Source organism: Paraburkholderia sp. CNPSo 3076 (assembly GCF_026343935.1).
GTDB classification, from domain to species: domain Bacteria; phylum Pseudomonadota; class Gammaproteobacteria; order Burkholderiales; family Burkholderiaceae; genus Paraburkholderia; species Paraburkholderia nodosa.
On sequence record NZ_JAPMAL010000007.1, the window covers coordinates 56586 to 271499 of the forward strand.

Here is a 214914-nt window from a genome sequence, read left to right on the forward strand (position 1 = left end):
GATTCGCAGGAGTACGTTGCGTTTTTGCGCCGCGTGCCCTCATCCGGCTGAGTGGGGCTGTTACATGCGGTCACATCACGCTCTCGGGATTCATGATAGGCCGGTGGGCTGCTGACGCACGCCGCAGTCTGAAAATGCCGAGAAGTTGGCAGAATGGCTCGGTATGCGCGAGGCAAGGCGGCTCGGTCTTGACCGGGCGTTGCACCCGGGTCTTATGGGCGCGCACGCGCGCCCCACGCCTGCTTCACGAACGCTGCGAGGGCAATCCACGACGCGCGCGTGTCTGTCACCGGGGGCGTTTTCAGCAGAAATATTGTTTCGAATTCTTGTGCACGTCATCGCGCATGAGCAGCTCCTCGGGCCATAGCCACGCGTACTGGCTGTGCTGATCGAAGCGCCCGACAGGCACGGTGCTGTCCAGCATGAACGCGTACGCAAGCACAACGTAATGTGTGCCGATGCCGTTTTCCGCCGCGAAGTTGTCCGGATAGTGATGCTCGTAGACGCCGACGAAGCGTGCAGCCGCGCGCTGCATGCCCGCAATGCCGAGCTCTGTTTCGACGATGCGCGTGAACGCGGCGTCGAGCCATTCGTCCTTGTGGATGCGTCCGCCCGGAACGAACCACTTGCCGCGCGCCGGGCGATTGCGTCGTTCGCCAACAAGCACGCGGCCGTCGGCGTCGGCGACGATGAGGTCGATCCCGACAAGCGGTGCGAGCCGCACCACCTCGAGGAATTCGGTAGGCGACAGCATGGACGAGCGGATCCGTGGGGTGGCGGTCGTGTCGATATGATTGTCTCGAGCGCAGCCGTTGCGCGCGCGGCGCATGACAATCACGCGTCGCGTTCATCAGCAGTCTAGGCGGCTCAAAATCGCGTTGCACTGTCCAGAGCCGCCTAAGTCTCGCTATCGTGGGCCAAGATGCGAGCCCTGGCCCTCGCCCTCAAGGCTTCGGCGCGACGTAGCCCGCGGGTGTGACGGCAATCGATCTGGCGACCTCGGCGTTGTCCGACACCACATACACGGGCGATTCGGTCAGGCGCAGCGGGAGCATGCCGTCGTTGTAAGTCATGGTGGTCGGGTTGCCCATCATGTCGAACACGCTCACCTTGCCCGAGCGCCCGCGCGCGTCCACCTGAAGCGTGTAGTTCGTCGCACGCGTGGCGTCGAACCCGGTTTTCGCGCTCCAGCGCGCGTTGTCGTGGCTCCACAACGCCGTGATCACCTTGCCGCCGCCCGGACGTGCGAACGCGTAGGCGTAGACGCCTGCGGGCGTGCCGCGCAGCGGCCCGAGCGTATACGTATCGTCGATCAGCCGCGTCATGGTCGCGACAGCGAGCGCGGCCGGCTTCGGGCTGATGTTCGACGCACCGTACATGCCCTTCGGATGCTCGAGTTCGAAGAACACGCCATAGCCTGGCGTCGTCTCCGGCATGTCCGCACCATAGAAGACGAACGTGGTGTCCGCGCCTTCGCCGAGCAGGATCAGATGCGCGCGCGCCACGACCGCGCCCTGCGCGTAGAGCGTTTGCGCGTCGGGATAGTTGGCCGCGTAGTTCGTCCCGATGTCGTAACTAATTCCGGTTTCGGTCACGAAGAGCGGGGCGCCCGGCTTAAGCACATCGCGCATCGTCGTGCGCAGCTCGCGCATGGCTTCGGGCAGCGAAAGCGTGCCTTTTTCGGGGGCGCCGTACAGACGCTCCGGCGGATGCGAAGGGCTCGTGCCGAAATCGTAGTAGCCGTGGATCGTCACGCCATCGAGATATTTAGCAATGCCAAACGGTGCAAACTTCTTGAGCCACTCCGTGTTGCCCTGCACGCCTGCATAGGTCGGGCCCATCACGATCGCCGTCGGGTCGGTGGCGTGTATGCCCTCGTAGACGGTCTTGTAGAGATCGACGAAATGCGCGTCCGTGTCTTTCCACGGCAGCCCGCCGTCCTTGTCGGGCTCCCATGTGACCTGATAGTAGTTGTGCGCCTGGCGCGGGAAGACGCGCGCACGGATGCGTGCGGACTCAGTGCCTACGCGCGACATGTATTCGCGCAACTGGGCCGGCGACGAAGGCACGTAGCTGTGGGTCTCCTGGCCGTTCGGACTCGCCCACCCGGGAAAGCCGTCGAGCGTGATCAATCGCATGATGTCGCCGGGCTTGAACTGGAGATCGAGCTGGGAGGCGGCAGTGTCGAACGTATTCGGACCTTTGGGCTCCATGACGTACCAGCCCCGCTTGTCGTTGGCCCAGGCTAGACCGAGGTTGGTGTAGAGCGGACGCAGGCCGTCGCCGCCGCAACAGTGCTGTCCGGGCGCGATATATGCTGACCCTTGTCCACCGAAGCGGTGCAGGTCCTGGCGTGCGAAGGTGGGTGCGGGAAGTGCTGCGCTCACGTCGGGCAGCACGCCGAACGTGGTGATGCCGGCCGGCCGGGTGCCGCGCTGGGGCAAACCCGTAGAGGGCTGCGAAGCCAGTGACGCCGAAAACGCGAAGTAGCCTGCCGGGAGCATCGTGCAGGCGAGCCACGTGACGCGCGGGCCGGCCGCCACGGCGAAGCTGCCGCTTGCCTGGGGGCGGCTCCACGTGTCGGCGATTTGCCATTGCACCTTGTCGTCGCGCGTGGCATTCGTTGTTACGACGATACGCACACCTTTACCGCGCGCGAAGAGGCGCGTGCCGTCGCTGCCGGGCGTATCCGCTGAGATGACGTCATTGCCGTCCTCAATTGCAGCACTGCCGGCGACGCTCCTGCAAACGGGCGCATCGGCGGCGCGGCAACGCATCGCCGGCAGCATCACGCCGAGAACGCCGAGCGCGAGCGTTGCTGCCGGTACCCATGAAAAAGCGCACGAGCCGCGCGCGGAACGAGGGTTTACGAGTGCGGATGCAAGGGCTGGGCGCAATGTCATTGGCAGGTTCCTCACACATGAAAGGGTAAGCCTAGTTGTTCGAGCAAGTCACTTGACGCCAGCCTCCAGGCTTTTCGCGCAATTTCTCCTGGAAGCGCCGCGCGAGAGTTGTGCAGTGCTCGCGGAGCCCAATCATATAAAGCGGCTTTTTGTGAATTTTTTTATTGTGCGGCGCAAACAGGATTTAACAGGTTTAAAATGCGCTTCGCATGCTCGAAATCGGAGCCCAAAGCTTCTTAAACATCATTTAATCAGACGAATCGACTTGCAGTCTATTATTGGCCGTTCACTTCCATCCCATGCGTACGCATCGATCGGAAGGCGTCGAATGATTTTGTAGTAACAAAGGCGAAAATACCTGCCTGTAACGGTTATCCGGCACTATTGCCGAATTGATGTAATCGAACCAATTGCCTTTCACGCAGTTTGCTTTTTGGCACTTAGCTTGGCGCCCAATCTTCTAATCGGTCCTCGACCGGACTAAATGCGCCAATGTCTCGCCAGTTTCGGTCAGTCGTCGTTGCGGGGATTTTTCTCTGCATATGATGCACTGCACTGGAATGCTATCGAAATGCTATTACCGGGACTTTTCGCTTGGTACGGGGGATTGTTTAGGGGAAAAGCATGGCGTACGCAAGTCTGGATTTGCCGTCGTTCAGCCGCCCGCATCTCGTGACCGCGGGCATCAGTCGAGAGGTGCGTCATATCGCAATTCTGCTGTTCGATGGTTGTTCGCTCCTCGGCGCCGGTATCGTGGCTGAAGTGTTTCATGTAGCGAACGAACTCTCGACGGACACCGCTCGCAGCTCACCTTACGATGTAAGCATCCTTTCGGCCGATGGCGGCAACGTAACGTGCTCGTCTTCGGTACGGGTCTGGACAGATGGACTCGATGCACGCCACTACGTCGGTTTCGACGCGCTGTTCGTGGCGGGTGGAAAGGGCGCCTTCGCGGCCGCCAACGACGAACGACTCATCGCATGGCTGCGTCGCGTGCATGCGAACACCGGTACCATTCGTCCGATTGGTGAAGGCCGTTCACTGCTCGAGGCGGCAAGCCTGTGCGGCCAGCGCACGCAGCACGAGTTCGGCTCGTATGCGATGCAAACGGGACGCGAGGAAGCGGGCGGCGACGCCGGCGACCGGCTCGAGTCGATGAAGAGCGCGCTCACGCTCGTCAAGCGCGACTTGGGCGTGGATGTTGCGCGCGCCGTGACTGAGCGGCTCATGCCCGATTCGGGCGGCAACCTGTTGCCGTTTCTCGGCGATGCGCTTGGCAGCGCGCCGGCTGACAAAGTGCGTGCAGCGGCGCGCTGGCTGCAGGAAAACTGTCAGCGGGCCATTTCGATAGCGGACGCGGCGCAAGTTGCCGCGATGAGCGAGCGTAACTTTCTGCGCCGCTTCAAGCTGGAGATGGGCATCACGCCATCTGATTACTTACTGCATGCGCGCCTCGCGATTACCTGCAGCCTGCTCACCGATTCGGAATTGCCGGTCGACAAGATCGCGCGCCGCACCGGCATGGGCAACGGCGACCGCCTCGCCAAGATCTTTCGCAAGCGCATGATGATTTCGCCCACCGAATACCGCGAGCAAAGCCGCCGCGAGGCCGGCGTAGCTGTCTCGTAACGCCGCGGTAACAACGGTCGCACTTCGTTACAAACGGGGTCGCTATTCGCGAGCCGAGGTGATCCTGCCCGATATGAAGGAGTCCGAAGATGAATGAAAGGTCATCGATTCATGAAGGACAAAGTCAGGCCCGTGCAGAAAGCGAGCCGGGTACAGCGCGCGAAGGCTCGACGCCTTGCACGCGCATCGTGCCGGTAGTGCTGGCGGGCGGTTCCGGTACACGTTTGTGGCCGATGTCGCGCGCGCATTTCCCTAAGCAGCTAATTGGTGTGGTGGGCAGCGATACGCTGCTGCAGGCAACCGTGCATCGCCTCGACGGCTTTTCGTCCGAGTGGGAGGTCGCGAGTTCGCCAATCGTCGTATGTGGCGAAGAACACCGCTTCGTGATCGTCGATCAGTTGCGGGCGTGCGGCATGGACGCGCGGCTCGTGGTCGAGCCGGCGCGGCGCGACACGGCGCCGGCACTCACACTCGGTGCGGCACTCGCGTGCGCGAACGGCGACGACGCGATTCTCATCGTGATGCCGTCGGACCATGCGATCACCGACCTGGACGCCCTGCAACGCGCGCTTGAATGCGCAGCGCGCCATGCGCAGCGCGGCGCGATCGTCACGCTTGGCGTGCCGCCGCGTTCGCCCGAAACGGGGTTTGGTTACATCCGCGTCGGCGAGGCGATTGCCGACGGCGCCCACCGTATCGACGGCTTCGTCGAAAAGCCCGCGCCTGAGCTCGCCACGCAATACATCACGCAGGGCGGCTACTGGTGGAACAGCGGCATCTTCGTGATGCGTGCGAGCGTTTGGCTCGATTCGCTGCGCGCACTGCAGCCCGACATGCATGCAGCGTGCCTTGCCGCGTTCGTGGATGGCCAGCAAGACGGCCCCGTGTTCCGGCCGGCCCCCGACGCCTTCAAGCGCGCCCCGTCCGACTCGATCGATTACGCGGTCATGGAGCGGCTATCGGGCAGCAACGGCTGGACGCCCGAGGGCGTGGTGGTTGCGCTCGACGCGGGTTGGTCCGACCTCGGCTCGTGGGACGCGGTGTGGGCCGCGATGGAAAAGGACGAAGACGGCAACGTCGGACGCGGACGTGTGGTGTTCGAAGGCGCGGTGGCGACTTACGCGCATTCCGACGGCAGGCTCGTGGCTTGCGTGGGTACGTCGAACCTCGTGGTGGTCGAAACGGCAGATGCGGTGCTCGTCGCCGACCGCTCGAAGGTGCAGGACGTGAAGGGGCTCGTTGCGCGCATCAAGGCGGAGCGCGCACCCGAGGCGGATTCGCATCGCAAGGTGCAACGTCCATGGGGCTTCTACGATTCGATCGATTCGGGCGAGCGCTTCCAGGTCAAACGCATCGTCGTCACGCCCGGCGCGCGGCTCTCGCTGCAACTGCATCACCATCGCGCCGAGCACTGGACAGTCGTGCGCGGCACCGCGCTCGTCACTCGTGGTGAGGAATCCTTTCTTATGACGGAAAACGAGTCCACTTACATTCCGCTCGGTGTGCGCCACCGGCTGGAAAACCCGGGCAAGGTGCCGCTCGAGATCATCGAGGTGCAGTCGGGAGCGTATCTGGGAGAGGACGACATCGTCCGTCTCGACGATACGTACGGCCGCTGCGGTTGAGGGCAGCGGCACGGCCAGCAGGGAGAAAAAAGGGAGAAAGCATGCGCGAGCTACAAAATCTGATGGCGAGAGTGCTCGACGTATCTGCCGTAATGATCGGCGCCAGCGTGGCTTCGGAGATCCGCTTCGAAGACATCGTGCCGCGCGGCGTGAACGAAGCCTTTGTGCTGCTCTCCGCGGCCTTCGCGCTCGTGATCTTTCCGGCGTTCGAGCTTTACCAGTCGTGGCGCGGGCGCTCCAAGGCGCTGCTCGCGGGCCAGGTGTCGCTTGCCTGGCTCGTCGTACAGGGCTGCGCGCTGATTTCGATGTATTCAACGATGCATCACGTCGACGTCGTTTCGCGCTTGTGGTTCGCTTACTGGACCGCTCTTGCAGGCGGCTTGCTCATTACATGGCGCTTCCTGGCGCACGGCGTGCTGTCGCATATGCGGCGCGCGGGCATGAATCTTCATCAGGTTGCCATCGCGGGTTCCGCTTCGCAGTGCGACGAGATCATGCGGCGCATCGATGCGGAGCCAGGCTCCGGCTTTCGTGCGAGCGCCCTCTACAACACCATGCCGCAATCGGCGAGACCCGCGAGCGAGAAAGACGCGCCGGTGTGCGACACGATCGAGACGTTCGCGCAGCATATCCGCGAGCATGACGTGCACGAGTTGTGGCTCGCCCTTTCGCTTGCCGAGGAGCGCACGGTGGTACGGCTCGTAAGCGAGTTTCGCAACGACCTCGTGAACATCCGCTTTATCCCGGACGTGCGCTCGCTGGCCCTGTTCGACACCAGTACGGTGATCGAGTTGCTCGGCGTGCCCGCGATCAACCTCGTCGCCTCGCCGCTGCCCGCGAGCGCGCAGTTCAAGAAGGCGTTGTTCGATCGCGTGTTCGCGGCGCTTGCGCTCGTGAGCCTCATGCCGCTTCTCATCGGCATTGCCATTGCAGTGAAGTTTTCCTCGCCGGGGCCGGTGTTGTTCAGGCAGCGCCGCAAGGGCGCCGACGGCCGCGTGTTCACGATCTACAAGTTCCGCACGATGCGCGAGCACAAGGAAGCACCCGGCACGGTGAGCCAGGCGAAGCGCGACGATCCGCGCGTGACGCGTCTGGGCGCGTTCCTGCGCCGCACGAGTCTCGATGAACTGCCGCAGTTCTACAACGTGCTGCGCGGCGACATGTCGGTGGTCGGACCGCGCCCGCATGCGCTCGAGCACGACGATCTCTATCAGAGCGTGGTGAAGGGCTACATCAACCGCTATCGCATCAAGCCGGGCATTACCGGCTGGGCGCAGGTGAATGGATTTCGCGGCGAAACCGATCGCCTCGAAAAGATGGAAATGCGCGTAGCGCACGATCTGTATTACCTCGGCCATTGGTCGTTCTGGCTCGACATGCGCATCATCGCGGCCACGATCGTTCACGGTCTGGTTGGCCGCAACGCGTACTGAGCCCTGCGGCGCATTCGAGCAAGCATCACCAGCAAGCAACACCAGGTTTCGGGAGAAGCAAGATGGCGATGAATTATGACGGCGCTTACTATGGCGCAGCAGGCGCCGACGAGCGATACCTTGGCGACTACCTGCAAACGATGGTGGCGAACTGGCGCGCCATCGCGATCGTGACGCTTGCCGTCACGCTGCTGGGCGCGGCCTATGCGTTTCTCGCCACGCCGACCTATCGGGCCGACGTGCTGTTCCACCTCGTCGACAAGGGCGACGCCAGCAAGAAGGACAGCAGCTTGCCGCCGCTCACGGGCATGTTCGACGAGAAGTCGACCGCGAACGGCGTGATCGAAATGCTGAAGTCGCGCAACGTGACCGAGGAAACGGTGCGCAAGCTCCACCTCGACATTTCGGCGCGGCCGCGCGAAATGCCCGTAATCGGCGGCATGCTCTCCGGCATCCTGGGCTCGCCCTGGGCACAGAAGCTGCCCGGGTTCATACGACCGTCCGGCTATGCATGGGGCGGCGGCGACATCAAGGTATCGCGCTTCGATACGCCCGAGGCGATGTATGAGCGCGACTTCACGATCGTCGCCGGCGAAGAGCCCGGCACCTTCACGCTACGCGACCCCGACGGCATTCCGCTTCTGCAGGGCCGCGTGGGCGAGGACGTGAGCGCGAACACGTCGGCCGGGCCGATCGGGCTGCACGTCGACAGTTTGAGCGGGCCACCCGGAACGCCTTTCCTGCTCACGCGCGCCTCGACGCTGACCACCGTCGACCGGCTTGAGAATTCGCTCCAGATCCAGGAAGTCGGGCTGCAGTCCGGCGTGATCCGCGCGAGTCTCGAAGGCCACAACAGCAAGACGACGGCCGCGATCCTCAACAACGTGGCGCACGAGTTCATCAAGCAGGACATCGCGAGCCGTTCGGCGGAAGCGGAACACATGCTCGCGTTCCTCGACGACCAGCTGCCGCAACTGCGCTCGCAGGTCGATGCGGCCGAGCAGAAGTACAACAAGTTCCGTAACGAGCACGGCACCGTCGATCTCGGCGAAGAAAGCCGGCTGTTGCTCCAGCAGGTGAGCGACAACAAGATCCGTCTCGAAGACCTGCGACAGCAACGCGCGGAACTCGCACAGCGTTTCACCGAGCATCACCCGGCCGTTCAGGCGCTCGACGCGCAGATCGGCACGTTGCAAGCCGCGCAGTCGCAGCTCACGCGGAACGTGGCGCAACTGCCGGACACGGAACAATCCGCCGTGCGCCTCTTGCGCGACGTGCATGTGAGCACGGAGCTTTACACGAGCCTCCTGAACAGTGCGCAGCAACTGCGTGTGGCGCGCGCGGGCCAGGTGGGCGACGTACGCGTGGTCGATTTCGCCGAAGCGCCGGATGATCCCGTGCGTCCGAAGAAGCTGCTTGTGATCGCGCTCGCGATCGGCGCGGGGCTCGTGCTGGGCGTGCTCGTCGCGTTCGTGCGCAAGTCGCTGTACGGCGGCGTGGAGCGCCCGGACGAGCTCGAAGCCGCACTCGGCGTGCCGGTCTTCGCCGTGGTGCCGCGCAGCCCACAGCAGCTGCGGCTGCAGCATCACGTCACCTTGCGCCGGCGCGGGCTGCACGTGCTCGCACAGCAGAACCCGCAGGACGTTGCGGTGGAAGGCGTGCGCAGCCTGCGCACCTCGCTGCAGCTCACGCTTAACGACGCGCGCAACAACATCGTGATGCTCACGGGCTCGCGGCCCGACATCGGCAAGTCGTTCCTCTCGGTCAATCTCGCCGCGCTCGTCGCCTCGGTGAACAAGCGCGTGCTGATCGTCGACGGCGACATGCGGCGCGGCGACGTGCACTCGCACTTCGGCATTGCGCACCAGCCGGGTCTCTCCGACGTGCTGCTCGGCGCCGATCTGGACCAGGCGATCCAGCACGAGGTGCTGCCTGGACTCGACGTGCTGGCCAAGGGCTCGCTGCATTCGCATCCGTCCGAGCTGCTGATGAGCCCGCGCTTCGAGTCGCTGCTCGAAGAACTGGGGGCGCGGTATGACCTCGTGATCGTCGATACGCCGCCGGTGCTCGCAGTGACCGACTCGACCGTGATCGGACGCTACGCGGGCACGACGCTGCTCGCGATCCGCCATGGCCGCCACCCGATTTCGGAGCTCGAGGAGACGGTCAAGCGCCTGCGCATTGGCGGCGTGAATCTGCGCGGCGTGCTGCTCACCGACGTGCCGAAGACCGGCGCATTCATCGGCGGCGGGTATCGCGGCGGTTACTACGGTTACGAAAGTGTTTCAGGGTAGCAGCAGGGTAACAACAGGTTGACGGCCGGTTTTCGGGCCGCCCGTCGATGGTGAAAACCACCGAATCCCATTTCGCGCACGCGAGGAGAGAACGATGGCAATGGCTCGTAAAGTTGCTTTGATTACCGGCATCACCGGTCAGGACGGTTCGTATCTGGCAGAACTGCTTTTGAACAAAGGCTATGAGGTGCATGGCATCAAGCGCCGCTCATCGCTCTTCAACACGGACCGCATCGATCACCTTTATCGCGATGCACACGACTCGGAGCCCGGCATCCACCTGCATCATGGCGAAATGACCGACACCACGGCCTTGTTGCGCGTGGTCCAGGAGATCGCGCCCGACGAAGTCTACAACCTCGCCGCGCAGAGCCACGTGGCCGTGTCGTTCGACGAGCCCGAATACACCGCGAACGCGGACGGCCTCGGCACGCTGCGCCTTCTGGAAGCGATCCGCATTCTCGGCCTCGCGAAGAAAACGCGCTTCTATCAGGCTTCGACGTCCGAGCTGTACGGGCTCGTGCAGGAAGTGCCGCAGCGCGAAACCACGCCGTTCTACCCGCGCAGCCCGTATGCGGTCGCGAAACTGTTCGCCTACTGGACCACGGTGAACTACCGCGAGGCCTACGGCATCTACGCGTGCAACGGCATTCTCTTCAACCACGAGTCGCCGCAGCGCGGCGAGACCTTCGTCACGCGCAAGATCACGCGTGCGATTGCCCGCATCGCCGTCGGGTTGCAGAAGGAACTGTATCTCGGCAACCTCTCGGCCATGCGCGACTGGGGCCATGCGCGCGATTACGTCGACATGCAGTGGCGCATGCTCCAGCAGGAGAAGCCCGAGGACTTCGTGATCGCAACGGGCGTGCAGTACAGCGTGCGCGACTTCGTGCGCGCGGCGGCGGCGGAACTGGGCATCACGGTGCGTTTCGAGGGCAGCGGTGTCGATGAGGTCGGCATTGTCGACCACGTCGACTCGCGTGAGATGCGGCTCGAAGCAGGCCAGGTGATCCTGCGTGTCGACCCGCGCTACTTCCGCCCGGCCGAGGTCGAGACGCTGCTTGGCGACGCCTCCAAGGCGCAGGAGAAGCTGGGCTGGAAGCCGGCCACCTCGTTCCAGGCGCTCGTCAAGGAAATGGTGCGAGCCGATTATCAGGCCGCCCGGCGCGACGCGCTCGTCACGCTGGCCGGCTTCAAGGCTCTCGAACATCACGAGTGAGATGCCATGGACAAGAACTCCCGAATCTTCGTTGCCGGCCACCGCGGCATGGTGGGCTCAGCGCTCGTGCGCGCGTTGCAGGCGCACGGCTACCATAACCTAGTCACGCGTCCCCACTCGGAGCTCGACCTCACCGATCAGGCCGCGGTCGACGCCTTTTTCGAAGGCGAGCACATCGACGCGGTGCTGCTCGCGGCCGCGCGCGTGGGCGGCATCCTCGCGAATTCGACGCAGCCCGCACAGTTCGCCTGGGACAACCTGGCGATCGAGACCAACGTGATCCGGGCGTCGTACAACGCGGGCGTGCAGCGCCTCGTGTTCTTCGGCTCGTCGTGCATTTATCCGCGCGAATGCCCGCAGCCGATCCGCGAAGCCTATCTGCTCACCTCGCCGCTCGAGCCGACCAACGAGGCCTACGCGATTGCGAAGATCGCGGGCCTGAAGCTCTGCGAAGCGTACAACCGCCAGTACGGTACGCATTTCGTCTCGCTCATGCCGACCAACCTGTACGGCCCCAACGACAACTACGACCTCGGCAGCAGCCATGTGCTGCCCGCGCTGATCCGCAAGGCGCACGAGGCGCGCAGCAACGGCCAGCGCACGCTGACGGTCTGGGGTTCGGGCAGGCCGCGCCGCGAGTTCCTGCACGTCGACGATCTCGCCGATGCGACGATCTTCGTGCTCGAGCACGAGACCGGCGACGGCGTGTACAACGTCGGCGTCGGCGAAGACCTGTCGATCCGCGACCTCGCGCAGCGCGTGTGCGACGTGGTGGGCTTCGAAGGCGAACTGGTATTCGACTCGACCAAGCCCGACGGCACGCCGCGCAAGCTGCTCGACGTGTCGCGCCTGGGCGACCTGGGCTGGCACGCGCACATCGGCCTCCAGGAGGGGCTCGCCCGCACCTACGACGACTTTCTGCAAACCCAGGCCGCGCCGGCGTACGAGGCGGGCATGCGGGCTTGATATGGCCTGACGGGACCGATGGCTTTCAAACGATCGGCTCAAAAGGACGAAAGGGAAGAGGCGTCTGGTTGGTGGTGGGCGTCGTGCGCGGACCGGATGCACGACGCCCGCTTTTTTTCGCTCGGCGCGCGAGACGATTAAAAGCGGTAGACAAGCAGCTCAAAAGCAGTACAGGGACGGAAGCGACGCAATGAGAATCCTGATCTACGGACTGAATTACGCGCCCGAAGTCACAGGCGTCGGCAAATACACAGCCGAAATGGCGGAGCTGCTCGCGGCGCACGGCCACGAGGTGCGCGTGATCTGCGCGCCGCCTTATTACCCGCAATGGCGCGTGCATGAAGGTTATCGCGCGGGGCGTTACCAACACGAAACGTTGCGCGGCGTGAGCGTTTGGCGTGCGCCGCTGTGGGTGCCGACCCAGCAGGGCGGCTTCAAGCGCATCATGCATCTGGCGAGCTTCGCGCTCTCGTCGGTGCCGCTTCTCGCGCGGCTCGCGGCGTGGCGGCCCCAGGCCGTCATGCTGATCGTGCCGACGCTCTTTTGCGCGCCCGGCGCACTCATGCTCGCGCGCGCCGTCGGCGCGCGCAGCTGGCTGCATATTCAGGACTTCGAAGTCGATGCGGCATTCGATCTGGGGCTTCTGCGCGGCGGCCAGGGGTCGCGTCTCGGGCGCGCCGCTCTCGCCGGCGAACGCTGGCTGCTGCGGCGCTTCGACGTCGTCTCGTCGATTTCGACGCGCATGGTCGAGCGCGCCATCGACAAGGGTGTGGACGCCGCGCGCGCCGTGTGCCTGCCGAACTGGGTCGACACCCAGGCGATCTTCCCGCTTCCCTATCCGAGCGCATTCCGGCGGCGCCTCGGCATCCCGCAGGACAGCACCGTCGTGCTCTACTCGGGGAACATGGGGGCGAAACAGGGCATCGAAATTCTCGCGGACGTCGCAACGGCGCTCGCCGCGCGGCCCGATATCAGCTTCGTGTTCTGCGGCGACGGCGCGGCCAAGCGGGAACTGATGGCGCGTTGCGAGCCGCTCTCGAACTGTCACGTGCTGCCGCTGCAGCCGTCTTCGATGCTCAACGAACTGCTGAACGTGGCCGATATCCACGTGCTGCCGCAGCGCAACGACGCCGCCGACCTAGTGATGCCCTCGAAGCTCACCGGCATGCTCGCGAGCGGCCGTGCGGTGGTCGCCATGGCGCGGCCCGGCACGAGTCTCTTCGACGTGGTCTCGGACCACGGAATCGTGGTGCCGCCAGAGGACAGCGAGGCGCTCGCTGCGGCGATCGTCGAACTGGCCGGCGACCCCGCGCGCCGCGCCGAGCTTGGCCGTGCCGCGCGGCGCTACGCGAAGCGCATGCTGTCACCGCAAGCGATCTTCGATGTGCTCGAAGCGAGGCTTGCCGCGCTCGCGTGCGAGGTTGCCGAGCCGGCGGGCCAGACGCAGGTCGAGCCGCAGACCGCGGCAAGCGGCCTTTCTTCTTCGACACAGCAAGCTGCGGGTCAATCTGCGAATCTGAATCAACCTGCGAGTCAAGCGGGCAAAGGCGGATCGACGTTGCCGGAGGTCGAGCAGTCCGACGTGTGAGCGACTGCGCCCAAGGCCGCGAGGGTGGCCTTGGGCTGTCCCCGACCGCTAGCGGAGCTTACCAGGGCGACTTGTAGAGTTCGGAGTTGGACTGGTCCGGCGACCCGTACGGGCTGCCATACGGATTGCCGTAGACCTGCGCAGTTGGCGAGGTTTGGCTGGCGCCGTAGTCATAGCCGGCCGCTGAGCGCTTGCCCCCTGCACCGCCCCCGCTGGTGCCCCTCGCCACCGCATTGCCGGCGCGCGACATGCCGTTCGCGCCGATCCTGCTGTGATTCGTGGCGCCCCTGCCGCCTGCGCTCGAAGCGCTGCTTCTGTCACCCCTGCCGCCGTTGGCGCTCGCCGCGCTCGCGGCGTAATCCCCAGGCGTCACGACGTGCATGTGCTTTTCGTTCGTGAGCGCGTCTCGCGCGTCGTCTGGCGAAGCGCCGTTGCTGCTGTACGGGCTCACGCTGTACGGGTTGTCCGAAGTGCCCGGACCGCCGAGCAGGCGCTGTTCGTCGAGTTGCTGGCGCTGCACGGCGTTGGCGGGGGTGTCGCCGCGGCTGCTTTGGCGACTCTGGTCACTCGCGGCAGCGGGGGAGCCACCGGTGGCGGCGCCGTACGCGGCGTTCTGCGCAAACACCGCGCACGGCCATGCGGCGCACGCGGCTTGCAGCGCGGCGGCGAGGACGTAAGGCGCAAATCGATGACGATAAAAGCTGGACATGGCATTGATCCCGCGCGCCGCGAACCATGCGGCGTCAAGCCTTCATGTTGCCTATCGCGCGTCGCGCCGCTGCGCCAAAACCCCTGCCGTGTCGGCCACGCGTGCGAGGCGCTGCGGTGGCCGCCCGATAATGAAATCGTGGCTTGATGCGTCCCGCTATGCGGGCCGCCAGGCTTGCAACCCGCAGGAAGCCAACAGGAACCGACCCGGATGGGCAAGGAGCGTTCATGACGGAAGCGGTCGAAGGTTTAGGGTCCCGCAAAGGGCGCGCCGGCGCGGCCGGGCGCAGGGAGGAGGCGGGCGAAGCGCCGCCCGCAGGCATCGTGCCGCCACAAGCCGCCAATGACGCACGAGCCGCGGAAATCCGCGTGATCGATTTGAGCCGTGCGGGCAAGGGCAACTTCGTCGCGCGCCGCGGCAAGCTCGTGCAGGCCGCGTGGTATCTGGTCGACACCTGCGTGCTCGACAACCGCCTGCTGCCGCTTTCCGCGCTGCGCGCAGGCTTGCTGCGCCTGTTCGGCGCGAAGATCGGCCAGGGCTGCCGCCTCGTGCACCCCATGCGCGTGAAGGCGCCGTGGAATCTGGAAATGGGCGACAACTGCTGGATTGGCGTGGACGTGTGGATCTACAACCAGGCGCCCATCCGTATCGGCTCGAACGTTTGCCTTTCGCAGGGCGCGTTTCTCAGCGCCGGTTCGCACGACATGCGCACGAACATGGATCTGCACGTCGCGCCAATCGTGATTGAGGACGGCGCGTGGGTCTCGTCGAAATGCGTGGTGCAGATGGGCGTGACGATCGGGCGCTCGGCGGTTGTCACGCCGCTCTCGGTCGTGCATCGCTCGCTGGAAGCCGGCGGCGTGTATGGCGGCAATCCGTGCCGTTTTATCCGCTGGCGTTTCGAGGAAAGCCAGCCGCCCCAGGCATAAGGGCGGCGCGAGGCTGGCTCGTTTCAAGCAGATTCATTCGTGGCGCGAGCAGGCCCGAAGGCCTGCTCATACTCATACGAACCCCACCGGCTAGTACCCTCCGTAACCCACCGCCCGGCCCGCCGCGGCTGCCTGCGTACTCGGCAGGATCAGGTTGATGACGCGGCTCCACTTGACGAGCGCCGACGCATCGACGAACACGACATCGTTCGGCTGCAACTCGAACTCGTCGGCCGTGGCCATGGCTTCCGGCGACGACGCGTCGAGATGGAAGACCGTACGGTGCCCTTCCTTCTGTCCGCGCACCACGTACACTTGCGAGGCGTCGCCCGAACCCTGGCTGACACCGCCTGCGTTGCCTAGCGCGTCGTTCAGCGAGAGATGGCCGTTATCGAACGGCAACGGCCCCGGGTGTCCGACTTCGCCCAGCACGAACACGCGGCTTTCGTTCGCCGAATACACGCGCACGAGGTCGCCGTTCTGCAGCAGGATTTTGTCCGGGTTCACGCCTTTTTTGATCATGTCCGGAATGTTCACCATGGTCGTCTTGTCGCCGCGTGTCACGCTAACCCGTGAGCGGTCGCCGGCCGCCGTGAAGCCGCCCGCGCGATTGATCGCCTCGGGCAGCGACATCGTCATGTCGTTGAGCACCATGAGCCCGGGCGTGCGCACTTCGCCGTCCACGTACACGCGCCGGCTGCGGTACGACTCGATGCGCAGCGTCACCTGAGGTTTGTTCAGGTAGTAGGCTAGCTTCTTCGCCACCAGGTCGCGGGCTTGCATCTCGGTGAGCCCTGCCACGTGGATCGGACCCACGTAGGCCACCTGGATCGCACCCGACGAGTCGACGGTATAGCCCGACTGTACCTGGCTCGCGCTCTGGTCCTGCTGCCCGTTGCCGCCGCCGCCGCCGTTCGTCGGCAGATTCATTTCGGGGTGGTCCCACACGACGATGCTCAGCACGTCGCCGGGCCCGAGCGAGTAGGGCTTGGGCGTGCCGAACAGCGTCTCGACGTTTGCCGGGACAGTCGTCGGTCTCGACGCCGCTTCCTTCGCGACCAGTTCGCTGTTGATCTCAACGAGCGCGCCCGGTGGCGGTTGATCCCCGTTGCCGCTCGTGCGCGCGGCGCCGGTCGCGGCCTTCGCCTGCGTGACGCTCGACGGCGCCTGCATCCCAGGCGAGAGCCCACAGCCCGAAATCAATGCCGCGGTCGTGGCCATGGCCATGATCGCCGTCAGGGCCGCGCGTGCGCGGGTCGCCGATAATCTGCGCAAACTGCGCGCGGGCTGCTTCACAGGTTGCGTCGCGGTTACGTCGACGGTCTCGCCGCCAGAACAATCAGGTCTACTGTTTAACATAGTGTCGCCCCCTTACTAACAGGATTCGCACATCGCCACGAAAGTGCAACGCGGGCTCATCGTTCGACTCGTTATGACGCTTCAGCTGCGTTGCTTCGTCACCCCTGCCAATCCCTACCATTTCCGCTATCTGATATCTGATGCCGCCTTTTTTCGCTTATTCAGCCTGCTCCGCGGGCTCGCCCTGCGCCATGGCGCTCATCGGGCGCCCTCGGTGAAATCGCGCGCCAGCGTGCAAAGGATGTTCCTGCAACAAGCCCAGCAGCGAGCGCACCATGCCATCCATCGCGAAGCGCGCGTCGAACGTGCGCCGCGCCTGAGCACGCATGGCGTCGCGCGCGCGCTCGTCGAGTGCCCGCCATGAGGCGAAGTTGCGCTGCGTGCCGGCGACTGTGTCGGGCGCAACGAACCCCGCGCCGTCCTCGTCGATCTCGCGCCAGACGCCGACCTTGTCCGAGACCAGTGCGGGTAGCCCGCACGCCAGCGCCTCCGCTACGGAAACGCCGAAGTTTTCCTGGTGCGAAGGCAGCACGAACACGTCGCTAGCAAAAAACGCGCCCCACTTCAGGTTGCCCTGCAGCATGCCCGGCCAGCTGATGCGGTGCGTAATGCCGTGCGACTGCGCCATCGCCAGCAGCGCGGGTTGCCAGTTGCCCTTGTCGGGCCCCGCGATCAGCAGATGCGCATCCGGCGTTTCGCGCGCATGTTCGGCGAATGCGTGAACCAGCACGTCGCAACCCTTTTTCGGGTGCAGACGCCCGAGAAACAGCACGATGCGCTTGTTGCGCAAATGCGGCGACTCCTGAAGGAAGGCTTCGCGCAACGTGTCCGGGTCCTCGTTGGGCGCATTGGTGCCGAACGGCACGACGCGTTCGTTGGCGTGGTACAGCCAGAACGATTCGCGCGCGAGCAGGCGTTCTTCGTCGGTCGTGAAAATGACGGCGGAGGCGTCGCGCAGCACGCGGAAATCGGCCCATGGCCAGTACGCCCATTTCTTCAGATGCTTGACCGGATAAGTGGCCTTGAACCACGGGTCGAGCATGCCGTGCGTGTACACGTAGTACGGCAGCTGGGCGTGGCGCAGGGCGCGCCACGCGCCGAAGCCGTGGTATTGCCAGAGCCCGTGCACGATCGCCGCGTCGAAGCGCCTCGCGTTCGCGCGCAGCCACGGCACGTAGCCGGCGCAGTAGCCGTAGTGCCCGCGACCTGGGCCCAATGCGTGGAGCGGGAGCGGGAATTCGCGCACATAAGGCGCGTCGATCGGGTCGAGCGACGCCACTTCGATCTGGTGATCGAGCGCCGTCATCGCGAGACCGCTCTGGCGAACGCCCTCAATCGGGCCGCCCGAACGGGGGTCGACCGTGGACACGAGGTGCAGGATTTTCATCGGGGCTCCGGAGTCGCATACGTGGTGAGCGGCACCGGCGCCGCCGCGGGCGCCGTGGGTCGGAAGGCAGGCTCGCGCCCGTAGGACGGGTGCAGGCGCTGGCGCTTGCGTTGAAGGTCAATGCGGTAATGAAGCTGCGAATACAGCGCGACGATGAGCCCGAGCGCGAGGCCGTACACGAGGCCCGAGAAACGCGTGCCGAGCGGATTGCCGCCGATCGACGCGCCCGGCAGCGCGGCGAGCACGAGCAGTGCCATGCTGAGCGGCATGAGCATCGGGTGACGCGGCGCAATGCGGCGCCAGCGTCTGAATGCGCGGCCCGCGACGATGAGCGCGACGATCACTGCGAGCGGCATGCAGCCCCCGAACAGGATACCTTCGGCGTAGAGCTGGTAGACCCAGAAGTTGTGGCCCGCCACCCAGTCGCTGGTGTTGAAGTAATCGTCCTTGCTGAAGGTCTGGTTCACGTACTGGTAGTAAATCGGCGAGTAGCGGTAGAGGTGGCCATAACCCTTGCCGAACAGGACCGATTCCACCGATTCGGTGACCTGGTCGTACTGGTCGCGCATCTCCGCAATACGTGTGACCGTGGTCGGATCGCGGTCGGACTCCGCGTTCTGCGCGGCCGTCACGCGCTGCGTCCAGTGTTCCGTGATCGACGGGAAGAGCCAGGCCGTTCCCACGCCCAGCGCTACCACGAACGAAAGCGCGATGCCCGTGCGGAAAAACGATTTGATCAGATGGCTGAGCGACGGCGAGGCGAGCCACGCCGCGAACATGGCGAGCAGGACGGTCGCGATCAGCAGGCTGCGCGTGACGCTCAACAATTCGACGACGAGCGTGGCGAGGAACACGAGTACCATCGTCACGTTGAAGCGACGGGCGACGATGAACTGGTGCAACAGCATGGCCTGCAGCGCGAGCATGGTCGGCGAGACGATGCGAAAACGAATGTCGGCGAGCGGCCCGCCGACTGCCAGTATGCCGAAGAAGAACGTAAACGCGAGGCCCAGCACGTTCGCGTAATAAAGCGCGCGCTGCATCTGCATGACGCGAATGGGGTGCCATGGGCGGCACATGGCCCAGTAGCCGAGCGCGAACAGCAGGAATGGCAGGATCACGCGCAGGTATTGACCAATCGGATTGTGCTGCAGCATTTGCGCAATGAGACTGCCGGCGAGGCTTGCCACGAGCGCGCCCGTCACGAACGAACGCAGCCGTGTCGGACGCGCGAAGCGCGGGCCGATCATCGCGAGAATGAGCGCGCCTGCCAGGGCCGGAATGACCGCCAGCCATTGCGCGCCGTGGCCAAACTGGGAGTCCGGTGCCTTGTAGTCGAAAGCGAGAGGCACGAGGCACACCCAGAGCCATAGTGCAGCATGTTTGTTTCGCATCGGCGTTTCTCCCGGTGCGGTGCATAGGGTCGCATACGTGGCGCAAGATTCATGCGCGCCGCAAGCGAAGGCTCGATTCAATATAAAACGCCGCAAGCGGCTTGCGCATGTGCGTGGCGGGAAGCGGCAGGGTTGTGGCGGCAGGAAAAAAATTCTGATTTGGCATGTGGTTTCCCCCACACACCTGGCCGAGAAGGGCGGGAACTTGGCGCACGCGGCACGGCGCCTGTGTCCATGATGGGACCGGCAGGAGTAAGTTTTTCATCGTCTGCCTTGCGTAAGAATCCGGCATGGACGTAGCGAGGGAAAGGTCATGAAGCTGCTACACGGAGTGGGACCGCCGACGAAAGGACGTTCCGTCGAGCTCGACTTCGTGCGTGGCATCGCGATCTTCGTCGTGATGGGCTACCACTTCCACACGGTGCGCACGGGCCATCCCTGGGTGAGCGTGCTCGAGTACCCGCTGAAAAGCTTCGGCCACGAAGGCGTGAATCTATTCTTCACACTAAGCGGTTTTCTGGTGGGCGGGCTGCTGCTGCGCCAATATTCGCAAACGGGCCACATCGGCGCGCGCCGCTTCATCGTGCGGCGGATCTTCAAGATCTGGCCCGCGTACTACGCACTGATTTTTTTTCACCTGCTTGCCGGCCGACATCGTCCCGATACGTTCCTCTGGCAGAACCTCACGCACATGCAGAATTACTTCGGCACCGCCATTGCGCAAACGTGGAGCCTCGCTGTCGAAGAGCACTTCTATCTGTTCCTGCCCGCGCTGCTGATCCTGCTCGCGCACTTCCGGCTGCGCGCGAATGCGCTGATCGCCGTGATGGTCGGCCTTTGCGCGATCGTGCTCGGCGCACGTTGCGTCGCGGTATCACATGGCGATCTCGTCGGGGCGTTCAACTACACGCAGTACCGCATGGACAGCCTGCTCATCGGCGTCATACTCGCGACCGTCTACTGGATGAAGCCCGAACTCTGGCGCATGCTCGTTGCGAAGAAGCGCTGGCTGTTCGGCGCGGTGGGACTGCTCCTCGTCTGGCTTGTGTTCGCGACGCCCGACGTCGCGCTCGATGAGAGCGTTGGCTACACGATTCAGGCCGTCGGCTTCTGCGCGCTCATCATGCTCATACTGGAGCACTCGGGCAGCCTGCGCACGACGTGGCTGTATCGCGGGCTGGCGTGGCTTGGCGTGTACTCGTACGGTATCTACCTCTGGCATTCGCTCGCGCTCGCGCCCGGCGATTACCTGATCCACAAGGCGAACGCGCTTGGCGTGCCGCCGCTCGCTGCCTGGCCGGTTGTGATCGTCGTGCAGTTCGTCATCGCTGCCACGCTGGGCTATCTCACCACGCGCGCCGTCGAGTTTCCGTTCCTGCGCCTGCGCGAGGCGATGTTCCCCGACCGGCGCGGCGCCATCGCTGCCGAGGGGAGCCACGCGAGCGCGACGGACAACAACAATGTCGAAGGCGTTGCCTGAACGAACCAGACTGGTTCGACATGCTAACTAGTTGGTGACGTTTCCCTGCGCTTACACCATCGCAGCCTGCAGCGTGCGCTTGAACTGTTCGAGCGTGTTGCATGAAAGGAGGTGTTCACCCGTGGGCTGCGCGGCGTTCGAGCCGGCGCGCCAACGCTCGGCGAGCCCATCGAGCGCGTGCACGATCGTGGCGGGCTCGAGGTCGTCGAGCAGGGGTCCGAGCGCGCCGTCGCGGCAATACCAACCGATCAGGCCGTCGGCGCTGGCCACCACGGGCTTGCGGAAGCGGTACGCCTGAACGAGCACGCCGCTCATGCCGTAGTGCTGCTTATAGCCGAGCCACACGGCGTCGCAGGCGGAAAAGAGCTCGCGCTCCATCTCGTCGGTGATGAACTGGTTGAGGATCACCGGCGCGCTCGCGAGTCGCGGCGCGTGGGCGTCGATGAATGCGCGCGTTTCGTCGTCCTGCTGGCCCGCGATTACGAGGCACGGCGCGTCGGGCTTGTGCTCGAGCGCGAGCATCAGTTCGCGAATGCCCTTGCGTTCGCCGATCGCTCCGTACACGAGCAGGTAGCGCGTATGCGCATCGAGCTTCAGCTGCTCGCGCGCGAACACGGGGTCCATGCCTTCGATTTCGGGAAACGGGTCAGCCAGATAGCTGAGCGGCGCGGCGCGCTGGGGCTTCGTGGTCGCGAACCAGTCGGGCAGAGTCGGGTCGATCGTGAAGAGTTCGCGCAGCCCGCGCGAGCGCATGGCGCGGCGAAACAGCGCCGACTTGGCTATGTCGACAAAGCGTCGGCGCGGCGTGCGCAAGCCGATGCGCGCCTGATGAAACGTCATGCCCATGACGATGGCGATCCACGGCGTCTCGCCGAACGGCGAGTCGAACCCCGCGAGCGTGTAGAAGAAGTAGTCGGCGTAGGGCGCGATGACGAGCCGCACGTGCATCGTTTTGCTCACCTGACGCAACGCGCGCGCATAGAAGTTGCGAAAGCGCATGTACACACTCGCCGCGAAATGCGGACCGGGCGGAACGGTGTGCAGGTCGAGCAGCACGAGGCGCAGATCGGGGCGCGCGTCGCGCACGATGCGCTGCGCGAGCGGATGGTCCGCGTACTCGGTATCGGTGACGACGAGGCAGCGGTGGCCGGCTTCCACGCACGCCTGCGCGATCCACTCGACGTAGCGCCAGCGGTGGCCCGTGAAGTTCGGCTCGATGATGGCGATCCAGTCGCCGCCAACCGATGCGCGTGTGCCGGGAAGCTCGGACGTCACGAGTGTGTCGGCCTCGACGTCGCACTGTGCGGCGGAGCCCGGGGTGTTAGGGGCGGCGTTGCGATATCTGGCGATCGACACGTTTTCCATGCGGGAGGCCCGATGAGCATTATTACGAACAAAATAGCAGTGGTGCGCAAGCGGCATGCGCCAGATTGCGGGGCAGGGTGGCCGAAAAAGCCTGGGGATATGCCGATCGCTTGAAGATTCATGAATTGCCTCCGCGCGGATCGCCCTACCCGAGCGGCCGCGCCCCGCGGATGGCCGCCCCGCGGATGGCCGCCCCACGGATGGCCGCCCCGTCTGATTCCACCTGGTAGATGGCGCGTCGTGGACGTTGCCGCGCGGTAAGGTCCAGAACGGGTGACGAAAACGCGTTCCCAAACATGCTTGAAGGGAACTGGGAAAAGGGGCTAGAGCTCCGACTCAGAGATCGACGACAGGAGAGGCATTTTGCGCGCAATGCGGCTGCCAGCAATACCGATCAAGGCAGGTTTCGGACCCGGCGCGGCGACCTGGGTGCTGCTGCAGCAGGTCGTGGTGCGCGGCCTCGTGGCCGTCAAGTTCCTCGTGATCGGGCGCATTCTCGGGCCGTCCGCAATCGGTCTCGCGAGCGTCGCGCTGCTTGCGGTCGCGATTGCCGAAGCGCTCTCCGACACCGGGCTCGCGCAAGCCGTGATCCAGGGCCAGGCGCCGCCAACGCGCGCCGAGGCTGGCGCCGTCTGGACCACGCTCGCCACGCGGGGCCTGCTGATCGGCGTGCTGCTCGTCGCGAGCGCACCGCTCATGGACGCGCAGTTCCACCTGGGCGGCGCCATCGGGCTCGTGCAGCTTGCCGCGGTGCTGCCGCTGTTGCGCGGGCTCGCCTCGCCCGCGTATTTCATCACGCAGCGCGAGCGCCACTTCCAGCATATTGCGGCGATCGAAATCTCGTCCTCGTGTCTCGACTGCGGCTTCGGCATTGGGCTCGCACTTGCGGGCGCGGGTCCGTACTCGCTCCTGCTCGGCCTGATGATCGGCGAGGCCTTCAAGAGCGTCGTGACATGGATCGCCCTCTCGCCGCGTCCGCCGATCCGGCTGCGCTGGTCGGGCATCGGCCATTACGTGGGGTTCAGCCGCTGGATCTGGGCGAGCAGCGTGATCATTCTCATCACCAACCAGTTCGACAAGGTGGTGGTGGGCAAGCTGCTCGGACCAACGCAGCTGGGCGCGTGGCAGATGTCCTCGAAGCTCGCGCAGATGCTGCTCGCCGACGCCGCGCTCGCCATGTCTCAGTATCTGTTTCCCACGTTCGCCGCGCATCATCGCGGCGGCCCGCAATCGGCCGCGCGCCTGTTCCGTCTGTATCTCGTGGCGGCCGTGGCGGGGCTGGCGTGCGTGGTGATCGTGCTGCGCTTCGCCGCCGAGCCGCTCTTTTCGCTCGTGCTCGGCGCCGCGTGGCTGTCGGCCGTGCCGCTCTTTCGCATCTTCGTCATCAACATGGCGATCAGCGCGCTGAACTCGGTGCTCGCCTCGTATCTGCGCGCGGTGGGCGACGCGCGCGCCGTCACGGTGGCGTCGCTGCTCCAGGTCGTGGCGCTTATCCTGTCCGTGCCGCCTTCGTTGCACATGTGGGGTGTGACAGGCGTGGCATGGTCGATGACCGTCGGGCTGGCCTCGTGCGCGGCCTGGATGCTGTATCGCGTCTCGCGGCAGAAATAAGCCGGAGCGCAGAAGCGGGATTCAAGCGAGGATTCAGGCGCGCAGCGCCGCTTCGACGATCTCGGCGAGCTGATGTCCTAGCGTGGGCGAGTTGAGCTGGCAGTACACCGCGTGCGCGGCGGCAGCGGCTGCACGCATTTCATCGGGCGGCATGGACCAGATGCGCCGCAGCGTGGCGGCAAGCGCTTCTGGGCCGCCGTCGCGCGCGAAGAAAAAGCCGCTGCGGCCGTCCTCGACATAGCCCGGCTCCGGGCCCATGTGCAGCGACAGCCGGTCGTGCACGATGGGCGGCAGGCTCAACGCAAACATGTGCACGACGCTCAAGCCCGCCGAGCCCGGATAGCAGCCCACGCGGCAGCGCCGGCTGATGGTTGCGATGGCGTCGTCGTCGAACACCGCGCCATACCACACCACATAGCTGCGATCGCTGTACTTGCGCTTCAGGCGCTCGCCGTGCTCGCCGTCGCCGATCACGTGGAGCGTGATGTCGTTGCCTTCGGCATGAAGTTGCCCGACCACGTCGATGAGCGGCTCGATCTCCGACCCTTCGCGCAGCCTGCCGATGAAGAGCACGCCGCTCTCGGCGCCCGTTTTGGTGGCGGGCTCCACGCTGCACGAGACCGTGAGTGCGTTGTTCGCGACGACGAGCTTCGCAAGCGGGCAGCCGATGGCGACGAGCGAGCGCCGCGAAGCCTCGGTATAGCAGACGTAGCGCACGGCGAGCGCGACCGCGAGGCGGTAACACACCGTGCGCATGAGCCCCGCGCTCTCGTGCCGGTAGAGCCCCTGGCCGTGAATCAGCACGGGCACGCGCATCGCGCGCCCGGCGAGGAGCGCGAGCCACAGCGAGAGATAGCGAACGTCTGCAAAGATCAAAACGGCATCGGGACGTTCGAAAACGATGCGGCTCAGCACGCGGCTTTGCATGCGAATGCGCCGCGAGGGCAGGCCAGCGAAACTCGCGATATGCGTTTCGACGAATTCGTCGCACGCGGGCTTCTCGCGCGAAAAGCCGTTGGCCTCCATGCCCTCGGAGCACGCGAACACCTTGACGGTGAAAAGACGGTTGAGCGACTCGATGACTTCGATGCGATAGCGCGCGATCAACGGCTGCACGTAGAAGACCACTGGGCGTTTGAGCCGCGCGCCGGATTCGGTTTCGCAAACCTTTGTCCCGGAAGCGACGATCTCGTGTTCCACTGGCTGGCTCCGACGCGTCGACGCAGTCATGTTGAGAGGATCTTTCCGGTGGACAGGTTAGTCGGTCATATTTGCGCCAATCTCTTTTAGCAGTTGTAGGCGAGTCTTATCAAAAGAGGAATCCGAAAATTGCTATTGGACGAATTTACCGGGTGGTGCTGCGCTATGAGTGATGCGTAATCGATAAAGCGCAAAGAAAGTGCAATAAATGCAGATTTAATCAACGAAAAGGACATGCGGTAAAAGGTTCGTCGGCAGGCGGCCGATACAGACACCGCGCGCATTGCGCCGTGCATGCATGCTCGTTCACAAACAGTTGGAATCAGTCGTTGAATAGATCGTTTCGGACAACTTCAATCCGCCCCGGCTGGCGGCGCGCAGGCCTCGTGCTAACCTCGATCCGAGTCGAAACGACCACCGGAATGCGGAGAAACCGATGACAACGCTCGCTACCGATGATCTCGCGTTTTCCATGGCCCCGAACGGCGCGAAGGCGCGCATGCGCGTCGCGGTGGTGATCGCGACCAAGGGGCGGCCAACAGCCACCGCATGGGTCGTGCGTCTGCTTGCGCGGCAAACGGTGCGGCCGGATCAGATCATCCTCTCGGGCAGCAGCGCAGACGACATCGGGCCTTACGATGCCAACGGTCTGCGCGTGAACGAAATCATCGGCACGGCGGGTTCGAGCGTGCAGCGCAATCGCGCGCTCGACGCGCTTGCGCCGGACATCGACGTCGTGATTTTCCTCGACGACGACTTCGCGCCCGAGTGTCACTGGATCGAGCTTTGCGTAGAGCTGTTCGAGAGCGACGCGAATCTCGTGGGTTTTTCCGGCCGCACATTGCGCGACGGCGCGAACACGCAGCCGATCTCATGGGAAGAAGCCATGGCGCTCGTGGATGGCGCGCAAGCCGAGGTGATGCGGCGTCCGCCGCTGCGGCCCTGCGTGGAGCTGTATGGCTGCAACATGGCGTGCCGCGCACAGGCTATCGCCGATCTGCGCTTCGACGAGCGTCTCGTGCTGTATGGCTGGCTGGAGGACAAGGACTTCTCGCGGCGCCTCGCGCGCCGCGGCGGGGTCGTGTACTGCGACTATCTGCTGGGGGTCCACCTCGGGCTGCGAGGCGGGCGCGTTTCGGGCCGGCGCTTCGGCTATTCGCAGGTGGTCAACGCGATGTACCTGTGCAACAAGGGCGTGATGTCGCGCAAGGAAGCGACCAGCAACATCCTGCGCGCGCTCAGCATGAACTGCGTGAAGTCGGTGCGCCCGGAAGCGCATCTCGACCGGCGCGGCAGGCTCATCGGCAACGTGATCGGGATTGCCGATCTATGCATAGGCGCGGTGCGGCCCGAGCGCGCTGCGCGGCTGTGAATTCACGCGCAGCGCGGTGTTAAATGACCGCGCTGCGCGCTCCAATGCGTGCTGCGCTCAGTTGCCCGAACCGCGCGCAATACGGCGCTGCTTCACCGCTTGCGCGAGTCCTTCGAGCACGCCCACGCTTTCGTCCCAGCCGATGCATGCATCGGTGATGCTCTGGCCATAGGTCAGCTCGCAGCCTTCCTTCAGGTCCTGGCGGCCCGCCACGAGGTGCGACTCCACCATCACGCCGACGATGCGCTCGTCGCCCGCCGCCACCTGGCGGCCAATATCGGCGCACACGGGAATCTGGTTCTCGTGCTTCTTCGAACTGTTCGCGTGGCTCGCGTCGATCATGAGGCGCGCGGCGAGACCCGCCTTGCCGATATCGCTGCATGCGGCGTCCACACTTTCCGCGTCGTAGTTCGGCGTCTTGCCGCCACGCAGAATCACATGGCAGTCCTCATTGCCCGCGGTCGAGACGATGGCCGAGTGGCCGCCCTTCGTCACCGAGAGGAAATGGTGCGGCTGCGACGCGGCTTTGATCGCGTCCACGGCGATCTTCACGTTGCCGTCCGTGCCGTTCTTGAAGCCGACCGGGCACGACAACCCCGAAGCCAGCTCGCGGTGCACCTGCGATTCCGTTGTGCGCGCACCGATCGCGCCCCACGAGATCAGGTCGGCGATGTACTGCGGGCTGATCATGTCGAGGTATTCGGTGCCGGCGGGCAGGCCCAGCTCGTTGATGGAGACGAGCAGCTCGCGCGCGGTGCGCAGACCGTCGTTGATCTTGAAGCTGTTGTCGAGGAACGGGTCGTTGATGAGGCCCTTCCAGCCCACCGTCGTGCGCGGTTTCTCGAAGTACACGCGCATCACGATCTCGAGCTCGTTCTTGAAGCGCTTGCGCTCTTCCACAAGCTTCTTCGCGTAGTCGACCGCGGCCTTGGTGTCGTGAATCGAGCACGGCCCGATGATGACGATCAGGCGGTCGTCCATGCCGTGCAGGATGCGGTGCATGGCGCGGCGCGATTCGAAGATCAGCGTGGAGGCGGCTTCCGAGCAGGGGAATTCGCGGATCAGGTGAGCGGGCGGCGTGAGTTCCTTGAGTTCGCGAATGCGGACATCGTCGGTGTTGTGCGGGGGCATGGTCGTTTTCTCCTGATCCTCGGTGCGTAGCGTGCGTCGTTCCGACGGTGCTTCAAATTCGGTTAGATGAAGGTGCGGCTCGAAAGTAAGGGCGAAAAAAAACCGCCAGGCTTGGCTGGCGGTTTCTCGTGTGTTCGGGGTCCTGCGCGTACTATCAACCCTCTCGATCCGCCAGCGGTCTGAGATACCAAAAGAAGTAAAAATAAAACTTCGTGGCGAACATGGCGGTCTTGTCTGAACGTTCGTTACGTCGAAAGGGTGACTGCCTTTATAACCCGGCCATCTCGTGGCTGGCAAGCGGGGTGCGGTAAAAAAGCGGACTATCTGCGTAAAAAATGACTCATGTGCAGAAAATCCGCACGTTGATGCGGAATTTCCGCATCGACGTGCATGGAATGCGCGCAGGCAAAAGCCTTAAACCGTGCCGCCCACCGTCATGCGGTCGATACGCAGCGTCGGCTGACCCACGCCCACCGGCACGCTCTGGCCCTCCTTGCCGCACACGCCCACGCCCGAATCCAGGCGCATGTCGTTGCCGATCATGCTCACGTACTTGAGCGATTCCGGGCCGCTGCCAATGAGCGTCGCGCCCTTCACGGGGTAGGTGATCTTGCCGTTCTCGATCATGTAGGCTTCGGAGGCCGAGAACACGAACTTGCCGTTCGTGATGTCCACCTGGCCGCCGCCGAAGTTCACGGCATACAGGCCATTCTTCACCGAGCCGAGGATTTCCTGCGGGTCCTTGTCGCCGTTGAGCATGTACGTGTTGGTCATGCGCGGCATGGGGAGCGCCGCGTACGACTCGCGGCGCGCGTTGCCCGTTACGGGCATCTTCATGAGGCGCGCGTTCAGCGAGTCCTGAATGTAGCCCTTGAGAATCCCGTCTTCGATCAGCGTCGTGCACTGCGTGGGGTTGCCTTCGTCGTCGATATTGAGCGAGCCGCGGCGGTTAGGCAGCGTGCCGTCGTCGACCACGGTCACGCCCTTCGCGGCTACCCGCTCGCCAATGCGCCCGGCGAACGCCGACGAGCCCTTGCGGTTGAAGTCGCCTTCGAGGCCGTGGCCGATCGCCTCGTGCAGCAGCACGCCGGGCCAGCCCGGGCCGAGCACGACGGTCATCGCGCCGGCCGGCGCCGGGCGTGCTTCGAGGTTCACGAGTGCGGCGTGCACGGCGTCGTCCACGTACTTCGACAGGATGTCGTCGGTGAAATAGCTATATTCGTAGCGGCCGCCGCCGCCGCCGTTGCCGATTTCGCGGCGGCCGTTCTGCTCGGCGATCACCGTGACCGACACGCGCACCAGCGGGCGGATGTCGGCGGCAAGCGCGCCGTCGCTGCGTGCGACGAGCACCACGTCGTACTCGCCCGCAAGCGCGGCCATGACTTGCGTGATGCGCGGATCGCGCCCACGCGCCATCTCTTCGATGCGCTCGAGCAGCTTCACTTTTTCGGTGGCCTCGAGCGAACTCAACGGGTCGGAGGGCAGGTACAGATCGCGGCCCGCAATGCCCGTGAGCGACTTGGCCACCTGGATTTTCTGCTTGCCGCCGCCGGACCTGGCGATCGAGCGCGTGGCGATGGCCGCCTGGCGGATCGCTTCGGGCGAGAGGTCGTCGGAGTAGGCGAAAGCGGTGCGCTCGCCGGACACGGCGCGCACGCCGACACCCTGGTCGATGCTGAAGCTGCCCGACTTGACGATGCCTTCCTCGAGGCTCCAGGCCTCGCTGCGCGTGGTCTGGAAGTAGAGGTCGGCGTAGTCGATGCGATGCGTGAAGATCTCGCCGAGCGTGCGCGTGAGCACTGCTTCGTCGAGGCCGTAGGGCGTGAGGAGCAGGTCCTTCGCGGTCGCCAGATTGCGGATGCCGGGTTCGATGATGTTCATGCGCTCTGTGGGATCAATCGATAAAGTCTGTCAATGGAGATTCGGGCGCGGTGCTGCGAAATCAAGCGCCTTAACTGTAGAACTCGCGTGGAATTCGATGATGTTCATTCGCGGGGCCAGTCGTCGCGTGCGTTGCATGCATTGTGCGTCACGCGCAGTCGAGCACGCGGTGCCGCCACGCCGGAAGGCTCGCGCGCACGCTGGCGATGCGTTCGAGGTCGATGTCGCCGGCCACCACGCCCGCGCCTTCGTCGCGCACGTCGACGATCTCGCCCCACGGGTCGATCAGCATGCTGTGGCCCCACGTGCGGCGGCCGTTTTCGTGCGTGCCGCCTTGCGCCGCGGCCAGCACGTAGCACTGGTTCTCGATCGCGCGGGCGCGCAGCAGGATCTCCCAGTGGGCGCGGCCGGTGGTGTAAGTGAACGCTGAAGGCACGACCATCAGCGCGCAGTCTCCCATGCGCCGATACAGCTCGGGAAAGCGCAGATCGTAGCAGACCGACAGGCCGACCCGGCCAAACGGCGCCTCGAACGTGCGCACCTCGGCGCCGGGCCGGATCGTGCGCGCTTCATCGAATGATTCGGCGCCTTTTTCGAAATTGAAGAGGTGAATCTTGTCGTAGCGCGCGCGTTCCTCGCCGCTCGGGTCGAACACGAGCGTGGTATTAAGCACGCGCGTGTCTTCGGGCGCTTTCAGCGGCAAGGTGCCGCCGATCACCCACACGTCGTGGCGCCTCGCCGCATCAGCGAGAAAACGCTGAACGGGGCCGTCGCCGTGCGGCTCGCGAATCGCGAGCTTGTCGCTGTCCTTGTGACCCATGAAACAAAAATATTCGGGCAGCAACACGAGGCGTGCGCCCGCGGCGGCGGCCTCGGCGATCAGCTTGTCCGCTTCGGCGAGATTGCGCTCGCGATCGGGCGTGCTGACCATCTGCAGCGCGGCGACGCGAAACGGGTCGAGGGGGGGAGCGCTCATCGGCAGATCTTGAAGGGGTTCGGGGTGCATGGCGCGCATACCGCGTGCCCATGGCGCAGCACACCTGGCGGCAACTCAGTGCGCAATTCAGTGCACTGCGGCCGGCGTCTGCGCGTCCATCTTACCCTGATCGCCATGCAGCCGCTCGACGTGCGGTTTGGCCCACGGGCCCGTGATCGCGAAGTCCATCGCGAACGCGTGCTCGAGCGTCTGCGAGAGCACGACGTCGCCGATCAGCGCGCCGAGGCCGAAGAGCGGATTGATGATGGCCGCCGCGATCACGCCCGCGCCCGCGCTGACCGTCGGCACCACGTGGACGCGCAGGTCCTGGGTTTCGTGCGCGAGGTCGACGCTGCCCGCCATCGTCGCGCGCCCGGGGGCGGTGACGAGCTTGAAATCGTTAGTGCTGCCGATGCCGTTCTGGATCTGCGCGGTGGCCGTCGCGCTCGTGAAGGGCAGGCCTTCGCCGATGATGTCGCGGAAGTCCGTCGTGACGAAGCGCGCAAGGCTTTGCAGGCTCAACACGCCAAGCAGCCTCGCCACGCCCGGATCGACCTTGAGGATCTGGCCGTGATGCAGGTCGAGCGTGAGGTTGCCGTTGAGCGACGGGAAGTCGATGCGCGTGGGGCCGCCTTGCCATTCCAGGTTGCCCGAGAGCGTGCCCGTGCCGTTCTTGAGCACGTGCGGCCTGCCGGCGCGTACGAGCAGCGCGCCGGCGTCCTTGATGTCGAGATGGAAGTCGAGCGCCGTGCGGCGCGGCGTTTGCATGCCGGCGGCGGCCGAGTCGTCGCCGGCTGCCGTGTCGCCCACCGCGCGCCAGTTTTCCGTGGCGGTGAGGTGCGCGTCCGGGTTGCTGATGTCGAGCTGGTCGAGTTGCCAGACCGGCACGCCGTTGTCGTCGAAGTTGTGCGCGTTCACCTGGAGGCGGCCGAGATCGCGGTCGCGCACGATGAGCTGGTTCACGACGAGGTCGATCGACGGCATGTTCTGCGCGGGCTGCGACATCGCCTGGCCGAGCAGGTCGTTTTCGGTGGCGGCGGGCACGGTGAGGCGCGCGAGCCGTGCTTCGAGCGTGCCAGGCGCGCCCGGCACGGCGCCCGGCTTCCACGAGACGTGGCCCGAGACCTGGTTGGAGGCGACGTTGGCCTGCCATTCGTTGCCGCGCTCGCCGGTGCGCGATGCGCCGAGCACGACGTTCTCCCAGTGGCGCTTGAGCAGCGTGAGCGTGCCGACGTGGACCGCGAAGCGCGACGGCAGGAACTGGCCGACCGCGCCGTTGGGCGCGAGCGGTGACGAGGCTGCGGCCGGCGCGGCCGCCGTGGTTGCCGATGCCGGGCTTTGCGGTGCGGCAGTGGCGGCGGCGGGGTTCTCCGCTTCCGATTCGGAGGCTGCGCCCGGAGCCGCGTTTTGAGCCATCCGCTCGGCCGCTCTTTCTGCGGCGGTTCGCGGCGGGGGAACCGGCGCCTGGACACCGCTCGCCGCCGCGCTCGCAGCTGTCGAGCCCTGGGGCTGCGCCGCTGCGGTCCCGCGCAACTGCTGCACCACGGCGCGCCAGGCGTCGGCGTCGAAGGTGGGCAGATCGACGGCGGCGGTCACGCCTTCCGAGGGCAGATCTGCCGGGCGGTTCATCCCGATCGCGCCGCGCACCACTTCCGGTACGTGACCCGGATGGCGGCGCATCACGTAACGCGCGGCAAGCGGCCCGAGCGTGAGTTCTGCGTGTTCGAAGGCGGCGTCGCCGGCCCTGGCATCGGTGCCGATGGCGGATTCGGCGGGCACACCCGTGCCCGGCTGCAATTCGAAGTTCAGCGGCATCGGCGTGCCTGCCGCCTTGCCGAACGGCGCGGGCAGGTCGAGCGCGAGGCCGGTGAGATCGGCGTTGGCCCTCACGTCGGGCAGGCGGCCGCGCTGGCCGGCCACCGAAAGCGAGTAGGGCGCCGCGCCCGAAAGGCGTCCGAGCGCCGCCGCCGCCATGCCATGCAGATTCAGGCCACGCGCCGCATCGACCGCGACGTCGCCGGCCACGTCCACCTTATAGTGCCCGTCGTCGCGCATGCCGCCGCTGGCGCGCAGATCGCCGCCGAGAAAGCGCGCCGTGAGCCGGTCGACATTGGCGCTGTGGTTCGTGAAGCGCACCCGGCCGGTGAGGTTCGAAACGGGCGGCACGTTGTTCGCGGTGAGCGTGTTGTTCTCGAAGCCGATGGCGCCCGCGAGCAGCACCTTCGGCATCGGATGGCGCGGGATCGTGAGCTTGAGCGCGAGCGTGGACTGCCCTTGCGCGCGCACCTTCGCGGTGGCGTGCTTCGAGATGTAGCCGATCGAGCTGTTGTCCGCGTAGTCGAGCAGGTCCGCGAGCGGACCGCGCCCGCTGCCCTCGATCACGATATCGGAGCCCTTGACGCCCAGCTCCTCGATGCGCCCGCTCACGTTGCGCAGCACGAAGTTGCGGTAGTGGCCTCGATCGACGTCGAAGCGCAGCTTGTTCTCATGCATCTTGAACACGCCGTCGATGCCGTCGAACGCCGGCCAGACGTTTGGCGCACCGTTGCGCATCTTGCGCGGCGGGAACGGCGACGGGTCGAAGCGCCCGCCCGTGAACGGCGCGACGATGCGGAACTGGCCAGCGTCGGGGTCGCGCGAGTAGGGGAATTTGGTGAGGTCGCCGTGAATCTCGATCGTCGCGCCTTTCGAGCGCCCCGCCTGCAAGCCGTGGCCGAGGTAGATGCGCGTCTTCTCGCTGATGGCGGTGGGCAGGTAACGCGGGATGGCCTTGACCTTGGCCTCGTCGAAATGGGCGACGAGGTCGAGCGAGCCGCGCCCTTTGCCGGGATTCGTGTAGTGCGCGGTCATCTTCGCGCGCGCGTCGGCGTTCTCGATAGCCAGGCTCGCGACATCGACGGTGAACGCCTTCATCCGGTTGCCGGGCTCGCGCTCGGCGGCCACGGCCCATTTGGCCGCGCCGTAGAGCCGGTCGAGCGTGAGGCGCGGATTGTCGAACACGCCGGGCAGCGTGATGGCGACATTGTCCGTGTCGAGGTCGATGGTGCCGTGCGACTCGTCGGCGTCGATGTGCCCCCACAGGTTCTCGACCCCCGGCAGGCCCGCGCGCGGGTGACCGCGCGGCGTGAGGCCCGGCCCCGGCTCCTGCGCGTTCACGCTGATACCCTGCAGGTCGCCCTTGAAGCGATAGTGGGTGACCGGCTCGACGCTCGTGGAGCGCTGCTCGGCGGCCGCTTCGCCCGACTCGGGCTTCGCGCGTTCGAGGGAGAGATCGTAGTTCGCCACCAGCCCGCGCGGGTCGAAGCGCACGAGCGCGCCCTGCACGCGCCCGGGCAGCGGCAACGCGCGCATGAACTCGGCGAGGATGCCGAGATCGATGCGGTCGCCGTGCACGCTCATGAGCTGGCCGTGCTGGAGCGTTTGCTCGCGAAAGCGCGCGTCGAGCGTTGTGAGGGCGAGCGAGCGCGTGAGCGGCGTGCCGTCCTCGAGCGGCGGTTGGCCCAGTTCCGCGTGCATGTCGCGCAGCTTGAGCGAGTAGTCGCCGGGCTGGATGCCCATGCTCCAGTGGAAGCTCGCGACCGGCATGTCGAGCAGCGGCTGGGTGGCACGCGTGCGCAGCGATATGTTTGCGCCTTCCAGCGCGCCGCTCGCCTCGAGGATGTGCCCATTGGCGAAGTGCGCCCAGATCGAGTTGTCGATGCGCCCGGCGTAGGTGGCGATCGGGAAGCTGATGTAGCGCGAGAGCGTGGGCAGATCGACGGGGCCGGTCGAGAGGTAGGTGTCGCCCGTCCAGCTGATCGGCTTGCCGGCCTGTGCGAAGTGCGCGTGCGTGAAGTGCGCGCGGAAGTCGAGCGGGCCGTGCAGCACGGTGCCCTCGGCCGGCGCCTGGAGCGCGACGCGGTGATCGTAGCCGTCGTTGAGAATCGCGAGGCGGATGTGCGAGAGCGCGAGGTCGGGCACGTCGCGCGTGGCGTCGTGCCAGCGCAGCGTGCCGCCGCGCAGCACGATGGCCTGCTGGCGCATAAGCCACGTCGTGAAGGTGGCGTTGCCCGTGTGTGCCGTGGGCACCGGCACGCCCGCCACGGTGAGCGTACCGTCGTCCTCGCGCGCGATGTGCACGTCGGGCTGCTCGACCACGATGCTCGAGAGCAGCGGTTCTAGCAGCACGACCGAGCGCCACGATACCGAGGCCGTGGCGTGCGGCACGTCGAGCGCGATGTTGCCGTAGCGGTCGCGAATCGTCAGATCAGTGACGTCGATGCCGGGCTGGAAGCCCGACCAGTGCGGGCCGAGCTTGCCGATGCGGAACTCGGCGTGAATCTTCGAGGAGACCAGCTGCTCGATGCGCGGACGGAAGTTGTCCACGTACGGCAGCACGACGTAGCGCAGCCCGAGCAGCAGGACCGAGACGATGAAATACAGGACGAGCGCGATGATCGCCAGCACGCGCAGCGTCTGGCGCAGTACCGGGTGATGATGGTGCGGACCCCCTGGCTCGGTAGCCTGGCTGGCATGTCCAGATTGGGGTAGGCCGGCGTGATCGTTTCGCTCGGACATGCTGCGGCGGGTGGGGTATGGTAGCGTTGCGTTCTAACGACGAAATGTATCACAGAGGGCCGCCAGAACGCCCATCCGGGGAAGCCGGGATGGCCGCGCGGCGCGTGACACGCATGATTTTTTGCACTGCGGCGGCTATGCCGGACGCATCGGCGAGGCGGATCGCGAGAGCCGGTGGGCGGTGCGCGCGTGGCGCGGGGCGAACCCTCGCAGTCGAGCCATCGGTATCGGCATCGTCACACTGGCATCGTCATCAACCCAGGCGCGCGACACGACAGCGAGCCTTCCCGGCAAGCAGCACTTCATGACCGACATCCCTCTTCTGAGTTCCAGCTATTCCCGTTATGCAGCACGTGCTTACGCCGCGCGTCCCGAACTGACGGCGCAGGTCGAGGCGCTGGCCGCCGCGCCGCTCTCGCGCGAACGCATCGTCGCGCGGCTCGACGCGTTGAGTGGGCAACTGCTCGCCGAAGCAAACGCCGCACCCGGCGCAGCGCTGGGCGACGAGCGGTTGAAGAAGGTCCTGCGCCAGCTGCGCGTGGAAGTGACCTGCGCCGTGATGGAGCGGGATCTCGGCGGCGTGGCCGACGTCGCCGAAGTGACCGGCAGCATGACCGATCTGGCCGAAGTCACGATCCAGCGCGCGCTCGCCTGCGTGAGCGCCGACCTCGAGACGCTCTTCGGCGAGCCGCGCGGCCCGGGCGGCGAGCGCCTCACGCTCGGCGTGGTGGGTATGGGCAAGCTGGGCGGGCGCGAGCTGAACGTTTCGTCCGACATTGACCTGATCTTCGTCTACGAGGACGACGGCGAAACCACGGGCGGCCAGCGCTCGCCCATCGCCACGCAGGACTTCTTCACGCGCGTGGGCAAGCGCCTGATCGCCGCGCTGAGCGACGTGACAGCCGATGGCTTCGTGTTTCGCGTGGACATGCGCCTGCGGCCGAACGGCGACTCCGGGCCGCTCGTGTGCAGCCTCGGCATGCTCGAAGAGTACTTCTACGTGCAGGGCCGCGAGTGGGAGCGCTACGCGTGGATCAAGGGGCGGCTCGTTTCCGAGGACGAGAGCGACAGCGCGCTGCGTCTTGCACGCCAGCTCGATTCGCTCGTGAAGCCCTTCGTTTACCGGCGCTATCTGGACTTTGGCGTGATCAGCGCGATCCGCTCGCTGCACGTGCAGATCCGCCAGGAAGCACAGCGGCGCGCCATGATGCGCCCCGACAAGGCCGACGACATCAAGCTCGGGCGCGGCGGGATTCGCGAGATCGAGTTCAGCGCCCAGGTGTTCCAGCTCATACGCGGCGGCCAGGACGCGGGCTTTCGCGTGCGCCCGACGCTCGCCGTGCTCGGCTACGCCGCCGCGCGCGGACTGATCGCGTCGGAGGTTTGCGGCGAGCTGACGCGCGCCTACAACTTTCTGCGCGACCTCGAGCATCGCCTGCAGTACCGCGACGACGCGCAAACGCACGCCATGCCCGTCGATGCCGAGGAGCGCGCCGCGCTCGCGAAGTCGCTGGGCTTTGCCGACTACGCCGCGCTGATGACGACGCTCGATGGCCACCGCGACAACGTCGAGCGCCAGTTCGTGCAGATCTTCTCCGACAAGATGGGCGGCGAGGGCGGCTGCGGTGCGTCCGAAGACGGCGCGGCGGCATGGGTCTGGAGCGGCGCCCTCATGGAAGAGGGCGCCGAAGGCTCGTTGCTCGAACGTCTCACGGAACTGGGCATCGACGACCCCGCGCCGCTGCTCGCGCGCCTGCGCGGACTCTGGCAGTCGGCGCGTTACGCGGGGCTGCCCGAGAAGAGCCGTGAGCGCTTCGACAGCGTCGCACAGCGCGCGCTCGAAGCCGCGCGCACGCTCGAGCCGCGCGAGCGCCGCGGCGACACGCTCGCGCGCATGTTCGACCTGCTCGAAGCCGTGATCCGGCGCGGCGCGTATCTCGCGCTGCTCACCGAATACCCAGATGCGCTCAGCCGTGTGCTCAAGGTGTTGGGCGGCTCTCGCTGGGCGGCGGGCTATCTGATCCGCCATCCGCAACTGCTCGACGAGCTGCTCGACGACGAGGCGGTTGCGTCGCCCTTCGACTGGCCCGAGTTCTTGCGCCTGTTGCGCGCACGGCTCGCCGCCGCCGCCGACGTCGAGCAGCGGATGGACCTGCTGCGCCACGCGCACCAGGCCGAGGTGTTCCGCATCCTGCTCAACGACCTGGCGGGGCGGCTCTCGGTGGAGCACGTGAGCGACCGGCTCTCCGAACTTGCCGACGCCGTGCTCGACGTGACCATCGAGACCGTCTGGAAGCAGTTCGCCAAACGCCATCGCGAGGTACCGCGCTTCGCGGCGATCGCTTACGGCAAGCTCGGCGGCAAGGAGCTGGGCTACGCGTCGGACCTCGACATCATCTTTCTGTACGAAGACGAGGACGAGCGCGCCTCGGAGATCTACGCGACCTTTGCGCGCCGCCTCATCACGTGGCTCACCACGGCCACTGGCGCGGGCACGTTGTTCGACGTCGATCTGCGCCTGCGGCCGAACGGCGAGTCGGGCCTGCTCGTGACCGACCTCGACGCGTTCCGCCGCTACCAGCTGCGCGAAGGGGACGCGGCGAACACGGCGTGGGTCTGGGAGCACCAGGCGCTCACGCGCGCGCGCTTCTCGGCCGGGGATGCGGCGATCGGCAGCGCCTTCGAGGCGATCCGCGTGCAGGTGCTGACCACGCCGCGCGACGCCGCGCCGCTCGCGAAGGAAATCGTGGAGATGCGCCAGCGCGTGGAAGATGGCCACCCGAACCGCACCGAACTTTTCGACCTGAAGCACGACCGCGGCGGCATGGTGGACATCGAGTTTCTCGTCCAGTACTGGGTGCTGCTGCACGCGGCGCAGGACCCCGAGCTGATCCGCAACACGGGCAATATCGCGCTGCTGCGCGAGGTGTCCCGCTTCGGGCTCATGAGCGAGGAGGAGGCCGAGACGATAGGCTCGGCGTACCGGCTTTATCGCAAGCTGCAGCACCAGTTGCGGCTCGACGGCATGGAGAAGGCGCGTGTCGATCCGGCGCGTGTGGAGCGCGAGCGCGAGGCCGTGCTGGCGTTGTGGAAGCGCGTGTTTGGGGAGCGGGGAGAGGCGTAGCGCGAGTGCGCTACGCGTCGATGGGCGGTGCGGCTGATGCGCCTCATGCGTGAGGCGCAGTCTCGATCACGCCGCCAACATCTCCTTCGCATGCCGCCTGGTCGTCGCGGTAATCTCCAGCCCGCCCAGCATGCGCGCGACTTCTTCCACCCGGCCGCCCTTGTCGAGCGGCGTGACGTCCGAGACCGTGCCGCCGTTGCCGTCGCCGGACTTCGCCACCTGGAAGTGGTGATCGCCGCGCGCCGCGACCTGCGGCAAATGCGTGACGCACAGCACCTGGCGTGCGCGCCCGAGCTGGTGCAGCAGGCGGCCCACCACTTCGGCTACGCCCCCGCCAATGCCCGTATCGACTTCGTCGAAAATCAGCGTGGGCGTGGGGCTCGCCGCGCTCGCGATCACGGCGAGCGCGAGGCTGATACGCGCGAGTTCGCCGCCCGATGCGATCTTCGCGAGCGGACGCAGCGGCACGCCGGCGTGGCCCGCCACGCGGAATTCGATCTGCTCCAGACCGTGCGCGCTGCCGATCGGCTCGCCGGTCGAGCTGCTGCCGAGCGCCACGAGCGCGACTTCGAAGCTGCCGCCCGCCATCGACAGTTCCTGCATGCCTTGCGTGACCGCCGTGCCGAGCGCCTTTGCCGCCTTGGCGCGCGCCTTCGAGAGCTGGCGCGCCTGCGCGAGATAGGCGTCCTGCGCCTTCTTCCCGGCGGCGCGCAGGCCGTCGAGATCGGACGCGGCGTCGAGCGCCGCGAGCTGCTGGCGGCGCGCCGCGTGTTCCTCGGGCAGCGTCTCGGCCGGCAGGCGGAACTTGCGCGCCGTCGAATGCAGCGCGTCGAGGCGCCGTTCGACCTGCGCGAGATGTTGCGGATCGAGATCGAGGCGTTGCGCGTAATGCGAGAGCGAGTAGGCCGCTTCCTGGATCTGGATCGCGGCCGGTTCGAGCGCGGCGAGCGCGTCGTCGAGCTCGGCGTCGACTTCGGCGAGAGAGCGCAGCTTCGAGACGATCGAGTTCAGCTGCGAGAGCATCGCCTCGTCGGATTCCGATAACGCCGCGAGCGCGCCTTGCACGCCTTCGATCAGGTTGGCCGAGTTCGAAAGCCGCACGTGCTCCGCGTTCACTTCTTCCCATTCGCCCGGTTGCGGCGCGAGCTTGTCGAGCTCGGCGAGCTGCCACGCGAGGCGCTCGCGCTCGAGCTGCAGCTCGCGGTCGCGCGACATGGCGCTTTGCAGTGCGAGACGCGCGTCGCGCGCGTCGCGCCACGCGCGCGTGACGGTGGCGGCGAGATCCGTGAGGCCTGCGTGCGTGTCGAACAGTTCGCGCTGCGCGTCGGGGCGCATGAGCAGTTGGTGCGCATGCTGGCCGTGGATGTCCACGAGCATTTCGCCCAGTTCGCGCAGCTGCGCGAGCGTGGCGGGCGTGCCGTTGATGAAGGCGCGCGAGCGCCCGCCGCTGTCCACCACGCGGCGCATCATGACCGTGTGTTCGCCGTCGCCGTTCGTGAGCGCCTGCTCGTCGAGCCAAAGCGCGGCATGCGGGGGCACATCGAACTCGGCGGTGATGTCGGCGCGGCTCTCGCCCGTGCGCACGACGCTCGCGTCGGCGCGCGTGCCGAGCGTGAGGGCGAGGGCGTCGATCAGGATCGACTTGCCCGCGCCCGTTTCGCCGGAAAACACGGTGAAGCCGCTATCGAATTCGAGGTCGAGCGCGGCGACGATCACGAAGTCGCGAATCGAGAGATGGCGAAGCATGGCGTCTGGTTCTGCTTTTTTGGTTGGCTTTAATGACCGTGGGGCTGCTGGCTGCATGGCGACGCACGCGCGCGCTTCACGCGAAGACGCGGGTTTCAGTCCTCCGGATCGCCCTGCAGCGAGGGGTGCTCGTTCCAGTGCAGCTTCTTGCGCAGCGTGCGGTAGTAGCTGTAGCCGACCGGGTGCAGGAAGGGCACGGTGTGGCGCGAGCGGCGCACCTCGATCACGTCGTTCAGCTCCAGCGCCGTGAACGACTGCATGTCGAAATTCACGTTGACGTCGCGGCCCGCCACGATCTGGATGCTCACCTTGCAGTCGTCGGGCAGCACGATCGGGCGGTTCGAGAGCGCGTGCGGCGCGATCGGCACGAGCACGATGCCTTGCAGCTGCGGATGCAGGATCGGCCCCTGCGACGAGAGCGCGTACGCGGTCGAGCCCGTGGGCGTCGCGACGATCAGACCGTCGGAACGCTGGTTGTACATGAAGCGGCCATCGACGTTCACGCGCAGTTCGGCCATGCCCGAAAAGCCGCTGCGGTTCACGACCACGTCGTTGAAGGCGAGCGCGTGGTAGATCGGGTCGCCGTCGCGCGTGATGCGCGACTCCAGCAGCGAGCGTTCCTCGCGCTCAAACGAGCCCGCCAGCAGTTGCGGCACGACCTCCTGCATCTCGGAGAACGCGATGTCGGTGATGAAACCGAGCCGCCCGTGGTTGATGCCGATGAGCGGCGTGCGGTAGGGCGCGAGCTGGCGGCCGATGCCGAGCATCGTGCCGTCGCCGCCGAGCACGACGGCCACGTCCGCGCGCGCGCCGATTTCGGCCGGCTGCAGCGCCGGATAGCCTTGCGCGCCGATTTCCTCTGCGGTCTGCGCTTCGAACACGACCTCGAAGCCGCGCTTCGAAATGGTCTGGGCGAGCGCCGTCAGCGGCTCGGCAATGCCTGGCGTATTGTTGCGCCCAACGAGCGCAACCGTCTTGAACTGGCTCTGGATCTTCTGGATCTGCATGCCGGCATTACACCATAGTCAGGTCACGAAAAGAACCTGGCGCAAGCCGGGTGCGGGCCGCCAGGCCTTGCGCGCCGCGCCCTCCAACCCGAAGCCGGTGACACGGCGATGACAACGCGCGTTGTGCCGGGCGAGGGGACGTGCGATGTGTCGTGCAATCCGCCGTGCGACGGCGGCCGATACCGGTCCGCCCCGCCCTGCGCGCAGGCCCGCCGGGCCCGGCCTGGCGGCGCACTCGCAGCCAACCCGCCATTAGGCTAAAATTTTGAGTCATGCTAGATCCTCGCGCACAAACCCTCCTCAAGACGCTGATCGAGCGCTACATCGCCGAAGGTCAGCCGGTCGGCTCGCGCACGCTGTCGCGCTATTCCGGCCTGGAGTTGAGTCCGGCGACGATCCGCAACGTCATGTCGGACCTCGAGGAGCTGGGTCTCGTGTCCAGCCCGCATACCTCGGCCGGGCGTGTGCCCACGCCGCGCGGCTATCGCCTGTTCGTCGACACCATGCTCACCGTCGAGCCCAGCTCCGACGACGACGCGCTCACGCGCGCGGTGAAGACCACGCTGCGCCCCGGCGAGCCGCAGAAAGTGGTGGCGGCGGCCGCCAGCGTGCTCTCGAACCTCTCCCAGTTCGCGGGCGTGGTGCTGACGCCCCGGCGCAGCCACGTGTTCAAGCAGATCGAGTTCATGCGCCTGTCCGACAAGCGCATCCTGCTCATCATCGTGACGCCCGAAGGCGACGTGCAGAACCGGATCATGGCGACGCAGCGCGACTTCACGCCTTCCGAGCTCATCGAAGCCTCGAATTACATCAACGCGCACTTCGCGGGCCTGTCGTTCGACGAGGTGCGCCGCCGCCTGCGCGAGGAAATCGACGCGCTGCGCGGCGACATGACCACGCTCATGCACGCGGCCGTGACCGCGAGCACCGAAGAGCCCGAAAGCGGCGACACCTTGCTCATTTCCGGCGAGCGCAACCTGCTCGAAGTGGCCGACCTTTCCTCGGACATGGCGCGCCTGCGCAAGCTCTTCGACGTGTTCGACCAGAAAACCAGCCTGCTGCAGCTGCTCGACGTCTCGAGCCACGCGCAGGGCGTGCAGATTTTCATTGGCGGCGAGTCGCAACTCGTGCCGATCGAGGAAATGAGCGTAGTAACGGCTCCCTACGAGGTGAACGGCAAGATCGTTGGCACGCTCGGCGTGATCGGGCCGACGCGCATGGCGTACAACCGGGTGATCCCGATCGTCGACATCACTGCGCGCCTGCTCTCGCTCACGCTCAGCCAGAACTGAGCGCCGCATCGGGCATACCGGCATCGGGCATACCGGCATCGGGCATACCGGCATCGGGCACACCCGCCTTTCCGACGATCATCCCCGCAAGGCGTGGCGCGCGCCATCGGCCGAATGGCCAACGCGCCGTGAGTCGCTGCGTCGCGGCTCCGGTTTGGCCCGCCAGGACCGCCCGCTATAATGCTTGTTTCATGCAACCGTTGCTGCGCGTTCGCGCGGCGCCACTGATCGCCTATGCGTTTCGACCTGGAGCGGCCTTCGCAGTCCGCCGCGGCGCATCGCGTCGCCGTGCTGCTCATCAACCTGGGTACGCCGGACGCGCCCACGCCGCGCGCCGTGCGCCGCTATCTCGCGCAGTTTCTCTCCGATCCGCGCGTGGTCGAGATTCCGGCGCCGGTCTGGCAGGTCATCCTGCGCGCGCTGATCCTGCCGTTTCGCGGCCGTTCGTCGGCCAAGAAGTACGCGGCGGTCTGGACGCCCGAGGGTTCACCGCTGCGCGTGCACACGCAGAAGCAGACCGACGGCCTGCGTCATCTGCTGCAGATCAACGACTACACGGTCCTCGTCGATTACGCGATGCGCTACGGCACGCCCGACATCCCGGCGATACTGAACCAGCTCAAGCTGGCGGGCGCGGAACGCATCCTGCTCATGCCGATGTACCCGCAGTACTCGGCGTCGACTACGGCCACGGCGTTCGACGCGGCCTTTGCCGCGCTGCGCCGCATGCGCAACCAGCCGGAAATCCGCACGGTGCGCGGCTATCACGACCATCCGGCGTATATCGCGGCGCTCGCGGCCCAGGTGCATCAGTACTGGCACGCGCACGGCAAACCCAATTTCGCGGCGGGCGACCGGCTCGTGCTGAGTTTTCACGGCGTGCCGAGCCGTACGCTCGATCTGGGCGACCCGTACCACGACCAGTGCCAGCAAACGGCCACGCTCCTCATGCACGCGCTGGAGTTGACGCCGGTCGAGTGCCGGGTGACGTTCCAGTCGCGCTTTGGGCGGGCGCAGTGGCTCCAGCCGTACACGGCGCCCACGCTGCGGGAACTGGGCGCGGGTGGCGTGCGCCGTGCGGACGTGTTCTGCCCCGGTTTCACGGCGGATTGCCTTGAAACCATCGAGGAAATCGGCATGGAAGTGCGCGACGAGTTCCTGCACGGCGGCGGCAAGGAGTTTCACCGCATTGCGTGCCTGAATGCCTCGCCGGCGTGGATCGCGGCGCTAGGCGAGATTGTTGCGCAGCACCTGCAGGGCTGGCCCGTGCAGGCCGCAGCGCCAGCTGGCGCAGTGGCCTGACCGAGCGGGCAGAGCGTGAACTGAGCGTGAACTGAGCGGCGCATCCGGAAAGCTTCTGATGAACTACAAGATTTCGACTGAACCTGGCGCGCGGCTGCGCATCGACAAATGGTTATGGGCGGCGCGCTTCTTCAAGACGCGCTCGCTGGCCTCGGACGCCGTGGGCAAGGGGCATGTGCGCATTGGCGGCGACGCCGTGAAGGCGTCGAAGGACGTGCGCGTGGGTGACCTCGTCGAAATCGAGATCGATCACGTGGTGTGGGAAGTGCGAGTGCTGGGGATTTGCGAGGTGCGCGGACCCGCGAGCATCGCGCAGACGCTTTATTCGGAAACCCAGGCCGGGCGCGAGAGGCGCGCGGCGGAGCAGGACCGGCGGCGGCTCTTTCGCGAACCGGCTGCCGTGTTGCAGGGCAGGCCGACCAAGCGCGACCGCCGCACTATCGACAAATTTTCGCGTGAGGGTTGAAGAGCGCTTCCATCGTAGCGTGCACGCCCCCGTATTCCGTCGTGTTTTCGTTCACGGCGCCCGACATGCAGATGGTCGTAGTTCCGGCGATGAGTACCAGCGCGACCACCGATATGGCAAAGGTCAGTTTCACGGTACTCCCCTTGGGATCGCAGCAAAACGGCCAGTTTCGAGGCCCGGTTAGCGTTTTTATGCGCGGGGATGCCGCTAAACAATGTGCTGACCGTGGGCCCATTCGGTGCGGTGCCGCGCTCAGGGTAAACGCGCCATGAGCAGCACCTGTTCTTGAGTGTAGGTCAGGGATGTCCCTTACTCAATTTCATTTTTGCGGCGCTGCAGTAGTGGTTGTTACACGCGATTTCGCGGCTTGGATCTCTGTATAAAAAAGCCGCGGGAGCCCCTTGAAACAAGCGATCCGGCACCCATGTGCTGTCGCAATGGACGAAGCCTCTGTCGCGTTGGCGCAACGGTCGTCCGCGCGGTAGAGCGGGTCGCGGAATGGCGCCCGAAGCTTTGTTCCCTTTTTCACTATTCAACGACGTTCAGCGACATGGAAAACACGCAAGAGAACCCGACGAGCCAGAACCCCACGCCCGCGGACGAGGCGTCGCAAGCAGCCCAGCCCCAAAAGGCTGACGCCGCCGAGCAGGCAGCCCAAGGCGGCGTGGACCAGAATGCTGCGGCGCCTGCCGAGGCCGCACTGGCCGAAGCCCAGCTTAACGAAGCCCGAGCGAAGGTCGCCGAATTGCAGGACGCCTTCGTCCGCGCCAAGGCCGAGACCGAGAATGTCCGACGCCGCGCGCAGGAAGACGTCGCCAAGGCGCACAAGTTCGCGATCGAAAACTTCGCCGAACATCTGCTGCCGGTAATGGACAGCCTCGAAGCCGCACTCAGCCATAACTCGGACGACCTCGCCAAGGTCAACGAAGGCGTCGAGCTCACGCTCAGGCAGCTGACCGGCGCGCTCGAGAAGGGCAAGGTCCTCGCCATCAACCCCGTGGGCGAGAAGTTCGATCCGCATCGTCACCAGGCCATCTCGATGGTGCCGTCCGAGCAGGAAGCGAACACGGTGGTCAGCGTGCTGCAAAAGGGCTATGTGATCGCCGACCGCGTGCTGCGTCCGGCGCTCGTGACCGTTTCGGCACCGAAGTAAGAAGAATGTAAGAAGCGCGGCGGCGTGAAGGAACCAAAAGGAACCCAAACGGCCCTGCGATTGAAAAAAATGATGGAACGCATAGCCCAAACCCCTTGAAATCGCCGTAGCGGCACTTATTTGGGCAGTAGTTCCGTATTGAAGTGGACGCCAGCCGCGCACAAGGGAAAACGCGGCTCGAGCAGGCAGTTACCTGCGCAGCGCGAAAGCGGCGTCCGCACAGCGACCAAAATCTGGAGATTTGACAAAAATGGGCAAAATCATTGGTATTGACCTCGGCACCACCAACTCGTGCGTGGCGCTGATGGAAGGCAATCAGGTCAAGGTGATCGAGAACTCGGAAGGCGCCCGTACGACGCCGTCGATCATCGCTTACATGGACGACAACGAAGTGCTGGTCGGCGCACCGGCCAAGCGCCAGTCGGTCACCAACCCGAAGAACACGCTGTACGCAGTCAAGCGCCTGATCGGCCGCCGCTTCGAAGAGAAGGAAGTGCAGAAGGACATCGGCCTGATGCCCTACAAGATCGTCAAGCACGACAACGGCGACGCCTGGGTCGAAGCGCATGGCTCGAAGCTCGCGCCGTCGCAGGTTTCGGCTGAAGTGCTGCGCAAGATGAAGAAGACCGCTGAAGACTACCTCGGCGAGCCGGTCACCGAAGCCGTGATCACGGTTCCCGCGTACTTCAACGACAGCCAGCGTCAGGCCACCAAGGATGCAGGCCGCATCGCCGGCCTGGAAGTCAAGCGCATCATCAACGAGCCGACGGCAGCCGCACTCGCGTTCGGTCTGGACAAGGCCGAAAAGGGCGACCGCAAGATCGCCGTATTCGACCTGGGCGGCGGCACGTTCGACATCTCGATCATCGAAATCGCGGACGTCGATGGCGAAATGCAGTTCGAAGTGCTCTCGACCAACGGCGATACGTTCCTCGGCGGCGAAGACTTCGACCAGCGCATCATCGATTACATCATCGGCGAGTTCAAGAAAGAGCAGGGCGTCGACCTCTCGAAGGACGTGCTCGCGCTGCAACGTCTGAAGGAAGCCGCTGAAAAGGCCAAGATCGAACTGTCGTCGGGCCAGCAGACCGAAATCAACCTGCCGTACATCACGGCAGACGCTTCGGGTCCGAAGCACTTGAACCTCAAGATCACGCGCGCCAAGCTGGAAGCGCTGGTCGAAGAACTGATCGAGCGCACCATCGAGCCGTGCCGCGTGGCGATCAAGGACGCAGGCGTGAAGGTCAGCGACATCGACGACGTGATTCTCGTCGGCGGCCAGACGCGTATGCCGAAGGTGCAGGAGAAGGTGAAGGAGTTCTTCGGCAAGGACCCGCGCCGTGACGTGAACCCGGACGAAGCCGTGGCCGTTGGCGCCGCGATCCAGGGCCAGGTTCTGTCGGGCGACCGCAAGGACGTGCTGCTCCTCGACGTGACCCCGCTTTCGCTCGGTATCGAGACGCTCGGCGGCGTGATGACCAAGATGATCAACAAGAACACCACGATCCCGACCAAGCACGCACAGGTCTACTCGACAGCGGACGACAGCCAGTCGGCCGTGACGATCAAGGTGTTCCAGGGCGAGCGCGAAATGGCAGCGGGCAACAAGCTGCTGGGCGAGTTCAACCTCGAAGGCATCCCGCCCGCACCGCGCGGCGTGCCGCAGATCGAAGTGACCTTCGACATCGACGCGAACGGCATTCTGCACGTCGGCGCGAAGGACAAGGCCACCGGCAAGGAAAACAAGATCACCATCAAGGCGAACTCGGGTCTGTCGGAAGCGGAAATCGAGAAGATGGTGAAGGACGCCGAAGCGAACGCGGAAGAAGATCACCGTCTGCGCGAGATTGCCGACGCGCGCAACCAGGGCGATGCGCTGGTTCACAGCACGAAGAAGGCCGTGGCCGAGTACGGTGACAAGATCGAAGCCAGCGAGAAGGAAGCGATCGAAGCCGCGCTGAAGGATCTGGAAGAAACGCTGAAGAGCTCGTCGGCTGACAAGGCGACGATCGAGGCGAAGGTCGAGACGCTTTCGACCGCGTCGCAGAAGCTCGGCGAAAAGATGTACGCCGACATGCAGGCACAGCAGGCAGGCGCGGCCGGTGCAGCCGGTGCGGGTGCCGCAGGTGGCGCGGGTGCTGCTGAGCAGGGCGCACAGAACAACGCCGACGACGTGGTCGACGCCGAGTTCAAGGAAGTCAAGAAGGACTAAGTCGGTTCGTGGCGTCATGACCGTTTTGCCTGATCAGCGCACGGTCGTGATCCGATGAAAGCGGCTACGAAAGCGGCCGCATCGGTTACGATGCGTGTCAGCATTGCAGCGCCTGGCGAGCCATCCGGCTCTCCGGGCACATTTGTTTTATGGAGGCCGTTCTCTTTCAGGGGCCGCCGCGGCGTGAGAAGCGCCCGCGCGGATGTTCGAAGGAACGGCAAACGGGTCACGAGATCCAGCATTCAAGAGGAGCCGGCGCGCGCCGTGAAGCGCGAGGCCGGCGTTGAACCGATATGGCGAAACGGGATTACTACGAGGTTCTGGGCGTCGCGAAGAACGCGAGCGACGACGAAATCAAGAAGGCGTATCGCAAGCTCGCGATGAAGCATCACCCCGACCGCAATCCGGACAACAAGGATGCGGAAGAGCATTTCAAGGAGGCCAAAGAGGCCTACGAAATGCTGTCGGACTCGCAAAAGCGCGCGGCTTACGACCAGTACGGCCACGCCGGTGTCGATCCGAACATGGGCGGCGCGGGCGCGCAGGGCTTCGGCGGTTTCGCGGACGCTTTCGGCGACATCTTCGGCGATATCTTCGGCCAGGCCGCTGGCGGCGGCCGCGGTGGCCAGCGCAGCGGCCCGCAGGTGTATCGCGGCGCGGACCTGCGCTACAGCATGGAAATCTCGCTGGAGCAGGCGGCGCACGGCTACGAGACGCAGATCCGCGTGCCGGGCTGGAGCGGCTGTGAAGTCTGTCACGGCTCGGGCGCGAAGCCCGGCACGAAGCCCGAAACCTGCCCGACCTGCCATGGTTCGGGTTCGGTGCGCATGTCGCAAGGCTTCTTCAGCATCCAGCAGACCTGCCCGAAGTGCCACGGCACGGGCTCGTACATTCCTGAACCCTGCACGAACTGCCACGGCGCAGGCAAGGTCAAGGAAACCAAGACGCTCGAAGTGAAGATTCCGGCGGGCATCGACGACGGCATGCGCATCCGCTCGGCCGGCAACGGCGAGCCGGGCATCAACGGCGGGCCGTCGGGCGATCTGTACGTCGAGATCCACATCAAGCAGCACGCGGTGTTCGAGCGCGACGGCGACGACCTGCACTGCCAGATGCCGATTCCGTTTACCACGGCGGCGCTTGGCGGCGAGATCGAAGTGCCAACGCTGGCGGGCCGCGCATCGTTCACGGTGCCTGAAGGCACGCAGTCGGGCAAGACGTTCCGTCTGCGCGGCAAGGGCATCAAGGGCCTGCGTTCGAGCATCGCCGGCGATCTGTATGTGCATGTCCAGGTGGAAACGCCGGTCAAGCTCACCGATCACCAGCGCGAGATGCTGCAGCAGTTCGAGAAGTCGCTCGTGGAAGGCGGTTCGCGCCACAGCCCGCAAAGCAAGAGCTGGTTCGACCGCGTGAAGAGCTTCTTCGACTGATGCGCTTTTCCGGCGACGCCATGCAGCAGCAGGTCAATAGCAGGTAGTTAGCGCAATGGCAGTCAATCCTGGCGGCGCGGCGGGTCCCGCGATTTTCGCGCTGCTCGACGACGGCGACTCGACGGCGATTAGCCGCTCGAGCCGCCTCTATACGGGGTTCGTGCGTGAGCTTGCATGCGAGCGCGCGGCGGATCTCGACGCGGTGTGCGCGCAAGTGAATGCCGAACTGGGCAAGGGACTTCACGCGCTCGTGATCGGCGACTACGAGTTCGGGCGCACGCTCGAATTCGCAAAGCGCGACACGGCCTCATCCATCGAAACGCAGCACGGCCACGCCGCGCTGCGTTTTTTATTGTTCGAACGCTGCGAAAAGCGCTCGCGCGAGCAAACTGATGCGTGGCTCGCGGCGCAGGAGGGCCGTGAAGCGCCTGCGCCAGCCGGTGTGGCGGGCGTGACGATCGGTGTCGATCGCGAGCGCTTCGAGCAGGACATCGCCGCCGTGCAGGACGCCTTGCGCGCGGGCGACTCGTATCAGATCAACTACACCTACCGGCTCGGCTTCGAGGCGTACGGTTCGCCGCTCGCGCTCTACAGGCGCTTGCGCGAGCGTCAGCGCGTGCGTTACGGCGCGCTGATTGCGTTGCCGGGCGACCGCTGGGTGCTCTCGTGCTCGCCGGAGCTGTTCGTGGAGAAGCGCGGCAAAACGTTGCGTGCGAAACCGATGAAGGGCACGGCCGCACGTTCCGACGATGCAGAGCAGGACGCCGCCGCCGCGCGTTTTCTCGCGAACGATCCGAAGAACCGCGCAGAAAACGTGATGATCGTCGACTTGCTGCGCAACGACCTCTCGCGCGTCGCGCAAACCGGCTCGGTGCGCGTACCGGCGCTCTTCAGCGTGGAGCCTTACCGTTCCGTCTGGCAGATGACCTCGACCGTCGAAGCGACGCTGCGCGAAGGCACGACCTTCGCCGCCGCCATGCGCGCGCTCTTTCCGTGCGGCTCGATCACGGGCGCGCCCAAGCACCGGACAATGGAGCTCATCGAAGCGCTCGAGCATGCGCCGCGCGGGCTTTACACGGGCACGATAGGCTGGCTCGAAGCGCCCACGGCGGGCGAGGCCTGCGGCGACTTTTGCCTCTCGGTCGTGATCCGCACGTTGACGCTCGATGCGCCCTCGAGGGGCGCGGGCGCCACGCGCCGCGGTGAAATGGGCGTGGGCGCGGGCATCGTGCTCGACAGCGTGGCCGCCGACGAATACGAGGAGTGCCGCTTGAAAGCCCGTTTTCTGACCGATGCCGACCCGGGTGTCGAATGCTTCGAAACGATGTACGCGACGCGCGCTGACGGTGTGCGCCACGCGGAGCGTCACCTCGCGCGGCTCGCGGCGAGCGCGGCGTGGCTCGGTTTCCCGTGCGACGTTCAAGCGTTGCGAGCACGCATCGACGAAACTTGCGCCACGTTTGCGGACGATAATGCGCCACACCGTGTGCGCCTCGCGCTCGGCAAGAGCGGGGCAGCGACGATTACCAGCGCACTGCTTGCGCCGCTCGCGCACGACGCCGTGGGCGTGCTGCTCGCGCCGGATCACGGCTTTGCGCCGGTCGAATCCGCCGACGCGCTGTTGCTGCGCAAAACCACGCGCCGCGCCAATTTCGATCGCGCATGGCGCGAGGCCGAAGCGCTGGGCGGCTTCGACATGCTGTTCTTCAACGAGCGGGCCGAACTGACCGAAGGCGGCCGCTCGAACGTGTTCGTGAAGCTCGACGGCAAGTGGTTCACGCCGCCGCTCGCCTCGGGCGTGCTGCCGGGCGTGATGCGCGGCGTGCTGCTCGACGACGAAGCGTTCGGCGCACAGGAGCGCGTACTCACGCGCGACGACGTGCTCGACGCCGAAGCCTTGATGCTCACGAACGCGCTGCGCGGCGCAGTGCCGGCGCGCCTGATTCGATGAGATTACGGTCGTAGCGCATCACAAAAACAAAGCGCGCTCCAGACAGAGCGCGCTTTTTTCATCCTGCGAAGCAAAGCTGCCGGATCAGAACACGTGCTCGGGCCCCGGGAACGTGCCTTCCTTCACGGCCTGCACATACGTGCGCACGGCCGATTCGATATCGGGCTGCCCCGTCATGAAGTCCTTCACGAAGCGCGGCCGCTTGCCGGGGAAAATGCCGAGCATGTCGTGCAGCACGAGCACCTGGCCCGAGCAGTCCACGCCAGCGCCGATGCCGATGGTCGGAATGCGCAACTGCTTCGTGACTTCCGCGCCGAGCGCCGCGGGCACGGCCTCGATCACCACGAGCTGCGCGCCCGCGTCCTGCAGCGCCAGCGCGTCGCGAATCATCTGCGTGGCGGCCGCATCGCTCTTGCCCTGCACCTTGAAGCCGCCGAACGCATGCACCGACTGCGGCGTGAGACCGATGTGCGCACACACGGGCACGGCGCGCTCCACCAGCATCTTCACCGTGGGCGCGAGCCATTCGCCGCCCTCGATCTTTACCATCTGCGCGCCGGCGCGCATGAGCTTCACCGAGTTCGCGAACGCATCTTCGGGCGTGCCGAAGGTGCCGAACGGCAGATCGGCGATGATCAGCGCCCTGGTTTGCGCGCGCGCCACGCACGCCGTGTGATACGCGATGTCGTCGATGGTGACGGGCAGCGTCGTGGTGTGCCCCTGGAGCACGTTGCCGAGCGAGTCGCCGATCAGCACCGTATCGACGCCCGCGCGATCGCACAGCGCCGAAAAGCTCGCGTCATAGCACGTCAGCATCGCGATGCGTTCGCCTGCATCGCGCATGGCCTGGAGTTTGGGCACGGTGACCGCGCTGCGGCTCGTTTCCTGCAGGTAAGTCATGGGGAAATCCGTTGGGAAAGGGAAAAACGAAGAGGGGCTGCGCCGCTTGATCGTTCGATCGCACCGATGAGGCGGTTATAGCGACGTGCCCTTGACGAAGGATTCCTTGCGGCCGCGCATCGTCTCGATACGTTCGGCGACGAGCGCGAGGTCCGCATCGGAACCTGGCAGATCCAGATGCTCCGCGCCGACGGTGAGCACCGGCGCATGATCGTAATGATAGAAAAAATCGTTGTAGCTGTCGCAGAGCGCTCGCAGGAATGCACTTGAGATAGGCAGCTCGCGCGGCAATCCCCGCTTCTGGATGCGCGCGTACAGCGCCTCGGGGCTCGCCTGCAGATAGACCACGAGGTCGGGCGCGGGCGCGGACGAGGTCAGACGCGAGGCGAGCGCTCGGTAGAGCGGCAGTTCGTCTTCGGCGAGTGTGAGGCGCGCGAACAGATCGTTGCGTTCGGCAAGGAAATTCGTCACGAGCGGTACGCCTGCTTCGCGGCGCGCCGCCACGTCGCGCGAAAGCTGCTCGCGCTGCAAGGCGATATGCAACTGCGCCGCGAGCGCATGTGACGAGGGCGCGGTGTCGCGATACACGCGCTCAAGAAACGGATTCTCGGCGTTCGATTCGAACAGCGTCTGCATCGACCAGCGTTCGGCGAGACGCGTGGCGAGCGTGGTCTTGCCCGCGCCGATCGGCCCTTCGATCACGATGTACTGGAGCGCGGCTGGCCGCGTGGCGCGCGCGCTGACGACGGGCAGGGGTGTCGTGCTCATCGGCAGTTGCCGGAGGGCGGCGTGTCTGGCGCGGGGGCCGCGCCCATGCACTGGCACAACGGCTTGACCTTCTCGATGCGCTGGTCGGCCACGGCGGCGAGGAACGCGCTGGCGGGCCCCAGGTCCGGAATCACGAGTTCGGGATCGATCTCGACGAGCGGCACGAGCGCGAACGCGCGACCGGTCATGCGCGGATGCGGCACGACGAGGTCGGTTTCGTCGATCGTGGCGTCGCCGTAAAGCAGGATGTCGATGTCGAGTGTGCGGGGCGCGTTGCGAAAGGGACGCTCCCGGCCGAAGTGATGCTCCACGCGCTGGCACAGCGCGAGCAGCGCGTGAACGTCGAGACTCGTCTCGATCTTCACGACGCAGTTGTAATAGTCGTCGCCGCCCGCGTCGATAGGCGCGGTGCGGTACAGACTCGATTTGGCGACGACGGTGAGGGTGTGCTGTTGTGCCAGGCACACCACCGCGTCTTTGAGGGTCTGGCGCGCATCCCCCAGATTCGCGCCAACTCCCAGCCAGGCAACCGTCATGGCTCCACTTCCTGCGACTTTTGTTGCGGTTCGACACGCGTGCGCCGCGGCTTGCCGCGACGCACGCACGGCGTCAGTCCTCGTGCGGACCGGCGTGCCCGTCATAGTCTGCACTGCTGCTGGCTTCCTGCTCGTCACCGGCTGCGCCGGCTTCCGACTCAGCACCTTCGCCCGTTCTGCGGCTTTTCGCACCGCCGCGGCGGCGGCGCTTGCGCGGCGCGCGTTCCTTGCCGCCCTGCGCGAGAAGGCCCTCGCGCGCGGCAATGTCGCCGGAAATGAAGTCGGTCCACCATTGGCCGACCTCGGCGTCCAGCTCGCCCGATTCGCAGCGCAGCAGGAGGAAATCATACCCCGCTCTAAATCTTTGGTGTTCCAGCAGCTTGATCGCGCCGCGGCCACGTTTTTCGAGGCGCTGCTGCAGGCCCCAGATTTCGCGCATATCCGACGAGAAGCGGCGATGAATCGCGAGCTTTTCCGTTTGCGCGTCGATCACGTCGTCCATCGCGCGATGCAGCGCCGGCACGGGCAATTCACCCTCGGCCGTGTATTGCTGCCAGCGCTGCTGCACGTCGTGCCACAGCAGCGTGGCGAACAGGAAGCCCGGCGAAACCGGCTTGCCCGCGCGCACGCGCGAGTCGGTGTTCGAAAGCGCGAGCGTGATGAAGCGCTCCCCCTGCGGCTGCTCGAGGACCACGTCGAGGAGCGGCAGGAGGCCGTGATGCAGCCCTTCCTTGCGCAGCCACCTGAGGCACTCGAGCGCATGGCCCGAGAGCAGCAGCTTGAGCATCTCGTCGAAAAGACGCGCCGCCGGCACGTTGTTGATGAGGTCCGCGAGCTTCACGATGGGGTCGCGCGTGTGCTCTTCGATCTCGAAGCCGAGCTTCGCCGCGAAACGCACCACGCGCAGCATGCGTACCGGGTCTTCGCGGTAACGCGTGGCCGGGTCGCCGATCATGCGCAACAGGCGCGCGCGCATGTCGGCCATCCCGTTGTGATAATCGAGCACCGTCTGCGTGGCCGGGTCGTAGTACATCGCGTTGATCGTGAAGTCGCGGCGCGTGGCGTCTTCGTGCTGCTCGCCCCAGACGTTGTCGCGCAGCACGCGGCCGCTCGCATCGACGTGGTGCGTCTTGCGGTCGAGTTCGTCGCGGCGCATGCGCTTTGGCGGCGCTGCGGGGGGCGCGGCCTCGGCGGACGGCGCATCGACCAGCGCGCGGAACGTCGAGACTTCGATGATTTCCTGGCCGAACTGCACGTGCACGATCTGGAAGCGCCGGCCGATGATGCGCGCGCGGCGGAACAGCTTCTGCACCTGGTCGGGCGTGGCGTCGGTGGCGACGTCGAAGTCCTTGGGCGCGACGCCGAGCAGCAGGTCGCGCACCGCGCCGCCCACGATGAACGCGCGGAAGCCCGCTTGCTGCAGGCCTTCGGTCACGCGCACGGCGTTGCGCGAGATGAGCGCGGGATTGATGCCGTGGACGTCGGCGGAAAGGATGACGGGCGTGGTCGGGTCGGGCGCGCCAATGCCTGCGCGCGGCTTCGAGGTCTTCTGCGCGCTGGCCGGCTTGCGGCGTGCGCGGGTGCTGCCGGCGACGGCGGCCGCGCCCTCATGCGAGGCCGTGTCCGGATCGGCGGCGGGGGCTTCGGTGTCTTGCGCCGCTTCGGCGTCGTCCTGGCCGAACAGCTTGCGGATGAGTTTCTTGATCACTGGGCTTGGAACAAATCGAGAATGCGCCAGCCCGCTTGTTGCGCGTGAGCGCGCAGGGTGTCGTCGGGGTTGGTGGCGATCGGGTCGGTGACTTTTTCGAGCAGCGGAATGTCGTTGTGCGAGTCGCTATAGAAGTAGCTGTGCTCGAAGTCCGACCAGTGCTTGCCGAGCGAGGCGAGCCATTGCTCGACGCGCACGATCTTGCCTTCGCGGTAGCTCGGCGTGCCCGTCGGGCGGCCGGTGAAGGCCGATGCCGGATGGCCGTCCACGGTCTCGACTTCGCACGCGATCAGCTTGTCGACGCCGAACACCTCGGCGATGGGCGCCGTGATGAATTCGTTGGTCGCCGTGACCACGCAGCAGAGGTCGCCCGCTTCCTTGTGCTTTTTCACGAGCTCGACTGCGCTCGGCAGGATGGTCGGCTTGATCACCTCGTGCATGTACTGGTCGTGCCACTCCGTCAACTGCGCGCGCGAATATTTCGCGAGCGGCGTGAGCATGGCGACGAGGTAGGCATGGATGTCGAGCTTGCCGGCCTTGTAGTCGGCGTAGAAGCGGTCGTTTTGCTGCGCAAAGCGCTCGCCGTCGACAATGCCGAGCTTCACCATGAAGCGGCCCCATTCGTGGTCGCTGTCGGTGGGGATCAAGGTGTGATCGAGGTCAAAAAGTGCAAGGTTAGCCATGGGCGCTCATTTTACTTGAAGCGGGAGACGCCGTTGCCGCAGCCGGCGGGCGGCGTCGGCGCGGCGGGGTCCGCAGGGGATTCGGGGCCAGGAGGCGCGTCGTTCTGGGCGGGCGCTTTGCTGTCTTGAGATTGCGGACTAGCCGACGTATCGGGCGTCGACGGTGCCTGTCCCGGTGTCTCGCCTGCGTTCGCCTCGGGTGTGGCGGTTGCGGCCGGCGGATCGAGATCGCCGCGCAGCTCGCCGCTCATCTCGTTGCTCACGTCGGCTTCGACTTCGCCCTGGAGTTCGGTGCCCAGTTCCTTGTGGACGACGTGACGATATTTGGCCCCCAATTCGCCTTCGACGTTGTCGGTCGGCTTGTCGAAGGGCACGCTCGCCGGTGGGCGCGCCTGCAAGGCCGGTGCTTTCGGCGCCTCGTAGGGCTGGGCGTCGTCGGGCTCGGCGGCGGGGGCTTGCGGCTCGCTGGAGAAGAGCGTTGGCGGTGCCGACGGCTCGTCGGCTTCAGCGGGTGGCGTTTGCGCGGCCGCGTTGCCGCTGGCCTCAGCTTCGTGCGCGTCGCTCGCGTCGTCCGTTTCTGCCGGCTCTTCGCTGGCGAGTTCCTCGTCCGTCGGCAATGCGCTCGCTGCGCTCACCAGATCACCCACGCCATTCGCGAGCATTGCGCGCAACAGCGGCAGCGTCACCGCGCGCTTCTGTTCGAGCGAAAAGCGGTCGAGCGCGTCGAGCAAGGCCATCAGGCTCGGCATGTCGCGCCGGAAATGCGTGAGCAGGTAGGCAGGCACGTCGTCGGCGAGCGCAATGCCGCGCTCGCGCGCCGCGAACTTGAGGATGGCCGCCTTGCCTTCGTCGGAGAGCGGCGCGAGGTGGAACACGAGGCCCCAGCCCAGGCGCGTGCGCAGGTCCTCGCGCACGGCCAGACCCATGGGCGGCGCGTTGCCCGTCGCGACGAGCGCGCAGGCGGGGTAGGAGCGCACCTCGTTGAACAGGTTGAAGAGCGCGATCTGCTGGGCGCCCGAGAGCGAATCGCAGTCGTCCACCGCGTAGATCGTCACGCGCGGATCGAACGTGAACGCCGCCAGCGCGCTTTGCGGCCCCAGATAGCGCACGTGGCCCGGCGGCGCTTCGTCGGCGAGTGCGTGCAGCAGGTGGCTGCGCCCGTTGCCGGGCTCGCCCCAGACATAGAACGTGCGATCGGCGATCGGGCCTGCCATGAGCGCCGCGTCGAGACCGCGCAGGCGCGCGACCAGCTCGGCGTTGGCGCCGATATGGAAGTTGTCGAAGGTCGATGGCGGCGGGGTGCCGAGATCGAGCGTTAACTGTCGCTGCACGGTGTGTCTGGACGGAGTCGGTTCTAGTAAAGCGTGCTCTCGTGAGAATTGCGGAGATCACTGGGCCGCGGCCGCCGCAGCACGATGCCGAGGGCGAGCGCGATCCCGGTCCAGATAACGGCCCGACGCTGGTACGGTGCGAAATGCGGTGTGTTCTGCGGCAAAACTCGGTTTCCGGTTGTGGGGCGCCAAGCGAGGCGCGTTCCAAATCTCGCTCCACCCGCGGCGGCGGGGCGCCGTCAATCGGTTAAAATCGCATTTTACCGACCTTCTGGCGCTTCCCCATGAATCAACCGAAATCCGGCCCCGCTAATCAGGCACAGTCGCAGGACCAAGGCCTCTCCTACCGCGACGCGGGCGTGGACATCGACGCGGGTGACGCGCTCGTCGACCGCATCAAGCCGTTTGCGAAGAAGACCCTGCGCGACGGCGTGATGGGCGGCATCGGCGGATTCGGCGCGCTTTTCGAAGTGCCGAAGAAGTACAAGGAGCCCGTGCTCGTTTCGGGCACCGACGGCGTGGGCACCAAGCTGCGCCTCGCGTTTCATCTGAACAAACACGACACGGTCGGCCAGGATCTCGTCGCGATGAGCGTGAACGACATCCTCGTGCAAGGCGCCGAGCCGCTGTTCTTCCTCGACTACTTCGCCTGCGGCAAGCTGGATGTCGACACGGCGGCCACGGTCGTGAAGGGCATCGCGCAAGGTTGCGAGCTGTCGGGCTGCGCGCTGATCGGCGGTGAAACGGCCGAAATGCCGGGCATGTACCCCGACGGCGAATACGATCTCGCCGGCTTCGCAGTGGGCGCGGTCGAAAAGAGCAAGATCATCGACGGCAGCACGATCGCCCCGGGCGACGTGGTGCTGGGTCTCGCCTCGAGCGGCATCCACTCGAACGGCTTCTCGCTCGTGCGCAAGATCATCGAGCGCGCGCAGCCGGATCTCGCCGCCGACTTCGACGGCCGCTCGCTCGCCGACGCACTGATGGCGCCCACGCGCATCTACGTGAAGCCGCTGCTCAAGCTGATGGAAACCATCACGGTGAAGGGCATGGCGCACATCACGGGCGGCGGCCTCGTCGAGAACATTCCGCGAGTGCTGCGCGAAGGCCTCACGGCTGAACTGGATCACGCGGCATGGCCGCTGCCGCCGCTCTTCACGTGGCTGCAGAAGCACGGCGGCGTGGCCGATGCGGAAATGCACCGCGTGTTCAACTGCGGCATCGGCATGGCCGTGGTCGTGGCGGCGGATCAAGCCGATGCGGCGGCTTCCCTGCTGGCCGCCGCGGGCGAGCAGGTGTGGAAGATCGGCGTGGTGCGCGCAAGCAAGGAAGGCGAAGCGCAGACCGTGGTGGTCTAAGCCTCACGCGTTTCCGCGCAAAAAAATGCCCGCCATCGATTGGCGGGCATTTTTGCTTTTGGCCGCAGCGATTGGCGTTACAGCACCGTGCGCACGTGCCACAGCTCGGGGAACAGCACGATGTCGAGCATCTTGCGCAGATACGGCGCGCCATTCGTGCCGCCGGTGCCCTGCTTGAAGCCGATGATGCGCTCGACCGTCGTCACGTGGCGGAAACGCCATTGACGGAACGCGTCTTCGAGATCGACGAGTTCCTCGGCCATCTCGTACAAATCCCAGTACTCCGAAGGATTGCGGTACACCTCCAGCCACGCCGCCTCGACCGTGGCGTCGTGTTCGGTCGGCTGCGTCCAGTCGCGGTTCAGGCGCTCGGGCGCGATCGCAAAGCCGCGCCGCGCGAGCAGGCGAATCACTTCGTCGTAGAACGAGGGCGCTTCGAGCGTCGCTTTCACCTGCTCGAAAATCTCGGCCCGATGCTCGTGCGGCTTGAGCATCTGCACGTTCTTGTTGCCGAGCAGGAATTCGATCTGCCGGTATTGATACGACTGGAAGCCCGACGAGGCACCCAGATACGGCCGCATGGCCGTGTACTCGGAGGGCGTGAGCGTCGAGAGGACGTTCCACGCCTGCACGAGCTGCTCCATGATGCGCGAGACGCGCGCGAGCTGCTTGAACGCGGGCGGCAGCGCGTCGCGGTGCACGTTGGCGAGCGCCGCGCGCAGCTCGTAGAGCGCGAGCTTCATCCACAGCTCGCTCGTTTGATGCTGCACGATGAACAGCATCTCGTTGTGATCGGGCGAGAGCGGATGCTGCGCGCCCAGCACGGCGTCGAGCGCGAGGTAGTCGCCATAGCTCATCGACTTCGAGAAGTCGAGCTGCGCGTCGTGCCAGCCTTCGCCTTGTGCCTCAGGCGCTTGCGCAGCCGGCGCGGGCGCGGCAGCACCGTGTCCGAACGGGCAGCCGCCACGTGCGGCGCCGTGGGTCTCACTCGCGGTTTCACCCGCGTCGGGCATACCCGGGACTTGCATGTGATCGTTCATCTGCCGCTCCTCAGGTCACCGCGCCGCGCTCGGCGAATTCGGGCTTGCGCCAGGACGCGGTGGCGAGCACGTCGCGCAGCGTTTCCACGGCGTCCCACACGTCGACGTAACGCAGATACAGTGGCGTGAAGCCGAAGCGCAGCACGCGCGGCTCGCGATAGTCGCCGATCACGCCGCGCGCGATCAACGCCTGCATCACCTCATAGCCGTGCGGATGCTCGAAGCTCACGTGCGAGCCGCGCTCTGTATGCCCGCGCGGCGTGACGAGCGCGAGGCCATATTCCTTGCAGCGCGTCTCGACCAGTTCGATGAAGAGGTCGGTGAGCGCGAGCGACTTGCGGCGGATCGCCTGCATGTCGGTTTGGAGGAATACGTCGAGACCGCATTCGACGAGCGCCATCGACACGATCGGCTGCGTGCCGCAGAGAAAACGGCCGATGCCGTTGTCCGGACGATAGACAGGGTTCATCTCGAACGGCGACTTGTGGCCCCACCAGCCCGAGAGCGGCTGCGAGAACGCATCCTGGTGGCGCTTGGGCACCCACACGAAGCCGGGCGAGCCGGGGCCGCCGTTCAGATATTTATACGTGCAGCCCACGGCGTAGTCGGCGTTCGCGCCGTTCAGGTCGACCGGCACGGCGCCCGCCGAATGTGCGAGATCCCACAGCGCGAGCGCGCCCTGCGCGTGAATATGTTCGGTGAGCGCGCGCATGTCGTGCATCTCGCCCGTGCGGTAGTTCACGTGCGTGATCATCGCGACGGCCACGTCTTCGCGGATCGCGGCGCGCAGTTCGGCGGGATCGTCGACGAGGCGCAGCTCGTAGCCGCGGTCGAGTTGCTCGATCAGCCCTTGCGCGATGTACAGGTCGCTCGGAAAGTTCGAGCGCTCCGAGACGATCACGCGGCGCTTCGGGTCGCGCGCGTTCTGCACGCGCAGCGCGGCGGAAAGCGCCTTGAAGAGATTGATCGAGATGGTGTCGGTGACGACGACTTCGTCGTCGGCCGCGCCGATCAGCTTCGCGAGCTTGTTGCCCAGACGCTTGGGCATGGCGAACCAGCCCGCCGTGTTCCAGCTGCGAATGAGGCCTTCGCCCCATTCGCCGCCGATCACGGCCTGCGCGCGCGCGGCCGAGGCCGAGGGCGGCACGCCGAGCGAGTTGCCGTCGAGATAAATGGTGCCGGCGGCGAGCGTGAATTGCTCGCGCAGGGCGGCGAGCGGATCGGCGCGATCGGCTGCCAGGGCTTCGTTGCGGTCGTTCATGTCTAACGTTTCGTCGTTTGGCGGATTGAGTGGGATTCAGTTGGCGGCGGCGGAAGGCAACTCGCGCAGCACGGCGCGCACGGGGCTGGCGTCGAGCGTCGAGAACTTCAGCGGCAGGGCGATGAGTTCGTAGTCGCCGGGCGCGACGGTGTCGAGCACGATGCCTTCGAGGATCGCCATGCCATGTGCGCGGATGCGGTGATGCGCGTCCATCGTCTTCGATTCCTGCGGGTCGAGCGAGGGCGTGTCGATGCCGATGAGACGCACGCCGTGCGCGGCGAGCAAATCGATCGTTGCCGGCGCGACGGCGCAAAACTTGCTGTCCCAGTGGTCCTGTGGCGCGTGCGCGTAGGTGCGCAGCAGCACGCGCGGCGGGATGTCAGGCAATGCGCCTTCCACGTGTTCGGGCAGCACGAGCGGCGCGGCGCCCACGCAATGAATCACGCGGCACGCGCCGATATACGTGTCGAGCGGCACCTCGCCTATCGGCGCGCCTTCGGCGTCGTAGTGCAGCGGGGCGTCGGTGTGCGCGCCGGTGTGCGGCGAGAGCGTTACGCGTGCGACGTTGACCGGCGAGCCCGCCTCCATGCGCCACACGCGCTCGACGCCAACGGGCGTATCGCCGGGCCAGACGGGCGTCTCGGGGTGAATCGACGGGGAAATGTCTTTGATCTGTGTCATGTCAACGGCGCCTTGCATCTACGTTGTCTCCTGTCGGCCGCACTTGGCGCTTTAGCTGTCGACCAGAGTTCGCGCTTTAGCGCGTTACTCCGGTCCCATGCAGAGCGCTTAGTGCGGCCCCATGCAGAGCTGATGCTTCGAATGATAGGCAACTCCCCGCGAAATGTGCTTGCGAAAAAAACGCCGCAAACTTCGGTTGTTGGCACATAATTTGTCTTAAGACGGGAATGGAGACCAAATATGAACGCAATCTCGCTTGATGCTACCGATTGCCGTATTCTCGCCGTGCTGCAAAATGAGGGGCGGATCAGCAATCTCGATCTGGCGGAGCGCATTTCGCTTTCGCCATCGGCGTGCCTGCGCCGTTTGCGGCTGCTCGAGGAGCAGGGCGTGGTGGAGCGCTACCGCGCGAGTCTGAATCGGGAGCTTCTCGGCTTCGAGATGGAGGCGTTCGTGCAGGTGTCGATGCGCAACGACCAGGAGAGCTGGCACGAACGCTTCGTCACGGCGCTGCGCGACTGGCCGGAGGTGGTGGGGGCGTACGTGGTGACGGGCGAGACGCACTACCTGCTGCGCGTGCTCGCGCACAACCTCAAGCACTACTCGGACTTCGTGCTCAACAAGCTGTACAAGGCGCCGGGCGTCATGGACATCCGCTCGAACATCGTGCTCACGACGCTCAAGGTGGAAGTGGGTGTGCCCGTGGACCTGATCGCGCAGCGCGAGCCGAAGAGCGCGCCGGCATAAACGGGAGCGGCGGAGCGCGCGCCCCGCCGTATCAGAGCGACTGGAGCTGGTGGAACGCGCCGCCGTGGAACACGAGCGGCGAAGCGTCCGTGCCGTCCGTGCCGTCCTCGCGCACGCCGCAGCGTTCCACTTCCCCGACGAAAATCACGTGATCGCCTTCGTCGTAGCGGCTGCGGTTGTGGCACTCGAACCACGCGATCGCGCCGTCGAGCACGGGCATGCCGGTGTCGCCGGCCGCGTGCGAGACGCCCTCGAAACGGTCGCCCTTCACGGTCGCAAAGCGCTTGCACAGGTCGAGCTGCGACGCGGCGAGCACATTGATCACATAATGGCTGTTCGAGCGGAACACGGGCATGGACGCCGAGCGCGTGGCGAGGCTCCACAGCACGAGCGGCGGATTGAGCGAGACCGAGTTGAACGAACTGGCCGTGATGCCGATGAGCGTGCCGTCGGGCGCGCGCGTCGTGATCACGGTCACGCCGGTGGCGAACTGGCCAAGCGCGCGGCGGAATGCGCCGTCGTCGAAATTGGGCGGGCTGGGGCGGCGGATCATCGGTGCAGGCCTTCACGGGCCGCGCGCGCGGCGGCGAGAGCAGAAATCGGGATCAACGTCATGTGGAAAATCGGCGAATTGTCACAATTTTAGCGGAAGCGGCGGATGGCGGGTCGCGCGGGGCGCCGCGCAGTGGTGTCCGGCGTGCGGTCCGCGATGGCGTCCGCAGTCACGATCAAAGGAGCGAACAGCATGAGTCAGACAGTCGAAACGGCCACCCTGGGCGGCGGATGCTTCTGGTGCCTGGAGGCGGTGTATCTGCGCGTGGAGGGTGTGAGTGCGGTGGAGTCGGGCTACGCGGGCGGCCACGTGGCGAACCCGAGCTACGAGCAGGTTTGCGACGGCGACACCGGCCACGCCGAGGTCGTGAAGGTGGAGTTCGACCCCGCGCAAATCACGTATCGCGAGATTCTCGACATCTTTTTCGCGATTCACGATCCCACGCAGCTGAACCGCCAGGGTAACGACGTGGGCACGCAGTACCGCTCTGCGATCTTCACGCACTCCGAGGCGCAGCGCGAGACGGCCGACCAGGCGATTCGCGAGCTGGCCGCCGAAGGCGTGTACGACGGCAAGATCGTCACCCAGGTGCTGCCGCTCGACGGCAACTACTTCCCCGCCGAGGCGTATCACCAGAACTACTTCGCGCAGCACCCGAACCAGGGCTATTGCTCGTTCGTGGTGGCGCCGAAGGTCGCGAAGTTCCGCCAGAAGTTCGCGCACCGGCTCAAGGCTGAATAAGTTCCAAAAGGCGCGCGGGCGGTTTCGATGCCCAGTTTCGATGCCCGGTTTCGATACCGTTGCGCGCCTCAGTCTTCCTTTTCTTCTTCTTCCTGCCCGCCGGGCGGCGTTTCGTCCGGCGTCGCGTCGCGCGCGGCGTCCAGCGCCATTTCCCCGCGCAAGCGTTCCATCTCGTCCGCAATCGCCCGCGCGAGCTTCGCGCAGGTGAGCGGCGCCGATCCCTCTGCCTTGTTGTTCGTCGTGATCAGCACGGGCTGGCCCGCCATCGCGTAGCGTGCGGCCAGTTCCGCGAGCGTGACGCGCGTATGCGGGTCTTCGTCCACCAGCTTGTCGAACGGCTCGTAGCGCGCCTTCGCCTGCTCGTACTTGAAGCCGCTGTGCAGGCTCCAGCGCACGATCAGCGGGCCGGCCGGGGCTTCGCCGTCCATCAGCGCGAGCGCGGCGGCCTGGCGCAGCGGGTCCGGCATGCGGGCGTGCAGGCCCACGCAGTAGCGCACGCCCGCGGTGCGCAGCGTGCGCACGAAGCGCGGCGTGAGCAGGATCGCGTCGCGAATCTCGACGGCGTAGCAGGCGCCATCGCCGGCTGCGGCGGCTTCGGCTGATTGGGGCATCGGCGGCAGCGCGGCGAGGAAGGCGGTGAGCCGCTCGACGAACGCCGTCGGGTCGGCCAGCAGTTGGTCGGGCAGCGGCGGGAACTGGAACACGAGCGCGCCGGCCTTGCCGCCGAGGCCCGCGAGGCACGGCTCGACGAATTCGCGCGCGGCCAGCGCCGCGTTCAGAAAGCACGGGTTCGCGGAAACGGGCTCGCCACGCTCGCCGCGCACACTGGCGTCGGTGACGAGCGCCGGCGCCTTCACGATGAAGCGGAAGTGCTCCGGCACCTGCTGCGCGTAGCGCAGGTAATCGGTGACGGTGAGCGGCGCATAGAACGAGCGGTCGATGCTCACCGAGCGCAGCAGCGGATGCGCGCCGTAGGCCGAGAGGCCGTCGCGGGCGAGCTTCGACTGGCTGTAGTCCTCGCCATAGACGATGCCGCGCCAGCCCGGAAACGACCACGACGAGGTGCCAAGACGCACGCTCGCGGGCAGCGCGGCGGCGACGTCGAGCGTGTCTTGCGTCGCTACGGCGGGCAGCACGCCGCAGCCACGGCGTTTCGGGGCGCCGGCGGGGTTGGGCGTGGGCTTTTTCGGCTTTGTTTCGCGCGGCTCGCCATCTTCGTGTGCTTCGATTTCCGCGTCGTCGTCGCCCATGGCGCGGGTAGGGCGCTGGGTGGCGGATTTCGTGACGGGCTTCGTCGCAGGCGTGGGCGCTGGCGCCGCAAAGCCGAACAAGTCAGGCTGCGGCTCCGCACGGGCTTCGGCTTTCGGCGCGTTGCGGCGCGCAGCCGGGCGTGTGCCCGGGTGGGCGTCGTCGGGGCCGGAGTCGTTGGCCGGCCCAAGCGTCCTATCGCCAAACAGGTCGTGGCCGTCGTCGCGTTCGTTCATGCAGTGGCGTCGCGCAGTGGGGTCGTGATGGCGGTCGTGGGGCGAAGCCGCCTGGGCCGGGCACAACTGCGGGAACAGTTGATACGCTGGCGGCGCGGCGAACCGCGCCGCCACCTGCGTCAGAGCGGCTTCTCGTACATATACCGGCGCGACCACGGCAGCGTTGTCGCGCTGCGGCCGGCCTTGCGGCAGACGATCTGGAAGATCGACACGTCGTCGTGCTCGAACGCGTATGCGCAACCCGCCAGATAAACGCGCCAGATGCGGAACTTCTCGTCGTCGACGAGCTGCTTCGCTTCCTCGGCGCGCGCCTCGAAATTCTCCGCCCACAAATCGAGCGTGTGCGCATAGTGACGGCGCAGGCTTTCCACGTCAACCGCTTCGAGGCCGCCGTGCTGCGCCGCCTGGAGCGCGAGGCCGATGTGCGGCAGCTCGCCGTCGGGGAACACGTAGCGGTCGATGAACTCGCCGCCGCCCAGCGCCGTTTCGCCCGATTCGGCGTCCGACGAGGTGATGCCGTGGTTCATGGCGACGCCGTCGTCGGCGAGCAGGTCGTGGACCTTGCGGAAATAGCCCGGCAGATGCTTGCGCCCGACGTGCTCGAACATCCCCACGCTCGTGATGCGATCGAACTGGCCCTGGATGTCGCGATAGTCCTGCAGGCGGATCTCGATGCGGTCTTCGAGGCCCGCCGCCTTCACACGTGCGGTCGCGAGATCGAACTGGTTCTGCGAGAGCGTCACGCCCACGCAGCGCGCGCCGAACTTCTGCGCCGCGCGCAGCACGAGCGCCCCCCATCCGCAGCCGATGTCGAGCAATGTGTGACCCGCCTTCACCTGGATCTTCGTGAGGATGTGGTCGATTTTCTTGAGCTGGGCGGTGGCGAGGTCTTCGTCGCCGTTTTCGAAGTACGCGCACGAATAGACCAAGTTCTCGTCGAGCCAGAGCTTGTAGAACTCGTTCGAGACGTCGTAGTGGTACTGGATGGCCCGCTTGTCCGTGGACTTCGAATGCGTGAAATAGCGGCGCACGCGCGCAAGCTTGCCGGCGCTCGTGACGGTGTTGCGCGCGAGCGAATAGCTGATGTTGATGATGTCGGCGAGCTTGCCTTCTATGTCGATCTTGCCCTTCACGTAGGCCTCGCCGAGGTTGTCGAGGCTCGGCGTGAGCAGGAGCGGCAGCGCCGACGCGCTATTGACCTTGAGCGTGACCTGAGGCGCGGCGAAGTGGCCGAAGTCGTATTGCTGCCCGCTCCAGAGCACGAGGCGGGCGGGCAAGTCGGCCTTGCTGCGCACTTCTTCCACCCACTGTGCGAGTTTTTTCTCCCAGAACATGCGTTTCTCTCCGTGTCAGATGAACGATTGAAGCCCAATGACAAAAGCGAATTGCGATGCAGGTTTTTGGCGACAGCGTTATGGCAACAGCGAGCTACTGAACGATGTGCAACGAAAGCGGTGAGACGCAAACCCGGTGGGCGCGGCCCAAGTGCGGTAAGTGCGGAACATGCGTTACGCCGCGCGCGTGCACTCAGGGCGCGAGACGCTCGATTTGCCAGGCCGCGCCCGCGCGCTCACGCGTGTAGCGGATGCGGTCGTGCAGACGCGACGGGCGGCCCTGCCAGAACTCGATGGCCTCCGGCACCAGCCGGTAGCCGCCCCAGTGCGGCGGGCGCGGCGGCGCTTCGCCATACTGCGCGGCGATTTCGCGCTCGCGGGCTTCGAGCGTCTCGCGGTTCGCGATCACTGTGCTTTGCTCCGATGCCCACGCGCCAATGCGCGAGCCGAGCGGGCGCGAGTTGAAGTAGGCGTCGCTCTCCTCGGCGCTCGTGAGTTCGACCTTACCCTCGATGCGGACCTGGCGCTCCAGCTCGATCCAGTGAAAGAGCAGTGCCGCATGCGGATTCGCACCCAGCTCGCGGCCCTTGCGGCTTTCGTAGTTCGTGAAGAACACGAAGCCGCGCTCGTCCACGCCCTTGATGAGCAGGATGCGCGCGGCGGGGCGGCCCTGTGCGTCGACCGTGGCGACCGTCATGGCGTTGGGCTCGGGCAGCTTGGCGTCGAGCGCCTGGGCGAACCAGGTCTGGAACTGGCGGATCGGATCGGGATCGACGTCGGCGGCGTCGAGGGAGCCGAGCGAGTAGGTCTTGCGGAGATCGGCGAGGGAGGTCATCTTTTAGGCAGACGCTTCAATACGGACAAGTATATCGAACAGGCGAGGAAATAGGGGCGCCCGGCTAGGGGCGCCCGGCCAGGGGCGCCCGGCCTCGTTCGGCGAGATCAGGCAAAATACGGGTCCTGTGAGGACCGCGACAGCAGCGTGCGACCGGTCCGCTTACGATTGCCTACCGTCATGTCCAGTACTCCGATTTCCCCTGCCGCCGGCTCCGTCGATCTTACCCCGAGCCCTGCTGACGATGTTGCCGACCGCGGCCGCCGATTCGGCGGAATCGCGCGGCTTTATGGCGCACCGGCGCTCGATGCGTTCGAGCGCGCCCACGTTGCCGTAATCGGCATTGGCGGCGTGGGCTCATGGGCCGCCGAGGCGCTCGCGCGCAGCGCGATCGGCAAGCTCACGCTGATCGACCTCGACAACGTGGCCGAAAGCAACACCAATCGCCAGATCCACGCGCTCGACGGCAACTACGGCAAGCCCAAGGTCGAGGCCATGGCCGAGCGCATCAAGCTCATCGACCCGGCCTGCGACGTGCGTCTCGTCGAGGATTTCGTCGAGCCGTCGAACTTTGACGCGTTGCTGGGCGGCGGCTTCGACTACGTGATCGACGCCATCGACAGCGTGCGCACCAAGACCGCGCTGATCGCCTGGTGCGTGGAGCACCGCGTGCCGCTCATCACGGTGGGCGGCGCGGGCGGGCAGCTTGACCCAACGCGCATTCGCATCGACGACCTCGCGCTGACGATCCAGGATCCGCTGCTCTCCAAGGTGCGCGGCCAGTTGCGCAAGCAGCATGGCTTTCCGCGCGGGCCTAAGGCGAAATTCAAGGTGAGCGCTGTGTATTCGGACGAGCCGCTGACCTATCCCGAGGCGGCCGTGTGCGATATCGACGCCGAAGCCGAGCACGTCACCACGTCGCCGGGTCATCACGGTCCGGTTGGGCTGAACTGCGCGGGTTTCGGTTCGAGCGTGTGTGTGACTGCGAGCTTTGGTTTCGCGGCGGCTTCGTATGTGCTGCGCGCATTGGCGCATCAAGCCAGCGGGCGTTGAAGCCGGGCGGCAAGAACGCAAGAAAGCGTGCCTGATAAGGCACGCTTTCGTATAGCACTGGAAAGCGAACGAACGGCGCGCGTCGGTCGCCTTATTCGACCGCTTCCGCTTCGTGCAGACGCGGCAGCAGGCGATCGAACTCGCGGCGTACGAGACCGTAGCACTCGCATGCGCGCGCTTCGAGGCGCTTGCGGTCGAGTACGCGGATCTTGCCGCGGCTGTGATGGATCAGACCTTCGTCATGCAGCTTGCCGGCTGCTTCCGTGACGCCTTCGCGGCGCACGCCGAGCATGTCGGCGATCAGTTGCTGCGTCACGCTCAGATCGTTCGAGTCGACGCGGTCCACTTCGATCAGCAGCCACCGGCACAGCTGCTTGCTCAGCGAGTGGTGCCGGTTGCAGGCGGCCGTCTGTGCGACCTGCGTGAGCAGTGCATGCATGTAAAGCAGCGTAATGCGACGCAGGAGGTCCGAGCGCGCAAACTGCTGCTTGAGAGCCTGTGCGCTGATGCGATAGGCGAAGCCCGAGCTTTGCACTTGCACGCGGTTCGGCATTGTTTCGCCACCGGTCAGCACCGGTACGCCAGTCATGCCTTCCCGGCCCACGGCTGCAATTTCGACGGAACTGCCGTCTTCCATTGTCGTGAGCATCGAGATGACAGCGGTCGTCGGAAAATAAACGTGATGAATACGCTGGCCGCAATCGCAGAGCAGCTGTTCAGTGCGTAGTTGAACAAGTTCGAGATGCGGCGCCAATGCCTGCCACTCGTTTGACGGAAGTGCGCCAAGCAGATGATTGCCGTGCAGATCGGATTGAAGGGTCAACATGATCGGTCCTCGCGTAAAGCGGCGTATGCCGCCTCCTGTTTTTTCTGTTTCCGGCTGCCGAACTTTTTGTTATCGCCGTTACCCGTACGGCTATTCGTTCGTTGCGCCGGCCCCATAAGCCCCATAAGCCCCATTAGCGTTTTGCGATCTCGATTGTCGGCATCGACGCCTGTGTGGTGAACTCTACTTAGCAGGGGTTATGCCAGCAGCCGCGAAAGTGAGGACGCTTGCGGCTCTGCGCGGCGCGAGTTATTTCCGGGGCGACGCAAAGCCGCATTATTGTTTCAGTTTTGTACAGCGCCAGCGCGGCGCCGTTTGCGAAGTCGCTAGAGTTTGATGTCGCCAACCCATTGATTTATATGACTACTTTCGCTCCGCGCGCGGATGCCCGGAAATGAGTCCTTGCTGAAACATCGTTGGGCCATCGTCTTGAACGCGTTGTGCGCCTCCCTTTGAAGCGACGCGGTTTTGATTCAGTTCTGTTGGGGGGCCACCGACACTGTCGCAAAAACGTTCGGATGTGAAACATCACATTGCGTGGCCGTCTTCGCGCTTCGTGCGTTGCCGCACATAACGATGACTGCGCCTGCGTCCCAAAGAAAAATTTCCTGACCGCCCGTGCGATCAATGTGGTTGCGCGTACAGATTCGCGCGATGCGTATTGTTCAAATGTCACCTGTACGCGAACCGATAACGAGACTCGGTGCATGACTTCGGTGGAGTGACTTGAATGAACAACGATGTGGCATCTGCCGGCCTGCTAGCCGCGATGAGCGAGGGTGACGCCGAACTCATCGTTCAGCCCGTTGTGCTGGCGGGCGGTTCCGGCACGCGGCTATGGCCGCTTTCTCGCGAGCACTGTCCCAAGCAACTAATCGATCTGCTCGATGGCGAATCGCTGCTCGAGGCGACTGTACGGCGCCTCGATGGCGTGTTCCTGCACGCCGGCGCCGCATTGCCAGAAGCGCACACCGCGGTTCGCAAGGCTGCGCCATTCGTCGTGAGCAGCGAGGACTTGCGCCATCTGACCGCTGACCGTCTCGGTCGCAGTGGCATGGCCGCTCGCTTCGTGCTCGAACCGCTCGCGCGCAACACGGCGCCCGCGCTGACGGCGGTCGCGCTTGCCGCCAGCGGCGACGGCGATCCCGTGCTCGTTGCCATGCCCGCCGACCATCTGATCGCCGATGGCGCCGCGTTTGCCGCCGCGCTCGAGGAAGCCGTGGCGCACGCGGCGCGCGGCGCCATCGTCACACTTGGCGTGCCGCCGCAGCGTGCCGAAACGGGCTACGGCTACATCGGCGCGGGTTTGCCGCTTGGCAGCAGCGGAGCGCGCAGCATCGAGCATTTTGTGGAGAAGCCCGATGCCGAGCGCGCTGCAAGCTATGTTGCTTCGGGGAACTATCTTTGGAACAGCGGGATTTTCGTTGTGCGCGCATCGGTCTGGCTCGCGGCGATCGCGCACAGCCGGCCGCTCATCGCGGCGCAGTGCGCGGCGGCATTCCAAAATGCCTCCGTCGACGCTGACGGCACCGTCCACTTGAACCGCGATGCGCTCGCCTCCTGTCCGTCCGATTCGATCGACTACGCGGTGATGGAGTCGGTCGGCGTGAACGCGCGGCTCGCGGGCGTGGTTGTGCCGCTTCGTTCGGGCTGGTCGGACGTCGGGGCGTGGGATGCCCTGTGGCAGGTCTCGGAGAAGGACGAGAATGGCAACGTCGCGCGCGGGCGCGTGCTGTTCGAGGATGCGGCGGACACCTTCGTTCATTCGGACGGCCGGCTCGTTGCCTGCGTGGGCGTGCGGGGCATGGTGGTGGTCGAGACGGCGGATGCCGTGCTCGTTGTCGCGAAGGACCGCGTTCAGGACGTCAAGGCGGTGGTTGCAAAGCTCAAGGCGCAGCACAGTGAGGTGGCCCGGCAGCACCGGCGCGTGGAGCGCCCGTGGGGCTGGTACGACTCGGTCGATCAGGGCGAGCGCTTTCAGGTCAAGCGCATTGTTGTCAAGCCGGGTGGCCGGCTTTCGCTGCAGATGCATCACCACCGCGCGGAGCACTGGACCGTGGTGCGCGGCACGGCGCGTGTCACGCGTGGCGACGAGGTGCTCCTGCTTTCCGAAAACGAATCGACCTATATCCCGCTTGGCATGACGCACCGGCTCGAGAATCCAGGCAAGACGGCGCTCGAGATCATCGAGGTGCAGTCGGGCTGTTATCTCGGCGAGGACGACATCGTGCGCTTCGACGACCAGTACGGTCGTGTTCAGCAGGCATAGCTGACTGAACGTAAGGCGAGGCTGTAACGCGAGGACGCGCGCGGCGTCCTCAGCGTGCCCAATATCAGTTCAGCGTCGCGCTCAGCTTGCGTCGCCACTCGCTCACGAGCTGCGGCTGATGCGCCGCGAGATCGAACACGGAAAGCATGGTCTTGCGGCCCACGTCGTCGCGAAAGGCGCGGTCGCGCTTCACGATCTCCAGCAGATGCTCGAGCGCGCCCGCGTACTTGTGCCGCGCGATCAGCGCGCTCGCCAGATCGAAGCGCGCTTCGAGGTCGCCGGGATTGGCGGCGACCTGGGCTTCGAGCGCGTCGGTGGGCGGCAGGTCGGCGGCGGCGTCGAGCGCGTCGAGGCGCGTCTTCAGCGCGTTAAAGCGCGCGTCGATGCCCTGTGTGGTCTTGGGCGAGAGCAGCTCGACTGCCTTTTGCGCGTCGTCGGCGCGGTTGTCGGCGAGCAGCATCTCGATCAGGTCCATGCGCACTTCGTCGTTGCCCGGATCGAACGCGAGTGCGGCCTGCAGCGCTTCATAGGCTTCGTCGCGGCGGCCCTCGGCCAGCGCTTCCTGTGCGGCCTGGCGCGCGGCGTCGGCGCCGTCGGGGATCAGGCCGTCGAGGAACTGGCGTAGCTGGCCTTCGGGCAGCACGCCCACGAACTGATCGACCGCCTGGCGGTCTGCGAATGCCACGACGTGCGGAATGCTGCGCACGCCGAAGTGCGCGGCGAGTTCCTGGTTCTCGTCGACGTTCACCTTCACGAGCTTCCATTTGCCCGCGTAGTCGGCCTCGAGCTTTTCGAGCATCGGGCCGAGGCTCTTGCAAGGGCCGCACCAGGGCGCCCAGAAGTCGACCAGCACCGGCGCGAGCGCCGACGCTTCGATCACGTCTTTTTCGAAAGTGGCGAGAGTGGTGTCCATTGCGTCCTCGTTGAGATAAGCGTTATGCCGCTAGTTGGGGACGAAACGCCCGGGTTTCAATCATCCTCTGAAAGCGGCGAGCCGTTAGCGCGGCTTCTTTTCCGGCAGCGGAATCCATTCCGTTTCGCCGGGAACATGCCCCATTTCCTGGCGCGTCCAGGCTTCTTTCGCGGCTTCGATCTTCTCGCGCGAGCTTGCCACGAAGTTCCATTCGATGAAGCGCTCGCCTTCGAGCTTTTCCCCGCCGAGCAGCATCACGCGTGCCCCATTTGCGCTCGAGAGCGTGACGGTTTCGCCCGGCACCAGCACGGCCATGGTGTGCTGTTCGAGCGGGGTGCCGTCGATCGCGAGATCGCCTTCCACGAGATACACGCCGCGCTCTTCGTGCTCCGCGTCGAGCGCGAATGCGCTGCCCGGCGCGAAATCTGCGGCGACGTACAGCGTGCCGGAAAAGGTCTCGACCGGCGAGGTGGCGCCGAACGCCGTGCCGGCGATCACGCGCATCGTGACGCCGTTGCGCTCGATTTCGGGCAGCGTGGCGGCGGCGTGATGGAAGAACGACGGCTGGGCGTCTTCGTGATCGAGCGGCAGCGCCACCCAGGTCTGGATGCCGTGCATGGTGAGGCCGGTGGCGCGGTCCTCGTCGGGCGTGCGCTCGGAGTGGACGATGCCGCGCCCGGCCGTCATCCAGTTCACGTCGCCGGGCACGATCTTCTGGCTGGAACCGATGCTGTCGCGATGCATGAGCGCGCCGTCGAAAAGATAGGTGACCGTCGCGAGCCCGATATGCGGGTGCGGACGCACATCCACGCCCGAGCCCGGCGCGAGCGTGGCGGGCCCCATGTGGTCGAAAAAGATGAACGGGCCGACGAGGCGTGCGGCGAGCGCGGGCAGCACGCGCCGCACATAGAGATTGCCGATGTCGCGTTGATGAGGCTTGAGAACCGCTCTGATCGATGAGGACATGTTGCTTCCTGGGTGAGTCGTACGGCACGCTGTGGGCCAACTAGTGGGCGAAATCGGCGCGCGGACAGGCCGCGCGCGAGGCTGGCGCTCATTCTAACGCCGGCTTTCCCGGCGTGCGGCCAACCCAGGGGCTCGGCGCTGGCGGCTCGGCGCGCCGCGGCGCGAGGCGGTAAGATCGCCGCTTCGAAGAAGAGGCATGACGCAAAAGAGGAGAGAGGGGATGTCGCCGAAGGACTTGTTGCTCGCGCTGGTGGTGGTGCTAGCGTGGGGCGTGAATTTCGTCGTGATCAAGGTGGGGCTGCACGGCGTGCCGCCACTCCTGCTCGGCGCGCTGCGCTTCATGCTGGCGGCGTTCCCCGCGGTGCTGTTCGTGAAGCGCCCGCGGATGCCGCTGCGCTGGCTGCTGGCCTACGGCGCGACCATCTCGCTCGGCCAGTTCGCGTTCCTCTTCACGGCAATGTACGTGGGCATGCCCGCGGGCCTCGCTTCGGTCGTGCTGCAGGCGCAGGCGTTCTTCACGCTCGGTTTTGCCGCGGTATTTCTGCGTGAGCGCTTTCACGCGCAGAACGTCATCGGCCTGTTGATCGCCGCGGGCGGTCTCGCGCTGATCGGCGTGCAGTCGATGGGGGGCACAGCGGGCAACAGTGCGCAAGGCATGACCATCGCCGGTTTCGTGCTCACGCTGTGTGCGGCCTGCATGTGGGCGCTCGGCAATATCGTCACGAAAAAGGTGGGCAAGGTGGACCTCGTCGGCCTCGTGGTGTGGGCGAGCCTCGTGCCGCCGCTGCCGTTTCTCGTGCTCTCGTACTGGATGGAAGGCCCGCAGCGCATCGTGGCCGCGCTCTCGGGCATCGGCATGACGTCGGTGGGCGCGATCGTCTATCTCGCGTTCGTGGCGACGCTCATCGGCTATAGCCTCTGGAGCCGCCTGCTCTCGAAGTATCCCGCAAGCCAGGTGGCGCCGTTCTCGCTGCTCGTGCCGATTGTCGGGCTTGCCTCGGCGTCGCTGCTGCTCGGCGAGCAGTTGAGCGCGGCCGAGATCGGCGGCGCCGTGCTCGTGATGGGCGGCCTCGCCGTCAACGTGTTCGGGGGCTGGGTCAAGCAGCGCCTCGGGGCCGTGCGCTCGTAAAGCCTGCACTCCAGATGAAAAACGCCGCGCGAGCCCGAAGGCTTGCGCGGCGTTTCTGAAGCCGCCGGACGCCTCACACGGCACTCAGGTCATGCGGCTCTTCGCAAGCGGCGGATTGGCCGCGAAATAGCGCTTGATGCCCTTGAGAACTGCGTTCGCCATCTTGTCGCGATAGGCGTCGTCGTTGAGCTTGGTCTCTTCTTCGGGATTGCTGATGAAGGCCGTCTCCACGAGGATCGACGGAATGTCAGGCGCCTTGAGCACCGCGAAGGCCGCCTGCTCGACCGAGCCCTTGTGCAGCTTGTTGATCTCGCCGACCTCGTTGAGCACGAAGCCGCCGTAACGCAGCGAGTCGCGGATCTGCGCCGTCGTCGACATGTCGAAGAGCGCGCGGTTCACGGCGGCGTCGGCCGTCTGCACGCTGATGCCGCCGATCTGATCCGACGCGTTTTCCTTGTTCGCCATCCAGCGCGCCGCGGCGCTCGTCGCGCCGTGCTCCGACAGCGCGAACACCGACGAGCCGCGCGCCTCGGGCGTCGTGAACGCATCGGCGTGGATCGAGACGAACAGGTCCGCGCCCACGCGGCGCGCCTTCTGCACGCGTACGTTCAGCGGCACGAAGAAGTCGGCGTCGCGCGTCATCATCGCGCGCATGTTGGGCTGGGCGTCGATTTTCGCGCGCAGCTTCTTCGCGATGTCGAGCGCGACGTGCTTCTCGTACGTGCCCGCGCTGCCGATCGCGCCCGGGTCCTCGCCGCCGTGGCCCGGATCGATCGCGACCGTCAACAGGCGCGTGGTGCCGCCCCTGGTGGACTTCGGCGTGGTGAAGCCGTAGTTGTCGTCGGCGCTGGCGTTGTCGTCGTCGTTGTTGCGCTGGGCGACCACAGGCGGCTTCGGCGCGGCAGGCCTCGGCGGACGCGGCGCAACGACGGGGGGCGCGGAACGTGGCGTGCCGGGCGAGGCGCCCGCGTCGTTCTGCGCGTAGCGCTCGAAAAATGCGTCGCTGTTGTCGTGCGCGGGCGGCGCGCCGATTCCGGCATTGGGACCGGCGAGCGTGGGCGGCGTGGAGGGCGGCGCGCTGTCCTTCATCGCTTCGTGCGCGTCGAGCTGCTGCTGCTTGTGCTCGGTTTGCGCCAGCAGGTCCATGAGCGGGTCGGGCGCGACCGCCGGGTAGAGGTCGAACACGAGCCGGTACTTGTACGAGCCGATAGGGGCAAGAGTGAACACCTGGGGCTTCACCCCGCCCTTGAGGTCGAACACCATGCGCACCACATGCGGCTGGTACTGGCCCACGCGCACGGCCTGGATCTGCGGATCGTTCGGCGTGATCTTGGAGACGAGGTTCTTGAGCGCGTCGTCGAGATCGAGTCCGGTGAGATCGACGACGAGCCGATCGGGGCCCTGCAGCAGTTGCTGCGTGTTCTGCAGCGGCTGGTCCGATTCGATGGTGACGCGGGTGTAGTCGCGCGCGGGCCATACCCGCACGCCGACGACCGAAGTGGCCCACGCGAGGCGCGGCACGGCAAGACCGAGCACGAGCGTGGAGGCGCCCGCCTTCAGAATCTGCCGGCGACGCCAGTTGTGCGTGGCGGTGGCGGCCGATTCGATCGAGCGGAATGGTTTGATTAACATCTTTCTAGACATGCCTTTCCTGATGCGCTGTATGCGTAGGCGGTGAGCACGCGGCCTTCGCCGCTTGCATCCGGCTCCAGCGAGAACACGAGATCGGGTACGCCCAGCAGGCCGCCCGCGCGTTGCGGCCATTCGACGAGGCACACCGCATCTTGCGCGAAATATTCGCGAAAGCCCGAGTCGGCCCATTCGGCCGGATCGCTGAAACGGTACAGATCGAAGTGATAAAGCTGGAGTTCCCCACAGGGCGTTGCGACCGTGTACGGTTCGACGAGCGTGTAGGTGGGGCTGCGCACGCGGCCCGCGTGGCCGAGCGCGCGCAACGTGGCGCGCACGAGCGAGGTCTTGCCCGCGCCGAGGTCGCCATGCAGTTGCACGTGCAGGCCGTGAAAGGGCGGTGCGTCGTGGTTTTCCACATGATTCGCGCGCAGCGAGTCGAGCGCGTGCGCAAAGCGTGCGCCGAAGGCGTCGGTGGCGTCGGCGTCTGCAAGGTCGAAACGGCGTTCGAGGAGAACGGCGGCGGATGGATCAAGCAAAAGCGGCGCGTGGTCGTGACCGGGCGTGTCGGGCATTCTCGTAAAATGGCGTAATGAACCCCACGCACTCCCCTTCCAACTCCGCGCAGGATGCGCGCGCGTCTTCGGAGGCGCTCGACCCAACGTCCGCTCAGGCGTGTGCTCAAGCGCATGCTCGAACTGACGCGCCGCGAGAGTCGTCTGTGCCGGCCGTCGAGCAGGCCACGCTGCTCGATGAGGCAGCGCTCGCCGCGCTCGCGGCGCGCATCCGGACGTGGGGGCGCGAGCTGGGGTTCGGTGCGATCGGTATCAGTGACACCGACCTTTCCCATGCCGAGGCGGGCCTCGCCGCGTGGCTCGAAGCAGGCTGCCACGGCGAGATGGATTATATGGCCAAACATGGGATGAAACGCGCGCGGCCCGCCGAGCTTGTGGCCGGCACGCGACGCGTGATCACCGCACGCATGGCCTATTTGCCCATCGATACGCTCGCGCCGAATGCAGCGGGAAAGACGCACGAAAGTGCTTCGCAAGGCGGCCCGGATCGCAGCGAGAGCGCTGGCACGAACGTTGCCCACGAGAGCGTTCACGCCGACTGGCGTCTGCGCGAGCACGCGCGCCTCGCCGACCCGCATGCCGCCGTCGTGTCGATTTACGCGCGCGGCCGCGACTATCACAAGGTGTTGCGCGCGCGGCTCCAGCAGCTTGCCGAGCGCATCGAGGGCGAGATCGGCCAGTTCGGTTTTCGCGTGTTCACCGACTCCGCGCCGGTGCTCGAAGTCGAGCTTGCGCAGAAGGCGGGCGTGGGCTGGCGCGGCAAGCACACGCTGCTGCTGCAGCGCGACGCGGGCTCGCTCTTCTTTCTCGGCGAGATCTACGTGGACGTGCCGCTGCCCACCGACGCCGACGACCCAGCCAGCGCCGCACCGGAAACGCCGGGCGCACATTGCGGCAGTTGCACGCGCTGCATCGACGCGTGCCCAACGGGGGCGATCACCGGGCCGTATCGCGTGGATGCGCGCCGCTGCATCTCCTATCTCACGATCGAGCTCAAGGGCAGTATTCCCCTGGAACTGCGCGAGCTGATCGGCAATCGTGTGTATGGCTGCGACGACTGCCAGCTCGTGTGCCCATGGAACAAATTCGCGAAGGCCGCGCCCGTCGCCGATTTCGACGTGCGTCATGGGCTCGATCGCGCGAGCCTCGTCGACCTGTTCGGCTGGAGTGCGGCGCAGTTCGACGAGCGCATGCAGGGCAGCGCGATACGGCGCATCGGCTACGAGAGCTGGTCGCGCAATATCGCGGTGGCAATGGGCAATGCGCTGCGCGCAACGCGTGAGGCCTCGAGCAACGATGGCGGCGCCGCGCGCGCTGCGATCGTGAAGGCGCTGCGCGAGCGCGAGCATGACGCGTCGGCCGTCGTGCGCGAGCACGTGCTTTGGGCGCTGGAGGCGGCTTGACGCAAATGGACACCGCGGAGGCTGGCATGGACATGAAACTGAACGACGGCGCGCTGGAAATCGCGCGCACAACGCGGCACCATGGCGTGCAACATTCGCGCGCGAAGGAGACGACGATGTTCAACGCAGTGATCGACGCGCCGTTCGGCAAGGTCGGCATCCGTACCGTCGGGCAAGCGCTGCGCGAGATCGTCTATCTGCCGCGGCACACGGCGAGCGTCGAGCCCGATTGCGAACTCGCCGCGCGCGCGGCCGGGCAGATCGGCCAGTATTTCGAGAACGCCGACGCCGGCTTCGACCTGCCGCTCGCACCGCTCGGCACCGAATTCCAGCGGCGTGTGTGGGATGGCATCTGCGCAATCGAGGCGGGGGAAGTCCTCACCTACGGCGAACTCGCGAAGCGCATTGGCGGCGTCAGCCCGCGCGCCGTGGGCCAGGCGTGCGGCGACAATCCCTTTCCGCTCGTGATTCCGTGTCATCGCGTGGTGTCGGCGAGCGGTCTCGGCGGTTTCGCGCATCACGGCGGCGAAGGCTTCTTTCGCGACGTGAAGCGCTGGCTGCTCGCCCACGAATGCACGTCGAACCGATTTGAGCTGCGATAACACGATGACGATGACGACGAATCCGCCGCTTGCCGCAAGCGACGCTGCCGACGAAACGGAGCAGGCGCTCGACCCCGCCGCGACCGAAGCGCTTGCGTCGAGCCTCACCGCCATCGACACGTTCTGCGACGCCATGTGGCTCGAGCATGGCCTCTCGCGCAACACGCTCGACGCCTACCGGCGCGATCTGCGCCTCTTCGCGCAATGGCTCGCGCGCGAGCGCTCCAATGCGCTCGATACGACCCACGAAGACGACTTGCTCGCCTACAGCGCGCGCCGCAAGGACGATAAATCCACCTCAGCGAACCGGCGCCTTTCGGTGTTTCGGCGCTACTACGGCTGGGCGCTGCGCGAGCAGCGCGTGCATTCGGACCCGACCGTGCGCATCCGCTCGGCGAAACAGGCGCCGCGCTTTCCGTCTACCTTGAGCGAGGCGCAGGTCGAGGCGCTGCTGGGCGCGCCCGATGTCGAGACGCCACTCGGCCTGCGCGATCGCACGATGCTGGAACTAATGTACGCGAGCGGCCTGCGCGTGACCGAACTCGTCACGCTCAAGACGGTCGAGGTGGGCTTGAACGAAGGCGTCGTGCGCGTGCTCGGCAAGGGCTCGAAAGAGCGGCTCATTCCGTTCGGCGAGGAGGCGCACGCGTGGATCGAGCGCTACCTGCGCGAGGCGCGGCCGGCGCTGCTCGGCGCACGCACGACCGACGCGCTCTTCGTGACCGCGCGCGCCGAAGGCATGACGCGCCAGCAGTTCTGGCACATCATCAAGCGCCACGCGGCGGCGGCCGGTGTCCATGCGCCACTTTCGCCGCACACGATGCGCCACGCGTTCGCCACGCACCTCCTCAATCACGGCGCCGATTTGCGGGTCGTGCAGCTTCTGCTCGGCCACAGCGACATCTCGACCACGCAGATCTATACGCACGTCGCGCGCGAGCGGCTGCGGCTGTTGCACGCGAAGCATCATCCGCGCGGCTGACCCTGGCAAACGCGTTTGGCGCAGTTGTTGCAAAGCGTGCGATTACAATGCGCCGATGAGCAAAACGAAACACGTGTCCGAAACGCCCGCCACGCAGATGCTGCGCCGCGCGGGCGTCGCATTCGGCGAGCATCCCTACGAGTATGTCGAACACGGCGGCACGGAAGAGTCCGCGCGCCAGCTCGGCGTGGATGAGCATCGCGTCGTCAAGACGCTCGTGATGGAGGACGAAAACGCGAAGCCGCTCATCGTCCTCATGCATGGCGACCGCAAGGTGTCGACGAAGAATCTCGCGCGGCAGATCGGCGCGAAACGCATCGAGCCGTGCAAGCCCGAAGTCGCGAACCGTCATTCGGGGTACCTGGTGGGCGGCACGTCGCCCTTCGGCACGAAGAAAGCCATGCCAGTGTATGTCGAATCGACCATACTCGAACTCGACGAGATCTGGCTCAACGGCGGCCGTCGCGGCTACCTCGTGCGCCTCGCCCCCGCGGTGCTCACGACGCTCCTGAACGCGAAGCCGGTGCAGTGCGCGAGCGTCGAATAACGGTTGAATACCGCGCGACGCTCGCTGAGCGGGTCCGCCCCTCAATTCCCGTTGCTTCCCTGATTACCCTGGTTTGTGCGTGGTTGTGCCGCCGCTGCGGGCAGGGCGCGCCCGCGCTTCGGTAGAATGAGCGCCGTCGCGCGTTGCCGGGCGGCGATGACCATCGCTACCGCCCGGCGCGCATCGTTCCACTTCCTCCGGGTTTCGTGCATGTACAACCTGTTCGTCGCCGTTCTCGCCTATCTGATCGGCTCGGTTTCGTTCGCCGTGATCGTGAGCGCCTTCATGGGCCTCGACGATCCGCGCTCCTACGGCTCCGGCAATCCCGGCGCGACCAACGTGCTGCGCAGCGGCAACAAGAAGGCCGCGATCCTCACGCTGATCGGCGACGCGTTCAAGGGCTGGCTGGCCGTCTGGCTCGTCGCGCACTTCGGCCCGCGTTACGGTCTGGGCGACGTCGCCGTCGCGCTTGCCGCGATCGCCGTGTTCCTCGGCCACCTGTATCCGGTGTTCTTCCGCTTCAAGGGCGGCAAGGGCGTCGCCACGGCGGCCGGCGTCCTGCTCGCCGTGAATCCGATTCTCGGAGTCGCCACGCTCGCCACCTGGCTCATCGTCGCGTTTTTCACGCGCTACTCGTCGCTCGCGGCGCTGGCCGCCGCCGTGTTCGCGCCGCTCTACTACGTGTTCATGTTCGGCCCGCGCATCGTCGCGCTCGCCATCCTCGCCATGAGCGTGCTGCTGTTCTGGCGGCATCGCGCGAACATCTCCAAGCTCATCGCGGGCAAGGAAAGCCGCATCGGCGAGAAGAAGGCGGCGGGCGCCAGCAAGTAGGCCGGTGCGACGGGAGAGGACGGCGCTGCGGCGCCGTTTTTTCACCTTGACATGCAACCATACGGTTGCATAATCAATGCATGAACGACGACGCCGTATTCCGCGCGCTGGCGGACGCGAGCCGCCGTCAACTGCTCGACCGCCTCCATGCGAAAAACGGCCAGACGCTGACCGATTTATGCGAGGGGCTGGCCATCTCGCGCCAGGCGGTCACGAAGCATCTCGCCGTGCTGGAAGAGGCGAATCTCGTCGCGACGCAGTGGCATGGGCGCGAGAAGCGGCATTTCATCAATCCGGTGCCCATCGGCGAGATTGCCGCGCGCTGGATCGGCAAGTTCGAGCACGAGCGCGTGGGCGCGCTCGTCGACCTCAAGCGATCACTCGAAGGAGACAGTCATGAGTAGCGACAAGCACACGCAAGGCAGCGCCGCCGGCGACTCGACGTTCGTCTACGTCACGTTCATCCGCACCACGCCGCAGGCGTTGTGGACGGCGCTCACGAGCCGCGAGTTCACCGAGCGCTACTGGTTCGGCATGCATCACGAATGCGACTGGCAAACGGGTTCGCCCTGGTCGCTGCGCTTCGCCGACGGCCGGATTGCCGACTCGGGCGCGGTGGTCGAATCCGATCCCCCGCGCCGGCTCGTGCTGCGCTGGCGCAACATGTTCCTGGCCGAACTCCATGCCGAGGGCGATTCGCACTGCACGATCGACATCGAGCCCGTTGAGCACGCGGTCAAGCTCACGATAACGCACAGCATGGCGCGGGCGGGATCGATCTTCATCGAAAAGGTGTCGGGCGGCTGGCCGCGCATCCTCTCGAACCTCAAGACCCTGCTGGAAACCGGCGAAGTGCTCATGCCGCTCGTGGTGACGGCGGACTGAGCACGAGCAAAAGCGGGGCGTGTTAAATGAAACGGGGCGGCTCGAGCCGCCCCGCCATGCGATGGACTTGCCGCTTTAATCGCGGAAGTTGTTGAAGTCGAGCGGCGTGTCGGTCACGTCTTTGCGCAGCATGGCGATCACGCTTTGCAGGTCGTCGCGCTTGGTGCCCGTTACGCGCACCGCGTCGCCCTGGATGCTGGCCTGGACCTTGATCTTGCTGTCCTTCACGAGCTTGACGATCTTCTTCGCGAGGTCGCCCGACACACCCTTTTTCACGGTGATGACCTGCTTGACCTTGTCGCCGCCGATCTTCTCGACCTTGCCGTAGTCGAGGAAGCGCACGTCCACATTGCGCTTGGCCATTTTCGACACCAGCACGTCCTTCACCTGGCCGAGCTTGAAGTCGTCGTCGGCGAACGCGGTCAGCTCGCGCTCCTTTTGCTCGACGCGCGAATCCGAGCCCTTGAAGTCGAAGCGCGTGGAGATTTCCTTGTTGGATTGCTCCACGGCGTTCTTTACTTCGATCATGTTGGCTTCGCTGACGACGTCAAACGATGGCATTGCTTTCTCCCAAAAGTACGAGGTGCGCAAACGGCGATGCAAAAGCTATGCAAGCTAAATGCCCGCGGGTCGCAGCCGTATTCCGCGGCCCGCCGACGCATTTTCAGGCAGCGGTTCGCGCACTCGCTATAATCACGGACCGACGCCATTCTACCGGCGCTGTTGCGTTTGCCCAAGGCGGCTTGCCGCCGCCCGGTGGCGAGTCCGTGGTGCGCAGGTGCCCGCCGGCGGCCTTTCCGGCCATTTTTCGTCTGCTGTCCATGTTCCGTTCTTCCTCGATGCCCGTCATCCAAACGCCCGTCACGACGTGGTTTGCCGCCGGCTTTGCGCTGCGCGCGCACAACACGTTCGGCTTCGACGTGCGCGCGCGCTACGCGTGCCGGGTCGAAAGCGAGACCGACCTCGCCGCTGCTGTGCGCGATCCGCGCGCCCAGGGCTTGCGCACGCTCGTGCTGGGCGGCGGCAGCAACGTCGTGCTCACGCGCGATTTCGACGGTCTCGTGCTGCTCATGGCGCTGGCCGGCAAGCGCGTCGCCTACGAAGACGGTCACGCCTGGTACGTGGAAGCGGCCGCGGGCGAGAACTGGCACGATTTTGTGTCCTGGACGCTCGAAGCGGGCATGCCGGGCCTCGAGAATCTGGCGCTGATTCCGGGCACGGTGGGCGCGGCGCCCATCCAGAATATCGGCGCCTACGGGCTCGAGATGGCCGAGCGCTGTGTGGCGGTGCGGGCCATCGAGATGGCGACGGGCAAAGCCGTGGAGTTCGACGCGGCCGCCTGCCGCTTCGGTTACCGCGACAGCTTCTTCAAGCGCGAAGGGCGCGATCGCTTCGTCATTACCTCGGTCACGTTCCGCCTGCCGAAGGCCTGGCAACCCAACGCGGGCTATGCCGACCTCGTGCGCGAGCTGGCGCAGCACAACGCCGGCGAGACGCCGCATGCGCGCGCCGTGTTCGACGCCGTGGTCGCGGTGCGGCGCGCGAAGCTGCCTGACCCGCTCGAACTCGGCAACGCGGGCAGTTTCTTCAAGAATCCCGTGATCGAAGCGCAGCAGTTCGATACGCTCGTCGTGCGCGAGCCGCAGATCGTTTCGTACCAGCAGGCCGACGGGCGCGTGAAGCTCGCGGCGGGCTGGATGATCGACCGGTGCGGCTGGAAGGGCCGCGCGCTGCGCGCGGCGGCGGTGCATGAGCGTCAGGCGCTCGTGCTCGTCAATCGCGGCGGCGCAACCGGCGCTGACATTCTCGAACTCGCAGCGGCGATCCAGCGCGACGTGCTCGCGCGCTTCGGCGTGGAGCTGGAGCAGGAACCCGTCAGCCTCTAAGGCCTCTCAGGCGCCGCCCGGCGCCGCGCTTGCATCACACCCTCAAATCACCTTGTCCTGGGCCGCGAACACCGGCCCCTGCACGAAGCGCACGTCGTATTGCTGCAACTGCTCGAACTGCGCCGCATCGGTCACGCGGTTGAAAATGAGCGGAATGCGCAGCCGCGCCGCGTAGCTCACGAGCGGCTTCACCATCGAATCGCGCAGCGCGGACGCCGCATCCATCTTCACGAAGTCGGGCCGAGGCACGTCCGACACCGAAAGAATCTGCCCGGCATTGGGCAGATTGCCCGCCACCTTGAACCCGTACCGCTGATAGCTCTTCGTGAGATAGCCGAGAAAGGTGCGGTGCGCGACCGCCGCCGCCGGCAGCTCGATCACGATGCGCCCGGGGTTGAGCCCGAACGACACCAGCACGTTCGAGAAATGCCTTCCATGGTCGTACTTCACGCTCTTCAGGAGCCGCTCGTGCACACGCAGGAAGAGTAGCCCGTGCTGCTGGCCACCCAGAAAATTGATGGCGTGCAGCGCGCGCACCATGCGGTCGACCGCGACGAGGTCGGGATCGTCGAGCGTGTCGCTGAATGCGTCGCAGGGCGCGAGCAAGCCGTCCTGTTCGCGCAGCGTGACCGCCTGAAAGCCGAGTTCATCGCCAAAGCGTGAGGCCATCGCGAGATCGGCTGTGAGCGACTGCGCCCCGCTGTGCACGCTGATGTCGTAAATCGGCTCGTAGGCGCTCAATAGCTCCACGCCGCGCCGCCGCGCCACGGCCTCTTTGGCATGAGCGCCAGTGCCCATCGCCAGGTGCTCGCCGAGAAACGGATGGTCGGCGGCGCGGGCAACGAGCTCGGGAATGGTGGGAGCAATCATGGTGATGTAGCGGGAAGCGGGTGAAAGCGGGTGAAAAGCGAGAGCCCCACACGGGGTCGCATGACCCGATGGTAGCAGCCCGCAGCCGCGCCGGATGGACTGTTTGGTCATAACGTTATCGACCATTCGCGCCCGTTCTGGAGGCGACCGGTCGTTCGTCAGGGTTTACGCCTAATTTCACTAATCGTAATTGGTTTTACCATCCGTAAATCGCGTGACGTCATGTCATGACCCGAGAACGTGGAGAGACAGCAATGAACGCACCTTTGCGGCACCCAACCGAAGTCCAGCATGGCTACATGAGCGGTTTTGCCAACGAATTCGCGACCGAGGCGCTGGCGGGCGCGCTGCCCGCAGGCCAGAACTCGCCGCAGCGATGCGCCTATGGCCTGTACGCCGAGCAGCTCTCGGGCACCGCGTTCACCGCGCCGCGCTCGCACAACCGCCGCACGTGGTTCTACCGGATCCGTCCGGGCGCCGTGCATCAGCCGTTTGTGCCGGTTACGGCGCGCCTCGATGTGAATGGCGCGCCGCGCCTCGTCGCCGATTTCGGCGATGTGCCGCCCACGCCGCCCAACCAGCTGCGCTGGGATGCGCTGCCCATGCCAACGGAGCCCACCGATTTCATCGACGGCTGGGTGACGATGTCGGGCAACGGCTCGGCGGCCTCGATGAGCGGCTGCGCGATCCACCTGTACGCGGCGAACCGGCCGATGGTGGACCGCTTTTTCTACAACACCGACGGCGAGCTGCTGATCGTCCCGCAGCAAGGGCGTCTTGCCATCCGCACGGAGATGGGCCGGCTCGACGTCGAGCCCTTCGAGATCGTCGTGATCCCGCGCGGTGTGCGCTTTACGGTGGATTTGCCCGATGGCGAAGCACGCGGCTATATCTGCGAGAACTTCGGCGCGCTCTTGCGTCTGCCCGATCTCGGCGTGATCGGCTCGAATGGTCTCGCGAATCCGCGCGACTTCCTCACGCCCGTCGCCGAGTATGAAGACCGCGAAGGCGAGTTCGAACTCGTTACCAAGCTTGACGGCCAGCTCTGGCGCGCCGACATCGGCCACTCGCCGCTCGACGTGGTGGCGTGGCACGGCAACTACGCGCCCTACAAGTACGACCTGCGCCGCTTCAACACGATCGGCTCGATCAGCTATGACCACCCCGATCCCTCGATCTTCCTCGTGCTGCACGCGCCCACGGACACGCCGGGCGTCGACTCGATCGACTTCGTGATCTTCCCGCCGCGCTGGCTCGCGGCGGAGAACACGTTCCGTCCGCCCTGGTATCACCGCAACGTGGCGAGCGAGTTCATGGGCCTCGTGCACGGCGTGTACGACGCCAAGGCCGAAGGCTTCGTGCCGGGCGGGGCGAGCCTGCACAACTGCATGTCGGGTCACGGCCCGGATGCCGAGACCTTCGAAAAAGCCTCGCATGCCGACACGACGAAACCGCACAAGGTCGGCGACACGATGGCGTTCATGTTCGAGACCCGCACGCTGATCCGCCCGACGCGCTACGCGCTCGAAACGAGCCAGCTGCAGGCGCATTACTACGAGTGCTGGCAAGGCCTCACGAAACACTTCAATCCGGAGCAGCAATGAACAGCACCATGACGGACGAACTCAAGGCAACGCTCGACGCGAGGCGCAAGAGCTGGGTCGAGAGCGCGAACGACGCGCAGTGCGATTTCCCGATCCAGAACCTGCCGTTCGGTGTGTTCAGCGATACCCACAACGCAAAGGCGCGTGTGGGCGTGGCGATCGGCGACCTCGTGGCCGACCTTGCGGTGCTGCACGAAGCCGGGCTGCTGAGTCTGCCCGCGAGCGCGCAGCAAGACGTCTTTGCGCGTGCCGCGCTGAACGACTTCATCGCGCTTGGCCGCGAGACGTGGCGCAGCGTGCGGGTGCAGCTTTCGTCGCTGCTTGCGCGCGAAACGGCCGCGCTGCGCGACGACGCGGCGTTGCGCCAGCGCGCCTTCGTGAAGCTCGCCGACGCGAAGCTGCATCTGCCCGTGCAGATTCCGGGCTACACCGACTTCTACTCGTCGAAGGAACACGCGACGAACGTCGGCTCGATGTTTCGCGATCCGAAGAATGCGCTGTTGCCGAACTGGTCCGAGATGCCGATCGGCTATAACGGCCGCGCTTCGTCGGTGGTGGTGAGCGGCACGCCGGTGCACCGCCCGAACGGCCAGTTGAAGCTGCCAGATCAGGATCGCCCGGTGTTCGGCGCGTGCCGCAAGCTCGATATCGAGCTGGAAACGGGCTTCATTGTCGGGCGCGGCAATGCGCTCGGCGAGCCGATCGCGTGCGAAGACGCCGAGGACCACATCTTCGGCATGGTGCTGCTCAACGACTGGAGCGCGCGCGACATCCAGCAATGGGAGTACGTGCCGCTCGGGCCATTCAACGCGAAGACCTTCGCTTCCACGATCTCGCCGTGGGTTGTGACGCTCGACGCGCTGGCGCCGTTCCGCGTCGCGCAGCCGGTGCAGGAACCGCAGCCGCTCGAATACCTGCGTCACGAGGGCAACCACGCGTTCGACATTTCGCTCGAAGTGCTGATGCGCCCAGATGGCGCGGCCGAGGCGACGACCATCGCGCGCACGAATTTCCGCCACATGTACTGGTCGATGGCGCAGCAACTCGCGCATCACACCGTGGCGGGGTGCAACACGCGCGTGGGCGACCTGATGGGTTCGGGCACGATCTCGGGCCCGACGCCGGACTCGTTCGGCAGCCTGCTCGAGCTCACGTGGAACGCGAAGAATCCGCTCGAACTGAAGAGCGGCGGCACGCGCGGCTTCATCGAAGACGGCGACGAACTCACGCTCGCGGGCTGGTGCCAGGGCGATGGCTATCGCGTGGGCTTTGGTGCCTGCGTCGGCAAGATTTTGCCTGCGGTGAAGTGATTTTGTTTGGGCTGCGTGCGGAGTTGGCCTTTCCTTGTTTTCGTGTCGGTATGCCTGGGTTGCCCCTGTGCGGGGCGGCACCTCCTTTCTTTGCCGCGGCAAAGAAAGGAGGCAAAGAAAGCCGCTCAAACCGCCAGCGCCTGCCACAGTTCACATCTCGACATGAATGGTTAATGGCTCCGGAGCGTCTGTCGCCTCGCACCTTCAAGGTTAGTGACAAGGCGCTCCTACTTCCGGCGGCGCTACGCGCGCCGAGGGGCATAACCCCACACCGTTGGGACGCGTGCATTAGCGTGAAACCTGAAATGCCTCTTGGTTTTCCCATGCAGACCCAACCGCAGCTAGCGTAGCGAACAGCGGGAGGAATGACTGCTTTGTCACTAACCTGGGGGGTGCGAGGTGACAGACGCTCCGGAGCCATTCACCATCGATGGCGCGAGGCGAACCGTGGCAGGCATTAGCGGTTTGAGCGGCTTTCTTTGCCTCCTTTCTTTGCCGCTGCAAAGAAAGGAGGTGCTGCCCCGCACAGGGGCAACGCTGGCATACCGACACGATCACAAGTAAGCAAGTAACCCACCCGCCTATGCGCGCGCTTGCGCCAATCCTCGCGAGCGCTCCCAGCGCAGCGCGCCGAGAAACACCAGTGCGCCCGCAAACAGCACCCACAGCATGGCGTCGCGGCCCGCGTGCTCCATCAGTGCGCCGGTGACGATCGGGCCGCCGAAGCTCGCCGCGCTCCACGCCGCGCTCACGAGCGCGCTCGCGGAAACGAGCGCGACGCCCTCGAAACGCTCGCCGCAGGCCACGATGGCAAGCGTATAAATGGAGCCTGCCGCCGCGCCCAGCACGAAGAGGAGCGGCCAGCGCAGCCAGGGCGTATCGACGACGAACGGCAGCAGCGGCAGCAGCGCCGCGACGATCACGCCCATGAGCGCATGCACGCGCTCGCGGCCGAGCCGGTCGGCGAGCCAGCCGATGGGGAATTGCATGGTGGTGTCGCCGAGCAGCACGACCGAAGCGAACAGCACGGCCACTTCGGTGTCGATGCCGTGACCCATCGCGAAGAGCGGCAACAGCGACAGCGCGAGCGTGTCGAACAGCGCGAAAAAGCCGGTGGCGACGATGAGCGCGGGCATCTTCGGCATCACGTGACGCCAGCTTCCGGGCGGCTCGTGCATGTCGGTTTGCTGCGGACTCGTGCGGATCGCCGCGAGCATCGGCAACGCGATGAGAAAGAGCGCGCCGCAGATCGCGAAGCGCCACGCCGTATAGCCCGCGATCTGGCTCACGAGCACCGGGCCCGACATCTGGAACAGCGTGAACGTGGTCGCGTAGATGCCCACCACGCGCCCGCGGTTCGAATCGTCGGCGAGTTCGTTGACCCAGGCTTCGCCGATCGTGAAGAGCAGCATGAGCGCCGCGCCGCAGAGCATGCGCAGGAGCGCCCAGAGCCATAGATTGGCGCTTGCCTGCATTAGCGCAGTCGCGACGGCCACGGTCAGCACCGAGCCGACGATCACCTGGCGCGAGCCGAAGCGTGTGGAGATCCATGCCGTGAACGGCACGACGGCGAGGCCCCCCAGCGCCTGGGCGGCAGTGAGCAGGCCGACGATGGCGGCGCCGTAGCCGGCGTCGGTAAGGGCGAGCGCCGTGAGCGGAAGCGTCGCGCCGGAGCCTAGGCCGACCACGGCCACGCTCAGGATCAGCGCGAGAAAGTCGCGGGTGAGGACGGTTTTCATCAGATGTTGCTCCGAGAAACCCCGATCGTCAGGGCCCCTGCAGGGCGGGGAGTGAAAGGAGTGCAGCCGAAGGCTGCATCGCTGCGTCACCCTCAAACTAGAGCATGGTATTGTATGAATAATGAACATCAAGCGCGCCTACCGATTTCGGTTCTACCCGACGCTCGAGCAAGCCGCAGTGCTCGCCAGGACGTTTGGCTGCGCGCGTTTCGCCTACAACCACATGCTTCGGTTGCGTACCGATGCCTGGTTTCAGCGTCAGGAGCGTGTCAACTACCACGAGACCTCCGCTGTACTAACGGCGCTTAAAAAAACGCCTGAGCATGTGTGGTTGAATGAAGTTAGTTCGGTGCCGGTACAGCAGGCGCTTCGGCATTTGCAGACGGCGTTCGCCAACTTCTTCGCAAAGCGGGCGAAGTATCCGAGCTTCCGTCGCAAGGATGGCGCCCAGTCAGCCGAGTACACGGCGAGTGCTTTCAAGTGGCACGGCGGGGCACTCAAACTGGCGAAAATGGACGAACCACTGGCAATCCGCTGGTCACGCACGTTGCCGAAGGGCGCAAAGCCGACGACAGTTACCGTGTCCAAAGATATGGCGGGTCGATACCATGTCTCGATCCTTTGCGACGACGTTGTGTCGGAGAAGAAGAAGGTGACGGGGCAAGTCGGAATCGACCTTGGGCTGACGCACTTCGCAATCCTCTCGACTGGAGAAAAGTTCGGCGCTCCGAACACGTTCCGCGGGTACGAAAACAAGCTCGCGAAGCAGCAGCGCAGGCTTGCGAAAAAACAGATGGGATCGGCTCGCCGCATGAAAGCGAAGCTGAAGGTTGCAAAACTGCATACCAGGGTGGCAGACGCCCGCAGGGACTTCCTGCACAAACTTTCGACCCGGTTGATAAACGAGAACCAAGTGATCGCCATCGAAAGCCTTGCCGTCAGCAACATGCAGAAGAACAGCCGCCTGGCGAAGTCGATCAGCGATGCAAGCTGGTCGGAGTTCGTGCGGCAACTGACGTACAAAGCCGGGTGGTACGGGCGCACGCTGATCGGAATCGACCGCTGGTATCCGTCCAGCAAGCGATGCAGCGACCGCGGCCATACGGTGCAGAAAATGCCTCTCGGCATGCGCTCGTGGACGTGTCCGGAATGTGGGTCAACACATGACCGCGACGTGAATGCTGCTCGTAATGTTTTGGCAGCGGGGCTCGCGGTGTCAGCCCATGGAGAAAGCCTAAATCCCATGTCTCATTGAGATGATGTTGGGTTGCATTCAGTGAAGTGGGAATCCCCTCCCTTCAGGCCTTCAAGGAGGGGGGGTAGCCAACGGGCGAGATGCTACTGGCGCGGGTGATCGCGTCGGCTCGGTAACCGGTCGCTGCAAGGCGCCGCCGAGCGGGCTCCGACACAATTCGCTGTAGGGCGCATCATATAGAGGGAAACGCTTGTAGCGCGCGTCAGCATATCAGGCGCAGCTCGTGGGCGCTGTCACCGCCGCGCGGAGGCGTGCACGCCGCTCAAGCTGCGCCGAAACCAGCGTGAGCGCGAGCGCCGCGAGCGCGGTGGCCACGCCCACCCACGGCAGCGCCGTGAGCGGTGCGCCCGCGCTGATCGCCACGCCCCCAATCCACGCGCCGCCCGCATTGCCGAGATTGAACGCGCCCTGATTGAGCGTGGAGGCGAGGTTGGGCGCATCGCTCGCGCGGTCGACGATCAGGATCTGCAGCGGCGGCACGATCGCGAACGCGAGAATGCCCCACACGAAGATCGTCGCCATCGCCGCGATCGGGTCGTGCATCGTCAGCGAAAACACGCCGAGCACCACGGCGATCATGGCGAGGAACGTGAGCAGCGAGCGCATGAGCTTCCAGTCGGCGAGCTTGCCGCCCAGCGTGCTGCCTACCGTGAGCCCAAGGCCGAACAGCAGCAGCACGAACGTGACTTCGTGCGGCGAGAAACCGGTCACGTCCTCGAGAATCGGCGTGATGTAGGTGAACACCGCGAAGAGGCTGGCCGAGGCCAGCACGCTCATGCCGAGCACCATGAGAACTTGCGGGTTCTTCAGCACGCCGAACTCATGCACGAGGCTCGCCTTCTGCATTTCGATCTTCGCGGGCAGGCACACCTGCAGCGCCGCCGCCGCGAGGATGCCGATGGCCGTCACGGCCCAGAACGTCGTGCGCCAGCCGGCGATCTGGCCGAGCGCCGTGCCGAGCGGCACGCCCAGTACGTTCGCGAGCGTCAAGCCCGTGAACATCAGCGCGATGGCCTGGGCGCGGCGGTTCGGCGCCACGAGTCCGGCCGCGACCACCGAGCCGATGCCGAAGAACGCGCCGTGGCAGAACGCGGTGACGATGCGCGCGGCCATCAGGATCGAGTAGTTCGGGGCGAGCGCACACAACAGGTTGCCGACGATGAAGATGCCGATCAGGCGCATGAGCGCCTGCTTGCGCGGCACATTGGCGATGGCGATGGCGACGATGGGCGCGCCGATCGTCACGCCGAGCGCGTAGGCCGAGACGAGCATGCCCGCCGCCGGGATCGAGACGCTCAGGTCGCGCGCGACGTCGGGCAGCAGGCCCATGATGACGAATTCGGTGGTACCGATACCAAAGGCGGCTACGGCAAGGGCGAGAAGAGGCAAGGGCATGGCGTGTGTTCGGCGCAGGACGGCGCCGTGCCTTAAGCGCGAAGCCGTTTTATTTAAGTCAACGCGGAATTGTACTGAAACCAGACACAACGCATACGGCACGCATTTTCTATGCTGTTGGGAAAACAACAGCTTTTCTCGCCGGCCCCTGTTCACCGTTCCTTCACATTTCTTGACGATTTCTACAGGTTACGTGCATGGCGCAACGCGCTCGCGGGCAGCACGATACCCACACGATCCAACGAGCGAAACAGTCCGCCATCCGGTCCGCCCGCCGGCGGGCGCCGCCCTCGCGTCGTCCGTCCCGCGCATGACGGAACCGAACTTGCGCAACCCTCCTGGAGCGATGACATGAATACGATGACCACAGTACGCATCGCGGTCGCCGCAGCGGCCGCGTTATTCGCAGGTAGCGCGCTGGCGCAATCCCAGAGCGACGACCCCACACAACAGGCCAGCACGCCGCCGGCTGCGCAGGACGTGGGCGGCTCGCCGATGTCGACAGGTGCTTCGGGCGCGCCGATGGCGCTCACGCATGCGCAGGTCTATCAGGATCTGGTGCGCTCCGAGCAATCGGGCCAGCAGAAGGCGCTGAGCGAAGGGCTCTATCACGGTAACTGAGCCGGCAACGAGGTAGACAGAAAATACCCAGCTATCAGGACGGCGACCCGACGCGCGCTCGCAATCTGCGCCAGGCGCTCAGCGTGTCGGGCCGCCGCCAATATGTTTTTCGATGAGCCGCATGCGCCCCGTTGGACGCCAGGGCGCGAACCACGGATTGGTGCGCAACTCGCATAGCCGCGAACTGCGCTCGGCCAGCGCCGTCTCGAGCCAGCGGAACATTTCGTCGGGCTGCGCCAAGCGCGCGTAGGCCTCGGCGATGAGCAGCGGCGAGGTGTACCGGGCCCGGCGCCGCGCGAGCAGGTCCTCCAGATACCAGCGCAGCACCGCGTCATAGCCGCCTGTTTCCCAGCGAGCGCGAATGGTGGTCGCGCGCGCTTGCTGGTTGCAGCGTCCGAGCGCCTCCACGGTCGCATCCACGGCCTGCGCGTACAGCTTTTTCACTTCGAACGCGGTAGCGAGCAACTGATAGACGAGCGGCGGATGGTCCATGTGCCCCGGCGCGAGATACTCGCTGACGACTTCCGCATGCCGGCCCGACATCACCATGCCGAACGCGCGCGACCCCTGGAACGCCAGCGGATCGATGCGTTCGGCGCGCTCCATCGCGGCGTCGCCTTCGGCGCGGCGTCCCGCCGCCACGAGCATGCGCGCATAGAGCCGATGCGCTTCCGGGTAACTCGGGTTGCGCCGTAGTGCAGCCTTGAAGCCGGCCTCGGCCTGGTCCCAGTCCCAGTCGTAAAAGTAACGCACGGCCGCGAGCGCGTGATGCGCCTCGGGCAGGTCCGGGTCGAGTTCGAGCGCGCTTTCGGCAAGCGAGCGCGCGACCGGCCAGCCATCGTCGGGCGCGACGAAGCCATGCACCACCGTCGATCCGTAGTAGTTCGAAAGGCCCGTGTAGCCGAGCGCATAGCTCGGGTCGTGCTCGAGCGCGGACTCGAAGTAGGTTCGGCTGCGCACGAAGTCTTCACCGTCGATGCCGTGATGCGCGCAAAAGCCCGCTTCGAAATGCACGCGGCGATACCAGAAGAAACGCCCTCGCACATACGCGTCATGCGCGGCGGGATCGACAGGCAGGCGCCGCTCGAGGCGCGTGCGCTGCTGCTCGGAAAGCGTGGACGCCAGGTTCTCGGCGAGCGCCGCGACCGCTTCCTTGAGGATGTCGAGCGCGCCTTGCGTGGCGCTTTCGTGCGCGCGGCTCCAGATCTGCGCTTCGTCGGCGCAGCGGATCAGACGCGTGAGGATGCGGGTTTGCTGCCCCGCGCGCGTGAGCGAGCCTTCGAGCACGTAGTCGAGCTTCAACTCGCGCGCGATCTCCCCGATGCTCTTTTGCGTCGCGCGGTAACGCGCTGCCGTGGTGCGCGCGATCGTGAGCAGGCGCTCCGGGTTGAGCGCGCCGAGCGTGACCGAGATCTCGTCGGCGAGCGCGCTGCACAGGCAGTCCTGGCTCGCGTCGCCTGTGTGGTTGGTGAACGGCAGCACCAGCATGCGGACGGCGGGCGGCGCGTGCTCGCTCTCGCGCGACGCGTGCGGGTCGCGCGCGGCAGCCGACGCACCGTGAACATCGGACGACTCGGGCAGGATGCCGTCGAACCGGTAGCCCTTGCCCTTCACGGTGATGAGGTGACGCGGATTGGCGGGGTCGTCGGCGAGCGCGATGCGGATCTTGCGGATCGCCGTGTTCAGGCCGTTGTCGGTGTCGCGAAAGGGGCTGCCGGCCCACAGCCGGTCGACGATGTCCGCGCGCGAGATCAACTCGCCGCGGCGCGAGGCAAGCAGGATCAGCAGATCCATGGGCAACCGCTCCAGTCGGACCTCCGTACCTTCTCGGCGCAACTGGTACCGCTCGACGTCGAGTTCGAAGTCCGCGAAGCGGAGGATTCGATCCGTCGGCATGAGATCTCTCCCGTGATGCGGCATCAGGGAAGGGGGGGGCGCCTGGGCGGTTCGTCTGAAGATTGCCGTTAGACGCAGGCGTACTCAGCGTCATGACACATGGCGGCAGGGACAGGGGTGGGGGCAGCGGCGCGGATCAATTTCAATGTAGCGGGTCGCGCGTGCGCCTTCAAGCGTCAAGCGCTGCGCACGGTGGCCATCGACACTTCAATCGACTATCGCGAGGTTCGCGTGCGATTTTCGTTTAGCTGACTACGGTTCGAGTGGATCGAGCGGTTCACCATGACGGCCCGCGCCGGCCGCGAAGCGCGCCGCGAGCGCGAGCCCTTCGTCGAGCACCGCGCGATAGCCGAGCGCGCCTTCGCGGCGCAGCGCCTCGGCAGTGTCGGGCAGCATGCTGTGTTCGAGCGCCGAGCGGCGGTCCGCGAGCAACGCCGCTTGCGGCAGCGCCGCGAGTTGCGCGGCCAGTTGCTCGGCGGCCTCGCGCGCGCCGCCTTTTGCGACCACACGATTGGCGAGGCCGAAGGCGAGGGCTTCCTGCGCATCGACGGCGCGCCCCGTGAGGATCAGATCGAGTGCGCGCGCCAGGCCGATCAGGCGCGGCAGGCGTACCGTGCCGCCGTCGATGAGGGGCACGCCCACGCGGCGGCAGAACACGCCGAGCACGGCGTCTTCTTCGACCACGCGCAGGTCGCACAGCAGCGCGAGTTCGAGCCCGCCCGCCACGGCATAGCCAGAAATCGCCGCGATCACGGGCTTGCTGAGCGACATGCGCGTGGGGCCGAGCGGGCCTGGGCCGCTGCCGTTGGCGTGAATTTCATTGCGGCGTTCGGGGTCGGCTAGCGCGTTGAGGTCTGCGCCCGCGCAGAAGGTGCCGCCCGCGCCGTACAGCACGCCCGCGAGCCACGCGGGGTTTTCTTCGAAGCGCGTAAAGGCGGCAGCGAGTGCGTTCGCCACGGGTCTGTCGATGGCGTTGCGCTGCGCCGGGCGGTCGAGCACGAGAATTGCTACACGCTCTTGAGTTTCGATACGGACATGCTCGCCGAAGGTTTCAATCGTCATGTGTCAGTCCTCGATGCGCCCCGCATTCGTCATAAAAATTTAATGGCTCATCCGTAGCTTAGGCCGGTTTAATTTCCTGAACTACGTTTTCCCCACCGCACGCATGCAATCGACGTCCATGTCCAGCATTACCTCCGTTTCGGATTCCTCGCCGTATCCCGCTTGTGGACCCTTGTGGACTGTCCCGTTGCCCGACCACGACGCGTATGACCATGTGCGCTTCAAGCGCGTCTTCACGACCGACGGGACGCGCCACGTCGTCGTGATCGTCGATCTGCACAGGCTGCTTCTCTGCGCCGACCGCGACGACACCGACTATGTGCTCAAGCCGGTCGACGACTGGCATAGCGGCAAGATTCGCGGCATTCGCGAGTTTCTCGATCCGGACAACGAGCGCGTGCCGCAGATGCCCTATGTGACGATCAGCAAACGCCGCGTGGCGGGGCTGGCCGGATGGTTCGGACTCGCGCACGAGGGCGTGGTGGCGTTTCGCAATGGCCAGCATCGCGCGCGCTACCTCGCGTGGGCGGGGGCATTGTGGCTACCCGTGGAAGTGCACGAGCGCGAAGCGGCATTGCTGCGCGTGCTGTGCGGCGCGGGCGACGTGGGCGGGCTGGTTCCGGTCGACGGCAGCTCGCCCCGGCTTTGATGCGCCGTCGCCGCGAACGGCATGTTCGCTAACGGCGCGCTCGCTTGCCGGCATGTTCTCAAACAAGCGGGCGCACGCGCGACGCACACACTACGCGCACCCGATATGTGCTCACGCCACGCTCAGCGGCCGGCTCGGTGCGCCAGTGGCACTCGCCGGCATGGGCGATGCATGACGCGCATGCTCGAAATGCTCGACGGTGTAGTCGACGAAGCGGCGCGTCTTCGCGGGCAGGTACTGGCGGCTCGGATAGACGATCGACATGCGCGTGTCGGGATCGTCGATGTCGTAGTCGGGCAGGAGCCGGCGCAAGGTGCCCGCGGTGAAGTCGTCGGCGACGAGCGGCGCGGGCACGATCGCGACACCCATGCCGGCCAGCGCGGCGAGCCGCACCATCAGCATGTTGTTGACGGCGTAGCCGGGCTGCAGTGTGACTTGCTGGGCGCGCTCGCCGGGCTTCGCGAACTGCCACGTCGCGCTGCGCTCCTCGGGAGGCAGCGCGACCGCCGCGCACTGCGCGAGCTGCTCGGGCGTATGCGGCTCGCCGTGCTCGGCGAGCCACGCGGGAGCCGCGCAGGGGACGAACGTCGTGGTGCCGAGCGCGCGCTCCACGCACTCGCCGTTGCGTGCGGGCGTAGCGCCGACGATGCCCACGTCGAAGCCGTCTTCCATGACATCCACGGCCCGTTCGGCGATCGTGAGGCGCACGTTCACGCGCGGATACAGACGCCGGTAACCGTCGATGAGCGGCGTGAGCGTGGCGAGCGAGAGCGCGCCCGCCGCCACCACGCGCAGCGTGCCGCTCGGCTCGTTTTCCGTGTGCGCCAGTGAGCGCTCCAGATGATCGAGTTCCTCGAGCACGCAACGACAGCCTTCGAGGTAGCGCTGGCCTGCCTCGGTAAGCGCGAGATTACGCGTGGTGCGATTGATCAGGCGTGTATTCAGGTGCGCCTCGAGCATCGCGACGGAGCGCGTGACGAGCGCGTTGGAGACGTCGAGCTGCTGCGCGGCGCGACGAAAGCTCTCGGTTTCCGCAACCCTGACGAAGACGCGCATGGCGTGGATCTGGTTCATGTGTAGCCTCGTATGCTCGATGCATGGACCGGTTGAGGGGCACCGCAACTGCTGGCGAAGTTGAGGAACGAAGCGGTGTGTCGCGTTGTTCTGGTCAATGTGCTTCGAATGAACGACTGCGATCGACGACTGCGGGAATCTAACAAAAATAATATTGACAGTCGGTGAGAATTACAATATCTATCTCAACACACTGCATCATTTCTTGCTTGTAAAAGATTCAATACGCAATCGGCATGTATTGAGTGAGGAATGTGTTGTGCGTTTTTGTCACTATCAAATTATTGTGCGTTGCGGATAACGTGTTTGCGTAATTCGCGCAAGCAACGGATATCTGTCAGAACTGCCAGATTCATGGCGGCTCCACCCTTTGCCTGCGGCCGATTGTGAATCATAGCGGTCTGTGAATTCCTCGTAATTGACAAGCCGGCATTAAGCGTGCATTGATTCTTTTGCTGCGTGAAGGAATTGTTGCGCGGGGGAGAATAACGACCGGCATTAGCATTGCATGTTATTTAATGTGCATTGCCGCCCGTTTTTTGAGCATCCTTTCGGGCTAACTAAAACGTAAATCGGCAGACCAGACATGATCGTCGAATTGCTGAAGTCGCAACCCGAGATTGCCCTGTTCGTGAGCCTCGCGCTCGGCTATCTGATTGGTTCGATCCGCTTCGGGCCGATCTCCCTCGGGGGCGTGTGCGGCACGCTGATCGTCGCGCTCGTGCTCGGGCAAACCGGCGCGCGCATCTCGCCGGACCTCAAGAACATTGCCTTCGCACTCTTCATCTTCGCGCTCGGCTTCACGGGCGGTCCGCAGTTTTTCGCGAACGTCGGTCGCGGCTGGCGCTATGGACTTCTCTCGATCGTCGAGATCGTCTCGGTCATGGCGCTCATCATGATCGCGGTCGTCGTGATGAAGCTCGATGCGGGCACCGCGGCGGGCCTGCTCGCGGGCGCGGCGACCGAATCGGCCGTGATCGGCACGGCTTCCGAGGCGATCACGCGGCTCGGACTGACCGACGCCCAGGTGAGCACGCTGCAGGCGCATATCGTGACCGCGTACAGCGTGAGCTATCTCTTTGGCCTCATCACCATCGTGCTCTTCACGAGCCAGATTGCCCCGCTGATCCTGCGCGTGAACCTGCGCGAAGAGGCCGCGCGCCTGTATCGCAAGCTCGGCGGCGACGGCGCGCTCGACGAAGGGCAACGGCTCGCGCTTGCGCCGCTCGAAGGTCGCGCGTTCAAGGTGGGCCCCGCGGCCGGCGCCGCAGTCGCCGCCTTCGAGGCGCGCTTTGGCAACAACGTCACGATCGAGTACGTGCTGCGCGATGGGCGCCAGCTCGACGCCAACGCGCAGTCCATACTGCAGCCGGGCGACATCGTGCTGATCGCCGGGCGTCGCGAAGCCGTGATCGAAGCGGCAAGCAGTCTGGGCGAAGAGATGCCGGGCGAGGGCTTGTTCAAGCTGCTCGCCAAACGCGTGGACGTGATGGTCACGCAGCGCGACGTCAACGGCCTCACGCTCGCGCAAATGCGCGAACGCGCCGCGCCGGAAGCCGGCCGCGGCATTTACGTGGGCGCGATCACGCGGCTCGACACCACAGTGCCCGCCTTGCCCGGCATGGTCGTGCATCGCGGCGACGTGCTGACGCTGGTCGGCACGCCCAGCGACGTCGCGCGCGGCGCGAAGCGTCTTGGCTACGTAATCCAGCAGACCCAGAAGACCGACTTCGTCTATCTGGGTCTCGGCGTGCTGGTCGGCATGATGATCGGGCGTTTCGGCGTGAACGTGGGCGGTGTCACGCTGGTGCTCGGCACGGGCGGCGGGTGCCTGCTTTCGGGTCTGTTTTTCGGCTGGTTGCGTTCGCATTTCCCCGTGGTGGGCTCGCTGCCCTCGGCCGCCGCGCAGGTGCTCAAGGACTTTGGTCTTGCCACCTTCATCGCGGCCGTCGGGCTCTCTGCCGGCCCCGACGCCATCAAGCTCGTGCGCGAGTACGGTCTCGCGCTGCCGCTCGCCGGCATTCTGATGGTGCTGATTCCCGGGCTCCTTTCACTCTGGATCGGGCACATGTTCCTCAAGCTCGAAGCGCCGATGCTGCTCGGCGCGATTGCAGGCCAGCAGTGCAGCACGCCGGCGATCAGTGCGCTCGTCGGCGTAGCCGGCAACTCGACTCCGGTGATCGGCTACACGATCACCTACGCGCTGTCGAACATCCTCTTGCCGCTCATGGGTCCCGTGGTGGTGGGGCTCGCGGCGAAGTTTGGTTGACGAGTTTTGGCTGGCGTTTTCGGCTCGATTTGACCGGCGGTGTTCCATTGCCGGCCGTCCCCAGCAGCAACGGGGGTTCTTTCCCAAAGCGAGGACACGATGGAATGGCTACATGACATCTTTCACAAATCCCCGGAAATCGCGCTATTTCTCTCCCTGGCCGTTGGCTACTGGATCGGCCAGATCAACTTCGGCAAGTTCCAGCTAGGCGGCGTGGGCGGCTCGCTGCTCGCGGCCGTCGTCGTGAGCCAGGTGGGCGTGACCGTCGACAACGGCGTGAAGTCGGTGATGTTCGCCGTCTTCATCTATGCCGTGGGCTACGACTCCGGCCCGGGCTTCTTCAACTCGCTCAACCGCAAGACGCTGCGCGAAATCGCCATGGCGGTATTCATGGCGTTGGCGGGTCTGGCCACCGTGCTGATTTGCGCAAAGCTCTTTCACCTCAACAAGGGCCTCGCCGCCGGTCTCGCGGCGGGCGGCATGACGCAGTCGGCCATCATCGGCACGGCCGGCGACGCGATCGCGCGCCTGGGGCTGCCGCCCGACCAGGTGAAGGCCATGCAGGCCGACGTCGCGATCGGCTACGCCGTCACGTATGTGTTCGGCTCGCTCGGCGCGATCATCGTCTGCGTGAACATCCTGCCGAAGTTCATGGGCCGCAGCCTCAAGGACGCCTCCGCGGACGCCGAGCGCGAGATGTCGGGCGGCAACGCCGCCGCGGGGCCGGGCCAGATCACGGCGCTGCCCGAGTTGTTCGGGCGCGTGTTCCGTGTCGAGAACGCCGCGGGCAAGACCGTCAAGCAGATCGAGCTGGCCGAGAGCGACCTGGTGGCGGTCGAGAAGATTCGCCGCGCCGGCAAGATGCTCGACGCCACCCCCGACTTCGTGCTGAGCCGGGACGATGTCGTGCTGGTGGTGGGCCGCCGCGAGCAAATGGTCGAAGTGGGCGCGCTGATCGGGCCGGAAGTGCCGGACTCGGGCGGCATGAGCCTCGTGATGCAAACGCGCCAGCTCGTGTTCACGAAGAAGGGCATGAACCACACGACGATTGCCGAAGTGCGCAAGAACGTGGACCGCGATCTGCGTCATGGCGTGTACATCGAGAAGATCGAGCGTGTGGGCCAGCCCGTGCCGCTCCTGCTTGAGACGAAGCTCGAGCACGGCGACGTGGTGACGATCTATGGCACGGCCACCGACACGAAGCGCGCCGTGCAGGCCGCCGGCTATGAACTCGCGTACAGCAACAAGACCGACTTCATCTACATGGGCGTGGGCCTCGTGCTCGGCTTGCTGGTGGGCTTGATCGTGGTGAACGTGGCCGGCATTCCGCTCACGCTCGGCTCCGGCGGCGGCTGTCTGCTCGCGGGGCTCGTGTTCGGCTGGATGCGCGGCAAGCACCCCATGTACGGCGTGATGCCGCCCGCGGCCTCGCAACTGCTCAAGGACTTCGGGCTTGCGGCGTTCGTCGCGGTGGTGGGGCTGAACTCGGGCCTGCAGGCCGTCGTGACGGTCAAGCAGAGCGGCCTCACCATTTTCCTGCTCGGCGTCGTGGTGACGATCGTACCGCTCATTCTCACGATGCTGTTCGGCCGCTACGTGCTCAAGTACAACAACGCGGCCATTCTCGCGGGTGCGCTGTCCGGCTCGCGCAGCGCGAACCCGGCCTTCGGCGGCATTCTCGACAAGGCGGAAAGCGCGGTGCCCACCGTGCCGTTCGCCATTACCTACGCGATCGCGAACGTGTTGCTCACGCTGCTTGGGCCGCTCGTGGTCGGTCTCGCATGACTTGAACCCAATGTGTGCTGCGCAGGGAAGCAAACGGCGCGCGGCACACGCAACGTCTTCCAATGGAGAACACCATGGCAACGAAAGCGAAGGCTAACGGCGCGAAAGAAAAGTCGGGTCTCGAGGCACTGAGCCCGTTCGAACTGAAGGACGAACTCATCAAGGCGGCCGGCGGCGGCGCGACCACGCGCCCCGCCAATCTCGCGATGCTCAACGCGGGCCGCGGCAACCCCAACTTCCTCGCCACGATTCCGCGCCACGGCTTCTGGCAACTCGGGCTGTTCGCCATGCGCGAGTCGGAGCGCTCGTTTGCCTACATGCCCGAGGGCGTGGGCGGCTTCCCGCAGCGCGACGGCATCGTCGAGCGCTTCGACCTCTTCGTGCGCGAGAGCAAGGGGCAGCCCGGTATCAAATTCCTCGCGGGCGCGGTGTCGTATGTGCGCGACCAGTTGGGGCTTTCGGCGGGCGACTTCCTCTATGAGATGTGCGAAGGCATTCTCGCCTGCAATTACCCGGTGCCGGACCGCATGCTCAAGCTTTCGGAGATCATTGTCGGGCAGTACCTGCGCCGCGAGATGGTCGGCAAGCATCCGTTCGTCGGCGAGTTCGACGTGTTCGCCGTGGAAGGCGGCACGGCGGCCATGACGTACATCTTCAACACGATGCGCGAGAACTTCCTCATCAAGGCGGGCGACACCATCGCGCTCGGCATGCCGATCTTCACGCCGTACATCGAGATTCCGGAACTCAACGACTACCAGCTCAACGTGGTGCACCTGAACGCCACGGTGGAAAACAACTGGCAGTACTCGAAGAAGGAGCTCGACAAGCTGCGCGACCCGAAGGTCAAGGCGTTCTTCCTCGTGAACCCGAGCAACCCGCCTTCGGTGAAGATCGACGACGCGAGCCTCGAATACATTGCCGAGATCGTGAAGGAGCGTCCGGATCTCATCATCCTGACCGACGACGTGTACGGCACCTTCGCCGACAACTTCGTCTCGCTCTTCGCGCTCGCGCCGAAGAACACGATTCTCGTGTACTCCTATTCGAAGTACTTCGGCGCGACGGGCTGGCGTCTGGGTGCGATCGCCACGCATCGCGACAACGTGCTCGATCACACGCTCGCGAAGCTGCCGAAGGACGAGAAGAAGGAACTGCACAAGCGCTACGAGTCGATCACGACGGAGCCGGAGAAGCTCAAGTTCATCGACCGTCTGGTGGCCGACAGCCGTACGGTCGCGCTGAACCACACGGCCGGTCTTTCCACGCCGCAGCAGGTGCAGATGGTGCTGTTCTCGCTGTTCTCGCTCATGGACACGCCCGACGCGTACAAGAACGCGCTCAAGCGCCTCATTCGCAACCGCAAGCGCGCGCTCTTCGAGGAAATGGGCGTGCCCTACGGCGAGGGCGATCCGAACCAGGTCGACTACTACACGATCCTCGACATGGAATACATGGGCGAGAAGCGCTTCGGGCGCGAATTCGTCGACTGGCTGCTCAAGCAGGTCAAGCCGAACGAACTGCTGTTCCGTCTCGCGGAAGAGGCGCGCGTGGTGCTGCTGCCGGGCAAGGGCTTTGGCACGCCGCATCCGTCGGGCCGCGTGTCGCTCGCAAATCTCAACGAGTCGGACTATCGCAAGATCGGCCGCGCGGTGCGCAAGCTCACCGAGGAATACGTGCAGCGTTATAACGAGGCCACGGGCAAGAACCTCGATCCGACTGCGGTGAAGAAGTAAGCGCAGGCGGCGCGCCGCCGCAGCGAGTCTCCATACGTTTGAAGTCCGGGCCGCATCCGGCGTGGTTTGCCGGGTGCGGTTTTTTATTCGGCTTGTTGCCCGGCGGGCGTGCTGGCGCCGCTTGCGTGTTGTGCACCCTGCGCGGCGTGCACCCGCACGCTCTTGCGATGCAGCGCAACCGAAAGCGCCACGGCGGAAGCCGCCGCGATGGCGGCGAAGAGAAACACCGACCCATACCCGAACAGATTCGCCACGTAGCCTGCAAGCGGGCCGGTAATGCCCAGCGAGAGGTCGAGGAACACGGAGTAGGCCGAGAGCGCCGCGCCGCGGCTGGCGGGCGGTACGAGCCCGACCGCCTCGACGCCGAGCGCCGGGAACACGAGCGCGAAGCCGAAGCCGGTGAGCGCCGCGCCCGCGAGCGCGACTTGCGGCGTGGGCGCGAGCCACAGCAGCAAGAGGCCCGCGCATTCGCACGAGAACGAGACGATGGCGACGCGAAAGCCCCCGAAGCGCTTGATGGTGTTGGCGAACAACAGGCGCGCGCCGATGAACATCAGACCGAACACCGTGAGCGTGAACGCGGCGTTGGGCCAATGGCGCGCGGCGTAGAACAGCGTGATGAAGGTTGCGATGGAGCCGAAGCCCGCCGAGCCGAGCGCGAGGCCGATGCCGTGCGGCAGCACGCGCGTGAACACACTGCGGTACGACATGCGCTCGCCGTGCACGATCGGCACCGGCGCGATGGGGCGCGCAAGCCAGAAGCCCAGCGCGGCCATCGCGATGACCGAAATGCCGAGGATCCAGTAGCCGAGGGCATGCGCCATCACGACGCCCAGCGGCGCGCCGATCGCGAGTGCGCCATAGGTGGCGATGCCGTTCCACGAGATCACCTTCGCGTTGTGCGCGGTGCCCACGCGGCCGATGCCCCAGAGGATCGCGCCGGTGCCGCACAGGCTTTCGCCGCAGCCGAGCATCAGGCGGCTCACCACCAGCAGCGCGAGCGAGAGGCCGGGCCAGTGATCGACGAGCGTGCCGAGCAGCAGCAGCACGCCGCTCGCGCCGCAGATCGTCAGGCCGATCGTCACGGTTTTCTTGGGGCCGAGCGTATCCGCCGAGCGGCCGGCGAGCGCGCGTGAGCACAGCGTGGCGATGTACTGCACGCTGATCGCGGCGCCCGCGACCACGGTGCTGAAACCGAGGTCGTTGTGCACGTAGCCCGGCAGCACGGCAAGCGGAATGCCGATCGTCAGGTAGCAGAGGAAGGTGAAAAAGACGACCGGAATGATCTGCAGGGTCGTCGACGCGGCTTTGCGCGGGGGCGCCAAATCAGCGGACATGGGGAAAATGCGGATGGAAAACGGCGGGAAAGGCGTAATTGTCCCATGGAACCGGTTTTTATGCAGAAATTGAAAAGCCGTTCCGGCCGGCGGAACACGCGTTTTCTGCGCTGATTATGGCCTTTTGCGTCCGAGCGCCGGCCTGCGAAGATTCAGTCACATTGCGCGACGTTGGCGGCAATTCGCGCGGCAGCGGCGTGCTCGTCGGACCGTTCGTGCGGAGATATCGGCATCTGAACGGGTAATTAGTCAGTCGACTATGTCCGATATTCGCAAATTGGCTGCAAAATCGCGCAATCGAGACACTTCGACATAAGCACAGCCGCACCGCAGCACGCCGATTTATCGATCCAACGATATATTCCCCATGCTCCTCTAGCTATGGGTTGCCAATATTGGCAGTGATAGTTTTCGAACCGTCCACTCGAGCGGCACACGCCCTCTGCGAGCCGCAGCCAACGACGAGCCAGAAACCATGAGCCAGCCGATCCGCTTTTACCACCGCAACGCGATTCGCGAAGTCAGCGACGCGGGCGTCACCCGCACCGTTCTCCAGTACCTGCGCGAAGACGTGCGCTGCACCGGCACCAAGGAAGGCTGCGCCGAAGGCGACTGCGGCGCCTGCACGGTCGTGGTGGGCGAGCGCAACGAGGCGGGCGGTGTGAGTTTCAAGGCCGTCAACGCCTGCATCCAGTTCCTGCCGACGCTCGACGGCAAGGCGCTCTTTACTGTCGAAGACCTGCGCCAGCCCGACGGCTCACTGCACCCCGTGCAGCAGGCCATGGTCGACTGCCACGGCTCGCAGTGCGGTTTTTGCACGCCGGGCTTCGTGATGTCGATGTGGGCGCTCTACGAGAAGCATGGCCATGAGCGCGCGGGCCAGCCCAACCATGCTTGTGCCGCCAAGGGCGCGTGCAGCGTGCCTTCGCGCGACGAGATCGCCAATGCGCTCACGGGCAACCTGTGCCGCTGCACGGGATACCGGCCGATCCTCGACGCCGCCGAGCAGATGTTCCAGGCCGACGCGCCGAAGCAGCCCATCGACGTGAAGGCGCTCGCACAGACGCTCGCCACGCTCGAACGCATGGACACCTTCCACTACGAGAGCCGCGGCCAGCAGTACGACGCGCCGCGCACTGTCGACGCGCTCGCCGCGATCAAGGCCGCGCGCCCCAACACGCGCATTCTCGCGGGCAGCACCGACATCGGCCTGTGGGTCACTAAGCAGATGCGCGAGCTTGGCGACATCGTCTACGTGGGCCAGGTCGATGCGATGCGCCGCGTCGACGTGAGCGACGCGTGGATCGAGATCGGCGCGGGCGTGAGCGTCGAGCGCGGTTATGCGGAACTCGCGAAGCACTACCCGGAACTCGAAGAGATGTGGCAGCGCTTTGCCTCGCTGCCCATCCGCAACGCGGGCACGATCGGCGGCAACGTCGCGAACGGCTCGCCCATCGGCGACTCGATGCCGGGGCTCATCGCGCTCGGTGCGCGCGTGGTGCTGCGCGGGGGCGACACCGAGCGCGAAATGCCGCTCGAAGACCTCTACCTCGCCTACCAGAAGAAGGACATGGCCGAGCACGAGTTCGTGCTCGCGCTCAAGGTGCCCACGCGCACCGGCGCGCGCGCGAACCTGCGTTTTCGCACCTACAAGGTGTCGAAGCGCTTCGACTCGGACATCTCGGCCGTGTGCGCCGCCTTCGCCTATATCGCCGATGGCGACGTGATCCGCGAGCCGCGCATTGCGTTCGGCGGCATGGCCGCGACGCCGAAGCGCGCGAGCCACGCGGAAGGCCTGCTCGCCGACGCGCAGTGGCACGAAGCCACGGCCCAGGCCGCGATGATCGCGCTCGGCAAGGACTACGCGCCGCTGTCCGACATGCGCGCGACGAGCGACTACCGGCTCGAAGCCGCGAAGAACACGCTGTACCGCTTCTGGCTCGAAACGCGTCCGCATAACCCGCTTGCGCCGCAAGCGCTCAATGTACGCAACGTAGCCGCAGAAACCGCTTGAGACATTCAGGAATCGGAAAAGACATACGGAGAACGAGACAATGAACCAGCAAGCCGAACCGTTCCTGGACGAACTCAAGGCACGCGAGCCCTTCGCGCAAGTCCATGTATCGCGCCCGCACGAATCCGCGCATCTGCACGTGAGCGGCCGCGCCACCTATACCGACGACATTCCGGTCGTGGCTGGCACGCTGCACGCTGCGCTCGGGCTTTCGCAGAAGCCGCACGCCCGCATCGTTTCGATGAACCTCGCGAAAGTGCGCGCGACGCCGGGCGTCGTGGCGGTGCTCACGGCCGAGGACATTCCCGGCGTGAACGACTGCGGCCCGATCATCCACGACGATCCGGTGCTCGCCGATGGCGTCGTGCAGTACGTGGGCCAGCCCATGTTCATCGTCGTGGCGACGTCCCACGACACGGCGCGTCTCGCCGCCCGCCGCGCCGAGGTGCAGTACGAAGAGCTGCCCGCCGTGCTCACGGCGCAGCAGGCGCGCGCCGCGCAGCAGTCGGTGCTGCCGCCGATGAAGCTTGCGCGCGGCGAGGCGTCCACGCGCGCGGCGCGTGCCGCGCATCGGCATGAAGGCGAGATGCTGCTGGGCGGCCAGGAGCAGTTCTACCTCGAAGGCCAGATTGCCTACGCGGTGCCGAAGGACGACGACGGCGTGCACGTGTGGTGCTCCACCCAGCACCCGAGCGAGATGCAGCACCTCGTCGCGCATGTGCTGGGCGTCGCCTCGCACAACGTGCTCGTGGAATGCGGCCGCATGGGCGGCGGCTTCGGCGGCAAGGAATCGCAGTCGGGCCTCTTTGCCTGCTGCGCCGCGCTCGCCGCCTGGAAGCTCCTGTGCCCCGTGAAGCTGCGCCCCGACCGCGACGACGACATGATGGTCACGGGCAAGCGCCACGATTTCCACTACACGTACGAAGTGGGCTACGACGACCAGGGCACGATCGAAGGCGTGTCGGTCGACATGACCTCGCGCTGCGGCTTTTCCGCGGACCTTTCCGGCCCGGTGATGACGCGCGCGGTTTGCCACTTCGACAACGCCTACTGGCTGCCCGACGTGTCGATCGCCGGTTTCTGCGGCAAGACCAACACGCAGTCGAACACGGCGTTTCGCGGCTTCGGCGGCCCGCAGGGCGCGTTCGCGATCGAATACATCATGGACGATGTGGCGCGCACGCTCGGCCTCGATTCGCTCGACGTGCGCCGCCGCAATCTCTATGGCAAGACGCAGAACAACGAGACGCCCTATGGCCAGGTCGTGGAGGACAACGTCATTCACGAGCTGATCGACGAGCTGGTGGAAACGAGCGGTTATCGCGCGCGGCGCGCCGCGATTCGCGAATTCAACGCGAACAACGACGTGCTCAAGAAGGGCATCGCGCTCACCCCGGTCAAGTTCGGCATCGCGTTCAACGTCACGCACTTCAACCAGGCGGGCGCGCTCGTTCACATCTACACCGACGGCTCGGTGCTCGTGAACCACGGCGGCACCGAAATGGGCCAGGGACTGAACACGAAGGTCGCGCAGGTCGTGGCGCATGAGCTGGGCATCGAGTTCGACCGTGTGCGCGTGACCGCCACGGACACGAGCAAGGTCGCGAACACCTCCGCCACGGCGGCATCGACTGGCACCGACCTGAACGGCAAGGCGGCCCAGGACGCCGCACGCCAGCTGCGCATGCGCCTCGCCGCGCTGGCGGCGACCACGTACGGCAAGGGTGAAATCAGCGCCGCCGACGTGGGCTTCGCCAACGAGTCCGTGATCGTGGGCGAGACGATCGTGCCGTTCGAGACGCTGGTGTCGAAGGCCTATCTTGCGCGCGTCCAGCTCTGGTCCGATGGTTTCTACACCACGCCCAAGCTGTACTGGGATCAGGCCACGCTGCGCGGACGGCCGTTCTACTACTACTCGTATGGCGCGGCGGTATCGGAAGTCGTGATCGACACGCTCACGGGCGAAATGCGTGTGCTGCGCGCCGATGCGCTGCACGACGTGGGCGCGTCGCTGAATCCGGCGCTCGACGTGGGCCAGGTGGAGGGCGGCTTCATCCAGGGCATGGGTTGGCTCACCACGGAAGAGCTGTGGTGGAAGCCGGACGGCAAGCTCATGACGCACGCGCCGTCCACCTACAAGATTCCGACCGTGAACGACACGCCGGCCGAATTCAACGTGCGGCTCTTCAAGAACCGCAACGCGGAGGACAGTATCCACCGCTCGAAGGCCGTGGGCGAGCCGCCGCTGTTGCTGCCGTTCTCGGTGTTCTTCGCGATTCGCGACGCCGTGGCGAGCGTGGCCGACTACCGCTTCAATCCGCCGATGAATGCGCCGGCCACCGCCGAGGAAATCCTCAAGGGCGTGCGCGCCGTGCGGACGATGGCGCGCGAGGGGGCTGCGAAATGAATCGCCATCCTGAACATTGCGTGCGCGTCGATGCGCATCTGGACAAAGCCGGGCGCGTGATCATCGGCCGCCGCAGCACGCCGGTGCCGCACTACGGGCCGATGCACATCGTCCTGTTCGGCGCCGGCCACGTGGGCCACGCGCTCGTCACGCTGCTCGGTATGCTGCCGTGCGTCGTGCAGTGGGTGGACGAGCGCGACGAACTGTTCCCCGACGAGGTGCCCGCCAACGTGCAGATCGAGGCGACGGACACGCCGGCGGCCATCGTCGACGAAGCGCCGGCGGGCGCTTACTTCCTCGTGATGACGCACAATCACGCGCTCGACTTCGAGCTGACCGAGCGCATCATGCGGCGGCGCGATTTCGCGTGGTTCGGCCTCATCGGTTCGAAAACGAAGCGCGTGAAGTTCGAGCGGCGGCTCATGGAGCGCGGCTTGGAAGCGCAGCGCATGGACGAGATGACGTGCCCGATCGGCGTGACGGGGATCGTCGACAAGGCGCCTTCGTCGATCGCGGTGGCGGTCGCCGCGCAACTCATGCAGATGCGGGTGGCGCAGCGCCCGGCGGTGGTGAGAACGGTCGCGCTCGAGCGCGCCTGATCACAATTTCCTCGCAAGCGAAACGGGCGTCGCACAGGCCGTTTTTTTGTTAGGTTATCAAATCAATGTAACGCAGACTGAGGCGATTCGTTAGTGCATCTGCTGCAATGGTTTTGATTAACTCAGCATGATTCAAACCATATTTGCTAGTCATTTGAAAACGAGTAGTGGTCCCACTTCAAACGTCTCGATTTGCGCAGTACGTTGCGCGTTGGCGGGCCGCATGGCGGCCTGGGATTCGACAAATTTATCGATACGCCTATTGGCTATGCCATCTGGCGAAATGGTGATCCGCCGCTATAGACGTAGCGACTGTCTGACTTATCTCGGTCTTGTCTACAGCAGGGCACAGTTCCAGAACGCTTTTCAGGCCGATAAGTGCAGCGTCGGAGTCGGCTGGCGTCTCCCGCTGATGGCACGAGTCCGTCATACACGCTCGTGCCTTGCGTCGTGCCTACGAGTGGTCCGCGATGTGTTACGCTGGCCAGCGCAGTTCAACCGCCTGCCTTGTCACGGAGCGATGTTCGTCGAACAATCCCGCGTTGCTTGCCTCTGTGAATCAGCAACCTCCCCTGACAGTTAATGTTTGTCGCGAAGCGACACCCGGCACCATTGATAGACCAACACCCCCTTACCAATCCCAGCCCGGTAGGATGTGCATGTTGACAGGTCGAGTGTGAAGCCATTGCGCTCAAACATCGACGCAGCAGACGCAAGATCGGCTCGATTCTCCGCTGCAATATCGCGCACGTCGTCGACGCGCAGACCGAGTTCACAGGTGTTGCCATCTGTCGCTGAAGATACGACCGCGGCATGCAAGCGCAGCCGCGTTATAGTCCATCGCAGTGCATTGCAGCCTGCTTTGCCACGCGTTAGTCCTAGCCTACCCACGATCCTGTTCACGGCCGCAATATTGTCGACACGCCAGTTGTACTCGCCGTCGGTCAATGCATAGATCGGCCCGCCGCGCTGTCTTGCCAACTCGCGCATGCGCTCACTGAATGCGGGTGTGCCCGGGAAACTGCTCTCAATTTGCATGAACGCGACCTTGTCGGGAAACAGCGTCGCAAGCCAAGCCCACGCGCGCGAGCGGGTCGCTGCAAGTACTACTGTTGTCCGTTGTGGCTCGGCGATTGAAGGCACTTCGGCGTGCCAAAGCGGATCGGACCAGCCCTCGTGTCCCCAAGTGCGGGCACCTCCAACCACGACGACGGCGCTCGCGGTAATGATCAGCCAGCCAGCGAGATGGCGCGCCGGGCGATTCGGGAGCAGTTGGTGCAGCAGCACCCATACGACGAGCGGCACCAGTACCTCAATCGCCGCGATGTAGCGGTAGACGCTGAAGCCCTCCATCCAGACAAGATAGCCAAGCGCCACGAACAGCACGACAAATTGCGCGCGCGCGTCAAGGTTTGAGGCAACCTCGCGTCGCGAGATCATCCGTATCGCGCGTCCCGTAACCCACAGCCAGAATAAAACATATACGACTGGCCAGATGATCTGCCGGATTGATATTTCACCGAGCCTGTGCGAATTGAGCGAGAAGATGAACGGCCAAAATGCGGTGTCGAACCAACCATGCGGCCGCCAACGCGCGTCGCCCATCGCATCGGGCCGGGCGAGAGGATTTGGGAAGTACGCCCCGAACTGCGGGTATAGTGGATTGCCAAACGTCCGCCACATCTCGAACAGCCAGTAGCCGCCGGTTGCCGAAAAGCCCAGCAAAACACCCAGACCGAACAGAACCGCGAGACGCAACTTGACGACGGCGTACCTCGGATAAAACAATAGCGCCACGCACATCGCGACAGCATAGACGGCATTAGTGAGTTTCAGGCCCACACCTAAGCCAACGACGACACCACTGGCGACGACAATCGCCACCGTACGTACTGCCCACATACCTAGCTGTTGCCACCCGGATACGAGCATCAGCAAGCCACCGAGGCTGAAAAGTGCTGTCGTATCGTCGCCCATCGAATTGCCCAGCCCGGACAGAAAGTTCGCCGTGAGACACCCTGCCAGCGCAAGCAGCAGCGGCACGCGATGACGATCTCCTTCAGGCAGATCTGGTAGAACCCTTTGTGCGATGCCCAGTATGAAAACGAAGCTGAGGCCATGCAGCGCACCCATGAGGAACCCCACTAGCCGCGAAGGTAAATGGGTGTTCGCTAGATAGAACAGCAGGTCAAGGAGCGGGTTGAAGTAGGACTGGATGCCCGCGGGCGCGAGGTCAATCAGCAGCTTGTCGTGTAGCCGCGCATATGGGTTGTACATGTGGTAGTTGTACAGGTCCGGGTTCGCGTCGGCACCGAGCCAGAGTGAGTACAGACCGAAGCAGATTGGCACGAGCATGCGAGCCATGGCAATCGAACGCGGCGTATTTAAGTCGATCGCACGACGGCGCGCGAATGTCTCGAGAGAGCTCGAGTCGATCTTTGACATGTTCATCGTTGTTGTCGGTAACGGGAAGCACACCAGCGGGCGGACGCGAAGTTCACGGCGAGGTCTACGAGAGACTGGATAAGCTGTCCATGCTCAGTCTTCTTCCTGTCCTTGGGATCGAGCGATTATACGGCGGGCTGGTGGGCTTGCCGCTCCTGCGCCGTCCCACTGAACTCCTGTGGGATGTAGAGTCGTGCCTGATCAATAGCGATCGCAGCGATTCGGGATCGGCGAGCGAGTTGAGTTGGCCGAAGAGCGGCGTGAGGTGCGTGCGCGCCGCCCCGAGGCTTTGGCAAGCGACATTGAAAACCGCGCCGTTTGGCGCCGTCGCGAGAGCCCAGTCCCAGACGTTCTGCATGCCCTCGTAGACGCCTAGGATAACCTTCCCGCCTCTCATCGGTACAGCTTGAGCGAGATGTCCGCAATGACGTCCTTGAGTGCACCCCGGCCCGCGCGTATCCGAGATGCATGGCGCCCGCGCCGTTGACGGACAGGACCGCCCAGAGGCTTTAGTCCTGAAATTGGGCGATCCACGTATCAGCGAACGCGGCGGCGCTTTGATCATCGCGCTCTATGTAGGTGCCATTGGCACGCTTCACCGACAACAGGCGATTAACCTGTCCCTGCTTTTATGGCTTACCGATCGTGGATTTGGGGGGGCCTTTTGAAGTGTTTCAAGAGCGACTTCCAGCGATGTGCGGATAGCGCCCCTTGGCACGCCAGGTTGAAACTACTTTCGGTAAGATAGCTCCTTCCAAAATGCTGCCGCGAGGAAGGAATTGGCGATCGGAAAGCTCAGGTCAGTTCAGGTTCTGCGCGCGTTCGCTGCGCTCGGCGTCGTTGCGTTCCACACGAGTGGACCGGTAATTCGACAGGGATGGAGCGCTCACGCATTTCAGGCCATAACGCGCTATGGCCTCGCCGGAGTAGATGTCTTTTTCGTTATTTCCGGACTAGTCATGGTACTGGTTACACATGGCAAAGCAAATGGCACTGCCACCGCCTCGCAGTTCGCGCTTTCACGCCTACGTCGCATTGTCCCCATATACTGGCTACTCACCGCGCTGATGCTCGTCTTGGCAAATGTCGCGCCATCAATGTTCGCCCGACACTACCCGATCTGGCACATCGTCGCTTCGTTTCTGTTCCTCCCCGCCCGTGATCCGAGTGGTCTGATTGCGCCCGTTCTCAACGTCGGATGGACGTTGAACTATGAGATGCTGTTTTACGCATTGTTCGCGTTCGCATTGGTGTTTACGCGGTTCAGACTGATAGTGGTGACCATGATTCTGGTTGCGCTATCGCTTTGCGCGTTGTTGCCTCGCGAAGGCGTCGTCCATACGTTCTATACGAGCCCGACGATGCTCGAGTTCTGCTACGGGTGCTTTATAGGCCATCTGCTTGTGACAGGACGCCGCCTTTCGGCGTCGATCGGAGCGGCCTTCTTGATCGCGACGCTAGCAATACCAGCGGTGTTGGGCGTCAAGATGACTGATCTCAACAGGTTCATCACTTTCGGTCTGCCTGCGCTTTCTCTCGCCTGCGTGTTTGTGGCCATGGAATCGAAAATACGATGGTCGGGGCTACTGCAAAGAATCGGCGACGCGTCATACTCGCTGTATCTGACTCATATATTCATCATACCGGGCGTAGTGTGGGGGTTCGCGCGAGTCGATGAGCGACACCAGATTCCCGGCAATTTCGTCTGTGCTGTGATCGTCTTGTGCTCGGTGGCAGTTGGATGGCTGGTTTATGAAACAGTTGAGAAGCGGTTGCTTCGCGCAATGCCGACAATTGGGGAACGGCGTGCTGGCCAGCAACTGACAAAAGGTGGGTGAGTTCGAGTCCCGCCTCGAATTCGCTTCGTAATTTTTAAGGAGCCCTCGCCAGAAAGGATCTGCGGCCGAATCCTTTCCATTAATTGCGGCGCATCACAAGGGCCGCTGTGGCTATCGGCGGATCACGGCAGCTATTCGAAACGCTGGTCGATGAGGCGAATCAACGATGTGATGCTTGCGAAGGTCTCGGGCAGTTGGCGAGACTGACGTCAGCGCGACGCTTAGCAGGTTGCTGAAATACCTTCCGGGAGGGCTTCACAAAAAATTCCCGACCTCATAGGAAGTCCTGCATGCCGCTCGCGCGACTCCGGTAAGGGGTAGGTCACCCCTGAAAACTGCTTCTAAGCACCCTGCAAAACGGTATTTTAGCAACCTGTTAGTTCTATGCTCGGGCGCAGTGCGGTGAAAGTCGCATGCTGCGTTCCTCAGGGGCCCCGCTGCCGTAAAGGCAATGGGGCTATCCAAAACCACAAGCGCATTAAATTCAAACTAAAAGGGTGGGTCCTGTGCGATACAGGACCGAGCCCCAAGGTAACCTTGAGTCTGGAACTGTCCAACTTCGCGGGGTCGGTTTAGCGGGGCGCCCGTATCGCTTTGCTGGAAGCGAATGGCGCAACCGCGCGTTGGTTCAGGCCGCTTCGAGCGGCGGCGTGGGCGTCGCTTCGCTGGCCGCGTTCGCGGCCTTCTTCGCCCCGGCGCGCTTCGTGTCGCGCTCAGTGGTCAACGCTCCCGACACCGCTTCGATCAACCCGCGCAGCCATCCCACATCGCTTGGCCGGTCCGGCTGCGGATGCCACATCTGGTAGCAGTGAATGCGCGGAAACGCGAACGGCGTCTCGACGACGGCGATGGGCATGAGCCTCGCGTAATGCTGCGCGAAGCGCCGTGTCGTCGTGAAGATCAGATCCGATTGCAGCAAGACCTGCGGCACGAGCCCGAAGTAGGGCAGCGTCGCGACGATGCGGCGCTCGGCTTTCGCCTTCGCAAACCCCAGATCGATCGCGCTCGCATGCGAGCCCGTATAGGGCGTGGGCGCGAGATGGGGCGCGGCGAGATACGCCTCGCGCGTGAGTTCGCGGCGCGCGAGCGGATGATCCGCGCGCATCATGCAGACGACCTTGTCGGAGAAGAGGTCGCTGCGCGCGAAACGCGCCTCGGGCTTCGGCCAGTTGCCGATCACGATGTCGAGCTCGCCCGAGTCCAGCGCGCCGTGATGGTCGAGCGTGGGCGAGAGCGAGAGGATTTCCAGCCGTGCCGCCGGCGCCGTCTCGCGAAAGCGCGCGATCAGCGTCGGCATGAAGAAGTCGTTGAGGTAGTCGGGGGCGGCGAGGCGGAACGTGCGCTTCGAGCGCTCCGGGTCGAAGTCGCCGTGCGGCGTGGCGACGAACTCCACGTCGCGCAGCACGCGCTGTGCGTGCTGCAACAGCGACTCGCCGTACTCGGTCGGCACCATGCCGGCCTTGCCGCGCACGAGGATCGGATCGCCCAGGATCTCGCGCAGCCGGCGCAATGCCGTGCTGATGGCGGGCTGGGTCTGGTTCAGGCGCAGCGCGGCCTGCGTGACGCTGCGCTCGACCAGCAGTGTGCGCAGCACGCGCACCAGCCAGATGTCGAGGGTGAGGGCGTTATCGTCGTCCATGGGGTGTGGCGGGCAAGGGCGCGTGCGCGCAGACGCACATCGTTGCGCGCACGGATTCACCCGTAACCATATGCCTGCTCGCGCGCCACCGCCATAGGGCGCGCGACATGACCGGCATCAGAAGGGCGCGCTTTGGATGGTTCCGCGGCGCGTTGCCCGTCACTCGGTAACCGGCTTCGCGAGCCCCGAGGGCAGCGTGCTGATGCGCTTAACCTCGCGCGAGTCGAGCCAGTTCGGGCTGCGCGCGCAGTAGAGCACCATCGGCAAGGCGTCCTCGCCCCAGAAGAGCTGCTTGTTCATCCAGAAGGTCGGCACGCCGAACACGCCCATTGCGATCGCGTCGTTGGTGTTGCGGCGTAACTGCGCGCGCACGGCTTCTTCCTCGATCAGCGACTCGGCGTGTGGAATGCCCACACGCTCGCAAAGCTGCTCGAAGCCCTCGTCGCTCGACGGGTCACGCCCCTCGCGCCAGATGAAGCGGAAAATCTCGCGCACGCACGCGAAGTCGCCGCCCGCCGCGATGGCGAGCAGCATCGGCCTGACCGAGTCGAACGGGTGCGCGGGCGGCATCTTGAACGGAATGCCGAGCTGCTCGGCGCGAAAGAGCGCGTGCCGGTACGTGAAGACGCGCTTGGCCGGGACCGCGGAACCGAACGGCTGGCCCCAGTGCCGGTATAGCTCGGAAAGCAGCACGGGCGTCGGCACGAAGTCGAAGCCGGGCCACTTGTCATGCTGTTCCAGCAACAGATACGAAAACGGCGACACGAAGTCGTAGAACCAGGCCGGCTGGCTGGCGTCGATGCCGTCGATCATGCTGTTCCTCCGCTCTTGGGCGATATCCGGACCATTGCTTGCATGGCCTATTGTTCGGTTCAAAATGCGTGCAGCGGCGCTAATGCGTGCGCTCGCCTGTTTCATTGCCGCCGCTTTCGTTTGCATGGCTCGCCTCTGTCCCCGCTGTGCCTGCGTCGTTGCCACCGCCTTGCGGCGCCTCTGCCGCTTCGGCGCTTTGCGCTGTCTGCTCCTCTTCAGCACCAACGCCTGCGTCCGGCGCTTCGCGCGTGCCGGAGAGGCGCGCGCGCACGAAGCCGATATGCTCGCGCAGCACGTAGAACTGTTCCGCATAGGCAAGCGGCATTTTCATGCCGTTCACCGACTCCTCGATCTTGTCGAGCTGGCGGATCAGCGCGCGGCGCTCGGTGGACGAGTTGTCGGCCATCGCGGCGCGCTCGAGTGCGATGAGCGAGCCGTACCAGCGGTAGATGCGCGATTTTACCCGCCAGGCGTAGAGCGAAGGCACGATCCGCATGCCCGGAATCAGCACGACGATGATCGGCACGAGCAGCACCACGAGCCGGTCGGCGAGGCTCGCTACCCAGAAGGGCAGCACGCGGTAGAGGAAGCTCTTGCCCGACTTGTAGTAGCGCGCGGCGTCGGCGCTGATCGGGAAGTCCTGGGCGCGCGGCGCGGGGAATTCGCCGGCGCGCTGCAGCAGTGTGGAGCGGCCGTGCACTTCCTTGGCCGCTTCGATCAGGAGGTCGGAGAGCGCGGGATGCAGCGAGTCACGCGCGACCAGCTCGGCCGTGGGCGCAATGAAATGCAGGGGAGCTGCCGGCAGGTTGCGGCCGAAGTCGAACGCGCCCATCGGGATCGTGATGGCCGTGAGGTACGGAAAGCGCCGCGCGTAGGCGTCGGCCTGGACGAAGTCGAAGAAGCGCACGCCCGGCATGCGCATGAGGCGTCCCATGACGGGCGGCTGCGCGGAGTCGCCCGCGAGAATGGCGACGTCGATCTTGCCTGCCACGAGTTCGCGCGCGGCGTCGTCGCCGGAAAGCGGCAGGAGCTTCGTCGCGCCGCCGGGCTCGATGCCGTTCGCCTTGAGCAGGTTGAGCGCAAGCTCGCGCGTGCCGCTGCCCTCGGCGCCGATGGCGATGCGCTGGCCTTCGAACTGCGAGAGGCGCGTCGCGACGGGGCCGTGATAGAACACCACGAGCGGCACGTAAGCCACGCTGCCGAGCGAGACGAGGCCGCCTGGCACCCCGCTCGCGAGGCCGTCCTGCACGAATGCGACGTCGACGTTCGACTTCGGGTCGGCGAGACGCTGCAGGTTCTGCGCCGAGCCCTCCGATTCGAGCACGTTCAGCGTGATGTTGTTGCGCGCGAGGATGGCCTTGTACTTTTCCGCGGCGTTCCAGAAGGTGCTGCCCTTGGGCCCGGCGCTCATGGTGAGCGTGTTGGGCGGCGCAGGCTGGATAAGGCGCACCGCGAGCCAGATGGCCGCCGCGCTCACGAGCAGGATGGGACCGAACGTGACGGCCAGGTCGCGCCACGAGATCGCCACGAAACGCGCGACGAGACGGGGAGGAGGTTTGCGGCCGGTACGGGACTTCATCGGGGTGGGGCGGGCCTCGGGTGGTTCGGGGGAGTGCGGGTCGGGTCCGCGTCGGGTCCGGCGCTGGCGCCGGGTCGGCTCAGGCGCGCGTGCCGCGCGGGCTCTGTGGAGCCGATGGTACATGAGAATCGGCGTTGCGGCGGCATGCTCGCGTGGCTCGCCAAACACCTTGAGCGCATGCTCCATGCGCCTGCGCTAAACTCTTTGCGCTTGTGGCGCTGCCAGGCTAAATTGTGATTCGCCTGCCGCGCCTCGCATAACAAACACGAAACGGGCGCAGACCTGTCCGGGCGGGCTTAAGAAGTCGTGTAATTCGAAGCCGTGTAATTCGACGTCCTTTCATCCTTGCCTCTCGCATCGCGTCCAGACCCTGGCCGTGTACGTGCGTATTGCACGCCGTGCGCTGTCATCGGTAGTGGTAACGAAGCCGTCAGACCGTGGCTGACGGGCGGCCTTCGAGCCGTCCGCTGGCAAGGCAGGCGGTCCTATTCCAGGCAACACCCGCAACAACGCGAAGACACAAGGAGAAAACATGAAATCGGTCGCTATTCTGAAGACGCTGGGCGCGGCACTGTGCCTGTCGGTGGCTTGCAGCGCGTCGTACGCGCAGGACGAGTCGGCAAGTGCTCCCGCCGCCACCATGGCCGCTCCGGCCACCTCGGCCAAGAAGGCCGACCGCAAGCTGGGCTACACGGTGCGCAAGGCGCTCTCGAAGACCCAAGGCCTCGACGTTTCCAGGCTCAACGTGCGCTCGCACGGTGGCGCGGTCACACTGACCGGCACGGTGCCGGATCAGGGCCAGATCGACAAGGCTGGAGAAGTCGCGAAGGGTGTGCCTGGCGTGACGTCGGTGTCGAACAAGCTGACGGTCAGAGTGGAGCAATAAACGCAGCAACGCGCCCTGGAAACGGGGCGCCTGCGCTCAAGCAACAGCAAAAAGCCCGGCCGCTACAGGCCGGGCTTTTTTTGTGCGCATAGGTCTGGCAGGCGTACGGTTGGCGTGGGCTTGGGGGCAGTTATCGCTCGAAGCCGGCAGCTTGTACGCGTAGCGCGTGAACCTGCAGCCCGCAAACGCAAGCGGCATGCGATTGCGTTATGTTGCACTGCGGCCGCCAAAATGTAGCTTGACACACAGTCTTCCCGCCGTTGGGGGTATACCGTGGGTATCGCGCGTCTTTCCCGAGGTCGAGCGCGGCCTCATCGCTGGGAAGCTGGAAATCGCCATGACCATTCATACCTATACCGACTTGCCGCTCGTCGACCGCGCGGCCTTCGAGCTGGCCTGTGCGCGGCACGGCTTCGCGCCCATGCAGTTCGACATTCGAGGCGAAGCCGATCCCAACGACCCGGAGCATGGCGACATGCTGATCGTGCGGCGCGGCGCGTGGGCGCAGGCTTACCGCATCGACGCCCGCGGTCAATGGCTGCGCCAGTTCGAGGTCGATCTCAACGGGCGGTTTTTCCGCCAGGCGCCCCACTCCTAAAGCGCACGAGGTGCGCGGCGAGTGTGGCGTGCGCCGCGTTCAGGAGAGCACGAGCCGCACGCCCACGAGTGTGAGCGTCGCGGCGAGCAGCACGCGCAGCAGCTTCTCGGGCGCCTTGGAGGAGAGCAGGCTGCCGATCGCGATGCCGGGCAGCGAGCCGCACAAGAGCGAAAGCAGCATGTGCCAGTCGATCGAGCCGAGCAGCCAGTGGCCGGCGCCCGCGAGGAGCGTGAGCGGCACGGCGTGCGCGACATCGGAGCCGACGATGCGCACGGTGGGCAGCGCCGGGTAGAGCAGCAGCAGCACGGTCACGCCGATGGCGCCCGCGCCCACCGAGGTCAGCGAGACGAGCACGCCGAGCACCGCACCCGTGAGAATCGTGAAAAAGAGCGTGCGCGCTTCGCCCGGCCCGTGGCGGTGGCGCGAGGCGAACGCAGCGAGCTGCGGGCGAAAAATCAGCGCCACGGCCGTAACGAGGAGCGCCGCGCCCAGCACGGCCTGGATCAGATGCCCGGCGCGCGGCGTGTCCATGCCATAGCGGTGCAGCAGGATCAGCGTGATCGTCGCGGCGGGCACGCTGCCGGCCGCGAGCCGCAGCGTCACGCGCCAGTCCACCGAACCCTTGAGCCCATGCACGAGCGTGCCCGCCGACTTGGTCGCGGCCGCATAAAGCAGGTCGGTGCCGACTGCCGTGGCCGGGTGCACGTGGAAGAGGAGGACCAGGATCGGCGTCATCAGCGAGCCGCCACCCACGCCGGTCAGGCCGACCAGAAATCCGACGAACAGGCCGGACAGCGAATACAGCAGATCGATATGGGGGAAGGACATCGCGCGCGAGGAGGCCGGTTCAGGGGGCTACGCCGTCGCCTGCCGCGTTGAGAACAGCGCGCGCCGTAAGCGGCGCGTCAGGCTGGACAACGGCCAAGGGTGGCGGCGAAAATCCGCTATTGTCGCAAAACCGGCGGCTTGGCGCAGGGTTAAGCGAAATCGGGTGCATTCCGCCTGACTTTCAATTGCCTTCGCAAGGACCCAGGGGCGATGCGGGCCAGGTGCCGGCTCGCAGCTTCACGTGCCTTCAGCGTATCTTCTCGCGCAGGCACGTGCCGAACAGCGCCGCGCAGGACTGGCGCCACCATAATCAGAATCCGACATGAATCCCGGCATCCTCTACGCGTTCGCTGCATTCGTTCTCTGGGGGCTCTTCCCCATCTACTTCAAGACGCTGCACCAGATCCCCGCGCTCGAAATGCTCGCGCATCGCATGGCGTGGTCGCTCGTGTTCGTGATCGCCGTGCTCGTCGTGCGCCGCCACTGGCGCTGGTTTGGGCCCACGCTGCGCGACCGCCGCCTGCTCGGGCGTTTCGTGGCGAGCGCCGTGCTGCTCTCGGCCAACTGGGGCACCTATATCTGGGCCGTCAACGCCGGGCACATCGTCGAGGCGAGCCTCGGCTATTTCATCAATCCGCTCATCAACGTGCTGTTCGGCTATGCGTTCCTGCGCGAGCGCCTGCGCCCGCTGCAATGGGCCGCCGTGGCGCTGGCCACCGCGGGTGTCGTGTGGCTCACCTGGCAGAACGGCGCGCCACCCTGGATCAGTCTCGCGCTCGCCGTGACCTTCGGCGGCTATGCGCTCTTGCGCAAGACCGCGCAGCTCGGCGCGCTCGAAGGCCTCGCGCTCGAAACGGTTCTGCTCTTTCCCGTTGCGATCGTTTATCTGACGATCGTGGGCCTCGCGGGCGCGAGCCACTTCACGCATGCCTCGCGCGGGCTGCAACTGCTGCTCGCGGCCTCCGGCCCGATCACGGCGATTCCGTTGCTCCTCTTCGGCGCGGCCGCGCGGCGCATTCCGCTGTCGATGCTCGGTCTGATCCAGTACGTCACGCCCACGCTGCAGTTGCTCACCGGCGTGCTCATTTACGGGGAGCCGTTCGGCGCGGTGCGCGCCGTGGGTTACGGCGCGATCTGGGTCGCGCTCGGCGTGTATTCGCTCGAAGGCGTACGCAGCCTCGTGGCCGCGCGGGAGCGACGCGCGGCGTGAGGAGGCTGAGCGGCGCTGCGCTGTCGGGCATTGGCTGACCTGCCGGCGGCGCGGTAGGATGCCGGGACGACGGGCTGCACGGTCGCGGCGAATCGCGTGCGGGTTGCGCGATGCAGTTGCGCGAATCAGTCGCAACCCGCAGTGCCTTAACCCGCAGTCAATCCTCAGTGGAGTGCCCCGCGCATGAGTATCGAAGCCGTTCGCCGGTTCGAGGAAGAATTCGCACCGCGCATTGCGGCGAAGCTGGCGAAACAATTCGGCCCCTCGGTGCACGTCGATGTCGTGCCCAACGCCGGGCACGGGCACCCTACGCGCGTGCGTCTGCGCGGCGTCGCGAACGAGCACCGGCATCCGTATGTGTATCCGCTGAACGTCGCACTGACCTGGGACGCCGAGGAGGTCGAGCGCCTCATGGAGCCCGGCGGCGAAGCGCGCTTCGAGCACTACCTCGAAGCGACCGGGCGCAAGCTGGCGTCATGGGAGTCGGCGCGCTCTGTCGATTTCGCTTCGCGCACGCAAGGCGAGCCGGAGGTGCTGCTAGGCGGGCTCGATTTCGAGGGCTAGATCGAAGAGTAAGTGCGCGAGCGCCGTAGCCCTCGAGTTTCATCAGCCGCGCGCAGCCCGCGTGAGCCACTCGCGGCCCTTGAGCATGCCCCACCAGTAGAAGCTCGGCAGCACGCTTGCCTTGAGCAGCCACATGAGGCGGCGCGGCCGCGTGGGGTCGAGCGGGAAGGTCGGCAAGAGACGCCCGCCATATCCGAACTCGGCCAGCACGACCTTGCCCTTCTCCACGGTGAGCGGACACGAGCCGTAACCGTCGTAGCGATACGCCAGCGGCGCGCCCGCGCGCGCGGCGAGCAGGTTCTCGGCCACGATCACGGCTTGCTTGCGCGCGGCCGCCCCGGTCTTGGCGTTCGGCGCGGAGCACACGTCGCCGAGCGAAAACACGTTCGGATAGCGCGGATGCTGGAGCGTGGCGTGATCGACTTCGCACCAGCCGGCTTCGTCGGCGAGCTGACTGTCGCGGATGAAGTCGGGCGCAACCTGCGGCGGCACGGCGTGCAGCATGTCGAAGTGCTTTTCCACACGCGTGACGTTGCCGTTCGCATCCTTCACTTCGAAGGTGGCGATACGCGCCGGGCCGTCCACGGCCACGAGATTCGATGAGAACGCGAGGTTCGCGTGGTAGCGCTTCACGTACTCCATGAGCGGCGGCACGAAGGTCGCCACGCCGAACAGCACGGCGCCCGCGAGATTGAACTCCACGTTGACCTTACCGAGCACATCCTGGCGTTGCCAGTGGTCGCACGCGAGGTACATGGCCTTTTGCGGCGCGCCCGCGCACTTGATCGGCATGCCGGGCTGGCTGAAGAGCGCCGTGCCGCCCTTCATCTGCTGCACGAGCTGCCAGGTGTAGGGCGCGAGGTCATAGCGATAGTTCGAGGTCACACCGTTCTTGCCGAGCGTTTGCGTGAGGCCCGCAATGCGCTCCCACGCGAGCCGCAGTCCCGGCGCCACGATGAGCTGGCGGTAGGCTACGCGCACGCCGCTGTCGAGCTGCACGACGTTCGCGTCCGGCTCGACGCGCGTGGCGGCCGCGCGGAACCACTTCACGCCCGCGGGCATGACGCTCGCCATGGGCCGGCGCGTTTTCGTCACGTCGTACGCGCCGCCGCCGACCAGCGTCCACGCGGGCTGATAGTCATGGTGATCGCTCGGCTCGACAATGGCGATTTTCAGGCTCGGCTCGCGGCGCAAGAGGCTCGCGCTGACGGCGATGCCCGCTGTGCCGCCGCCGATCACGACGACGTCCCAGGTTTCGCCTTCCCACGCGCAGGCCGCCGTCGCGGCGCGCGCGGCGTTCGCGGCTTGCGTGGCCTGGGTGGGTGCGCCTTGCTGCGCGAGCCGATAGAGGCTCGTGGCGCGGTTGCCGCTGCGGCAGTACGCGAGCACGGGGCCGGGCAGGTCGATCAGCAACTGGGCGAAGCGCGCAGCGTCGTCGGCGGTGATCTGGCCGGGCTTCACCGGCAGATACGCGAACTGCAGACCGAGCTGCGAGGCCGTGGCGCGCAGCGCCTGCGACGTGGGTTGCGCGTCGCCGCCCTCACCATCGGGCCGGTTGCTGATGATCGAGCGATAGCCCGCCGCCTGGATGGCGGCGAGGTCGTCGGGCGTGATCTGGTCGGCGCTCGCGAAGCGCGCGTCGTGTTGCGTGATTTGCATGTCGTTTTGGTCCCGAGGCTGGTGCGGCGTAGTGCTGCTTTATTGCGGTTTGGTGCTGATTGTTGTGGCTTCTTGCGAGCGGCGGCGGCGCTCCAGCACGGCGTAAATCGCCATGCCCGCGAGCATGGCGGCGACGAAGAGCCAGGCGCGCGGCTGGCCGCCACCCGCGGCGACGAGCGCGGGGCCGGGGCAGAAGCCCGCGAGTCCCCAGCCCGCGCCGAACAGCAAGGCGCCGCCGACCAGCCGGCCATCGATTCGCCGCGACGCGGGCAGCTGAATCGGCGCGCCGACGAGACTCGACGCTCGCTTGCGCGCGAGCCAGAAGGCGGGCGCGGCGAGCGCGATGGCGCCCGCCATTACGAAGGCAAGCGAGGGGTCCCAGTTGCCGGCGAGATCGAGAAAGCCGAGCACCTTGGCCGGGTTGGCCATGCCCGAGACGAGCAAGCCGATACCAAACAGCAGACCGCACGCGAGTGCGCTGAGTTTTCGCATCCTAGCCTCCGATCAGATGACGCACGGCGAACACGGTGGCGAAGCCCGCCGCCATGAACGCGCCCGTGGCGACGAACGAGCGGCGCGAGCCGCGCGCGATCCCGCACACGCCGTGGCCACTCGTGCAGCCCGAGCCGTAACGGGTGCCGACGCCGACCAGCAGGCCCGCCACGACGAGCGTGAGCATCGACGCATCGATTTGCATGGCCGGAAGCGCTGCGCGCAACCGCCACAGCAACGGGGCGGCAACGAGGCCGATGACGAACGCGGCATTCACGCCGCGCTCGCCGTCCGCGCCCGGCAACAAGCCGCCCAGCAAGCCGCTGATACCGGCGATGCGCCCGTTGACGAGCACGAAGAGCGCGGCAGCCGCGCCGATCATCAGGCCGCCCGCGAACGAGGCGTAGGGCGTGAAGTGAGCGAGGTCGAGGCTCATGCCGGATGGACCTTGAGCCGCCCGCAATAGAGGCTCGAGAGTGTCTGCATGACCTGGACGACTTCGGGGCTCGCGAGGCGGTAGTAGATGTATTTGCCTTCGCGGCGCGTATCGACGAGGCCTTCGTCGCGCAGCTTGCCGAGGTGCTGCGAAAGGCTCGGCTGATGCACGCCCACCAGCTCCTCGAGCTCGCCGACGTTGCGCTCGCCTTCGGTGAGCTGGCAAAGCAGCAGGAGACGGTCTTCGTGGGCAAGCGCCTTGAGCAGCGCGCAGCACTTTTCGGCGGATTCGCGCAGGGCCGCGAGCGCTTCGGGAGTGAGTGGTGAGTTCATGGGGCGCCCCGTTGGATGCGGTTGCAAGTCAATGATCCAGATTATACTTTATCTAAAAACATTATATAAATTTATAATATGTGTTTTAATAGAGGGTCATTTGTGTGGAGACCTCGATGTCCGACCCAGCCCCGCTACCAACACCCGAACCGAGCGTCGAGCCCTTTTTCGACCCCGTCACGGCCACGGTCACCTACGTCGTGCACGCCGGGCGCGGCACCGCCTGTGCGATCGTCGACCCGGTGCTCGACTACGATCCCAAATCGGGCCGCACCGCCACGGAATCGGCCGATCGCGTGATCGCGTTCGTGCGTGAATACGGACTTCGCGTCGAGTGGCTGCTCGAAACGCACGCGCACGCCGATCATCTTTCGGCGGCGCCGTATCTGAAGGCGCAACTGGGCGGGCGCATTGCGATTGGCGAGCACATTCGCGCCGTGCAAGGCGTGTTTCGCGCGGTGTTCAATCTGGGCGAAACGCTCAGCGCGGACGGCAGCCAGTTCGACGTGCTGTTCCAGGACGGCGAGACGTTCAAGGTCGGCGCTTTGGAGGCGCGCGCGCTGCACGTGCCCGGCCACACGCCCGCCGACCTCGCGTACCAGATCGGCAACGCCGTTTTCGTGGGCGACACGCTCTTCATGCCCGACGTGGGCTCGGCGCGCTGCGACTTCCCGGGCGGCGACGCGCACACGCTCTACCGCTCGGCGCGCAAGCTGCTCGACCTGCCGGGCGACACGCGGCTCTTCATGTGCCACGACTATCCGCCGGCTTCCCGCGGACCGTGCTTCGAGACGACGGTCAGCGCGCAGCGCAGCGGCAACATCCACCTGAACGAGACCGTGAGCGAAGAGGCGTTCGTGCAGATGCGCACCGCGCGCGACCGCACGCTCGCCATGCCGAACCTGATCCTGCCGTCGATCCAGGTGAACATCCGCGCGGGCCGCATGCCGGAGCCCGAAGCCAACGGCGTGCGTTATCTGAAGATTCCGGTTGACGCGCTTTGAATCGTTGCGGCATGAGTTCCGCAATGTGCTTCCGGGAGGGCGGGAATCCGTCTTTGATCGCTCGCTGCCCGCGCACTTCGCTGTTCAGTTCGCGTCCTCGTTGACCGGCACGTCGCCGGCCGGTTCCTCCTGGGCGCCCGTGCCTGTATCGTTCGCGCCGGGAGTGCGCGATCTGCGCAACCGTATGGTCGGCACAGCGTGCAACAGACGACGCGCGTGTTTGTGCAGCGGCCAGTCGACGAACTGGTAGAGCGCGGCGCCCATCGCCGTAGCGACGATCATCGTTACCGCCACCCCGAGCGGCGCAGTCGTGTCAAAGCCGTCGAGAGCTTTCGGCAGTAGTTTGCGCGCGGCTTCTACACAATATGGATGGCTCAGATAAATGGCATAACTCGCGTTGCCGATGAATATCGCTGCGCGAGTCAACGGGCCGGAGCCCATCGCCGACTCCAGGCTCAGTGTGCTGGCGATCAGCACGAAAGCCGGAAGGCCGTAATAGAGCAACGGTGCGTCGGAAAGGTCGTGCCAGTTGATGTAGGCCATCCATGCATAGGATGCAACTGCCATGCATCCGGCAAGCGGCAGCTTGATCCGGACTCCGAACTTCCAGAGCTGATAGGCAATGAAGCCGAGCGGAAACTCGAATATCCGCGGATTCGAATAGAACGCGGTGAACACGCCGTGCGAGTTCCATGCCTTCGCCGCGCAAAAGATCGCAAGGATCAGCGCAGAAGTGAACAGCAGGCGGTGACGGCGCACCAGCATCAACGAGGCGGCCGTGACCACGTAGAACAGCATTTCGTAGTTCAGCGTCCAGCCGACGAACAACATCGGGAATATCTGGCCACTTTCCTTGCGATAGGGGATGAAAAACAGCGATTTCAGCAGATTCCCGAGGTCGGCGGTCGTCGAATTCAACAACGCAGGAGCGATGAGTGCTCCGACGAATACGCCAAACGTCAGCACCCAGTACAGCGGCACGATGCGGGCAATGCGGTCCGCGAGAAAGCGCTGTGTGGTCAATTTGGGGTTGTCCAGCACGAGGGCGATGACGAACCCGCTTATCACGAAGAAAATGTCGACGCCAAATTCGCCGAACGTGTGTCCGGTCGGCGACATGATGTGAAAGAAGATAACCGTTATCGCTGCAACAGCACGCAGCACGGTAAGGGACTTTAACTTTTGCATGTTGGGTGCGCGGTCTGCGCGTTCGCCGATGGCGGCCGGGACGGATGCTCTGCGTTTGATCGCGGCTATTCTGACATTGCCGAAACGCACGCGTGTGCCTAGTTTTGTGTGTGACCGTACACAAGCTAGCAATTAGCTAAAGAGTTACCTTGTCCGGAATTCGAAAGCATCTGTCCGCACAACCGGGCTGCAACAACCTACATTGGCTTGCGTACGCGTATGCAGTCGCGCGAAAACCAATCCCACGGAGAGAAGCCATGAAAGCCATCCAGTTCAAAACCTTTGGCAAACCCGACGTGCTTGAGTACGTCGATCTGCCGACGCCCGCGCCCAATGCAGACAGCGCACTCGTGCAGGTGCGCGCCGCCTCGGTCAACCCGAGCGACGTGAAGAACGTCGCCGGCCATTTCGAGCACACGGTGCCGCCGCGGGTGCCGGGGCGCGACTTCAGCGGTGTGGTGGTGGCAGGCCCCGCGGAGTGGGTTGGTGCCGAGGTCTGGGGCACGGGTGGAGACATCGGCTTCACGCGCGACGGCACGCACGCCGAGTTCATCGAGGTGCCCGTGGCTGCGCTCGCGCGCAAGCCCGCGGCGCTCTCGCACGCGCAGGCCGCGTCGATCGGCGTGAACTTCGTGGTGGCGTGGCTGGGCACCGTCGATTTCGCGCGTCTCGCCGAGGGCGAAACGATCGCCGTGATCGGTGTGTCGGGCGGGGTGGGCGGTGCGGTTACGCAGATCGCGAAGGCGCGCGGCGCGCGCGTGATCGGCGTGGGTCGCGAGGCGCCGCTTGCCGGGTCGCCGGCCGCGCGACTCATCGACGCCTTCGTTCCCATGAACGAGCACACGGCAGAACGCGTACGCGAGCTGACGGGGGGAGCCGGCGCGGACGTGGTCTACGACGCCGTGGGCGGCGTGGCGTTCGAACTGGCGCTCTCGCTTGCGAAGCGGCGGGGCCGCGTGGTCGAAATCAGCGCAACGGGCAAGCGGCGCGTGGAGTTCGATCTCATCGACTTCTATCACAACGAGACGCAGCTGCTCGGCGCCGATAGCGCGAAGCTCGGCGTGGCCGAATCCGCGCCGCTCATGCGCACTATTGCCGAAGCGTTCGACGCGGGCCAGTTCGAGCCGCCCGTCGTGGCCGCGCACTTTCCGCTCGCGCGGGCGCGCGAAGCCTACGAGGCGGTCGCCGCGGGCACGGCTGGGCGCGTCGTGATTGACATGGCGTGAGCGCCGCTCGAACGAACGGGAGATGAGGATGAAGGGGTATCTGGTGTCGTTCGCGGTCGGCGCGCTCGCGGGGCTGCTCTATAACGTGCTGCAGGTGAAATCGCCCGCGCCGCCGACCATCGCGCTCGTCGGGCTGCTCGGCATGCTGGCGGGCGAGAACGTCATCGGCGTCGTGCGCGCATGCGTCGCGCATCTCGCGGGGTGAGCGGGGCAAGCCTCACTCACCGCGCCGGATATCGCCCGCGCGGATTTTGCCGACGGGCTGGCTCACGCCCCGGCCCGCACGAGCCGCTCGGGCAGACGCGCTCGCAGCGCCCGCGCGTCGAGCGCAGCCAGATCCTTGTCGAGTTCGAGCGTGACGAGGCTGCGAGTTTGCGCGTCGATCGCCTTGCGCAGCACGCCGAGAAACGCGGGCGGCGCCGTGAGCACGAGCGTGCCGTAGCGCGCATCGTTGCGGGCCTTCGCGAGCGTCGTCGCGATCTCCGCCGCGAACACGGTGGCTTCGTGGTCGTGCTGGCTGGTGTCGGGATCGGTCGCGCTGCGGCCGAAGCCGACGCGGTCGGTGGTGCGTCCCGGCTTGTCGGTCACGAGGTTCTCGTCCGACATGCGGCCTTGCAGATGGAGCAGCGTCTCGACTTCGTCGATGGCGCCCAGCGGGCTTTCGGCGGCGAAAATGCGCGCGGTCACACGGTTGGCGACGACAATCCAGATCGTTTTCGACATGTTCGACTCCCTGTCATGGCGCCCGGCGCATGCGGCCGCCGGGCGGTTGAGTGGACTCGCGCCACGCGGCGTGAACACCAAGGGTAGCGCGCTTCGGGCCGCACGGCGCGGGAAATGCCGCCGCGCTCGTCGACGCGCCGCTGGCGCTCGCGCGAGGCGCGAAAGTGTCGGAACGGCGAGCCGCGTGCCCGCTGGCGGCTTGCCCTTCCAGAATTTGGGAGGATGATTCTTGTCGGCGGTGGATTATCTTTTTCTGCGGAAGCGCCTAGCCTTTAGACTCCGCAGCCCGCTGCACTGGAGTCCGACATGAGCCCGAACGACTCGACCGCCTCGACCCCCGATCGCATCCTCCGTTATCCGAGCGACATCGCCTTCACGCCGACGGTCAAGGCGATGCAGGAGCGCCTGGGTTCGCGCGAACTCTATGCGAGCGTGGAGCGCGATCACGCGTGGGGCGTGGCGCTCACGCCCAAAATCCAGGAATTCATCGCTGCGCAGACGAGCGTATTCCTCGGCACCGCGAATACCGAAGGGCAGCCGTACATCCAGCATCGCGGCGGCCCGGCTGGCTTTCTGCACGTGGTGGACGAGCACACGATTGCCTTCGCCGACTTCATCGGCAACCAGCAATACATCACGCTCGGCAACCTCGCCGACAACCCGAAGGCGCATCTGTTCGTGATCGATTATGCGCGCCGGCGGCGCGTGAAAATCTGGGGCCGCGCGCGCGTGGTCGAAGACCCGGCGCTGGTCGAGGAGCTGATGCCCGCGGGCTACAAGGCGCGCGCCGAGCGGGTGATCGTCTTCACGGTGCACGCGTGGGACATGAACTGTCCGCAGCACATTCCGCAGCGCTTCGAGGCGGCGGACGTGAAATCGGCGTTAGACGAGCGCGACGCGCGCATTCGCGAGCTGAAAGAGGTTGCCGCGCAACGCGAGGTGCGCGTGCGCGAGCTGGAGACGGAGGTTGCGCGGCTGCGCGAGGGCGCGGCGGCGTAAGCGGGCGCTCGCACCGCAACTCACCCGCAAGCGGCTTACTTGGCCTTGTCCGCAGTGTTGGTGATGGCCTGGCCGCCCTTCGAAATGTCCTGGCCTGCCCCGGCAATGGTGTTGCACGCGGCGAGCGTCACGGCGAACAGTGCAAGCGCAAACGCGAGATAACGGCTCATATGGGCTCTCCCTGAATCGAATGGACGTTAAATAAGCGTCAAATGAAAGCGGCGGCGGGCATGAGGCATGCGCGCCGCCGTGCCTTTTCGATTTTACGCGCGAAGCGGGGACACATGCGCCGAGGCTGCGCGGCGGCGCATGCGTGAGATCAAGCCGTTCTCAGCGCTTGCGCGTCCTGCGCACGACGAGCCACTTGGGCGAGCGAAAGCGCACGATGCTCACATAGAGCCACACGTAGGTGAGCGCGAACAGCACGACGAAACAGAACAGATGCAGCGTGTGGCGCCAGAACAGCGTGGCCGGAATCACGGCGATCAGGCAAAGCAGCCACAGGTAGGGCGACGTGAGCGAATTGCGCCGCGTGAGTTCGCGTGCGTTGCGCGCGCCCACGACCCAGCGCATGAGGCGTTTGTAGACGAGCATGTGCAGGTGCACGCCGTCGGGAATGCCAGGCGACATGCCGCGCACGAACTTCTTCCGGTAGATCGAGAAGCAGGTCTCGAAGATCGGATACATGAAGAGCAGCACCGGATACCACGCCGACACGTCGCGGTTGCGCATGACGAGCAGGATCGACAGTTCGGCGAGCATGAAGCCGATGAAATACGCGCCGCCGTCGCCGAGGAAGATCAGGCCTGCTGGGAAATTCCACATGAAAAAGCCCAGCACCGCGCCCATCATGATGAACGACGCGGAAAGCACCACGGGGTCGTGCACTTGGAAGGCCACGTAGGCGAGCGAGGCGAACATCATGAACGCGACCATCGAGGCGAGGCCGTTGAAGCCGTCGATGATGTTGATCGCGTTGGCGAGCGCCGCGACCGCGAGCACCGTGATGACGAACGAAATCGCCGCGTAGGAAAGCAGGAAGTCGAGCGGCGGCACGCTGATGCGCGTGACCGCGATGCCGAGGAACCAGAATGCGAGCGCGGCGGCGGCCATCGTGCAGAGCAGGCGCGCAAGCGGCGAGACGCGCTTGGTCAGATCTTCGATGAGCCCCGAGGCGAACGCGGGCAGCCCGCACGCGACGATGCCGAGTATGCCGCCCGAGACGGCCGGATATGCCCCGTGCAACTGCGCAGCCGCCACGATGAGCCCCGCCAGGATGCCCGTTCCGCCGATGCGCGGCACCGGCCGCACGTGAAATTTCTGCACGCCCACGAGATCGGAGTCGACGGAGAACCTTTCATGCAGATGCGCGTAACGCACGATCAGCAGCGTGACCAGCAATGAAACGAGAAAGCCGAGGGCAAAACTGAGCATGAAAGGAAACCGCGACCGGAAGGAGGAATGCGCGATTATACAAAGGCGGACACGGCGCACGCCCGAACCTCCTGCGGTCGGTGCGGTGTGTCCGCTCCGGTCAGGAAATGCGTTGCCTGGCAGTGCGCTCAGGTTCCCGGCGTGTTCGCCGGTGTGATCTCGAGCAGGATGACGTGATCGGGTACGTCCACGGCGAGTTGGCGCAGGTCTCGATGGCTTTCGAGCGGCTCCGACGAAGCGAGCGGATCGTAAAGGTCGACACGCCTGGCCTTTTCGCCAAAGTCGAGATTGACACGCGCGGGTGGGCTAGCGAGCGGCGTACCCGTCGCCCGGTTCCAGATGAGCGTTTCGTTCCAGAGCACCAGCACGAAGCGGCCGTCCTTCTTCTGCAGCAGGAGGCTGTTTGCCGATTCCGGCATATCCGAAAGCGTATAGGCGAGCGTGCTGCGCGCCGCTGCGCTTGTGCGTCGCGTGGTGTTGGCATTCAGGATCGACGTGAGATTGCGAATGGCGTAGGCCACCGGCTTGGGGCTGTTGTCGTTGCGAAAGAGTCCGTAATGCATTTCGTCGTTCTTGCGCGTCGGATCGGGCTTTTCGTCGAGCAGTTCATAGACGTAGAGCCGCTTCACACCCGCCGCCGCCGCATCCATATAACCGTTGAGAACGCCCTTGGCCTGGGTCGGCTCGTCAACGCCTAGCATGTACCAGCCCGCCTGCGGCAAAGAGAAGTAGCCGAACTCGGTGATGACGAGCGGCAACTGAAATCTCTGGCCGAGGTGAATAGCAGCCAGCATCCACTTGTCGCCGTTCGCATTCCAGAGGGGTTGTTCGCCGTTTTGGGGGTAGACATGCTGATTCGCGTAGTCGGCAGAAGCCGCACGGGTCTCGACTGACTTGGGCTCGAAGCCGGTCGCGTCGTATACGGGCACCCCCTTAAGCTCCGGCACGCCGTGTACACGTGCGTAGAGGTCGCGCTGCACGGCGAGCCCGGCTGAGGCGCCGGTAAGTCCCTGGTAAGCGACGGGAAAGTTGTTGAGTTCGTTGGGGCCTTCGATGGCCGCGACGCTGCCGGGCACCTCGGTGTTCAGCTTCGCAACCTGCCCGATGTGCTTCTCGAAGTCCGCGCCCATCAAAAAGTTGAATTTCACGCCGCGCTGCGCGAGATAGACATAGCTCGAGAACGGAATGGAGGAGCCCGGCGCGTAGTCGCGCACGTGCTGGATGCCGAGCCACGCCATGTCGTCGGCGACGTTGTGCACATTGACGTACGCGCCGTCGGTGTAGCTGACGTGGGTGACGACCGCGAGCGTCTGGAGGAATGCCTCGGCTGGCATTGCATGCACAGCGTCGCTGGCTTGCACCGCCGTTGCGCACGCGAGCGCGCAGATACCTGCCGCGAAGCTTTCAATGGTACGCATGCCGAACGGCCGGGTCCGTTTCGGGTGGCTCGCGTGTCGCGAACTGGCGGTATCGGTGAGCAGACGATGGCTGGTTGCTACGGAATGCATCACGGCGTATTCCTCGCGTGGAACGGTTGCCGGCTACCGATTACGCGCGCTTGCTTGCTCCACGCCGGCATTTCAGTTGGCTTGCCACTGGAGGCGCAGCCAGAAGGCATTTTGCCGTGTCATTGGGCGCATCATGTGTGCGACGGCGAACGGATAGATATTCAGCAGGAGATTAGATTCCGTCTACCACAGGTGTCGCGATCGAATAATGAAAATAGAACCGATTTTCGCGATTTCCAGAATAATCATTAAGTAATCCTTCATATCAATTAGCCGAACCAGGCGTCGCGAGAGACGCTGCGTTATGTGCGCTTGCGCACATAACGCAGCGCTCGCATTGTGGCTTGCAGAGCGCCCCCCCATGGTTCGGATTATGAAGCATCGACGATCAGAAACTGTTGGTGGGATTGCGCACGGTTCCTGCGTCGCTCGCGCCGTAATGTGTTGTCGTGGGTTATCGGGGCAGGCGGCACGGACGTATGGATCGCCTGAGACGGGGATTTCCGTGCGTTCGCCGTTGGCGGGCGACCGCGCCAGCCCATGAACGTCTGACGAACACGACACGCATTGGGGCAGGGACATGTCAGAGCTTATGCAACGGTCAGAGCTTACGCAACGTACGGTCGATATCGTGCTGCAACGTACGGTCGATGTCGTGCTGATCGTGGTGGGCGCCATATGCGCCGTACACCTGAATCTCAATTTCGGACAGGTGGCCGCGGTGCATCACCCCGATCCCACGCTGGTGGCGTTTTGCGCGGCGCTCGCCCTCTCGGTCTTTCCCGCCTGCGGGACCTATGGCACACGTGGCAGCCGGTCGCTTTTCAGCGTCGCGGGCCGCACGGCGTTCGCCTGGCTCGCGGTGCAGCTTTGCGGGCTCGTGCTGCTTTATGCGATTCATCACGATCATCTGCTGGCGCTGCCGTGGTTCATGTACTGGACATTGACGACGGGCATTTCCCTGCTGCTGTCGCACACCCTGTTCTTTTCGGAATTCAGTGTGTTACGCGTTACGCGTGCATGGTGGCGCCGGGAGTCTCTCGAGCTCGGTGCGCGCGACACGGTTCGCAGTGCCGTCGTCGGGCATGCCTTGAAACGCGTCTTTGACATCGTGGCGGCAGTGAGTGCGATCGTCGTGCTCTCGCCACTGCTCGTCGTGCTCGCGCTGCTGGTCAAGCGCGATGGCGGGCCGGCGTTGTACGGGCATACGCGCGTAGGCCGCCATGGCAAGAAATTCCGCTGTCTCAAGTTCCGGTCGATGGTGGTGAACTCGGAGCAGGTGCTCAAGGATCTGCTCGAGCGTGATCCCGAAGCCCGCGCCGAATGGGAGCGTGAATTCAAGCTGAAGAACGACGTGCGCGTCACGCGGATCGGCCACTTTCTGCGCCGCTCGAGCCTCGATGAGCTGCCGCAGGTCTGGAACGTCCTGCGCGGCCAGATGAGTTTTGTCGGCCCGCGCCCGATCATCGACCAGGAGTTAGAGCGCTATGGCGAGGCGAGAAAGTACTACTTGATGGCCACGCCGGGTATCACGGGCCTGTGGCAGGTGAGTGGGCGCAACGATATCGACTACGCAACGCGCGTTTTGCTCGACGTTTCCTATGTGGAGAACTGGACCTTCCGGAAGGACATCGGGATTCTGTTCAAGACGTTTTCCGTGGTGATCCGTGGGAACGGCGCGTATTGAGATGCAAACGAGTCGCAATCGGAACAGAAAGCGGACTGCAAACGTGTTAGTGCGAGTCGCGGTTGACATATCAGGTATCCGGGCCACACGGCATGACCCGGAACGCGTGTAACGGATTGGGGGTGTTGCGATGGGACTGAACGCGATGGACTGGATCGGGACTGCGCACGCGCGTGTCGTGCGGGATTTCGGACTGGCGGGCGCGCTGCGCCGCGGGGCCGCGTGTGCCGTTTGCCTGGCGCTCACGGCGCTGAGTGGCTGTGCCCTGGCGCCGGGCATGACGTACAGTTCCGGAGCGGGTGGCGCCGGGGCGAATCCGGGCGCCGGTGCGGCATCTGGCACGGCGGTGCCCGATAGCGTGGTGGCCAAGGGAATCGCGGGTGCGCCATCCGGTACGCTCGTCGAGATCACGAGGGACCTCGTGGACAAGGAGGCTGCAGCGCGACCCAAGGGCATTCCCGCAGACGTGGAGAAGATGTTTGCCAAGGCCACTCCGTATGAAATCGGCCCTGGCGATATTCTCACTATCGTGGTCTGGGATCACCCCGAACTCAACCTCCCCGCGGGCGGCGGCGGCAGCGACGGTCCTTCGGGCGCCAGTTCGGTTGCGTCCGGCTACACCGTCGATACCAACGGCTTTATTCAGTATGCCTATATTGGTCCGCTGAAAGTCGCCGGTCTCTCGGAGATGGGCGTGCGCGACATCCTCGCGGGGAAACTCGCGAAATACGTGCGTCAGCCGCAGATTACCGTGCGCATCGAGACATATCGCAGCAAGCGCGTGTATCTCGACGGCGAGGTCAAGACGCCTGGCGTGCAGGTGCTCAACGATCGACCGATGACGTTGCCCGAGGCGATCAACCGGGCCGGTGGCTTCACGAGCAACGCCGACCGCTCGCATGTGTCTGTGACACGTGGAGACACCACAGTGGATATCGATATGCCGGCGATGATCCGCAAGGGGTTCAATCCCGACCGGATCATTCTGCACGATGGTGACCTTGTGCGGATCTTTGCACAGACTGACAGCAAGGTTTTCGTGGTCGGCGAGGTCGAGCGTCCCGGCGGCGTGATGTTCAATAACGGGCGTATGTCGCTCAACGAGGCACTTGGCAACGCGGGAGGGATCAACCAGGCGTCGGGGGATGCCTCGCAGGTGTATGTCGTGCGTGGACGCGATACCAGCCAGCCGGTCGTGTTCCATCTCGACGCCAGCAGCGCTTCTGCAATGGCCACGGCCGATTCGTTCGAGCTCAAGCCCAATGATGTCGTGTTCGTCGATACGTCTACTCTCGTGAAGTGGAGTCGTGTCATCAGCCTGATTTTGCCGACGACCCAGGCCGCGGCGACGAGCCGTGCGATTGGATACTGATGCGCACATGAACAATACAAACCACACGAACCGCGTCAGTCGACCTGTTCGCTTTCGGGGGAACAAGATGAATAACCGTGACTACCTGCTTGAAGGGCCTGTGGAGACGATCATGCCGATTGCCCCCGACGGCGGACATATGGGCAATCTGCTGGATACCCTCTACGCGGGCCGCAAGACGATCCTGATCGTTACGCTGATCTTTACGCTTATCGGCACCCTCTATGCGGTACTGGCGTCCCCCGTCTATCAATCGGACATGCTCATTCAGGTGGAGGAGAGCCCGAACGCGGCGAAATCGGCACTGGCCGATCTTTCCTCCCAGTTTGCGGTCAAGACCCAGGCATCGGCGGAAATGGAGGTATTGCGTTCGCGGATGGTCGTGTCGTCCGCCGTGGATGCGACCAAGCTCTATATCAAGGCAACGCCACGCTATTTCCCCGTGGTGGGCCGCTGGGCTGCGCGACATCTGAGCCTCGACCGCTGGTCGGGATGGGGCGGTTACGCATGGGGCGACGAGGCGATCGAGGTAACGCAATTCGACGTGCCGACGCGCCTGCAAGGCAGACCGTTCGTCTTGACCTACCGGGGCAACGGGGCCTACACGCTCGAGGGGGGCGGCATCACGCTCGAAGGGCATGTAGGACAAGCGCTGCAAGCGCCGACGGTGGGCGGCTCAATCGACCTCGTCGTGGGCCGGATCGATGGGCAACCGGGCACGGTCTTCAACTTGATGCGCCTGTCCGAACTGAGCGCGATCCAGGGGCTGCAGACGGCGGTCGCCATTACGGAAAAGGGCAAGGAGTCCGATGTCATTGGTGTTGCGCTGGATGGTGAAGACCCGGTACTCACCAGCAACATTCTTAACGCGATCGGCAACGAATACATCCGGCAGAACGCCCAGCGCACGCAGGAAGAAGCGGAAAAGCAGATTGCCTTCCTCGACCGGCAGTTGCCTCTGCTCAAGGCCCAGCTTGAGAAAGCCGAGAACGAGTTCAACACGTTCCGCTCGGAGCACGGCGCCGTCAATCTGGACGCCGAAGCTTCGGCACTATTGCAGAGTTCGGCGCTGGCGCAGCAGCGTATCGCCGATCTGCAACAGCAACGCGCGCAGGCGATGGCCCGTTTCACCGACGACAATCCGGCTCTCGTCGCCATTAACGGGCAACTGTCCGAAGCGGAGAAGTCGCTGGAACACCTGGCTGGGCAGACCCGCGCGCTGCCGCCGGTGGAGCAGCAGCTCGTGCGCCTGCAGCGGGAAGTGACCGTCGATACGAACATCTACACAAATCTTTTGAACAGCCGCGAGCAGTTGCGCCTGATCAAGGCAGGGCGCGTGTCGAATGTGCGCATGATCGACGCGGCGGTACCGCCTGAAGGACCGATTCGGCCGAAGCGCGCAATTATCGTGGTCGCGGCCGTCTTTACTGGATTGTTTGCCGGCGCTGCGCTCGTGCTGCTGCGTCAGAGGCTCAACCGCGGCGTCTCCGTCGTGGACGAGATCGAAGCGGGCACCGGGCTGGCAGTCTTCGCGGCCGTACCGCGCAGCCGCATTCAGCATTCGCTTGCGCGTCGTTTGCCGCACGGCGCGCCGGGCGCGAACACGGTGCTCGCGCACCAGGCCGTGTTCGACCCGGCGGTCGAGAGCCTGCGCAGCTTCCGCAGCGCGCTCGAACATTCGCTGGAGGAAGCAGACAATCGGGTCGTGCTGCTGGCGGGGCCGACACCGATGGTCGGCAAGTCGTTCGTCTCGCTCAATCTAGCGGCCGTATTCGGTGCGTCGGGCAAGCGTGTGCTCCTGATCGACGCGGATCTGCGGCGTGGCTCGCTGAACCAGCATATGGCGGTGCCGAGTATGCCAGGCGTCACTAACATCTTCGAACACTGCCAAAGCTATGACCACGTGGTGAATCGCGATGTGATGCCGGGCGTCGACTTCGTCGCGACCGGAGGTTATGTGACCAATGCCAGCGAGCTGCTGCGAAAAGACGCTTTCAGGAATTTCGTGGCGTGGGCCAATTCGACGTATGAGCTCGTGCTGATCGACGCGCCGCCGATTTTGCCGGTGGCCGACGCCGGGATCATCGGGAGACTGGCGGGGACAGTGTTCGTAATCGCGCGCCAGGGCGCGACGAGCGTAGCCGATCTGCGCGAGTCCGTGCGTCGCTTTGAACAGGTTGGCGTGCCAATTCGCGGCGTGATCTTCAACGACATGACATCGCGTCCGGGACGCTATGGCAACGAATATGCCGCGTACGGCTATTCGAGCTACGGCTTTGCCAAGGATACAGGGAGTGCAAGGGCGGAATAGCGGGTTTCTGCCGGCAGTCGTGTGCTCTTCGGTGGCCGCGCCGCGGTCCATCGAATTGCCAGTCAAGCGGCGCCTCTTGGGCTGGAGCGGAGTCACCCTGCTTCAGCCTACTTCACCGACGGTCTGGATGCTTTCAGTCATCCGTCATTTGACCGGATCCGCCAATCGCGTTAGCGGCTACGTTCCATCGCAATTCGCAACCGACTCTCCAGGACCGGCTCTGGATACGTGAGTTGGCGTGACATGAGCGACGGCGAACATTCGCCGGTGCGAAGACCGGCGACACTTCAAGACATATGAATTGCATCGCGTGGCCCGTCGAATCCAGCCGTGAGCGATGCCTTCCACCTTGGGATGAAACACGTGCTTGCCCCCAATCTGATGATTAACGGCCGCTTCCTGGGTCGCCGCGCGACGGGTGTCGATCGCTTTGCGTTCGAGACAATCCGGGCGCTCGATCAATTGATCGAGTTGCGCGACCCGCGCGTCGCCGGATTGCGGACCGAGATCATCGTACCCGACGCGCTGGCCGCCATGCCAAATCCGTTTCGGCACGTCGCGCTGCGCGCGAGTGGAAAGGGCGGTGGCCTGCGCTGGGAACAATTGTCGCTGCCGCACGCTGCACGCGGCCGGTTGCTGCTCAATCTCTGCAACTCCGGGCCCCTGTGGTATCGCCGTCAAATCACGGTGCTGCACGACGCGGCGCCCGCGCGCGTGCCGGACAGCTACAGCCGGTCCTTTGTTGCCTGGTATCGCCTGATGGCGCCGCGTCTTGGCCGCATATCGCGGCGAGTGATTACCGTGTCCGAATTTTCGCGGCGTGAGCTGTGTGACGCATACCGGATTCCTGCCGACAAGATCGGCGTTGTGCCGGAGAGCGGCGAGCACATGTTGCGTGTGCAACAGGATGGCAGCAAGGCGGAAAGCACGTTCGACGAGCGTCCATTTGTGCTTGCGGTGGGCAGCCTCAACCGTCACAAGAATTTTCAGCTTGTGGCCGAGGCCGCACGGCTCATCCGTGATGCGCAGTTCGACATCATTGTCGTGGGTGGGGGCGATGCACGAGTCTACGGAACGGGCCAGGACGCGTTGCCCGAGTTCGTGAAGCATCTCGGGTACGTGAGTGACGGCGACCTCGCCGGGCTCTATCGGCGCGCGGCGTGCTTCGTGTATCCGTCGCGTTACGAGGGTTTCGGACTCCCGCCAGTCGAAGCGCTGGCGCTTGGCTGCCCCGTCATCGCTTCGCGGTTGCCGGCTGTCCAGGAGGCGTGCGGCAACGCCGTGCTCTACACCTCGCCGGACGATCCTGCGGAGCTCGCGAGCTTGCTTGAACGAATCACGAGCGATGCCGCATTGCGTGACAGTCTGCGCGAGCGAGGCCGCGCCCGGACTGCAGAACTAACCTGGCAAGCGACTGCCACCAGGTTGATCGAGGAGATCTCGCCGTGGCTAACGTAACGCTTGCATCCAATCTTGCCAACGATACACGCCGGTTCGGCCGTGTCGCGCTCGTGCATGAGTGGCTCGTCACCTACGCGGGATCTGAAAAGGTAGTCGCGCAGATTCTTCAGCTGTTTCCACAGGCGGATCTATACAGCGTCGTCGATTTCTTCCCTGAGTCGATGCGTGGGGTGCTGGGTGGCAAACATGCCACGACCTCGTTTATTCAACATTTGCCGCGGGCGCGCAAATCGTTTCGCAGCTACCTTCCGCTCATGCCGCTGGCCATCGAGCAGTTCGATCTCTCGTCGTACGATCTCGTGATTTCTTCGAGCCATGCGGTGGCGAAAGGCATCTTGACGGGGCCGAACCAGGTGCACGTCAGTTATGTCCATTCGCCGATTCGCTACGCGTGGGATCTGCAGCATCAGTATCTGTGCGAGGCCGGGCTGCAGCGCGGCATGAAAAGCTGGATCGTGCGTGCATTGCTTCACTACATGCGTATCTGGGACCAGCGCACGGCGCATGGCGTGGACGCCTTCGTCGCCAATTCCGCATTTGTGGGGCGGCGCATTCGCAAGGCCTACGGCAGCGAAGCCGCCGTAGTCTATCCGCCAGTCGATGTGGACCGGTTCGAATTGAGTAACCATCATGAAGACTTCTATTTGATTGCCTCACGCATGGTGCCGTACAAGCGAATACCGCTCATTGTCGAGGCATTTGCCGCGATGCCGTCGCGGCGTCTCGTGGTGATCGGCGACGGCGCCGACTTTGCTCGCGTCAAGGCGTGCGCGACGCCCAATGTGACGTTGCTCGGCTATCAGCCCGACGAGGTCCTGGTGGACTACATGCAGCGTGCGCGGGCGTTCGTCGTCGCCGCAGAAGAGGACTTTGGCATTTCGGTTGTCGAGGCGCAGGCCTGTGGCACGCCGGTCATCGCTTTGGGTCGTGGAGGGTCGCGGGAGATCGTGGTGGATTCGCCGGACCCCGAACGCGGCACGGGGCTCTTCTTCGGCGAGCAGAGCGTGGAATCGATCGTCGATGCGGTGGAGCGTTTCGAGCGGCAGCCACCGCTCAAAGCGGAAGTTTGCCGTCGTAATGCGATGCGCTTTACGGAAGAGCGATTCAAGCAGGAGTTTTTAAGCGTCGTGGAGCGCGCAATGGATGCCGACAAGGGGTTTGCTGATGCGCCGCCAGTGGTGCGGCGCTGGCATTCAGCCTGAGTTGGCGCGATAACGAGATCGTTCACTCACGAATACTGGGTGAACGGATGGGGGTTTCGGCAAGTGGAACTGACGATATTCGGAGTCATCGTGTTCGTCGCCGGACTGGCGGCGCTCTACGCGCCCTTTCGCGGTGTGATCTACGGGATGGCGGCATTTTCGCTGTTTGGATGCACACTCGCGCTCGCATTGGGCGGAATCGGCATTTTGCCCGCGCAAGTTTTTCTCGCATTCTTCGCACTCAGGGCGTTCAATCTCGCGGGCGGGAAGGGGCTTGCTGACGCGGTCGCGCAGGGCAAGCCCGGCTTCTGGCTGCTCTGCACCTGCCTGTGGGGTGTCGCCGGTGCCATCCTGCTGCCGCGTTTGCTGAGCGGCGCGACACTGGTGTTCCCTGTCGACCGCAGCAGCCAGTTCATCGTATTGCAACCGCTTGGCCCCGTCTCCGGCAATCTGTCTCAGACGATCTATTGCATTAGCGACCTCGTGGTGTATTGCTCCATGTTTGCGTTCCTGAAATATCGCGGGGTGTACCGGACGCTAGCAAACGCCATCTTCCTGCTCGCCTCGCTTGACGCGCTTGCTGGCCTGATCGATATCGTTGCGCACGCGGCGGGCCTCGACATCCTCTCGGTCGTCAAGACGGCGCAGTTCGCCGACTTGACCGGCCAGGAAATGGCCGGACTGGTTCGCATCAGCGGTACATTCAGTGAAACCTCGGGTTTTGCGGCTTTTACGCTGCCGCTCTTTATCTTTTGCCTGAATCTCTGGCTCGTCGGTTATCGCACGAAACGGTCCGGTCCGCTTTCGATTGCAACGGGGTGCCTCCTGCTGTTGTCGACTTCGGGAACCGCGTATGTTGGTTTGGGGGCGTATCAGTTCGTACTGCTCCTCAGCCGGCCCGGTGTTATCTCGCGTTTCGCTACCGTGCGCAAGCAACGGCTGTGGGTTATCTCGGCATGTGCCGGTTTGTTGGGCGTGCTCTACGTGATCGTCTTTTTGCCGGGGGTGGTGAAAGTGCTTGGGGATTTCGTCGACGCCGCGATTCTGAGCAAGGCGGGTAGTGACTCCGGCGTTGAGCGGATGGGGTGGAATGCCCAGGGTATCACCAACTTCTTCGAAACGTATGGAATAGGCGTTGGGCTGGGCAGCATTCGTGCGTCGAGCTTTCTGGTGGTGCTGGTGGGAAGCCTTGGTGTCGTGGGTGTGGTGTGTTATGGGATGTTCCTTGGCAAGACTCTACTGGTGCCGGTGCCTGCCCATTGCCCCTTCACGGAGCGGGCCGTCTGCTATGCGGCGCGGCACGCCATGATTGCGACGTTGATCGTGGCTTCGGCCTCGCTTAGCGTCTTCGAGTTGGGTACATGTTTCTACATATTTGCGGCCGCAGCGGGCGCACTCCCGCCGCGTGTGCTGCGACGTGTGCCCGTGCGTGGCGGATGGGTTGCCAGGGGGGCTCATGAATAAGGTACACGCGTCGCTTTCAAAGCTTGAACTGCTGGCTGTTTATTTTTCGTACGCGGTACGCTACCTGTACCCCCTCATCCTGATTCCTTACTACGGAAGAGTGCTGGGTTCGAGTGGTTACGGCGTGGTGTTGGCCGGGCTGTCACTTTCCAGTGCGCTCTGGCTGGTTGTCAACTTCGGGTTCTCGACCATCGGAGGACGGGATATCGTCCATACCGAAATCGCGAGCGAACGCGATACGATTTTTCGGGATCAGTTTACGGCCCGGCTGCTATTGTCCATTCCCGCTGCGATTGTCGGCGGCATTGCGGTTAGCAGGTCGGAAATTATTGCGAATGTGCCTCTTGCAGGCCTTTTCGTCGTCGCCGGAGGGCTGCTGTGCGCCTTCAATATCGGTTGGTATTTCACCAGCACGGGACGTCCGCGGACAAATGTCCTGATCGAAGTACTGGGGCTCGTGCTTTCGCTCGCACTGATATTTACCTTCATTCGGAAGCCGGCTGATGTCGACCGGGCGTTCCCCGTGATTTTTGCCTCCAGCATGATTCAGACGCTGGTAGCTTATTGGCTTGTTCGAAAAGAATACAGCGGCTTCATTTCACCCGTAAGTGCAGCCGTGGGCCTGATCAAGCGGTCGGCTACGATCTTCATCTACAGCGGAACAGCGATATTGGTGCTCGATGCATCGACCTACATTCTATCGCTGCTGGCCGCGGCCCAGGAAGTGAGTGCCTTTGGTCTGTCTGAGCGCCTGGTGGGTGCGGCATTGAGTATCATGGCGCCCGCCGCGCAGATTCTGGCACCGAAGGTGATGTATCTGGTCACCCGTAACCCGGCAAGAGCAAATCTGCTTGCCCGGCGAACATTTGCCATTTTCTTTGTCGGAGCGGTAGCCGGAGTGATCCTCACAAGATTGCTCTCTGAATGGCTCATACCACTAGTATTTGGACCGGAGCTCGGTCATGCCGTACCGGTTCTTAACATTTTGGTGTTCATTCTGCCGCTTACCGTTTGCACGCGGGTACTCGGTATCTATTTCCTGATTCCCCGCAAACTTGAGAAGTTGCTTGCCTGGAGCGGTGTGATCAGCGCAGTGGTGAACCTGGTGACGGCCATACCCCTTGCCACCCACTGGGGGGCCGCAGGTATGGTGTACGCGCGAATTCTCGCGGAAGGATCATTGCTGGTTATGTTGATTTTCGGGATCTGGAGAGCAGGCTTGTTCCGGGAGATCCTTGGAATCGACGAAGGTTTCTCTTTGCCGGCGAGATTTGGAAGATGGCTCGAATAACGAGGTCTGCGAATCGTCTCGCGCATTCGTTTTCGTGTACGCGTGAGCTCTGCGGGTGCTTGCGGCGGGCAGGAGTGGGATGCCTCGCGTGCCGATGCCGCGTCGTCCGCATCTCTGCGGGCAATCGTCGATGAGGTCAACAATGGAATCGAGATTCAGTTCGCGAGTCACGATGGCCGAAGCAATGAGTCATTGTTCATCCAGCAAGGATCCGAGAATCTGCCTGATCTTCGCCACTCGTGGTCGCGCAGACATTCTCAAGGACGTCGTTGCCTTCGTCGACTTGCAAACGGTTAAACCTGATCTGATCATCGTCTCCTGCGTCTCGGACGAGGACGTTGGCGACCTGTCAGTCCAACCCGGAATGATCGTGCTGAAGGGGCGACCTGGGCTCACGACGCAACGCAATCATGCATTGAACCATGTGCCGGACGACGTCGAGGTCGTGATTTTTCTGGACGATGACTTTCTGATGCATAGCGGGTGGATTGCGGAAGTCCTCAAGGCGCTGGATAGCGATCCATCCATTGCCTGTGTCACCGGAACCGTCATCGCGGATGGCATTCATGGGCCAGGTTATTCCGTCGAAGAAGGGCGCGCTATCGTTGCCAGGATCGGCGATCTTCCGGAAAGGTTGATCGTCGCGCCAACCGGTGGTCCCTACGGGTGCAACATGGCGTTCCGCGCCAGCAGCATCGCGGGCCTGCGCTTTGATGAGCGCCTCGTTCTGTATGGCTGGCAGGAGGATCGCGATTTCGGAGGCCAGATCTGGAATCGGGGCTATCTCGTCGTGCGTATCAACACGGCTCTCGGCGTGCACCTGGGAGTCAAACGCGGCAGGGTGTCCGGATGCAAACTGGGTTATTCGCAGGTTATCAATCCGTTCTATCTGGTGAAAAAGAAGACGATGCCTTTGCGCCCGGCGGTCGATCATGTCATACGCAATATCGCGAGTAACGTTGTGCGAAGCTTTGCACCGGAGCCATGGATCGACCGGCGAGGGCGTCTAATGGGGAATCTGATCGGATTGTGGGACTTTTTTCGTGGAAAGCTGACGCCTGAACGACCCGAGAGCTTTTAGCGCGTCGAGAGCTGCCGGCATTGTGCCTGACCGTACGCAATCGATGAACAAGCGCTAGGGGCGCGCCTGGTTGCGCCGTACGCTATGCACAAGTCCTTGAAGGTCCTTCCGATTCAGAAACATGTTAGTAACGGAGAAGGTTGTCTAAAAAGCCGGTGTTAGTCGCACGCGATGAACAAAGACTCCCATTTGGCGGTGCCAGATTGCCTGCGCGGCCTCGCAGCCATATCGGTCCTGCTCTTTCACCTTAATCATTGGCTGGGGATCCCATGGTTGGCCCCCAACGCGGGCATTGCTGTCGACTTCTTCTTTGGTCTATCGGGTTACGTCCTGTGTGTGGCGTACCGTGGCCGCTTCGAAAGAGGGATGAGCGGTGCGCTTTTCGCGCGTATCAGACTCATACGGCTGATTCCGATGATAGTGATCGGAACCCTGTTGAGTGCATCGTATCTGGCGGCGAGATCTGTTCTGCTTCACGATTCCGACATTCCTCCAGGCTGGCTCGCGGCCGCCACGCTCCTCGGTCTATCGTGCATTCCGACCTTCGGTGCTCCGCATGCAATTGGAGGGCCGCAGGTGTTTCCGCTCAATGGCCCCGAATACACGCTTTTCCTCGAGCTGGTCGTCAATCTTTTCTGGATGCTCACCCGCCGATTCGACGGAATGAAGTTCGCGCTCGTCGTGGCGATCGCGGGCTATGCGCTTACCGCGGTGTTCGGAATGGGAGGCGATACGCCGCAGACTTTCCTTTCCGGCTTTCCACGTGTATTTGGCGCTTACTATCTGGGCGTGCTGATTTATCACGGTCATGTGAAATTCGGCCTGCTCTCGTTGGCGATCTGGAAATCGCTATTTCTTCCAGCGTGCATCGCGACCATGGTCATTATGGGGTGGAATGGCCAGATCCCCTTCTTCGTACAGTGGCTGTGGGCTGCCGCCGTGATGCCGTTGCTGATCCTCGGCGGATCTTCGATTGCGCTCACCGGGCCTGTGCGGGCTGCCGCGCTCGTTCTTGGCGAACTGTCGTATCCGGTATACGCGTTGCATTACCCCACGTTTGTCTGGCTCAACGGCATCTATCAGCAGTTGATGCATAGAAAGGATCCGATTCTGGAGGCCGCCGTGTTCTTGCCCGCTATCCTGCTGGCCAGTTACCTCATCATGCGCTTCATCGATACGCCCATACGCGCCTGGCTCGTTTCCCGATTTGGCCGATCGACGCCTAAAGCGGTTCTCGACACCAGGGCGGCCGATACACGCGTTTGAGCCGGTACGCGGCGCCCCCCCGCGTGCAGGCTGGACAAGCACGCGTTTGCGTGCGGTATCCAGCAGTCCCGCGCTGGCCGTGTCGATAGCATACCTGTCGGAGAAAAGCGCATTGTCCCGTGTAAGGACGGAGATCGCGTTGCGCGAGTACTGTTCGGAACCTCTGGGGCTATTGTCGCGGCCGTCAGAGCGGCGATCTGATCGGTTCCAGCACATTGTGCGAAATGAATTGATGCTTGAAGGTGGGGGTAGGCTATGAAAACGATCGCGTCGAAGACGATAGCACTCAACGGCAAGTTCTTCGGGGCGGCGCCGACGGGCGTGCACAAGGTTGCCGAGCAACTCGTTGCTGCGGCCGACGCGTTGATTGCCGGGCAAGGCGGCAGCGGCGTTGATTGTGCCCTCGTAGTCAGAGAACACGTCGAGATTCCGACTTACCGCAACATTTCGTGCGTCCGAGAGAGTCGCTGGGTTCGCAAAATTCACCGGATCGCGTGGGAGCAATGCTATCTTCCGCTGGCCCGCAGAAAGGACTTCATTCTTAACCTCTGTAACCTCGGGCCACTGATTCATCGGAATTCCGCGACGATGATACATGACGCCCAAGTGTATTCGGCCCCGGAATCCTATTCGCTTCCTTTTCGGCTTTGGTACAAATCGCTCTACTTTTTCATCGGCAAACGGCACAAGATTATCTTTACCGTATCCGAGTTCTCTAAAGGCGAGCTTGTGCGCTATGGCATTGCCAACGCCGACAAGATTGTCGTTGTGCATAACGGCTGCGACCATGTTCTGCAGGTCCAGCCCGACGCGCGGCAGCTTGCTGCGTTGAGCCTGAGGCCGCGGCGCTATGTGCTCGCACTCGCGAACACCCAGAAACACAAGAACATCGGCATTTTGCTCAAGGCCTTCGCCAGCGCACAACTGAGCGACGTCAAACTCGTGCTGTTCGGCGGTGCGACGCAGGCCGACTTCGAAAATCTCGGGCATGTCGTGCCTTCCAACGTGCGATTTACCGGCCGCATTAGCGATGCCGAGCTCGTTGGACTGATGACCCATGCCGGCGCACTTGCCTGTCCCTCGCTTACGGAAGGATTTGGTCTGCCGCCGCTGGAGGCGATGGCGTTGGGTTGTCCGGTCGTCGCTGCGCCGTTTGGCGCGCTTCCGGAAGTTTGCGGCAAGGCGGTGCTTTATGCCGATCCGTTCGACCCGGACGCCTGGCGGATGAGTGTTTTGACCGTACTCAACGATGAACCTGTGCGGCAGTCCCTGATATCCGCCGGGCTCCGGCAGGCTGGCGGCTTCACCTGGAGACAGGCGGCGCGCAGCATGTTCGATACCGTGAAGGCCGTGAGCGGCTGAATTCCTTATAGAAAGCGTTGTTGGGGGCACGTAATGTCTATTGATGTCGACTTTTCATTGGCGCTCAATGATCGAACCGGCAAACTTTTTTTGGGGAAGGACATCATTTCAACGCTCGGCGCCAGAGTGGCGAGGGTCCACTACGGACGATTTCACGAATTTCCCCATAGTGATCTGATGCGCCGGATCGTGGGTCGATTGACACACAAGGAAACCATTGCGCGGGTCAACAGGTCGCGCTTTGTTTCACTTTTTCCGGTAATCCGCGATCCACGTCCTACGCTGCATCTCGACCCACTCAGCGTCGTGCGCCATCGCCTGGAAGCACGAGACATTGTGCTCTGCCACGATGTCGGTCCGATCACCCATCCTGAATATTTCGCGCCCGGTGTCAATGAATTGTACGTTCGGGCTTATGACGAGATCCGGCGAATGAAGCCCCATATGGTTTTCGTCAGCAAGACGTCTCAGCGAGAATTTCACGCGCTGTACGGCAATGACTTTGCCTCGTCGAACGTCATCTATATTCCAACCCGTTTGGGGGTCAAGGAAGGAGAGGGGCGTCGGCTGGACGGCGTTTCGCGCCGGTTTCTGTTGACGGTGGGGAGTATCGGAGATCGCAAGAACCAGGCCCGTTGTATTGAGGCGTTCTCGGCAAGCGGGCTGGTGGAGAAAGGGTGGCAGTATGTCATTGTCGGAGGGCGCGAGCCTGGTGCCGACGCCGCTATTGAACTCGGCAGGCAATCTCCGGGTGTCGTGATGCCGGGATATACCAAAGATGACGAGCTTCGCTGGCTTTATCGCAACGCATCCGGTTTCGTGCTGATGAGTCTGCTGGAAGGATTCGGAATGCCGGTGATCGAGGCTATAGAGCACGACTTGCCATGTCTCGTTTCCCGCGGGAGCATCCTGACGGAAGTTGGCGGCGGCGCGATGCTGTGCGCAGATCCGCTTGCTCGCGAATCCATCGCTTACGGTATGCGTTCTCTAGCCGAAATGCCGGACGAGGAGCGTGTTCGGCGAATCTTCGAGGCACGCGCGCATCTCGAGATTTTTGCGCGCGAACCGATACTCGCTAGCTGGAGAGCCCTGGTTGAAAAGGTCGGGTGATTCGCTGGTTCGTGCTGGACACCATTGGGCACGCAAGCGGGGCAGCAAATGATCCCGATTGCTTGTGCGTACAACAACAAGGGCCGCCTCGGCGGCCCAAGGCAAGACGGTAAGACCAGTCGCTTCCTTGCAGGGCGGACTTCGCGACGCGGCGGGCGGTATTCACCGCCGAGAAGGCCGCGGCCTTGGCGCGATCCCGCATGGCGCTTCGTCCAGGCGGAGTGGGGTTGATGCCAAGCTTTCGGAGGTAACAGTTGGCTCGATAGACGTCCGCGCGCAGCGTGTTGAGAAACCGAAAATTTACGCTCAACGTTACCGAGATATTGTCGCGGCTCTTCAACCAATGGGGGCAATTGACAGGAACGTGAACGCCGTTTCCGGGAGCCAGTCTGCACGTCTTCGCCCTGTCCTGCAACTCGGGTCTATAGTTAGGCGCGTTGTGATCGATCGTCCAGAATCGCTCGAGTTCCAGACATCGAATCGCAGATCAAGCGGGAAGACCTCATCATTTTCGTGACGTCACCGAAGCGTGTGACGGCGTATCACATCGATCGGGAATGCAATTTCATTCTTCAAATCCACGGGCAAAAGGATTTGTACGTCTTTGATCGGGAAGGCCGGCAGGTGCTTCCGGAGACCGCGCGCTTCGTCGAGCCCTGCCGAAAGCGCGGCCTCCTTGCCGAAGTTGCGCGTCAGGTCGATGACACGGATGCGGCTATCCGCCTTCTTCAACATGCCGATCAGCATGCGCAGCGTGTCGTCGCGGCTGCCGTCGTTCACACAGACGATTTCGAACGCGGTTCCGTCGATCGATTCGAGTACAGGAATGACCGTACTGAAGAACGCGCCGATCATCTCCTCCTCGTTATAGAACGGCACGAGAGCGACAACAGGCAGGGCTCACTAACCGAGGGAACCTCCGCAAGCGCGGGATTGGACCGCACAGTCGTCTCGCGCGCGCCCGCTGGCGAGGTTGACGCTTCCCTCAAGAGAGGCTCAGGAGCCAGAAAGTGAGTGCGGCCGATCTAGTCCATGATTACCTCGCGCCGATGCCGCAGTTGTCTGACCTTGCGTAACGATTTAATCGCGAGCGTTCAGCGTTTGACCAGACGCCGGACCGCGTTCAGCGGCGACTTCAATCGGGTCACTGGCGAGTGAACGACTTCCGCGAACGTTTTGGGATGGCGGTGTTCGAGCGTCGAGATGACCTTTCTTTTCAAGCTGTCACGCAATGGCGAAACTCCGGGCGGCATCGGCTTCAGCCCCATTATGCGCAGAACGTAGTTAGCCTGATAAACCCGTGCGCGTCGCTCGAGCGACTTCATGCAGTAGTTGATGCTGATACTCACTGAAATGTTGTCGTCGTTCTTGACCCAATGCGGCGCCAATGGAGGGTGATGCACCACTTCGCCCGGATTGAGCCGGAAGATCGTTCCGCGGTTCTGCAGTTGACGGCGATAGCGCGCAGCCTCGAAGTTGCCGGCGTAGTAGCGCTCCACTTCCTGGTCCGGCACCACCTCGCGATCGGTAGCGGGGAAAAGACAGACGTCCTTCGAGCCCTGCAACTGAAAAAGGAAGTTGGTTTCGTGATCGATATGGAAGGGTGTCGAGATCTTTGGCGACGAGACCAGCAATGTCATCGTCACCAGGGTGATGTCGCTGCGCAGCGGATAACCGGACAACTCCTCGAGCTCGGCTGTAATCGAGTCAAGGACGTGGGCGTAATCCGCGTCGTAAAGGTGTGCCTGAGTCAGCTTGATCCATGAGTCGTTTTCGTGAACGCTCGCAAACGCTTCTTTCAGCCGTGTGCTATGCGGCATGGCGCTGAACCTGGATTCCAGCGAGCTATTCTTGAAGTTGATCGCGCGGACATTGCCATTCTTTTCAAGCATCCGTTCGGCGACTTCGGCGATCCTGGGGATCTCGAACAGGCCGCTCTCGTGCAACACATGATTGAATTTGAAAGGATGCAGATTGAAGTTGCTTTTGAATTCCTGATTGCGAGCGTGCAGAAATAGTCCGTCTGAGGTTAGTTGGGGTGATGCATCGGCCAACGTCGCACCATTGCTAGTCACAGACATGGCACACCTTCGCAGGTTAGAGGGTAGTGCTTGCAGGCTACTATCGCGACCGTGGGCCAGATGTGCGCTGACGAACATCCAAGCCGGTTTTGGCGTTTACCCGGGGATGAGCGGTCTACTTGACCGCTTCCTGGCTAGTCACCGATGTTGGGTCGGCGGCTCTGAAGCTTGGCCGGAGAAAATCGACGATCTCGGCGTCCGTGATCGGTTTGATATGCAGCCCGAAAGCGGCGTTCAGCGAAGTGACAAAGTACTGGGTCCAGAGCGTGTTCCAGACTACGCCGGCATGGCTGTCTGAAAGGAAGACATTGTGCGGATCGTCGCCGGAGGTATTGGTGATGGCCCAGCCAGGCGACAGATGAACCGTCTTGTAATTTGGACGACCTCGATCGTCGCGCTGGCCCCACATGCTTCTGAACCACGCTTCATCTTCGAGAACGTAGACATGGCGATCTGCTGCGGTGAGCGCGCGCAAGCCATTGTTGAAGCGATCTATGCCGGAATCGATATTGGCTATCTCTCTGGCGGATTGCCAGCTTTCGAACTCGCCCGGCCAATCCGCGGCGCTGGCCGTAGTTGAGAGTACGACATAGGTATCCGGGTGATATTTGCGGATCAGCGCGACGGCTTCGCCAATTGACTTGATGCAAGCGTCGATCACGGCAGAGGGGTGCGATGCAGTTGGATCGCGCGACAACTCATCAAATAGCTCGTGGCTGCTGAGATCGTTGTCACCAATCCGGATGAACACGATGCCCCCTCGCCAGGCTTGTGGTTCTGTGTCCATCAAATCGACGAGACGGATCGCCTGGCGCTGCGATTGACCCATCAACTGCCCGCAGGTCGCGCCGCCAATCGCGAAGTTATAGCGGTAATCCTGCTTGGGGGGCGTGCGGGCGAGTGCACCCAACGCTTCGCTGGCAATGGCCCGATACTTCCCGGTTCCCCAGGCGCCCCATTTGCCCTGGTCAATCTGGTCTCCCCGCAACTGGGCGAGCACCTCCGTCCACTGCCAGGTGGTCGCGCGCCACTGGCCCCCTCGCGCGTGCGGATCTCCCAACATGAGTGTGTCGTGGTAGGACTGGCTATCTGAGTCCCCAAGCACGGCCAATCGCACCCTTCCAGATGGCGGCTCCGACGCGTTAGCCACCGCGACCGGCGCACGGCGAAACAGGCCGGGAACGGCTAGTCTGACAAAAAGGCCGGTGACGGACAGTGCGCCGAAAAGCACGACCAGCAAAACCCTACGCGAACGGGACATAGGCCATTTATCCTATCGTGGCGCACCGAGATCATGACCCTTCAAGCGTGCTTTCGCGATTGTCGTGCGTGGTTTCGACGAAGCGATCAAGCAGTTGCTTGCCCATGACAGCAGCGCCGGCCGCGCGGAACATCTGGTTGTGCATGCCCGGAACCTCCGTGACGACCAGTTTGCCGGTGACCACTTCACCCCAACCCATGTCGTGTGCGAACAGGCGGCCCTTGAGCACCTGACCGCTGCGGAAGATCTGGACATTGCCGTCATAGGGCTTCGGACGATACCGCACCTGCTGCTCGCGCAAATAACCGATGTTGCGGCCATACCAGAGGTTGTCGTCAATCATGTTGTTCGCACTATCGTTCTTCAAGAGTCCGAACTTCACGGCAAGCTGCGTGAGACGAAGCCAGCGAACGGTCCGAAACTGCTGGAGGAACGCAATCATCGACATCTCGCCACGTCTCGCGAGCCGGAAGTCGCGCGGGATGTCGTCCATGCGCACCTGCGCCTTGCGCAGCAGGCGATCGTACCAGGGCATCGTCTCCCGGTAACCCGGGCACCAGGAATCAGTGAGGATGACATGTTCGACCGTTTCGCCTTCGCGGCGCAGCTGGTGGGCCGCCTCCAACGCCATCGCACCCAGCACGCAGTACCCCATGAGGATATAGGGGCCGCGTGGCTGGATCAGTCTGATGAGTCGCACGGCGTCCGCAGCGATGTCCTCGAAAGCGCGCAACGGGAGGTTGGGCTGAGGCGTCTTCGGCACCATGGGAACGTCGACGATGGGTCGCTCATCGCCGACCTGTTTGGCCAGCTCATAGAGGACCGCGATATTGTTGAGCACGATGATGGGCGTTTGCGAACCATCCTCGTTGAACCGCACGATATTCTGCGCTTTCGCTTCCAGCTCGGCTCGGCTGATGAAACCACTGACGCCCACGCCGCCCGCGACTTGCGCTGTGTCTTTCCCGGCCGCGGGCGCGAGCGCTCGCTGCGGTGTGACTTCGGCGGTTTCCAGCACCTCGCGCCATTTGGCCAGATACCGGTCGATCGTCTCGATGTCGTAGAGGTCCGTGTCGCCCTCACAGGAGATGCGCCAGCCTTCCGGGCGTCGCACCATGAAGAAGTTGAGGTCGTAAAGCGCGCCCGCGTTGAAAGAGGGCGAAGTCGTCGCGGCAAAATCCTGGCGGCGAACCTCGTCGCCCATGCCGACGAAGCTTTGCTGCAGAGCGAAGTTGACCGAGCATAGCGGCGGCCGGTTCATATCCGGCACTTCGCCTGCCATTCCCATCATTTCTTCGAACGGCAAGTGTAGATGCTCGATGGCGTCGCTGAGCTTGGCGCCACACTGCGCGGTGACATCGGCAAGCGTGCTGCCCTGGGTCACATCGAGGCGCAGGATCACCGTGTTGATGAGCGGCCCGATTACGCCTTCGAGTTCCTGCTGATCGCGCACTGACATCTGCGTGCCCATGGCGACTTTGGGCTGCCCAGTCGTCTTCTGGAGCGACATCGCGAGGCCCGCGGCCGCCACGCTGAAGAGCGTCACGCCTTGCGCCTTGGCGGCCGCGATCAGACGCTCGCTCATCGCGCCTGGCAACAGGATGGAGCGAATGACGCCCTGGAAGCGTCGCTCCGGTGGCCGGGGGCGGTCGCCCTTTACGTCGAAGCGGCTGAACCCTTTGAGCTCCTGGCGCCAATGGACGCGAGCGCGGTCGATGGCGCCGCTGGCCAGGAACTCGCCCTTCCACAGTGCGTAGTCGCCATGGTGCAGGTCGACGTCGGGGTAATCGGGATCATGGCCCGCGTGCAGCGCCGCGAGTCCTTCCACGAGTTCGCGCACGAGGATCGCGAAGGACCAGCCGTCCATCACGAGCGAATGGAAGGTCAGTTGCAATTCGCCTTGCGTGGCCGACCTCGGCAACCATACAGCCCGGAAGAAGGACGCGGACGACAGCTCGAAAGGCGTGCGGGCCTGCTCTTGACCCACGCGCTGGGCCTCCGCAAGGGCGGCCTTGTCGTCCAAACCGCCGAGATCCACCACCGCGAGCCGGAAGGGCGCGCGGCTCCAGACCTGCTGGCGCAGCCCCGCGCCCGTCATGAGGAAGCCGGTGCGCAATATCTCGTGCCGCGCGACCAGTTCGCCAAGCACCTGTTCGATGCTCGCGGCGGTGAGCGGCCCCGACAGTTGCAGCCGGAAGGCGATGTTGAGCGCGGAGGCCTTCGGCGACGCCTTCTGCTCGTGCCAGTAGCGTACCTGGCAGGCGGTCGCGGGGAACAGGGCGTGGCCCGCCTCGACCTCCTGCACAGGTGCGATATTCAAGGCTATCGAGTTCATCGCTCAGGCTCCTTCGGCAATCCGGCGCTTGAAGTTGAGGATCGACGGACGCGCCACGGGAGGAGCCTCAACCAGGTCGTCAGCCACTGCGCCATCGAGGCTTGAGGCCAACTGCTCGATCGTGACGTTCTTCATGAGTTGACGCGCATCCACGCCCAGCCCGCGTTCGTTCATTCGCGCGACGATGCGAAAGAGCTGCAGGCTGTCTGCGCCGAGGCTGAAGAACTTCTGGTCGATACCGATCTGCTGGAGGCCGAGCACCTCGCCCCAGATTGCGGCGATGGTGGACTGCGTCGGCGTCATGGCGACAGGTTCGGCCACGGCGATGATCTCCGCCGGTTTGCTCGCCTCCGGCTCGATGGCCACCGATTCGACCGGCACCGGCGCTTGCGGCACGACCTTGAGCGCAGCATGCGGCTGGCGCACTGGCACGGCCACCATGTCCGCCGTCGGTACGGGCAGAGCCTTGCGGTCGAGCTTGCCGTTGCTGGTCTGCGGCAGGGCTTCGAGCGTCATCCACAGCGTCGGCACCATGTAGGACGGCAGTTGTCCGGCGACGTGCGCCGCGACCGCGCCTTGGTCGGGCTTGTCGGAGCCGGCGCCGACTACGTAGCCGACGAGGCGCGGACTGTCGCCCACGGTATGCAGGGCGACGGCGGCTGCGCGAACGCCGGGCGCCTTGCGCAGGGTGGCCTCGATGTCCTCGATCTCGATGCGGAAGCCGCGCAGCTTGATCTGCTGGTCGCGACGGCCCAGGTGCTGGAGCGAGCCGTCGGCGAGCCGCTTCGCAAGATCGCCGGTACGGTAGAGCCGGCGCGGCGCAGCGCCTTCGATGGCAACCGACTTGAAAGCGGCATCGGTCAGGTCAGGGCGGTTGAAATAGCCCTTTGCGAGGCCTTCTCCGCCAATCCACAGTTCGCCGCTCACGCCCTCCGGCGCCAGATGCAGGTCGTCGGTCAGCACGTGCAGGTCGGTATTGGCGAGCGGCGCGCCGATCACCACCGGTGCGTTCGCAACGACACGCGAGGCGGAGGACCAGATCGTCGTCTCGGTCGGGCCGTAGAGGTTCCACACCTCCGCGCCGGTCGCGAGCAAGGCGTCGGCGAGGTCGCGCGGCAACGGCTCACCGCCGCACAGGATCTTGAAGCCCTTCGGCGCCTTGAATCCCGCCTCGAGCAGCATGCGCCACAGCGAAGGCGTCGCCTGCAGAACGGTGGCGGCTTCGTCTTTCAGGCGAGTCACCAGTTCGAAGCCGGTACGCACTTCTGCGTGGCCCGCGATGAAGGTCTGCCCGCCGGCGATGAGCGGCAGGAACAGCTCGAGACCCGAGATATCGAAGGAGAACGTCGTCACCGCGACGATGCTGTCCCTGACCGTAAAGCCCGGCGCGTGCGCCATCGAGAGCAGGAAGTTGCTCAGCGCGCGATGGCCGATCTCCACGCCCTTGGGCTGACCCGTCGAGCCCGACGTGAAGATCACGTAGGCCGAATCCGCGTCCGTTACGGTGGGCAGCGCCACAGTTTCGTCGTCGTCCTGCGCGAGGAGCGCCTCCACGTCCAGCACGCGATGCGCGCCCGGTTCCAGCAGCGTGAGGCTTCCCTCATCGCTGAGGACGGCGGCGATGCCGGCGCCATCGAGAATCTGGCGCAGGCGTGCAGGCGGCATCGTCATGTCGAGCGGAACGTAGGCGCAGCCCGCTCGCCACACGCCGATCATGGCGGCCACGATCATGGCGCTGCGTTCCATCGCGAGGGCGACGCGTTCGCCCGACGCGATACCTGCCGCCATGAGCCGGCGGGCGATCTGGCTTGCGCGTGCGTCGAGTTCGCCATAGGTCAGGCTCGTCGAGTCGTCAGATACGGCTGTCGTATCCGGGGCTTGCCAGGCTTGCGCGGCGATCAGCGCCGGGGTCGTCTGCGAGAGATCGAAGTCACGCTGGGAAGCGTTCAGCTCGTCACGAAGATGGTGGATTTCCACATCGCTCAGCAGCGGCAGCGCCGCGACCGGCGTTTCGGCGTCGCGCGCGATTGCCGTCAGCAAGGTTTCGTAGTAGCCGAGCCAGCGCTGGATCGTCGTTTCGTCATAGACGTCGGTGTTGAAGTCGCAATCGAGACGCAGGCCTTGCGCCGATTCGATCACGTTCAGGAACAGATCGAAGTTGCTGTAGGCCTTCGCATTCGGTGCGAAGTGCGTGGTCACGCCTGCCATGTCGAGTTCGCCGTCGACCTTTTCCAGGTTGAACTGCAGGTCGGTCAGCGGCAGCCGGTTGAGATCGCGCTTGATGCCGAGATCGCGGACCAGTGCGCCGTAGGTGTAGTTCTGCCGGTCGCCTGCGTCGTACAGGTGATCGCGCACCGCTTTCATGTGCGTGGCGAAAGGCTTCTCGCGGTCGAACTTCACGCGCAACGGCAGGAAGTTGACGCAGTGCCCGACCAGCAGCGCTTCGCCCGCTTGCGACTGGCCAGCCATCGGCGCGGCGATCACGACATCGTCATTGCCGGACAGACGGCCGAACAGCACCTGAGCCGCGCCGAACAGCGTGGCGAACAGCGAGCAGCCCTGCTTCGAGGAAGCCGTCTTGACCTGCTTGAGAAGGTCGGCTCCCAGATGGCGGGTCGTCGAAGCGCCGTTGAAGGTCTTGCGCTCAGGGCGCGGGCGATCGCCGGGCAAATCGGGTTGCGGCGCCGGGTCACGATGGACGTTCATCCAGAACTCGCGCGTGTCTTTCTCGACACCGATTTCGTCCTGTGCCTTGGCGAAGGCGAGGAAGCTCTGCACTTCGTCGAGTTCGGGCTGCGTACCCCAGACTTCTGCCGCGTAGAGCGCAGACAGATCGCGCAGGATGATGTTGATCGACCATCCGTCGCAGACGATGTGATGCGCCGTGAACACGAATGCCCACTTCTGCGCTTCCAGGCGAACCAGTGCGGCGCGCGCAAGCGGCGCCCGGGTGAGGTCGAAGACCTCGCGGGCTTCCGCGTCGATGATGGCCTTGAGCTCGCCCGCCGGATCGGCGTGGGTGGAAAGGTCGATCGGGACCAGCGGCACGGTCGTCGTCGGTTCCGCGAACATCGTGTCGCCCACGCGTGAGAAGTGCACGCGCAGCGCATCGTGGCGGGCGACAGTCGCGGCGAAGGCGCGTTCGAAAGCGGCCTCGTTCAGCTTGCCATTGAGTTCGAGCGTGAACGACTCATTGAACGCGAGCGAGGCCTCGTGGCCCTGCTGGGCCGACATCCAGATTTCCTTCTGCGGCTCGGTGAGCGCAGACTGCGTGAGCTGCCGTTCGACCTGCGTAAGCACCGCAGCGTCTTGCGCGCCGCCGAGAATGCCGACACGCTGGAGCGCGTCGATGCTCGCGATGAAGGCGTCGCCGATCTTGCGGATATCCTCGTCAGAATGGCTCGTCGTCAGGAAGCAGGGGAAGCCTTCCATGATATGAACGCCGAGGTAGCGCATATACGGATAGAAGAGGCTGCCGAGGCGATCTTCGCCCGCGAGATTCACATAGAACCAGCTCGAGAAGGATTCCGCGCGCGCGGCGATGCCGACCTTCTCCAGATGCGCGTTGACACGCTGCACGAGGCCGGCCATGCGCGCACCGAGACCTTCCTGGAGCGCCGGGCCAGCTTCCTTGAGGTGCAGAAGGACGGCTTTCATTGCGGCCAGCACCACGGGGTGGCGCACGAATGTGCCCGCGAAGAACGTCGGCGGAACTTCGGGTACCGAAGCATCGCCGAATTGCCACTGACCGCCGTCGAGCGCGTCCATGTATTGCGTGGTGCCCGCAAGCACGCCAATGGGCAGGCCGCCGCCGACCACCTTGCCGTAGGTCGCCATGTCGCCCTGGATGCCCCACAGGCCTTGCATGCCGGCCGGATGGACGCGAAAGCCCGTCACGACCTCGTCGAAGATCAGCGCCGACTCATTGGCCGCCGTGACGTCGCGCAACTGCTGCACGAACTCCTTCGGACGCAGATTGGGATGGCGCGACTGCACCGGCTCGATCAGCACCGCTGCGATATCGTCGATGTTGGCCTTGATCCACTCGAGGCTTTCGGGACGGGCATACGGCAGCACGACCATGTTGCCCACGGAGGCTTGCGGGATTCCGGGGGCGAGCGGGAACGCGCGCGGCACGCCCGCTTCGCTGCCCGGCTTCACGAGCACTTCGTCGAACTGGCCGTGATAGTCGCCGTCGAAGCAGACCACCTTGTCCTTGCCGGTCACCGTGCGCGCGAGGCGCATCGCCGCCATCACGGCTTCCGAGCCGGTATTGCAGAACGTGACGCGCTGGTGGCCCGTCATCTCGGAGAACATCTGGGCGACTTCGCCCGCGAGCGGCGACTGCGGTCCAATCGCGAAGCCTTCCGCCAATTGCGCGTTGACCGCCTCGACCACGAAATCGGGCGTGTGGCCGAACGCGGTCTGGCCGTAGCCGTTGACCACGTCGATATATTCATTGCCGTCCACGTCCCAGATCTTCGAGCCCTTCGAGCGCTGGGCGACGATCGGATAGACGAGTTCTTTCCATTCCTCGCGGAAGCCGCTGGCGGTGCGCGGATCGGCGAGCACGGCACGGTAGGATTGCGTACGAGCCTTCGAGGTAGCGGTTTTCGCCGAGTAGCGCGCGGCGAGGTCGGTGATGAACGACTTCTGGGCGTCGGTCATCTGGGCCGAATGCGTGGCGCCCGGCTTGTACGCGGTGAAGCGCGACGGGCGGTTCTCCTCGAACTTGATCTCGGGGCCAGCGGAGTGCGCGGGCGCGGCGGCAGCTGCGTGGGCTGCGACGGCTACAGGTGCGGGCGCAGCGACAGCAGGCGCAGGGATCTGGAACGTCGCGGCGGGCTGCTGCACGGCCAGAGGCGCGCCTTGCAGTACCTCAAGCTGACGCGCGATCACCGACTGCATTGCGGCGAGCTGATCGCGGATCACCGACTGGAGGTCGCCCGTAGCCGGCACAGTGGTCATTTGCACTGCCACAGGCGCGCTCACTTGTGCAGCGGCAATGGCGACCGGCGCGGCCGCTGCTTGAACAGCGACCGGCGCAGCAACCGGTGCGGCCTCAGCAGGCACTTCCGGATCAGGCGGCATTGCGCCGTCGAGGAACTGCGCGAGGGCGGGCAGCGTCGGATAGTCGCTCATGATCTGCCGGAAGCTGATCGTGACGTCGTAGCGGCGGCGCAGCTGCCGGGACACTTGCCCCATGAACAGCGAGTCGTAACCGAGGTCCCAGAAGGTCACGTCCGGATTGGACGTATCCGGTGCTTCGCCGGACATTTCGGCAAGCAGTGACGCCAGTTCGGCAATGAGACGCGGTTTGCGGTCGATTTGGACGGTTTGGGTCATGGCGGTCTGAGGAATATCGTTTAGGGCTTCGGACGAGGCTTGCGCGGCAATCGCTGGGGCAACGGTCGTTGGCTGACTTGAAGAGGCGGTTGCCGGGGCGTCAATCCAGTGCCGTTCCGGCTCGAAGGGATAGGTGGGCAGCGAAACGCGGCGGCCAGTTTCAGCCCGCAGCGTTTTCCAGTTCGGCTTGACGCCGTTCAGCCACAGGCGCCCGGTCGCCTCGGCGAGGATGGCAAGCTCGCGATCGCGCGTCGCGAAATCGGGCAGCGAGGCAATCGCGCCCTGATGCCGGTCCTTGGGCAGGCCTTGCAGGACGAACGTCGAGAGCGTGCGGCCGGGGCCGATTTCGAGCAGGAGGGGCTTGCCCTCTGCCGTGACCGTGGCCAGCGCGTCGCTAAAGCGCACGACATTGCGGCAATGGCTGGCCCAGTACGCTCCCGACACCGGCTGATCCATCGCCGCCCATTGCCCGGTTACGGAGGACACGTACGGGATCTTCGGCCTCGCGAAGGAAAGGCTGTTCGCGACCTTGGCAAGATCGTCGACGACGCCGGACATCATGCGCGAGTGGAACGCGTGCGACGTGTGCAGACGGCGATGCTCGATATCGCGTGCCTTGAGCGTGGCCTCGAATGCCTCGATGGCTGCGAAGGGGCCTGCCACGACGCTGAGCGTCGGCGCATTGATTGCGGCGAGATCGACGTCGCCGGGCAGCATGGGGCTGAGTTCGGCCTCCGACAGGCGCACGACCAGCATCGCGCCCGGTTCGGCCGACTGCATGAGCGCACCGCGTTGCGCGATGAGGCGCAGCGCATCCTCGAAGGCGATCGCCTCCGCCACGCAGGCCGCGACCAGTTCGCCGACGCTATGACCGATCATGGCTGCCGGCTTGATGCCACGCGAAATCCACAACTGTGCCAGCGCATATTCAAGGAGGAAGAGCGCAGGCTGAGCGTAGATCGTCGAGCGGATGGGGTGCGGGGTGTCGTCGCCTTCCGGGGCTTCACTCAACAGCAGCGTGCGGATGTCCAGCCCGAGATGCGGAGCCAGCGCCTCTGCGCCCTTGTCGATCCACTCGCGATAGACCGGCTCGGTGCGATAGAGCGCGGCTCCCATGCCCGGATACTGGGCGCCCTGGCCGGGGAACATGAAAACGACTGCAGGCGCTGTCTGTGGCGCCTGTGCTTCGATCGCGCCTTTCTGGAGCTTGGCCTGGGCCTGCTCCACGCTCTCGGCGACGACAACGGCGCGGTGCGCGAAATCGCGGCGTCCCGTTTGCAGCGTCGCGGCCACGTCGGCTAGTGCGATCTCCGGATGACTAGCGAGATGCGTGGCGAGATTCACTTTCGCGCGCTCGAGTGCGGCAGCGCTGCGGGCCGATACCGGCAGGATCTGGAGTCCTTCGTTTTGGTCACCAGAGGCAGTACGGCAAGGCGCCTCCTCCAGCACCACATGGACGTTCGTCCCGCCGACGCCGAGCGAACTCACACCGGCGCGGCGCGGCGTGGCGCCGTCAGCCCAGGGACGCACGGCCGCATTGAAGAAAAACGGACTGTTGGCCAGGTCGATGCCCGGGTTGGGCGAACGGAAATGCGTGAGCGGCGGCAAGGTGCGGTGGCGCAATGCGAGCGACGCGGCAATGAAACCCGTCACGCCCGCGGCCGCGTCGAGGTGCCCGACATTGGCCTTCGCCGAGCCGAGCGCGCAGAACTGGCCGCCCTCTGCGCCGCCCAGGCGAAACGCCTGCACGAGGCCCGCGAATTCAATCGGATCGCCGAGCGGCGTAGCCGTGCCATGGGCCTCGACATAGCCAATCGAAGCCGGATCGATGCCAGCCTCGGCGTGCGCAATGGCAATCGCGCGTGCCTGGGCGTCGACGCTCGGCGCGGTGAAACCGACCTTGTCGGAGCCGTCGTTGTTGATGCCCACGCCGCGGATCACGGCATAGATCGGATCTTCGTCGGCGATGGCGTCTTCGAGACGTTTGAGCAAGACGACGCCGGCACCGCTGCCAAACACCGTGCCCTTCGCATCGGCATCGAACGGACGGCACACGCCGTCGGGCGCGCCCATGCCGCCTTCTTCGTAGAAGTAACCGCGCTTCTGCGGGAAGGTGATCGAGACGCCGCCGGCCAGCGCCATATCGCAACGTCCCGCCCGAAGGTTCTCGACGGCGAGGCTGATCGCGGTGAGCGAGGTGGAGCATGCCGTCTGCACGGAGATAGCCGGCCCCGTGAGTCCGAGCTTGTAAGCCGTGCGGGTGGCGACGAAATCACCGGCCCCCACGAGCTTCTGATACTCGCCGATCTGGAACTGGCTCGTAAACTCGTCGATGACCGCGCGATCGGTCAGGATGTGCTTGAGGAAGTAGGTGTTCATCGACGTGCCGGCGAACACCCCGACGGCGCCGGCGATCGTTGCCGGGTCGTATCCGGCATCTTCGAATGCTTCCCAGGCGATCTGGAGGAACAGCCGCTGCTGCGGGTCGGTGAGCGCGGACTCGCGCGCGAGCATGCCGAAAAAGCCGGCGTCGAAGTGGTCGACGTTCGCGAGTATCGGCCGTGCCTTGACATAACTCGCGTCGCGGCGCGACTTGTCGTCGAAACTGTCCTCCAGTTCCGCCACGTCGAAATGTGTGATGCAGTCGCGCCCCGCGAGGATGTTGGCCCAGAATTCCGGGACGTTGCGGGCGCCGGGAAACCTTCCCGACATGCCGACGACTGCGATTGCGCCGCTTTGCACGTCGCGGCGTTGACGAATTGCCTCTTTGTTCACTGTTGGCAGCGTCGTTCGCAGATGCGAAGCCAGCGCCTCGACATTGGGATGACGAAACAGATCCACCAGCGCGACCTTGGCCGCGACGTCGCGCGCGATGATGGCGTGCGCGCGCATCAGATCGAGCGAGCGCAAGCCGAGGTCAAAGAAGTTCGAGCGGCGGTCGACCGGTTTGCCGAGGAGCCCTTCGAATACGGACGCGAGCTTGTCGGCGATATCGTCATCTACGGGCGAAGGTGCTGACGATGCATCGGATTGCGTATCGATCGACGCAAGCAGCGCTTTGCGGTTGATCTTGCCATTGGGCGTCAGCGGCAAGTCCGGCAGGACACGCAGTTCCGACGGCATCATGTAATCGGGCAGGGCCGACTTGAGATAAGCGCGGATTTCGTTCAGGAGGACCGCCGCATCCGCCGCATCGGCCTTCACGAACCCCGCAATGGCCTTGCCCATACGGCCGTCGAATGCCGCCACGGCCGCATCGGCCACGCCGGGGGCCACGCGCAGCGCATGTTCGATTTCGTCGAGTTCGATGCGTTTGCCTGCAATCTTGATCTGCCGGTCGTTGCGGCCCAGAAATTCGATTGCCCCGTCCGCGCGACGGCGCACGAGGTCGCCCGTGCGGTAGAGCCTGGCGCCGGGAGCGAAAACGTCGTCGACGAACTTCTCGGCCGTCAGTTCTGGCCGGTTCAGATAGCCGAGCGCGACACCGTCACCGCCCGTGACCAGTTCGCCGACTTCGCCATCGGCAACAGGCGCGAGCTTGTCGTCCACGATGTAGGCGCTCGTGCCCGCGATGGCGTAGCCGATGGGAATGGCATCGAGTGACGCGCCGTCGCGCGGAATGCGGTAGCAGCAGGTGAAGGTCGTGTTCTCGGTCGGGCCGTAGCCGTTGATGATCTGCAGACCCGGATGGGCCTCCATGACCTTGCGTACATGGACGGGGGACAGCACGTCCCCGCCCGTCAGCGCCTCCTTGAGCGGAAGAAAGGCTTCCAGCCGATAGTCGGCGAGCGCATTGAAGAGGCCAGCCGTGAACCAGGCGCTGGTGACGCCGAGTCGCGCTATCTCGGACGCGATCGTGTCGAGAGAGGGCTGGACCTCGTTGACGATGGCGGCACAGCCGCCGTTCAGGAGCGGTCCCCAGATCTCAAGCGTGCTCGCATCGAAGGCGAGCGGCGCGAGGTTGAGAAAGCGCGTGTGGGGCGAAAGCTCGGTGAAGGTCTGGCCACGCACGAGGCGCAGAATCGCGCGCTGCGGCACGACCACGCCCTTGGGCTTGCCGGTCGAGCCGGAGGTGTACATGACGTAGGCCGCGTCGTCACGACTGCACGCGTGCAGCGGTGCGGGCTCGGCCGCTTCTGCCGCTGCCGCGACATGCTCGAGATCGACTGAGACGCCGTTCAGCTCGCCAACGCTGGCGAGCGCCGCCGCTTCAGCGATGATGAGCTTGGGCGCGCAATCGGCAACGATGAAATCGAGTTGCGCCTTGGGATAGGCGCGGTCCAGCGGCACGTAGACGCCGCCCAGCCGCAGGATCGCCAGCATCAAGGCCAGCGTGTCGCGGCTGCGCGAAACCATGATCGCGCAGCGCTCGCCCGGCTCCAGTCCCATTTCGCGCAGGACGGTAGCGAGCCGCGCCGAACGTTCGCCGAGGGCGGCGTAATCTTCCTCGCCCGTGGCGTCAATCACAGCAAGATGATTGCCGAACTCGGCACATATGGCATCGAAGCGCGCTGCCACGCCTGGCACATGTTCGGTCCCGCCCGGCAAAACGCCTGAAAGTCCATCTCTGTGTGACATTTGCTACTCCCTCACAATTTTGAGGACGGTCCTGGGTTGAGCCAGGCCTGGCGATGTACACGCAGCGTTTGCGCATAACGGCTGCCGGTCACGGGATACGCAAGCCACCCGCAGTCCTGCGCGGCTGGCTTGTCTCCCACGTCTGAATTTTGCTGTAAGAGGAAGTTAAACTCCCGCGGGATGCCTATCCGTTCGCCGTCGCACACACGATGTGCTGCAGCAACACATCGCACTGGGGCGGCGCGGGCGCACGGAGCGCATATGGCTTGGAGGCGAAGACCTGCGATCTGCGTGTGGAGTTGTGCACGGCACAACCGTGTTGAGTCGCCGGACGCGACGATGGCGGCGCGCCCAAGACGCCGTCAGGTCAGTCCATCGGGACGATCGACCAATCAGCGTGGCGGGCCGCTACCGCCGCCGCGCAGCTCGGACTGGGTGACAGGGCGCGAATGCACCAATGCGAGGCTTCCTGCGCTTCGCCGCCGACGAAGCGCGGTGTCGTGTCGCCGTGAACGGCAAGATCGAACTCGAAATGCTCCGGCGGCAGGATGAAGCCGGTTCCGAGCGCTTTCAGGCTGGCCTCCTTGCGCGCCCAGGTTTCAAAAAAAACCGGCTGCCGTTCTGATGCCGGGAGCGCGTCGAATTGTTCGCGCTCGCGAGCGGAGAAGACTTCGAGCGGCATGCCCTCCTCGATTGGACGAATCTGTTCTACATCGATGCCCACTTCGAAGCCGTTCGAAATGGCGAGCGCCGCCGTATTCTCGCTATGGCTCAGGTTGAAGCAGATCCTCCATCCAGAAGGTTGGCTCGTGCAAAACGGTTTGCCTTCCGGACCATACTCAAGTACGACCGCCCGCGCAGGGAGCACGGTATAGCGGCCAAGGATCTGTCTGAGTTTGCCCCGTCCGGTCACGTAACGGCGGCGATGCAGCTCGAAGCGGAAGTTGCCGGCCCGCTCGTGCTCCTGTGCGGATAGCATCTCCCAGTACCGATCAAAATCACTCCCGCAGGCGTCAAGGTCCCATTGCCAGACATGGACTTCTCGCATGGTTGGCGGCGTGAGTGGCGACGAGGACATTGCGGGCCCGGTTCGGCGTGCGGTGGCGAAGTGTCGGTGGAGCACGGGGCTTCGCGCGCCACCCGGTTGGGCGCGCAACGAGCGGCTCACATACCAGAGAATGTACAGATACAACTCATGCGGATTTGTTGGGAAACCCACGGAACGGCACTTGCGCCACGGCCTACGATTCATCAAGCGTGATGCAATTACGCTGCACCGCGTGCGCGCATCCGTGCGGGGACCGACGAGTCGACGCGGCAATTGCCGAAACAAGGCGTCGACACAAAACCTGTGAGGCTCTCCGCAACTAGCTGGGCTGCATGGTCCGTTGCGACTCGATGCAGCGCCGGACGAATCATCTATTGCTTTGGCTTCCAGAGCGCGTTTCGGTTGCGTTCGTTATTGAATTGCGTCAGTTCTATGGTCTTTGAAAAGACCGGTCCGAAACCCGTTGGGGAAGATTTGCCAATCGCCAATGTATTGAATTTGAAAGTATGTTTAATTTTAATGTAAGAAATATTGCTGGATTTTCAACCGTGAGATCTGCTTCCGGTAAGGAACGGTAAGAATATGTGTGATTGACGTGCTACCAGATCAAGACCGATAGTTTTACCCTTTGCACGAGGAAGTTGTCGAAATTCAGATTCGAGGTGTGGGATGGGGCGTGATTTTGACAATGTCTACAACGTGAGTGTGATCATTCCACACTACAACAGCCTTGATTTGCTCTGGGTGGCAATAGAATCAATTTCGACTCAAACCGTTCTTCCGCGGGAGATTATCGTCATAGATGACGCATCGGGGTTGCAGTTCGAATTGCCGAGTCGTTGCGGAGACAACATTGCTTTGCGTCTGATTCGCGAAAGCGAGAACCATGGCGCGGCGTGGTGTCGAAACCGGGGCATCGAGGAGGCCACCGGTGATCTGATCGCTTTCCTGGACGCTGACGACCGATGGCTCCCGAACAAGCTCGAATGCTGCATCGCCGCATTCGGCCCCAAGCCTGCCGGGAATGAAGCAAAGGTGCTCTTCAGTAACGTCGTGCTAACGGACATAGGCCGGCGTATACTGGGCAACCGCTCTCCCTACGATGGCCAGTCGATGCTCGACTTCATCCTGCTGGAAGGGGGCTATATTCAGACCTCGTCGATCATGATGTGGCGTCATCAGTACCCGCTGATCAGCTTCGATGGATCGTTGCGCCGTCATCAGGACTGGGATTTCGCCATTCGAGCTGAAATGGCTGGCTGCGTATTCGTTTATTTGCATGATCCACTGGTGGAGTATTCCCTGAGTGAAAGTTCTGCCAGAATATCGAAGGCGGTCAGTTGCGAACCCAGTCTCGAGTTTTTTGAAAAATATAACAAGCTGATGTCAAAGGGGCATGTTTCCTCATTTATATTTAATGTGCTGATTTACAAGAAAATGAGTATTGCCTTGAGGCTTGCCATTGTCGAGCGAGTTTTGTTGAGAGAGATCGAGATGCCCAGCAAGGATTGGGCGTCGCTGTTTGCGAGGCTGGTTATCGGCTGGGGTGGTGTGAATTTAATCAAACAGTTGAGACGGATAATCCGCGCGGAGGATTATTCGACGTGAGATGCATCGGCCCCGAAAAATAAAAATCATAGCCGCGACTCGGCAAGCTTGCACATCCCGTTTCCTCTCCTCCAGTTTGATCCCCTTGAAGTTCGAAGCTCTCGTCAAGGCCGGGTTCTTTCCCTTTATATCTCACCGATCGGCACCGTTATCTCGAGGACGTTCATAAACGTCAGGCGCGCCGCATCCGGCTGGGGTTGTGTATGTCGGCGCACAGATGGTGCGTCTGCGCTCTGCTCTAATCTCAAGGCCGTTACCGGCAGCGTGTGGAGAACGTTTCGACTTCGAGGTCCCAAATGCGTCAATTTGTCCGCGATTTGTTTTACTCGTCCGTCGCCGATAAACAGGTCAATTTACCGCTGCCGCCGACGTCGCTCGCGATTCATTCGCGCAAGCTCAATATTTTGCTGTTGGGCACGTGTTCAGTGGAGATGCTCGTCAAGCGAAGCGCAAACTCCGGGCACAACATCCGGCACATACTGATGGGCTCAAGACGCCACGCCCCGATCCCGGAGGCCGCACCTACCGATGACGTCGTCGTCGTGAATCTCACGCTCCGTCACATTCTGGGTGAAGTGACGCAAACGCCTGAACCTGTGGTGGACATGGTTTTTTCGCGCCTGTGTTCCGACGACGAAGCGCGCTCTTTTCTGGAGAGAACAGGGGAATATCTCGCCCAGAAGGTGGCGCAGGTCGCCGCGCAGATCACGACGGCTCCGATTGTCTTCATGTCGTTTTTCGAGCCGAGCTTCAATTACGACGGCGATCTCATCGATCCATTCGGTATGACATCACCTGGATATCTGGTGCGGGAGATCAACCGGCTTTTGTCGGACGCCGTGCACAAGACGAATAATTGCTACTTTCTCGACGCCAACGAAATATTGAATTTTATTGGCCGCCGACATCTGCAGGACGACGTTCTGTTGAGCAGTTCACATGCCTCATTCATCAACGATTGGGACTTCAAACTGGATGCGAATCGTCTGATTGCGCCTAAAGCGATTGGGAATATCGTGACATATGAGGTCGCGTCCCGCGAATTTACCCTCGCATTCCTTTCCAGGATTGAAGCGATAGTCAAGGTCATCGAGCAACGAGACCCAGTGAAGCTGATTATCGTCGACCTCGACGACACCATGTGGCGCGGTGTGGCAGCGGAAGGCGAGAGCGTGAGCCAGGAACAGCGCATCGAAGGCTGGCCTATCGGCCTCGCTGAAGCCTTGCTGTTCTTCAAGAAGCGTGGCGGATTGCTGGCGATCTGTAGCAAGAATGAAGAAGCGCCAACCATTGAACGGTTCAACGCCATCTGGCGCGGCGCCATCACCATGGACGACTTCGCGTGCGTGCGCATCAACTGGAAGCCCAAGTCGCAGAACATCCTTGAAATCCTCAAGGAGGTGAATCTGCTTCCGGGCAACTGTGTCTTTATCGACGACAACGACCGTGAGTTGTCGGAGGTGAAGGCGGCGATTCCAGCCATTCGTTGCCTCGGTGGCAATCATTACGACTGGCGGCGAATCATTTTGCGATCGGCCGAAACGCAGGTCCCCGTCGTCACCGAAGAGTCATCGCGCCGCACCGAACTAGTGCGCGCGATCTCGCAGCGCGAAGCCAGTGCCGACGCGAACAATGGTGTTTCTCGGGACGAGTGGCTAGCGTCGTTACAGCTTCGCCAGTCATTCTTCTTGATCAAGACGCCGCAATCCAGACACTTCGATCGTGCGTTCGAACTTATCAACAAGACAAATCAATTCAACACGACCGGGAAAAGATGGGAGCGGTCGGAGTTTGAAACGTTCATAAGCCAGGGCGGGTACTGCGTGGTCTCTTCGCTGCGCGACAAGTTGATCGACAACGGCATCATCTCCGTTTGCCTGATCAATGGCGAGAAGATCGTCCAGGTCGTGCTGTCGTGCCGCGTGTTTGGGCTTGGCGCGGAGTTGGTCGTCGGGGCGATTGCGACGCGGTTGGCGCTGAAGTCGGGCTCCGAAGTCCGCGCCGAGCTGGTCGACACCGGAAGGAATGCAACCTGCCACGACTATTTCAAACGGCTCGGATTCTCCCAAACGGCGGCGGGATTGTACTCGCGAACCGCGAACGAACTGCCGTCCTACATCGAGATCGAAAATCTGGGCGCGGCCGAGTTTCCTCCTGTCCGGATTTAGTGCAGCGCTCGATTGAGGCGTTTGCAAAGCAACGCAAGCGTCTCGATTGCCACCCACGCCGCCCAATGAAGGCAACCGGATGGGAAGGTCCGGTATGCTGACGTGGCGCTCGCGCAGCGTTGGTTCTACAGAGAGGTCAAAAAGAATGATAAGCCCGACCAGTCCCTTCCCAGTGTTTGCCGCGGTGCTCCTTGCACTCGCGACTGCCTGAGTTCTGATCTGGCGATTCGGCGCCCCCAACGCTGCGGGACGCTTTGCAACGATTGACGGATTGAGAGGATACTTGGCTTTTTTCGTTTTTATGCACCATTCCTGCATATGGTACTTCTACATCAAAACCTCACAGTTTGACTCCCCCCATCAATATTCAGCCCTCTGGAGCACTGGTTCACGATCCTGCTGACCACTCCCGTCTTGATTCTTGTCAGCGATACGACCTTCCGCTTGATCGAGAAGCCTGCCATGCAATACACCGAAAGTGTTAGCAAGTGGGTGCGCCAGGCAATGTTTACGAAGCGCGGCGCTTTGGAAGAGTCGCTTTGAATGCCTTGGCGCAGCTTCGGCTTTCACGCGAACTAGCCGCAGGCCATAGTGCTCGAATCTGCTGGGGACATCGGCCTGCAGCTGGATCAGAGGACTGATTCCAGCGCGGACCAATTCCCTCTTGTGCACAATTATTTCTCGTGCGCCGCGCTTCCAGATGCTTTTGTCCACGAGCTACGTAGGGGCCAATGGCAGGCCACTGCCGCAACCAGCAGGACGTAGGTTGCGAGGAAGTAGTAGGTTAGAGAATGCACTCGAATATCAAACAATCCTTCGAGGCATAGAGGCAGGATGGTCAGGAAAGGGAAAGTCTTCAAAAATCGGCCCACCCACCCATCACCTCGTGACAAGAGGATCATGGACAAATAGAGGCAAACCGCAAAAACGCTGAAATCATACGACATCAACCTCGGGTTGAGCAGAATGAGGATGGCGAGGAAATAAAACAACTCGCTCGTGGAGCTGATCTGCACAGCGCGTTGCCCATGCCTGTATCGAAGAGCTGCCGATATCAGTACCACGAGAAGCATCAGGAGAAGATGGAGAACAAAGCCGACTTTCCCCATCCCGAACTTGGAAAATACGCCAAAAATTGTCAGCCCTGCATCCCCATGCTGGATGATCTGATTGTAGATGGCGCCCTGGAATCCCGCCCACAGTTGCGGATAAAGAGCCGGTTGCGCAATGTAGATGCCGGCAACCGATAGCAGCACCGCGACGAATGCGAACAAACTGCGACGGGGCAGAAAAAGATAGAGCAAGACGTAGGCAAGGAAGTAGGGCTTTATGGCAGAAAATAATATGATGGCGATCGCATGAGGCGTCAACGTGTAGACCGACCGTTTCGTGTATAGAAAGTAGGATAGCGAAACGAGAAGCAGGTGCGCGAAGACGCTGATGTTTCCCGTCTGGATCGAAGCAAAGCCCGATCCGCCAATCAGGAAGCCGAGAACCAGGCAAGGCGCCAGGCGATGGTAGGGAATTTGAGACTTGAGACTCAGGCTAACGCAGGCGATGCCTGCGGCCGAGGCCAGTACCAGGAAAGCAAATGCTGTTGGGAAGTCGACAATGGAAAATACCTTGAGGAAAGCGGGCGGGTAAACAAATGGAAAGGCGCCCGATGCGCACGCATAGGGGTTTGGTCCCTGCGAGTAGCAACTCAAGCCTCTCTCATAGACGTGGTAGTCCCAGAAAAACGAACCGCTCGTTCCGCTGAATGCGAGAACTAAGAAGAAACAAGCGGCGGCAGATAAGCTCCAAATGGGCCATGCTTTGTCCTCGGTAACGCTCGCCATATCTAGCTTCAAGTACGCCCCCATCTCCGTTAATGACCGTCAAACTCTATGGCGGGAAAATCGCTGAACATGAATCCCGTCTGCGAATTCCCTAACCGGTCGCCGCGCAGTTCGCGCAGAATGATCGTGAAGTCGATCGCATATTCGGGTATTCGTTGGGGAAACGTGAGGGACCCACTACGACTTAGTCCATAGAGCGAAAACGCGAGCGCCGTCCACTGCCCTTCGGCTCTTCGGACGGTGGCACACGCACTCTGCCGGATTCAGTGCTCAACCGTAGAGCATGGTTGTAAGTGGGTCTGTGCGCCAGCGTACGTCGCCCGAGCGGGCAAATCCGAAACACCGCTCGACTTGCGGTGGTCCACGCCGTAGCCGAACACGCGTGCGCATGTGTCATCGATATGTTCGTCAGCCCGAGGGTATTCGCCCTGAACTTGCCGTCGTAACGGGAAGTGCACCGTGCCCAATTTTTTGTCGCTGGCGCGATTCAGATCGCGAGTAGCATGCTCAGGCCTGATAGCGCGATCACAGCGAGGCTCGCGCGATCCTTGAACGCAAACACGATCGGGTCGTCGTGCATCGTGCCGCGGAACGCGCACATCCAGATCCGGCTCACCCAGAAGAGCGTGAGCGCAAATGTCGCCCACAATGCCTGCGGATGGAGATATAGCGCCTTCATTTCCGGTGTGTTCAGATAAAGCGCAAGCACCAGCACGGCGAGGTACGCGGAAGCCGTGCCGAACGAGCGCAGGATCGAGATGTCCTGGGTGATGTAGCCGCGCCCCGCGGCTTCCGTCTTGCCTTCGCGCAGGATCGCGTCGAGTTCGACATAGCGCTTGACCATGGCGAGCGAGAGGAAAATCGGCACGCAGAACAGGATCAGCCAGTACGAGAGCGGAATGCCGGTCGCCGCGCCGCCAGCGATTACGCGCACCGTGTACAGGCACGCAAGCGTGAACACATCGACGAGCGTCATGCGTTTGAGCGCGAACGAGTAGGCGACAGTGGTCACGAAATAGGCGGCCAGTACGGCGCAAAACTCCCGCGGCAGGAGTGCCGCAAGGCCGCCGCTGGCGGCGAGCAGTGCAGCAGTGAGCACGATGCCGAATTTTAGAGACAGCTTTCCCGAAGCGAACGGCCGGCTGCGCTTGCGCGCGTGCCGCCGGTCTGCGTCGAGATCGAGCATGTCGTTAAGCAGGTACACCGACGAAGCGGCCAGGCTGAACGACAGAAACGCGATGCAGGCGGCAGCGAGTGCGGAACGATCCGTAAAACGGTGTGCGGTGAGAAGCGGCACGAAGATCAGCACGTTCTTCACCCATTGATGCACGCGCATTTCCTTGAGCACGAGCGGAATCAGCCGGCGCTTTTGCTCGAAAAAGATAATGGCGGCATTTGTCTTGCGGGCCGCGGCAGCGATGTGCCTGTCACCCACCACAATTGCCTGGCGGGCCTGGCGCCATACCGGCAAGTCCGCACGCGCGTCGCCGCAGTAGTCGAAGCCGTGGTCGCCGAATTGCTCAACGAGCGCTCGCGCCTTGTTCTTGCCGAGCAGGTTGTTGCTGACCGTGCTCGCGAGCACACCGGTAAAGAGCCCAACGTGTGCGGCGATCTGGGAGGCGAGGCGCTGGTTAGTCGCCGTGCACAGATACAGATCGCGCCCGCTCGCTCGCTCGTCGCGCAGCCAGGCGAGCAGCTCGGTGTTGTAGGGCAGGACGCCGACGTCGATGTTCACGCGCTGTGCGATCTGCTCCTTCAGGTAGGCACGCCCGCGCAGCGCCCAGGCGAAGCACAGAAAGATCGAAAGTGGACTTTGTTTGACGAGCACAAAGAAGGCTTCAAACAACAGGTCGGTGCGCGTGAGCGTTCCGTCCAGGTCCACACACAGCGGGACAGGGTGTGCTGCGGGCGTGGCCATGTTCATTCTCCGTGCCGGGGCAGGAACAGGTGGACCGGTTGTTGGCGTGCTGCGCGGAGCACAGGACGGGCGGCACTCGCACAGTCCGCGATCCGGGAACGCATCGTAGCTACGGCGGCGTAGAGCCTCTGTGCTGCAACGCACACGTGGTCAGGAAAAAACGAAGCGTTTGTCGAGGTGGTATTTCGTGACATAGCCGATCACCAGACCGAGTGCGCCACCAGCCAGGCGCGCGATTTCCTCGTGAAAGAGCGCATCCGCGGCGAATTCCACCGCCCAGAAAACGACTGTCGTGCCGAGTCCCATAGCAACGTACAGTGCGAACGTGCGCACACCGTGCGCAACGCTGCGGTGCTCGTAGCGGAATATCCACGCCTTGTCGAGCAGGTATTTGACGACCAGCCCGACGCCTGTTCCGATGCAGACCGAAATTGCAACTGCATACAGGCCCTGGTACAGGTGGAACGCGAGGCTCTGGCTGCCTAAATTCGCGCCGATCGAAATGGCGGCGAACGCCGCATACCAGAACACGAGCCGCGAGCGGCTGAGCGTCATGCTGGCCGCCGGGCTGCTCATAGGGAAATCCTCTTGAATACGAAACCAGGCAGCGAGCGGATCACGAGCATGATTTCTGCCCAGAACCACGGCGTGTAGATCGAATCCTTGCCGCGCTCCACGGCGCGAACGATGTCTGTCGCCACGCGTTCGGGCGAGGCGACGAGCGGGCCCGGCAGCGCGAGTCCGGCTGTCATTGGCGTGTTCACAAAACCCGGCTTGATCGTCAGGACCTTCACGTTCGACTTGAAGAGCCGCGCGCGCAGCCCTTCGCAGAAGGTCGTCACCGCCGCCTTGGCGGTGCCGTAGACATAGTTCGAAGGGCGCCCGCGGTCGCCTGCTACCGACGAGATGACGGCGATTGAACCGCTCTTCTGTTCCTCGAACACGGTGGCCAGCAGAGTGAGCAAGGCGATCGTCGAGAGGGCGTTGACGGTGATCTCGCGCACCGCAGCCTGTGGGTCGCGTTCGCACTCCGACTGGTCGGAGAGGGTGCCGTGCGCGAGTAGAACGATGTCGATGCGGCCAAGCTCTGTCATGGCGGCGTCGAGCATGGGGCGGTGCTGTTCGAAATCGTTCACGTCGAGCACGAACGTGCCGACTCGGCCAGCACCGCGTACGCGCAGGTCCTGAGCGACCGCGTCGAGACGCGTCGCGTGGCGCCCGGCCAGCATGAAGTTCGCCCCACGTTTGATCCATTCTCGAGCACACGCCACGGCGATGGCGGAGGAGCCGCCCACGATCAGAATGTTCTTGTCCATTACCGGGTTGTCCGTTGCCAGAAGCGCGACATCAAGGCCGGGTCGCGCAGTTGTTCGAGGGCCTGCCATGCGGGATAGGCGGCACGAAAATCCGCACCAGTCATGTGGGCATCCTTGGCCGGATATTGGCGGCCGCCCGCTTCGCGCACGATCGCGTCGAGTCGCGCGAAAAGCGTCGCGTTGCGCGTGTCATGCTGGGGAAAGTCGAGGGCGAGCGAGATTCCCTGCATCGGGAACGAGAGCAGCCCTGGAGAGACGAGCGGACCACAGCGCTTGAGCACCGCGAGGAATGAGCCCGCGTGGGTCGAGGCGATCGCGTCGAGGAACGCGTGCAAAGCGTCGCGGGCCGTGTCATCAGGCACGACGAATTGATACTGCTGAAAGCCGCGTCGCCCGTACAGGCGGTTCCATTCCCCGATGCTGTCGAGTGGATAGAAGTAACTCGCGCAGTTGACCACGGCGGGCCCTGCCTTGCTCGCCGCCCGACGGTAGTAGAACTCGTTAAAGAGCTTCAGCGTGTAGCGGTTCACGGGGGACCACGGCGGGGCGAACGGCACGCGCCGCACGGGCCGGTGCGGCATGTCGAAGCAGCGGTCGGTCGCATGGTCGGCGCTGACATAGATGCCGCGCCCAAGTGAGGCGCCGCGCCCTAAACAGTCGATCCACGCTACGCCGTACTCGTGCTTCGCGTCGCACTCGTTCGACAGCGCAAGAAACTCATCGAGATTGCCGAAGGGACTCGTGTGGGTGGCCAGGCGGCTCGACTCGACAGGCATCAGTTGCAGCTCGACCCATTCGACGATTCCTGTCAGGCCGAGGCCGCCGATCGTTGCGCGATAGAACTCCGCGTTTTCTTCGGGTGCGCATTCAAGTGGCTCGCAATCGGAGCGCAGCAGCGAAAAGCGACGCACATGTCGTCCGAAGGTGCCGCGCACGTGGTGGTTTTTACCGTGCACGTCGTTGGCAACCGCGCCGCCGAGCGTTACGAATTGCGTACCGGGCGTGACAGGCAACATCCAGCCGCGCGGCACCGCAAGCGTAAGCACGTCGCCGAGCGTGACGCCCGCTTCAGCACGAATGACGCCGGCTTTCCAATCCGCGGCAATGAAGCGGTCGAGACCGCGAAGCATGAGGACGTGGTCGGTGGCGGCAAGACAACTGTCGCCATAGCTGCGCCCATTGCCGAACGGCAATGTCGTACCGAAGCGATTGCCGGCATCGCGGAGCGCGGTCTGCGCGTTTTCCCGCCAACCGGGCTCGCGGCCGGTTTGCGGTGCGTACGGGTAGTGGCCCCAGGAACTGAGCTTCGAGACGCTCATGACATGCGATCGCGGGTTAATGAATTAACAGTAGGCGCATATTAGGGAGGCTGCGCCGGGATTACCGTTCGCCGGAACACAAAGTCCGCCTTCTGGCACACGAACTCTGCCTTGCCGGCAGCATTCTGGATCACAGGCTCTGCATTTGATCGGGATACGTCCCTCAGGAAAAGCGACGCGTAGCGTCGCCGAATCCGAGGCGAGCGAACTGCCGGGCGACCTCGTGGTCCGAGCCGTGTATTTCTATCGCATCCGTGAGCGGCGCTGCTTTACATGGCGGAACAAGCCTGCCCTTTGTCGGGATACAGACGATTGCGATCATGTTTGGCCGGGGCCAGCATCGGGGGATTTGCTGGCGTGTACACCGACATGCGGTTGGTTTATGTCATTCGCATAACTGGCCGATATTCTGCGTTAAGCGTGCATTTGCGTCTTTTCTCGGGTGAGTGCCGACACAAGGGCACTCTCGATTGCACTTCAGGCATATGTTCGTCGCGCGATTCGCCACGTGCTACTGGATACCCGTTCGTGTCGAATCACTTGCTGCAAAGTAGCAGCAGGCGCTCCTGGTCCGAGCACGGTCGTGCATTGACTTGTTCCGCGGCGGCTGCGCGTTGCGGCGCGGCCGCCTGCATCGCGGTGCGATGCGCGAAACAGGCCTTCAGACGTCGCTCAACGGGCGGATAGTATTGCCAGCCTTTGCCGAGGCCCGGCAGTTCGAGCTTCACCTGCTTCCACTTCGGATGGCCGTGCTCCTGCAGGTTGGTGAAGTTCTCGCACAGCGAATCAGCAAAACGTCTCAGGTTGCCGACCGTATCGCGCAGGTTGTAGTCATAGGTGACGAGAAAGGCCTTGACCGTCCACGTCGGCACGTCTTCTTTGAGCCAGTTCGGGTAGCTCGACACGTGGATCGTCGCGGGATAGTAGGTCTGCTTAGCGCGAGCCGTCTCTGGCGCGTTCGGATCGACGCGCAGGAAGCGGATCTGCTGCAGCAGCTCGGGGTTCATGTCGGTAAAGAGCTTGGCGGGCTGCCCGGCGACGATGATCGCCACATCGATCTTCTTGACGATGAGTGCGGCCAGCGCATCTTCGTTGCTCAGATGCTGCGCGTTCTGCTCGGGAATCGGCTGGCCGAACATGAGGCGGTACAGCGTCGTCGCCGACTGCGCGGTGCCGCTGCCGATCAGGCCGACGCTGATCACCTTGTCCTTGATCTCGTTGATCGTCTTCATCGGTGAGTCGCTACGCACCACGAAGTAAATCTCTTCGTCATAGAGCGGCATGATGAGTCGCAGCGGCCGTATCAGCGTGCCGGCCTCCTCGTTGCCGGAATTGGCCATGTCGACGTAGGCCTGGTAGACGTCGGACTGCACGAGCGCGAGCTTCACGCCGGGCTCGAACCGCATGCGCTGCACGTTTTCCGCCGAGCCTTTCGATGGGATCACTGCGAGGTCGATGCCCGCCGGCTGCGCGACCCATTTCGCCAGGTCCTGGCCGATCTGAATGTACGTCCCGCGCTCCGGGCCGGTTACGATTTTGTAGTTCGCGTCTGCAGCGGCGGAGACGGCGAGCGGCGCAAAAAGCAGGGCGACCAGTCCTGCCAGTGCCGCGAGGGTCATTTTCAGCATGATTTTTCGCCCACGTTGGAAGTGATGAACGGCGGTTCCCCATTTCATGGAATCGTTTTCAATGTGTGGCTTCGGAGGGGGCGGCGTGCTTCCAACCGAGTTGGAGAATTGCGCGTTCCTGTGCATCGGCGCCGTTGTCGTTGCTGGGCGGACCCGGCGCGCCCGTGCTGGCGGATTCGTCCGCAGCGGACGCCGTGGCGCTCGCATTCGCATCGCCGAGGTCCGTTGGATTCACGGTCGCTGGAGAGTTGGTCGCGCCCGGCAGCGGGGGAGGCGGCGCGGATGCGGGTGGGTCTTTCGATGCTGACGGGGTGGCCGCGGCCCAGTCTTGCGACGACGGCAACGGTACGGTGCGCGCATCGCGCGGCAGTGGCACCGCCGCATCCATTTGCGCTGCGCCCCTCGGCGAACGGAGCGGCGACCAACCCGTCGCCAGAATGGCGCGCTCCATTAACGATCGCGCGTGCAGGCTGCCCGGATCAATCGCGAGCGCCTCCGATGCCTGTTGCTGCACGCAGGCCCAGGCACGTTGCGTCGCGCATCGGTCTGCGCTTTGCAGCGTGTCGTCGCGGCGTTGCGCGCGCGCTGCAATGTCCTGCGCGTCTTTGAAGTGCGGAATTGCGCCCGGTTTCGGCGCGGCGAACTGCGGCCCCGTGTCGGCAGCCGGGGGCATCACGTTAGTCTGTTGATGAGGCGAGTAGGGCGGGACTGAACCGTCCGTCGAGTACGTGGTGCTACGAGCTTCGCGGGGCCCCTCCTGCTTGTGCCGTTCGCCGAACAGCACAAACGCGGCACACGCGATCGCGAGAATGAGCGAGACGAGTAAAAGCCCCTTCGTGAAGCGCTGGCGACCCGTGTGCCTGAGCAGCCGCCGATACTCGAGCTCATAGTGGTGGAGATAGTCGGCGTGCACCGATGGGCGATTGGATGCGGACGCACCGGCCGGCGATAGCTTCGCGACGGCAGGCATAGGCACTGCCATAGGGCCATGGGCTCTTGACGCGGCTTTCGGATGCACGCGCGCAGCGGTATCCAGCGGACGATCCGCGCCGCAGTAAGGGCAGGAATCGATCTGCTGGTAGAGCACTCCCCCACAGAGCTTGCATGGTGTGGGGAAACTCTGGTCACGAGCAATCTGAGCGGACATGCTGTCGTTCCACCGTCATGGCGACGCCATTTCGGCATGTTCAGGATCGTCGTTGAAGCGATCGGCGAGGCCTCGCGGAACCCACGATCTGCATGCGCAGGAAAGCGGCGGTGCCTGACCGGACGCAGCCGCTTGAAGGATCATATGAGGGATTGTCCGTTCATACGTTAATTACCAGTGTTGCTTACCGCACATATGCGTTGCCGCTGGCCTCAAAGCCAGCGCCGCTGGCGCACGTCGAAAAGCACGGGTGAGCTGGCGCCCGACGGAGTCGGCGAAGCCCTGAATCCGACCGACCTTAAGAAACTGGGCACGCGGTGGTTTTGGCAACGAGGCCGGTCGGACCGACTACCGGCGAATGCGCGTGCCCGCGGCTTGTGCTCCGCGCAATAGTGTTAGCGCATGACAAAACATGGATCGATAATACTACTCTATGGATATGCGTCGTATTGTTGAGCACGTGCGCGCATTGGCGTGGTAACAATTCCCTTTGGTTGGTTGGCCCAGTCCTCGGCACGGGGTTGGGGATTTCCCCGAGAGGCGTCTCAGATGGCTCGACACGCGAGAGCGCGCCTCCACTTCCAGACCCAGGCACCCCCTTGTCTTCCCAAGTCGGATGGCATGCTATGTCATTGTTTTAACTGGAAAATATTATGGCGCGGCACTCAAATTTCGGGCGCCCGATAGTTCAAATTGGATTGACAAAGAGTGGTTCCCACCTCAACGGCGACTTCCCATTCCGCCCTTCTTGAATTTGTCACTCCTCGTCCATATAATTAGCACTCACCGCATGAGAGTGCTAACAACTCTGGTGCTAACAACATCTCTGGCTGGCGGTTACCGGCAGCCAGGTTTTCTTGAGTCTCTTCAAGTCCCAATCAACAGAGGAAATCCATGAACCTTCGTCCTTTGCATGATCGCGTGATCGTCAAGCGCCTGGATCAAGAAACCAAGACCGCTTCGGGCATCGTGATCCCGGACGCAGCGGCAGAAAAGCCGGATCAAGGCGAAGTCCTGGCCATCGGCCCGGGCAAGCGCGACGACAAGGGCGCCCTGATCGCGCTCGACGTGAAGGTCGGCGATCGCGTCCTGTTCGGCAAGTACGCTGGCCAGACCGTCAAGGTCGATGGCAACGAACTGCTCGTGATGCGTGAAGAAGACATCATGGCCGTGGTGAACAAGTAAGTTCATTCCACCGCTCACTATTCAAGAATTCAAGGAGTTAGAAGATGGCAGCTAAAGACGTCGTGTTCGGCGATTCCGCCCGTTCCAAGATGGTTGAAGGCGTGAACATTCTCGCCAACGCAGTGAAGGTCACGCTGGGTCCGAAGGGCCGCAACGTGGTGCTCGAGCGCTCGTTCGGCGGCCCGACGGTCACCAAGGACGGTGTCTCGGTCGCAAAGGAAATCGAGCTCAAGGACAAGCTCCAGAACATGGGCGCGCAAATGGTCAAGGAAGTGGCTTCCAAGACCAGCGACAACGCCGGTGACGGCACGACGACGGCTACGGTTCTGGCCCAGTCGATCGTCCGCGAAGGCATGAAGTACGTCGCATCGGGCATGAACCCGATGGACCTGAAGCGCGGCATCGACAAGGCTGTCGCAGCAGCGATCGAAGAGCTGCGCAAGGTCAGCAAGCCCTGCACGACCAACAAGGAAATCGCGCAAGTCGGCTCGATCTCGGCAAACAGCGACACGTCGATCGGCGACCGTATCGCTGAAGCGATGGACAAGGTTGGCAAGGAAGGCGTCATCACCGTCGAAGACGGCAAGTCGCTGCAAGACGAGCTGGAAGTTGTCGAAGGTATGCAGTTCGACCGCGGCTACCTCTCGCCGTACTTCATCAACAACCCGGACAAGCAAGTCGCCGTGCTGGAAAGCCCGTTCGTCCTGCTGTTCGACAAGAAGATCTCGAACATCCGTGATCTGCTGCCGGTTCTGGAACAAGTCGCGAAGGCTGGCCGTCCGCTGCTGATCATCGCTGAAGACGTCGAAGGCGAAGCCCTCGCCACGCTGGTCGTCAACAACATCCGCGGCATCCTGAAGACTGTTGCTGTCAAGGCTCCGGGCTTCGGCGACCGTCGCAAGGCCATGCTGGAAGACATCGCGATCCTGACCGGCGGTCAAGTCATCGCGGAAGAAACCGGCCTCACGCTCGAAAAGGCAACGCTGGCCGAACTCGGTCAAGCCAAGCGCATCGAAGTGGGCAAGGAAAACACGACGATCATCGACGGCGCTGGCGAAGGCGCGAACATCGAAGCGCGCGTGAAGCAAATCCGCACGCAAATCGAAGAAGCGACCTCGGACTACGACCGTGAAAAGCTGCAAGAACGCGTTGCCAAGCTGGCAGGCGGTGTTGCAGTGATCAAGGTTGGCGCTGCGACCGAAATCGAAATGAAGGAAAAGAAGGCACGCGTGGAAGACGCGCTGCACGCAACCCGCGCTGCCGTTGAAGAAGGCATCGTCCCGGGCGGCGGCGTTGCGCTGATCCGTGCACGCACGGCAATTGCCAGCGTGAAGGGCGCCAATGCAGACCAGGACGCCGGTATCAAGATCGTCCTGCGCGCCATGGAAGAGCCGCTGCGCCAGATCGTCACGAACGGCGGCGAAGAAGCGTCGGTGGTCGTGGCAGCGGTTGCAGCTGGCAACGGCAACTACGGCTACAACGCAGCGACCGGCGAGTACGGCGACCTGGTTGAAGCCGGCGTGGTCGACCCGACCAAGGTCACGCGCACCGCACTGCAAAACGCAGCTTCGGTTGCTGGCCTGCTCCTGACGACGGACGCTGCTGTTGCTGAAGTGCCGAAGGAAGATGCTCCGATGGCCGGCGGCATGCCCGGCGGCATGGGCGGCATGGGCATGGACATGTAATGCGATCCGGAGTTGGCGCTTTAGCTGTCGACCAGAGTTAGCGCTTCAGCGCTTACTTTGGTCCCATGCAAAGCTCCTACTCCGGTCCCAGGCAGAGCCAAGGCTCGCGCCGAAATTACATCGCCGTGCAGGGAACGCCCCGTGAGGGGTGTTTCCCTCGCCCGAAAAGAAAAAAGCCCGCAGCGATGCGGGCTTTTTTTCGTCCGGGCGGTTTGCACGCTTGGCCTCCGGGTAGAAGGCCAAGTCGTAGTTTTATTGCTTCGCTTCGCCCGGAGATGCTTCATCCGCGTCCGTGTCGTTGCTGCGCGCCCAGAAGAACCGGTCGGGCAACCAGGCGCCCATTCCAGGCCTGAACGCGTTCTGCACGGCCTGATACACATATTCCTGCGCCTCGCGCACGGCCTCGGGCGGTTCCTGCCCATTGGCAAGCAGCGCGGCGATGGCGGCGCCGAGCGTGTCGGTCAGGCCCATCATCGGCTGCGTGGAGCGGTCCCACAGGTCCTGGCGCAACTGGCCATCTTCGCAATACAGCGTGTTGACCACGCGATGCGTGCCCGTTTCCATCGCCAGGATGAACTCGCAGCCCATGGCGAGCAGGTGTGCAATGGCCGCGTCGACACTGGGCGCCTCGGCGTCGCCATCCGGCTGCGCGAGCGCGATCAGCGTGGCGGAGTCAGCCACGAGCAGCGTGGTTTGCGGCACGAGCAGGTCGGCCATGGCTTCGCGCAGCTCGTCGGCGGCGAGCACGTGCTCGTCGTCGAGCGTGAAGTCGGGGGCGAGGATGAGCGCCAAGTCGTCGTAGTCGGCGACCACTTCGGCGATCGCGCTCACGACCTCGGCGCGCGCGCACGCGCCGACCTTGAACGCCGCGATTGGCATGTCTTCGAGCAGCATGCGCGCCTGGGTGGCGACGGTTTCCGGATCGAGGCCGGTCACTTCATCGCAGCCCGCGGAGTCGCGCACCGTGTAGCCGGTCAGCGCGGTGACGCCGTGGCAACCCATGCTGGCGAGCGTGAGCAGGTCGGCTTGCAGTCCGCCGCCGCCGGTCGGGTCGGAAAGGCCGAAGGTGAGGACGATGGGAGGGGTGTCGCTGGGCATGAACGTGGCGAGATGGATTGGACTTCGGGCGCGGCGTACCGCGCCGTCATAAGAGAGTGCTTCAATTATGCGGCTTATCGATGAATCCGGGGGACGGATGACGCCGGCGCGTGCGACGATTTTTCCGCGCTGCACGAGCCGCTCGCGGCAACGCATTCTGTTTGATCCCGTGCAGGCCAGATTTCCTCTTGCTAGGCATGGAAACGGCAACAAGGTACCATCATGGCTCTCGTTTCCCCGATTTTTTTTCCGACTGGTTTCGGACTTTTCGACGCGGCATAAGAATGGAATATAGAAGCTGGATGTGCCTGATCTGCGGCTGGATTTACGACGAAGAAGCCGGTTTGCCAGACGAAGGCATTGCCCCCGGCACGCGCTGGGAGGATGTCCCGATCAACTGGACCTGTCCTGAGTGCGGCGCGCGCAAGGAAGACTTCGAGATGGTCCAGATCTGAGCGCGTTGCTCAGGTAGCTGGCGATAGCCGGCGCGCAGTCTGGCTGCAGATTCCAGAAGTGTGGCGGGTGCGGAGTGCGGTGTCGCGACGGCGGGCACCGTATTTGCGCTTGCCGTCGCGGTTGTCGACGCTAACGTCGACGCTGCTGTCGAGATTGCCCGCCTGGTCGGCCCGCTAATGTTTTCGGCGCTGCCCTATGAGTCATCCTTCAAGCTCTGATGTGTGGTTCGAAGCGTTGCCGAATCCGCGCGGCGGCACGGTGCCGTTCGCGCATGGCGCGCTCGCCCAGGCGCTCGTCGCGCTCGAAGAGCAGCGTGACGTGGCCCGGCCGCTGCGCCAGGCTGCCCGCACGCTGCACGATGCCGGCTGGCTTGCCGCGGCGCGCTTTGCCGATACGCTGCTCCTCGCTTCTCCGCTCGCGCTCGCCGCGCCGGTGCCCGTAGCACCGCCGCCGGGCTTGCCCGCGCGGCCGCTCCATGCTCCCGAGGATGCGCAGGGCGCGGAAATCCGCGCCTTGTTCAGCGAGGCGCTCGAAGAGCTCGTCGGCGCGCTCGAGCGCCGCAATCTGCGCGAGCTGGCGTGCTCGCCCGCGCTTTTCGCGCGCCAGCACGCGCTCGTGGCTGCGCTCGCGCAGTACATGCCGGGCGTTGCGCTCGCCTACGAGGACGTGGCGTTGCAGGGCCGGCCACTCGCGCCCGCCTCGCTGCATCCGCAGTCGGCGCAGCGCTTCGGCCAGGTGCGGGCTCGCTTTGAGCAGGCCCTGCTGCATGCGCTGAAATCGCAAATCGGCAACGGCAGCCGTGCGGCCAACGCGCTCGCGCTCGCGGCGTTCGACGAAATGGACGCCTGCATGGCCGAGCTATCGAGTCCCGATCCCTACGACTTCTGGCGACTTGCCGCCGCGTGCGGACGTGCGCTGCGGCGCGGCGTGGTGTCGTGGGGCGACGAGGGCGTGCGGCGGCTTTACGCGCGCTGCAATCTGCTGATCGGCGAGCACGCGCGCGGCCTGCGCTTCGCGCCGCAAACGCTCGTGCGCTCGACGCTGGCGCTGCTCTGGCGCGACTACGCGCTCTTCGGGGCCGCCGCGGAAGATACTGCTGACGTCGATCTGCTACACGACTACGGCTTGACCGTGGAATGGCACATTGCCGGGACGCAAGCCTCGGAGGCGCTCTGGGAAGCCGGCAGCGCGCAGGCCGGCGCGCTCGCGGCGCGTCTGGCGCCCACTCGCGAGCTGGGCGCGCTGGTCGTGAACGGCAACGCGTATGAAGATTTTCTGCAGACCGCCGATGCGGCCATGATCGCGCTCGGCACGCACTCGCGCACGCTGACGTTGCGCGGCGCGGGCGCGGAGGCGGCCGACGCGCTGGTCGCGGCCGAGGCGGCGTATCGCATCGGCGCCGCGGCCTGGGCGCTCGGTCTCGGGCACGTCGGCCAGCTCGCGGATGCACTGGGCCTCGCCTGGCGGCGCACCGCGCACGCAGCAACGCTCGCGGCGCTCGAGGCGCGGGGCGCGCCGTCGGTACAGCCGCCCGGTGCCGAAGCGATCGAGCACGCCAGCGAGGCGCTGCGCGCCATGCTGCACAAGGTCGCGGCGGGCGTCGCGCAGCCTGACGCGACGCCCGCTGTGCGCGCGCTAGGCGCGGCGATCGTCAGCGGCGCGGCGCAAAGGGCGGTGCAAAATGCAGTGCAAAATATTGCGCACTGAATGTACCGGGCGGGTGGATCAGCGGCGTGCGCCTGGCCCCGCAGGCGCCGGGCATTGGCCTTGCGCCACGTGCCCATTGCCTTGCAAGGGCGCAGCGCGCGCGTGTTAGAGTGAGCCATTCCCTGCAATGCGCAACGCGTAGCGGCTGGCAAAGTGCGAGGCAGCCATCGGGCGCCCGACCTCCGGCCTGGCAGCGCGCCGCCATTGCGCATCGTCTTTGCTAGAATTCAAACCATGTCCAAGAGTACCGATCGCATCAATCTGACCAACCAGTTCCTGATCGCCATGCCGAACATGGCGGACCCCACGTTTTCAGGAACGGTGGTCTACCTTTGCGATCATTCGGAGCGCGGCGCGCTCGGTCTCGTCATCAATCGGCCCACCGACATCGATCTCGAGGCGCTCTTTTCCCGCATCGACCTGAAGCTCGAAATCGAGCCGCTCCTGCACGTGCCCGTCTATTTCGGCGGCCCGGTGCAGACCGAGCGGGGCTTCGTGCTGCACGCGCCCGCCGAGGGCACGAGCTATACGTCTTCGATGTCGGTGCCGGGCGGGCTTGAGATGACCACGTCGAAGGACGTGCTCGAAGCCGTTGCCAACGGCAGCGGCCCCGAGCGCTTCCTTCTCACGCTCGGCCATGCCGGCTGGGGCGCGGGTCAGCTCGAGGACGAAATCTCGAAGAACGGCTGGCTCACGGTCGAGGCCGATCCGAAGATCGTGTTCGACGTGCCCGCCGAAGAGCGTTTCGAGGCAGCGCTCGCGCTGCTCGGCATTTCGTCGACGATGCTGTCGGGCGAGGCGGGTCACGCATGAGCGTGGCCGCTGGGCGAGGGGCCGGCGAGGCCACCTTGCTTGCGTTCGATTACGGCGAAAAGCGCATCGGCGTGGCGCTCGGCAATGCGCTCACGCGCAGCGCCAGGGCGCTCACCGTCATTCCCAACAGGAGTCGCGACTATCGTTTCGAAGCGATAGGCGAGTTGCTGCGCGAGTGGCAGCCCGACCTGCTCGTGGTTGGCTTGCCGTGCCATCCGGACGGCACGCCGCACTTCATGACGCAGCACGCGAAGCGCTTCGGCAACCAGCTCAACGGCCGCTTCGGTCTGCGGGTGGTATGGGTGGACGAGCGCTATTCGTCTGTCGACGCCGAAGCGCGGCTGCGCGAGCGCGGCGAACGCGTCGAGCATGTCGACGCCGAAGCGGCCTCCGTGATTCTCCAGCAGTACCTCGACGAACTCCCGCTCTGACTAGCACGCGAGTTGACCGATGATTACTCCCGACGCTGAAGCGCTGTATTGCGCCCTTCTCGACGAGATCCGCGCGGCGTACCCCGCCGATGCGTTCGGCGCGCCCGGCGGCGTGGCGATCGTCGGCATCCATAGCGGCGGTGCGTGGATCGCCGAGCGGCTCGCGCAGGACGTCGGGGCGCTCGAATGGGGCGTGCTCAACGTTGCGCTGCATCGTGACGACTACGCGAAAAAGGGCTTGCACAGCACGGCGAGCCCTACGGCGTTGCCCTTCGCGGTGGACGGCCGCCACATTCTGCTCGTCGACGACGTGCTGTACACGGGCCGCACTTTGCGCGCCGCGCTCAACGAGCTGTACGACTACGGTCGGCCGGCTTCCGTCGAACTCGCGGTGCTCGCCGAGCGCGGCGGGCGCGAGTTGCCGGTGTCCGCGCGTTTCACGGGCGGCGCGGTGAGCGTCGGTGCGCACGAAACGCTCGTACTTGCACACAACCCCGACGGCCGCTTCGCCTTTGAAGTTGAGCAGGGCAGCGGCGCCTGACGCGCGCATCGAACACATTCGGGGGCGGCGACGGCAGAAGCGCAGGCACGCACGCCGCCCATCACATCCAGGATTCAAGCGATGAACACACAGCCCACGCCCGCCGCGTCCCCAGCGGACGACACGCGTTTTCGCTATGGCTTCCTCAAGGGCAATCCGCAGCTCACGAAGAATGGCGAGCTTAAACACCTGTTGTCGATCGAGGGCCTGTCGCGCGCGATCCTCACGCATGTTCTCGATACCGCCACGCAGTTCGTGAGCGTGACCGACCGCGACGTGAAGAAGGTGCCGCTGTTGCGCGGCAAATCGGTGTTCAACCTGTTCTTCGAGAACTCCACGCGCACGCGCACCACGTTCGAGATCGCCGCCAAGCGTCTTTCCGCGGACGTGCTCAACCTGAACATCAACGCTTCATCGACGAGCAAGGGCGAGTCGCTGCTCGACACCATCGGCAATCTTTCGGCGATGCACGCCGATATGTTCGTCGTGCGCCATGCGTCGAGCGGCGCGCCGTACCTGATCGCCGAGCACTGCGCGCCGCACGTGCACGTGATCAACGCCGGCGACGGCCGCCACGCGCACCCGACGCAAGGCCTGCTCGACATGTACACGATCCGCCACTACAAGCGCGATTTCACGAACCTGCGCGTAGCGATCGTCGGCGACATCCTGCATTCGCGTGTGGCGCGCTCGGACATCCACGCGCTCACCACGCTCGGCGTGCCCGAGGTACGCGCCATCGGCCCGCGTACGCTGTTGCCGGGCGGTCTCGAGCAGATGGGCGTACGCGTGTTTCATAACCTCGACGAAGGCTTGAAGGGCGTCGACGTCATCATCATGCTGCGCCTGCAGAACGAGCGCATGAGCGGCGCGCTGCTGCCCTCCGCGCAGGAGTATTTCAAGAGCTGGGGCTTGACGCCTGAGCGCCTCGCGCTCGCCGCGCCCGACGCGATCGTCATGCATCCGGGGCCGATGAATCGCGGCGTGGAGATCGACTCGCAGGTTGCCGACGGTCCGCAGTCGGTGATCCTCGACCAGGTGAGCTTTGGCATTGCGGTGCGCATGGCGGTGATGGGCATTGTCGCCGGAAATAACGACTGAAGCGGCGAGAACGACAAGGCACCAGATGAACATCCATATTCAAGGTGGCACGCTGATCGATCCGGCGGCCGGGACCGAACAGCAGCAGGACGTGTACATCGAGGCGGGCAAGATCGCGGCGCTTGGCGCGGCGCCTGCGGGCTTCCAGGCGGACCGCACGCTCGATGCGCGCGGCCTCATGGTCGCGCCCGGTCTCGTCGACTTGAGCGCGCGCCTGCGCGAGCCGGGCTACGAGCACAAGGCGACGCTCGACTCGGAGATGAACGCGGCGCTCGCGGGCGGCGTGACGAGCCTCGTGTGCCCGCCCGATACCGACCCCGTGCTCGACGAGGCCGGCTTGGTCGAGATGCTTAAGCATCGTGCGGGCAAACTCGCGCGTGCGCATGTGCATCCGGTAGGCGCGCTCACCGTGGGCCTGAAAGGGCAGGTGATCACCGAGATGGTGTCGCTGACCGAGGCGGGCTGCATCGGCTTCACGCAGGCCGACACGCCGATCGCCGATACTCAGGTCCTGCTGCGCGCATTGCAGTACGCGAGCACCTATGGTTACGCCGTGTGGTTGCGGCCGCAGGATGCGTATCTCTCGAAGGGCGGCGTGGCCGCGAGCGGTGCGCTGGCTTCGCGCCTCGGCCTCTCCGGCGTGCCGGTGAGCGCGGAGACGATCGCGCTGCATACGCTCTTCGAACTGATGCGCGTGACGGGTGCGCGCGTGCACGCGCAGCATCTTTCGTCGGCGGCGGGCGTGGCGCTCATGCGCGCCGCGAAGGCCGAGGGCCTGCCCGTGACCTGCGACGTGACGGCCAACCATCTGCATCTGATCGACATGGACATCGGCTATTTCGACGCGCAGTTCCGGCTCGACCCGCCGCTACGCCAGCAACGCGATCGCGAGGCGATTCGCGCGGGCCTCGCCGACGGCACGATCGACGCGATCTGCTCGCAGCACACGCCCGTGGACGACGACGAAAAGCTGTTGCCGTTCGCCGAAGCGACGCCGGGCGCGACGGGCCTCGAGCTGTTCCTCTCGCTCACCGTGAAATGGGCGCAGGAAGCGCGCGTGCCGCTCGCGAAGGCGCTCGCCCATGTGACGTCGACGCCGGCTGCCGTGATGCAGCGTGACGCGGGACGGCTCGCCGTGGGCGCGAGCGCGGACCTCTGCGTGTTCGATCCCCATGCACACTGGCGCGTCGAGCCGCGCGCACTCAAGAGTCAGGGACACAACACGCCGTTCCTCGGCTACGAACTGCCCGCCGTGGTACGCGCAACGCTCGTGGCGGGCCGAGTGGGTTTCGAGCGCGGATTCGATCGAGTTGCAAGCGCATGACAGATTTATGTCATGGAGGTCTGCTAGGATTCCGCGATTCAGCCTATCGTCAAACATGAGCCTCTTCATCCGCAAGACCCGCCTGCTCGCGCATCTGCTGCGCGGCGCCTGCACCGTGGCACTGCGCTTTCCGCGCGCAAGCGCCGATCAGCGCCACGCCATGAACCGCGCCTGGTCCCTCAAGATGCTCGAGCTATGCGGCCTGAAGCTTGTCGTGCACAACGACGCGGCTCGGCTCGACGCGGGCGCGCTCGTCGTGAGCAACCACATTTCGTGGATCGACATCTACGTGATCAACGCGTGGCGTCCCACGCCGTTCGTCTCGAAGGCCGAGATCCGCAACTGGCCGCTGATCGGCTGGTTCGCGCAGAATCTCGACACGGTGTTCGTCGAGCGCGAGAAGCGTAGCGACGCGAAGCGCATCATGCATGAGCTGGCGGCGCGGCTCGAGCGCGGCGAGCTCATGTGCGTGTTTCCCGAAGGCACGACCTCGGATGGCCTCGCGCTCAAGCCGTTTCACTCGAACATGTTCCAGGCGGCGGTGTCGGCTGGGAGGCCCGTGCAGCCGCTGTGCATTTTGTATGAGGATGCGCAGGGGCGGCAGTCGGTGGCGCCGGCGTATATCGACGACGTGTCGCTCAAAGAGTCGCTCGACGCGATGCTCAAGTCCGGGCCGCTGACCGCTCACGTTTATATTGGCGAGGCGATCGAAGCCGGGGATGACCGGCGCAAGCTGGCGGCGCGTGCGCAGGAGGCGGTGGGGCAGGCGCTGGAGACGATGCGTGGTGAGGCGGCGGCGCTTGCGCATGGAGTGGCGCAGGCGACTTGACGCCAGAAGGCGTGCGCCTCGCGCGAATCCGGGAGCTTTTAGCCGTTCGTCGCGCGGCAACTCTCGCAGGGCACCTGCGTGAGGATGCGTTCGCCCGGATCGCCGACGAGATGGATTGCCGAGAGTTGCTCGCCCCAGACGCAGCCCGAGTCGAGCCCGACCAGGTTCTTGCGCAGGGTGAGGCCAAGCGCTGCCCAATGGCCGAACACCACGGTGGTGTCAGCCGTTTTGCGCCCCGGCACGTCGAACCACGGCATGAAGCCCGGCGGCGCGGAGTCGAGCCCGCCGCTGGTCGAGAAGTCCATCACGCCGTCGCTATCGCAAAAACGCACGCGCGTGAGCGCGCTGCAGGTCACGCGCAGCCGCTCGATACCCTTCAGGTCTTTGGACCAGCGGTTCGGCTGGTTGCCATAGAGGCCGGCGAGCGTTTCCCGCCAGTTGTCGCGGCGCAACGCTTTTTCGAGTTCGTGCGCAAGTTCCATCGTGAGATCGACGTCCCACTGAGGCAACACGCCTGCATGCACCATCAGCATGCCGTTCTCGTAGTGCGCGATCGGGCGATGACGCACCCAGTGCAGCAGATCTTCGGCGTCGGGCGCGTTCAGGATGTCGTCGATGGTGTCGTCTTTCTTCGCCTTGCGGATGCCAGCCGAAACCGACAGCAGATGCAGGTCGTGATTGCCCAGCACCGCCACGCCGCGCTCGCCGAGTTCGATCACCTCGCGCAACGTTTCGAGCGACGCGGGACCGCGATTGATCAGGTCGCCCGCGAACCAGAGCGGCGTGTCCGGGGAGGGGGCGGCTTTGGCGAGCAGTTCGCGAAATGGTGAGAGGCAACCTTGGAGGTCGCCGAAAGCGAGAGGGGATGGATGAGACGCTTGCTCTTTCATTCGGTTGATGGCTGGCGGTGTACGGCGTGGCGCGAGGCAATGACGGTATCACAAGATGAGTGCTGTCGCGTGACGCTGCGGAAACCGGGTAATGCATGGCGGATGAACGATTCGACCCCGGCATGGCACGAAAAATGCCAAACGAATTTGTCAAGCTGTTTCAAGATGTTAGGGGGGTGGCGTTCGTGCACGGTATCCTTATAATTCTCTATCGATAAAATTAGAACCAGAATCTGCGGGGGTAGTAAGGCTGAATCAGCTGGATCGGGCGCTTCTCCCGCACGAAAGCTATTTCTACAGTTAGCTTTCAAGTCGTCTGGTGCAAAGATTGACGCCAGAACTGCTTCCGCACTCGCGCAATAAAAGGAGTTCCATGATTCTGGTTACGGGCGGTGCCGGCTTTATCGGCGCCAACTTTGTGCTTGACTGGCTGAGTCAATCGGACGAAGCCGTATTGAATGTCGACAAGCTCACGTACGCGGGCAATCTCGGGACGCTGAAATCGTTGCGGGACGATGCGAAGCACGTATTTGCGCGCGTGGATATTTGCGACCGCGCAGCGCTCGACGCGCTCTTCGCCCAGCACAAGCCGCGCGCCGTGTTGCACTTCGCGGCCGAAAGCCACGTCGATCGCTCGATTCATGGTCCGGCCGATTTTGTTCAGACCAATGTCGTCGGCACCTTCACGCTGCTCGAAGCAGCGCGTCAGTACTGGAGCGACCTGCCCGCCGCCGAAAAGGCCGCGTTTCGTTTCCTGCACGTCTCCACGGACGAAGTGTTTGGCTCGCTTTCGGCAACCGACCCGCAATTCTCCGAAACCACCCCGTACGCGCCCAACAGCCCGTACTCGGCAACCAAGGCGGGTTCGGACCACCTCGTGCGCGCCTACCATCACACGTATGGCTTGCCCACGCTGACGACGAATTGTTCCAACAATTACGGCCCGTACCAGTTCCCCGAAAAACTGATTCCGCTGATGATTGCCAGCGCGCTCGCTGGCAAGCCGCTCCCGGTGTACGGCGACGGCCAGAACGTGCGCGACTGGCTCTACGTGAGCGACCATTGCAGCGCGATTCGCGAAGTGCTCGCCCGCGGCAAGGTTGGCGAGACCTATAACATCGGCGGCTGGAACGAGAAGAAGAATCTCGAAGTCGTGCACACCCTGTGCGACCTGCTCGACGAGCTGCGCCCGAAGGCGGCCGGCTCGTATCGCGACCAGATTGCCTATGTGACGGATCGTCCGGGCCACGATCGCCGTTACGCGATCGACGCGGGCAAGCTCGAGCGCGAACTCGGCTGGAAGCCCGCCGAGACGTTCGAAACCGGGCTTGCGAAGACAGTGCGCTGGTATCTCGACAATCAGGGTTGGGTCGACGAAGTGGTGTCGGGCGACTACCGCAAGTGGGTCGAGACGAATTATGCGAAGCGCGGGTGAGGAACAAGGCGATGGCACGTAAAGGCATCATTCTCGCGGGTGGCTCCGGAACGCGGCTGTATCCGATCACGCACGTCGTGTCGAAACAGCTGCTGCCGGTGTACGACAAACCGATGATCTACTACCCGCTGTCGACGATGATGATGGCGGGCATTCGCGACGTGTTGATCATCTCGACGCCGCAGGACACGCCGCGCTTCGAGGCGATGCTCGGTGACGGCAGCCAGTGGGGGATGAATATCCAGTACGCCGTGCAGCCGTCGCCCGACGGACTTGCGCAGGCATTCATCATCGGCAAGGAATTCATCGGCAGCGATCCGTCGGCGCTGATCCTTGGCGACAACATTTTCTACGGACACGATCTCGCAAAGCAGCTCGAGCATGCTAATGCGCAAGAGACTGGAGCGACGGTGTTCGCCTATCACGTGCACGATCCTGAGCGTTATGGCGTGGTCGAATTCGATCAGTCGTTCCGTGCGGTATCGATCGAAGAGAAGCCTGCGAAGCCGCGTTCGAACTATGCGGTCACGGGGCTGTACTTTTACGACAACCGCGTGTGCGATATCGCGTCCGACATCAAGCCTTCGGCGCGCGGCGAGCTGGAAATCACCGATGTGAATTCGCGCTATCTTGCGGACGGCGCGCTCAGTGTCGAGATCATGGGGCGTGGGTATGCCTGGCTCGATACCGGTACGCACGATTCGCTGATCGAGGCGGCGACCTTCATTGCGACGCTGCAGAAGCGCCAGGGTCTCGTGGTCGCGTGTCCCGAGGAGATCGCGTATCGCAAGCAGTGGATCGATGCGGAGCAGGTGTTGAAGCTTGCAAAGCCGCTGGCGAAGAACAGCTACGGGCAGTACCTCCAGAACATTCTCACTCATCAAGTTGCATGGCTATCCAGGTAACGGCGACGGCGCTGCCCGAAGTCAAGATCATTGAGCCCAAGGTGTTTGGTGACGCGCGCGGGTTCTTCTACGAGAGCTTCAACGCGCGCGAGTTCGCCGAGCACGTGGAGAAGGGCGTCGAATTCTTGCAGGACAACCACTCGCGTTCGTCGCGGGGGGTGCTGCGCGGGCTGCATTATCAGATCGAACATGCGCAGGGGAAGCTCGTGCGCGTGGTCGAAGGTGAAGTGTTCGACGTAGTGGTCGACATCCGCCAAAGCTCGCCGCGTTTTGGCAAGTGGATAGGCGTGAATCTGTCGGTCGACAATCATCGGCAGCTGTGGGTGCCGCCTGGGTTTGCGCACGGCTTTCTCGTGTTGTCGGAGTCCGCGCAGTTCCTGTACAAGACGACCGACTACTGGTATCCGGAGCACGAGCGCAGCATCATCTGGAACGATACGGAAATCGGCGTCGAATGGCCGATCGAGGGCGAGCCGGTGCTGGCGGCGAAGGACGCGGCCGGGACGACGCTCGCGAGGGCGAAGACCTATGAATGAGCAACGTAGAGGCGATGCGAGTCGCGCGACGCCTGATCGCCCCGTGATCCTCGTGACAGGTGCGAATGGGCAGGTCGGCTACGAGGCAGTGCGCGCGTTGCAGGGGCTGGGCACCATCGTGGCGCTCGATCGAAACCGGCTCGACCTGACGCGGCTCGACGACGTGCGCCATTTCGTCCGCGAGACGAAGCCGGCCCTGATCGTGAACGCGGCTGCCTATACCGCGGTCGATCGGGCCGAGAGCGACGCCGCGACGGCGCACCTCGTGAATGCGCAGGTGCCGTACGTGCTCGCTGAAGAGGCTAACGACCTCGGTTCGCTGCTGATTCACTACTCGACCGACTATGTTTTCGATGGGTCGAAGCCCGACGCGTACGTCGAGACTGACGAGCCGAATCCACTCAACGTCTATGGGCGCACGAAGCTCGAAGGCGAGCGTGCGATCGCGCATGTGGGAGGCAAGTACCTCATCTTCCGCACGAGTTGGGTGTACGGCGCGAGGGGGCGCAACTTCATGCTGACGATGCTGAAGTTTGCCCGCGAGGGGCGCAAAGAGATCACAGTGGTCGACGATCAGATCGGCGCGCCGACATGGAGCCGGACGATTGCGGCATGCGCGACGCATATTGCGGCGAGGTATTGCGCAAATGATGCCGATGCCAGCTGGTGGACGAGCCGTGCCGGTGTCTATCACCTCACGGCCGCAGGCGCGACGTCGTGGTATGGGTTCGCGCGGGCCATCTTCCAGGCGGTCAATGATGATGCGTCGTGCGTCCAGCCGATTAAGGCGGAGAGCTTTGCGGCTGCGGCCCGTCGTCCATCGAACTCCAGGCTGTGTTGTGACAAGCTGGCGAACGTTTTTGGCTTGCACGTGCCGGCGTGGGAGGGGGCGTTGGCGCAATGTCTCGAAGAGGCCGTGTGCTAGGCCTTTATGTGTTTGTGAATTGTTCTTTTCTTCAGCCAAATAGGTAGAGGTGGTTATTGGCGGGGCCATATTGCGAGGCCGCAAGTCAAGGCGAGAGTGCGGCAATCAGTAAAATCAGTAGGGCGTTTGTTGGTATTGCAATTTGTAGCAATTCGGAACAGTTTTGTTGCCGAAGTGCGAATAAAATGCCACCATACCGCTCTTACCCAGACGCTACCGACAGATAGGCGGCCATGGGCATGGCAGGGCGTGACTCGACGACTGCCGCGGTGTCCGAATGTCTAGTTGCGCCGTCTATAAATAGTACAGCGTCGAGAGAGGAATTTGTGAGTTTGATACCCATTATCCTGTGTGGCGGCGCGGGGTCCCGGCTGTGGCCGGTATCGCGAGAATCGCACCCGAAACCGTTTATTCGTCTGGCCGATGGCCAGAGCCTTCTGCAGAAGGCGTTCCTGCGTGCTGCCGCGCTCGACGGTGTCAAGCAAGTCCTGACCGTGACCAATCGCGAACTGTTCTTCAAGACCGAAGACGAGTTCCGCGAAGTGAACGAGCGTGGCGTTGCGACGTCGTTCATCTGTGAGCCGTTTGGGCGCAATACGGCTGCGGCAGTCGCCGCGGCGGCGCTGCATGTCGCGAACACGAGCGGCCCCGAAGCGGTGATGCTCGTGCTCGCTGCCGACCATCTGATCGCCGACTACGACGCGTTTGCCGATGCCGTCGGCAAAGCCGAGGCGCTGGCACGTCAAGGCAAGATCGTCACGTTCGGCATTCGTCCGGACTCGCCGCAAACGGGCTATGGCTATATCGAGGCCGAAGGCAACTCGGTGTTGCGCTTCGTTGAGAAACCGTCGCTCGAGAAGGCGCGTGAATATCTCGCGTCGAAGCGTTTCCTCTGGAATTCGGGAATTTTCTGCTTTACCGCGGCTTCTATCCTGCGTGAGTTCGAGCAGCATTGCCCCGACATTCTGGCCAGTACCGATGCCTGTCTGCGGGAGTCGCGCACATCGGAAGGCGACGGTTGGTCGCAGGTGCAGCTCGCGCCGAACAGCTTCGGCATGGTCCCAGAGAATTCGATCGACTACGCCGTCATGGAAAAGTGCACGCAGGCCGCGGTCGTGCCGTGTGCCATCGGTTGGAGCGACATCGGCTCCTGGACCGCGCTGAGCGAGTTGTGCCGCCCTGACAGCCACGGCAATCGCGTGGAAGGTGAGGCGTTGCTGCACGACGTCGACAATTGCTATTTCGTGAGTCGCGATCGTTTGATCGGCGCAGTTGGCGTCGAGAACCTGATCGTCATTGACACACCGGACGCGCTGCTTGTCGCCAATCGCGACCGCGCGCAGGACGTCAAGCATATCTACTCCGAGCTGAAGGCTCGCGGCCACGATGCGCACAAGATGCATCGCACCGTACATCGGCCGTGGGGCACCTACACCGTGCTCGAGGAAGGTCCGCGCTTCAAGATCAAGCGCATCGAAGTGAAGCCGGGTGCAAGCCTGAGTCTGCAGATGCATCATCATCGCAGCGAACACTGGATCGTGGTGAGCGGCATGGCGAAGGTCGTCAACGGCGAGCGCGAGCTGTTCGTCTCTACCAACGAATCGACCTACATTCCGGCGGGGCACAAGCATCGGCTCGAAAACCCGGGTGTGGTCGGCCTTGTGATGATCGAGGTGCAGAGCGGTGAGTACCTCGGCGAGGACGACATCGTGCGTTTCGAGGACGTGTACGGGCGAGCGTAATGGGTGAAGTAGTCATCGATCGAGGTAAAATGAACCTCGCTAGCCATGATGGGAGCGACGACCTCGTCGCCGGCCTGAGCGCCGTGCGCGTATGGGGCACGCTCGGCTGGCACGACATTCGTCAGCGCTATCGCCGTTCCGTGCTCGGGCCGTTCTGGTTCACGCTCAGCACGGCGATCATGGTTGTCGTGTTGGGGGCGCTCTATTCAGAGCTGCTCCATCAGGATATTCACGAGTATCTGCCTTACCTCGCGATCGGCCTCGTCGTGTGGGGCTTCATCTCGTCGGTCGCGAACGAGGCTTGTAGCGCGTTCATCGGCGCGGGGTATCTGATCAAACAGATCCGCATACCATTGACGGTGCACATCTGTCGTATCGTCTGGCGCAATTTCGTGATCTTGCTGCATAGCCTGCCGGTCGTCGTCGCGCTGATCGTATTCCTCGGGCGCAGTCCGAGCATCGAGTTTCTGCTCGTGCCGCTCGCGCTGTTCGTGCTCTTCATGCAAGGCGTGTGGCTGAGTGTGGTGCTCGGTGTGCTGTGCACGCGCTTTCGCGACATTCAACCGATCGTCGCCAATCTCATCCAGGTTGCGTTCTTCTTCACGCCCGTGATGTGGTCGCCCGAGGTGCTGAAGTCACGCGCGTGGGTGGCGCAGTACAATCCGCTGTATCACCTGATCGAACTCGTGCGCGCGCCCTTGATGGGGCGCCCGCTGCAGTGGGAGTCGTGGGCCTGGTCCGTCGGTATGCTCGTGGCCGGGTTCGCGTTCGCGCACCTCCTCATGCGCCGGACCCGCAACCGCGTTCCGTATTGGCTCTAACATTATGACGACTTCTTCTATCGTTGCAGAGGGAATCGTCGTCGAATTCCCGATTTACGAGAATTCCCACCGATCGCTCAAGAAAGCGGTCCTCAATCTGACCACCGGCGGCCGCATAGGTCATGACGCCGGCCGGCACACGGTCGTGCGCGCCATTGACGAACTGAGCTTCAATTTTTCGCATGGCGAGCGCATTGGTCTCGTGGGCCATAACGGATCGGGCAAGACCACGCTGCTGCGCACGCTCACCGGCGTGTACGAACCCGTGCGAGGCAAATTGAAGGTGCATGGCCGCATCGCCTCGCTGCTCGACGTTTCGATGGGTCTCGACCCGGATGCAACCGGGTTTGAAAACATCTATTTGCGCGGCATTCTCGATGGCCTCAAGCCGGCCCGGATCCGCGGCAAGATTGACGAGATCGCCGATTTCAGCGAACTCGGCGACTATCTCAATCTGCCGGTGCGGACGTACTCCAGCGGGATGATGCTGCGCCTTGCGTTTTCGATGTCCACGAGCATCGAGGCAGATATCCTGATCATGGACGAGTGGCTGAGCGTCGGCGACGCCGATTTCAAGGCCAAGGCCGCGCAGCGTCTCGAAGCGCTGGTCGGCGACGCGTCCATCGTGGTGATTGCGAGCCATGAGCCTGCGCTCGTGCAACGGGTGTGCACGCGCAAGATCTGTCTCGAGCACGGCAAGATCGTTGCGGACGAGCCAGTCGTCGCCGAACCGTCGGCCGCCGCCAGTTCGGGCAGTGCAGAGTCCGGCGATACCAATCTTTCCGCGGACGCAACCGCCTCCCGCTCGGCTGCCTGATCGGTGCGGCGCGTTGCGCTGTGGCGATACATGAGGGCGGCCGCCTGTCCCCAGCTTGTGTTTAAGGGTTAGATAAAGGCATGTATTCCATGCGCGCTGATCATCCTCTGGTTTGCTATGGCCGGTCGCTGTTCCTTCACCAGCCTTTCCGCCTGCTGAAGGGCATGGCCGGCGCCTACGTCGCCTATCCGATCGCGGAGAGCCGCGAACAGCGCAGCGTGCGGCCGAAGGTGGACGAGTTGCGGCGCTACTACCTGCAGCCCTTCGCCCAGCGCCGCAAGATTTCGCTCGAGCGTCTGGTGTCCATCCTGCAATTCGCCGGCGAAAGCGTGCCGTACTATCGCGACCTCTTTCGCGAGCGTCAGTTCGACCCGCAGAAGGCGGGGCAGGATCCACGCTACCTCGAGGAACTGCCGTATCTGACCAAGGACATCATCCGGGAGCAGGGCGCGCGGCTCTTTTCGCGTCCGCTCGAAGATGTGCGCCACCACGCCTGCAAGACAGGCGGTTCGACCGGGCTGTCGTGCACGATCTTCTACGACCAGGTCGCGGCCGATTATTCGTCGGCGGTCACGTTCTATGCGCGCCGTCGCATCGGCAAGCACGGCTACCGGTCGGAGCTTCACTTCGCTTGCCGCTTTCCGGGCGAGGTGGTTCCGCCGTGGCCGTCGCGCGAAGACTTCAAGTGCTTCGCTATGAATCGCAGCAACATCTTCTTCGACCGCATCGACGATACGGGGCTTGAAGAGATGTGGCAGACGCTCAAGCGTCGCAAGCCGTACCTCGCGCACGGCCACCCGTCCACGATGTTCGCGCTCGCATGCTACATCGAGCGCAAGTATGGGAGCGACAAGGCGTTTTCGGTCTTCGAATCGAGCGGTGAACTGCTCGAGCCGCATCAGCGCGAAATCATCGAGCGCGCATTGCGTTGCCGCGTAATCGACCGTTACGGCCTCGCCGAACTCGGGGTCATGGCCTACGAACTCGACGGCCACGAGAACGGCTTTCAGATCATGGATTCGGAAGGCTGGCCGGAAAGCCGCGTGCAGCAGGAGAGTGTGGATGGCACGCATGAACTCGTGCTCACGGGCTACCGCAACCGGCTGATGCCGCTCATCCGCTACGCTACGGGTGACATGGCGCGCGTCGAGGAGCGCGAGAACGGTTTCTTCCTCACCGATGTGGTGGGCCGCATTCACGACGTCGTGCCGATTAACGGCGTCGCGCACCCCACGCATCACATCCAGGACATGCTCGACCATCGCGTCGGCGGCATCCAGGAATTTCAGATCGACCTGCGTACCTCGCCGCCGACGCTTCGCATCGTGCTCGAGCCTTGGGCCAACGAGGAAGACACGACGAAGAAGCTGCGAGGCTATTGGCAGGACGCCTTCACGATCGCCTATGTCGGCCATGACGCGTTCGTGCGCGTCGGTCGGCGCGCGAAGTTCCGGCACGTGGTGACCGCATGATCGGCGTGCTCTTTTCTGAACCGTCCAGCAGCGCTGGCCGGCTGGTGCTGGCGGCACTGCAGCGCTCGGTTAGCGCCCTGCAGGCGCGTCCGCTCGCTCGCGCCGCGCTCTTCGCTGCTGGCGCGCCCGCGATCGTCGTTGCCGTCGACGTGCCCGACGCGTGGGGCGAAGCGCTCGTTGAATGGATCGATGCACGCGCCGGCAAGCTCGTCGTTTTCGGGCGGCTGCCACAGGCGCTGGCGCGCCGTCTCGGCTGCACACAAGCGGTTTGGCCGGAAGGGCTCGCCCAGGCTGCGCGCAGCGCGTCCGCGCGCTCTGGCCGCGACGCGCAAAGTGCCGCATGCGTGTGCTATGGCGACTCGGCGGCGTTGCTCGGGGGGCGCGCATGGGAGCGGCCCTTCGAGCGTTTCGATTTCACGGACGAGTGGAACAACCTGGGCTACGGCGCGATTCGCGCGGATGGGTCCATATGGGCATTGAGTCAGCCCGTGGATGTGCCACCGGCTGCGCGTCTTGCCTCGGTCGAGATCGACGGCGCCTCCTGCCTGGCTTACGCTGCATTGTGGGAGCGGGCGCGGTCGAGCGTGCTCTGGTACAACCGCGCGGTGGGGCCTTGCGACTCATTCGAATGGCGCCTCGTTGAGAATTTCCTTTCCGCTCATCGCGCGCAAGCGCTGCCGTGTCAGCCGGTATTGAGCGAGGTCCCCTGGGGATATGACGCTGCGATCACGTCTCGTCTCGACTGCGACGAAGACATCGAGTCGGCGCGCGAGCTATGGCAGGTCTATCAGCGGCTCGGCGTGCCGTTTTCTCTGGCGATCCACACGTCCAATTTACGCGACGACACGCACTACGCGATTCTGCGCGAGTTCGCCGCATCCGCCGGCACGGCGCTGCTGTCGCATACCGCAACGCACGCGCCGAACTGGGGTGGCAGCTACGAGGCAGCGCTGGCGGAAGGCGCAGAGTCGATGCGCCTGATCGAAGAGGTGACTGGGCAGCGCGTACGCTATGCGGTGTCGCCGTTCCACCAAAGCCCGGATTACGCGCTTCGCGCGTTGTGCGACGTCGGCTATGCGGGTTGCGTGGGCGGCATCATCCGTAACGACCCCGAGTTCCTGATCGCGCGCGGCGGCGCGCTCGCGGGCTTGCCGGACGGTTTCGTCGGTCACAGTCAGCAGACGATGCTGCACGGCGACTGCATGCTCGAATCGGGCGACGCACTCGCCGTGTTCAAAGAGGCATTCGATCTCGCGTGCGAGTCGCGCACGCTGTTCGGCTACCTCGATCATCCGTTCTCGCCGCGTTACCAATATGGCTGGCCGGATGAGGCCGTGCGTAGCGACGCCCACGAACAATTGATCGCCTATATTCGCGCGCGAGCCGCCAGGCCCATATTTCTCGACGAAAACGCCGCGCTCGATTTTCTCGCGGCAAAAGCCTCCCTTCAGGTCGTCGAGGACGGCGCCGCGTTCCGCTTCGTCGCGTCCCGCGGCGGCGCGAACACGTTGCCGTTCGGCGTGGAATACCGCGGCGAATGCATGCTGGTGACAAACGAGGGTTTGCCGCGATGAAAGTGCTGGTCGTACTCGGCACGCGGCCGGAAGTCATCAAGCTCGCGCCCGTGATCGAGGCGCTGCGTCCTGTCGCTGACACGGTGGTGTGCGCGACGGGGCAGCACCGCGAAATGCTCGCGCAGGCGCTGGATTCGTTCGGCATCCTTCCTGATGTTACGCTCGATACGATGAGCCCCGGGCGTTCGCTGAACGTGCTTGCCTCGCGGTTGCTCGCCGAGATGGACGGCGTGCTCGAGCGCGAGCAGCCCGACTGGGTCGTCGTGCAAGGCGATACGACGACGGCATACTGCGCCGGACTGGCCGCGTTTCATCGCGGCGTCGCGGTGGCGCACGTCGAAGCGGGCCTGCGCACGGCGGATCTCGCAAACCCGTTTCCGGAAGAAGCGAATCGCCGGCTGCTCGGCCAGATCGTTTCGCGGCATTTCGCGCCGACGCAACGCGCTCGTGAGAATCTGCTGCGCGAGGGCATCGACGATGCGCAGATCGTCATCACGGGCAATACCGTCGTCGATGCCATTCTGCTGGCGCGTCGCGCCTGGGAGCAGGTGCCCGCGTCGCTGGCCCGTGCCGGATGGCATGGCGGCGAGCCTCCACATATTCTGGTGACCTGCCACCGCCGCGAGAATTTCGGTGAAACGCTGATCAGCATCTGCAAGATGCTGCGTGATCTGTGCGCGCGTTACGCGGGCCATCGCTGGGTGTTCCCCGTGCACCTGAATCCGGCGGTGCGCGAGCCCGTCATGCGCGAACTGGGCGCCGTGCCAAATCTCGTTCTCATGGATCCGGTGGACTACGAGGCAAGCCTCTACCTCATTAGCAGGAGCTTGCTTGTGCTCAGCGATTCCGGCGGGATTCAGGAGGAGGCGCCTACCTTCGGCGTGCCCGTCGTCGTGATGCGCAGCCATACTGAGCGGCGCGAAGGCGTCGATGCCGGTTTCGCCACGCTGGCGGGGCAGACGCCCGAATGTATCGAGGCTGCTGCGAGCGCGTGGCTCGACGATCCGGCTCGCCGCGAGGCGTTGCGCAATCGTGCCAACCCGTATGGTGACGGCCGTGCGGCGCAGCGCATCGTGGCCAGCCTCGCGGGCCAGCGTGCAGAGGTGCTCAGTGACTGACGCGACGCGCACGGACGGCTCATCGCGCGACTGCATCCTTTTCTCTACGGCCGACTGGGACGAGCCTTACTGGACCAACAAGCAGCACACGGCTTGCGCGCTCGCGCGGCGCGGATGGCGCGTGCTCTATGTGGAAAGTCCTGGCCTGCGCGCGCCACGGATCGCGAGCGGTAAGGACTGGAAGCGCATCGCGCGGCGCCTGTGGAGCGGCCTGCGTTCGAATTTTCTGACGCCGCCGCGGCGCGATGCGAACGTGTGGGTGCTGTCGCCACTGATGATCCCTGCTGGACATCATTGGCCGGCAGTCCGGCGCCTGAATCAGTGGCTGCTCAGACACGGCATCGTCCGGTTCGCGCGCCAGCACCGGTTCAGCGATCCGGTGATCTGGACGTATCACCCGTTCATGCTCGACGCCATTGGCGCGCTGCCGCACGGACCGGTGGTGTATCACTGTGTGGACGATCTCGCGGCGATTCCCGGCGTGGATGTCGGCGGGTTCAACGCGGCGCAGCAGCAGTTGCTGACGACCTGCGACGCTGTCTTCACGACGGCGCAGGCGCTGCGTGAAAAGTGCGAGCTCTACAACTCGAACACGCACTTCTTTGCGAACGTTGTCGACACGGCACATTTCGGGCGGGCACTCGACGCGGCGGCGCTCGTGCCGCCGGAGGTGGGTGCCATTGCGGGGCCGCGCGTCGTGTATCACGGCGTGCTGTCCGACTTCAAGGTGGACTTCGCGTTGATCTTCGAGGCGGCCAGGCAGCGTCCGGACTGGAGCTGGTTCTTCATCGGCGAAGAGCGCGAGGGCCAGCGCAGCGAGTGGGTCGCGCGGTTAAAGGCGCTGCCGAACGTGCACTTCCTCGGGTATCGGCGCTACGAAGAGTTGCCGGACTACCTGCGGGGGATGCAAGTCGGCCTGTTGCCGACATTGTTGAACGACTATACGCGCTCGATGTTTCCGATGAAATTCTTCGAGTACCTGGCGGCGGGATTGCCGGTCGTCTCGACGCCGCTGGACTTCACGAGCGGCCAGTTCGACGGGCTCGAAGTCGGCGCGACGCCAGAAGCGTTCGTCGCGTCTATCGAGCGGCAACTGCGCCGCGGGCGCCTGAGCCAAAGCGAGGCGCTAGCTTGCGTGGGCGATAATACGTGGGACGCCCGGGTTGACCGGATGCTGGAGCGGGTCAGTCGCGGCGCGGCTAGTTCGACCTGTGCACTGTGAACGGCAACTGAGGTCGTGGAGCGGGGCGCCTTTCGGTGAACGTGTGCTGCCGAAGATATGTGAGGCCACCAAAGTTGAAACGCGTCGGTACTGGCAAAGAGTTGGTTACCGTTGTTTTGTCTTTGCCGTCTGAAGGCGTGTCAGGCATCACAGGCCGGGAGCAAGCGGCCAATGCTGACCGTATAGAATCAACAGTAGTCCTTGAACGGGCATCGCTAGCGCGCCCCAATTTCGCATGAAAGTACTATTTAATACTTATCCGATGGCATTTCACACCCCGGGCGGCGGGGAAGTGCAGCTTATGCAGTATTACCGGCATTTGCCTGAGCACGGTGTAGACGTCAAACTGCTCGATATGTGGAACCCGCAGTTCAAGGAACACGATTTCATGCACTTTTTCTCTTGCATGAGCGGATCCTTGCACTTCTGTTCGTTCATGAAGCGCATCGGGATGCCATTGGTAGTGTCCCCGAATCTGTGGATTACCGAGGAAACCAAGGGCAACTATCCATACGACGAAATCCGGCTAATTTTCGTTCTGGCTGATCGAGTCGTTTGCAATTCGAACGCAGAGTGCGATCTTCTTGCATCGGTTTTCAACATCGAGCGCGAAAAATTCGCGACGGTTTACAACGGCATCGACAATCATTTCCTGGTACGACTCAGCCCGGATGTTTTCCGCTCGAGATTCAACATCGATGAGCCGTTCGTATTGAACGTTGCAAATATCGAACCGAGAAAAAATCAGCTGAACCTGATTCGTGCCCTGAAGCAACATCCCGAATTGAAACTGGTCCTCATCGGCCATGTGCGCGATACGGATTATGCGAGCCAGTGCTTTGCCGAAGGTGGCGATCAACTGAAATATCTGGGTCCGCTTCCACACGATTCTGATGAGCTACGTTCGGCCTATGCCGCGTGCTCGGTCTTCGCGTTGCCGAGCGCACTCGAAACGCCGGGCCTTGCAGCGCTGGAAGCTTTTGCTTGTGGCGCGTCCGTCGTCGTAACGGAGGAGGGTTGCACGCGTGAATATTTTGGCGAAGGAGCGCTCTACGTAGCTCATGATGATGTCGATGGCATCAGTCAAGCCATCGCTCAGAGCGTCTCACGTAGCAGCGCACGGGCCTTTCTGTCCAGTATCGTTGCGGGAGCCAATTTTACCTGGCATACCTGTGTTGGCGAGCTACTCCGTGTATACCGCGAACTACAAGGTGATTCGGCTGAAACGAATGTCAAAGGCGGATTCAGGACGATAGAGCGCGACAATGGCGGCTCCTTGTTTGCGTGGACCCGTGAATTCGCACAGTTCGACTGCGAGGCCGGCATTATCCGAGGGCTGTGGCGTTCGGAGGCAGGGGCGACGGTCGATATCAGCATTGGCGATGAGGTGGCAGACCAGCAGGTGGAAATTTCGGAGAACTGGGCGCCATTTCAGATTGTTGTGCCAAAGGCGGAAGGGACTGATCTGAATCGCGTGACCATCAGCAATATTAGGCAGCCGGACGGCAGTCTGGTACAGGAGCGGGGTGTGGCACTCCGCGACCTGTCATTCGATGAGGCACGTGGCGCAAATTTCGATCAGGCAGTAGTGCTGTCCAATTTGCTACGGAAAAGCAGCGGTTTCTTTTGGATCGAGTCGGATCCTTCCCGGTATTTTGCGTGGACCGGTACGCAATGCCACTTTCGAATGAAGCGCGGGCAACTGGTGTTCGGATGGCGTTCAGAGTTCGGTGCAACCGTGGATATTGACCTCAACGGAGTACCTTGGAAGGCGGGGGTGCCGGTCGGCACGGACTGGAGTGAGTTCATGCTGGACGTAGGGGCGAGCGCGGCAGGCGATGATGTAGCAATTTCGCTGCGGGTTTCGCTTCCAGAAGAGGCGAAATCGACTAGTGGGCGATTGCTTGGTGTGGCTATAGGCGCGTGTAGATTCAATGCGTACAAGCCTCTTGAACAGGATGATGACCCGTTGTTTGCATGGACCAGCGGAATCGCACAGTTCGATTGTCAGGCCGGGATTATCCAGGGGGTGTGGCGCTCCGAGGCGGGGGCGACGGCCGATATCAGCATTGATGAAGCAGTGGCCTACCGGCAGGTGGAAATTTCGGAGGACTGGACGCCATTTCAGATTGTCGTGCCGAAGACAGAAGGGGCCGAACTCAAGCGCGTGATGATCAGCAATATTCGGCGGCAGGACGGCAGTGTGGCGGAGGAGCGGATTCTGGCGATGCGCACCGTGTCATTTGCCGAGGCTCGTCCCACATATTTCGACCAGGCAATAGTGCTGTCTAATCTGCAACGCTCAAGCCACGGTTTCTTTTCGATCGAGTCCGATCCTTACCGGTATTTTGCATGGACTGGTACTCAATGCCACTTTCGAATGAAGCCCGGGCAACTGGTATTCGGATGGCATTCAGTGTGTGGTGCAACGGTGGATATTGATGTCAACAAAAAAACCTGGAAGACTGGGGTGCCGGTTGGCACGGACTGGAGTGAGTTCATGCTGGATGCCGAGGCAAGCGCGGCGGGCGATGACGTAGAAATTTCGCTACGGGTTTCGCTACCAGAAGAGGCGAAACCGATTGGCGGGCGACTGCTCGGTGTGGCCATCGGAGCGTGCAGATTCAACGCGCACCAGACAGGGGCGGATTATCAGGAGAAACGCGAAGATGCGCATAGCAATTGACCTCCAGTCGGCTCAGTGCGAAAGCAGATTTAGAGGTATCGGCCGCTATTCGTTGTCGCTTGCGTGCGCAATGGTGCGCGAGGCGGCAAGCCGCGGTCACGAACTGTACATCGTGTTGAATGGAAAGTTCCCCGAGACAATCCCAGTCTTGCGGAACGCTTTCACGGGCCTGATCGGACAGGACCGCATTCTGGTCTTCACATGCCCGCCAAACACCTCCGGCATGACCGACGGTGGTGGGTGGCGCTCGCGTGCAGCTCAATTGGTACGGGAGGAATTTTTCGGGAACTTGCAGCCCGATGTCATTCATCTGTCCAGTCTGTTTGAAGGGTGGGGCGACGAAGCTAATACCGGCATTGGATCCGGTCTCCGAAATCTGCCGACAGCAGTGACGCTCTACGACCTGATTCCGCACGTAATGAGCGACATTTACCTGGCCGATCCAGGTTACCGCGAGTTCTACATGAGCAAGCTCGCGGCGCTCAAGCGCTCGGATTTCATGCTCGCGATTTCCGACTACTCGCGGCGAGAAGCTATTGCGGAGCTGGATATTCCCGAGGAACACGTTGTCAGTATTTCGGCTGCAATCAGTAGTGATTTCGCACCGGTTACGCTGGATGCGGAGTCAGCAAATCAGCTACTGGCGAAATACGACATTACCTCGCCGTTTGTGCTTTACGTTCCCGGTGGATTCGATCCGCGCAAGAATTTTGATCGTCTGATCGACGCTTATGCGGCATTGCCGGCGCAATTGCGCGCCAATCTGCAACTGGTGATCGGCAGTAAGTTGCCGGATGGCATGCGTCAGGTGCTTACCGATAAAGCGGCGTCGGCAGGGTTGACGGAGCGAGAGCTTCGGCTGACCGACTATCTGTCGGAGGACGATTTGGTAGCGCTGTACGGACTATGCCGACTGTCGGTTTTTCCTTCTTTGTATGAGGGCTTTGGCTTGCCCGCACTGGAGGCGATGGCGTGCGGTGCTCCGGTCATTGCATCACAAACGAGCAGCCTCCCTGAAGTGATTGGCCGCGAGGATGCACTGTTTGATCCACTTTCCGTTCCCGACATGACCCGGGAACTGATGCGCGCGCTGACTGACAAGCAGTTTCTGGCTGGGTTGCGCAAGCACTGTCTCGAGTTCGCCAAGAATTTTAGTTGGGAGCGTTCCGCGGTACTTGCCCTTGATGGTCTGGAAGCAGCATTCGGTGGAAAGACCAAGGCGCGTTCTACTTGCGACGCGGTCATTGAGGGCGATCGCTACGAGACAATTCAAACCCACTTGCAGCAGAACAGCCCGGCAACGCCACAAGCCAGCGACAAGGCGTTCGTGCGCAGCAGTCTGGATGCAAACAATAAAGTTGTCAGGCGCGTGAACGGCGAACGTCAATTGTTTGTCGATATTTCCGAACTGGTGATGCGCGATGCGAAGTCCGGAATTCAACGCGTGGTTCGCAGCATTCTGTTGCAGTTGCTCAAGCACCCACCGAGGGGATACCGGGTTGAACCGGTTTATACGCCGGATGGTCTGGGCCTGCAGTACGCAAACAAGTTTATAGCGCGCTATCTCGGAGAGCCTGACGAGCACGTGCAAGATGTGCCTGTCACGTTTGGCGCGGGCGACGTATTCGTTGGACTCGATCTGACCGCACACCTGTTCCCGGCGATCAACGAGACGCTGTGGCACATGCGCATGACCGGCGTGCAAATTCACTACGTCGTGTACGATCTGACGCCACTGATGGACACTCGCTGGCATTCAGTTGGGATGACGACGGCTTTCACGCACTGGATAGATGGGCTATCCAACGCAGCAGACAGTCTCTTGTGTATTTCCGAAGCCGTTGCCTTGGATGTCAGTCGTTGGTACGCCGAGCAGCGGCAAGGTCTCGGCCGCGTTCCGGCAATCCGCCATTTTCACCTGGGTGCCGATATCGGCAGTAGTGCGCCAACTTGGGGCGTTCCTGTTGACGCGACTGCGGTGCTCGCGGCGCTCCGCTCGCGGCCGAGTTTTCTGATGGTCGGAACGATCGAGCCACGCAAGGGTTACGCCCAAGTGCTCGACGCGTTCGATGCCTTGTGGGCAAAGAACGCCGACGTCCACCTTGTTATTGTTGGCAAGGCCGGCTGGCACATGGAGACAATCATCGAGCGGATTCTCCAGCACCCGAAACTCGGTCGAGACTTGTTCTGGCTCGAAGGCATTAGTGACGAGTATCTGGAGCAAGTTTACGGTGCGAGTTCGGCTCTGATCGCCGCTTCGGAGTACGAGGGTTTCGGGCTCCCGCTGATCGAGGCGGCGCAACACCATCTGCCTATCATCGCGCGTGACATCCCGGTGTTCCGCGAGGTTGCGGGCCAGCACGCATACTGGTTCAACGGCTTGGACGGCTCAAAGCTGGTAGAGGCACTCGAGGCCTGGCTGGACCTGTTGCGCGAAGGCAGCGTTCCCGAATCAGGTGGCATGCCTTGGCTAACATGGTCACAGAGCACGGCGCAACTGTTAGAGCAGATTGGTTTGCGTGCAGATTCGCCGGAAGCATCGAACAGCGCATGTCCTGACAGCATTCCTTCTCGTTAAAATATTCGTTTTGTAGATCAAAATATTCATGAAAGCAATCATTACCGGCATCACCGGCCAGGACGGCGCATATCTCGCGGAACTGCTTCTCGGCAAAGGCTACACTGTTTTCGGCACGTACCGTCGTACAAGTTCCGTAAACTTCTGGCGCATCGAAGAGCTGGGTATTCAGAATCATCCGAACCTTCATCTGGTTGAGTACGATCTGACGGATCTGTCGTCAAGCATCCGCCTGCTGCAGACGACCGGTGCGACGGAGGTGTACAACCTCGCAGCCCAGAGTTTTGTCGGCGTGTCGTTCGACCAGCCGGCAACCACTGCGGAAATCACAGGCATCGGGCCGTTGAATCTGCTCGAGGCGATTCGTATCGTGAACCCGGCGATTCGCTTTTATCAGGCGTCGACCTCCGAAATGTTCGGAAAGGTTCAGGCAGTGCCGCAGATCGAGAGCACGCCGTTCTATCCGCGCAGCCCATATGGCGTTGCGAAACTGTACGCACATTGGATCACGGTTAACTACCGCGAGTCGTACGGCATCTTCGGATGCAGCGGAATATTGTTTAATCATGAATCACCGCTTCGCGGGCGCGAGTTTGTCACGCGCAAGATTACGGACTCGGTGGCGAAGATCAAACTCGGCAAGCTTGACGTACTGGAACTGGGTAACCTGGATGCCAAGCGTGACTGGGGCTATGCGAAAGAGTACGTCGAAGGTATGTGGCGCATGCTGCAGGCCGATAAGCCCGACACCTATGTACTCGCGACGAACCGCACTGAGACGGTCCGTGATTTCGTGACGATGGCGTTCAAGGCTGCCGGAATCGCGATCTCGTGGAAGGGCGAAGGCGAAAAGGAGACTGGCATCGACTTGGAGACGGGTAGGACGTTGGTGCGGATCAACCCGAAGTTCTATCGGCCGGCCGAAGTGGATTTGCTGATCGGCAGTCCTGAAAAGGCGACACGCGAACTGGACTGGAAGCCTCAAGTGACGCTCGAACAACTGTGTGCAATGATGGTCGAGGCTGACCTGCGCCGCAATGGAACGGGCTTTTCGTTCTGACGTGCGCAAAGTCCTGATCACTGGTATTTCGGGATCCACCGGCCAATACCTTGCCGAATTGTCGCGCAACAGCGTTATCAGGTCAGTTGGCATCTCGTCCGGTATTCACGCGCCGGACGAGAATCGGTGTTGCTGCAGCCTGAGCCACTTCCACGGAAACAACACAAAACTCGAGGCGACGATCGCCCGTCTGGACCGGAGTCCGCTATCGACGCCACTGACATGGATGGGTGCAGCATGAAGGTGCTCCATGTCTATCGTACTTACTTCCCTGATCCACCAGGTGGGCTCCAGGAGGCAATCAGGCAGGTATGCCGTGCAACGCGCGCATGTGGGGTGGACCCGCGCATTTTCACGCTATCGCCGAATCCGCATCCGCGTGAAATAGATTTCCCCGAAGCGCATGTGTGGCGCTCGCGGTCTTGGGCAGCGCCGGCGTCATGCGATCTCGGGGGTTTCGATTCAATACGCCAGTATCGCGAACTCGCGGCATGGGCTGATGTTCTCCACTTCCATTTTCCATGGCCCTTCGGCGATGTGCTGCGACTGCTAGGTGATCGCAGCAAGCCAGCTGTCATGACCTATCATTCCGACGTCGTGAGGCAGCGCTGGCTTGGGCATCTGTATGGGCCAGTTATGCGCCGCATGCTCGCTTCGATGTCTGCTGTCGTTGCCACATCACCGGCGTACGCTCGTACGAGCCCGGTCTTGAGAGAATTCGTCGATCCGCAGCGCGTTCATGTGATTCCACTCGGAATTGCTGACTACGCAACCGGGGAAGTGAAATCGGCAAACTCAAACGTGCTCGAGAGGCTGAGGCTCGATGGACGGCCTTATTTCCTGTCGCTCGGTGTGCTGCGCTACTACAAAGGGTTGCACACGCTGATCGAAGCGGCTTCGTCTATTCCCGCACAGCTTGTAATTGCCGGATCCGGACCCGAGATGACGAGCCTGAGGAGATTGGCAGAAGAACGCGGCGCCTCGAACGTGGTCTTTGCCGGGCAGGTGTCCGACACAGAAAAGAACGCATTGTTGAATGGCTGTCGAGGTCTTGTACTGCCGTCGCAATTGCGTTCAGAGGCTTTCGGCATGGTACTGGTCGAAGCGGCGATGTTCGGAAAGCCATTGGTAAGTTGTGAGATTGGCTCGGGGACTTCCTACGTAAACGAACATGGCGTGACGGGTTTTGTTGTGCAACCCGAGGCACCGCAGGAGTTGGCGCAGGCCGCTAACGCATTGCTGGTGGACGAGCGGCGAGCGTGGGAGATGGGTGGCGCGGCGAGAATACGCTATGAGCGATTGTTTTCCGGGGAGGCGCTGGGCAATCGCTATACGGCTTTGTATCGACAAATCCTTGAAGCGGAACGGCGTGACTGACAGGGCCGACAAAGCTACCCGCCATGCTTGTCTCAAGGTCGGCCCTGTAGTTTATTCAGCGGGAAGAGACTTCTTATTTTCGTTTGAATATAGCGTGAGCCGAGAGGAGTTGCGACAAACCAGAAAAAAGCCATTGCGGCGCCATCTCCTGCAACGCACCCGTTGTCTCGCGAATCTTTCCACCTGCCGGATGCCTGCCAGGGCGGGCTGCTCAGTCACTACTGCTTGAGCCCTCGCGTGAGGAATGAAACAAGCGGGGCGGCTCAATGAAGTCGATGGCAACGCCTGCGCAGTAAAGCGTTCACCTGCACGGGGCAACGGCCATCTTCGTCATGAGCCGATCCACCCAATCGAGCTATCTTGTTTGCGAGCGTAATAGCGTGTGTCGCGAATTCTGAAAGCGTCAATACTCTTCGAGCTTTCGCGCAAAAACGGGCAAGCGCGGTCGGCCCGGAGCCAGTCGATAGGATGCTGCGACTACCTGCAACGCTTCCGATTGTACGGTTAGTCCCTTACCGGTCAGGAGTTTGAAATCGCTTCCAGTAACTGGTCGATTGAATAGCAGGCGTACGCCCCAGGGCGCTGGGATCATCCGAAAGTCGCGGATGCGACCCAGTTCGTGGCCATCCACCCACACCCTGTGCTGACCGAAGTATACGTCGGTGAACTGACCGGTCAGTCCATGAAAATCGATGAAGTCAGCCGGCGATTTGTGAGCCGACCAGACGACTTCAATTACTGGATTGCCATCCTGCGATGTGGAGTGCGCTTGTTGGATACTATCGATGTCGCTGATCTTGAATTGCAGGCAGAGCACCAAGAGGACGAGTATCGCCGCACAACTCGCACGCAGTACACGCGACTGGAGCCTACTTTCGGAGCCGCCCCAAACCCAACGTAGCGCAAGCCAGGCGAGCAACGCCAGATAGGGAATCGCCCATTTGAAGTAGTGGATGTTGTGGTAACGCCACATGCCTTCCGGCAGCAAATCGCCGTACGGCGCATATAGCGCGAAATGCAGCAGGATTGCCAATGCTACGACCCGCAGCAGCTGGTCGCCGCGTGCTATTGCGATGACGACGCCGACAATGGATAGCAGCAGCCAGGGATAGTGGGTGACCAGCGCGGCTTGAGGTTCGAGGTAAATCGAATTCGCGTCGAACAGCAGCGACCAGGTTTTGCGTGGCAGTTCCGTGATGAAATAGCCACTGGCGCCTGCGGTCGATTGCAGGTATCCACCCATCGGCTTACCGTAGATTCTGTAGTTGACTGCTGCAAACAGCATCAACCCAAACACGATGCCCAAGCCCAAGGCGGAGCAGATCGCGAGCACGCGTCTGCGTTGCCTGAGCAGGCTCGCTATGTCGCGAAACGGCAAGGCGAAGTAGATGTAGGCCGGGAAGAAGACGGCTGCCAGCACCACGTCTACGGGGCGCAGAATAATGAGCGCCCCGAATAGTAGCGAAAGCAAGCCTGCCCACAATAGGGCCGCAGGACTGTCATCGTCGCGTTGGCGGGTATCCCGCTGTCGTATGAGGATCAGCAGGGAAAGCGCGTAAATCAATGTGGTACCGGACGTAGTCCATGGAATCGCGAAGTTGTCGATTACAGTGGGTTGAAACCAAATCGATGCCGCCGTAATGACGAGGATTTCGACTCGTGACAGATAATGGTCGGCGAATTTCACAAACACATAGACGAATAGCAGTAGCGAAAAGCCGTCGAACAAGAAAAATGGGTGGTTAGGGGTCCAGTGCAGGAAAATACGCCCGATTAGGGGATAAAGGACCGGATAGTAAAAATTGTCCGGGGAAAACTGGTGCGCGGCGAGTGCCTTTGCTTCTTTGAGGTATTGGCTTTGATCGAACCAGCCCCACCAGCCTTGCGGAAAAGCTAGATTATTGCCCGGCAAAGAGGGATGACCAAGATAGACGGCCGAATAAACTACGACGGTGCCCCATAGGAACACCCAGGTTGGAATGAAGTATCGATTAAGGCCTCTGGTCGCGCGCAAATCGATAGGGTTTGATCCAGGCATGGTTGAAGGTCGTTTATTTTTTATGAAAAACGAGGAATTTCGATCCCGTGAAATTGAGCAGCATACCGGCTATCGAGCCGGCTGCCACGGCGAGCATCGGGTGTCGATAGGCGATAGCGACGTGCAGCACAAGGTAGAAGTACATTGCGTTGTTTGCCGCCCAGCCAAGCACATTAGCCAACACATAACGCATCCATTCATGATGCGCAGCATATCGGCTGGCGCCGAACGTATAGCGACGATTCAGTAGCCAGGTGACTGTGACAGCCGCTGGGAACGCAACCATCTGAGCGACTAGTGGGCTACCGTATAGCACCCACAACTCGACAATGCCGGCATTTACCACCAGGCCGACAATGCCGACGGCGCAAAAGCGCATGAATTGCCTGGTGGTCGAGTGTCGCAAGGCCTCGCAACACATCGCGGCCCATCCCCGTGCTGGTGTCATGGCGCAGTGATCCCTCGTTAGTGGCGAGGCGAGGTAAGTGCGGGGTACTGCAAATAGACGAGCATGCGCGTTTCCCGGCGGCCCCGCGAGACAGTATCGAGTATCGTGCCTGTCACGACACTGAGAAAGGCGATTGTCATCAAGCCCATCGCGAGCATCGCCGTCGGCAGGCGTGGCACAACCCCATATTGCAGGAACGTGTCGACGACGGGCGCAGCAAGAGCAAGCGAAGTTGCAGCGAACACGGCAGCCAACGCGCCAAAAAACAGCATTGGGCGCTCGTGACGAATGAGCTTCAAAATCAGCATCAAGATTCGCCATCCATCGCGATAGGTGCGCAGCTTGCTCTCCGAACCATCGGGGCGCCCACGATAGGTTCCTTCGCCGTGAGCTACTGGTAGCGACAGTTCGAGAGCATGTACGGTGAGCTCGGTTTCGATGTCGAAACCTTGTGACAGTGCGGGAAACGATTTGACGAAGCGTCGCGAAAAGACTTTGTACCCGGACAGCATATCCTGTACGCGATTCCCAAAGATCCTGCGGACCACACCAGTCAGCATCAGGTTACCGAACCGGTGACCGCCCCGATAAGCGGCATCTTCCACTTCGCGGCGAACGCAATTAACGAGATCGTGTGGTCCTTCCAGCGCCAAGGCGACCATGTGACCGGCAACGCTGGCATCGTACGTGTCGTCGCCATCCACCATTACATAAAGATCGGCCTCCACATCGCGGAACATGCGGCGCACCACGTGACCTTTGCCCTGCTGCACTTCTGTGCGAACGATGGCGCCGGCGGCCTGAGCGACTTCTGCGGTGCGATCAGACGAATTGTTGTCATAGACGTAAATCTGAGCGTCGGGTAAAGCGGCCCGGAAATCCCGAATTACGCTGCCGATCGCTTTTTCTTCGTTATAACAAGGGATCAGAACAGCTATTCTTGGGTTTTGCATGACTGAACAGAATTGTAGTGTGTGGTTGGTCGACGCGGCCGCATTCAATGCTGCGCGATCTGCCAGACTGGCTCGGGCACGGTCGGATGAGGTCTCACTTATGTCGCGTTCATGGCGCGGGGAGGATTATATAGTGTGTCCTCAAACGGACAAATCGGGGTCATATGGGAGCGGTTCGATTTCCCTATGTGAACCAGCTCGACCAAGGAACTAAGGCATGGAGCGAGCTATAACCGCGTGGTGGACTCGCTTGATCGCCCTCTTAGGGGGCGGAGACGAAGGCGCGCGTGTTCAACGAGATATGCGCGATTCATATTGCCGCAAGTGCCATTGCCCGTTTAGTCGCGCTCCCTCAAAGATGCGGCGACAGTCGCGTCGCGCTTGAATCGCGAGAGGTCAGCCCCGATGGGCGGGCAAATTCCCCCACCTGTGGGCACCTCAAACTCCCCCACCTAGAGACGCGCGGAGCATGATGCTGGCGCGGTATGGCAGGACGTTACCTTGCACCCCTCGAATGAAGAAGAAGAGGGGTTGTTGGAGTGAATGTCTTGAAGCCGCATCTGCAAACAGCCATCGCCACGCTCGTCGCCGCGGGCAAACGTCAGCGGGAAATTGCCCGGATTACGGGCGTTGACCGCAAGACGATCCGTAAGTACCAGGAGCAATTCGCGGCGGCGCAGGCAAATTCCCCCACGGTGCCCACCGGCCCCGAGCTGCAAATTCCTCCACCCTGCCCACCGGCAAAGGGCAGCCAGCTATCGGCCTGCGAGCGACACCGCGAGTTCATAGAAGCCCAGTTGCGGTTGCGGCGCAACGCCATGGCCATCTACCAGGATCTGGTGGACCGGTTTGGCTTCGTCGCCGGTTACGACAGCGTCAAGCGGTTCGTGCGCACAGTGCGCAAGCATGAGCCCGCCCAGTTTGACCGGCTGGACTTCCTGCCCGGCGAGGAAGCGCAGGTCGACTATGGCGAGGGAGCCCTGACCAGGGTGCCGGGCACAAACCGCTATCGCAAGCCGCGGCTGTTCGTGATGACGCTTCGCTACTCGCGGCGCTGCTTCCGCCGCGTCGTGTGGAAGTCCAGCAAGCAGGTCTGGGCCGAACTGCACGAGCAGGCCTGGCGCCACTTTGGTGGCGTCACGCAATACGTCGTCCTCGACAATCTGAAGGAAGGCGTTGTCAAACCGGACCTGTACGAGCCGGAACTCAATCCGGTGTATGCCGCCATGCTCGCTCACTACGGCGTGGTAGCGGACCCGGCTCGCGTTCGGGATCCGAATCGAAAGGGCACCGTCGAGAACGCGATCCAGCATACCCAGGGCACGGCCCTGAAGGGGCGCCGGTTCGAATCGATCGAGGAGCAGAACGCCTTCCTCGAGCAATGGGAATCAAACTGGGCGGCCAGAAGAATTCACGGCAGCACCCGTCGCCAGGTCCAGGCGATGTTCGAGGAGGAGCGTCCCCATCTGCGGGCCTTGCCGGCGCGCAACTTCGAATACTTCACCGACAAGGTCTACACGGTCTGCGACGACACGTGCGTCCGAGTAGACCACAGCAGCTACGCAGCCCAACCGGCTCCCATCGGCAGCCAAGTGCTGGTGCGTAAGTTTGCCCGTCACCTGGAAATCCGCAACCTCCAGACACAGGCATTGCTGCGCACCCACATGCTGGCCGACAGGCCGGGCACGGTGGTACTGCCGCAGGACGAGCGGCCGTTCAATCCCTCCCGGGAAACGCGCCGCATCCTCGCGCAGGCCAGGACGATCGGGCCATCGGCCG

The 214914-nt window shown here is 63.8% G+C and carries 162 protein-coding genes and 2 pseudogenes; 92 read left to right on the plus strand and 72 right to left on the minus strand.

The window, feature by feature from the left end:
- Window positions 1-301 precede the first annotated feature (301 nt).
- The gene (locus M3A49_RS09985; RefSeq protein ID WP_254352407.1) at window positions 302-754 is read right to left on the minus strand and encodes a GDP-mannose mannosyl hydrolase; all 453 of its coding nucleotides are present in this window, start codon (window positions 752-754) and stop codon (window positions 302-304) included.
- Between the two features lie 190 nt (window positions 755-944).
- Window positions 945-2903, minus strand: a complete 1959-nt coding sequence (locus tag M3A49_RS09990; protein ID WP_266228544.1) for a hypothetical protein — start codon at window positions 2901-2903, stop codon at window positions 945-947.
- Window positions 2904-3527: 624 nt separating this feature from the next.
- Here M3A49_RS09990 and M3A49_RS09995 point away from each other — a divergent pair.
- The 7 genes from M3A49_RS09995 to M3A49_RS10025 all read left to right on the plus strand — a co-directional run bounded on the left by M3A49_RS09995 (window position 3528) and on the right by M3A49_RS10025 (window position 13657).
- Entirely contained in the window at window positions 3528-4532 is a 1005-nt protein-coding gene (locus M3A49_RS09995) for a GlxA family transcriptional regulator (RefSeq protein ID WP_254335489.1), read from the plus strand.
- 89 nt (window positions 4533-4621) lie between these two features.
- Window positions 4622-6157 carry a mannose-1-phosphate guanylyltransferase/mannose-6-phosphate isomerase gene (locus M3A49_RS10000; RefSeq protein WP_266228545.1) on the plus strand — a complete coding sequence of 512 codons (1536 nt, stop codon included), beginning with the start codon at window positions 4622-4624 and terminating at the stop codon, window positions 6155-6157.
- Between the two features lie 41 nt (window positions 6158-6198).
- Window positions 6199-7590: an undecaprenyl-phosphate glucose phosphotransferase gene (locus tag M3A49_RS10005; RefSeq protein ID WP_254352404.1), complete on the plus strand. Its 1392-nt coding sequence runs from the start codon at window positions 6199-6201 to the stop codon at window positions 7588-7590.
- A 62-nt stretch (window positions 7591-7652) separates the two neighbouring features.
- Complete coding sequence (locus tag M3A49_RS10010) at window positions 7653-9884, plus strand: polysaccharide biosynthesis tyrosine autokinase (RefSeq protein ID WP_254352403.1); 2232 nt, start codon at window positions 7653-7655, stop codon at window positions 9882-9884.
- A gap of 100 nt (window positions 9885-9984) precedes the next feature.
- On the plus strand, window positions 9985-11103 hold the full coding sequence (gmd, locus tag M3A49_RS10015) for a GDP-mannose 4,6-dehydratase (protein ID WP_266228672.1): 1119 nt from the start codon (window positions 9985-9987) through the stop codon (window positions 11101-11103).
- Window positions 11104-11109: 6 nt separating this feature from the next.
- The gene (locus M3A49_RS10020) at window positions 11110-12069 is read left to right on the plus strand and encodes a GDP-L-fucose synthase family protein (RefSeq protein ID WP_028202006.1); all 960 of its coding nucleotides are present in this window, start codon (window positions 11110-11112) and stop codon (window positions 12067-12069) included.
- A 190-nt stretch (window positions 12070-12259) separates the two neighbouring features.
- On the plus strand, window positions 12260-13657 hold the full coding sequence (locus M3A49_RS10025) for a glycosyltransferase WbuB (RefSeq protein ID WP_266228546.1): 1398 nt from the start codon (window positions 12260-12262) through the stop codon (window positions 13655-13657).
- 58 nt (window positions 13658-13715) lie between these two features.
- On the opposite strand, the gene M3A49_RS10030 is transcribed toward M3A49_RS10025, so the two are convergent.
- On the minus strand, window positions 13716-14366 hold the full coding sequence (locus M3A49_RS10030) for a hypothetical protein (protein WP_266228547.1): 651 nt from the start codon (window positions 14364-14366) through the stop codon (window positions 13716-13718).
- Window positions 14367-14593: 227 nt separating this feature from the next.
- Here M3A49_RS10030 and M3A49_RS10035 point away from each other — a divergent pair, with 227 nt between their 5' ends.
- Entirely contained in the window at window positions 14594-15295 is a 702-nt protein-coding gene (locus M3A49_RS10035) for a DapH/DapD/GlmU-related protein (RefSeq protein WP_266228548.1), read from the plus strand.
- Between the two features lie 90 nt (window positions 15296-15385).
- On the opposite strand, the gene M3A49_RS10040 is transcribed toward M3A49_RS10035, so the two are convergent.
- The 3 genes from M3A49_RS10040 to M3A49_RS10050 form a co-directional block, all read right to left on the minus strand.
- Entirely contained in the window at window positions 15386-16516 is a 1131-nt protein-coding gene (locus M3A49_RS10040) for a polysaccharide biosynthesis/export family protein (RefSeq protein WP_323183131.1), read from the minus strand.
- Between the two features lie 295 nt (window positions 16517-16811).
- Window positions 16812-18041, minus strand: a complete 1230-nt coding sequence (locus M3A49_RS10045) for a glycosyltransferase (RefSeq protein WP_266228550.1) — start codon at window positions 18039-18041, stop codon at window positions 16812-16814.
- Window positions 18038-19435, minus strand: a complete 1398-nt coding sequence (locus M3A49_RS10050) for a hypothetical protein (RefSeq protein WP_266228551.1) — start codon at window positions 19433-19435, stop codon at window positions 18038-18040. Before M3A49_RS10050 ends, M3A49_RS10045 begins: the two co-directional genes overlap by 4 nt.
- A 313-nt stretch (window positions 19436-19748) precedes the next feature.
- On the opposite strand from M3A49_RS10050, the gene M3A49_RS10055 reads away from it, so the two are divergent.
- Entirely contained in the window at window positions 19749-20915 is a 1167-nt protein-coding gene (locus M3A49_RS10055) for an acyltransferase family protein (RefSeq protein WP_266228552.1), read from the plus strand.
- Between the two features lie 51 nt (window positions 20916-20966).
- Here M3A49_RS10055 and M3A49_RS10060 read toward each other — a convergent pair whose 3' ends face one another.
- Window positions 20967-22271 (minus strand): glycosyltransferase, encoded by a 1305-nt coding sequence (locus tag M3A49_RS10060; RefSeq protein ID WP_266228553.1) that lies wholly within the window; start codon window positions 22269-22271, stop codon window positions 20967-20969.
- A 372-nt stretch (window positions 22272-22643) separates the two neighbouring features.
- On the opposite strand from M3A49_RS10060, the gene M3A49_RS10065 reads away from it, so the two are divergent.
- On the plus strand, window positions 22644-23891 hold the full coding sequence (locus M3A49_RS10065) for an oligosaccharide flippase family protein (RefSeq protein ID WP_266228554.1): 1248 nt from the start codon (window positions 22644-22646) through the stop codon (window positions 23889-23891).
- A gap of 33 nt (window positions 23892-23924) precedes the next feature.
- On the opposite strand, the gene M3A49_RS10070 is transcribed toward M3A49_RS10065, so the two are convergent.
- Entirely contained in the window at window positions 23925-25091 is a 1167-nt protein-coding gene (locus M3A49_RS10070) for a glycosyltransferase (protein ID WP_266228555.1), read from the minus strand.
- Between the two features lie 436 nt (window positions 25092-25527).
- Between M3A49_RS10070 and M3A49_RS10075 the strand changes: the two genes are divergently transcribed.
- Window positions 25528-26463, plus strand: a complete 936-nt coding sequence (locus M3A49_RS10075; RefSeq protein ID WP_266228556.1) for a glycosyltransferase family 2 protein — start codon at window positions 25528-25530, stop codon at window positions 26461-26463.
- A gap of 57 nt (window positions 26464-26520) precedes the next feature.
- Here the strand turns inward: M3A49_RS10075 and aroG are convergent, their stop codons facing one another.
- The 4 genes from aroG to M3A49_RS10095 all read right to left on the minus strand — a co-directional run bounded on the left by aroG (window position 26521) and on the right by M3A49_RS10095 (window position 35008).
- The gene (aroG, locus tag M3A49_RS10080) at window positions 26521-27594 is read right to left on the minus strand and encodes a 3-deoxy-7-phosphoheptulonate synthase AroG (protein ID WP_266228557.1); all 1074 of its coding nucleotides are present in this window, start codon (window positions 27592-27594) and stop codon (window positions 26521-26523) included.
- Between the two features lie 414 nt (window positions 27595-28008).
- On the minus strand, window positions 28009-29475 hold the full coding sequence (gene tldD / locus M3A49_RS10085) for a metalloprotease TldD (RefSeq protein WP_254352391.1): 1467 nt from the start codon (window positions 29473-29475) through the stop codon (window positions 28009-28011).
- 148 nt (window positions 29476-29623) lie between these two features.
- On the minus strand, window positions 29624-30451 hold the full coding sequence (locus M3A49_RS10090; RefSeq protein WP_266228558.1) for a carbon-nitrogen hydrolase family protein: 828 nt from the start codon (window positions 30449-30451) through the stop codon (window positions 29624-29626).
- An 87-nt stretch (window positions 30452-30538) separates the two neighbouring features.
- On the minus strand, window positions 30539-35008 hold the full coding sequence (locus tag M3A49_RS10095; protein ID WP_266228559.1) for a YhdP family protein: 4470 nt from the start codon (window positions 35006-35008) through the stop codon (window positions 30539-30541).
- Window positions 35009-35312: 304 nt separating this feature from the next.
- Here M3A49_RS10095 and glnE point away from each other — a divergent pair, with 304 nt between their 5' ends.
- A complete protein-coding gene (gene glnE, locus M3A49_RS10100; RefSeq protein ID WP_266228560.1) occupies window positions 35313-38132 on the plus strand; it encodes a bifunctional [glutamate--ammonia ligase]-adenylyl-L-tyrosine phosphorylase/[glutamate--ammonia-ligase] adenylyltransferase in 2820 nt (939 codons plus the stop codon).
- 66 nt (window positions 38133-38198) lie between these two features.
- Here the strand turns inward: glnE and recN are convergent, their stop codons facing one another.
- Together recN and M3A49_RS10110 are read right to left on the minus strand one after the other, a co-directional pair.
- Window positions 38199-39878 carry a DNA repair protein RecN gene (gene recN, locus M3A49_RS10105; protein WP_266228561.1) on the minus strand — a complete coding sequence of 560 codons (1680 nt, stop codon included), beginning with the start codon at window positions 39876-39878 and terminating at the stop codon, window positions 38199-38201.
- Between the two features lie 95 nt (window positions 39879-39973).
- Window positions 39974-40885: an NAD kinase gene (locus M3A49_RS10110; protein ID WP_254335435.1), complete on the minus strand. Its 912-nt coding sequence runs from the start codon at window positions 40883-40885 to the stop codon at window positions 39974-39976.
- A gap of 272 nt (window positions 40886-41157) precedes the next feature.
- Here M3A49_RS10110 and hrcA point away from each other — a divergent pair, with 272 nt between their 5' ends.
- The 7 genes from hrcA (at window position 41158) to pabB (ending at window position 50691) form a co-directional block, all read left to right on the plus strand.
- On the plus strand, window positions 41158-42177 hold the full coding sequence (gene hrcA / locus M3A49_RS10115; RefSeq protein WP_028202023.1) for a heat-inducible transcriptional repressor HrcA: 1020 nt from the start codon (window positions 41158-41160) through the stop codon (window positions 42175-42177).
- Between the two features lie 234 nt (window positions 42178-42411).
- Entirely contained in the window at window positions 42412-43479 is a 1068-nt protein-coding gene (gene hemH, locus M3A49_RS10120) for a ferrochelatase (protein WP_266228562.1), read from the plus strand.
- A gap of 58 nt (window positions 43480-43537) precedes the next feature.
- Window positions 43538-43945, plus strand: coding sequence for an RNA-binding S4 domain-containing protein (locus M3A49_RS10125; protein ID WP_266228563.1), 408 nt, complete (start codon window positions 43538-43540; stop codon window positions 43943-43945).
- A 550-nt stretch (window positions 43946-44495) separates the two neighbouring features.
- Window positions 44496-45098: a nucleotide exchange factor GrpE gene (gene grpE / locus M3A49_RS10130; RefSeq protein ID WP_266228564.1), complete on the plus strand. Its 603-nt coding sequence runs from the start codon at window positions 44496-44498 to the stop codon at window positions 45096-45098.
- A 250-nt stretch (window positions 45099-45348) separates the two neighbouring features.
- Window positions 45349-47310 (plus strand): molecular chaperone DnaK, encoded by a 1962-nt coding sequence (gene dnaK, locus M3A49_RS10135; protein WP_254352383.1) that lies wholly within the window; start codon window positions 45349-45351, stop codon window positions 47308-47310.
- 293 nt (window positions 47311-47603) lie between these two features.
- Entirely contained in the window at window positions 47604-48740 is a 1137-nt protein-coding gene (gene dnaJ / locus M3A49_RS10140; protein ID WP_254352382.1) for a molecular chaperone DnaJ, read from the plus strand.
- A 55-nt stretch (window positions 48741-48795) separates the two neighbouring features.
- A complete protein-coding gene (pabB, locus tag M3A49_RS10145; RefSeq protein WP_266228565.1) occupies window positions 48796-50691 on the plus strand; it encodes an aminodeoxychorismate synthase component I in 1896 nt (631 codons plus the stop codon).
- A gap of 84 nt (window positions 50692-50775) precedes the next feature.
- Here the strand turns inward: pabB and panB are convergent, their stop codons facing one another.
- The 6 genes and pseudogenes from panB to hda all read right to left on the minus strand — a co-directional run.
- Window positions 50776-51591 (minus strand): 3-methyl-2-oxobutanoate hydroxymethyltransferase, encoded by an 816-nt coding sequence (gene panB / locus M3A49_RS10150; RefSeq protein WP_254352380.1) that lies wholly within the window; start codon window positions 51589-51591, stop codon window positions 50776-50778.
- Between the two features lie 75 nt (window positions 51592-51666).
- The gene (locus M3A49_RS10155) at window positions 51667-52359 is read right to left on the minus strand and encodes a deoxynucleoside kinase (protein ID WP_266228566.1); all 693 of its coding nucleotides are present in this window, start codon (window positions 52357-52359) and stop codon (window positions 51667-51669) included.
- Window positions 52356-52895, minus strand: coding sequence for a 2-amino-4-hydroxy-6-hydroxymethyldihydropteridine diphosphokinase (gene folK, locus M3A49_RS10160; RefSeq protein WP_266228567.1), 540 nt, complete (start codon window positions 52893-52895; stop codon window positions 52356-52358). The genes M3A49_RS10155 and folK overlap by 4 nt, the downstream gene beginning before the upstream one ends.
- Before the next feature lie 73 nt (window positions 52896-52968).
- Window positions 52969-54603 (minus strand): polynucleotide adenylyltransferase PcnB, encoded by a 1635-nt coding sequence (pcnB, locus tag M3A49_RS10165; protein ID WP_254352377.1) that lies wholly within the window; start codon window positions 54601-54603, stop codon window positions 52969-52971.
- The gene (locus tag M3A49_RS10170; protein ID WP_254352376.1) at window positions 54600-55286 is read right to left on the minus strand and encodes an HAD family hydrolase; all 687 of its coding nucleotides are present in this window, start codon (window positions 55284-55286) and stop codon (window positions 54600-54602) included. Before M3A49_RS10170 ends, pcnB begins: the two co-directional genes overlap by 4 nt.
- Before the next feature lie 653 nt (window positions 55287-55939).
- Window positions 55940-56617 (minus strand): annotated as a pseudogene (gene hda, locus M3A49_RS10175) (DnaA regulatory inactivator Hda); the annotation flags it as partial.
- Between the two features lie 284 nt (window positions 56618-56901).
- Between hda and purM the strand changes: the two are divergent.
- Window positions 56902-57975 carry a phosphoribosylformylglycinamidine cyclo-ligase gene (gene purM / locus M3A49_RS10180; protein WP_254335411.1) on the plus strand — a complete coding sequence of 358 codons (1074 nt, stop codon included), beginning with the start codon at window positions 56902-56904 and terminating at the stop codon, window positions 57973-57975.
- A 77-nt stretch (window positions 57976-58052) separates the two neighbouring features.
- Here the strand turns inward: purM and kynA are convergent, their stop codons facing one another.
- The 3 genes from kynA to kynB are packed head-to-tail and all read right to left on the minus strand — an operon-like array spanning window position 58053 to window position 60957.
- The gene (kynA, locus tag M3A49_RS10185; protein ID WP_266228568.1) at window positions 58053-59015 is read right to left on the minus strand and encodes a tryptophan 2,3-dioxygenase; all 963 of its coding nucleotides are present in this window, start codon (window positions 59013-59015) and stop codon (window positions 58053-58055) included.
- A gap of 10 nt (window positions 59016-59025) precedes the next feature.
- The gene (gene kynU / locus M3A49_RS10190; RefSeq protein WP_266228569.1) at window positions 59026-60276 is read right to left on the minus strand and encodes a kynureninase; all 1251 of its coding nucleotides are present in this window, start codon (window positions 60274-60276) and stop codon (window positions 59026-59028) included.
- 36 nt (window positions 60277-60312) lie between these two features.
- The gene (gene kynB, locus M3A49_RS10195; protein WP_254352372.1) at window positions 60313-60957 is read right to left on the minus strand and encodes an arylformamidase; all 645 of its coding nucleotides are present in this window, start codon (window positions 60955-60957) and stop codon (window positions 60313-60315) included.
- A gap of 240 nt (window positions 60958-61197) precedes the next feature.
- Between kynB and M3A49_RS10200 the strand changes: the two genes are divergently transcribed.
- Window positions 61198-61704: an Lrp/AsnC family transcriptional regulator gene (locus tag M3A49_RS10200; RefSeq protein ID WP_254352371.1), complete on the plus strand. Its 507-nt coding sequence runs from the start codon at window positions 61198-61200 to the stop codon at window positions 61702-61704.
- 31 nt (window positions 61705-61735) lie between these two features.
- Here M3A49_RS10200 and M3A49_RS10205 read toward each other — a convergent pair whose 3' ends face one another.
- Complete coding sequence (locus M3A49_RS10205; protein WP_266228673.1) at window positions 61736-62254, minus strand: flavin reductase family protein; 519 nt, start codon at window positions 62252-62254, stop codon at window positions 61736-61738.
- Between the two features lie 195 nt (window positions 62255-62449).
- On the opposite strand from M3A49_RS10205, the gene msrA reads away from it, so the two are divergent.
- On the plus strand, window positions 62450-62998 hold the full coding sequence (msrA, locus tag M3A49_RS10210; RefSeq protein ID WP_266228570.1) for a peptide-methionine (S)-S-oxide reductase MsrA: 549 nt from the start codon (window positions 62450-62452) through the stop codon (window positions 62996-62998).
- Window positions 62999-63066: 68 nt separating this feature from the next.
- On the opposite strand, the gene M3A49_RS10215 is transcribed toward msrA, so the two are convergent.
- The 3 genes from M3A49_RS10215 to pdxH all read right to left on the minus strand — a co-directional run bounded on the left by M3A49_RS10215 (window position 63067) and on the right by pdxH (window position 66651).
- A complete protein-coding gene (locus tag M3A49_RS10215) occupies window positions 63067-64482 on the minus strand; it encodes a DUF72 domain-containing protein (RefSeq protein ID WP_266228571.1) in 1416 nt (471 codons plus the stop codon).
- 119 nt (window positions 64483-64601) lie between these two features.
- On the minus strand, window positions 64602-65816 hold the full coding sequence (locus M3A49_RS10220) for an SAM-dependent methyltransferase (protein ID WP_266228572.1): 1215 nt from the start codon (window positions 65814-65816) through the stop codon (window positions 64602-64604).
- Between the two features lie 193 nt (window positions 65817-66009).
- On the minus strand, window positions 66010-66651 hold the full coding sequence (pdxH, locus tag M3A49_RS10225) for a pyridoxamine 5'-phosphate oxidase (RefSeq protein ID WP_254352367.1): 642 nt from the start codon (window positions 66649-66651) through the stop codon (window positions 66010-66012).
- 180 nt (window positions 66652-66831) lie between these two features.
- On the opposite strand from pdxH, the gene tcdA reads away from it, so the two are divergent.
- The gene (tcdA, locus tag M3A49_RS10230) at window positions 66832-67704 is read left to right on the plus strand and encodes a tRNA cyclic N6-threonylcarbamoyladenosine(37) synthase TcdA (RefSeq protein WP_266228573.1); all 873 of its coding nucleotides are present in this window, start codon (window positions 66832-66834) and stop codon (window positions 67702-67704) included.
- A gap of 91 nt (window positions 67705-67795) precedes the next feature.
- On the opposite strand, the gene M3A49_RS10235 is transcribed toward tcdA, so the two are convergent.
- Complete coding sequence (locus tag M3A49_RS10235; RefSeq protein WP_254352366.1) at window positions 67796-68530, minus strand: Crp/Fnr family transcriptional regulator; 735 nt, start codon at window positions 68528-68530, stop codon at window positions 67796-67798.
- Window positions 68531-69260: 730 nt separating this feature from the next.
- On the opposite strand from M3A49_RS10235, the gene M3A49_RS10240 reads away from it, so the two are divergent.
- A complete protein-coding gene (locus M3A49_RS10240) occupies window positions 69261-70799 on the plus strand; it encodes a mannose-1-phosphate guanylyltransferase/mannose-6-phosphate isomerase (protein ID WP_416338944.1) in 1539 nt (512 codons plus the stop codon).
- A 64-nt stretch (window positions 70800-70863) separates the two neighbouring features.
- Here M3A49_RS10240 and trxA read toward each other — a convergent pair whose 3' ends face one another.
- Window positions 70864-71712, minus strand: coding sequence for a thioredoxin (gene trxA, locus M3A49_RS10245; protein ID WP_254352365.1), 849 nt, complete (start codon window positions 71710-71712; stop codon window positions 70864-70866).
- An 84-nt stretch (window positions 71713-71796) separates the two neighbouring features.
- Entirely contained in the window at window positions 71797-72678 is an 882-nt protein-coding gene (locus tag M3A49_RS10250; RefSeq protein ID WP_266228574.1) for a pirin family protein, read from the minus strand.
- A 220-nt stretch (window positions 72679-72898) separates the two neighbouring features.
- On the opposite strand from M3A49_RS10250, the gene M3A49_RS10255 reads away from it, so the two are divergent.
- Window positions 72899-73807 (plus strand): EamA family transporter, encoded by a 909-nt coding sequence (locus tag M3A49_RS10255; protein WP_266228575.1) that lies wholly within the window; start codon window positions 72899-72901, stop codon window positions 73805-73807.
- A gap of 84 nt (window positions 73808-73891) precedes the next feature.
- Here the strand turns inward: M3A49_RS10255 and M3A49_RS10260 are convergent, their stop codons facing one another.
- Together M3A49_RS10260 and tsaE are read right to left on the minus strand one after the other, a co-directional pair.
- Window positions 73892-75451, minus strand: a complete 1560-nt coding sequence (locus M3A49_RS10260) for an N-acetylmuramoyl-L-alanine amidase (RefSeq protein WP_266228576.1) — start codon at window positions 75449-75451, stop codon at window positions 73892-73894.
- On the minus strand, window positions 75433-76011 hold the full coding sequence (gene tsaE / locus M3A49_RS10265) for a tRNA (adenosine(37)-N6)-threonylcarbamoyltransferase complex ATPase subunit type 1 TsaE (RefSeq protein WP_266228577.1): 579 nt from the start codon (window positions 76009-76011) through the stop codon (window positions 75433-75435). Before tsaE ends, M3A49_RS10260 begins: the two co-directional genes overlap by 19 nt.
- 146 nt (window positions 76012-76157) lie before the next feature.
- Here tsaE and queG point away from each other — a divergent pair, with 146 nt between their 5' ends.
- The 7 genes from queG (at window position 76158) to M3A49_RS10300 (ending at window position 81261) form a co-directional block, all read left to right on the plus strand.
- On the plus strand, window positions 76158-77414 hold the full coding sequence (queG, locus tag M3A49_RS10270) for a tRNA epoxyqueuosine(34) reductase QueG (protein ID WP_266228578.1): 1257 nt from the start codon (window positions 76158-76160) through the stop codon (window positions 77412-77414).
- Window positions 77415-77530: 116 nt separating this feature from the next.
- Window positions 77531-78016 (plus strand): methylated-DNA--[protein]-cysteine S-methyltransferase, encoded by a 486-nt coding sequence (locus M3A49_RS10275; protein WP_266228675.1) that lies wholly within the window; start codon window positions 77531-77533, stop codon window positions 78014-78016.
- A 10-nt stretch (window positions 78017-78026) separates the two neighbouring features.
- On the plus strand, window positions 78027-78998 hold the full coding sequence (xerD, locus tag M3A49_RS10280; protein WP_266228676.1) for a site-specific tyrosine recombinase XerD: 972 nt from the start codon (window positions 78027-78029) through the stop codon (window positions 78996-78998).
- A gap of 55 nt (window positions 78999-79053) precedes the next feature.
- A complete protein-coding gene (gene ybaK / locus M3A49_RS10285; RefSeq protein ID WP_266228579.1) occupies window positions 79054-79545 on the plus strand; it encodes a Cys-tRNA(Pro) deacylase in 492 nt (163 codons plus the stop codon).
- A 210-nt stretch (window positions 79546-79755) separates the two neighbouring features.
- A complete protein-coding gene (gene plsY, locus M3A49_RS10290; RefSeq protein ID WP_266228677.1) occupies window positions 79756-80376 on the plus strand; it encodes a glycerol-3-phosphate 1-O-acyltransferase PlsY in 621 nt (206 codons plus the stop codon).
- A gap of 80 nt (window positions 80377-80456) precedes the next feature.
- Window positions 80457-80780, plus strand: coding sequence for an ArsR/SmtB family transcription factor (locus M3A49_RS10295; protein WP_266228580.1), 324 nt, complete (start codon window positions 80457-80459; stop codon window positions 80778-80780).
- Window positions 80773-81261, plus strand: a complete 489-nt coding sequence (locus M3A49_RS10300) for an SRPBCC family protein (protein WP_254352358.1) — start codon at window positions 80773-80775, stop codon at window positions 81259-81261. The genes M3A49_RS10295 and M3A49_RS10300 overlap by 8 nt, the downstream gene beginning before the upstream one ends.
- Window positions 81262-81336: 75 nt before the next feature.
- Here the strand turns inward: M3A49_RS10300 and M3A49_RS10305 are convergent, their stop codons facing one another.
- The gene (locus M3A49_RS10305) at window positions 81337-81822 is read right to left on the minus strand and encodes a YajQ family cyclic di-GMP-binding protein (RefSeq protein WP_266228581.1); all 486 of its coding nucleotides are present in this window, start codon (window positions 81820-81822) and stop codon (window positions 81337-81339) included.
- A gap of 278 nt (window positions 81823-82100) precedes the next feature.
- Between M3A49_RS10305 and murB the strand changes: the two genes are divergently transcribed.
- Complete coding sequence (gene murB, locus M3A49_RS10310; protein ID WP_266228582.1) at window positions 82101-83147, plus strand: UDP-N-acetylmuramate dehydrogenase; 1047 nt, start codon at window positions 82101-82103, stop codon at window positions 83145-83147.
- Window positions 83148-83189: 42 nt separating this feature from the next.
- On the opposite strand, the gene M3A49_RS10315 is transcribed toward murB, so the two are convergent.
- Window positions 83190-84017, minus strand: coding sequence for an EAL domain-containing protein (locus M3A49_RS10315; protein ID WP_266228583.1), 828 nt, complete (start codon window positions 84015-84017; stop codon window positions 83190-83192).
- 254 nt (window positions 84018-84271) lie between these two features.
- On the opposite strand from M3A49_RS10315, the gene hmgA reads away from it, so the two are divergent.
- Window positions 84272-85621, plus strand: a complete 1350-nt coding sequence (hmgA, locus tag M3A49_RS10320; protein ID WP_266228584.1) for a homogentisate 1,2-dioxygenase — start codon at window positions 84272-84274, stop codon at window positions 85619-85621.
- Window positions 85618-86931, plus strand: coding sequence for a fumarylacetoacetase (gene fahA / locus M3A49_RS10325; RefSeq protein WP_266228585.1), 1314 nt, complete (start codon window positions 85618-85620; stop codon window positions 86929-86931). The genes hmgA and fahA overlap by 4 nt, the downstream gene beginning before the upstream one ends.
- A 581-nt stretch (window positions 86932-87512) precedes the next feature.
- Here the strand turns inward: fahA and M3A49_RS10330 are convergent.
- Complete coding sequence (locus tag M3A49_RS10330; RefSeq protein WP_266228586.1) at window positions 87513-88670, minus strand: MFS transporter; 1158 nt, start codon at window positions 88668-88670, stop codon at window positions 87513-87515.
- Between the two features lie 121 nt (window positions 88671-88791).
- Here M3A49_RS10330 and M3A49_RS10335 point away from each other — a divergent pair, with 121 nt between their 5' ends.
- Window positions 88792-89925: an RNA-guided endonuclease InsQ/TnpB family protein gene (locus M3A49_RS10335; protein ID WP_266228587.1), complete on the plus strand. Its 1134-nt coding sequence runs from the start codon at window positions 88792-88794 to the stop codon at window positions 89923-89925.
- A gap of 210 nt (window positions 89926-90135) precedes the next feature.
- Here M3A49_RS10335 and M3A49_RS10340 read toward each other — a convergent pair whose 3' ends face one another.
- Window positions 90136-91320, minus strand: a complete 1185-nt coding sequence (locus M3A49_RS10340; RefSeq protein WP_266228588.1) for an MFS transporter — start codon at window positions 91318-91320, stop codon at window positions 90136-90138.
- 351 nt (window positions 91321-91671) lie between these two features.
- On the opposite strand from M3A49_RS10340, the gene M3A49_RS10345 reads away from it, so the two are divergent.
- Window positions 91672-91941 carry a hypothetical protein gene (locus tag M3A49_RS10345; RefSeq protein ID WP_266228589.1) on the plus strand — a complete coding sequence of 90 codons (270 nt, stop codon included), beginning with the start codon at window positions 91672-91674 and terminating at the stop codon, window positions 91939-91941.
- 78 nt (window positions 91942-92019) lie between these two features.
- On the opposite strand, the gene M3A49_RS10350 is transcribed toward M3A49_RS10345, so the two are convergent.
- Entirely contained in the window at window positions 92020-93837 is a 1818-nt protein-coding gene (locus tag M3A49_RS10350; protein ID WP_266228590.1) for a winged helix-turn-helix domain-containing protein, read from the minus strand.
- Between the two features lie 252 nt (window positions 93838-94089).
- A complete protein-coding gene (locus tag M3A49_RS10355; protein ID WP_266228591.1) occupies window positions 94090-94899 on the minus strand; it encodes a crotonase/enoyl-CoA hydratase family protein in 810 nt (269 codons plus the stop codon).
- Between the two features lie 118 nt (window positions 94900-95017).
- Between M3A49_RS10355 and M3A49_RS10360 the strand changes: the two genes are divergently transcribed.
- Window positions 95018-95548: a plasmid fertility inhibition factor family protein gene (locus M3A49_RS10360; RefSeq protein WP_266228592.1), complete on the plus strand. Its 531-nt coding sequence runs from the start codon at window positions 95018-95020 to the stop codon at window positions 95546-95548.
- A 111-nt stretch (window positions 95549-95659) separates the two neighbouring features.
- On the opposite strand, the gene M3A49_RS10365 is transcribed toward M3A49_RS10360, so the two are convergent.
- Window positions 95660-96622: a LysR family transcriptional regulator gene (locus M3A49_RS10365; protein WP_266228593.1), complete on the minus strand. Its 963-nt coding sequence runs from the start codon at window positions 96620-96622 to the stop codon at window positions 95660-95662.
- A gap of 586 nt (window positions 96623-97208) precedes the next feature.
- Here M3A49_RS10365 and aspT (M3A49_RS10370) point away from each other — a divergent pair.
- The 3 genes from aspT (M3A49_RS10370) (at window position 97209) to M3A49_RS10380 (ending at window position 102412) form a co-directional block, all read left to right on the plus strand.
- Window positions 97209-98891, plus strand: a complete 1683-nt coding sequence (gene aspT, locus M3A49_RS10370) for an aspartate-alanine antiporter (protein WP_266228594.1) — start codon at window positions 97209-97211, stop codon at window positions 98889-98891.
- 99 nt (window positions 98892-98990) lie between these two features.
- Window positions 98991-100676 (plus strand): aspartate-alanine antiporter, encoded by a 1686-nt coding sequence (gene aspT, locus M3A49_RS10375; protein WP_266228595.1) that lies wholly within the window; start codon window positions 98991-98993, stop codon window positions 100674-100676.
- A 74-nt stretch (window positions 100677-100750) separates the two neighbouring features.
- On the plus strand, window positions 100751-102412 hold the full coding sequence (locus M3A49_RS10380; protein WP_266228596.1) for a bifunctional aspartate transaminase/aspartate 4-decarboxylase: 1662 nt from the start codon (window positions 100751-100753) through the stop codon (window positions 102410-102412).
- Window positions 102413-102495: 83 nt separating this feature from the next.
- Here the strand turns inward: M3A49_RS10380 and M3A49_RS10385 are convergent, their stop codons facing one another.
- Window positions 102496-103749 carry an MFS transporter gene (locus M3A49_RS10385; protein WP_266228597.1) on the minus strand — a complete coding sequence of 418 codons (1254 nt, stop codon included), beginning with the start codon at window positions 103747-103749 and terminating at the stop codon, window positions 102496-102498.
- A 475-nt stretch (window positions 103750-104224) separates the two neighbouring features.
- On the opposite strand from M3A49_RS10385, the gene xdhA reads away from it, so the two are divergent.
- From xdhA to xdhC, 3 genes are read left to right on the plus strand one after another with little or no spacing between them, the layout of a single operon-like run.
- Entirely contained in the window at window positions 104225-105763 is a 1539-nt protein-coding gene (gene xdhA / locus M3A49_RS10390) for a xanthine dehydrogenase small subunit (protein WP_266228598.1), read from the plus strand.
- A gap of 40 nt (window positions 105764-105803) precedes the next feature.
- Window positions 105804-108170, plus strand: coding sequence for a xanthine dehydrogenase molybdopterin binding subunit (xdhB, locus tag M3A49_RS10395; RefSeq protein WP_266228599.1), 2367 nt, complete (start codon window positions 105804-105806; stop codon window positions 108168-108170).
- Window positions 108167-108769, plus strand: a complete 603-nt coding sequence (xdhC, locus tag M3A49_RS10400) for a xanthine dehydrogenase accessory protein XdhC (protein WP_266228600.1) — start codon at window positions 108167-108169, stop codon at window positions 108767-108769. Before xdhB ends, xdhC begins: the two co-directional genes overlap by 4 nt.
- 579 nt (window positions 108770-109348) lie before the next feature.
- Here the strand turns inward: xdhC and M3A49_RS10405 are convergent.
- Window positions 109349-111214, minus strand: a complete 1866-nt coding sequence (locus M3A49_RS10405) for a hypothetical protein (protein ID WP_266228601.1) — start codon at window positions 111212-111214, stop codon at window positions 109349-109351.
- Window positions 111215-111993: 779 nt separating this feature from the next.
- On the opposite strand from M3A49_RS10405, the gene M3A49_RS10410 reads away from it, so the two are divergent.
- Complete coding sequence (locus M3A49_RS10410; RefSeq protein ID WP_266228602.1) at window positions 111994-113052, plus strand: acyltransferase family protein; 1059 nt, start codon at window positions 111994-111996, stop codon at window positions 113050-113052.
- A 628-nt stretch (window positions 113053-113680) separates the two neighbouring features.
- On the opposite strand, the gene M3A49_RS10415 is transcribed toward M3A49_RS10410, so the two are convergent.
- The 3 genes from M3A49_RS10415 to M3A49_RS10425 all read right to left on the minus strand — a co-directional run bounded on the left by M3A49_RS10415 (window position 113681) and on the right by M3A49_RS10425 (window position 117083).
- Window positions 113681-114691, minus strand: a complete 1011-nt coding sequence (locus M3A49_RS10415) for a LysR family transcriptional regulator (RefSeq protein WP_266228603.1) — start codon at window positions 114689-114691, stop codon at window positions 113681-113683.
- Window positions 114692-114850: 159 nt separating this feature from the next.
- Complete coding sequence (locus M3A49_RS10420; RefSeq protein WP_266228604.1) at window positions 114851-115504, minus strand: 2-hydroxychromene-2-carboxylate isomerase; 654 nt, start codon at window positions 115502-115504, stop codon at window positions 114851-114853.
- A gap of 79 nt (window positions 115505-115583) precedes the next feature.
- A complete protein-coding gene (locus M3A49_RS10425) occupies window positions 115584-117083 on the minus strand; it encodes a TAXI family TRAP transporter solute-binding subunit (protein ID WP_266228605.1) in 1500 nt (499 codons plus the stop codon).
- Window positions 117084-117615: 532 nt separating this feature from the next.
- On the opposite strand from M3A49_RS10425, the gene M3A49_RS10430 reads away from it, so the two are divergent.
- Both M3A49_RS10430 and M3A49_RS10435 read left to right on the plus strand, forming a co-directional pair.
- Complete coding sequence (locus M3A49_RS10430) at window positions 117616-117969, plus strand: BON domain-containing protein (RefSeq protein ID WP_266228606.1); 354 nt, start codon at window positions 117616-117618, stop codon at window positions 117967-117969.
- A gap of 337 nt (window positions 117970-118306) precedes the next feature.
- Window positions 118307-118567, plus strand: a complete 261-nt coding sequence (locus tag M3A49_RS10435) for a hypothetical protein (RefSeq protein WP_254356385.1) — start codon at window positions 118307-118309, stop codon at window positions 118565-118567.
- 39 nt (window positions 118568-118606) lie between these two features.
- Here the strand turns inward: M3A49_RS10435 and M3A49_RS10440 are convergent, their stop codons facing one another.
- Entirely contained in the window at window positions 118607-119395 is a 789-nt protein-coding gene (locus M3A49_RS10440) for a sulfite exporter TauE/SafE family protein (RefSeq protein ID WP_254356384.1), read from the minus strand.
- Window positions 119396-119717: 322 nt separating this feature from the next.
- On the opposite strand from M3A49_RS10440, the gene rarD reads away from it, so the two are divergent.
- Together rarD and M3A49_RS10450 are read left to right on the plus strand one after the other, a co-directional pair.
- Window positions 119718-120605, plus strand: coding sequence for an EamA family transporter RarD (gene rarD, locus M3A49_RS10445; protein WP_266228607.1), 888 nt, complete (start codon window positions 119718-119720; stop codon window positions 120603-120605).
- A gap of 183 nt (window positions 120606-120788) precedes the next feature.
- The gene (locus M3A49_RS10450; RefSeq protein ID WP_254356382.1) at window positions 120789-121169 is read left to right on the plus strand and encodes a DUF5594 family protein; all 381 of its coding nucleotides are present in this window, start codon (window positions 120789-120791) and stop codon (window positions 121167-121169) included.
- Window positions 121170-121211: 42 nt separating this feature from the next.
- Here the strand turns inward: M3A49_RS10450 and M3A49_RS10455 are convergent, their stop codons facing one another.
- From M3A49_RS10455 to M3A49_RS10470, 4 genes are read right to left on the minus strand one after another with little or no spacing between them, the layout of a single operon-like run.
- Window positions 121212-122828 carry a bifunctional protein tyrosine phosphatase family protein/NAD(P)/FAD-dependent oxidoreductase gene (locus M3A49_RS10455; RefSeq protein WP_266228608.1) on the minus strand — a complete coding sequence of 539 codons (1617 nt, stop codon included), beginning with the start codon at window positions 122826-122828 and terminating at the stop codon, window positions 121212-121214.
- Between the two features lie 39 nt (window positions 122829-122867).
- A complete protein-coding gene (locus M3A49_RS10460) occupies window positions 122868-123320 on the minus strand; it encodes a YeeE/YedE family protein (RefSeq protein WP_266228609.1) in 453 nt (150 codons plus the stop codon).
- Between the two features lies 1 nt (window position 123321).
- Window positions 123322-123756, minus strand: coding sequence for a YeeE/YedE family protein (locus tag M3A49_RS10465; protein ID WP_266228610.1), 435 nt, complete (start codon window positions 123754-123756; stop codon window positions 123322-123324).
- Entirely contained in the window at window positions 123753-124088 is a 336-nt protein-coding gene (locus M3A49_RS10470; RefSeq protein ID WP_266228611.1) for an ArsR/SmtB family transcription factor, read from the minus strand. Before M3A49_RS10470 ends, M3A49_RS10465 begins: the two co-directional genes overlap by 4 nt.
- 116 nt (window positions 124089-124204) lie before the next feature.
- Here M3A49_RS10470 and M3A49_RS10475 point away from each other — a divergent pair, with 116 nt between their 5' ends.
- Window positions 124205-125092, plus strand: a complete 888-nt coding sequence (locus M3A49_RS10475; protein ID WP_266228612.1) for an MBL fold metallo-hydrolase — start codon at window positions 124205-124207, stop codon at window positions 125090-125092.
- Window positions 125093-125176: 84 nt separating this feature from the next.
- On the opposite strand, the gene M3A49_RS10480 is transcribed toward M3A49_RS10475, so the two are convergent.
- Window positions 125177-126370, minus strand: a complete 1194-nt coding sequence (locus tag M3A49_RS10480) for an acyltransferase family protein (protein ID WP_266228613.1) — start codon at window positions 126368-126370, stop codon at window positions 125177-125179.
- Between the two features lie 167 nt (window positions 126371-126537).
- On the opposite strand from M3A49_RS10480, the gene M3A49_RS10485 reads away from it, so the two are divergent.
- Together M3A49_RS10485 and M3A49_RS10490 are read left to right on the plus strand one after the other, a co-directional pair.
- Window positions 126538-127506, plus strand: coding sequence for a quinone oxidoreductase family protein (locus M3A49_RS10485; protein WP_266228614.1), 969 nt, complete (start codon window positions 126538-126540; stop codon window positions 127504-127506).
- Window positions 127507-127534: 28 nt separating this feature from the next.
- Complete coding sequence (locus M3A49_RS10490) at window positions 127535-127711, plus strand: DUF1427 family protein (RefSeq protein ID WP_035512139.1); 177 nt, start codon at window positions 127535-127537, stop codon at window positions 127709-127711.
- Between the two features lie 62 nt (window positions 127712-127773).
- Here M3A49_RS10490 and M3A49_RS10495 read toward each other — a convergent pair whose 3' ends face one another.
- Window positions 127774-128229 carry a host attachment protein gene (locus M3A49_RS10495; RefSeq protein ID WP_266228615.1) on the minus strand — a complete coding sequence of 152 codons (456 nt, stop codon included), beginning with the start codon at window positions 128227-128229 and terminating at the stop codon, window positions 127774-127776.
- Window positions 128230-128535: 306 nt separating this feature from the next.
- On the opposite strand from M3A49_RS10495, the gene M3A49_RS10500 reads away from it, so the two are divergent.
- Window positions 128536-129228, plus strand: a complete 693-nt coding sequence (locus M3A49_RS10500) for a pyridoxamine 5'-phosphate oxidase family protein (RefSeq protein ID WP_266228616.1) — start codon at window positions 128536-128538, stop codon at window positions 129226-129228.
- A 35-nt stretch (window positions 129229-129263) separates the two neighbouring features.
- On the opposite strand, the gene M3A49_RS10505 is transcribed toward M3A49_RS10500, so the two are convergent.
- The 3 genes from M3A49_RS10505 to M3A49_RS10515 form a co-directional block, all read right to left on the minus strand.
- Window positions 129264-129398: an entericidin A/B family lipoprotein gene (locus tag M3A49_RS10505; RefSeq protein WP_028202094.1), complete on the minus strand. Its 135-nt coding sequence runs from the start codon at window positions 129396-129398 to the stop codon at window positions 129264-129266.
- Window positions 129399-129558: 160 nt separating this feature from the next.
- Complete coding sequence (locus tag M3A49_RS10510; protein WP_133188946.1) at window positions 129559-130662, minus strand: MraY family glycosyltransferase; 1104 nt, start codon at window positions 130660-130662, stop codon at window positions 129559-129561.
- Between the two features lie 128 nt (window positions 130663-130790).
- Window positions 130791-132170, minus strand: coding sequence for a calcium-binding protein (locus M3A49_RS10515; RefSeq protein ID WP_266228678.1), 1380 nt, complete (start codon window positions 132168-132170; stop codon window positions 130791-130793).
- A 580-nt stretch (window positions 132171-132750) separates the two neighbouring features.
- On the opposite strand from M3A49_RS10515, the gene M3A49_RS10520 reads away from it, so the two are divergent.
- From M3A49_RS10520 to M3A49_RS10570, 11 genes are all read left to right on the plus strand, one after another.
- Window positions 132751-133857, plus strand: coding sequence for a sugar transferase (locus M3A49_RS10520; protein WP_266228617.1), 1107 nt, complete (start codon window positions 132751-132753; stop codon window positions 133855-133857).
- Window positions 133858-133987: 130 nt separating this feature from the next.
- Entirely contained in the window at window positions 133988-135229 is a 1242-nt protein-coding gene (locus tag M3A49_RS10525) for a polysaccharide biosynthesis/export family protein (protein WP_266228618.1), read from the plus strand.
- A gap of 67 nt (window positions 135230-135296) precedes the next feature.
- On the plus strand, window positions 135297-137540 hold the full coding sequence (locus M3A49_RS10530; RefSeq protein ID WP_266228619.1) for a GNVR domain-containing protein: 2244 nt from the start codon (window positions 135297-135299) through the stop codon (window positions 137538-137540).
- 330 nt (window positions 137541-137870) lie between these two features.
- Complete coding sequence (locus M3A49_RS10535; RefSeq protein ID WP_266228620.1) at window positions 137871-138998, plus strand: glycosyltransferase family 4 protein; 1128 nt, start codon at window positions 137871-137873, stop codon at window positions 138996-138998.
- Window positions 138986-140203: a glycosyltransferase family 4 protein gene (locus tag M3A49_RS10540; RefSeq protein WP_266228621.1), complete on the plus strand. Its 1218-nt coding sequence runs from the start codon at window positions 138986-138988 to the stop codon at window positions 140201-140203. Before M3A49_RS10535 ends, M3A49_RS10540 begins: the two co-directional genes overlap by 13 nt.
- A 63-nt stretch (window positions 140204-140266) precedes the next feature.
- Window positions 140267-141667: a hypothetical protein gene (locus M3A49_RS10545; protein WP_266228622.1), complete on the plus strand. Its 1401-nt coding sequence runs from the start codon at window positions 140267-140269 to the stop codon at window positions 141665-141667.
- Entirely contained in the window at window positions 141660-142958 is a 1299-nt protein-coding gene (locus M3A49_RS10550; protein ID WP_266228623.1) for an oligosaccharide flippase family protein, read from the plus strand. Before M3A49_RS10545 ends, M3A49_RS10550 begins: the two co-directional genes overlap by 8 nt.
- Window positions 142959-143130: 172 nt before the next feature.
- Complete coding sequence (locus tag M3A49_RS10555; protein WP_266228624.1) at window positions 143131-144039, plus strand: glycosyltransferase family 2 protein; 909 nt, start codon at window positions 143131-143133, stop codon at window positions 144037-144039.
- 171 nt (window positions 144040-144210) lie between these two features.
- Entirely contained in the window at window positions 144211-145305 is a 1095-nt protein-coding gene (locus tag M3A49_RS10560) for an acyltransferase family protein (RefSeq protein WP_266228625.1), read from the plus strand.
- Between the two features lie 255 nt (window positions 145306-145560).
- Window positions 145561-146667, plus strand: a complete 1107-nt coding sequence (locus M3A49_RS10565) for a glycosyltransferase family 4 protein (RefSeq protein WP_266228626.1) — start codon at window positions 145561-145563, stop codon at window positions 146665-146667.
- A gap of 33 nt (window positions 146668-146700) precedes the next feature.
- Entirely contained in the window at window positions 146701-147777 is a 1077-nt protein-coding gene (locus M3A49_RS10570; protein ID WP_266228627.1) for a glycosyltransferase, read from the plus strand.
- A 636-nt stretch (window positions 147778-148413) separates the two neighbouring features.
- Here the strand turns inward: M3A49_RS10570 and M3A49_RS10575 are convergent.
- From M3A49_RS10575 to M3A49_RS10600, 6 genes and pseudogenes are all read right to left on the minus strand, one after another.
- A pseudogene (locus M3A49_RS10575) lies at window positions 148414-148632 on the minus strand (glycosyltransferase); the annotation flags it as partial.
- Window positions 148633-148871: 239 nt separating this feature from the next.
- On the minus strand, window positions 148872-149858 hold the full coding sequence (locus M3A49_RS10580; protein ID WP_266228628.1) for a cupin-like domain-containing protein: 987 nt from the start codon (window positions 149856-149858) through the stop codon (window positions 148872-148874).
- 115 nt (window positions 149859-149973) lie between these two features.
- Window positions 149974-151119, minus strand: a complete 1146-nt coding sequence (locus tag M3A49_RS10585; RefSeq protein WP_266228629.1) for an SGNH/GDSL hydrolase family protein — start codon at window positions 151117-151119, stop codon at window positions 149974-149976.
- A gap of 31 nt (window positions 151120-151150) precedes the next feature.
- Window positions 151151-153454, minus strand: a complete 2304-nt coding sequence (locus M3A49_RS10590) for a condensation domain-containing protein (protein ID WP_266228630.1) — start codon at window positions 153452-153454, stop codon at window positions 151151-151153.
- A 3-nt stretch (window positions 153455-153457) separates the two neighbouring features.
- Window positions 153458-163378 carry a non-ribosomal peptide synthetase/type I polyketide synthase gene (locus M3A49_RS10595; RefSeq protein WP_266228631.1) on the minus strand — a complete coding sequence of 3307 codons (9921 nt, stop codon included), beginning with the start codon at window positions 163376-163378 and terminating at the stop codon, window positions 153458-153460.
- 367 nt (window positions 163379-163745) lie between these two features.
- On the minus strand, window positions 163746-164426 hold the full coding sequence (locus M3A49_RS10600) for a 4'-phosphopantetheinyl transferase family protein (protein ID WP_266228632.1): 681 nt from the start codon (window positions 164424-164426) through the stop codon (window positions 163746-163748).
- 669 nt (window positions 164427-165095) lie between these two features.
- On the opposite strand from M3A49_RS10600, the gene M3A49_RS10605 reads away from it, so the two are divergent.
- Together M3A49_RS10605 and M3A49_RS10610 are read left to right on the plus strand one after the other, a co-directional pair.
- Window positions 165096-166034, plus strand: a complete 939-nt coding sequence (locus M3A49_RS10605) for a glycosyltransferase family 2 protein (protein WP_266228633.1) — start codon at window positions 165096-165098, stop codon at window positions 166032-166034.
- A 296-nt stretch (window positions 166035-166330) separates the two neighbouring features.
- The gene (locus tag M3A49_RS10610) at window positions 166331-168202 is read left to right on the plus strand and encodes an HAD-IIIC family phosphatase (protein WP_266228634.1); all 1872 of its coding nucleotides are present in this window, start codon (window positions 166331-166333) and stop codon (window positions 168200-168202) included.
- 674 nt (window positions 168203-168876) lie between these two features.
- Here the strand turns inward: M3A49_RS10610 and M3A49_RS10615 are convergent.
- From M3A49_RS10615 to M3A49_RS10645, 7 genes are all read right to left on the minus strand, one after another.
- Entirely contained in the window at window positions 168877-170052 is a 1176-nt protein-coding gene (locus M3A49_RS10615) for a hypothetical protein (protein ID WP_266228635.1), read from the minus strand.
- Between the two features lie 475 nt (window positions 170053-170527).
- Window positions 170528-171958: a UbiA family prenyltransferase gene (locus M3A49_RS10620; protein ID WP_266228636.1), complete on the minus strand. Its 1431-nt coding sequence runs from the start codon at window positions 171956-171958 to the stop codon at window positions 170528-170530.
- Window positions 171959-172108: 150 nt separating this feature from the next.
- Entirely contained in the window at window positions 172109-172534 is a 426-nt protein-coding gene (locus tag M3A49_RS10625) for a GtrA family protein (protein WP_266228637.1), read from the minus strand.
- Entirely contained in the window at window positions 172531-173274 is a 744-nt protein-coding gene (locus M3A49_RS10630) for an SDR family oxidoreductase (RefSeq protein ID WP_266228638.1), read from the minus strand. The genes M3A49_RS10625 and M3A49_RS10630 overlap by 4 nt, the downstream gene beginning before the upstream one ends.
- Window positions 173274-174593 (minus strand): FAD-binding oxidoreductase, encoded by a 1320-nt coding sequence (locus tag M3A49_RS10635; protein ID WP_266228639.1) that lies wholly within the window; start codon window positions 174591-174593, stop codon window positions 173274-173276. The genes M3A49_RS10630 and M3A49_RS10635 overlap by 1 nt, the downstream gene beginning before the upstream one ends.
- 536 nt (window positions 174594-175129) lie before the next feature.
- Window positions 175130-176221 (minus strand): TAXI family TRAP transporter solute-binding subunit, encoded by a 1092-nt coding sequence (locus M3A49_RS10640; protein ID WP_266228640.1) that lies wholly within the window; start codon window positions 176219-176221, stop codon window positions 175130-175132.
- 58 nt (window positions 176222-176279) lie between these two features.
- The gene (locus M3A49_RS10645) at window positions 176280-177368 is read right to left on the minus strand and encodes a hypothetical protein (protein WP_266228641.1); all 1089 of its coding nucleotides are present in this window, start codon (window positions 177366-177368) and stop codon (window positions 176280-176282) included.
- 894 nt (window positions 177369-178262) lie between these two features.
- Between M3A49_RS10645 and groES the strand changes: the two genes are divergently transcribed.
- Window positions 178263-178553, plus strand: coding sequence for a co-chaperone GroES (gene groES, locus M3A49_RS10650; protein WP_028202123.1), 291 nt, complete (start codon window positions 178263-178265; stop codon window positions 178551-178553).
- A 44-nt stretch (window positions 178554-178597) separates the two neighbouring features.
- Entirely contained in the window at window positions 178598-180238 is a 1641-nt protein-coding gene (gene groL / locus M3A49_RS10655; protein ID WP_254356342.1) for a chaperonin GroEL, read from the plus strand.
- 252 nt (window positions 180239-180490) lie between these two features.
- On the opposite strand, the gene M3A49_RS10660 is transcribed toward groL, so the two are convergent.
- Window positions 180491-181336, minus strand: a complete 846-nt coding sequence (locus M3A49_RS10660; protein ID WP_266228642.1) for a hydroxymethylpyrimidine/phosphomethylpyrimidine kinase — start codon at window positions 181334-181336, stop codon at window positions 180491-180493.
- A 284-nt stretch (window positions 181337-181620) separates the two neighbouring features.
- Here M3A49_RS10660 and M3A49_RS10665 point away from each other — a divergent pair, with 284 nt between their 5' ends.
- The 8 genes from M3A49_RS10665 to M3A49_RS10700 all read left to right on the plus strand — a co-directional run bounded on the left by M3A49_RS10665 (window position 181621) and on the right by M3A49_RS10700 (window position 188538).
- A complete protein-coding gene (locus M3A49_RS10665; protein ID WP_008342674.1) occupies window positions 181621-181791 on the plus strand; it encodes a rubredoxin in 171 nt (56 codons plus the stop codon).
- Between the two features lie 196 nt (window positions 181792-181987).
- Window positions 181988-183499: a hypothetical protein gene (locus M3A49_RS10670; RefSeq protein WP_266228643.1), complete on the plus strand. Its 1512-nt coding sequence runs from the start codon at window positions 181988-181990 to the stop codon at window positions 183497-183499.
- A gap of 234 nt (window positions 183500-183733) precedes the next feature.
- Window positions 183734-184312: a YqgE/AlgH family protein gene (locus M3A49_RS10675; protein ID WP_028202127.1), complete on the plus strand. Its 579-nt coding sequence runs from the start codon at window positions 183734-183736 to the stop codon at window positions 184310-184312.
- Window positions 184309-184743 (plus strand): Holliday junction resolvase RuvX, encoded by a 435-nt coding sequence (gene ruvX / locus M3A49_RS10680; protein WP_266228644.1) that lies wholly within the window; start codon window positions 184309-184311, stop codon window positions 184741-184743. The genes M3A49_RS10675 and ruvX overlap by 4 nt, the downstream gene beginning before the upstream one ends.
- A gap of 19 nt (window positions 184744-184762) precedes the next feature.
- Window positions 184763-185284 carry a bifunctional pyr operon transcriptional regulator/uracil phosphoribosyltransferase PyrR gene (gene pyrR / locus M3A49_RS10685; protein ID WP_266228645.1) on the plus strand — a complete coding sequence of 174 codons (522 nt, stop codon included), beginning with the start codon at window positions 184763-184765 and terminating at the stop codon, window positions 185282-185284.
- An 81-nt stretch (window positions 185285-185365) separates the two neighbouring features.
- Window positions 185366-186385, plus strand: a complete 1020-nt coding sequence (locus M3A49_RS10690) for an aspartate carbamoyltransferase catalytic subunit (protein ID WP_254356338.1) — start codon at window positions 185366-185368, stop codon at window positions 186383-186385.
- A gap of 25 nt (window positions 186386-186410) precedes the next feature.
- Window positions 186411-187709, plus strand: coding sequence for a dihydroorotase (locus M3A49_RS10695; protein WP_266228646.1), 1299 nt, complete (start codon window positions 186411-186413; stop codon window positions 187707-187709).
- Window positions 187710-187764: 55 nt separating this feature from the next.
- Window positions 187765-188538, plus strand: coding sequence for a lysophospholipid acyltransferase family protein (locus M3A49_RS10700; protein WP_266228647.1), 774 nt, complete (start codon window positions 187765-187767; stop codon window positions 188536-188538).
- Between the two features lie 38 nt (window positions 188539-188576).
- Here M3A49_RS10700 and M3A49_RS10705 read toward each other — a convergent pair whose 3' ends face one another.
- Entirely contained in the window at window positions 188577-189428 is an 852-nt protein-coding gene (locus tag M3A49_RS10705) for a symmetrical bis(5'-nucleosyl)-tetraphosphatase (RefSeq protein ID WP_266228648.1), read from the minus strand.
- Between the two features lie 373 nt (window positions 189429-189801).
- Between M3A49_RS10705 and rfbB the strand changes: the two genes are divergently transcribed.
- The 15 genes from rfbB to M3A49_RS10780 all read left to right on the plus strand — a co-directional run bounded on the left by rfbB (window position 189802) and on the right by M3A49_RS10780 (window position 209696).
- A complete protein-coding gene (gene rfbB, locus M3A49_RS10710) occupies window positions 189802-190863 on the plus strand; it encodes a dTDP-glucose 4,6-dehydratase (RefSeq protein ID WP_266228649.1) in 1062 nt (353 codons plus the stop codon).
- A gap of 11 nt (window positions 190864-190874) precedes the next feature.
- Complete coding sequence (rfbA, locus tag M3A49_RS10715) at window positions 190875-191768, plus strand: glucose-1-phosphate thymidylyltransferase RfbA (protein ID WP_266228650.1); 894 nt, start codon at window positions 190875-190877, stop codon at window positions 191766-191768.
- The gene (gene rfbC, locus M3A49_RS10720) at window positions 191753-192304 is read left to right on the plus strand and encodes a dTDP-4-dehydrorhamnose 3,5-epimerase (protein ID WP_266228651.1); all 552 of its coding nucleotides are present in this window, start codon (window positions 191753-191755) and stop codon (window positions 192302-192304) included. The genes rfbA and rfbC overlap by 16 nt, the downstream gene beginning before the upstream one ends.
- Entirely contained in the window at window positions 192297-193229 is a 933-nt protein-coding gene (gene rfbD / locus M3A49_RS10725) for a dTDP-4-dehydrorhamnose reductase (protein WP_266228652.1), read from the plus strand. Before rfbC ends, rfbD begins: the two co-directional genes overlap by 8 nt.
- A gap of 326 nt (window positions 193230-193555) precedes the next feature.
- On the plus strand, window positions 193556-194971 hold the full coding sequence (locus tag M3A49_RS10730) for a mannose-1-phosphate guanylyltransferase/mannose-6-phosphate isomerase (protein WP_266228653.1): 1416 nt from the start codon (window positions 193556-193558) through the stop codon (window positions 194969-194971).
- 29 nt (window positions 194972-195000) lie between these two features.
- The gene (locus M3A49_RS10735) at window positions 195001-195792 is read left to right on the plus strand and encodes an ABC transporter permease (protein WP_266228654.1); all 792 of its coding nucleotides are present in this window, start codon (window positions 195001-195003) and stop codon (window positions 195790-195792) included.
- 4 nt (window positions 195793-195796) lie between these two features.
- Window positions 195797-196609 (plus strand): ABC transporter ATP-binding protein, encoded by an 813-nt coding sequence (locus M3A49_RS10740; protein ID WP_266228655.1) that lies wholly within the window; start codon window positions 195797-195799, stop codon window positions 196607-196609.
- 89 nt (window positions 196610-196698) lie between these two features.
- A complete protein-coding gene (locus M3A49_RS10745) occupies window positions 196699-198081 on the plus strand; it encodes a phenylacetate--CoA ligase family protein (RefSeq protein ID WP_266228656.1) in 1383 nt (460 codons plus the stop codon).
- On the plus strand, window positions 198078-199655 hold the full coding sequence (locus M3A49_RS10750) for a polysaccharide deacetylase family protein (protein ID WP_266228657.1): 1578 nt from the start codon (window positions 198078-198080) through the stop codon (window positions 199653-199655). Before M3A49_RS10745 ends, M3A49_RS10750 begins: the two co-directional genes overlap by 4 nt.
- On the plus strand, window positions 199652-200773 hold the full coding sequence (gene wecB, locus M3A49_RS10755; RefSeq protein WP_266228658.1) for a non-hydrolyzing UDP-N-acetylglucosamine 2-epimerase: 1122 nt from the start codon (window positions 199652-199654) through the stop codon (window positions 200771-200773). The genes M3A49_RS10750 and wecB overlap by 4 nt, the downstream gene beginning before the upstream one ends.
- Complete coding sequence (locus M3A49_RS10760) at window positions 200766-201995, plus strand: glycosyltransferase (RefSeq protein WP_266228659.1); 1230 nt, start codon at window positions 200766-200768, stop codon at window positions 201993-201995. The genes wecB and M3A49_RS10760 overlap by 8 nt, the downstream gene beginning before the upstream one ends.
- Before the next feature lie 235 nt (window positions 201996-202230).
- Window positions 202231-204681 (plus strand): glycosyltransferase family 4 protein, encoded by a 2451-nt coding sequence (locus M3A49_RS10765; RefSeq protein WP_266228660.1) that lies wholly within the window; start codon window positions 202231-202233, stop codon window positions 204679-204681.
- Entirely contained in the window at window positions 204665-207259 is a 2595-nt protein-coding gene (locus tag M3A49_RS10770; protein ID WP_266228661.1) for a glycosyltransferase family 4 protein, read from the plus strand. Before M3A49_RS10765 ends, M3A49_RS10770 begins: the two co-directional genes overlap by 17 nt.
- Before the next feature lie 28 nt (window positions 207260-207287).
- Window positions 207288-208319, plus strand: a complete 1032-nt coding sequence (gmd, locus tag M3A49_RS10775; RefSeq protein ID WP_266228662.1) for a GDP-mannose 4,6-dehydratase — start codon at window positions 207288-207290, stop codon at window positions 208317-208319.
- Window positions 208320-208556: 237 nt separating this feature from the next.
- Window positions 208557-209696 (plus strand): glycosyltransferase, encoded by a 1140-nt coding sequence (locus M3A49_RS10780; RefSeq protein WP_266228663.1) that lies wholly within the window; start codon window positions 208557-208559, stop codon window positions 209694-209696.
- Window positions 209697-210099: 403 nt separating this feature from the next.
- Here M3A49_RS10780 and M3A49_RS10785 read toward each other — a convergent pair whose 3' ends face one another.
- Genes M3A49_RS10785 through M3A49_RS10795 form a run of 3 tightly spaced genes read right to left on the minus strand, consistent with a single transcriptional unit; the run spans window position 210100 to window position 213135 of the window.
- Window positions 210100-211734 (minus strand): hypothetical protein, encoded by a 1635-nt coding sequence (locus M3A49_RS10785; protein ID WP_266228664.1) that lies wholly within the window; start codon window positions 211732-211734, stop codon window positions 210100-210102.
- Between the two features lie 13 nt (window positions 211735-211747).
- Window positions 211748-212182 carry a GtrA family protein gene (locus M3A49_RS10790; RefSeq protein ID WP_266228665.1) on the minus strand — a complete coding sequence of 145 codons (435 nt, stop codon included), beginning with the start codon at window positions 212180-212182 and terminating at the stop codon, window positions 211748-211750.
- A gap of 17 nt (window positions 212183-212199) precedes the next feature.
- On the minus strand, window positions 212200-213135 hold the full coding sequence (locus M3A49_RS10795; protein ID WP_266228666.1) for a glycosyltransferase family 2 protein: 936 nt from the start codon (window positions 213133-213135) through the stop codon (window positions 212200-212202).
- Between the two features lie 539 nt (window positions 213136-213674).
- Here M3A49_RS10795 and istA point away from each other — a divergent pair.
- Window positions 213675-214914, plus strand: a 1240-nt coding sequence (gene istA, locus M3A49_RS10800; RefSeq protein ID WP_266228667.1) for an IS21 family transposase, incomplete at its 3' end; no start/stop codon positions are given.

Excerpts from the sequence above, each read along its gene's own strand:
- M3A49_RS10450 (WP_254356382.1), top strand. The coding sequence starts at position 120,789 with ATGAGTATCGAAGCCGTTCGCCGGTTCGAGGAAGAATTCGCACCGCGC.
- M3A49_RS10460 (WP_266228609.1), bottom strand. The coding sequence starts at position 123,320 with ATGCGAAAACTCAGCGCACTCGCGTGCGGTCTGCTGTTTGGTATCGGC.
- M3A49_RS10075 (WP_266228556.1), top strand. The coding sequence starts at position 25,528 with ATGACAACGCTCGCTACCGATGATCTCGCGTTTTCCATGGCCCCGAAC.
- M3A49_RS10255 (WP_266228575.1), top strand. The coding sequence starts at position 72,899 with ATGTCGCCGAAGGACTTGTTGCTCGCGCTGGTGGTGGTGCTAGCGTGG.
- M3A49_RS10380 (WP_266228596.1), top strand. The coding sequence starts at position 100,751 with ATGGCAACGAAAGCGAAGGCTAACGGCGCGAAAGAAAAGTCGGGTCTC.
- M3A49_RS10455 (WP_266228608.1), bottom strand. The coding sequence starts at position 122,828 with ATGCAAATCACGCAACACGACGCGCGCTTCGCGAGCGCCGACCAGATC.
- rfbC (WP_266228651.1), top strand. The coding sequence starts at position 191,753 with ATGGCTATCCAGGTAACGGCGACGGCGCTGCCCGAAGTCAAGATCATT.
- M3A49_RS10630 (WP_266228638.1), bottom strand. The coding sequence starts at position 173,274 with ATGGACAAGAACATTCTGATCGTGGGCGGCTCCTCCGCCATCGCCGTG.
- rarD (WP_266228607.1), top strand. The coding sequence starts at position 119,718 with ATGAATCCCGGCATCCTCTACGCGTTCGCTGCATTCGTTCTCTGGGGG.
- dnaK (WP_254352383.1), top strand. The coding sequence starts at position 45,349 with ATGGGCAAAATCATTGGTATTGACCTCGGCACCACCAACTCGTGCGTG.
- M3A49_RS10520 (WP_266228617.1), top strand. The coding sequence starts at position 132,751 with ATGTCAGAGCTTATGCAACGGTCAGAGCTTACGCAACGTACGGTCGAT.
- M3A49_RS10295 (WP_266228580.1), top strand. The coding sequence starts at position 80,457 with ATGAACGACGACGCCGTATTCCGCGCGCTGGCGGACGCGAGCCGCCGT.
- M3A49_RS10385 (WP_266228597.1), bottom strand. The coding sequence starts at position 103,749 with ATGTCCGCTGATTTGGCGCCCCCGCGCAAAGCCGCGTCGACGACCCTG.
- M3A49_RS10690 (WP_254356338.1), top strand. The coding sequence starts at position 185,366 with ATGAACACACAGCCCACGCCCGCCGCGTCCCCAGCGGACGACACGCGT.
- M3A49_RS10330 (WP_266228586.1), bottom strand. The coding sequence starts at position 88,670 with ATGAAAACCGTCCTCACCCGCGACTTTCTCGCGCTGATCCTGAGCGTG.
- M3A49_RS10765 (WP_266228660.1), top strand. The coding sequence starts at position 202,231 with ATGAAAGTACTATTTAATACTTATCCGATGGCATTTCACACCCCGGGC.
- M3A49_RS09985 (WP_254352407.1), bottom strand. The coding sequence starts at position 754 with ATGCTGTCGCCTACCGAATTCCTCGAGGTGGTGCGGCTCGCACCGCTT.
- pabB (WP_266228565.1), top strand. The coding sequence starts at position 48,796 with ATGGCAGTCAATCCTGGCGGCGCGGCGGGTCCCGCGATTTTCGCGCTG.
- M3A49_RS10795 (WP_266228666.1), bottom strand. The coding sequence starts at position 213,135 with ATGCAAAACCCAAGAATAGCTGTTCTGATCCCTTGTTATAACGAAGAA.
- M3A49_RS10440 (WP_254356384.1), bottom strand. The coding sequence starts at position 119,395 with ATGTCCTTCCCCCATATCGATCTGCTGTATTCGCTGTCCGGCCTGTTC.
- folK (WP_266228567.1), bottom strand. The coding sequence starts at position 52,895 with ATGACGGTTGCCTGGCTGGGAGTTGGCGCGAATCTGGGGGATGCGCGC.
- M3A49_RS10780 (WP_266228663.1), top strand. The coding sequence starts at position 208,557 with ATGAAGGTGCTCCATGTCTATCGTACTTACTTCCCTGATCCACCAGGT.
- tcdA (WP_266228573.1), top strand. The coding sequence starts at position 66,832 with ATGTCCAGTACTCCGATTTCCCCTGCCGCCGGCTCCGTCGATCTTACC.
- xdhC (WP_266228600.1), top strand. The coding sequence starts at position 108,167 with ATGAATCGCCATCCTGAACATTGCGTGCGCGTCGATGCGCATCTGGAC.
- M3A49_RS10045 (WP_266228550.1), bottom strand. The coding sequence starts at position 18,041 with ATGAAAATCCTGCACCTCGTGTCCACGGTCGACCCCCGTTCGGGCGGC.
- grpE (WP_266228564.1), top strand. The coding sequence starts at position 44,496 with ATGGAAAACACGCAAGAGAACCCGACGAGCCAGAACCCCACGCCCGCG.
- M3A49_RS10035 (WP_266228548.1), top strand. The coding sequence starts at position 14,594 with ATGACGGAAGCGGTCGAAGGTTTAGGGTCCCGCAAAGGGCGCGCCGGC.
- purM (WP_254335411.1), top strand. The coding sequence starts at position 56,902 with ATGAATCAACCGAAATCCGGCCCCGCTAATCAGGCACAGTCGCAGGAC.
- hemH (WP_266228562.1), top strand. The coding sequence starts at position 42,412 with ATGCGTTTCGACCTGGAGCGGCCTTCGCAGTCCGCCGCGGCGCATCGC.
- groES (WP_028202123.1), top strand. The coding sequence starts at position 178,263 with ATGAACCTTCGTCCTTTGCATGATCGCGTGATCGTCAAGCGCCTGGAT.
- M3A49_RS10200 (WP_254352371.1), top strand. The coding sequence starts at position 61,198 with ATGAACGCAATCTCGCTTGATGCTACCGATTGCCGTATTCTCGCCGTG.
- M3A49_RS10000 (WP_266228545.1), top strand. The coding sequence starts at position 4,622 with ATGAATGAAAGGTCATCGATTCATGAAGGACAAAGTCAGGCCCGTGCA.
- M3A49_RS10345 (WP_266228589.1), top strand. The coding sequence starts at position 91,672 with ATGAATACGATGACCACAGTACGCATCGCGGTCGCCGCAGCGGCCGCG.
- M3A49_RS10250 (WP_266228574.1), bottom strand. The coding sequence starts at position 72,678 with ATGTCCTCATCGATCAGAGCGGTTCTCAAGCCTCATCAACGCGACATC.
- fahA (WP_266228585.1), top strand. The coding sequence starts at position 85,618 with ATGAACAGCACCATGACGGACGAACTCAAGGCAACGCTCGACGCGAGG.
- M3A49_RS10590 (WP_266228630.1), bottom strand. The coding sequence starts at position 153,454 with ATGAACTCGATAGCCTTGAATATCGCACCTGTGCAGGAGGTCGAGGCG.
- M3A49_RS10585 (WP_266228629.1), bottom strand. The coding sequence starts at position 151,119 with ATGTCCCGTTCGCGTAGGGTTTTGCTGGTCGTGCTTTTCGGCGCACTG.
- trxA (WP_254352365.1), bottom strand. The coding sequence starts at position 71,712 with ATGGACACCACTCTCGCCACTTTCGAAAAAGACGTGATCGAAGCGTCG.
- M3A49_RS10420 (WP_266228604.1), bottom strand. The coding sequence starts at position 115,504 with ATGATCGACGGCATCGACGCCAGCCAGCCGGCCTGGTTCTACGACTTC.
- glnE (WP_266228560.1), top strand. The coding sequence starts at position 35,313 with ATGACCGACATCCCTCTTCTGAGTTCCAGCTATTCCCGTTATGCAGCA.
- pdxH (WP_254352367.1), bottom strand. The coding sequence starts at position 66,651 with ATGACCTCCCTCGCCGATCTCCGCAAGACCTACTCGCTCGGCTCCCTC.
- groL (WP_254356342.1), top strand. The coding sequence starts at position 178,598 with ATGGCAGCTAAAGACGTCGTGTTCGGCGATTCCGCCCGTTCCAAGATG.
- M3A49_RS10055 (WP_266228552.1), top strand. The coding sequence starts at position 19,749 with ATGAAGCTGCTACACGGAGTGGGACCGCCGACGAAAGGACGTTCCGTC.
- M3A49_RS10670 (WP_266228643.1), top strand. The coding sequence starts at position 181,988 with ATGAGTCATCCTTCAAGCTCTGATGTGTGGTTCGAAGCGTTGCCGAAT.
- M3A49_RS10010 (WP_254352403.1), top strand. The coding sequence starts at position 7,653 with ATGGCGATGAATTATGACGGCGCTTACTATGGCGCAGCAGGCGCCGAC.
- M3A49_RS10695 (WP_266228646.1), top strand. The coding sequence starts at position 186,411 with ATGAACATCCATATTCAAGGTGGCACGCTGATCGATCCGGCGGCCGGG.
- M3A49_RS10425 (WP_266228605.1), bottom strand. The coding sequence starts at position 117,083 with ATGAAGTCCCGTACCGGCCGCAAACCTCCTCCCCGTCTCGTCGCGCGT.
- wecB (WP_266228658.1), top strand. The coding sequence starts at position 199,652 with ATGAAAGTGCTGGTCGTACTCGGCACGCGGCCGGAAGTCATCAAGCTC.
- M3A49_RS10785 (WP_266228664.1), bottom strand. The coding sequence starts at position 211,734 with ATGCCTGGATCAAACCCTATCGATTTGCGCGCGACCAGAGGCCTTAAT.
- M3A49_RS10675 (WP_028202127.1), top strand. The coding sequence starts at position 183,734 with ATGTCCAAGAGTACCGATCGCATCAATCTGACCAACCAGTTCCTGATC.
- kynA (WP_266228568.1), bottom strand. The coding sequence starts at position 59,015 with ATGAACGATCACATGCAAGTCCCGGGTATGCCCGACGCGGGTGAAACC.
- M3A49_RS10500 (WP_266228616.1), top strand. The coding sequence starts at position 128,536 with ATGAGCCCGAACGACTCGACCGCCTCGACCCCCGATCGCATCCTCCGT.
- M3A49_RS10595 (WP_266228631.1), bottom strand. The coding sequence starts at position 163,378 with ATGTCACACAGAGATGGACTTTCAGGCGTTTTGCCGGGCGGGACCGAA.
- M3A49_RS09990 (WP_266228544.1), bottom strand. The coding sequence starts at position 2,903 with ATGACATTGCGCCCAGCCCTTGCATCCGCACTCGTAAACCCTCGTTCC.
- M3A49_RS10740 (WP_266228655.1), top strand. The coding sequence starts at position 195,797 with ATGACGACTTCTTCTATCGTTGCAGAGGGAATCGTCGTCGAATTCCCG.
- M3A49_RS10790 (WP_266228665.1), bottom strand. The coding sequence starts at position 212,182 with ATGACACCAGCACGGGGATGGGCCGCGATGTGTTGCGAGGCCTTGCGA.
- xdhA (WP_266228598.1), top strand. The coding sequence starts at position 104,225 with ATGAGCCAGCCGATCCGCTTTTACCACCGCAACGCGATTCGCGAAGTC.
- M3A49_RS10745 (WP_266228656.1), top strand. The coding sequence starts at position 196,699 with ATGCGCGCTGATCATCCTCTGGTTTGCTATGGCCGGTCGCTGTTCCTT.
- M3A49_RS10340 (WP_266228588.1), bottom strand. The coding sequence starts at position 91,320 with ATGCCCTTGCCTCTTCTCGCCCTTGCCGTAGCCGCCTTTGGTATCGGT.
- M3A49_RS10240 (WP_416338944.1), top strand. The coding sequence starts at position 69,261 with ATGAACAACGATGTGGCATCTGCCGGCCTGCTAGCCGCGATGAGCGAG.
- M3A49_RS10220 (WP_266228572.1), bottom strand. The coding sequence starts at position 65,816 with ATGTTCTGGGAGAAAAAACTCGCACAGTGGGTGGAAGAAGTGCGCAGC.
- M3A49_RS10485 (WP_266228614.1), top strand. The coding sequence starts at position 126,538 with ATGAAAGCCATCCAGTTCAAAACCTTTGGCAAACCCGACGTGCTTGAG.
- M3A49_RS10770 (WP_266228661.1), top strand. The coding sequence starts at position 204,665 with ATGCGCATAGCAATTGACCTCCAGTCGGCTCAGTGCGAAAGCAGATTT.
- M3A49_RS10560 (WP_266228625.1), top strand. The coding sequence starts at position 144,211 with ATGAACAAAGACTCCCATTTGGCGGTGCCAGATTGCCTGCGCGGCCTC.
- M3A49_RS10305 (WP_266228581.1), bottom strand. The coding sequence starts at position 81,822 with ATGCCATCGTTTGACGTCGTCAGCGAAGCCAACATGATCGAAGTAAAG.
- M3A49_RS10490 (WP_035512139.1), top strand. The coding sequence starts at position 127,535 with ATGAAGGGGTATCTGGTGTCGTTCGCGGTCGGCGCGCTCGCGGGGCTG.
- rfbD (WP_266228652.1), top strand. The coding sequence starts at position 192,297 with ATGAATGAGCAACGTAGAGGCGATGCGAGTCGCGCGACGCCTGATCGC.
- murB (WP_266228582.1), top strand. The coding sequence starts at position 82,101 with ATGCCCGTCATCCAAACGCCCGTCACGACGTGGTTTGCCGCCGGCTTT.
- M3A49_RS10550 (WP_266228623.1), top strand. The coding sequence starts at position 141,660 with ATGAATAAGGTACACGCGTCGCTTTCAAAGCTTGAACTGCTGGCTGTT.
- M3A49_RS10700 (WP_266228647.1), top strand. The coding sequence starts at position 187,765 with ATGAGCCTCTTCATCCGCAAGACCCGCCTGCTCGCGCATCTGCTGCGC.
- M3A49_RS10415 (WP_266228603.1), bottom strand. The coding sequence starts at position 114,691 with ATGGACGACGATAACGCCCTCACCCTCGACATCTGGCTGGTGCGCGTG.
- dnaJ (WP_254352382.1), top strand. The coding sequence starts at position 47,604 with ATGGCGAAACGGGATTACTACGAGGTTCTGGGCGTCGCGAAGAACGCG.
- plsY (WP_266228677.1), top strand. The coding sequence starts at position 79,756 with ATGTACAACCTGTTCGTCGCCGTTCTCGCCTATCTGATCGGCTCGGTT.
- M3A49_RS10735 (WP_266228654.1), top strand. The coding sequence starts at position 195,001 with ATGAACCTCGCTAGCCATGATGGGAGCGACGACCTCGTCGCCGGCCTG.
- rfbB (WP_266228649.1), top strand. The coding sequence starts at position 189,802 with ATGATTCTGGTTACGGGCGGTGCCGGCTTTATCGGCGCCAACTTTGTG.
- M3A49_RS10515 (WP_266228678.1), bottom strand. The coding sequence starts at position 132,170 with ATGCATTCCGTAGCAACCAGCCATCGTCTGCTCACCGATACCGCCAGT.
- M3A49_RS10495 (WP_266228615.1), bottom strand. The coding sequence starts at position 128,229 with ATGTCGAAAACGATCTGGATTGTCGTCGCCAACCGTGTGACCGCGCGC.
- rfbA (WP_266228650.1), top strand. The coding sequence starts at position 190,875 with ATGGCACGTAAAGGCATCATTCTCGCGGGTGGCTCCGGAACGCGGCTG.
- M3A49_RS10640 (WP_266228640.1), bottom strand. The coding sequence starts at position 176,221 with ATGCTGAAAATGACCCTCGCGGCACTGGCAGGACTGGTCGCCCTGCTT.
- aroG (WP_266228557.1), bottom strand. The coding sequence starts at position 27,594 with ATGCCCCCGCACAACACCGACGATGTCCGCATTCGCGAACTCAAGGAA.
- M3A49_RS10525 (WP_266228618.1), top strand. The coding sequence starts at position 133,988 with ATGGGACTGAACGCGATGGACTGGATCGGGACTGCGCACGCGCGTGTC.
- M3A49_RS10555 (WP_266228624.1), top strand. The coding sequence starts at position 143,131 with ATGGCCGAAGCAATGAGTCATTGTTCATCCAGCAAGGATCCGAGAATC.
- M3A49_RS10705 (WP_266228648.1), bottom strand. The coding sequence starts at position 189,428 with ATGAAAGAGCAAGCGTCTCATCCATCCCCTCTCGCTTTCGGCGACCTC.
- M3A49_RS10020 (WP_028202006.1), top strand. The coding sequence starts at position 11,110 with ATGGACAAGAACTCCCGAATCTTCGTTGCCGGCCACCGCGGCATGGTG.
- M3A49_RS10645 (WP_266228641.1), bottom strand. The coding sequence starts at position 177,368 with ATGTCCGCTCAGATTGCTCGTGACCAGAGTTTCCCCACACCATGCAAG.
- msrA (WP_266228570.1), top strand. The coding sequence starts at position 62,450 with ATGAGTCAGACAGTCGAAACGGCCACCCTGGGCGGCGGATGCTTCTGG.
- kynU (WP_266228569.1), bottom strand. The coding sequence starts at position 60,276 with ATGAACGACCGCAACGAAGCCCTGGCAGCCGATCGCGCCGATCCGCTC.
- M3A49_RS10430 (WP_266228606.1), top strand. The coding sequence starts at position 117,616 with ATGAAATCGGTCGCTATTCTGAAGACGCTGGGCGCGGCACTGTGCCTG.
- hmgA (WP_266228584.1), top strand. The coding sequence starts at position 84,272 with ATGAACGCACCTTTGCGGCACCCAACCGAAGTCCAGCATGGCTACATG.
- M3A49_RS10110 (WP_254335435.1), bottom strand. The coding sequence starts at position 40,885 with ATGCAGATCCAGAAGATCCAGAGCCAGTTCAAGACGGTTGCGCTCGTT.
- M3A49_RS10470 (WP_266228611.1), bottom strand. The coding sequence starts at position 124,088 with ATGAACTCACCACTCACTCCCGAAGCGCTCGCGGCCCTGCGCGAATCC.
- M3A49_RS10030 (WP_266228547.1), bottom strand. The coding sequence starts at position 14,366 with ATGTCCAGCTTTTATCGTCATCGATTTGCGCCTTACGTCCTCGCCGCC.
- M3A49_RS10465 (WP_266228610.1), bottom strand. The coding sequence starts at position 123,756 with ATGAGCCTCGACCTCGCTCACTTCACGCCCTACGCCTCGTTCGCGGGC.
- xerD (WP_266228676.1), top strand. The coding sequence starts at position 78,027 with ATGACGACGAATCCGCCGCTTGCCGCAAGCGACGCTGCCGACGAAACG.
- M3A49_RS10750 (WP_266228657.1), top strand. The coding sequence starts at position 198,078 with ATGATCGGCGTGCTCTTTTCTGAACCGTCCAGCAGCGCTGGCCGGCTG.
- M3A49_RS10315 (WP_266228583.1), bottom strand. The coding sequence starts at position 84,017 with ATGATTGCTCCCACCATTCCCGAGCTCGTTGCCCGCGCCGCCGACCAT.
- M3A49_RS10215 (WP_266228571.1), bottom strand. The coding sequence starts at position 64,482 with ATGAACGAACGCGACGACGGCCACGACCTGTTTGGCGATAGGACGCTT.
- M3A49_RS10350 (WP_266228590.1), bottom strand. The coding sequence starts at position 93,837 with ATGCCGACGGATCGAATCCTCCGCTTCGCGGACTTCGAACTCGACGTC.
- kynB (WP_254352372.1), bottom strand. The coding sequence starts at position 60,957 with ATGACACAGATCAAAGACATTTCCCCGTCGATTCACCCCGAGACGCCC.
- pyrR (WP_266228645.1), top strand. The coding sequence starts at position 184,763 with ATGATTACTCCCGACGCTGAAGCGCTGTATTGCGCCCTTCTCGACGAG.
- tldD (WP_254352391.1), bottom strand. The coding sequence starts at position 29,475 with ATGAACATCATCGAACCCGGCATCCGCAATCTGGCGACCGCGAAGGAC.
- ruvX (WP_266228644.1), top strand. The coding sequence starts at position 184,309 with ATGAGCGTGGCCGCTGGGCGAGGGGCCGGCGAGGCCACCTTGCTTGCG.
- M3A49_RS10660 (WP_266228642.1), bottom strand. The coding sequence starts at position 181,336 with ATGCCCAGCGACACCCCTCCCATCGTCCTCACCTTCGGCCTTTCCGAC.
- panB (WP_254352380.1), bottom strand. The coding sequence starts at position 51,591 with ATGACTTACCTGCAGGAAACGAGCCGCAGCGCGGTCACCGTGCCCAAA.
- M3A49_RS10565 (WP_266228626.1), top strand. The coding sequence starts at position 145,561 with ATGAAAACGATCGCGTCGAAGACGATAGCACTCAACGGCAAGTTCTTC.
- M3A49_RS10600 (WP_266228632.1), bottom strand. The coding sequence starts at position 164,426 with ATGCGAGAAGTCCATGTCTGGCAATGGGACCTTGACGCCTGCGGGAGT.
- M3A49_RS10260 (WP_266228576.1), bottom strand. The coding sequence starts at position 75,451 with ATGTCTAGAAAGATGTTAATCAAACCATTCCGCTCGATCGAATCGGCC.
- M3A49_RS10435 (WP_254356385.1), top strand. The coding sequence starts at position 118,307 with ATGACCATTCATACCTATACCGACTTGCCGCTCGTCGACCGCGCGGCC.
- M3A49_RS10125 (WP_266228563.1), top strand. The coding sequence starts at position 43,538 with ATGAACTACAAGATTTCGACTGAACCTGGCGCGCGGCTGCGCATCGAC.
- aspT (WP_266228595.1), top strand. The coding sequence starts at position 98,991 with ATGGAATGGCTACATGACATCTTTCACAAATCCCCGGAAATCGCGCTA.
- gmd (WP_266228672.1), top strand. The coding sequence starts at position 9,985 with ATGGCTCGTAAAGTTGCTTTGATTACCGGCATCACCGGTCAGGACGGT.
- M3A49_RS10355 (WP_266228591.1), bottom strand. The coding sequence starts at position 94,899 with ATGACGATTGAAACCTTCGGCGAGCATGTCCGTATCGAAACTCAAGAG.
- M3A49_RS10605 (WP_266228633.1), top strand. The coding sequence starts at position 165,096 with ATGGGGCGTGATTTTGACAATGTCTACAACGTGAGTGTGATCATTCCA.
- M3A49_RS10025 (WP_266228546.1), top strand. The coding sequence starts at position 12,260 with ATGAGAATCCTGATCTACGGACTGAATTACGCGCCCGAAGTCACAGGC.
- M3A49_RS10620 (WP_266228636.1), bottom strand. The coding sequence starts at position 171,958 with ATGGCCACGCCCGCAGCACACCCTGTCCCGCTGTGTGTGGACCTGGAC.
- xdhB (WP_266228599.1), top strand. The coding sequence starts at position 105,804 with ATGAACCAGCAAGCCGAACCGTTCCTGGACGAACTCAAGGCACGCGAG.
- M3A49_RS10530 (WP_266228619.1), top strand. The coding sequence starts at position 135,297 with ATGAATAACCGTGACTACCTGCTTGAAGGGCCTGTGGAGACGATCATG.
- M3A49_RS10335 (WP_266228587.1), top strand. The coding sequence starts at position 88,792 with ATGAACATCAAGCGCGCCTACCGATTTCGGTTCTACCCGACGCTCGAG.
- M3A49_RS10360 (WP_266228592.1), top strand. The coding sequence starts at position 95,018 with ATGTCCAGCATTACCTCCGTTTCGGATTCCTCGCCGTATCCCGCTTGT.
- ybaK (WP_266228579.1), top strand. The coding sequence starts at position 79,054 with ATGAGCAAAACGAAACACGTGTCCGAAACGCCCGCCACGCAGATGCTG.
- M3A49_RS10365 (WP_266228593.1), bottom strand. The coding sequence starts at position 96,622 with ATGAACCAGATCCACGCCATGCGCGTCTTCGTCAGGGTTGCGGAAACC.
- M3A49_RS10275 (WP_266228675.1), top strand. The coding sequence starts at position 77,531 with ATGTTCAACGCAGTGATCGACGCGCCGTTCGGCAAGGTCGGCATCCGT.
- M3A49_RS10570 (WP_266228627.1), top strand. The coding sequence starts at position 146,701 with ATGTCTATTGATGTCGACTTTTCATTGGCGCTCAATGATCGAACCGGC.
- M3A49_RS10090 (WP_266228558.1), bottom strand. The coding sequence starts at position 30,451 with ATGAGCGCTCCCCCCCTCGACCCGTTTCGCGTCGCCGCGCTGCAGATG.
- aspT (WP_266228594.1), top strand. The coding sequence starts at position 97,209 with ATGATCGTCGAATTGCTGAAGTCGCAACCCGAGATTGCCCTGTTCGTG.
- M3A49_RS10095 (WP_266228559.1), bottom strand. The coding sequence starts at position 35,008 with ATGTCCGAGCGAAACGATCACGCCGGCCTACCCCAATCTGGACATGCC.
- M3A49_RS10580 (WP_266228628.1), bottom strand. The coding sequence starts at position 149,858 with ATGTCTGTGACTAGCAATGGTGCGACGTTGGCCGATGCATCACCCCAA.
- tsaE (WP_266228577.1), bottom strand. The coding sequence starts at position 76,011 with ATGCCCGACACGCCCGGTCACGACCACGCGCCGCTTTTGCTTGATCCA.
- recN (WP_266228561.1), bottom strand. The coding sequence starts at position 39,878 with ATGCTTCGCCATCTCTCGATTCGCGACTTCGTGATCGTCGCCGCGCTC.
- M3A49_RS10610 (WP_266228634.1), top strand. The coding sequence starts at position 166,331 with ATGCGTCAATTTGTCCGCGATTTGTTTTACTCGTCCGTCGCCGATAAA.
- M3A49_RS10665 (WP_008342674.1), top strand. The coding sequence starts at position 181,621 with ATGGAATATAGAAGCTGGATGTGCCTGATCTGCGGCTGGATTTACGAC.
- gmd (WP_266228662.1), top strand. The coding sequence starts at position 207,288 with ATGAAAGCAATCATTACCGGCATCACCGGCCAGGACGGCGCATATCTC.
- M3A49_RS10475 (WP_266228612.1), top strand. The coding sequence starts at position 124,205 with ATGTCCGACCCAGCCCCGCTACCAACACCCGAACCGAGCGTCGAGCCC.
- M3A49_RS10170 (WP_254352376.1), bottom strand. The coding sequence starts at position 55,286 with ATGGCTAACCTTGCACTTTTTGACCTCGATCACACCTTGATCCCCACC.
- hrcA (WP_028202023.1), top strand. The coding sequence starts at position 41,158 with ATGCTAGATCCTCGCGCACAAACCCTCCTCAAGACGCTGATCGAGCGC.
- M3A49_RS10155 (WP_266228566.1), bottom strand. The coding sequence starts at position 52,359 with ATGAGCACGACACCCCTGCCCGTCGTCAGCGCGCGCGCCACGCGGCCA.
- M3A49_RS10510 (WP_133188946.1), bottom strand. The coding sequence starts at position 130,662 with ATGCTCAGTTTTGCCCTCGGCTTTCTCGTTTCATTGCTGGTCACGCTG.
- M3A49_RS10050 (WP_266228551.1), bottom strand. The coding sequence starts at position 19,435 with ATGCGAAACAAACATGCTGCACTATGGCTCTGGGTGTGCCTCGTGCCT.
- M3A49_RS10405 (WP_266228601.1), bottom strand. The coding sequence starts at position 111,214 with ATGTCAAAGATCGACTCGAGCTCTCTCGAGACATTCGCGCGCCGTCGT.
- M3A49_RS10625 (WP_266228637.1), bottom strand. The coding sequence starts at position 172,534 with ATGAGCAGCCCGGCGGCCAGCATGACGCTCAGCCGCTCGCGGCTCGTG.
- M3A49_RS10235 (WP_254352366.1), bottom strand. The coding sequence starts at position 68,530 with ATGTTGACCCTTCAATCCGATCTGCACGGCAATCATCTGCTTGGCGCA.
- M3A49_RS10040 (WP_323183131.1), bottom strand. The coding sequence starts at position 16,516 with ATGGCCACGACCGCGGCATTGATTTCGGGCTGTGGGCTCTCGCCTGGG.
- M3A49_RS10505 (WP_028202094.1), bottom strand. The coding sequence starts at position 129,398 with ATGAGCCGTTATCTCGCGTTTGCGCTTGCACTGTTCGCCGTGACGCTC.
- M3A49_RS10005 (WP_254352404.1), top strand. The coding sequence starts at position 6,199 with ATGCGCGAGCTACAAAATCTGATGGCGAGAGTGCTCGACGTATCTGCC.
- M3A49_RS10635 (WP_266228639.1), bottom strand. The coding sequence starts at position 174,593 with ATGAGCGTCTCGAAGCTCAGTTCCTGGGGCCACTACCCGTACGCACCG.
- M3A49_RS10300 (WP_254352358.1), top strand. The coding sequence starts at position 80,773 with ATGAGTAGCGACAAGCACACGCAAGGCAGCGCCGCCGGCGACTCGACG.
- M3A49_RS09995 (WP_254335489.1), top strand. The coding sequence starts at position 3,528 with ATGGCGTACGCAAGTCTGGATTTGCCGTCGTTCAGCCGCCCGCATCTC.